Source organism: Tissierella sp., from assembly GCF_032104385.1.
GTDB lineage: Bacteria > Bacillota > Clostridia > Tissierellales > Tissierellaceae > Tissierella.
Map to the genome: position 1 here is coordinate 57,672 of NZ_DAMCHJ010000002.1, position 176,167 is coordinate 233,838.

164 protein-coding genes, 1 riboswitch and 2 other annotated features (2 of these 167 only partly in view) are annotated in these 176,167 nt (G+C 30.5%); of the genes, 16 read left to right on the forward strand and 148 right to left on the reverse strand.

Annotated elements, in window-relative coordinates; all coding sequences use genetic code 11:
* The 32 genes from RT714_RS02290 to RT714_RS02445 form a co-directional block, all read right to left on the reverse strand.
* Positions 1-888 carry the 5' end (the start) of an ATP-binding protein gene (locus RT714_RS02290; RefSeq protein WP_313755995.1) on the reverse strand. It extends 1,116 nt beyond the left edge of the window, so 888 of the gene's 2,004 nt are visible here — the first part of the coding sequence; the start codon lies at positions 886-888; the stop codon falls past the left edge of the window.
* A 35-nt stretch (positions 889-923) separates the two neighbouring features.
* Positions 924-1,100 carry a DNA-binding protein gene (locus RT714_RS02295; RefSeq protein WP_313755996.1) on the reverse strand — a complete coding sequence of 59 codons (177 nt, stop codon included), beginning with the start codon at positions 1,098-1,100 and terminating at the stop codon, positions 924-926.
* Between the two features lie 137 nt (positions 1,101-1,237).
* Positions 1,238-1,441 (reverse strand): hypothetical protein, encoded by a 204-nt coding sequence (locus tag RT714_RS02300; protein ID WP_313755997.1) that lies wholly within the window; start codon positions 1,439-1,441, stop codon positions 1,238-1,240.
* A 649-nt stretch (positions 1,442-2,090) separates the two neighbouring features.
* Entirely contained in the window at positions 2,091-2,714 is a 624-nt protein-coding gene (locus RT714_RS02305) for a hypothetical protein (RefSeq protein WP_216562950.1), read from the reverse strand.
* 389 nt (positions 2,715-3,103) lie between these two features.
* Positions 3,104-4,453: a 23S rRNA (uracil(1939)-C(5))-methyltransferase RlmD gene (rlmD, locus tag RT714_RS02310; RefSeq protein WP_313755998.1), complete on the reverse strand. Its 1,350-nt coding sequence runs from the start codon at positions 4,451-4,453 to the stop codon at positions 3,104-3,106.
* Between the two features lie 137 nt (positions 4,454-4,590).
* Positions 4,591-4,911 carry a putative heavy metal-binding protein gene (locus RT714_RS02315; RefSeq protein WP_313755999.1) on the reverse strand — a complete coding sequence of 107 codons (321 nt, stop codon included), beginning with the start codon at positions 4,909-4,911 and terminating at the stop codon, positions 4,591-4,593.
* 21 nt (positions 4,912-4,932) lie between these two features.
* Positions 4,933-5,463: a hypothetical protein gene (locus RT714_RS02320; RefSeq protein ID WP_313756000.1), complete on the reverse strand. Its 531-nt coding sequence runs from the start codon at positions 5,461-5,463 to the stop codon at positions 4,933-4,935.
* Between the two features lie 23 nt (positions 5,464-5,486).
* Positions 5,487-6,320 (reverse strand): S1-like domain-containing RNA-binding protein, encoded by an 834-nt coding sequence (locus RT714_RS02325; protein ID WP_313756001.1) that lies wholly within the window; start codon positions 6,318-6,320, stop codon positions 5,487-5,489.
* Between the two features lie 114 nt (positions 6,321-6,434).
* On the reverse strand, positions 6,435-8,090 hold the full coding sequence (locus RT714_RS02330; protein WP_313756002.1) for a phosphoenolpyruvate carboxykinase (ATP): 1,656 nt from the start codon (positions 8,088-8,090) through the stop codon (positions 6,435-6,437).
* A gap of 142 nt (positions 8,091-8,232) precedes the next feature.
* Positions 8,233-10,416: a DNA topoisomerase III gene (locus RT714_RS02335; RefSeq protein ID WP_313756003.1), complete on the reverse strand. Its 2,184-nt coding sequence runs from the start codon at positions 10,414-10,416 to the stop codon at positions 8,233-8,235.
* 16 nt (positions 10,417-10,432) lie between these two features.
* The gene (locus tag RT714_RS02340) at positions 10,433-12,319 is read right to left on the reverse strand and encodes an ABC-F family ATP-binding cassette domain-containing protein (RefSeq protein WP_313756004.1); all 1,887 of its coding nucleotides are present in this window, start codon (positions 12,317-12,319) and stop codon (positions 10,433-10,435) included.
* A 134-nt stretch (positions 12,320-12,453) separates the two neighbouring features.
* Positions 12,454-13,047, reverse strand: coding sequence for a polysaccharide deacetylase family protein (locus RT714_RS02345; RefSeq protein ID WP_313756005.1), 594 nt, complete (start codon positions 13,045-13,047; stop codon positions 12,454-12,456).
* Between the two features lie 272 nt (positions 13,048-13,319).
* On the reverse strand, positions 13,320-14,693 hold the full coding sequence (locus RT714_RS02350) for an MATE family efflux transporter (RefSeq protein WP_313756006.1): 1,374 nt from the start codon (positions 14,691-14,693) through the stop codon (positions 13,320-13,322).
* Between the two features lie 160 nt (positions 14,694-14,853).
* Complete coding sequence (locus tag RT714_RS02355; protein WP_313756007.1) at positions 14,854-16,206, reverse strand: sodium-dependent transporter; 1,353 nt, start codon at positions 16,204-16,206, stop codon at positions 14,854-14,856.
* 117 nt (positions 16,207-16,323) lie between these two features.
* Entirely contained in the window at positions 16,324-17,625 is a 1,302-nt protein-coding gene (locus RT714_RS02360) for a glycine/betaine/sarcosine/D-proline family reductase selenoprotein B (RefSeq protein ID WP_313756008.1), read from the reverse strand.
* Between the two features lie 24 nt (positions 17,626-17,649).
* On the reverse strand, positions 17,650-18,936 hold the full coding sequence (locus tag RT714_RS02365) for a glycine/sarcosine/betaine reductase component B subunit (protein WP_313756009.1): 1,287 nt from the start codon (positions 18,934-18,936) through the stop codon (positions 17,650-17,652).
* A gap of 30 nt (positions 18,937-18,966) precedes the next feature.
* The gene (locus tag RT714_RS02370) at positions 18,967-19,350 is read right to left on the reverse strand and encodes a GrdX family protein (protein ID WP_313756010.1); all 384 of its coding nucleotides are present in this window, start codon (positions 19,348-19,350) and stop codon (positions 18,967-18,969) included.
* A 56-nt stretch (positions 19,351-19,406) separates the two neighbouring features.
* Positions 19,407-19,880 carry a glycine/sarcosine/betaine reductase complex selenoprotein A gene (gene grdA, locus RT714_RS02375; protein WP_313756011.1) on the reverse strand — a complete coding sequence of 158 codons (474 nt, stop codon included), beginning with the start codon at positions 19,878-19,880 and terminating at the stop codon, positions 19,407-19,409.
* 189 nt (positions 19,881-20,069) lie between these two features.
* Positions 20,070-20,711: a GntR family transcriptional regulator gene (locus tag RT714_RS02380; RefSeq protein ID WP_313756012.1), complete on the reverse strand. Its 642-nt coding sequence runs from the start codon at positions 20,709-20,711 to the stop codon at positions 20,070-20,072.
* Between the two features lie 152 nt (positions 20,712-20,863).
* Complete coding sequence (locus RT714_RS02385; RefSeq protein ID WP_313756013.1) at positions 20,864-21,160, reverse strand: hypothetical protein; 297 nt, start codon at positions 21,158-21,160, stop codon at positions 20,864-20,866.
* Positions 21,161-21,168: 8 nt separating this feature from the next.
* Complete coding sequence (locus tag RT714_RS02390; protein ID WP_313756014.1) at positions 21,169-21,855, reverse strand: hypothetical protein; 687 nt, start codon at positions 21,853-21,855, stop codon at positions 21,169-21,171.
* An 18-nt stretch (positions 21,856-21,873) separates the two neighbouring features.
* Positions 21,874-22,572, reverse strand: a complete 699-nt coding sequence (locus tag RT714_RS02395; RefSeq protein ID WP_313756015.1) for a DUF5058 family protein — start codon at positions 22,570-22,572, stop codon at positions 21,874-21,876.
* Between the two features lie 163 nt (positions 22,573-22,735).
* Entirely contained in the window at positions 22,736-23,368 is a 633-nt protein-coding gene (locus RT714_RS02400; RefSeq protein WP_313756016.1) for an isochorismatase family protein, read from the reverse strand.
* Positions 23,369-23,672: 304 nt separating this feature from the next.
* Positions 23,673-25,061: a sigma 54-interacting transcriptional regulator gene (locus tag RT714_RS02405; RefSeq protein WP_313756017.1), complete on the reverse strand. Its 1,389-nt coding sequence runs from the start codon at positions 25,059-25,061 to the stop codon at positions 23,673-23,675.
* Positions 25,062-25,135: 74 nt separating this feature from the next.
* Positions 25,136-26,146 carry an aldo/keto reductase gene (locus tag RT714_RS02410; RefSeq protein ID WP_313756018.1) on the reverse strand — a complete coding sequence of 337 codons (1,011 nt, stop codon included), beginning with the start codon at positions 26,144-26,146 and terminating at the stop codon, positions 25,136-25,138.
* A gap of 14 nt (positions 26,147-26,160) precedes the next feature.
* Positions 26,161-27,918 (reverse strand): pyruvate kinase, encoded by a 1,758-nt coding sequence (gene pyk, locus RT714_RS02415; protein WP_313756019.1) that lies wholly within the window; start codon positions 27,916-27,918, stop codon positions 26,161-26,163.
* A 12-nt stretch (positions 27,919-27,930) separates the two neighbouring features.
* Positions 27,931-28,890, reverse strand: coding sequence for a 6-phosphofructokinase (gene pfkA / locus RT714_RS02420; protein WP_216541913.1), 960 nt, complete (start codon positions 28,888-28,890; stop codon positions 27,931-27,933).
* A gap of 21 nt (positions 28,891-28,911) precedes the next feature.
* Positions 28,912-29,106: a hypothetical protein gene (locus RT714_RS02425; protein ID WP_072974437.1), complete on the reverse strand. Its 195-nt coding sequence runs from the start codon at positions 29,104-29,106 to the stop codon at positions 28,912-28,914.
* A gap of 40 nt (positions 29,107-29,146) precedes the next feature.
* On the reverse strand, positions 29,147-32,620 hold the full coding sequence (locus RT714_RS02430) for a DNA polymerase III subunit alpha (protein ID WP_313756020.1): 3,474 nt from the start codon (positions 32,618-32,620) through the stop codon (positions 29,147-29,149).
* Positions 32,621-32,826: 206 nt separating this feature from the next.
* Positions 32,827-33,213, reverse strand: a complete 387-nt coding sequence (locus RT714_RS02435) for a GrdX family protein (protein WP_313756021.1) — start codon at positions 33,211-33,213, stop codon at positions 32,827-32,829.
* A complete protein-coding gene (gene whiA / locus RT714_RS02440) occupies positions 33,206-34,165 on the reverse strand; it encodes a DNA-binding protein WhiA (RefSeq protein ID WP_313756022.1) in 960 nt (319 codons plus the stop codon). Before whiA ends, RT714_RS02435 begins: the two co-directional genes overlap by 8 nt.
* A gap of 16 nt (positions 34,166-34,181) precedes the next feature.
* Positions 34,182-34,589, reverse strand: a complete 408-nt coding sequence (locus RT714_RS02445; protein WP_313756023.1) for an NUDIX hydrolase — start codon at positions 34,587-34,589, stop codon at positions 34,182-34,184.
* Between the two features lie 153 nt (positions 34,590-34,742).
* Here RT714_RS02445 and RT714_RS02450 point away from each other — a divergent pair, with 153 nt between their 5' ends.
* Positions 34,743-35,768, forward strand: a complete 1,026-nt coding sequence (locus RT714_RS02450; RefSeq protein WP_313756024.1) for a M42 family metallopeptidase — start codon at positions 34,743-34,745, stop codon at positions 35,766-35,768.
* A gap of 202 nt (positions 35,769-35,970) precedes the next feature.
* Positions 35,971-36,492: a hypothetical protein gene (locus RT714_RS02455; RefSeq protein ID WP_313756025.1), complete on the forward strand. Its 522-nt coding sequence runs from the start codon at positions 35,971-35,973 to the stop codon at positions 36,490-36,492.
* 178 nt (positions 36,493-36,670) lie between these two features.
* Here the strand turns inward: RT714_RS02455 and RT714_RS02460 are convergent, their stop codons facing one another.
* From RT714_RS02460 to RT714_RS02605, 30 genes are all read right to left on the reverse strand, one after another.
* Positions 36,671-37,462, reverse strand: coding sequence for an ABC transporter permease (locus RT714_RS02460; protein ID WP_313756026.1), 792 nt, complete (start codon positions 37,460-37,462; stop codon positions 36,671-36,673).
* Positions 37,463-38,386 carry an ABC transporter ATP-binding protein gene (locus tag RT714_RS02465; protein ID WP_313756027.1) on the reverse strand — a complete coding sequence of 308 codons (924 nt, stop codon included), beginning with the start codon at positions 38,384-38,386 and terminating at the stop codon, positions 37,463-37,465.
* A gap of 204 nt (positions 38,387-38,590) precedes the next feature.
* The gene (locus tag RT714_RS02470; protein WP_313756028.1) at positions 38,591-39,595 is read right to left on the reverse strand and encodes a YvcK family protein; all 1,005 of its coding nucleotides are present in this window, start codon (positions 39,593-39,595) and stop codon (positions 38,591-38,593) included.
* A 12-nt stretch (positions 39,596-39,607) separates the two neighbouring features.
* Positions 39,608-40,465 carry an RNase adapter RapZ gene (gene rapZ, locus RT714_RS02475; protein ID WP_313756029.1) on the reverse strand — a complete coding sequence of 286 codons (858 nt, stop codon included), beginning with the start codon at positions 40,463-40,465 and terminating at the stop codon, positions 39,608-39,610.
* A gap of 12 nt (positions 40,466-40,477) precedes the next feature.
* Positions 40,478-41,245, reverse strand: coding sequence for a PHP domain-containing protein (locus RT714_RS02480; RefSeq protein ID WP_313756030.1), 768 nt, complete (start codon positions 41,243-41,245; stop codon positions 40,478-40,480).
* Positions 41,246-42,157 carry a UDP-N-acetylmuramate dehydrogenase gene (murB, locus tag RT714_RS02485; protein ID WP_313756031.1) on the reverse strand — a complete coding sequence of 304 codons (912 nt, stop codon included), beginning with the start codon at positions 42,155-42,157 and terminating at the stop codon, positions 41,246-41,248.
* 163 nt (positions 42,158-42,320) lie between these two features.
* The gene (gene nifJ, locus RT714_RS02490) at positions 42,321-45,845 is read right to left on the reverse strand and encodes a pyruvate:ferredoxin (flavodoxin) oxidoreductase (protein ID WP_313756032.1); all 3,525 of its coding nucleotides are present in this window, start codon (positions 45,843-45,845) and stop codon (positions 42,321-42,323) included.
* Positions 45,846-46,059: 214 nt separating this feature from the next.
* On the reverse strand, positions 46,060-46,251 hold the full coding sequence (locus RT714_RS02495; protein ID WP_313756033.1) for a PspC domain-containing protein: 192 nt from the start codon (positions 46,249-46,251) through the stop codon (positions 46,060-46,062).
* A 1-nt stretch (position 46,252) separates the two neighbouring features.
* Positions 46,253-48,127: an excinuclease ABC subunit UvrC gene (uvrC, locus tag RT714_RS02500; RefSeq protein ID WP_313756034.1), complete on the reverse strand. Its 1,875-nt coding sequence runs from the start codon at positions 48,125-48,127 to the stop codon at positions 46,253-46,255.
* A 305-nt stretch (positions 48,128-48,432) separates the two neighbouring features.
* On the reverse strand, positions 48,433-49,671 hold the full coding sequence (locus RT714_RS02505) for an FprA family A-type flavoprotein (protein ID WP_313756035.1): 1,239 nt from the start codon (positions 49,669-49,671) through the stop codon (positions 48,433-48,435).
* An 81-nt stretch (positions 49,672-49,752) separates the two neighbouring features.
* The gene (locus tag RT714_RS02510; RefSeq protein WP_313756036.1) at positions 49,753-51,531 is read right to left on the reverse strand and encodes an aminopeptidase P family protein; all 1,779 of its coding nucleotides are present in this window, start codon (positions 51,529-51,531) and stop codon (positions 49,753-49,755) included.
* A 136-nt stretch (positions 51,532-51,667) separates the two neighbouring features.
* Complete coding sequence (locus RT714_RS02515) at positions 51,668-52,633, reverse strand: oligopeptide/dipeptide ABC transporter ATP-binding protein (protein ID WP_313756037.1); 966 nt, start codon at positions 52,631-52,633, stop codon at positions 51,668-51,670.
* On the reverse strand, positions 52,634-53,623 hold the full coding sequence (locus tag RT714_RS02520; RefSeq protein ID WP_313756038.1) for an ABC transporter ATP-binding protein: 990 nt from the start codon (positions 53,621-53,623) through the stop codon (positions 52,634-52,636).
* A 16-nt stretch (positions 53,624-53,639) separates the two neighbouring features.
* Positions 53,640-54,542, reverse strand: a complete 903-nt coding sequence (locus tag RT714_RS02525) for an ABC transporter permease (protein ID WP_313756039.1) — start codon at positions 54,540-54,542, stop codon at positions 53,640-53,642.
* A gap of 28 nt (positions 54,543-54,570) precedes the next feature.
* Positions 54,571-55,497 carry a nickel ABC transporter permease gene (gene nikB, locus RT714_RS02530; RefSeq protein WP_072974470.1) on the reverse strand — a complete coding sequence of 309 codons (927 nt, stop codon included), beginning with the start codon at positions 55,495-55,497 and terminating at the stop codon, positions 54,571-54,573.
* Between the two features lie 108 nt (positions 55,498-55,605).
* Complete coding sequence (locus RT714_RS02535; RefSeq protein WP_313756040.1) at positions 55,606-57,141, reverse strand: glutathione ABC transporter substrate-binding protein; 1,536 nt, start codon at positions 57,139-57,141, stop codon at positions 55,606-55,608.
* Between the two features lie 271 nt (positions 57,142-57,412).
* The gene (gene ppsA, locus RT714_RS02540) at positions 57,413-59,764 is read right to left on the reverse strand and encodes a phosphoenolpyruvate synthase (protein WP_313756041.1); all 2,352 of its coding nucleotides are present in this window, start codon (positions 59,762-59,764) and stop codon (positions 57,413-57,415) included.
* A gap of 184 nt (positions 59,765-59,948) precedes the next feature.
* Complete coding sequence (locus tag RT714_RS02545; protein WP_313756042.1) at positions 59,949-60,152, reverse strand: hypothetical protein; 204 nt, start codon at positions 60,150-60,152, stop codon at positions 59,949-59,951.
* A gap of 105 nt (positions 60,153-60,257) precedes the next feature.
* A complete protein-coding gene (locus RT714_RS02550) occupies positions 60,258-60,449 on the reverse strand; it encodes a hypothetical protein (protein WP_313756043.1) in 192 nt (63 codons plus the stop codon).
* A gap of 55 nt (positions 60,450-60,504) precedes the next feature.
* On the reverse strand, positions 60,505-61,047 hold the full coding sequence (locus RT714_RS02555) for a class IV adenylate cyclase (RefSeq protein ID WP_313756044.1): 543 nt from the start codon (positions 61,045-61,047) through the stop codon (positions 60,505-60,507).
* A gap of 14 nt (positions 61,048-61,061) precedes the next feature.
* Positions 61,062-61,787 (reverse strand): glucosamine-6-phosphate deaminase, encoded by a 726-nt coding sequence (nagB, locus tag RT714_RS02560; protein ID WP_313756045.1) that lies wholly within the window; start codon positions 61,785-61,787, stop codon positions 61,062-61,064.
* 11 nt (positions 61,788-61,798) lie between these two features.
* Positions 61,799-62,482, reverse strand: a complete 684-nt coding sequence (locus RT714_RS02565) for a metallophosphoesterase (protein WP_313756046.1) — start codon at positions 62,480-62,482, stop codon at positions 61,799-61,801.
* 81 nt (positions 62,483-62,563) lie between these two features.
* Complete coding sequence (locus RT714_RS02570; RefSeq protein ID WP_313756047.1) at positions 62,564-65,002, reverse strand: AAA family ATPase; 2,439 nt, start codon at positions 65,000-65,002, stop codon at positions 62,564-62,566.
* Between the two features lie 2 nt (positions 65,003-65,004).
* A complete protein-coding gene (locus tag RT714_RS02575) occupies positions 65,005-66,090 on the reverse strand; it encodes a DNA repair exonuclease (protein ID WP_313756048.1) in 1,086 nt (361 codons plus the stop codon).
* 98 nt (positions 66,091-66,188) lie between these two features.
* The gene (locus tag RT714_RS02580; protein ID WP_313756049.1) at positions 66,189-66,797 is read right to left on the reverse strand and encodes a DUF3298 and DUF4163 domain-containing protein; all 609 of its coding nucleotides are present in this window, start codon (positions 66,795-66,797) and stop codon (positions 66,189-66,191) included.
* A 63-nt stretch (positions 66,798-66,860) separates the two neighbouring features.
* A complete protein-coding gene (locus tag RT714_RS02585; RefSeq protein ID WP_313756050.1) occupies positions 66,861-67,796 on the reverse strand; it encodes a DUF5700 domain-containing putative Zn-dependent protease in 936 nt (311 codons plus the stop codon).
* 112 nt (positions 67,797-67,908) lie between these two features.
* On the reverse strand, positions 67,909-68,457 hold the full coding sequence (locus tag RT714_RS02590; RefSeq protein ID WP_313756051.1) for a hydrolase: 549 nt from the start codon (positions 68,455-68,457) through the stop codon (positions 67,909-67,911).
* Between the two features lie 16 nt (positions 68,458-68,473).
* Positions 68,474-69,400: a PfkB family carbohydrate kinase gene (locus RT714_RS02595; RefSeq protein WP_313756052.1), complete on the reverse strand. Its 927-nt coding sequence runs from the start codon at positions 69,398-69,400 to the stop codon at positions 68,474-68,476.
* Positions 69,401-69,494: 94 nt separating this feature from the next.
* Positions 69,495-70,664: an iron-containing alcohol dehydrogenase gene (locus RT714_RS02600; protein ID WP_313756053.1), complete on the reverse strand. Its 1,170-nt coding sequence runs from the start codon at positions 70,662-70,664 to the stop codon at positions 69,495-69,497.
* A gap of 50 nt (positions 70,665-70,714) precedes the next feature.
* A complete protein-coding gene (locus tag RT714_RS02605) occupies positions 70,715-71,695 on the reverse strand; it encodes an MBL fold metallo-hydrolase (RefSeq protein ID WP_313756054.1) in 981 nt (326 codons plus the stop codon).
* Positions 71,696-71,873: 178 nt separating this feature from the next.
* Between RT714_RS02605 and RT714_RS02610 the strand changes: the two genes are divergently transcribed.
* From RT714_RS02610 to sdaAA, 3 genes are all read left to right on the forward strand, one after another.
* On the forward strand, positions 71,874-72,518 hold the full coding sequence (locus tag RT714_RS02610; RefSeq protein WP_313756055.1) for an undecaprenyl diphosphate synthase family protein: 645 nt from the start codon (positions 71,874-71,876) through the stop codon (positions 72,516-72,518).
* 64 nt (positions 72,519-72,582) lie between these two features.
* Positions 72,583-73,251 (forward strand): L-serine ammonia-lyase, iron-sulfur-dependent subunit beta, encoded by a 669-nt coding sequence (sdaAB, locus tag RT714_RS02615; RefSeq protein WP_313756056.1) that lies wholly within the window; start codon positions 72,583-72,585, stop codon positions 73,249-73,251.
* A gap of 4 nt (positions 73,252-73,255) precedes the next feature.
* Complete coding sequence (gene sdaAA / locus RT714_RS02620; protein WP_313756057.1) at positions 73,256-74,125, forward strand: L-serine ammonia-lyase, iron-sulfur-dependent, subunit alpha; 870 nt, start codon at positions 73,256-73,258, stop codon at positions 74,123-74,125.
* A 32-nt stretch (positions 74,126-74,157) separates the two neighbouring features.
* Here the strand turns inward: sdaAA and RT714_RS02625 are convergent, their stop codons facing one another.
* The 28 genes from RT714_RS02625 to RT714_RS02760 form a co-directional block, all read right to left on the reverse strand.
* Positions 74,158-75,525, reverse strand: coding sequence for an MATE family efflux transporter (locus tag RT714_RS02625; protein ID WP_313756058.1), 1,368 nt, complete (start codon positions 75,523-75,525; stop codon positions 74,158-74,160).
* A 113-nt stretch (positions 75,526-75,638) separates the two neighbouring features.
* Positions 75,639-77,021: an NADPH-dependent glutamate synthase gene (gltA, locus tag RT714_RS02630; protein WP_312667718.1), complete on the reverse strand. Its 1,383-nt coding sequence runs from the start codon at positions 77,019-77,021 to the stop codon at positions 75,639-75,641.
* Entirely contained in the window at positions 77,021-77,887 is an 867-nt protein-coding gene (locus tag RT714_RS02635) for a sulfide/dihydroorotate dehydrogenase-like FAD/NAD-binding protein (protein WP_313756059.1), read from the reverse strand. Before RT714_RS02635 ends, gltA begins: the two co-directional genes overlap by 1 nt.
* Before the next feature lie 197 nt (positions 77,888-78,084).
* On the reverse strand, positions 78,085-79,773 hold the full coding sequence (locus RT714_RS02640) for a phospho-sugar mutase (RefSeq protein ID WP_313756060.1): 1,689 nt from the start codon (positions 79,771-79,773) through the stop codon (positions 78,085-78,087).
* A 68-nt stretch (positions 79,774-79,841) separates the two neighbouring features.
* The gene (locus RT714_RS02645) at positions 79,842-80,723 is read right to left on the reverse strand and encodes a YitT family protein (RefSeq protein WP_313756061.1); all 882 of its coding nucleotides are present in this window, start codon (positions 80,721-80,723) and stop codon (positions 79,842-79,844) included.
* Positions 80,724-80,853: 130 nt separating this feature from the next.
* Positions 80,854-81,639 (reverse strand): IclR family transcriptional regulator, encoded by a 786-nt coding sequence (locus tag RT714_RS02650; protein WP_313756062.1) that lies wholly within the window; start codon positions 81,637-81,639, stop codon positions 80,854-80,856.
* A 281-nt stretch (positions 81,640-81,920) separates the two neighbouring features.
* Positions 81,921-83,285, reverse strand: coding sequence for a GntP family permease (locus RT714_RS02655; protein ID WP_313756063.1), 1,365 nt, complete (start codon positions 83,283-83,285; stop codon positions 81,921-81,923).
* A gap of 201 nt (positions 83,286-83,486) precedes the next feature.
* Positions 83,487-83,837 (reverse strand): cupin domain-containing protein, encoded by a 351-nt coding sequence (locus RT714_RS02660; RefSeq protein WP_313756064.1) that lies wholly within the window; start codon positions 83,835-83,837, stop codon positions 83,487-83,489.
* 125 nt (positions 83,838-83,962) lie between these two features.
* On the reverse strand, positions 83,963-85,108 hold the full coding sequence (locus RT714_RS02665) for an alanine--glyoxylate aminotransferase family protein (protein ID WP_313756065.1): 1,146 nt from the start codon (positions 85,106-85,108) through the stop codon (positions 83,963-83,965).
* Between the two features lie 149 nt (positions 85,109-85,257).
* Positions 85,258-86,238 (reverse strand): 2-keto-3-deoxygluconate permease, encoded by a 981-nt coding sequence (locus tag RT714_RS02670; protein WP_313756066.1) that lies wholly within the window; start codon positions 86,236-86,238, stop codon positions 85,258-85,260.
* Between the two features lie 30 nt (positions 86,239-86,268).
* Entirely contained in the window at positions 86,269-86,997 is a 729-nt protein-coding gene (locus tag RT714_RS02675; RefSeq protein ID WP_313756067.1) for an aspartate/glutamate racemase family protein, read from the reverse strand.
* A 37-nt stretch (positions 86,998-87,034) separates the two neighbouring features.
* Positions 87,035-87,820: a fumarylacetoacetate hydrolase family protein gene (locus tag RT714_RS02680; RefSeq protein WP_313756068.1), complete on the reverse strand. Its 786-nt coding sequence runs from the start codon at positions 87,818-87,820 to the stop codon at positions 87,035-87,037.
* Positions 87,821-87,825: 5 nt separating this feature from the next.
* Positions 87,826-89,184, reverse strand: coding sequence for a dihydroorotase (locus RT714_RS02685; protein WP_313756069.1), 1,359 nt, complete (start codon positions 89,182-89,184; stop codon positions 87,826-87,828).
* 328 nt (positions 89,185-89,512) lie between these two features.
* On the reverse strand, positions 89,513-90,556 hold the full coding sequence (locus RT714_RS02690) for a LacI family DNA-binding transcriptional regulator (RefSeq protein ID WP_313756070.1): 1,044 nt from the start codon (positions 90,554-90,556) through the stop codon (positions 89,513-89,515).
* Between the two features lie 138 nt (positions 90,557-90,694).
* Complete coding sequence (locus tag RT714_RS02695; RefSeq protein ID WP_313756071.1) at positions 90,695-91,756, reverse strand: alanine--glyoxylate aminotransferase family protein; 1,062 nt, start codon at positions 91,754-91,756, stop codon at positions 90,695-90,697.
* A gap of 140 nt (positions 91,757-91,896) precedes the next feature.
* Positions 91,897-93,303, reverse strand: a complete 1,407-nt coding sequence (locus tag RT714_RS02700) for an alanine/glycine:cation symporter family protein (RefSeq protein WP_313756072.1) — start codon at positions 93,301-93,303, stop codon at positions 91,897-91,899.
* Between the two features lie 243 nt (positions 93,304-93,546).
* On the reverse strand, positions 93,547-93,957 hold the full coding sequence (locus tag RT714_RS02705) for a hypothetical protein (RefSeq protein WP_313756073.1): 411 nt from the start codon (positions 93,955-93,957) through the stop codon (positions 93,547-93,549).
* Complete coding sequence (locus tag RT714_RS02710) at positions 93,950-94,420, reverse strand: YkvA family protein (RefSeq protein WP_313756074.1); 471 nt, start codon at positions 94,418-94,420, stop codon at positions 93,950-93,952. Before RT714_RS02710 ends, RT714_RS02705 begins: the two co-directional genes overlap by 8 nt.
* 193 nt (positions 94,421-94,613) lie before the next feature.
* The gene (locus RT714_RS02715) at positions 94,614-95,660 is read right to left on the reverse strand and encodes a BMP family protein (protein ID WP_313756075.1); all 1,047 of its coding nucleotides are present in this window, start codon (positions 95,658-95,660) and stop codon (positions 94,614-94,616) included.
* Between the two features lie 87 nt (positions 95,661-95,747).
* Complete coding sequence (locus RT714_RS02720) at positions 95,748-96,680, reverse strand: ABC transporter permease (protein ID WP_313756076.1); 933 nt, start codon at positions 96,678-96,680, stop codon at positions 95,748-95,750.
* Positions 96,680-97,780, reverse strand: a complete 1,101-nt coding sequence (locus tag RT714_RS02725) for an ABC transporter permease (protein ID WP_313756077.1) — start codon at positions 97,778-97,780, stop codon at positions 96,680-96,682. Before RT714_RS02725 ends, RT714_RS02720 begins: the two co-directional genes overlap by 1 nt.
* Positions 97,781-97,806: 26 nt before the next feature.
* Positions 97,807-99,312 (reverse strand): ABC transporter ATP-binding protein, encoded by a 1,506-nt coding sequence (locus RT714_RS02730; RefSeq protein WP_313756078.1) that lies wholly within the window; start codon positions 99,310-99,312, stop codon positions 97,807-97,809.
* Between the two features lie 197 nt (positions 99,313-99,509).
* A complete protein-coding gene (locus RT714_RS02735) occupies positions 99,510-100,088 on the reverse strand; it encodes a dipicolinate synthase subunit B (RefSeq protein ID WP_313756079.1) in 579 nt (192 codons plus the stop codon).
* A gap of 2 nt (positions 100,089-100,090) precedes the next feature.
* Positions 100,091-100,951 (reverse strand): dipicolinate synthase subunit DpsA, encoded by an 861-nt coding sequence (dpsA, locus tag RT714_RS02740; RefSeq protein WP_313756080.1) that lies wholly within the window; start codon positions 100,949-100,951, stop codon positions 100,091-100,093.
* 135 nt (positions 100,952-101,086) lie between these two features.
* Positions 101,087-101,296: a DUF1657 domain-containing protein gene (locus RT714_RS02745; protein WP_313756081.1), complete on the reverse strand. Its 210-nt coding sequence runs from the start codon at positions 101,294-101,296 to the stop codon at positions 101,087-101,089.
* Positions 101,297-101,415: 119 nt separating this feature from the next.
* The gene (locus tag RT714_RS02750) at positions 101,416-102,819 is read right to left on the reverse strand and encodes a family 10 glycosylhydrolase (protein WP_313756082.1); all 1,404 of its coding nucleotides are present in this window, start codon (positions 102,817-102,819) and stop codon (positions 101,416-101,418) included.
* A gap of 128 nt (positions 102,820-102,947) precedes the next feature.
* Positions 102,948-105,272, reverse strand: a complete 2,325-nt coding sequence (locus tag RT714_RS02755) for an EAL domain-containing protein (protein ID WP_313756083.1) — start codon at positions 105,270-105,272, stop codon at positions 102,948-102,950.
* A gap of 149 nt (positions 105,273-105,421) precedes the next feature.
* Positions 105,422-105,805, reverse strand: a complete 384-nt coding sequence (locus tag RT714_RS02760) for a VOC family protein (RefSeq protein ID WP_313756084.1) — start codon at positions 105,803-105,805, stop codon at positions 105,422-105,424.
* A gap of 138 nt (positions 105,806-105,943) precedes the next feature.
* On the opposite strand from RT714_RS02760, the gene RT714_RS02765 reads away from it, so the two are divergent.
* Entirely contained in the window at positions 105,944-106,186 is a 243-nt protein-coding gene (locus RT714_RS02765; protein ID WP_084725226.1) for a DUF2249 domain-containing protein, read from the forward strand.
* A gap of 130 nt (positions 106,187-106,316) precedes the next feature.
* Entirely contained in the window at positions 106,317-107,378 is a 1,062-nt protein-coding gene (mnmH, locus tag RT714_RS02770; protein WP_313756085.1) for a tRNA 2-selenouridine(34) synthase MnmH, read from the forward strand.
* Between the two features lie 39 nt (positions 107,379-107,417).
* Here the strand turns inward: mnmH and RT714_RS02775 are convergent, their stop codons facing one another.
* The 4 genes from RT714_RS02775 to cysK form a co-directional block, all read right to left on the reverse strand.
* Complete coding sequence (locus RT714_RS02775; RefSeq protein WP_313756086.1) at positions 107,418-108,173, reverse strand: TIGR02206 family membrane protein; 756 nt, start codon at positions 108,171-108,173, stop codon at positions 107,418-107,420.
* Positions 108,174-108,188: 15 nt separating this feature from the next.
* The gene (gene trpS / locus RT714_RS02780; protein WP_313756087.1) at positions 108,189-109,181 is read right to left on the reverse strand and encodes a tryptophan--tRNA ligase; all 993 of its coding nucleotides are present in this window, start codon (positions 109,179-109,181) and stop codon (positions 108,189-108,191) included.
* 40 nt (positions 109,182-109,221) lie between these two features.
* Positions 109,222-109,426 (reverse strand) — a binding site (T-box leader).
* 79 nt (positions 109,427-109,505) lie between these two features.
* On the reverse strand, positions 109,506-110,048 hold the full coding sequence (epsC, locus tag RT714_RS02785) for a serine O-acetyltransferase EpsC (RefSeq protein ID WP_313756088.1): 543 nt from the start codon (positions 110,046-110,048) through the stop codon (positions 109,506-109,508).
* A gap of 4 nt (positions 110,049-110,052) precedes the next feature.
* Complete coding sequence (gene cysK / locus RT714_RS02790; protein WP_313756089.1) at positions 110,053-110,970, reverse strand: cysteine synthase A; 918 nt, start codon at positions 110,968-110,970, stop codon at positions 110,053-110,055.
* A 192-nt stretch (positions 110,971-111,162) separates the two neighbouring features.
* Positions 111,163-111,396, reverse strand: a binding site (T-box leader).
* Between the two features lie 110 nt (positions 111,397-111,506).
* Between cysK and RT714_RS02795 the strand changes: the two genes are divergently transcribed.
* The gene (locus RT714_RS02795; RefSeq protein ID WP_313756090.1) at positions 111,507-112,208 is read left to right on the forward strand and encodes a response regulator transcription factor; all 702 of its coding nucleotides are present in this window, start codon (positions 111,507-111,509) and stop codon (positions 112,206-112,208) included.
* A gap of 62 nt (positions 112,209-112,270) precedes the next feature.
* On the opposite strand, the gene RT714_RS02800 is transcribed toward RT714_RS02795, so the two are convergent.
* Positions 112,271-112,633, reverse strand: a complete 363-nt coding sequence (locus tag RT714_RS02800; protein WP_313756091.1) for a hypothetical protein — start codon at positions 112,631-112,633, stop codon at positions 112,271-112,273.
* A 243-nt stretch (positions 112,634-112,876) separates the two neighbouring features.
* On the opposite strand from RT714_RS02800, the gene RT714_RS02805 reads away from it, so the two are divergent.
* The gene (locus RT714_RS02805) at positions 112,877-114,250 is read left to right on the forward strand and encodes a HAMP domain-containing sensor histidine kinase (protein WP_313756092.1); all 1,374 of its coding nucleotides are present in this window, start codon (positions 112,877-112,879) and stop codon (positions 114,248-114,250) included.
* A gap of 11 nt (positions 114,251-114,261) precedes the next feature.
* Here the strand turns inward: RT714_RS02805 and RT714_RS02810 are convergent, their stop codons facing one another.
* From RT714_RS02810 to RT714_RS02840, 7 genes are all read right to left on the reverse strand, one after another.
* Entirely contained in the window at positions 114,262-115,362 is a 1,101-nt protein-coding gene (locus RT714_RS02810; RefSeq protein ID WP_313756093.1) for an endospore germination permease, read from the reverse strand.
* A gap of 5 nt (positions 115,363-115,367) precedes the next feature.
* The gene (locus RT714_RS02815; RefSeq protein WP_313756094.1) at positions 115,368-116,606 is read right to left on the reverse strand and encodes a Ger(x)C family spore germination protein; all 1,239 of its coding nucleotides are present in this window, start codon (positions 116,604-116,606) and stop codon (positions 115,368-115,370) included.
* Positions 116,593-118,035 (reverse strand): spore germination protein, encoded by a 1,443-nt coding sequence (locus RT714_RS02820; protein WP_313756095.1) that lies wholly within the window; start codon positions 118,033-118,035, stop codon positions 116,593-116,595. The genes RT714_RS02815 and RT714_RS02820 overlap by 14 nt, the downstream gene beginning before the upstream one ends.
* 183 nt (positions 118,036-118,218) lie before the next feature.
* Complete coding sequence (locus RT714_RS02825) at positions 118,219-119,499, reverse strand: amidohydrolase (RefSeq protein ID WP_313756096.1); 1,281 nt, start codon at positions 119,497-119,499, stop codon at positions 118,219-118,221.
* A 19-nt stretch (positions 119,500-119,518) separates the two neighbouring features.
* Entirely contained in the window at positions 119,519-120,046 is a 528-nt protein-coding gene (locus tag RT714_RS02830) for an ECF transporter S component (RefSeq protein WP_313756097.1), read from the reverse strand.
* A 33-nt stretch (positions 120,047-120,079) separates the two neighbouring features.
* Positions 120,080-120,508 carry a DUF1893 domain-containing protein gene (locus RT714_RS02835; RefSeq protein ID WP_313756098.1) on the reverse strand — a complete coding sequence of 143 codons (429 nt, stop codon included), beginning with the start codon at positions 120,506-120,508 and terminating at the stop codon, positions 120,080-120,082.
* 20 nt (positions 120,509-120,528) lie between these two features.
* Positions 120,529-121,896 (reverse strand): MATE family efflux transporter, encoded by a 1,368-nt coding sequence (locus RT714_RS02840; RefSeq protein ID WP_313756099.1) that lies wholly within the window; start codon positions 121,894-121,896, stop codon positions 120,529-120,531.
* Between the two features lie 266 nt (positions 121,897-122,162).
* On the opposite strand from RT714_RS02840, the gene rpsD reads away from it, so the two are divergent.
* Positions 122,163-122,762: a 30S ribosomal protein S4 gene (gene rpsD / locus RT714_RS02845; RefSeq protein ID WP_313756100.1), complete on the forward strand. Its 600-nt coding sequence runs from the start codon at positions 122,163-122,165 to the stop codon at positions 122,760-122,762.
* Between the two features lie 136 nt (positions 122,763-122,898).
* Here the strand turns inward: rpsD and RT714_RS02850 are convergent, their stop codons facing one another.
* From RT714_RS02850 to uvrB, 5 genes are all read right to left on the reverse strand, one after another.
* Entirely contained in the window at positions 122,899-124,572 is a 1,674-nt protein-coding gene (locus RT714_RS02850; RefSeq protein WP_313756101.1) for a putative ABC transporter permease subunit, read from the reverse strand.
* Positions 124,569-125,291, reverse strand: coding sequence for an ABC transporter ATP-binding protein (locus tag RT714_RS02855; RefSeq protein WP_313756102.1), 723 nt, complete (start codon positions 125,289-125,291; stop codon positions 124,569-124,571). The genes RT714_RS02850 and RT714_RS02855 overlap by 4 nt, the downstream gene beginning before the upstream one ends.
* Positions 125,292-125,578: 287 nt before the next feature.
* A complete protein-coding gene (locus RT714_RS02860; protein ID WP_313756103.1) occupies positions 125,579-125,923 on the reverse strand; it encodes a hypothetical protein in 345 nt (114 codons plus the stop codon).
* A gap of 515 nt (positions 125,924-126,438) precedes the next feature.
* Positions 126,439-129,264: an excinuclease ABC subunit UvrA gene (gene uvrA / locus RT714_RS02865; protein ID WP_313756104.1), complete on the reverse strand. Its 2,826-nt coding sequence runs from the start codon at positions 129,262-129,264 to the stop codon at positions 126,439-126,441.
* An 11-nt stretch (positions 129,265-129,275) separates the two neighbouring features.
* Positions 129,276-131,240: an excinuclease ABC subunit UvrB gene (gene uvrB / locus RT714_RS02870; protein ID WP_313756105.1), complete on the reverse strand. Its 1,965-nt coding sequence runs from the start codon at positions 131,238-131,240 to the stop codon at positions 129,276-129,278.
* Positions 131,241-131,409: 169 nt separating this feature from the next.
* Here uvrB and RT714_RS02875 point away from each other — a divergent pair, with 169 nt between their 5' ends.
* Entirely contained in the window at positions 131,410-133,026 is a 1,617-nt protein-coding gene (locus tag RT714_RS02875) for a hypothetical protein (RefSeq protein ID WP_313756106.1), read from the forward strand.
* Here RT714_RS02875 and RT714_RS02880 read toward each other — a convergent pair.
* The 8 genes from RT714_RS02880 to RT714_RS02915 form a co-directional block, all read right to left on the reverse strand.
* Positions 133,023-134,078 carry a PDZ domain-containing protein gene (locus tag RT714_RS02880; RefSeq protein WP_313756107.1) on the reverse strand — a complete coding sequence of 352 codons (1,056 nt, stop codon included), beginning with the start codon at positions 134,076-134,078 and terminating at the stop codon, positions 133,023-133,025. The two genes, RT714_RS02875 and RT714_RS02880, sit on opposite strands and share 4 nt — an antisense overlap.
* 23 nt (positions 134,079-134,101) lie before the next feature.
* Positions 134,102-135,325: a S41 family peptidase gene (locus RT714_RS02885; RefSeq protein WP_313756108.1), complete on the reverse strand. Its 1,224-nt coding sequence runs from the start codon at positions 135,323-135,325 to the stop codon at positions 134,102-134,104.
* 127 nt (positions 135,326-135,452) lie between these two features.
* Positions 135,453-136,319: an NAD(P)-dependent oxidoreductase gene (locus RT714_RS02890; protein ID WP_313756109.1), complete on the reverse strand. Its 867-nt coding sequence runs from the start codon at positions 136,317-136,319 to the stop codon at positions 135,453-135,455.
* A gap of 127 nt (positions 136,320-136,446) precedes the next feature.
* On the reverse strand, positions 136,447-137,328 hold the full coding sequence (locus RT714_RS02895) for a DMT family transporter (RefSeq protein ID WP_313756276.1): 882 nt from the start codon (positions 137,326-137,328) through the stop codon (positions 136,447-136,449).
* Between the two features lie 105 nt (positions 137,329-137,433).
* Entirely contained in the window at positions 137,434-138,627 is a 1,194-nt protein-coding gene (locus tag RT714_RS02900) for a M20 family metallopeptidase (RefSeq protein ID WP_313756110.1), read from the reverse strand.
* A 1-nt stretch (position 138,628) separates the two neighbouring features.
* Positions 138,629-139,930, reverse strand: coding sequence for an L-serine ammonia-lyase, iron-sulfur-dependent, subunit alpha (locus tag RT714_RS02905; RefSeq protein WP_313756111.1), 1,302 nt, complete (start codon positions 139,928-139,930; stop codon positions 138,629-138,631).
* 41 nt (positions 139,931-139,971) lie between these two features.
* Positions 139,972-141,384, reverse strand: a complete 1,413-nt coding sequence (locus tag RT714_RS02910) for a TIGR00366 family protein (protein WP_313756112.1) — start codon at positions 141,382-141,384, stop codon at positions 139,972-139,974.
* Between the two features lie 11 nt (positions 141,385-141,395).
* Positions 141,396-142,433 carry a uroporphyrinogen decarboxylase family protein gene (locus tag RT714_RS02915; RefSeq protein WP_313756113.1) on the reverse strand — a complete coding sequence of 346 codons (1,038 nt, stop codon included), beginning with the start codon at positions 142,431-142,433 and terminating at the stop codon, positions 141,396-141,398.
* Positions 142,434-142,654: 221 nt separating this feature from the next.
* Between RT714_RS02915 and RT714_RS02920 the strand changes: the two genes are divergently transcribed.
* Positions 142,655-143,584, forward strand: coding sequence for a helix-turn-helix transcriptional regulator (locus tag RT714_RS02920; RefSeq protein WP_313756114.1), 930 nt, complete (start codon positions 142,655-142,657; stop codon positions 143,582-143,584).
* Between the two features lie 77 nt (positions 143,585-143,661).
* Here RT714_RS02920 and RT714_RS02925 read toward each other — a convergent pair whose 3' ends face one another.
* From RT714_RS02925 to ftsE, 3 genes are read right to left on the reverse strand one after another with little or no spacing between them, the layout of a single operon-like run.
* Positions 143,662-144,798 carry a peptidoglycan DD-metalloendopeptidase family protein gene (locus RT714_RS02925; protein ID WP_313756115.1) on the reverse strand — a complete coding sequence of 379 codons (1,137 nt, stop codon included), beginning with the start codon at positions 144,796-144,798 and terminating at the stop codon, positions 143,662-143,664.
* Positions 144,799-144,808: 10 nt separating this feature from the next.
* On the reverse strand, positions 144,809-145,711 hold the full coding sequence (gene ftsX / locus RT714_RS02930; RefSeq protein ID WP_313756116.1) for a permease-like cell division protein FtsX: 903 nt from the start codon (positions 145,709-145,711) through the stop codon (positions 144,809-144,811).
* Entirely contained in the window at positions 145,686-146,381 is a 696-nt protein-coding gene (gene ftsE, locus RT714_RS02935) for a cell division ATP-binding protein FtsE (RefSeq protein WP_313756117.1), read from the reverse strand. The genes ftsX and ftsE overlap by 26 nt, the downstream gene beginning before the upstream one ends.
* Positions 146,382-146,521: 140 nt before the next feature.
* Between ftsE and RT714_RS02940 the strand changes: the two genes are divergently transcribed.
* Complete coding sequence (locus RT714_RS02940; protein ID WP_313756118.1) at positions 146,522-147,097, forward strand: 5-formyltetrahydrofolate cyclo-ligase; 576 nt, start codon at positions 146,522-146,524, stop codon at positions 147,095-147,097.
* Between the two features lie 80 nt (positions 147,098-147,177).
* A complete protein-coding gene (locus tag RT714_RS02945) occupies positions 147,178-148,362 on the forward strand; it encodes a coenzyme F420-0:L-glutamate ligase (protein ID WP_313756119.1) in 1,185 nt (394 codons plus the stop codon).
* 53 nt (positions 148,363-148,415) lie between these two features.
* Here the strand turns inward: RT714_RS02945 and RT714_RS02950 are convergent, their stop codons facing one another.
* From RT714_RS02950 to RT714_RS03050, 21 genes are all read right to left on the reverse strand, one after another.
* A complete protein-coding gene (locus tag RT714_RS02950; protein WP_313756120.1) occupies positions 148,416-150,803 on the reverse strand; it encodes an ATP-binding protein in 2,388 nt (795 codons plus the stop codon).
* Between the two features lie 203 nt (positions 150,804-151,006).
* On the reverse strand, positions 151,007-151,849 hold the full coding sequence (locus RT714_RS02955) for a LysM domain-containing protein (protein WP_313756121.1): 843 nt from the start codon (positions 151,847-151,849) through the stop codon (positions 151,007-151,009).
* A gap of 276 nt (positions 151,850-152,125) precedes the next feature.
* Positions 152,126-152,563: a protease complex subunit PrcB family protein gene (locus RT714_RS02960; RefSeq protein ID WP_313756122.1), complete on the reverse strand. Its 438-nt coding sequence runs from the start codon at positions 152,561-152,563 to the stop codon at positions 152,126-152,128.
* 211 nt (positions 152,564-152,774) lie between these two features.
* Positions 152,775-153,704 (reverse strand): transketolase family protein, encoded by a 930-nt coding sequence (locus tag RT714_RS02965; RefSeq protein WP_313756123.1) that lies wholly within the window; start codon positions 153,702-153,704, stop codon positions 152,775-152,777.
* On the reverse strand, positions 153,697-154,512 hold the full coding sequence (locus tag RT714_RS02970) for a transketolase (protein ID WP_313756124.1): 816 nt from the start codon (positions 154,510-154,512) through the stop codon (positions 153,697-153,699). Before RT714_RS02970 ends, RT714_RS02965 begins: the two co-directional genes overlap by 8 nt.
* A gap of 10 nt (positions 154,513-154,522) precedes the next feature.
* Positions 154,523-155,383, reverse strand: a complete 861-nt coding sequence (locus RT714_RS02975; protein WP_313756125.1) for a YitT family protein — start codon at positions 155,381-155,383, stop codon at positions 154,523-154,525.
* A gap of 14 nt (positions 155,384-155,397) precedes the next feature.
* Positions 155,398-156,153, reverse strand: a complete 756-nt coding sequence (locus RT714_RS02980) for a WecB/TagA/CpsF family glycosyltransferase (RefSeq protein ID WP_313756126.1) — start codon at positions 156,151-156,153, stop codon at positions 155,398-155,400.
* A gap of 8 nt (positions 156,154-156,161) precedes the next feature.
* Positions 156,162-157,265 (reverse strand): polysaccharide pyruvyl transferase CsaB, encoded by a 1,104-nt coding sequence (csaB, locus tag RT714_RS02985; RefSeq protein WP_313756127.1) that lies wholly within the window; start codon positions 157,263-157,265, stop codon positions 156,162-156,164.
* Between the two features lie 54 nt (positions 157,266-157,319).
* Positions 157,320-158,441, reverse strand: a complete 1,122-nt coding sequence (locus RT714_RS02990) for a glycosyltransferase family 4 protein (RefSeq protein ID WP_313756128.1) — start codon at positions 158,439-158,441, stop codon at positions 157,320-157,322.
* The gene (locus tag RT714_RS02995; RefSeq protein ID WP_313756129.1) at positions 158,438-160,018 is read right to left on the reverse strand and encodes an O-antigen ligase family protein; all 1,581 of its coding nucleotides are present in this window, start codon (positions 160,016-160,018) and stop codon (positions 158,438-158,440) included. Before RT714_RS02995 ends, RT714_RS02990 begins: the two co-directional genes overlap by 4 nt.
* A 1-nt stretch (position 160,019) precedes the next feature.
* Complete coding sequence (locus RT714_RS03000; RefSeq protein WP_313756130.1) at positions 160,020-160,514, reverse strand: DUF4330 domain-containing protein; 495 nt, start codon at positions 160,512-160,514, stop codon at positions 160,020-160,022.
* Positions 160,514-160,981: a DUF4330 family protein gene (locus RT714_RS03005; RefSeq protein ID WP_313756131.1), complete on the reverse strand. Its 468-nt coding sequence runs from the start codon at positions 160,979-160,981 to the stop codon at positions 160,514-160,516. The genes RT714_RS03000 and RT714_RS03005 overlap by 1 nt, the downstream gene beginning before the upstream one ends.
* A gap of 25 nt (positions 160,982-161,006) precedes the next feature.
* Positions 161,007-162,263 carry a glycosyltransferase gene (locus RT714_RS03010; protein WP_313756132.1) on the reverse strand — a complete coding sequence of 419 codons (1,257 nt, stop codon included), beginning with the start codon at positions 162,261-162,263 and terminating at the stop codon, positions 161,007-161,009.
* 2 nt (positions 162,264-162,265) lie between these two features.
* Positions 162,266-163,546 carry a nucleotide sugar dehydrogenase gene (locus RT714_RS03015; protein ID WP_313756133.1) on the reverse strand — a complete coding sequence of 427 codons (1,281 nt, stop codon included), beginning with the start codon at positions 163,544-163,546 and terminating at the stop codon, positions 162,266-162,268.
* Between the two features lie 71 nt (positions 163,547-163,617).
* Positions 163,618-164,091, reverse strand: coding sequence for a hypothetical protein (locus RT714_RS03020; protein WP_313756134.1), 474 nt, complete (start codon positions 164,089-164,091; stop codon positions 163,618-163,620).
* A 183-nt stretch (positions 164,092-164,274) separates the two neighbouring features.
* Positions 164,275-164,625 (reverse strand): type II toxin-antitoxin system PemK/MazF family toxin, encoded by a 351-nt coding sequence (locus RT714_RS03025; RefSeq protein ID WP_072974702.1) that lies wholly within the window; start codon positions 164,623-164,625, stop codon positions 164,275-164,277.
* Entirely contained in the window at positions 164,622-164,903 is a 282-nt protein-coding gene (locus RT714_RS03030; RefSeq protein ID WP_072974705.1) for a CopG family ribbon-helix-helix protein, read from the reverse strand. The genes RT714_RS03025 and RT714_RS03030 overlap by 4 nt, the downstream gene beginning before the upstream one ends.
* Before the next feature lie 115 nt (positions 164,904-165,018).
* Positions 165,019-166,188 carry an alanine racemase gene (alr, locus tag RT714_RS03035; protein WP_313756135.1) on the reverse strand — a complete coding sequence of 390 codons (1,170 nt, stop codon included), beginning with the start codon at positions 166,186-166,188 and terminating at the stop codon, positions 165,019-165,021.
* A gap of 12 nt (positions 166,189-166,200) precedes the next feature.
* A complete protein-coding gene (locus tag RT714_RS03040; RefSeq protein ID WP_313756136.1) occupies positions 166,201-166,785 on the reverse strand; it encodes a hypothetical protein in 585 nt (194 codons plus the stop codon).
* A 47-nt stretch (positions 166,786-166,832) separates the two neighbouring features.
* Positions 166,833-168,095 carry an NAD(P)H-hydrate dehydratase gene (locus RT714_RS03045; protein ID WP_313756137.1) on the reverse strand — a complete coding sequence of 421 codons (1,263 nt, stop codon included), beginning with the start codon at positions 168,093-168,095 and terminating at the stop codon, positions 166,833-166,835.
* A gap of 1 nt (position 168,096) precedes the next feature.
* On the reverse strand, positions 168,097-168,699 hold the full coding sequence (locus tag RT714_RS03050; protein WP_313756138.1) for a hypothetical protein: 603 nt from the start codon (positions 168,697-168,699) through the stop codon (positions 168,097-168,099).
* A gap of 198 nt (positions 168,700-168,897) precedes the next feature.
* On the opposite strand from RT714_RS03050, the gene RT714_RS03055 reads away from it, so the two are divergent.
* On the forward strand, positions 168,898-169,155 hold the full coding sequence (locus RT714_RS03055; RefSeq protein ID WP_313756139.1) for a hypothetical protein: 258 nt from the start codon (positions 168,898-168,900) through the stop codon (positions 169,153-169,155).
* Between the two features lie 64 nt (positions 169,156-169,219).
* On the opposite strand, the gene pyrE is transcribed toward RT714_RS03055, so the two are convergent.
* The 9 genes from pyrE to RT714_RS03100 form a co-directional block, all read right to left on the reverse strand.
* Positions 169,220-169,777, reverse strand: a complete 558-nt coding sequence (gene pyrE, locus RT714_RS03060) for an orotate phosphoribosyltransferase (protein WP_313756140.1) — start codon at positions 169,775-169,777, stop codon at positions 169,220-169,222.
* A gap of 106 nt (positions 169,778-169,883) precedes the next feature.
* The gene (locus tag RT714_RS03065) at positions 169,884-170,780 is read right to left on the reverse strand and encodes a dihydroorotate dehydrogenase (RefSeq protein WP_313756141.1); all 897 of its coding nucleotides are present in this window, start codon (positions 170,778-170,780) and stop codon (positions 169,884-169,886) included.
* Positions 170,773-171,507 carry a dihydroorotate dehydrogenase electron transfer subunit gene (locus RT714_RS03070; protein ID WP_313756142.1) on the reverse strand — a complete coding sequence of 245 codons (735 nt, stop codon included), beginning with the start codon at positions 171,505-171,507 and terminating at the stop codon, positions 170,773-170,775. The genes RT714_RS03065 and RT714_RS03070 overlap by 8 nt, the downstream gene beginning before the upstream one ends.
* Positions 171,497-172,354 carry an orotidine-5'-phosphate decarboxylase gene (pyrF, locus tag RT714_RS03075; protein ID WP_313756143.1) on the reverse strand — a complete coding sequence of 286 codons (858 nt, stop codon included), beginning with the start codon at positions 172,352-172,354 and terminating at the stop codon, positions 171,497-171,499. The genes RT714_RS03070 and pyrF overlap by 11 nt, the downstream gene beginning before the upstream one ends.
* A gap of 19 nt (positions 172,355-172,373) precedes the next feature.
* Positions 172,374-173,561, reverse strand: coding sequence for a dihydroorotase (locus tag RT714_RS03080; RefSeq protein WP_313756144.1), 1,188 nt, complete (start codon positions 173,559-173,561; stop codon positions 172,374-172,376).
* 1 nt (position 173,562) lies between these two features.
* A complete protein-coding gene (locus tag RT714_RS03085; RefSeq protein WP_313756145.1) occupies positions 173,563-173,991 on the reverse strand; it encodes an aspartate carbamoyltransferase regulatory subunit in 429 nt (142 codons plus the stop codon).
* Complete coding sequence (gene pyrB, locus RT714_RS03090; protein WP_313756146.1) at positions 173,991-174,914, reverse strand: aspartate carbamoyltransferase; 924 nt, start codon at positions 174,912-174,914, stop codon at positions 173,991-173,993. Before pyrB ends, RT714_RS03085 begins: the two co-directional genes overlap by 1 nt.
* A 257-nt stretch (positions 174,915-175,171) precedes the next feature.
* Positions 175,172-175,465, reverse strand: coding sequence for a spore coat protein (locus tag RT714_RS03095; protein WP_313756147.1), 294 nt, complete (start codon positions 175,463-175,465; stop codon positions 175,172-175,174).
* Between the two features lie 15 nt (positions 175,466-175,480).
* Positions 175,481-175,687 (reverse strand): hypothetical protein, encoded by a 207-nt coding sequence (locus RT714_RS03100; protein ID WP_072974734.1) that lies wholly within the window; start codon positions 175,685-175,687, stop codon positions 175,481-175,483.
* Positions 175,688-175,811: 124 nt separating this feature from the next.
* Between RT714_RS03100 and RT714_RS03105 the strand changes: the two genes are divergently transcribed.
* Positions 175,812-176,018, forward strand: coding sequence for a hypothetical protein (locus RT714_RS03105; RefSeq protein WP_313756148.1), 207 nt, complete (start codon positions 175,812-175,814; stop codon positions 176,016-176,018).
* Between the two features lie 72 nt (positions 176,019-176,090).
* Positions 176,091-176,167: riboswitch (SAM riboswitch) on the forward strand (it continues 38 nt past the right edge of the window).

Here is a 176,167-nt window from a genome sequence, read left to right on the forward strand (position 1 = left end):
GGAATCCTTTCCATTTATAAATGATATTTGTTCAGCGTCATCTTCAAATCTAAAATCATCAAATATTTTAGATTTGATATAGACGCTGTGAAAGAACTTATCTCCTTTATTATTTAAAGTTGTATTTTCCTTAAATTGTTCTATGTTTTTCGAATTAATGTAATAATACTTCGAATATTCTTCATGCAACTTTTTATTCCAAATACAAAAAACAACATCAAAACAGGATTGTGTTTCTTCAAAGTAATATGTTTTTTTCTGCTTATTTTCGAGAATCGAAGAATAGTTTATAGCTGTGCCATCTAAAATCAATTGATAGTTATTTTCACTATTTAACTCTAAATACCATGCGAATTCTAAAATCATATACTCATAATATTCATCAAAGTCAAACTTTGGATCTTGAAAATTCATAAACTCTACAGTTGTTCCTACTGTTTCTGTTGTTACTTCTGGTTCTGTATCAATATATTCATCCAAATTTGAAGCATCCATTATAATTTTATATTTATAATTTACTCCATCATCTTCATAAATGGTAGTCCATTCTGCTCTACTTGAGAATGTGAAAAATGTGAAACGGCCAATACCATTTTCCCCACGAATGTGAGAACTGTTTTTATTAGCTCTTTTTTTAACAGTTTTATTAGATTCAAATATGTTTTTAAATTTATATTGTAGTTTTTTGCTATTAATACCATATCCATTATCTTTTACTACCAACCCACTGATTCCGTTAAATTGATTTTTAATGAAATCTACTTTAACAGTAGTAGCATTCGCATCAAAACCATTCCAAATGTATTGTGATACTGCACTAAATGTATTAAATTTTTTTAGTGCTCTCTTTATACCAGTTGTTTCAACTTCTATTTTATTAACGGCCATATATTCACCCCTGACTTTTATTTCTTCGAAGTAAGTTATATACCTTTATTTGCTCTTCTGCCATCAATAGGTCTCTTAGCTTCTTTTGGTATTGCCCATACCTTTCCAAACTTTATCACGCCTTCAATACGATTGGTCTCGCAAAAAGTCTGTACTCTCCGTAAAGATATTCCCCATTCCTTAGCTTTGTCTTTTGCTGTAACATAATCCATAAGCAATCCCTTTCTTCTTTATTAAATAATCTTACTCCCATATTACATCATTATAACGAATAATACAATGTAGATTTGATAGCGAATCAATTCACAAATAATTCTATATTTATATAATCTTATAAATAGCTTTTTTATCAATCCTCAATTAATCTTGCTACCGCATTATTGCACTTTTTACATTTTCCTTTAAATAAAATCCCTGCCTTATCATTATGCATAGAATAATCAACAATAGTAGTTGTCCCACATGTAGAACAAAATACATTCTCTAATAGTTTCTCCTGTATATGTTTAGGAATTTTACTCCATTTTTGTATTACATTAATATCTATAGTCATTTGACTTATCCCCATGTATAATTATAATCTCAATCTATATCCTCTCCTATATAAGCCTTCTTAGTTTTTATAAACTTACTCCAATAAGGAGGATATTCATTACTGCCATGCTTTTTTATTTTATTGCGTTTAGGAAATCTAATTAAAACCTCCTATTGTGTACCATCACAAACATCCTTATCAATGTATTTATCTTTCCAATTAACTATCTCCAAAAAAATAGTTCTTTTATAAATGCAAACCATTGTTCCGATGTTAGGGGTATTTCTTTAATCAAAATATCTGGTTGAAAGTTTATTTCATTTTAGGGATTCCTTAAGTCAATATACATACCCTAGGGGTTTTTGCATATCTCATCAATTGATTTTCTCGTTTTCCATCAATATAAACAAAATAGGATGTGCCAAAATACCCTCCAGCTAAGAATTCAAAAGATGTCATTTTAAGTAAAGGAAATAAATTCTTGCTACTAAAGTCTTGTCCACAAGATTTACAGTGCTTGGTTGGGCTACTATCCGAAAAACAGATCCACCTAATATGAGTTCTCCTTGTTCCTATGCTAGGTAAGCTTCATAGGTTGGCTCACCATATAAGATTCTTACTGTATCCCTGGACCCACAAGCAGGGCATTTATATCTTGACATTATCCTCACCTCTTTTGGTTTACATAAATATCTAAATCTTTATTCATATCATTATATGAGACAATTGTATATACCATTTCATCTCGACCTGTATAATAACATGCTGAAAGTTCTGTTAATCTCCCTTGTGCTAATCTCTCTTGTTTCTTGTTTTGAAGCCACGATATTTCTTTTATATCAAATTCTCCCTCATGAATGAATCCTAAATAAAACTGGCATTCCTCAAGTTCTTTATCTTTTATGTATTTTATTGACTTTTCAACATCAGAAATAAAAGGATCTATATGTACTTGTGCACCCTTATGCTTTAGCTCTATGATAGCATATATCTTTTCAATATTATCTTTAATATGTCCTTCTTCATTGTCTCCAATTTTTACAATTGCAATGTCCGCTATTACACCTTTGCTAGATAATTCTCCATCATGGAATTCAGTAAATATCCTAATATTATTATTTTCGAGCAATTCCTTTAACTTATTTCTTAGATGAAAATAGAAAGCATTTTTTAATGTGTCTTCATATAAAATATAACTCTTATCCAAATCCGCTCTTATTTCATTAACCCATGCTTCTTTTATTGCTCTATCAATAGTATATATTATTTCATTAGTATCATTTGTTCTCATTAAAACCTACCCCCTGATTCTATATTCCATCAAAAATTATCCTATTATTTACATTATACAGTTATTAAGCTTTACTTGCCATACTATTGATTTTGTTCTTATAAAAATACAAAAGCCAATCAAGATTAACCTTGCTAATCCTAATTGACTTTAACATTAATATTATTATTCAAGATATCATTACACCATCGACGGCATTAGATTTTTAATTTCTGTAAATTGCTCTTATCTCATGATTCCTATTATGACTTTGATATCTTCATTGATGAATTTTTTATTAAAATCATTCTCATTTCTATTGAAAGTAGTATGTTTTTGATAGTGGGTAAATTCATGAATAGTTCTGTGTTTATGCTGAATCAAGCCGTTCAGCATATTATATTCTGTTTCTATATTTTCTGTATTCCTACCACGCACTCCACATGCACTGTATGAGGAAACATATCCACTGGCTGTACTTCCTCCACCTTATATCCATTCTCCACTAAATACTTAACATCCCTTGCCATAGTAGCAGAATTACAGGATACATATACAACCTTCTCTGGATTTAGTTCTACTACTGCTTCTAATACTTCTTTTTCACAGCCTTTTCTCGGTGGATCTAAGACAACTTTATTCCCTTTAATCCCTCTCTTCATTAATTTAGGGAATACTTCTTCTGCTTTGCCTACTATAAACTCTGTATTATCTATATTATTCAATACTGCATTTTCTTTAGCATCTTCTATAGCTTCTTTTACTATTTCTATTCCATATACTTTCTCAACATTGGAAGCTATATATAATGAAATAGTTCCTATTCCACAGTATAAATCATAGATAACATCATATTTATCTGGAGCTAAATATTCTACAACTTTATTGTATAAGACTTCCGCTTGAATTCTATTTACTTGAAAAAAGGAATTAGGTGATAGATAAAACTTATAATCTCCTATATAGTCTAAAAGTCTATCTTCTCCATAAAGTTTTCTATACTCTTTTCCATATGTAATTGATGAGTTTAATTTATTAATATTTTGGTAAATACTGATTACATCTTCTTCAATCAACATTTTTACTAATTCTTTTTCATTAGGTAATCTATCACTTCCAATAACTAATATTACCATAGCTTTATTGTCTTTATTAATTCTTATACCAATATGACGAAGTATTCCTTTTTTATTTTTTTTATCATAGGGTCTAATATTGTATTTATTCATCCAAGTTCTAATTATGTTTATTATCCTATCTCCAATTTCAGGTTGAAGAATACTACTGTCCATATCTACTATATCATTACTATTTATTTCATAAAATCCTATAACAGTATTTCCATTTTTCTCCCCAACTGGTATTTGCACATGATTTCTATATCTAAAGGGATACTCCATACCAATGGTATCTTTTACTTCTATATCCATTAATCCTACTATTTTTGCAAGATCTATTTTTACCTTATTCTTTTTCCATTCTAACTGTTTAGAATATTTATATTCTATAAGAGGTACTCCTCCTCTTGCTTCTGGTATATCAAAGTCTAATGCTATTCTATCCTTTGAAGGCTCAATGATATCAACTACTGATCCTATGGCAAAGTTCTTTTTAATTTTATCTATTCTTGCCACTACTTCATCACCAATTATTGCCCCAGTAACAAAGACAGTAAAGTTATCAATTTTTAATACTCCATTACCTTCATGGGTAAAATCAATTATTTTTCCTCTTACTATATCCCCTATATTAATCCCCATAACTTCCTCCATATCTATATTAAATTATTAAAATTAAGACACTATGAAAAAATAATATATCCATTATTAATCTGCTTTATCTTAAATATTATCCCCTATAAAATATAAATACCCTTTTAATAAGGGTATTTATATAACTAATCTATAACTACTGCTGTACCTGAAGCCGTAACCATCAGCATATTTCCACCTTGACCTAATACCTCATAGTCAATATCTACTCCCACTACTGCATTAGCCCCCATTTCCATTGCTCTAGTTTCCATTTCTTTAATAGCTTCTTCACGAGCTTGTATAAGTTCTCCTTCATAGCTGCCCGATCTTCCACCGAAGAAATTAGTTAAACTTGCGGCAAAGTCCTTTATAAAATCTACCCCAGCTATTACTTCTCCAAAAACTATACCCTTATACCCGACTATTCTTTTTCCTTCAATAGTTGGCGTTGTAGTGGTTATCATTTTTTATACCTCCTAGTTTTATTATTTCACCATTTCAAATAATTTTTCTTCTACATATTCCTTAAGTGGCTTTCCTGATATATTTACTTTAGTCTCATCCATAAAGTCTACCATTAATCTAAAGAAATTAATTACTAATTTATTTTCATCTATATAATATTCCGCTTCATGACCTGGTATAAATATTACTTCTAATTCTTCAAATTTTGTTTCTCCACTTAATTTTTCTTTTACATCGTCTAAGTTTAAAGTCTTTACAGGTTTAACCATATTATTCATGTTTCCTAAATCTTCCAACATCCACATATTATTGTTCCAAAACTTTCTTTCTTGTTTTGTTGAATTATTTAGAAGCTCTCTATTTGATATTGCTGATAATACTTTTCTTACAGAATCCTCATTAAAATCTGAATTATATAGATATTTCATTTCTTCTTTATTTGCCAATTCTATAAAAAATGAATCTACTACCTTCTCTTTATCGGCAATTGATTGCCAAATAAAAAGCATCATCTCTACTGTATCAAAATTAATTTTTATTGTCTTTACCATTTAAATCGACTCCTATTCTTTAACTATTTTAGCTTAATTCCATTATTTTCTATTGTAATAATACCTTCCTTATATAACCTGCCTATTGCTCTTTTAAATCCTGATTTACTCATACTTAATTCTTTTTTTATAATCTCTGGAGGACTATTATCACTTAAAGGTAGAAATCCAGATTTTTCTTTTAATTTTGATAGGATTGCTTTTGCATCCTCATCCATTTGAATATAGGATCTATCTCTTAAACTTAAATCCAGCTTTCCATCTTCCTTCACCTTAGCCACTCTTACTTCTATAATATCTCCTACTTCATAAGCCCCCAATAATTCTTTCTTAGGGATTAATCCATCATATTTATCATCTACGGCTACAAATGCACCTATATCTCTATTTATACTATAGATTGTCCCTTTTGCTTTATCATTTTCCTTATAAGAAGAGTCAGTTCTTAGCATATCTTTAATTTTCATAGTAGCACATATTCTATTAGATTTATCTACATATACACCAACTAAATATTCTTTACCCTTATCTATTGAACCAACAGTTTCGCTAAAGGGTAAAAATAAATCCTTTTCTAATCCCCAATCTAGAAATGAGCCTATCTTTGTTTGACTAACTACCATAAGATGTCCCATTTCTCCAACTTGTAATTTTGCCCTATTGGTTGTGGCTATAATTCTATCCTTTGAATCATTATATACCATTACCTCTATCTCATCTCCTACTTTTAATCCCTTTGGTATCTGAGATTTAGGAAGTAGTATATCATCTTCTGCATCCTCACTTATATTTAAATAAGCTCCAACAGAAGTAAATCTTTTAATTATCAGTTTTTGTACATTACCAAGCTTAATCATAATTCACTTCCTTCGTATTTCATTCTACTCCTATTTTATCACAATAACAATATTTTATCTCAATAATTTTGGAAAATTTTAAAGGGCGAACCTAGTTCGCCCCTATTTTAACTATTAAGCATAAATTTCTTTTTCTAGTTTCTCTAATAACTCCAATGCTTCCTTAGGAAGTTTATCTCTTCCACCTTTAAAGGTTTCCATATCTAATAAGAATTGTTTTCTATAATCAATGCTATTAACCCACATTTTTTGATATTCTATATCTTCCATATTTGGTATAAATCCTTCTATTTCCATAAATTCAATATCTGAAAAATTCCCTAATTGCTTAAACTCAGCTTTTTTAGTGGCTATATCTTCAAGAATTTTTAAAGTAATTTCCTTTGGAATTTTTTTATTTAAGAAATGGCCTGTATTAAATATATAACACCCTACATTTCTATTGGCAAATAGCTCCTTAAACTTTTCATAATCATTTTCAAGTGGATAAGTCCTAAATGGATTTGCATATGGCTCTATAACTAGAGCGTTCATATCTATACCTTCAGATAATCTTTCCGCTGTAGACCTTTTAGTTGCAAGTGTAGCACCCATAGTTGACGCAAGTACAGGATTATTTATTTTAATTACTGGGGGAATCGTAGCATCTTTCATTAACCATGCAATCGCATCTACGGGTTCATCAATTTTATTTACCCTATTTTCAGCCCATAATTTAGATTTAACAGCTCTACCATTACCATTTCTTATATCTTCTGTTACTATTACCTTGTTTCCTTCATCATCCATAGTTACTCCACAGTTTTGTACTGTAAGCAAATACTTATTTGAAGGATGATTTGTTGGATAATCTTGGGTCTTATCAAAATATGAAGGTTCTAATGCTACAGATGAGCCATTTTCAGTTGATATTACATAAGCATCATCATGAAGAATTGTTATATCATATTTTCCATCATGCTTCTCATGAGTAATCGTAGATTTACCTGAACCTGATAAGCCAAAGACACCTATTGTATATTTTTCATTACCTGGGAAATTATATCTCTTTATTCCACCATGGCAGGATGCAAAACCATTTCTATTTGCTATACCCCAAGCCAGTGTTAATGTTCCTTTTTTATGTTCTCCAAAATATCTCATTCCACATAATAAAGCACAATTGTGATTAGGATCGAACAGAGCTAATCCATTTGGATGAGTAGGAGGATAGTATTCAGGAATAGATAATATATAAATATCTCCCTCTGGTAATTTAACAGAATCCTTATACATCTTCATATATTCCTCTGTAATATATTGAAAATTTAACATCCAGCTATACATTGTGTTTTCATATCCTTCTGGAATTAGCAAATGTGCTTTTACCATAAAATCCTCATGAAGTCCTATAAGCACCTGAGCGTGGTATAATTTCTTATATCTTGTATGAAATGCTGCTTCTCTTGCAATAGCCGAAAACTGTCCTTCGTCTACATTGTGTTCTCCAATTATCACCCTTGCTCCTGCAAAACGCCCAGTTATCTCACCATCATTAAATAAAAGTATTTTAGAACCTTCATCTAATCCTAATTCTGTTGGCCTATGTACAGGCATATCTGTAACTATAGTTCCTGGTGAATTTTTAGCTAATTTATATGCCTCTGATAGTGAAGAAACCTTAACCACATTGTTCCCATAAAAAGTAGATTCAATTGTAGTACGTATAGGAAAAAAGATAGGATTGTCCTTATTTATATCTTCTCTTCTATAGTTTGCTATTGTTGCCATTGTTTACCCCCTTATAATAGTTGAATTAATTTTCAATCCTATTATAACAAATATATATAATATTGGGAACAAGATATGTTATATTTTATTATTAAATATGTTATACTTTTTTCTTTATATATCCCATTAGTATGTTATTATACTAAAACTTAAGTTTAGACAATGCATCTGCCAAATCCGTATTTATTGGCTCTGTTTTTGCCTTCTTCTGCTGTTTCATATAGCTAGCTACATCCCTCTTAGATATATTGTTCTTCTCTTTTGCCTTTCTTTCATTAAATGTAGATAGTTTTTCTCTATATCCGCATGAGCAGGTAAATATTTGTCCTTCTCCCTCTCCTCTTAACTCTAACTTCTTTTTACAATTTGGACATCTTGCATTTGTTATCTTAGATATATTCTTCCTATATCCACAATCCCTATCTTGGCATACATACATTTTACCTTTTTTACCCTTTACCTCTAACATAAACTTTCCACATTCAGGGCATTTATTTCTAGTCATATTATCATGTCTAAAGGTTTCATCACTATTCTTTATCTCTTTAACTACAGTTTTAGAGTATTCCTTCATTTCCTTTATAAAACTATCTTTATTTAACTTACCTTGAGAAATAAGTCCAAGCTTTTGCTCCCATTCTGCTGTCAATGCTGGGGATTTTAACTCTTCTGGTACTAGGTCTAATAATTGTTTTCCCTTTGATGTAATAAATATATCCTTACCATTTTTCTCTATTAAAAATGTATTAAAAAGCTTTTCAATTATATCTGCCCTAGTAGCTACTGTACCAATACCACCTGTTTCTCCTATTATCTTTTTCAAGGTTTTACTTTCATCACTCATATATTTTACTGGATTTTCCATTGCTTGGAGCAAGCTTCCTTCGTTAAATGGTGCTGGCGGCTTAGTTTTTCCTGTTGTTTGCACCAGTGATATTACCTTTAGTGTATCTCCTTTATTGATTACTGGAAGACTTTGATCCTCATTATCTTCTTCATCTTCATCATAATAATTATTTGAGTATACTTCTTTCCATCCTGCTGATATTACTCTTTTGCCCTTAGCTATAAAGTTTTCCTCAACTATTTTAGTTTTAATCGTCGTTTGCTCATATTCAAAAGGTGCATAGAGCACTGCTAAAAATCTTTTAACTACTAAATCATATATTTTTCTTTCATTATCATTCAACTCTGATAATAACACTCTTTGTTCTGTAGGTATTATTGCATGATGGTCTGTTACCTTAGAATTATCTACAAAGGATTTATTGGCTTTTATTGGTGAATTAAGTATCTTTGATGCAATTTTTTGATATTGTCCTATACCGCAAGACTTTATTCTATCCTTTAATGTTCCTACAATATCATCAGATATATATCGAGAATCTGTCCTTGGATATGTTAATATCTTATGATTTTCATATAATCTTTGCATTATAGATAAGGTTTCCTTTGCTGAGTAACCAAATATCCTATTTGCATCCCTTTGCAATTCAGTTAAATCATATAATCCTGGTGAGCATGATTTCTTAAGAGCTTTTTCTATATCAACTACCTTAGCATCCTTACCTTTAAGTGATTCTAATATCTTTTCGGCTTTAGCTTTATCAAATGTTTTAGTATCCTTAGTATTATTATCTTGCCATGTTAGTTTTAAATTCTTTGTGTTAGCAGTGAGCCCATAATACTCTTTTGGTACAAATCTTTTGATTTCTTCTTCTCTTTGTGCAATCATAGATAATGTAGGAGTCTGTACTCTTCCACAGGATAACTGGGCATTATATTTTACTGTAAGTGCACGGGTTCCATTGATACCTACCACCCAATCTGCTTCAGATCTAGCTACAGCTGAGTGATAAAGATTTTCATAGTATTTCCCATCTTTCAGGTTATTAAATCCATCCTTTATAGCCTTATCTGTAACTGATGAAATCCATAGTCTTTTGATTGGTTTCTTTACATTAGCCTTTTCTATAATCCATCTAGCTACAAGCTCTCCTTCCCTTCCAGCATCTGTTGCTATAATGATTTCTTTTACATCCTTCCTATGCATTTGCTCCTTAACAGCATAAAACTGTTTACTACTTTGTCTTATGACTTCAAGTTTCATCCTTTCTGGCAGCATTGGAAGGTCTTCCATATTCCAAGTCTTATATTTTTTATTGTATTCTTCCGGATCAGCTAATGTAACTAAATGACCTAAAGCCCATGTTACAATATACTTATCTCCTTCTAGATACCCATTGCCTTTTTTCTTACAATTTAATACCCTCGCTATATCTCTGCCTACAGAAGGTTTTTCTGCTAAAACTAATATCTTATTCATATAAACATCCTTTCATTTAATTCCTTTTTTGTTCCTCTATCTTTTCAACTAATTCGCTAAGATAAAGCCATCTTTCCATTTTTTCCTCTAGTTTATTTTCTATTATTTCCTTTTCTTTAAAGAGTTCTTGAAGTTTTGTATAGTCACTAGAAGCTTCAGTCATCTTAGTCTCTATATCTAATAAATCATTTTCAAGCTTTGCAATGATGTCATCTATTTCATCCCATTGTTTTTGTTCTTTAAATGATAATTTTAAAGGTTTATTATTTTCCTTTTGCCTTTCTTTTTTTTCTGGTTTCTTTTCTACAACAATATCTTGTTTTTCTATTTTAGATATTTCTCTAAAATATTCATAATTCCCAGTATATCCTACTATTTTTCCGTTTCCTTCAAATACAAATAGTTTCTCAACTACCTTATCCAATAAATATCTATCATGAGATACTATAATTACTGCACCAGGAAACTCATCAATATATTCCTCTAACACAGTCAGTGTATCTATATCTAAATCATTTGTTGGCTCGTCTAAAAGAAGTACATTTGGTGCTTCCATCAACACCCTAAGTAGATGTAGTCTTCTCTTTTCGCCGCCTGAAAGTTTGCCTATTGGTGTCCATTGAAGCTCTTTAGAGAATAAAAATCTCTCCATCATCTGAGAAGCTGATATCTTTTCTCCATCAGACGTTTCAATATATTCTCCACCCTCTTTTATAAATTCAATTGCTCTAAGATTATTATCCATATGAATATTTTCTTGAGCGAATACTCCGATTTTTACAGTTTCACCTATATCTACTGTTCCTTTGTCGGACTCCAGTTTCCCTGAAATAATATTCATTAAAGTTGATTTTCCACTACCATTCGGTCCAAGGATTCCAACTCTATCATCCCTTAGAACAATGTAGCTAAAATCATCTATAACTTTTTTCCCATCAAAGGACTTCTCTATATTTTCTATCTCTATTATTTTTCTACCTAATCTTGTTCCTCCTACAGATATATCTAACTTTTCATGAGGTGAATCTATTTCTCTATCATTCAATTCATTAAAACGTTCTATTCTAGCCTTCTGCTTTGTGGTCCTAGCCCTTGCTCCCCTCATCATCCATGCCAATTCATTTCTAAGCAAGGATTGTCTTTTCCTTTCACTGGCTGTTTCCATCTCTTGTCTTTCCAGTTTTTTCTCTAGAAAATAGTTGTAATTACCCTTATATGAGTATATATTTCCATTGTTTAACTCAATTATTTGATTAACTACCCTATCTAAGAAATATCTATCATGGGTAATCATAAGGAGTGCGCCCTTTCTTCTACTTAAATATTCTTCTAACCAGTCTATTGTAGTATTATCCAAATGGTTTGTAGGCTCATCTAATATAAGTAACTCGGCAGGATTTATTAATGCTGATGCTAAAGCTACTCTTTTTCTTTGACCTCCAGATAGATTTCCTATTTTTTCATTAAAGTCTGTGATTCCAAGCTGAGTTAATACTGATTTAGCTTCACTTTCTAAATCCCAAGCATTTGCTTCATCCATCTCTTGAGTAAGCCTTAAGATTTCTTCGCTCTTTGCATTTGCATTCATAATAGCTTCCTCATACCTTCTAACTAGTTGAATGTTTTTAGAATTCCCTTTAAAAACTTGCTCTACTACAGTTAACTCAAGATCAAAGTCTATATCCTGTGGCAGGTATTCTATATTTACATTATTTCCTTTAACTACTCCTCCAGTATCAGGTTCTTCTATACCTGCTATAATTTTTAGAAATGTTGTTTTACCAGTGCCATTTATTCCTATAAGACCTATTTTGTCACCATCATTTATCCCAAAATTTATATCCTTAAATAATTGTTTTTCGCTATATGCCTTTGATAAATTCTCTATAGATATTAGATTCATAATATTACCCTTTCATTTAAGTTTTCTAACTAAATATTATAACATACATTGGGTATATAAAACAAAAACGGAGAATTAATTCTCCGTTTTTTGTTTTTTTATTTAATTCTTAGAAAAAGCTATTTCTTGAAAATCTATTTTAAAAAAGATATAAATTTATCTAAGTCTATATCTTGGCTTATAATTATTCTAGGAATTTTGTATTTTCTAGTATATCTAGATACATATCCTGACTTTACTGTAAATCCTAATTTATACCCTGCTTCCTTAACATATTTAATAGCATCTCTATTGTATTCTCCAAAGGGATAAGCTATATATCTTGAATCTAATAATTCTATATTTTTTACTAAATCATTCAATATTTCTTCTTTGGAAAGAGATTTCAAAAATGGAATGTCATTTTCATTCTTGTGATGTAAATCATATGTATGGGAACCAAATAAAAATACATCTTTATATTTTTTCATATCTTCTAAAGAAATAAACTGCAAACCTTGAGGTTCAAACTCCTTCTTTTCTCTAGTTGCTAATTCTCCTATTGAAAAAATAGCCCCTTTCATCTCATATTCTTTCATTATAGGATAAGCATATATAGCATTGCTCAGATATCCATCATCAAAGGTTATAACTACAGTCTTTTTAGGAAGCTTTAATTTCCCCTCCATAAAATCTTCAAGTTCCTCTATACTTGCTGTATAATAACCATTTTCTTTTAAGTATTTCATTTGCTCAGTAAACTTTTCAAGACTTAGGACACTGTTATTATCTTCCCAACCATAGTTTATAATATCTTCTTCAGGTAATATATGATGGTATAAAAGTACAGGAACTTTATCTAAACTAGCAAAAAAGACTAAGACACTGCTAGTAAATAAAAAAACAAATATAGTCCATAATTTTCTTATGAAATCATCTCCTTCTACTATTTATTTACCCAACCTATTTTATCACTTTTACATAAGGTCTTCAATATATCATTTCTTAAGTTGGTTTTCTGTTAAGAAATAGTCTCTGTTTTAAGCACACTTCTTTGCCAACCATTTCTTCTATATACCCAATACCCATACAGACAAATTATGAGATTACTAAAACTCATAGAAAACCAAATTCCAGTAGCCCCCCAATCTGTAAAACGTTTAAATAATAATATCATTGGAAGTCTTACAAACCAAAGCCTGCCTATTTCCATAGCCATTGAATATTTAGTATTTCCAGAACCTTGAAACAGTCCCTGTAACACGCTAAATATACCCATTAAAGGCATGGATAAAGATGTATAGAATAAATAGACCAAAGCTAATTCTATAACGGATAAATCGTCCTTTGATTGCATAAAAAAGTTAATAATAGGTTCATCAAATACTATTAATAATATGCATCCCAACATTCCTATGATAATAGTAAGTTTTAGGGCTTTGTGAAAGGCTTGTTTTACCCTATCTATTTGATTAGCACCTATATTCTGTCCTACTATTGCAGTTAATGCTGACCCTAAGCCCATAGATGGTTGCATTATTAAAGATGTTATTCTATTAACCATAGCATAAGCTGCCATTGTAGCTGTTCCATAGGATACTATAAAACCATTCAATACCATAAATCCTAATGCAGCTCCAGATTGACCGATTGTAGATGGTACACCTACTGTAACTATCTCTTTAATTATGTCTTTATCAAATTTAAAACCTTTAAAATCTGGTTTAATTTTATTTTTTTCGCTAAATAACATAGTAAAACCAATTACTGCTAAAAATACTCTAGATGCTAATGTAGCCCAAGCTGCTCCTGCAATACCCCAATTAAATGTAAATATAAATATAGGGTCTAAAACTACATTTATAACTGCTGAAATACCACTAAGTATAGTAGGTGTTATGGTATCTCCTTGTGCATTCATCATGGAGTTAATATTAAAGAATAAAAACATAAAAGGCAAATCTAAAAAAGTAATTCTTAAATATGTATTACTAAAATTAAATAAGTCTCCTGTGGCTCCCATTAATCTAACAACAACTGGACTAATTATATAGCCTAAAACTGTAAATATTAATGAACTAATTATGGTAATTGCCATTAACTGGGTAGAATATTCTTTTGCTTCATTGATTTTTCCTCCACCAACTAATTGAGATAAAAGAGAAGTTCCTGCTATAGATAAGCCAATTCCTAAAGATATAAATAAAAAATTCACAGGCCAAACAAATGCCGTAGCTGCAAAATGAACTGAAGAAATTTTACTTACCCATATTCCATCTACTAAATTATATAATGTTTGGATAAGACTATTAATCATAATTGGTATAGATAATGTAATTAGTACTTTATAAATACTTCCTTTTAATATCATTTCTGTTTTATCTTGCTTATTCATATTCCACCGCTTTCTTAAATATTTCGAGTCGCTAAATATATATTTATTATATCATTTTATTTTCAAAAAAGAAGTAGCAAAACAAAAATAATATAAGTTAGATGATATCATCTAACTTATATTATTAAATAAAACAATTAATTTTATATTGGAAACTTGTCTAAAATATTCCTGTAATAAATATTACTAATAAAGCTATTGGTATAACTATATTAACCAATGGTTTCCACCATTTATATACCATAAATCCTTCTGTTCCAACATTAGTTTCTTCTTGATATTTTTCAAATTTCCAAACAAATAATGTATATATTGATAGAATCAATGCTCCTAAAGGCATCATTATATTGCCTGAAAGATAGTCAGCAAAATCGAAAAAATTTCTTCCTCCAACTAATATATCCTTCCATGGTCCTTGAGCCATTATAGTCGGAAACCCTATAATAAATATTAATATTAAACTTACCCATACAGATTTCTTTCTATCCATTTTAAATAATTCTGTACCAGTCATTACTATTGGTTCTAAATATCCTAATGCTGAAGATAAGGCTGCAAAAAATATTAATAGGAAAAACATTGCACCAAATAGATTCCCTAAAGGTAATTGATTAAATAAATTTGACATGGTTACAAATAATAAAGATGAGCCAGCATCTGGTTGTAATCCAAGGGCGAATATAGCTGGAAACATTACAGTTCCTGCTATTAAAGCTGCCAATACATCAAAGCCTACTATCATTAATCCATCTGATGGTATATTACTATCCTTTTTAAGATAGGAGCCATATACAAATGCCCCTCCACTGGCAATTCCTATAGAAAAGAAACATTGCCCTAAAGCTGCTATAAGTGTCTTTCCTGTTATCTTAGAAAAGTCCACTTTCAAATACCATTTTACTCCTTCCATAGCTCCAGGAAGAGTAAGTGACCTTATAGCTAATATAATTAACATTATAAAAAGTGTAGGCATCATTATTTTACATGCTTTTTCTATACCGTTTTCAAGCCCCTTTGATGATATTAACCCTATTATTATTACACAAGCTAGAGTAAATCCTCCTACCACTAATGGATTAGCTGTAAAATTTGTAAATGCTTGACTATATCCTTCTGGATCAAGTCCTGCAAGTTGTCCCGATGCCATTTTTATTAAATAGGCCATTATCCAACCCATGATTTGAATATAATATGTCAAAATAATAAAAGCTGCTATAACTCCAAACCATCCAAATAAAACCCATGGGCTACCTTTCTTAGTTAAAGATCTCATACCTTCAACTGGATTAAGTTGAGTCTTGCGACCTAAACTCATTTCCATGGTAAATAAAGGTATACCGATCAAAACACATATTATCAAATATACAAGTACAAAAGCTCCGCCCCCATTAGTTCCTACTAAATAAGGAAATCTCCATATATTTCCCAGTCCAATTGAAAATCCTGCTGCTGCCATTATAAAACCAAATCTACTACCCCAATTTTCTCTATTATCAGTTTGCCTCTTTTCCATATTTACACACTCCTTTGTTCTTTTCTTAACAATCCTTTGCGTAAATGTATCTCTTAATACTACCATTTGGGAGAGGTGTGTCATAAAGAAGAAGATCCTCCCCCAAATAGTAAGGTATTATTCAAACTGTGTAGGTTCTGTCACTTCTGTTGCTAAAGCCTCTAATGCTTTCCCAACCATTTTCTTTCTCAATGCATATTCTTCTTCCTTTGGAAGATTTGGGTTTCCAACTGGATAAGGAATTGCAATAGTCGGAACTATTCTATTAGCACCTACTGATTCAGAGATTGTAGTTATAGTAGCCATATGAACTATAGGAATGCCATATCTTTCGATTTCTTTTACCATTGTTGCACCGCAACGTGTACAGGTACCTCAAGTAGAAGTTAGTATAACACCATCTACTCCAGCTTCTTTTAACTCTTTTCCTATTTCAGTACCAAATTTTATTGCATTTCCTACAGATGTTCCTGTACCTGTAGTAGTATAGAAATACTCAAATACATTACCTATAAGACCTTCCTTTTGATATTCTTTTAGCATATCAAGAGGTGCTATTCTATCAGGAATTTCATTTGCATATACAGGGTCAAATCCACCGTGAATTGTACAATATTCCCCTGTAAGTGCCTCTTTACCGCTTACGTCATATTTCCCCCATTTTTGAGCACTAGCTGATTGAATTCTATCAGGGTTTCCTAATGGAACCATTCCACCGCTGGTTACTAATGCAATAGTTGCTTTACTTAAATCTTTTATCGCTACTGCTGGATCTACTTTATCAAATACTGGCATTGGTAATTCTGTTTCGAAAGGTTCATTATTTAAACGAGCTATTAACATTTCTACTGCTCTTTGTGAGCCTCTTTTATCTGAAAAGACAGTAAGTCTTTTTCCTTGAGAAATATAACCTTCCTCCTCTGGAAGACCTATTTCTTCATCTTTCATTAATTTAATTGTAAGTTTAGCCATTACAGGTAATGCTTTACGCATACCAGCTGCTGAATCTGTTACACTTACAACTAATGCCTTAGCTCTACATACATCTAATCCTGGATTTTCTATATACATACCTGTAACCACAGGAATTCCCAACTCATCTACTACAGCATTGGCAACTCCAGCACATGCCATTCCATATCTCCCTGCATTAAAAGCTGGTCCTGCTACAATTATATCTGGATTTTGTTCCTTAACTACATTCATTATATATTCTAAAGCTTCTTCTTTATTTTCATTAAAGTAGTTATCACCACAAATTAATGTTCCTATTACTTCTCCTTCTTCTCCAAGAAAACTATTAAATCCTAATGCTGGTCCAATATTTTCATTCTTGAAAATCGGTGCCATTCCAGCTTGTTCTTCTCCACCTATTTGACCAAAGAATTGATTAACATAATATAATACCTTGAATTTCATATTTCCTCCTCCTTTCCAAGCTAATTAATATAATTTAACTGTACAGTTATGATATCCAATTTCTGATGTTGCTCCTATTACTGCGTTCAACTCGCATTTCAAGCTCCCATCTTCTTCCAAGCAGCCTTCCCAACCTCCTGCTAAAGTTGCAATTGCCTTGTCATTTCCTATTACTCTATCTGCTGGTTGTAATGTAACTACATGACTTACATTTCCTGTAGACACTACTGCCACTGCTTCTTTAGCTGTATCTGCCAATGGTTGACTCATTCCATCCCATCCTGAACATTCATCAGTTATTAGTACTGTCTTTATTCCTGAGTCTTCTAATCTCTTACAAATCATTAGTAAGTCAGAGTCTGGATTACCATAACCTTCTTCAGATATAATAACTCCATCTGCTCCTAAGCTCTTACATAATTTTGCTGTATAATCACAAGTTCTAAATTTACCTTCAAGAGTAGTTAACTCTGGAGTAAGTATTACACCTAAGAAGTTGATAGTTTTACCATGTTGAGCATATAAATCAAGAATTGCTGAGTTATTTTGATGTTGATAAGTAGTTATCTTATCACATGCTGCAACACAGTTACCACTGATTATTGCCCCGTCTAATTCCTCATTTGGATGTAGAAGAGTTGGCAATATCAATTGACTATTAACTCCATAGATATATCCATCATGTAATAATCCTTGAGAAATAAGCATTTCTACATATGCAACCTTCGGCAAATTTGGATATTTCTTACTTTCCTCATCATGACTACCTATTTCATATGTTAAAACTTCATCTGGTTCTACGTTTCTTCCAGCTTCCCCTACAAATTCTGCTGCTTTAAGTCCTGCTAGTCTAACAGTTGTTTCATGAACATGTGGTGCTAATCCTTCTACAGGTATAATATCTACTACTAGGTTGAAAGTCTTTGAAAATGGAGTCCATTTTGCACCTTCACCCCACATATCAACTACACCTTCTTGAAATCCTACAATATCTCCTACAGTTACAACAGCTGCACCATAAAGTACGTTTACTTTTCCTTCACCTAATTGTGCTATTTTACTAGATACTCCCGGGAAACCATTTCCTGTTCCCTCAATTTTTACTCTTGGCTCAATAACGTCCTTTACTGGAATAATCCTTACCTTTTCTCCAGGTCTAGCTACATCAAGCTTTACTTCCTTAATTCTATCATCTTCTTTAAGCTTTTTAACTAATTCCTCTTGATTTACTGTTAGAATTCCATTTTTTACAACAGTTTCATTTCCTAACTGTATGTCTTTAATATGAATTCTTCTAAGTTCTAGTTTCAAGGAAAGCCACCTCCACTTTATTTGTAATTTTTAATTATAAATTCTTTTAAACTCCTCTAATGAGGATTTTAAAAGTTCACTATCAATTAAAGCATAGTCTTCAGCATTTACTATATCTGGTTTTCTAACTTTCATATGTTTTTTATAGTTTGATATGCTGTTTTCAATTGTTTCTATATAAATATCATTTATCTTTTGTAATTTCTCACCAATTATAATTGAACGATATGGGGAGAAAAACATTCTTATACTTGCTCCTAGAGGGTGATTGATAAGTTCAAAACCTGAATGAACTAAATCTCTAACCTTAAATAACACATCTTCAAAGCTACCTTCAACAAAAACAACTTGGTTATAGCTATCTTTTACATTTGGATTGTTAGTTACTATTTGATAATTCATATTATCCGTCATAAATTTTTCTCCTCCCTATCATCCCTATAGAATATTGATACTTGCCTAATTAATTATTAAAATTTTGTAAATTCATCTCTCATTGATTTTACTTCTTCAATTATTGCATCAATATCTAAAACCATTTCCATCATACCAATTTGCTCGTCATATACATCAGCATTTACTGACTCTTTAAACTCTGGTTCTACTGCATGATATACTTTAAGTCCCAACGGAACTCCTGCTAATGGACCTGCAAAAGTTGGGTCTCCTGCTGTAACTGTTTCAGCTGCTAATCCTGCCGATTCAGCTTCTGCACCACCGATTAATACTAGCATATTTTCTGCACCGTATTTTTCAGTTAAATCTTTAACCCTTTTTTGATTTTCTAAGTCCATTGCACCTGCAGCTGTTCAGACAAAACATTCAGTTGCTGAAAATACTACTTCTGCAGGAGTGGTCTTTATACATTCTTCCATAGCTGGTCCTGGTATACCATCTCTGTCTCCAATAATGATAACTTTTGTGCTATCGTTAAAAATTGACACCTTGCCACTTCCTTTCTTTTTGGTCTTGTTTGTTAAGTGTTTTTCTCTTGTTTCTTTATTACATTGTATATGTTTTTTAATTGTATTTCAAGTGTATTTTAACAAAATCATAAGTAAATTTCAAAAAATATTAAAAGCTCTAATTTTAAATGACCAAAATCACCTAAAATTAGAGCTTTTTAAAAATTTCTATAACATTTCTTTTTTTATTTTAAGAACAAACTCATCTATATGCTCCCTAGCATATTTTTCTGCTTTATCCAAATCTTTTTCCTTTATTGCCTCTAATACCTTTCCCAAAGTATGGCTAAAAAGTTCAATACTATCAAAATACTGCTCACAATAATGCCATAATCTTTCTGTATGATAATGTAGTGATGTTAATATTTCTTGTAACCAGGGGTTCCCACAACTTGTAAATATAATATCATGGAATCTTTCATCATCATTAATAGCATTTTGATAATCTTTATTTATATCATAACTCTTAAGTCTAGATATTATTTCCTCAAGTTCAACAAGATTCTCATTACTTATCCTTTCAACTGCAAGTCTAGCTGCAAATGGATCTAGTTCTCTTGTGACTTCAAATATATGTTTCATCTGCTTAAAATCAATTGGAGTTACTTGTGCACCAAATCTTGGTACAATATTTAAAAGTTTATCTCCATGTAATAACTGAAACACCCTTCTAATTGGTGTTCTACTCATATTAAATTCATCTGCTACATCGACTTCATTCAAAACTTGTCCAGGCTCGTATTCAAGATGAATAATCCTACTCTTCAATATTTCATATATATCATCTGTATCTAATTTGCTATCACTCATTGTCGTCATACCCCTTACTTAAAGTTATTATTAAGTATTATTATATTGGTTAATCGTAAAATAATCAAATAGAAAGATTTAATATATTGTTATATTTATATTACTGAGATAATAACTGCCCTTCAAACTTTAAAATTGAGGGCAGTTATTGTTTATTTCAGACATTCTTTTAAAATAATTTTCCCATCCTTAAGTACTATAGAATCAAGAAATCCTGATATTGTTATAGATATTACACCAAGGACTAAGCTCATAGATGTCAAAACTACTGCATCAAACAAGCTCCCAGTTGCAAAGTAATTTGCACAGCCTATAAAAGTAACTTCAGCTGTAAAAAAAATTGGAATGCCTCGTAGAGTTATCATAGCAAAGGTTAGGACAAAAACTATTAGTACTAATGTAATAGCTGTTATTCCTATTGAAATAGGGCTACCTAAATATTTTTTCACTTTAACACCTATTCTTCATTTATTTTTCTACACTTTTTCTTATAAGAATACATTGAAAAACCAATTGTACTAAATACACATATTGGAACCAATAGAATAGTTGGTATTACTTTTACAACACCTAATAAAACAGCAGCTATAGAAATACCAAAAACTCCATACTTCGGATATTTAACTGCAAATAATGCAAACAATGCTCCAAATATTGATGGTAAAACGAAATCTAAAGCTTCTATAACTATAGGTGGAAAGTAATTAAATAATGTTTTTCCAGCAAAAGCTGCTATAGTAACAACTATAATATTAGTTATTATTGACCCAGCCATTCCCAATGTTGCTACTATTTCAGCTTCTGGAGTTCCAGATTCGACTCCAAGGACATCCTGCGCTACAACTGCACAAGGAACCCTCATGTTTGCAATGTTACCTGACAAAAATGCCATATAAGTACCCGATACCCCTAATATTGGAAAATAAGAAATAGGTGTTACAAAATATTCTGCACCATAAATAGATGCTATTAAGAACCATCCTGTTAAAATTGTCTTTACATCTGGTATGGCTCCATATCTTATCCATAAATACAATGGAGGGAAAAAACAAAAAGGTATAGCTAGTAACAAAGTCCACTTACCTGCTTTTATAATTTCTTTAGTGAAAATATCATCGAAATTTTTTTTAGAGCTATTATCCATAAAAACACCTCCAATTAACTAAATTACAGCTGCTACTATCATGCCAACTATCATAGCTAAACCTAAGTTGTATTCTTTTAATTTGGGGACTTTATCAGAAACAATTTCTAATATAACCATTGAAATAGCTGCTGCAACTCCAGCCCAAAGTCTAGCTCCTCCTGCTAACAAATGTCCTGTTAAAAGATATCCTGATGTTCCTAAAATAGCTGCACCACAAATTTCACCCATAAGACGGGTATCTCCTTTGGCAACCTTATCCTTTATTGCACCAAGTTTATGAGTAAATAATCCACAGAATAATAACCATCCACAGCCATTCAATGTCATGGTCCATACTGAAGATGCGTATGCCTTAATTCCATATTCAGAAGAACCAAATTCTATGCCCATTGCCTTAGCACCAATTGTAGCTGCAGTTAATTCAGTAGGCGCTGCCCCAATAATTGATAATCTTAGCCATGACATTGGTCCTCCAATTACTGCCATCATTCCAAGCATAACAATGAAAACTGACACTGCAGGGCCTACAGCGGAAACTGCTCCAACTCTAAAAGCCTTTATACATTGTTCTCTAGTTAAATTTACTACTTTAACTTCACTAACATGGAATGCCTTTTTAGCAAAAATAATCCCTTGTATACCAGTTAATACAACTACGGGTACTGCCATTATCCACATCCACGGATCATTAGCTACCTGTAAATAATCTTTCATATAAACCCTCCTATTGTAAAGGGACACTAATAAATTTTTAGTGTCCCTTTGTATTAGTGTAATAAAAAATTATTTATACTACTAAGATTATCTATTATATACGCTGCTATCTATACCCTCTAAGTATTTTATTACGTTTTCTAATGGCTCAACGTCTGCAAATTTAGCATCCAAATAAATTCCATTCAATAACTCCTGGTACTCTATCTCCTATAGTTCCTATAGGTACTATTGTCTTAAATCCATGTCCTGTTGAGTCCATAACTGTATGTCTAACACATGCACAAGCAGTAGCTCCCATTACAATTACAGTATCAACTCCTAAGAAATTTAAAGTTTGAGCTAAATGAGTCCCAAAGAAATTACTTGCATATTTTTTGTGGATAACTGGCTCTTCTGGTCTTGGTTTTAACTTAGGATCTATTTCCATCCAATCAGAGTTAATATCTAATGTATGCATAGGAATCTTTTCATCCCATCTTGGTAAATCCCATTGTTCTTTTCCAACATAACCTGTAGTAGTATGGAATATAGGAACCCCTGATTTTCTTGCAGCTTCTAGCACTTTAAGTGCATTAGCACAGATTTCATTATTATTTTCACATGTAAATGGATGACCATCTGACATCCAAGCCTTTGCCATGTCTACAGTAGTTATTGCTGGTGCTTTACCATAACCCATTCTTCTTTGGAATCCTCTTTCTTTATAAATCTTACTTGCTTCTGCAAAGGCTTTTTGTAATAATTCTTGATCAAATTCGTATTTTCCACCTTTATCTACAAATCTTTTATCCATTAATAACTCCACCCTTTCAATATATTATTTTTTTGTCACACACAAATATTTCTAGATGTAAAACAAATTAGGCGCCAATTTGTTTGTTAATTGTTTTACTTGTCTATATATAAAGCAAATATCATGCCAATTAATCTTATCTATTTTAGTGGCTTTATCAATTAATTATTCTTATATTTGTTGCACCTATGCAACAAATATATATGAAAGAGTGGTTTTACCCCTTTATTTAAACATTTCAATTCGACACTATTTTTTCAAAGTGTTGCAATTATGCATAAGATTTTCCAAATAATCAACTCTCTTATTCAGAAATTCGATTTTCTAATCCATATTTTTTTATTTTTCTTGATAAAGTTGAATAATGAACTCCTAAAGCTAAGGCAGCTTGTCTTATAGATGGGTAATTTCTTAGTGTTGATGATATCAAGGCTTTCTCATATAGCTCTGTCATATATGTTAGTTTTGACGTTACTTCTAATCCTTCTATGGAAAAGTTATTTTGTATTTGTTCTGTAATAACTTGTGGTGGTAATTGTTCAATATCTATTTCATCTCCAATATTCATTATAAATAAGTATTCTACTAAGTTTTGTAATTCACGTACATTTCCTGGCCAAGAATATGACTTTAAAATATTCATAGCCTCTTGAGTTATAATCATAGTTTTTTTATATTTTCTATTTAATTTTTCTAAAAAAAACTGAATTAATTCTGATATATCTTCTGCCCTTTGTCTAAGAGGGGGAATATTTATTGGAATAACATTTAATCTAAAAAATAAATCTTCCCTAAAGTTTCCCTCTGAAACTTCCTTTTTTAAATCTTTATTAGTAGCCGCCAGTACTCTTACGTTAAGAGAAGTTGGTTTCTTAGCTCCAATTCTAAAGACTTCTTTTTCTTGAAGAACCCTAAGTAATTTAGATTGTACTGGCAAAGGTAACTCTCCAATTTCGTCTAATAATATAGTACCATTATTAGCCAACTCAAACATACCCGGCTTTCCTTCTTTTGAGGCACCTGTAAAGGAACCCTCCATATAACCAAATAACTCAGATTCAAATAGTTCTTTTGGTATCGCTGCACAGTTTACTCTTATAAAAGCTTCATTTTTTCTTGGACTTTCATTATGAATAAACTTAGCCAACACTTCCTTTCCTGTGCCTGACTCACCATATATCAAAACTGTACTATCGAAAACAGCTGCCTTAGAGGCAAGTTTTATGGTTTTTTTCATAATTTCACTTACATAAATAAAACCTTCATGATATAGTGCTTGCTCTCTTAAGATTTTAATCTCATGGGTATATTTTTTTGTAAGTATTTTAGTTTCAATCAATTCATTTCTTAAATGAACTAATTCTGTAATATTTCTTGTATTACATACAACTCCTACTAAAGACTTACTTTCATCATATATCGGATTAGCTGTAGTTAAAGCAGATTTACCAGTTACATATTTATGAATTAATGATACTGGTTTCTCATCCTTTAACACAGATAGAGAAGCAGCTTTATTTATTATACCTTCTTCTAATAAATCTTGTAGATTTTTACCAAGAATATCCTTTTTTTTCAAACCTGTAGTGGTTTCATAGGCTGTATTTACATAAGTAACATTTCCTTCAATATCCGAAATAAGTATACCATCTGATGAAAACTCCATAGCTGACATTAATATATTTATATCCATAGCTATCTCCCTCCATCTATCTATAACAATAACTTCACTTTTTGACATCAAAAAGTGAAGTTATTGAAATTTAACTATCCTAACTTTTCTACTACATTTTTAAGCATCTTCCTTATTGGAAGATTATAAGGACATTTAGTCTCACATAGACCACATTCTACACAATGCACTGCCCTTTTTTCCATTGCATCATATCGTGATTTAGCCCAATCCTTTAGATCATATCTAGTATAATAACCCTCCATTAAAAATTGCACTGGTATATCTATGCCTTGAGGACATGGTAAACAATAGCCGCATCGTCTGCAAAATTGAGAGCCTAATGAATTTGACTCTCCACGTAATATTTCCTCTTCTTCAGCTGTTAATTTCCTTTTATTTATGCCTACAGATGCATTAGAACTTACTTGTTCTAATGTATCCATTCCTGGAATAACTACGGATATATTAGGATTGTCCACTATGAATCTAAGGGACAATTCTCCATTGGTAATTGCACCTCCTGCCAATGGTTTCATAACTATTACTCCGATGTTCATTTCCTTAGCTTTTTTAAATACTTCTTCTGCTTGACGTTCCACAGGATTATATGGACATTGTATTGTTGAAAATTCTCCTGTATCTATAGCTTTATCTAAAATTTCTGGACTATGGGATGTTATTCCTATTTCTTTTATTACACCTTTCTCTTTAACTTCTTTTAGCGCTTTAAGTCCACCATTTTCACTTAAAATAAAATCTAATTCTTCAAAACTTCTAATATTATGAAATTGAAATAAGTCTATATAATCAGTTCTAAGATTTTTTAAGCTTATACTTAATTCTTCAAGTATTCCATTATAATCTCTTTTCATAGATTTTGTTGCTAAAACAAATTTATCCCTGCCTACTTTTTCTAATGCTTCACCTATTAAAGATTCAGATTGATTATACCCTCTAGCAGTATCTATAAAGTTTATCCCTCTATTATATGATTCTTGAATCAGCTTAACCGCCATCTCATTATCTACTCTTTGTATAGGAATTCCTCCAAATCCAATTGTAGATACTTCTAGATTAGTTTTTCCTAGTGTTCTCTTTTCCAATTTAATACCCCCTATTATAGAACCCTTGCCTCACCTTTATATACAAGCCCCGTAGTACTATCCACTGTAATTATCTCTCCATCTTGTAATATAGTTGTAGCATCTTCTGCACCTACTATAGTTGGCTTATTAAGATTTAGTCCTACAATGGCCGCATGGGATGTGAGTCCTCCTTGTTCTGTTATAATAGCTGATGCTCTCTCCATAAAACTTACCATTTCTCTATGAGTATCCTTACTAACTATAACATCTCCGTCTTTAAATTTTGCAATCAATTCCTCTTCCGTATCTGCAATACAAACTCGACCCAAGGTGGAATCCTTTCCTATTCCCATTCCTTTTAACAAAGTTTTTCCTATGGTGTGTACTTTTATTAAATTAGTAGACCCAGAAGTCCCCACAGGAATACCAGCTGTTATAACAACTAAATCTCCTTCTTTTACATAATTTTCATTTACTGCTGATTGTATAGAAAATTCTATTACATCATCAGTTGAATTGCTATAAGGTGATAAGACTGGATAAACTCCCCATACTAAGGACAATCTTCTCATAACAGACTCTGTAGTTGTTGCCGCTATTATAGGTGATTTTGGTCTAAATTTGGATATAGCCTTGGATGTATATCCTGATGATGTAGCTGTAATTATGGCAGATGCCTCCAAATCCATTGCAGTAGTACAAGTAGCCTTTCCAATGGCATTAGTTGTAGATACTTCTGTTATTGCCACCTTAGAGCTTAATATTTCACTATAATTTAAAGATTCCTCAGTTCTTATGGCGATATTATACATAGTTTTTACTGATTCTATTGGATATTTTCCTGCTGCTGTTTCTCCAGACAACATAATTGCACTACTTCCATCAAGAATAGCATTTGCAACATCAGTTACTTCTGCCCTTGTAGGTCTTGGGTTTCTCATCATAGAATCTAGCATTTGAGTGGCTGTAATAACAGGTTTTCCTACTAAATTAGATTTTTTAATAAGCTCCTTTTGTACAATTGGTATCTCTTCCGTTTGTATCTCTACACCTAAGTCTCCTCTAGCCACCATTATTCCATCAGATGCAGCAAGTATTTCATCAATATTATCTACACCCTCTTGATTTTCTATTTTGGAAATTATCTCTATGACATTTCCATTATTTTCTTCTAAAATTTTTCTTATTTCTAAAACATCAGATGCTTTTCTAACAAAGGAAGCTGCAATAAAATCAATATCATTTTCAATTCCAAAGAGTATATCATCTACATCCTTTTTAGTAATTGATGGTAGGTTGATTTTTACATTAGGTACATTTACACCTTTGTGATTTTTTAAAGTTCCATTATTTAATGCTATACAGTTTATATCAGTATTATCAATTATATCTAATACTCTAAACTCTACTAATCCATCATCTATTAATATCCTGCTTCCTTTTTCCACATCATTAGGTAATCCATCGTAGGAAATAGATACTATGCTCTTATCTCCTAATATATCCCTAGTAGTTAGAGTTAATATATCCCCTTCTTCTATTTCTATAGTTCCATCCTTAAAATCTCCTAGCCTTATTTCTGGTCCCTTTGTATCTAACATAATACCTATAGGCATATTAAATTCTTCTCTAACCTTCTTTATATTATCTATTCTTCTTTTATGCTCTTCATGACTTCCATGGGAAAAATTCAGTCTACAAACATTTAATCCATTCAAAAATAATTCTCTCAATATATCTTGTGACTCTGATGCTGGACCTATAGTACATACTATTTTTGTTTTCTTCATTTATTACTCCTCCTATATAGATAATATTCGTGCAGTGTTGTACATATCAATATCAAATTCCTTTTTCATTTCCAAAGCTTCCTTAATATCTATATCAACTATGTGATTACATTTAATACCCAATGCTCTATCTGTTTTACCTTCCTTTAACAACTCAATGGCTTTATTTCCCATTTTGCTAGCTATAATTCTATCATAGGATGTAGGATTGCCTCCTCTTTGAATATATCCTAGGATTGTAACTCTAGTGTCTATGCCAGTTTTTTCTTCAATTGACTTAGATACATCATAAGCATTACCCACACCTTCAGCTAAAACGATTATATGATGAAGTTTTCCCCTGTTTTTACCTTGAATCGCCTTTTTACATACTTCATCTATATTAAAATCCACCTCTGGAACTATTATACTCTCGGCTCCTCCTGCAAGACCTGCATATAAGGCAATATCTCCGCAATGCCTGCCCATAACTTCTATAACATTAGCCCTTCCATGGGATGTAGAAGTATCTCTAATTTTTGATATAGCGTCCACTACAGTTTCTACAGCTGTAAAAAAGCCAATAGTAAAATCAGAAAATCCACAATCATTATCAATTGTACAAGGGATACCAATAGTCGGTATTCCAGCATTTGATAATTCTCTAGCACCTTTTAAAGTACCATCACCACCTAATACTACCAGTCCATCTATGCCAAATACCTCCAATACATTTAACGCCTTTTCAAAACCTTCCTTAGTCTTAAATTCATCAGAGCGGGCAGATCTAAGCATAGTTCCACCTCTATGTATAATATCTGCAACAGATGAAAGGTTCATATCATCTATATCTCCATTTATTAAACCACTATATCCTTGCCTTATTCCCATCATCCTAAAACCGTTAAATATGCCTGCTCTAACTACGGCTCTAATGGCAGCATTCATACCTGGGGCATCTCCCCCGCTAGTTAGCACTCCTATAGTTTTCATAAAATTCCCCCTTATTTACAATTAAATTATTCCTAATTCAATCATTGCATTTTGTATGTCTTCTGCTTCAAATTCCGGGGCTAATATTTCATAAAGTTCTTCTTCACCCTCTTGAGCAAAATATTTTATTTTTACTAAAAATCCTTCTGCTTTAAGTTTTCTTTCTACTTCATATGCATTATCTAATCCTGTAGCCATATAAACGGCTGTCCACATATTAAAGCAACTCCTTTTGAGAATTTAGAATTAAAATAATTTATATAAATTTTACTGATTCTTCCCCTAGGAAGTTTTTTAACTCTTCAATAGCCTTACTACTATTTACGTCAATCCATAATGTTCTATCTGCTATGACAGTTTTCTTTTCTCTTTCTAGATATACATATACTGGCGTATCCCCATTATAATTTCTTAGAATTCCTTTTAATTTTTCAAAAGTATTAGCAGCACTATTAGAAGATATCTTTAGATATAGCTTTCCTCTTTTATATATATTTAACTCAGATATTCTTTCAACTATTATTTTAGGTTCTTCTACTTCAGACGTACTAATCTTGCCTTCTATAACAACTATTCCATCCTCTTTTAAATATTTGTTATATCTGTCAAAGGTAGTTGGAAATACTATACATTCAATAGTACCATATAAATCTTCTAGTGTAATAAATGCCATCATATTATTATTTTTGGTTATCATATTCTTCTTTTCAATAATTATACCACCTATAGCTATCTTCTTTCCATCCTTTACTCCACTTAATTCCCCGTTCATTCCTTCTTCATTATCTATTAAATCAAAGGTAGTAATAGTGGACACTTTTTCAATTTCAGATTTGTAAGATTCTAATGGATGTCCAGATAGATACATTCCCACCATTTCTTTTTCCATTGTAAGTAATATATTCTGCGGAAACTCTTTTAAATCAGGTAAATGATCCTTAGAAATATTTTCATCTATTGTATCAAATATTGAAAATTGCCCTTCTATATTTCTTTTTCTATCAGCATGAATTCCATCTATAGTTTTTTCAAATACAGACAATAATTGCGCCCTGTTTCCTCCTAAGCTGTCCATTGCTCCACATTTAATCAAAGATTCAACTGCTCTCTTATTCATTACAGATGAATCTATCTTTTCTATTCTCTCAATGAAATCTGTAAACCCTTTGAATTTTCCTGTTTCTCTAGCCTTCACCACTGCCTTTATAAAATTTTCACCTACATTTTTAACAGCTGAAAGTCCAAATCTAATTTTACCTTCTGAAACAGTAAATTTATTATAAGATTCATTTACATCAGGTGCTAATATTTCTATTCCCAGTCTTTTACATTCTTGAATATATAGAGATACTTGGCTTGTATTCCCCATTACAGAAGATATAAGTGCTGCCATAAACTCTACTGGATAATAAAATTTAAGCCAAGCAGTTCTATATGCAACTACTGCATATGCAGCAGAATGACTTTTATTAAAAGCATAATTAGCAAAATCTATCATTAAATCATAAATCTTTGAAGCTGTTTTTTCATCTACTCCATTTCTTATAGATCCAGATAAAAGAACTTTTCCATTTTCATCAACTTGACCATAGATGAAATTTCTTCTTTCTTCTTCCATTACATCCATTTTCTTCTTACCCATGGCACGTCTTACTAAATCGGCTCTGCCCATGGAGTATCCGCCAATATCCCTAACTATTTGCATTACCTGTTCTTGATAAACTATGCATCCATAAGTAACATCTAAGATATGTTCTAGTTTTGGATGAAGGTATTCTATCTTCGATGTATCATGTTTACATGCAACAAATGTAGGTATCTGATTCATAGGCCCAGGCCTAAAAAGAGAATTGGCAGCTATGAGGTTTTCAAATACATTTGGCTCTAACTCCTTCAAAAACGCCCTCATCCCTGGAGATTCAAACTGAAATATTCCCAATGTCTCAGCCTTAGCAAACATTTCAAGCACTAATGGATCTTCATAATTTATTTCTTCAAAATCAATTTTAATCTTATGGTTTTTCTCTATTAAATTAACCGCATCTCTTATTACAGTTAAGGTTCTAAGTCCCAAAAAGTCCATCTTCAATAAACCTAGTTCCTCTAGCTCTATCATATTAAACTGTGTAGCTATTGCTTCTCCATTTCTTAACAAGGGTACATAATTTGTCAATGGTGCTTTAGATATAACTACTCCTGCTGCATGGGTAGATGTGTGTCTAGGTAGTCCTTCCACAGCCTTTGCCAAATCTATAAGATTTTTAATTTCTTCATCATCGTAATAACTGTCCCTTAAAGTTTTATTTACTTCCAAAGCCTTTGATATTGTCATTCCTATCTCCATAGGAATTTGTTTAGCTATAAAATCCACTTTCCCATAGGACATATTTAATGCTCTGCCTACATCTCTTATGGCACCACGTGCTGCCATAGTACCGAATGTAACTATTTGTGCAACATGGTCTATTCCATATTTATCAACTACATATTGGATAACTTCTTCTCGTCTTTCATAACAAAAATCTATATCTATATCCGGCATAGATACCCTCTCAGGATTTAAAAATCTTTCAAATATAAGTCCATACTCCAAGGGATCTATATCTATAATACCCAAAGCATAAGATACAATACTTCCAGCAGCAGAACCTCGTCCAGGTCCCACCATTATGCCATTATCTTTAGCAAATTTTATAAAATCCCATACTATGAGAAAATAATCTGTATATCCCATTTGAATAATGGTATTAAATTCATAATTAAACCTATCTTTTATTTCCTCGGTAATATCCTTATATCTTTTCTTAAGTCCTTCTATAGTAAGATATCTTAAATATTCTTCGTTGGTAAATCCTTCTGGTACTTTATATTCTGGTAAATGTAAGGTGCTAAAATCCAGTTCCACATTACATCTATCTGCAATCCATGCGGTATTTTCTAATGCCTTTTTATTGTTACTAAATATATTCTTCATTTCTTCCGGAGATTTTAGGTAAAACTCATTTGTAGGAAATTTCATCCTACCTTCTTCATCAACTGTTTTAGCTGTTTGAATACATAATAGTACATCATGGACTACAGCATCTTCCTTCTTTAAATAATGAACGTCATTAGTAGCTACTAATGGTATATTTGTTTCTTGAGATATCTTTATTAGCTCTCTATTAACCATTCTTTGCTCTTCAAGTCCATAATCCTGTAGTTCAAGAAAAAAATTATTTTCTCCAAATATCTCCTTATATGTCAAAACAATTTTTTTTGCCTTTTCTACATTATTATTCAATATATGTTGTGATACTTCTCCGCCTAAACAAGCTGATAATGCTATTATTCCCTTGCTATATTTTCTAAGTATATTATGGTCTACTCTAGGCTTATAATAAAATCCATTTACATATCCTTCAGATACTATTTTCATTAAATTTTGATATCCTTCATTAGTTTCTGCAAGAAGTACCAAATGATATTGGCTTTTATCCTTTGGCTCTCTATCAGTATATTTATCAATTGCCACATAAACTTCAGAGCCTAAAATCGGCTTGATACCTTGTCTTTTAGCCTCTTTATAAAACTTGATAACGCCAAACATAGAACCGTGGTCAGTTATAGCAACGGATTCCATATTTAATTCCTTTGTTCTAGAAATTAAATCCTCTATTTTAATAGAACCATCTAATAGGCTGTATTCCGTATGCACATGTAAGTGAACAAACTTATTCTCATAATTCATAAAATATCCCTCTCTATTGTATCTCTCATAGATATATTCTATCATAAAACAAAAGATTTCCCTATATATAAGGAAATCTTTTTTATGACCTAATCAAATCTATACGAAAGTATCCAGTTTTAAAGGACTATTGATTTATACCTTGTGACCCAAATTAAGGTAACAAATAGATTTGAGTTGCTAAACTGCGTAAAATGACCTATAAATTATTTATGTCCTAATTTATCAATTACATTTTCTATTAAGGACAAGTCTATAACTCTAAAATCATCCAATACTCTTTCAGTCCAGTCAGGAGTAGGTTTGTTTGATTGGAATTTTTTTGCTGTAGCTATACTTTCTTCAACTATTAAAACACCTTGCTGATCTAAATTGCCTTTTTCTTTAGAAATCATAATGGTTTTATAAGGTGTTTCATTTGGCTTTACACTCCCTGATAATGGATGTGTAAGTAATTGATGACCTTCATGAATTTTATCCCTTAGGAATTCTAAAATTTGTATATAATTTAAATCATCCTTATAGATTATTTCCATATTATCCTTATATTTTTCATATACATATGGGTTATTTGTAACTATTATGCTAGACATTTTCTCTATCTCCTCTCAATTTATCTGCTAGTTCTTCTATTTTTCTAAATCTATGGTTTACTCCTGATTTCCCAACTGGGGGGTCAAGCATCATACCCAGTTCCTTTAAACTTGCTTCATTATATTCTAATCTAAGTTCTGCAATTTCCCGTAAGTTAGCTGGTAATTTATTTAAACCAATAGTATTCTGAATATACTTAATACTTTCCACCTGCCTCATAGAAGCATCTATGGTCTTTCCTAAATTGGCAGTCTCACAATTTACTATTCTATTAATATTATTTCTTACATTTTTTAAAACACGAATATCTTCAAGTTTTAAGAGTGCTTGATGTGCTCCAATAATATTTAATAAATCTACTATCTGCTCACCTTCTTTAATATATACTACGTAATTTTCCTTTCTTGTCACTATCTTTGAATTCAATCCAAAAGAATTGATTACATTAGATAAATCTACTGCATGTTCTTCATTGCTGGTAACAAATTCTAAATGATACGTCTTTTCTGGGTTACTAGTTGAACCCCCTCCTAAAAATGCACCTCTGATATAGGCTCGTTTACAACATCTATTTTTTATTATTTCCCTTGGAATCATAAAATTAGGATTAAAGAAGCTGGCTTCTCCTTTAATAAACCCTACATCTTCTAATATTTTTTTAGATATATCTTTATTATTTATCACTATCAAATAATTATTATTTTTCTTAAGTTGTTTATTTCTTCTTACCATAACTTCTACATCAGTATCATAAATGCTTTTTAGTAATGAAAATATTCTTCTGGCAATAGCAGCATTTTCAGTAGTAAACTTTAAGTTTATCTTTTTCATTCCTGATATTTGTATAGTACCATTCATTCTAACAAGAGCTGCTAACTCTGCTATAGAACAACATCTATTAGTCAAAGGTATTCTTGACAATTCATTTTTAGTTGTCGCAGAAAATGACATCAAATCACCCCATTATTTAAGATTGCAAAATATTTAATCCCTTAATAATTATATTTCTTTCATCTTGATACCTTACTAAATCTTTCGCCTTATCTATATGAACAAATAAAGCATCAATAAATCCTTCTTTTTTCTGAGGAGTGCAATCCATACTATTTGTTTTCATTAAATACCAATGAACGGTCTTATAAACCATCTCATCTTCCTTTAAATTCTTATATTTATAATGTACCATACCTATATACTTGATTATTTCAGCTTTCACACCTGATTCTTCCAATACTTCTCTTAATGCTGCATCTTTTATACTTTCATTTTTTTCCACTTTGCCCTTAGGTAAGACCCAATCACCATTAAATTTTTTTAAAAGTAATATTGTATTGCCAAATATTACAACACCTCCAGAACTTACCTCTTCTATCACTAGAACCAACTCCCAATATATTAATTAAATTATTTTCAGAAACCATATTAATTCAATTATACTATATTATTACTAGATTTGCTAAATGATTTTGACTTATATTTATAATACAATATAATATATACATAGATATTTTAAAGGGGGTATTATAATATGGAATATATAGCTAAAAATTTAGAAGAATTATTAAAAATCCCAAGCCCTACTGGGAATACTGAAAAAGCAATATTATTCGTAGAAGAAAAATTTAGAGAACTAGGAGCAGCAACAAAACGAACTACAAAAGGTGCTTTAATTGCAACTATAGAAGGAAAAAACAAGGACAAAGAAGTAACATTATCTGGCCATGTAGATACTTTAGGTGCTATGGTAAAGGAAATAAAAGGAAATGGGCGACTTAAAATTACTCAATTAGGCGGGTATGTATGGAATACAGTTGAAGGTGAACACGTAACTATTGAAACTTTAGATGGAAAGACTTACACTGGTACTATAATGACTACTAAGGCATCATCCCATGTTCATGGTGAAGGAACTAAAACAGTAGAAAGAAATGCTGATAATATGGAGATAAGAATAGATGAAAAGGTTTCCTCTAAAGAAGATATCATAAATCTTGGCATAAATGTAGGAGATTTTGTATATCTTGACCCAAGAGTTGTAGTCACCAAATCAGGGTTTATTAAATCAAGACATTTAGATGACAAAGCTGGAGTTATATCTTTACTTGGCATAGCTAAACATTTAGTAGATAACAAAATAAAACCTAATTATACAACTAATTTCTTTATTTCCAACTATGAGGAAGTAGGCCATGGAGCAGCTGCAGCTATTCCAGAAAAAACCTTTGAATTTATAGCAATAGATATGGCAGCTCCTGGAGATGGTCAAACATCAGATGAATTTTCAGTTACAATCTGTGCCAAAGATAGTTCTGGACCATATGACTATGAATTAAGAAAAAGACTTATTGGCTTCGCTCAAGAAGAGAATTTGAATTATAAAATAGATATATATCCATATTATGGCTCTGATGGTTCGGCAGCTCTTAGAGCAGGACATGATTTTAAAGTTGGTTTAATTGGCCCTGGAGTTGATGCTTCTCATAGCTTTGAAAGGACTCATATTGAGGCAATTGAAAATACAATTAAACTCGGAATTGCTTATTTAACTAAGTAATGATAAAACCCAGATTAATTCTGGGTTTTATACTTTTTTAAAATCATTTAGTTCGTCCCTGTACTCTTTTATTAAATATAAATATATAATAAAATCTCCTTATCTATATGATATAATATTACCATAATCATCCAGCATTATCTAATACTCATAAATGACTATTTTATTATTCTAAGGGAAATATATGTTTAGAGGTGATTTTATGACAGTAAATGAAAATTTCATTATAAATTTGCAAGGAAAATCCTTTGTAACTTATGAAGGGCTTCTTGATTTAGCTCATCAAAGAAACCTTATATCAATAGAAGTTGAGATAATACAGATACCTAATAAGGAAAATAATATGACTGCCATATGTAAAGCTGTGGCAACTACTGATAAGGAAAGATTTCAAGATATAGGAGATGCTTCTCCTCAATCTGTTAATTCCGCTTTAGTTCCCCATTTAATTAGAATGGCATCTACCAGAGCAAAAGCTCGTGTTCTTCGGGATTTAACTAATGTTGGTATGACTGCTATAGAAGAATTATCTATTGAAGATTCCATTGTAACTGATGGAGAGGAAAGCTATCCAACTTATCAAGAAGAACCTCCCACTCCTAGACAAGTAGAAACTATAAAAAAATTAGCTGGAGAGCTAAATTATCAGGTAAATTATGATACCTTAACTAAGAAAACTGCTGGAAATATAATATCTAGATTAATAGAAGAAAAGAAAAAATAATCAAATTTGTTTCTAGTTGCATTTAAGAAAAAACCAAGTATTAACAAAACAAATAATTCCTTGGATATATAATTTTTATCCAAGGAATTTCTATAGTTTCAAAGAACAACAATCTCAAATTATCTTACCATCAATGTAGCCGTTAACTCTATAAGGTTGACTAATTATTCCTCTTGCTTTAATATTGACCTAGCAACCCTTTTCTTTTAGCTAAATTAACACATTTATTAAACACTAATAAACCTATGGTAAAATACAAAATAGAGTTTCCTACCATAATTCCATAATCATATATTGAGAAATCAATAAAAGAATATCCTTCCATCATAGATAACATGACTTTATCTGCCGCTGGTCTAAAAGGTATTAGATTGTATATAATAGAATTTTCAGGACTTACCATAACTAAAGCTATTAAAAAATACTGGACTATATTTAATAAGGATTGAACCTTTTTAAAAATAAGTGCTAAACCTCCAAAAATTAGCCCTATGCCTAATATACTGAATATCCCTATAAATATAGGCAACAAAATTGAGAATATCTTTATCTCAAGTTTATAATTAGTTGTTAGCATAATGATAAATAGTAGGACAATGGAGATTATGAAATTTATTAATAAATCAGAAAGACTCCTTATGGTAACTATAGTTGAAAGCTTTATGCCTGACATATTTAATTGCTCTAATGTCCCCCTATTGGCATCATGCATTACACCATAAGCAGCACCTGTATAAGCCATGAGCATAATTGTCCATAGAAAATACCCTACTACAAATCCTTCTAAATTACTCCCCATATCCATAGGAGAAATTCCAAAACTTATACCAAAACTTTTGATTCCTAAAAACATTGCCATAAATAATACATAAAAGATTATAATATCTGAGATTGTATTAAACTTATATCTGCTTAATTCCTTAAAGTTTTTTTCTATAGATACTTTAAATAGATAGAAGTACTTAGTCAATTAATTCACCTTCCCATCTGTGAAACTTAAATATACCCTCTCAAAATCAATATCCTTTTGTTTTATCTCTTTTATAAGAATGTTTATATTTTTTAATTCTTCCATGATTTTATATATATCTTGAAGCTCCAATATATCTATTTCTATTTTGGATTCATTATTTGTAAAATAAAGTTTATAGTCTAATCCCATTAAAGAATTTCTACTTTCTTCTGAAATACTTTCTGCCAGCACAAGTTCATAAGTCATGGTTTTAAACATATTCAATAAGTTTTCCATATTATCTTTTGCAACTATTTTCCCCTTGTTCAGAATAACTATATCATTGCAAATATCCTGAACTAAATTCATATCATGAGTACTAAGCAAAACAGTCTTATCTAAATCAGAAGTTATATCCATTAAAATATTCTTAATATCCAAATGACTCTGGACATCTAGCCCAAGAGTAGGTTCATCTAGTAAAATAACATCAGCATTACAAATTAAGGTCATAGCTATAGCAACTTTTTGCTGCATGCCCCTTGATAAGTTATTTACCATAATATCTTTTTTATCCATCAGATTAAACCTGTCCAATAGTATATCTATATCTTTTTCTAATCTCTTTCCTCCTAAGCCCCTTATACCTGCAAAATAACGTAAATTCTCTCTTGGAGTTAATCTCCAATAAAGATTTCTGGTTCCTTCAAATACAGCCGAAACTCGATTTGTAGACTTCTTATTGTCTTTTCCATATATCTTAATATTGCCCTTATCAGGAATTATTAAATTGCAAATACTTTTAATTGTTGTGGTTTTCCCAGAACCGTTTGGTCCAAGTATTCCGCAAATACTACCTTTTTCAACTCTAAAAGAAATATCATCTACTGCCTTAACCTTTCCATAATTCTTTGTCAAATTAACAACTTTCACAGCCTCCATTCTACCATCTCCCTGATCTTATTGATATATATTACTACATACCTATTTCTATCTTCTTCTATAGTATATATGAAAATATTGGGTATTCCTATAAACTAAATTCACATTCACACATGACTAAAGTCATATGGAAACTATATAATTTAAAAAATATATCTTTAGAACATTTTCTTCCTTAATACAATAAAAAATACGCATCTCTGCTTATTTCTCTTTTTTAGCTATTTCCATTAATAATTTACTAAGCTTAATATTATCATGCCTAATATAATCTTTTCTAATATTTACTAGATTCTCTCCCATTAATTTTATACCTTTAGATTTTAATATTTCTTCATCCCTTGATCCCATTAATGCTGGCTTTGAACCATCCATTATATATTTTTCTAAGGTATCAATAGGGATTTCCTCTGTATTAGCTATAACATAATCTAAGAAATCTAAAGTACTATGCTTAAGTATTGCATCTACATGGTCTAATACATCATATCCATCTGTTTCACCAGGCTGAGTCATTACATTTGCAATATATACCTTTGGTGCCTTTGCATTATATATTGTAGTTACTATATTGTTTACTAGAAGGTTAGGTATTACACTGGTATATAAGCTTCCAGGGCCTAAGACTATTAGATCTGCCTCATTAATAGCCTCTACAGACTCTTCTAAAGGATAGGATATTTTAGGATCTGTATATATATAATCTATTCTGCTGCCCGCTTTTATTGCATCAAGCGGAATATGTGATTCTCCTTTTAATATATCTCCATTTTCTAAAACAGCACAAAGTTTTACATCTTCTAAAGTCATAGGAAGTACCTTACCAGTTACAGCTAATACATTACTTGCTTCTTTTATTGCTTTCTCAAAACTACCGTATATCTCATTCATAGCTGCTATAAATAAATTGCCAAAGTTTTGTCCTTTTAATATCCCTTCCGTAAATCTATACTGTAAAAGCTTTTCCATAGTAGGTTCAGTATTGGCAAGAGCCAATAAACAAGAACGAATATCACCTGGTGGAAGCATCCCTAGATCTTCCCTAAGTTTTCCTGAACCTCCACCATCATCTGCTACAGTAACTATAGCTGTAATATTTGATGTAAACTTTTTAAGACCCCTAAGCAATATTGAAAGTCCTGTACCTCCACCTATAACTACAAATTTAGGTGCCAAAGATAATTCCTTATCTAGTTTAAAATCTTTCATAAATATTCCCCTTTATTTTAATCTATAGTCCCTATGGCTTACTGCTACTCTATGACCATTTGTTTCTAAGGTTTTAGATATTTCGTTAGCTATGGCTACAGACCTATGGACTCCTCCTGTACATCCTATTCCTATAATCAATTGGGTTTTTCCTTCCCTTGTATAATGAGGAATTAGAAATTCCAGCATATCTATGACTTTGGATATAAATATATTGGTTTCAGGCCACTTAAATACATAATCCCTTACATTTTCATCTTCTCCCGTAAACTCCCTTAATTCTGAAACATAGAAAGGATTTGGAATAAACCTTACATCAAATATTAAGTCTCCATCTAATAAAGTCCCATGTTTAAAACCAAAGGAAATTATGGAAAGAGATATATTTCTAGATTTTTTCCCTTCTAGAAATATCTTTGACATTTCTTCTTTTAGCATACCTAAAGTGGAATTAGATGTATCTATTATATAATCCGCCCTTTTTTTCACATTCTCTAAAAGCTCCCTCTCCTCTTTAATCCCCTCAATTATACTACCTTCTGGATTTAATGGATGGGGACGCCTTAACTCCTTGTATCTCTTTATTAATACATTATTTGCTGCATCTAAAAATAGTATTCTATATTTTATTCCACTATCATTAAGTTCTTGCAACCCCTTAAATAAATCATCAAAGAATTCACCAGAGCGAATATCTACAACTACGGCAACTTTATTAATGGCTCTTTTAGACTCAGAACATAATTCAGCAAACTTTGTTAAAAGTGCAGGAGGTAAATTGTCCATACAATAATAGTCTATATCCTCCATTACCTTCATAGCTTGGGATTTTCCAGCTCCTGACATACCAGTAATTATTAAAAATTCCATACAAACACCTCATTAGTTTATCTCAATATTTTTTATCCTGTCTAGAGGTAGATTTGCCTCTATTGCTTTTCTTATAGCATCTTCAACATTTCCTACATCTTCTGGTCTATGAGCGTCACTATTTACCATATAAATAACGTCCATATCTAATAGTTTCTTGATACTCTCTACAGATAATTGACTATGCTTTGCAGATATCTCTAAAGCTGTACCATATTTAATTGCCTCTTTTGCCAATTCTACAATATCAACCTTTGCCTTAGAACCTGGATGAGAGATCATATTTATTGGATATTTACTTAAAGCCTTTATATATGCTTTAGTATTCAATTCCTTAGCTTTTTCCTTACCTAAAGGAAGTAATTTGGATATTGGATTTAATACATAAAGTCCTATGCCATCCTTTAAATTTTTTGGAGTAGCTCCGTAGTGGTATCCCATTATTAAAAAATCAATATATTTTAAAAATTTTTCATCTACATCAAGGGTTCCATCTAATCCTATTAAATTGGACTCCACTCCTAGTAAAATTTTTAATCCCTTAGGTATAAATTCTTCATTTAGCCTGTTTATTTCTTCCCTCATAAGAGAAATTCTTTTCTTCCTAACACCATAAAGATAATGAGAAGGCCCATGTTCTGTTATGGCTATTTCTTTAAGCCCTTTGGCTAAAGCAGCTTCTGCATTATCCCTAATAGTTCCTGTTGCATGCTTAGCTTTTTCTCTAAACCCACTACTATAAATAGTGTGAGTATGATAATCACCTATTAGTTTTATCATTTAATCCTCTCCTAATAGCTTTATCTCCCTTTCAAGTTCCACATTAAATTTATCTCTTACTACTTTTTGTATTACAGAAATCAAATATAATACATCCTTACAAGTAGCATTACCAGCATTTACTACAAAACCACAATGTTTTTCTGAAACTTGAGCTCCTCCATGTCTTAATCCACGAAGCCCTGCATCTTCAATTAATTTTCCTGCAAAAAATCCTTGTGGTCTTTTAAAGGTACTTCCTCCACTTGGCAGTTCTAAGGGTTGCTTTGATGTTCTTTTATATGTCAGATCCTTCATTGTTTCTTCAATAGTTGAATAATCTCCTTTTTCTAAACCTAGTTCCACACTTAGAACTATCAGGCCTTCATCCCATACTCTGCTATTTCTATATCTAAAGTTCATCTCTTCATTTGTATATTCCCTAATTTCATTATTTTTATCCAATACCCTGACTGTCGTCACTACATCCTTCATTTCTCCACCATAGGCACCAGCATTCATTGTAATTGCTCCTCCTACAGTACCTGGTATACCGGATGCAAATTCAAGATTTTTCAAACTATGTTTTAAAGCTGTTTTACTAGTAGTAGATAACAACGCTCCAGCTTGACAATATATTATACTATTATCTACTTTTATTTCATTAAATCCTTCATTTATCTTAATTACAACACCTCTTATACCACCATCTCTAATAAGCAAATTGCTCCCATTACCCATGATTAAAAAATCTATATTATTTTCTCTTGAGAATTTAATTGCTTTTATTAATTCTTCCTCACTAGACGGAATAATCATTACATCTGCTGGCCCACCAATTTTAAATGTAGTATGATTTTTCATTGGTTCATCTAATAATATTTCACTAAAAGATTTATTCTCAAATAGTTTCTGTATTTCTTCCTTTTTCAAATAAACCACTCCTTATGTAATCTCCTTACCTTTAATATTGTACCAAATTTAACATTATATTACTAATTTTTTTAACTTATTATAATATCATATTCTTATACCAACTTGTTTATGTACATACAAAAAGGTTATGGTCGTCACCATAACCTTTTATTTTATATTATTATTCTGCTAATTTCTTGTATTGTTCGTATCTTGCTTTAGCATCCGCTTCAGCTGCTTCAAATAGTTCTTCTGCTGTTTCTGGGAATGTTCTTCTCAATGAAGTATACCTAACCTCAGAGTTGATGAAATCCATAAATGATTCTGTTGGTTCTTTGGAATCAAGAGTAAATGGATTCTTTCCTTCGTCCTTAAGTCTTGGGTCAAATCTAAATAGATGCCAGTATCCTGTATCTACAGCTTTCTTTTCTTGCTTAATTGTTTTACCCATTCCAACTCTAATACCATGGTTAATACATGGTGCATAAGCTATAACTATAGCTGGTCCGTCATAGGATTCTGCCTCTTTAAGTGCTTTAATAAGTTGATTCATATTAGCACCCATAGCTACTTGAGCTACATAAACATATCCGTAGGAAGTCATCATTAGACCTAAGTTTTTCTTAGTTACTTTCTTACCAGATGCTGCAAATTTAGCAACTGCCGCAGTTGGTGTAGCTTTAGATGATTGACCACCAGTATTTGAATATACTTCAGTATCTAATACTAATATATTTACATCTGCTCCTGATGCTAGAACATGATCAAGTCCACCAAATCCTATATCATAAGCCCAACCATCTCCACCAAATATCCACATTGATCTCTTAATTAGATAATCCTTTAGTTCTTCGATTTCAGCAAGGATTTCTTTTCCTCTTGCATTTGCTACTTCTTTGTTTAATTTTGGTAAGATCATACCAGTTGCAGCTTTTGATGCTTTTGCATCTTTCTTACCTTCTATCCAAGCATTAAAGTATCCGTTTAATTCTTCATCTATATTTAATTCAATAAATTCTTTCATTAATAATTCAAGCTTATCTCTCATTTGCGTAACAGCTACTGCCATACCATAGCCATATTCAGCATTATCTTCGAATAATGAATTTGCCCATGATGGTCCTCGGCCATCTTGACCCTTACAATATGGCATAGATGGTGCAGAACCACCCCAGATTGATGAACAACCTGTAGCATTGGCGATCATCATTCTATCTCCAAATAATTGAGTGATTAGTTTTACATATGGAGTTTCTCCACATCCAGCACATGCTCCTGAGAATTGAAGATGTGGCTCTTGGAACTGAGAACCTTTAATGCTATATGCATCCATTACATCTGTTTTAGCCTTAACTGTCATAGCATATTCCCAGTTATTAGCTTCAACTTCATATTCTTCTTCAAATGGAGTCATAACTAAAGCCTTTTCTTTAGCTGGACACACATCAGCACAGTTTCCACATCCTGTACAATCTAATGGAGAAATTTGCATACGGAATCCATACTCTTCTAATCCTTTTCCTGTAGCCTTTAATGTTTCAAATGTTTCTGGTGCATTTTTCTTTTCTTCTTCATCTAATAAGAATGGTCTAATAACTGCATGTGGACAAACAAATGAACATTGATTACATTGGATACAATTTTCCTTAATCCAATGAGGTACATCTACTGCAATACCACGTTTTTCATATTCTGATGTTCCATGTGGGAAGGATCCATCTTCTCTACCAACAAAAGTACTTACTGGTAAATCGTCTCCCTCTTGTCTATTCATTGGAATTAATACTTTTTCAATGAATTCTGGTACTTCTTTAGTATCATTTACAACATCATCTTTTGCATCTTTCCATGATGTTGGAACATCTATCTTAACTAAAGCATCAATACCTTTTTCTACTGCTTCATAGTTCATCTTAACAATTTCTTCACCCTTAGCACCATAGTCAGAAACTATAGATTTCTTTAAGTGTTCAATTGCTTCATCTATTGGTAATACTTCTGATAATTTAAAGAATGCTGATTGCATTATCATATTAGTTCTTCCGCCTAAGCCTATTTCCACAGCTATCTTAGTAGCATCTATTGTATAGAAATTAATATTATGTTCTGCAATATATTTCTTCATTGATGCTGGAAGATTTTTATCTAGTTCTTCTGGACTCCAAGTACAGTTTAAAAGGAAAGTTCCTCCATCTTTCAATCCTTTAAGTAAATCATATTGATATACATAGGATTGTTTTGAACAGGATACAAAGTCTGCATCTGTAATTAAATAAGTTGATTTAATTGGTTTATGTCCAAATCTTAAGTGAGAAATAGTAACTCCACCTGATTTTTTACTGTCATATGCAAAATATCCTTGAGCATACATATCAGTATCATCACCAATGATTTTTATAGCTGATTTATTCGCTCCAACTGTTCCGTCAGAACCAAATCCCCAGAATTTACATCTAATTGTTCCTTCTGGTTCAGTTTTTATAACTTCTTTAGTATCTAATGATAAATTAGTTACATCATCTACTATACCAATAGTAAATCTATCTTTTGGTTGGTCTAATTTTAAATTTTCATATACAGCTAATATTTGTGATGGAGTAGTGTCTTTTGAACCCAATCCATATCTTCCACCAACGATAACTGGTCTTATATCTGAATCATAGAATATGTTCTTAATATCTAGGTGTAATGGTTCCGCAATAGCACCTTTTTCCTTAGTTCTATCTAATACTGCTATTTTCTTCACTGTCTTTGGCAATACATCAAATAAGTATTTTGGAGCAAAAGGTCTATATAGATGAACTTTAATAACTCCTACTTTTTCACCTTTTGCCATTAAGTAATCTATAGTTTCTTCTATAGTTTCAGTAACTGAACCCATAGCAACTATTACTCTTTCAGCTTCTGGATCTCCATAGTAATTAAAAGGTTTATAATCTCTACCAGTTATTTTATTTATTTCATTCATATATTCTACAACTACATCTACTATTTTATCATAGTATGGATTAGCAGCTTCTACTGCTTGGAAATAAATATCTGGATTTTGCGCAGTACCCTTTGTATATGGTCTTTCTGGATTTAACGCTCTTTGTCTAAATTCATTAAGAGCATCATAATCAATTAATTTTTCTAAATCCGCATAATCCATTACTTCAATTTTTTGTATTTCATGAGATGTTCTAAATCCATCAAAGAAGTGTAAGAACGGAACTCTTCCCTTTATAGCAGAAAGATGTGCAACACCTGCTAAATCCATTGTTTCTTGAACTGAACCTGATGCAAGTAATGCAAATCCTGTTTGTCTAGCTGCCATAACATCTTGATGATCTCCAAATATACTAAGTGCATGTCCTGCTAAAGCTCTAGCTGAAACATGGAATACAGCTGGTAACAATTCTCCTGCCATTTTATACATGTTTGGAATCATAAGTAATAAACCTTGTGAAGCTGTAAAAGTAGTAGTTAATGCCCCTGCTGATAGGGAGCCATGCACTGCACCAGCTGCTCCTGCCTCAGATTGCAGTTCTGTAACTAATACTTCCTGTCCAAATATATTTTTTCTGTTATTAGCAGACCATTCATCTACTAATTCTGCCATTGTTGAAGATGGTGTAATAGGATAGATTGCAGCTACATCAGTAAAAGCATAAGCTACATGAGAAGCAGCAGTATTTCCATCCATGGTCTTCATTAATTTTGCCATATATAAACCTCCTTTATATTATAAAAACTTAGTATTGGTTATAAAAATTTTAACATTTTGTCAATTAACACATTAGTACTTTATGACATTCTGTTTCTATTTAAGTATATGAAATATTGGAACGAAAGTCAATATTTGAAAGGGTCAAATTTAAAAGACGGATTATTCACAATATTTTCTCATTTGCTTTGTTCCAACTAACATTACTTCAGTATCAATAACCTTGTTTTGGAATAATCATACAAGCTATAATATATGCTATTATACCTGGAAAGGCTGCAGTAAAAAGTGATAATAATACCCAAGCTAATCTTACTAGAGTAACATCAATTTCAAAATATTCTGCAATGCCACCACATACTCCACATATTTTTTTATCTGTACTTGATAAATAAAGTTTTTTCAAATCAAAATCCCCCCTTATTTTTATTAAAATGATTATATAACTCTTCTGCTACTAATTTATTCATACCCTTTACTTCTGATAATTCCTCTATTGTTGCATTTTTTATATTATTAATACTTTGAAAATGTTTTAGTAATTCAATCTTTCTTTTTTCTCCTATACCTTTGATATCATCTAATTCAGATTTAAACATTTTCTTAGACCTAAGAGATCTATGATAAGAAATTGCAAAACGGTGAGCCTCTTCTTGAATTCTATATATCAATCTAAATCCCAAGGAGTCTTCATCTAATCTAATCTCCCTATTATTATATATTATTCCCCTAGTCTTATGAAAATCATCTTTTACAAGTCCACACACAGGAATATCTATATTTAATTCTTTTAATACTCTAATTGCAACATTAACTTGACCCTTACCACCATCCATCATTATTAAATCTGGAAAAATAGTAAATCCCTTTACCTCTATTTTATTATCTTTCAAGAGTTTTCTTTCTTCTATACCTCTAGTAAATCGCCTTAATAATATCTCTTCCATACTTCCATAATCATCTGCTCCAGATACTGTTTTTATTCTAAATCTTCTATAATCTGATTTCTTAGCTTCTCCCTTTTCAAATACTACCATAGAACCAACTGATTCTACCCCACTAATATTCGATATATCAAATGCCTCAATTCTATTTAATTCATTAGGAAACCCCATAATACTTTGTAATTCCTCTAAGGCTTTTTGATTCTCTCTGGCTTTCTTCAAAAACTTATCACCATATTGATTTAACATATCTAAGGCATTTTTTCTTACCATTTCTATTAAATCTATTTTTTCTCCTCGTTTTGGTACTAAAATATTTACCTTAGCACCTTTCTTTTCACTTAGCCATTTAGTTATAATTTCTATATCTTGAAATTCTTCCTCAATTATTATCTCCTTTGGCACATAGGATGCTCCTATATAAAATTGTTTAATAAATGAACTTAGAATTTCTTTTCTATCATCTTCAAAAATATCATCTAATATAAAATGCTCTCTACCAACTATTTTTCCATCTCTAATAAAGAATATTTGAATACATACTTCTTCAATTCCTCTTGCCATTCCAATTATATCTTGATCTATTACATTTGTAGTTGATACTATTTTTTGTTTTTCATGAAGTAGTTTTAAAGAATTTATCTGATCCCTATATTTTGCTGCTGTCTCAAAATCTAGATTTTGAGCAGCTTCCTTCATTTTATTTTCTATTATATCTACTAATTTATCTTCTTTTCCACTTAAAAATAAAAGAATTTCTTCTACCATCTCCATATATTTATTTTCGTCCACATTCCCTTGACAAGGTCCCAAACATCTGCCTATATAGAAATTTAAACAAGGCCTTGTTCTTCCTATATCCTTCTCTAGATTTCGATTGCATGTTCTAAGTGGATATAAACTCCTTATAATCTCTATAACATCATTTACTGCATATACGCTAGGATAAGGTCCAAAATATTTAGCTCCATCCTTTAAAACTTTCCTAGTCTTCATTACCCTAGGATAGTTTTCATTAACAGTTACCTTGATATACGGATATTGCTTATCATCCCTTAATAGAATATTATATTTTGGTTTATGTTTCTTTATTAAATTTGCTTCAAGTATTAGAGCCTCTATTTCATTATCTACTATTATATATTCAAATTCAGAGATATGTTTAATCATGGCATTAACCTTAGGTGGGTTGTTTTTTCCTGACTGGAAATACTGCCTTACTCTCTTTCTAAGAGATATAGCTTTTCCCACATAAATTATCTCATCATTTCTATCCTTCATTATATAAACACCTGGTTTGTCAGGTAACTTTTTTAATTCTTCTTCTATATTGAACATTTAATCACCCTTTAAGCTTACGCCAATTTTTATGACCTAACTCGATGAACAAAGGCCCTATAGGATATTACTAATTATTCCCTACGGAGTAGATTTGTGAGTCGTAGAGTGGAATTTATAATTAGAAGTGTCCCTTAGTGTAAAATCTGTAGGAGTAAAACCATTAAATAGATTTGAGCTTTGAGACTGCAGACTATATTTCTATTATAACAAATTTATTAATTTTTAGTTGTTATATTTATGGCATCTATATATAGAAGGCGATACTAATATTTCTAGTATCGCCCTTTATTTAATATTGATTTTTAACTATTCACTGTTGCTCTTACTGCTTCTCTTACTTCTTTTACTAACTCTTTTACTTTTACTTCTATTAACTTTAAATTTTCCTCTCTTGGACTTCCTTTAAACTCTACTGGCTCTATAAATTCCCAGTTCATACAATATTTATTCATAATTTCATCAAGTTCTTTTTGAGCTCCTCCTGACCACCCATAAGAACCAAAACTAAAGGCTTTTCTACCCTGTACTTTTTTCTTTCCTAATTCCTCCAATACTGCTGCCATTGGTGGAAACATTTTATATTCATAGGTTGGCATAGCAAGAATTATTCCTGTTGAATTCCAAGATGATGCTAATATAGTTCCCCAAGAAGTTTCTGGAACCCTATGAACATTAACTTTTATATTTTCTTCCTCTAATATTTTAACTGCATGATTTACTGCCTTTTCTGTCATTCCATACATGGAACCCCATATAAGAGTTATTTCTTCTTTTGCAGGTCCTTTTTGATAAGAAGCATATCTAAGATAATCTTCTATAATCCTATTAGGATTCTTTCTCCATACTATTCCATGTCCCGGAGCTATAACTTTAATAGGCAAAGAAGAACATTTATCAATAGCTTTTTTAACTGGCATAGAAAATGCTGCTACTATATTTGCATAATATCTAACTGCCTCATTCTCATAAAAATCCAATTTTTCTTCATCAAGCATATCGTCATAATTAGATTCTGTAAGATTTCCAAATGATCCAAAAGCATCACATGAAAATAAAGTACCTGTTAAGGTATCAAAAGTTGCTATTGTATCTGGCCAATGAACATTAGGTATTTCTGCAAATTTTAAAATATGACCATTTCCTAAATCCAAAGTATCCTTATCTTTTACAACAGTAATATTATCAGTATGGCCATAAAAAGCTTCTAATAGCTCTGCTGATTTTTTACTACAAACAACTTTAAAATCAGGATTTATTTTTTTAAAAGATTCAATCCATCCAGAATGATCTGGCTCCATATGATTTATTATAAGATATTCTATTGATTTAGGGTCTATATTTAACTTCTCTAAAAGAGCAAATAAAGATTCTGGATATCCATCCCAACCACATACGCCATCAACAATTGCAGTTTTTTCTCCCTTAATTATATAAGAATTTAAAGAAACTCCATTTGGAATTTCCCATAATCCCTCAAATAATATGTTTTCTATATTTACCGAAAGTAAATAGGTATCGTCAGTAACTTTTGTTACATTCATTATTATTCCCTCCTAATTCTATCTATGTAATAACTTCCATTTTCGGTGCCTGGCACCAAAAATGGAAGTTATTAAGTTGTATTATATACTTCTAGTTTCTTCTTTTAACCAAGCTTTTTCTTCTTCATCTAAATAAGGTGAAAGCTTACTAAAGACTTCTTTATGATATTCATTTAACCAAATTCTTTCATTTTCAGATAAAAGTGAAACTTCTACTCCTTCTAAATCTATTGGAACAAAAGATAATGTTTCAAATTTCATAAATTGACCAGAATCAGTTTTTATATCTTCATCTACAACTACTACATTTTCTATTCTTATACCATGACTTCCTGCTTTATATACCCCTGGTTCTATACTTACAATCATTCCCTTTTCCAGTACCACAGTGTTTGCCACTACTGCAAACCTATGTGGCCCTTCATGGACATTTAATAAATATCCTACACCATGGCCTGTTCCACATTTGTAGTCAATGCCTTCCTGCCATAATGGATATCTTGCTAGTACGTCAAGACTATGTCCTGTAGCACCATACAGAAATCTTGCATTTCCTAAATTAATATGTCCCTTTAATGTTAAAGTAAAATCTCTCTTTTCCTCTTCAGTTATGGGACCCATAACTACAGTCCTAGTAATGTCAGTAGTTCCATCAAAATATTGTCCACCTGAATCTACTAAATATAATCCTTCTTTTTCTATCTTAGCATTGGAAGTATCACTAGCTGAATAATGCATCATAGCTGCATTTTCCTTGTATGCTGAGATAGTTCCAAAACTTGGTTCAATAAATCCTTCTTGTTCTTTTCTAAATTCTAATAATTTTTCCTGTGCTGACATTTCAGTGACTGGAATGTTTCCTGCACTTTTATCTAGCCAATATAAAAACTTAACCAATGCAACTCCATCTTTAATATATGCATTTCTCTGATTTCTAATTTCGGTAGGATTTTTCATTCCCTTTAATCTTGTTGTAATATCCATTCCATTTGTTATCTTACATTGTGAAGGTATAGCTTTATATAACCATCTATTTATTCTACTCTTGTCTAAATATACTTTTGATTCCTCAGATATTGTTTTTACAAAATCTATTACTTCTTCATATCCAAAAACTTCTATTTCATTTTCCTTTAAGAAAGCTTCAACTTCAATATTTATTTTTTCTTTATCTACAAATAAGTAAGCTTTATCCATTGATATTAAAGCATAGGAAATTACAACAGGACTATATAATATATCTTTTCCTCTAATATTATATGACCATGCTATATCATCTAAACTTCCTATAAGAAAATAATCTGCGTCATTTTTCTTCATTTCATCTCTTATTTCTTTAACCTTCTCTTTACCTGTTTTCCCTGTATATTTTAATTCATGTATAAATACCTTTCCCTTTGGAAGATTAGGTCTATCTTCCCAAATCTCCCCTACTAAATCATATTCATCAATAAATCTAATATCTTTTTCTTTAAATTCATTTTCCAAACTTTCAACTGAGGATTGTGCAAATACTTTACCATCAAATCCAATGGCATCTCCACTATTTAATTTATCCCTTAACCACTCTGTATAAGTTGGAAAACCAGGAATTGCCATTTTAAACAATTTATATTCTGATCCTTTCAATTCCTTCTCTGCCTGAATAAAATATCTGCCATCAGTCCATAAAATTGCTTCATCTTGAGTAATTACAACAGTACCAGCCGAACCTGTAAATCCTGATATCCACACTCTACTTTTATAGTAATCGGCTACGTATTCAGATTGGTGCGGATCTGCAGTATTGACAATATAAGCGGTGATACCCCTATCTTTCATTAAACCTCTTAGTTTCTTTAATCTTTCATTAATTATCATACTCACCCTCCTAAATCTTTATGGTTTTATTAATAAATACAATTCCTACTCAATCAATTAATACCCTTATTATACTATAATTGGATATTTAATAAAAGAAAAAAGGCAGATAATCTGCCTTTTTCTTTTATTATAACTATTTTAGTCCATTTATTTCTCGTATATGATGACATGCTACAAAATGACCTGGCATTACCTCTTCTATTACTGGATTATCTACATGACAGTTATCCTTTGCATAAATACATCTTTGTGCAAACCTACATCCTGGCTTTGGATTTATTGGAGAAGCAAGCTCACCCTTCAATAACACTCTTTCTCTCTTATATTTTAAACTTGGTACTGGTATAGCTGAAAGTAAAGCCTTTGTATAAGGATGCAATGGATTTTTAAACAAATCCTTAGAATTTGTCTTCTCAACTAATTGACCAAGATACATTACAAGAATATCGTTTGATATATGTTTAACTACAGATAAGTCATGAGTTATAAACATATAAGTTAAATCCATTTCCTTTTGTAGGTCTTGCATTAAGTTTAGTACCTGTGCTTGAATAGATACATCAAGAGCTGATACCGGCTCATCACAAACTATAAATCCTGGATTAAGTGCTAAAGCACGTGCTATACCAATCCTTTGTCTTCTACCACCATCAAGCTCATGTGGATAAGTGTTTACAAGTCTATCAGCTAATCCTACAGTATCCATTAATTCAGACACTTTTTTGTCTATTTCTTTCTTATCTCTTATCGTTTTATGAATTATTATAGGTTCTTTAATAATTTCACTAACAGTCATTCTAGGGTTTAAAGATGAAAATGGATCTTGGAAAATAATTTGCATTTTCTGCCTTAATTCCCTGAATTGTGTTTTTGTAAGTTTTGTAATGTCTTCACCTTCATAGAATAACTCTCCATCTGTAGCTTCTAATAGATGAAGTATTACTCTACCTAAAGTTGATTTTCCACAACCAGATTCCCCTACAACTCCAAGAGTTTCTCCTTTATTAATATCAAAAGTAACACCATCAACTGCATGAAGTAATCCTTTAGGGGTATTAAAGTATTTTTTTAAATCTCGAACTTGTAATATTGGTTCCATTTACATATCCCCCTTTGGTTCTACTTGTCCAGAATAAATTAAACATTTTACCTTATGTCCAGGTGTCACTTCTATATCCTTAGGATGGTTATTTTTACATGCTTCCGTAGCATGTATACATCTTGGATGGAATTTACAACCTGAAGGTAGATTTGTAGGATCTGGCATTAATCCTTTTATTGGTTTTAATCTATCCACTTCTTCATCAAGGCTTGGAATAGAACCAAATAATCCTTTAGTATATGGATGTTTTGGATTTTCAAAAAGTTCCTCTATACTGGCATACTCCACTATTTCTCCTGCATACATTATAGCTACTTTATCACAGACTTCCGCTACAACCCCTAAATCATGAGTGATTAAAAGCATAGCTGTGTTGAAATCTCTCTTTAGTTTATTCATAAGGTCTAAAACTTGTGCTTGAATGGTAACATCAAGAGCTGTAGTAGGTTCATCAGCTATTAAAAGTCCAGGATTACATGCTAAAGCTATGGCTATAACTACTCTTTGTTTCATACCGCCTGAGAATTGATGAGGATAATCATTTGCTCTAGCTCCAGGTATACCAACTAACTCAAGCATTTCTTTAGATTTTTCTTCTGCTTCTTTAGTTGATAAATTCTCATGTATTTCGATAACTTCTGCTATTTGTTCTCCTACTGTCATAACTGGGTTTAAAGCTGTCATAGGGTCTTGGAATATCATAGATACTTTATTTCCTCTTATCATTCTCATTTCTTCTTCTGATAGCTCTAATATATTTTGTCCTTCTAAAAATATTTCACCATCCATAATCTTTCCAGGTGGATTAGGAACTAGTCTTAGGATTCCTAAAGCAGTTGTTGTTTTACCTGCTCCTGTTTCACCAACAAGACCCAAAGTCTCGCCTTTTTTCAAATCTATATTAATTCCATTTACAGCATTAACAGTACCTTCTTCTGTTATATAGTGAATATGCAAATCTTTAATATTTAAGAATTCCTTGCTCATTTAAGTTCCTCCTCTCTTATTGTTTTAGTCTAGGGTCTAAAGCGTCTCTTAAACCATCACCAAGTAAGTTTAGTGACAATATAGTAATCATAATAGCTATACCTGGAAATGTAGTAACATGCCACGCTTCTCTAAGAAAAGGTCTACCTGATGAAAGCATTGCACCCCATTCTGGAGCTGGTTTTTGAATACCTAGCCCTATAAAACTTAAACCTGCTGTTGATAATATAGCACCAGCAACTCCTAAAGTTCCTTGTACAATTACAGGTGCCATTGAGTTCGGTAATATATGTTTTAATATAATTCTAGTATCCTTAGCTCCAATTGCCTTAGCTGCTTCAATAAATTCCTGGTCTTTAATAGAAAGAACTGAAGCCCTTACAATACGTGCATAATTAGGTATTGATGATATACCTACAGCAATCATTAAATTAATCATGCTTGTACCAAGTGCAGATACTATGGCTATTGCAAGTAGTATACTTGGAACAGCTAAGAAAATATCCATTATTCTCATTATAATATTATCAAGTTTTCCGCCATAAAATCCAGCAATTGCTCCTAATGTACCACCAATTATAATAGCAATACCAACTGCTATTATACCTACTTTTAATGATACCCTTGCACCATGTATCATTCTAGCAAATATATCTCTACCAAGTTCATCAGTACCTAAAATATGGTCTTTACTTGGTCCTTGAAGTCTTACAGCTGTATTCATCTTTATTGCCACTTCTTCATAATCAGCAATTATATCTGCAAAGGCAGCTAATAATATTAAAATAATAATTATTGTTAATCCTAGCATAGCCATTTTATTTTTTCTTAGCCTTCTCCATACTTCTCCCCATTGGCTTCTCTTTTTCTTATTTGTATTAGAATTATTTTCATTGCCTTTTATAATACCATTATCCATTATTCTACCTCCTTACTCGAAAAATTAACTATCTATATTGGGATTTAATTCTTGGATCTATAAATGCATATAATAAGTCAACTAAAAGATTAACAAAACTAAAGGTTACAGATATAAATACAACGGTTGCTAAAACCATAGGACTATCTTTTTGTCTGATGGCTTCAACCATTAGCCTTCCTACTCCTGGCCATGAGAATACAGATTCAGTAAGAACTGCACCACCAAGGAGCCCTCCAAATTGTAAACCTATTACTGTAACAACAGGTATTAAAGCATTTTTTAATGCATGCTTATTTACTACCTTCTTCTCTGCAACACCTTTAGCTCTTGCAGTTCTTATATAGTCTTGTCTAATTACCTCAAGCATTGACGACCTAGTCATACGAGTAATAATTGCAGCTGAACCAACTCCTAATGCAAAGGCTGGTAAAATTAAATGTAATAAAGTTTCAGAGCCGCTTGATGGTAAAATTCTAAGTTTTACAGAGAATACTAATATCAACATTAACCCCAACCAGAATACTGGCATGGAAACCCCGATTAACGCTCCTATCATAGCTATACTATCTAATAATGAATATTGTTTAGTTGCAGAAATAATACCTACAGGAATACCTATTAATACTGCAATAATCATAGCCGCTACAGTAAGTTTTAAAGTAGCTGGGAATCTTGCAAATACTTCATCAAAAACTGGTCTTTTAGTTGAATAAGATCTTCCAAAATCTCCAGTTAATGCCTTAGTTATAAATCTAAAATATTGTACTATAAATGGATCATCTAATCCCATTTCTTCTCGTAAAGCCGCCACCTGTTCAGGTTGTGCACTTTCACCAAGTATAAGCCTTGCAGGGTCTCCTGGTGTAAAGTACATAATTGTAAATACTAAAAAGGTAACGCCTAATATTACTGGTATTAAAAGTAATAATCTTCTTAAAATATATTTATGCACCTTTTTCCCTCCTTAATCTGATGAATATACTCTATTATTGTTTCTCGCTATCATGTTAAAGAATTAGAAGCGGGACATGATAGTCCCGCTTCATCATAAATTGCATTCTTATTCTTGGATAGTTACATTATATAATGAGTGATGTCCAGCAGGATGTAATTTAAAACCTTGAATTGCACTATTTTCACCAGCATTTTGAGTAGAGAAGTATAAGAATAATTGAGGAGCATCTTCTACTATTAAGTTTTGAGCTTCTTTATATGCTTCTAATCTCTTATCTGTATCTACTTCTGTTTTACCAATATCTAGTAACTTATCTACTTCTGGATTGCTATAGAAAGTTCTGTTTCCAGCATCTCCATGTTGTGAACTGTGATATAATGCATATAAACCATAGTCTGCATCTCCAGTTACTGTAGTCCAACCAAGGATAAACATATCATGTTCTCCAGCTGATGTTCTGTCTAGGAAAGCACCCCACTCAACAACTTCTATTGAAGTATCAATTCCCACTTCTTTAAGTTGAGCTTGAACCATTTCAGCTATTCTAACTCTTACTGGGTTATCATTTGTCCATAAAGAAGTTTTAAATCCATTTTCATATCCAGCTTCTTTTAATAATTCTTTCGCTTTTTCTGCATCATATGAATAACCTTCTATATCCTTGTCTGCACCAAAAATTAAGTCTGTTAAAGGTGATTTTGCCACTTCTCCTGCACCTTCAAGTGCTACATCTATTATCTCTTGTACATTTACTGCATAGTTAATTGCTTGTCTAACTTTCACGTTATCAAATGGAGCCTTCTTAGTGTTAAATCCTAAGTATTGGCTTGAGAATGATGGTCCTTCAATTAGCTCTAATCCTTTAGCCTCTTGAACTACCTTCTTATCAATTGGTTCAACATCATAAGCTATATCAATTTCTCCAGTTTCAAGACCCACTGTTCTATTTGTTCCTTCAGGAACATTTCTAAATATAACAGTTTTTATCTTTGCAGCACCTTTGAAATAATCATCAAATCCTTCAAGAGTAATCCTATCTCCTGATTGCCAGTCTACCATTTTAAATGGTCCAGTTCCTACTGGTTTTTGTCCATAGTCAGCGCCAGCTTCTGTAACAGCTTTTTCATTTAATATTGAAGAAGCAGTGTGAGTAAGGTGAGCTAATAATGGAGCAAATGGTTCAGAAGTAATTATTTGTACTGTATAATCATCTACAACCTTAATTTCAGTTACTGGTCCCAGAATATGTGATACAGATGGTGAAACTAACATTCTATCAAATGTAAACTTAACATCTGAAGCTTTCAGTTCTTCCCCATTATGGAATTTTACACCTTGTGCAAGTTTGAATTCCCAAGTTAAATCATCTAATTTTTCCCATGATTCTGCCAAAGACGGAACTATCTCCATATCTTCAGTAGCAAATACTAAAGTGTTATAAATTTGTTTAGTAACTCTTGATGATGGCTGGTCATTAGTTGCATGTGGATCCAAACTCTTAGCATCTGCACCCTGAGCAACAACTAAAGTATCCGCTGGGTTTTTTCTAGTAATTCCCTTACTTCCGCCACAAGCTGTTAAAACAAGTGATAGAACTAAAGTAAGAGTTACTAGTGATAAGATTTTCTTGTTTTTAAACATTGAATCACTCCTTATTTTTTTTTGCTTATTAATCGTATAGTAGTATTTTCATATTTATAAATTTACCAACAATATATATTGTTGTATGTATTTAGAAAATTCTAAAAACACGATTATTCGCTTATATTTGATAACTTACAACAAAGTAAATTATACTATACCAATAGAAATTTGACAACTATAAAAAAATAGAAATTAAGGCATTGCTCTATTCCAATGCCTTATAATATAGATAAATTCTATGTTATCTGATTTTTAATATTATATAAATCTATATATTTCTAAGTTTTCTCAATATAATTTTTTGTTCTACCGAAGCAACTAATCTTCTTGTATAAGCAACAGTATCTGGATTAACACTCATACTATCTATTCCCTGTTCAACAAGGAACTCTGCAAACTCTGGATATTGGCTAGGTCCTTGACCACATATAGAAATAGTCTTTCCATATTTATGGGCTGCTTTTATAAGAATTGATATAGCTTTCTTAACTGCTTCATTTCTTTCATCAAAATATCCCATATTATTTAATATACCTGAATCTCTATCTGCTCCCATTACAAGCTGAGTTAAATCATTACTTCCTATACTGAATCCATCTACCATTTGTGCAAATTCTTCTGCTTCAAATACTACTGATGGTACTTCTGCCATTATCCAAATCTTAAAGTTTTTATTTTGAACTAATCCTTCTTCTGCCATTATTTCCTTTACTTTCTTTAATTCCCACGTGGTTCTTACAAAGGGTAACATTGCATATACATTGGTTAAACCAAATTCTTCTCTAACTTTTTTTAAAGCTTGACATTCTAGTCTAAATCCTTCTTCATATTCTGGTGAAATATATCTAGATACTCCTCTCCAGCCTATCATTGGATTTGCCTCTATTGGCTCTACCTCATCCCCACCTTTTAATCCTCTAAATTCATTTGTTCTAAAGTCAGACATTCTAACAACAACTGGTCTTGGATAAATCTCTCCAGCTACCATTTGAATTCCTTCAGCCATTTTATCTATCAATAATTGCCCTTGACCTGTTTTTACTAAATACATTGGATGAGCACCTATCATATTTGTAAATATAAACTCTGTTCTCATTAGACCAATACCATCTAAAGGTAAGTTCTTATATCTTCCTACTAATGAGGGCTCTCCAAGATTCATATAAATTTTTGTAGCTGTTATTGGGGATAAACTAGCTAGTATTTCTTCACTTATTCCTACAGCTGTTCCTTCGGATTTTTTTTCTTCTTTTTCTTCTAATACAGTTCCCTCATAAACTACTCCTCTACTTGCATCAACTGTTACTTCTAAACCCTCTACTAAAGTTACACTGGCATTCTTTGCTCCTACAATACAAGGTATGCCAAGTTCCCTAGATACTATGGCTGCATGACAAGTTCTTCCCCCATCGTCTGTAACTACAGCTGCAGCCTTTCTCATGGCTGGAACCATATCAGGATTTGTCATAACTGTAACTAAAATATCTCCATCTTGTACTCTTCCAATTTCAGATATATCTTTAATATTTCTAACTTTTCCTCTACCAATTCCAGGTGATGCAGGTAAACCTCTTACAAGCATTTTTAATTCTTTTTGTTCTTTTACTTCACTCACACTAACATCTCCTTTTAAAGTCGTTATTGGTCTTGATTGTAATATATATAATTTCTTAGTATCTCTATCAAATCCCCATTCTATATCTTGATATGAACCATACATTTCTTCTATTTTAATTCCATAATTTGCTAAAATCATTATCTCTTCATCTGATAAGCATTGATCATTTACTTTATCCTGACCTAAATAGTCTGCAATTTTTATTTCCTCAGTACCTACTCCATCTTTTCTTTTTACTACCATAATGTTTTTTTCTGCGATATGCTTTTCTTCAATTTTTTTTGATTTCTTATTTACTAAATATTCATCAGGGGTAACTGTTCCAGATACTACTGCTTCTCCTAACCCCCAGCTAGCATTTATCATCATTTCATCTGTGTTACTATTTACAGGGTTAGCAGTAAACATAACTCCTGATTTTTCACTATTTACCATTTTTTGAATTACAACAGATAAAGAAACATCGAAATGCTCGAAATCTTGTTTTACTCTATAATAAATAGCTCTTGCTGTCCAAAGAGATGCCCAACATTTTCTAACATATTTAATTAATTCTTCTTCTCCACTTATGTGTAAGTAAGTATCTTGCTGACCAGCAAAAGATGCTTCTGGTAAGTCTTCTGCTGTAGCTGAAGATCTAACAGCAACTTCCGGATTACTTAAATTAACTTTTCTGCTAAATTCTCTATAAGCATCTATAACTTCATTTTTTAAATCCTCTGGTATTTCTCCACAATTTATTCTATCTTGAATAGCACGACTAACATTTTGAAGCATATCAGAGTTTTCTTCATCTAACCCTCTAATTAATTCTTTAATTATTTCATCTAACTCTGCATAATCAATAAAATGATTATATGCTCCTGCAGTTATACAAAATCCTGGTGGTACATCTAAACCTTTTTGAGTAAGTTCTCCTAAGTTAGCTCCTTTACCTCCAACAACTGGAATATCATTTTTATTAATTTCATTAAACCATTTAATGTATTTATATTCGCCCATTAGTATAACCTCCTATTTAATTTTACAATATATATTATAGCATATATATTCAATTGTGCTATACTATATATTATTTTTTTTGAATTATTTATATTAATTTTTCTTAATATTTTGCCCAGTTCTAATTCTTATATTATACATAAAAAAAATCCCGTATAACACGGGATTTTTACTTTAGGTATATTTAGAAAAAGTCTTCTCCACAAAATAGTATTACCAATAAAAGGAAGAAAAATAACAGTGAATCATCATTTCTATCATTAAAGCATCCTGAGTTACAGAATATAATAACTAATATCAGGAAGAAAAATAGTAATGAATCGTCATTACAACCTAATCTATCAAATATACCTCTACGCTCTGATCTTATACCTAATTCTTCAGTCATCATAATACCTCCTTATATTTATTCCTCACTGTATTTTATGAAATTAGTGTTAAAGTGGTTACTATATTTTTGAAAATTAAAAAAACAGCAGAATATCTGCTGTTTTTAAAAAATATCACCAATAAGGAATAATAGTATAAGTATCCATATTATATTGCCTCCACCAAATATTCCTCCATGACCTCCACAAGGATCATGATCACATCCACAATCATCATTACCTAATAGTAAAAGTATTAAGATAATAATTAATATCATATTATTATTATCATCACAGCCTAACAAATTATTTAGCATAACAAAACCTCCCTCAATTAGATTAATACATATTATTCTAATTAAGGGATTTTGGTTACAACAGATTTTTTTCTTTTCTAAGTTCCACTATAGATTTAGTAGAAATATTTTCTTTTGGAATATCTAACAGTTCTATTATCCCTTCAAGTTCATCTTCATCATTAACTTCAATCTCCATATACGGCTCAGGATAAGTACTATCATCCCATTTATCTAAATCAAATCTTATATTATTTAGTACATAAGAAGTCCTTTCCTTAAAACCTTCTTGAATAACATAATATCCTAATGATTTCAATATTTCTAGCATAGCCTTTTTATCGGATATATCTGTATTGATTTCAATATTTTCCCTAATTCCTTCTCTATTAATGTTTTTCTTCATAGTTAATGTAAACTTAATGTTATTGTTTAAGATGGACTTAGTCTCTCTTATTCTCAAATAGCTATCTAAACTATTTTGTATAAAATTTTCTTTGGAATCTATTAATGTATTTACTTGAAGTTCTTTATCTATTAATGTAGCACCTAAAGACCTTAATTTTAATTCCATATCATCTAAATTCACATTTAAAATTTTTACTTCAAGTTCTTTCACTCTTACATCCTCCTTTAACCATTATAAGCCGCTTCATCAACTATAACTGTTACATCAGGATGAAGTAGTAAAAAAGATACTGGTAACTGAGTCGTTACCTTATTGTCATTTAATAATTTCTTTATAACTGGTGCTTTTTTTATACCACTAGCTAATAACACTATTTTTTTTGCCTTTAATATAGTACCTATTCCCACTGTTATTGCTGTTTTAGGCACTTCTTCAATGGAGTTGAAAAATCTAGAGTTTACCTCTATAGTGTTTTCAGTTAATTTAATAACAGATGTACCTATAGATAAAGCTTCATCTGGTTCATTAAAGGCTATGTGACCATTTTCACCTATTCCAAGTAATTGTATATCTATTCCACCAGCTTCACTTATTATTTCGTCATATCTCTTACAATATTCTTCAAGGTTTTTTACTTTTCCATCAGGGATATGAATATTTTCTTTGTTTATATTAATATATCTAAAAAGTTCATCATCCATAAAATAATTATAACTACTAGGATGTTCTGGAGATAATCCTACATATTCATCTAAGTTGAAAGTTTTAACTTTTGAGAAATCTAACCCTTCTTCTTTATGTGCTCTTATAATCTCCTTATACATACCTATAGGCGTACTTCCAGTAGCCAACCCTAAGACAATATCCGGCTTTCTTTCTATTGATTCTATAAATATCTTTCCAGCTACTTTACTCATAGTTTCATAATCTTTTTCAACTAATATTTTCATACTTTCACTCCCTATAATATTTTTTTGGGGATAAAATTAATATAATCACTTGATATACAATGTATATTTATACCTTCCACTATTCCCTCAACAGCATATTTATGTCCCCCAGAATGTAAATGTCCATATATACAGATATCTACATTATACTCTTTCATTATATCAATAAATTCATTTGAACTAAGATCTGGGTTAAAAGGTGGATAGTGTAAAATTGCAAGAATCTTCTCTACATCTTCTTTCAAAGAATCTAAAGATAATCTTAGTCTATTTAACTCCCTGTTAAACACCTTATAATCCTTTTCATCAGCAATATTGCTATCTATAGCTGACCATCCCCTAGTACCTACAATCCCAATATTATTATATATAAAACTATTATTCTGAAGAAATTTTATTGTTTCAAGTTCAAGATTATTTAACTTTCTTAAACTATTCCACCAATAATCATGATTTCCCTTTATAATTATTTTTTCACCTGGTAACTCGTCTATTTTTAATAAATCTTCATAGGCATCTTCAAGTTTCAATGCCCATGATGTATCCCCAGCTAATAAAACTAAATCATCTTCCTTTATAATAGATTTCCAACTATCTATTATTTTTCCCTCATGATTTATCCAATTTTCACCAAATATATCCATTGGCTTTTCACCAGTATTATCAAAATGTAAATCCCCAATAGCAAATATCAATATACCACCTCAGTTAATCTTGTTGATGAACATTAAGTTAAAACCTAGTGTTTTCAACATATAGTTAGTTAATGTAATACTTTAACTTAAGTTAATTAAGTTAAAATTTACTCCTAAATTATCCAATATCTTTCTCTCACGATTATGACATGTAAATAAGATAATCTGTCTTCCCTTACAAATGTCAACTAAAAAATTTATAATGTTTTCAAGTCTCATATCATCATACTGTGTAAAACAATCATCTAATATTAAGGGTAATTTATCACTTACCATAGAATTAATTATACCAAATCTAAGAGAAAAATATAATTGTTCAATTGTTCCACCACTTAAACTATTAAGCTTTATTATTTCCTTGGTAATGGGATTTTCAACACTTATATTTAAAGATTCACTAATCTTGATATTATTATATTTTCCTCCTGTAATCTTTTGAACTACTTTGCTAACTTTTTCATTTATAGTTGGAGCAAACTGACTATGAATATCCTTTGAAAGCTCCTCAATAGTTTGAGCTGCAAGCTCAAGGGAAGAATATTTATTCTGTAACAATTCTTTATATTTCATCTTCCTATCAAGTTCTTCCTCTATTTCAACAAGTTTTTCTATTTTCATTCCTAAAATATTTAAGTTTTCTTCTACACCTTTTAATGCAATTTTTAAATCTACTATATTTTCATTTGATTTATCTATTTTGTACATTATCTGATTTTTATCCATATTTCTAGTAGGATTATAAATATCTAAATTAAATTTATCAACTTCAACAATTAATTCTTCTATTGTATTCTGTCCCAGTACCTTTTGAAGCACTGCCTGTTTCCCTTCTAATTCTTTAATATTATTTTCCAATAAAGTCCGTTTGTCCAAGCCTTGACTAAATTCATTTATATCCTTAACATTGTTTTCATCAAGTATTTCTTTGATCTTAGCTATTATTTCTTTTTTATTAAATTCACTTTGAAAAATTTTATCCTTTATAGAATTTTGTCTATTATCCAGTTCATCATATAATTCTGTCTGCTTATTTTTTCCATAAAACTCAATTTGTAATGAATCTAATAATCTTTTAAATTCCAACTTATTTAGAACATTATATTTCTCTAGAATAGTTTTTTTAGATTTTTCTATTTGTTCTATTCTAGTTTGATTTTCCTTTTCTCTAATATATATAGTATCTATTTGAGTTTTTATATTGTCCATTCCTAATTTAATTTCTTTAGTTTTAATAAAAAAACAAACTAACAAACCAATAGGCAATATTAATGAACTAAATAGTATATATTTTTCTAAGGTTATCCCTGTTACCAATATAACTATGGATAATATAATCATAGCTGGATTTATTATTTTATATTTAAATAATTTATTATCAAAATCCTTATAATCTCTCTTTAAAAACTCTATTTTATTACCTTCCTTATTATATATGATTTTATTTTTTTCCTCTTCCATCTCCTCATAATTAATATAATCTATACCTACTTCTTCCAATTTTTCCTTATGGTAATCATTATATTCTAGATTACCTATATCATTTAACTTATTTTGTATGCTTTCCAGTTCTAGTTTATCTTCAGCTATACCCTTCTCTATAAAATCAATGGAATTATTTAAATTGATACATTCTTTATATTGAGTTAGGGATATATCGGCATAGGGTGATAATTTTTCTATCTTCGTTTTTAAATCTGCAATCTCATCTAATAATATCTTAGATTCTTCCAATGTTCTTGCCTTTTCCAACATTTGAACCATTAATAGTTCCTCTTTTAAAGAAGTTAGAATTTCCATCTCCATATTAAATGCATTACTTAACCTTGCTTTTTCATCTAAATATATATTATAATCATCTTTTTCAATGAGTATTTTTCTTTTTTCTTCTTGCAGTTTTTCTATATCCTTAAGAGTTTTAGCATATGGCTTCGTAGCTGCTCTATCAGTCCCAATTTCTATCATTCCTGTTTTTAATTCAGATACTACCTTATCTACAGATATATCGTCATCGAAAGAGGTAGTTACATTAATTAGTTTTTCGGTTACCTCATTAGCTAATTTATCATCTATTTTACTTCCCAATTGTTTTATTGATATTGTATTTGAAAAAACCCTAGTATTAAATCCAAAAAAATGTATACCTGGCTGTAATATCCTCCCTGCACCAACATCTATATCTTTAGTAATGTCAACTCCTGTAGTTTCATCTAAGACCTTTGTTCTTTCTTCTCCTTTGATAAAACTTCTTTCAATTCTATAAACTTTTCCATTATATTCAAATCGTATAATGCCGGCATATTTACTTTTATCCCATGGCTTATACTTTTCATATTCTTCTAAGTATAAAGTGGATTTTACATTTGGCTTTAGAAAACCATAAAACATACCATCAATAAAATTATGTAAAGTAGATTTCCCTGCCTCATTCTCCCCATAGATTAGATTTATACCCTCTTCCAAAATAATACTTTTGTTTTTAAATTTCCCAAATCCAATTAAATTTAGCTCTTTAAGAAGCATATCTAATTCCTCTCCTTTAAGAGTAATTCTAATCCATAATATAATGCATCTTTTACTATGGGATTGTCCAAACCCTTTTCTTTCATAGAAACTATAAACCTACCAATTATATTGTCTTTGTTTTCCCTTTCTATTTGCTCCAAGTCATAGTCCAAAATAGTATTGTCTATTAACTCTATATGATAGAAATCATCCTTTAAATCTCCATTTAAATCTTCAATTTTAATATTTCTTTGAATAAATCCACTAAGATTTATCCTAAAAAAATCTATTTCCCTATTTCCTACACTAATATTTCTTATATTATTAATTATATCAGGATAACCCATGTATTGATTAATCTTTATTTCTACTTCAAGAAATTTTCTTTTACTAAATGGGATAAATTCAAAGCCTAATTTTTTATTATCTATTGATCCTTCTATTATACCTCTTTCTCCAAGCTCTCCAAAATCTAAAGGTTCTGGGCAACCACAATAGGCTATATTTTCATATATGATCTGTGGTTTATGGATATGCCCCAATGCTATATAATCCATATTTAGATTTTTTAGTTCTTGAATATTCAATGGAAGATAATTTGAATTATTAAATATATCACCATGAAGCACTAGTATATTGTTTTTTGTATTATCTACTTTACCTAGAGTATTAAATAATTTATTTTCACGAATCTCTACTGAATCCCAACTATAGCCGTATATCACCGTATTTAAGTTTTCAAATCCTTTTCTCTGAATTTCTTGGCTATTAAAAATAGTTACATTTTTAGTCCATTCTACCCTATTATATAAGGAGTTTTTACCTTTAAAATCATGGTTTCCAGCAGATATAATGATATTGATATCTTCAATAGTCCTAAAAGTATCCCTAACCCTAGTAATATCACTTATGGTAAAATAAGATTCTTCAAATAAATCCCCTGCAATTAATAGAAAGTCTACTTCATTATCCTTAGCATAGTTTACTATTCTTTCGAAAGTAGACCATAGTTCTCTTCTTCTCTCTATTGCTTTTTCTTGTCCAAAAGAAACATTTTTAAATCTTAAACCAAGATGCAAATCTCCCGTATGAATAAACTTAATCAAAGTACCTCACCTCTAAATTATGGTATTAAAATTATATCATATAATTATAAATAAATACTAATCAAAAAGAAAAGCCAGCTTAAAAGCTGGCTTAATATTTAGGATATCATTATTCCTAATGGCCCATTTTCATCTATAATATCCTGTATTTCATATATAGAAATAGGAAAATAAAGTATTCCATATGAATAAGGTGCTATTTCATATTCTTGAAAAAATATGGTTAGAGATAAATCAGCTATATAAAAGTCCTGATCGGGTTTTATAGATTTAAACTCTTCCAAAGTTTGAATATTCCTATCTTCAATTTGTTCCTCAATTTCTTCAGATAATACCTTGACATAATTAACACCTGGCTTAAAAAGGTCTTTTAATTCATATAACCTTCCATTCTTTATATCAAAGGTTAATCCTTTAACTATTGTTAAACCATGAGCTCCTCCAGAAAATGCATAATTTATTAAAGTTAATGAAAGTATGCCTTTATCATTGTTTTTAAGCTCCCATGTACCATTTATATATGTTTCTGGATTCTCATAATATCCTTGCTGAGCTATTTGGTTATACATAGCTTCTAATATTGAATTATTCATTCTATCCTCTACATATATATTTTCTAATCCATATATCTGAGGATAATATATTTCTAATCTATTCATATCTAATTTTAAAGTTTTAACCTCAATAGGGAAAATGTTTTCAACCATAACTCTCACTCCTTTTTATTCATTAGTATAAAATATGCAGTATAAAGGAGTTAGTGATGATTTTTATAGTTTTAACAACCATTTTTCAATTTCCCTAGTAAATCCCGAATTCATTTTAGCTGTTTTGGCAGCTTCAATATATAACTTTATTGGTCTTTTGTAATCATAACTATCTATCCAAGGCAATAATACCCCATTACCATAGAAATCATATAATGAACTAGCTATATAATAACCTATAGAATAAATATCTAATATTTCTACTCTAGAATCATTTATATTACCTTGTTTTATTCCTAATAAGAAACAATTTAAATCTCGAAATTTTTTATCTATCTTTTCTATCTTCTCTTTTGTAAGGGTTCCCACTGGATCATCTTCCTCCAAAATATTGTCATGCTGTATAAGACATGCTATTCCTTCCTCAAAGATTTTTCCCAATACTTCATAAATATGTCTATTATTAAAACTGTCAATAAATAAGCTTTTAAATTTATTTATTAGGGGAATAGTTCTACAATGAAATAACTCATGACTCATTATCTTGATAAACTCCTGTGGCTTATTTAGGTATTTTATATAATTAATAAATATATTCTTTCTATATACTGTAAATCCTCCATCTGTTCCTCCTGCATAAATATAAATATTAGGCTGAAGCTTTATATGCTTTGGTATAAACTTATATACCTTGTCTAAGGATTCCTTTATAATCTTATCCTCATTTTCTTCTAGATATAATATTTCTTTTTTAAGCATAGATATGTTTTCTTTCAATATATAAAAATCATATTTATCCCTATATTTATTATCTCTTTTTAACTTTATTAACTCTTCTATTATCATTGATTTATTAATATATCTATTAAAACTTCTTTCATGTTCTATAAAACCTTTTGTTCCATTTGATTTTGTAAACAAAATTAATTTATTATAATCAATACAATTATCTTCTAGTATTTCTTCAAGCAATTTAATTCCTTCAATATTTATTTTCACAAGAAATCCTCTCCCAAAGCATTATAAGAAAAGCTTCTAAAATATTTAAGCCGAGCTTTACTATTGGTTATAATAAATATATATGGCTTTGAGAGAGGAGTATTCTTTATTCCTATTTAATTAATTTTGATAATACCTTGAACTCTGGAGTTCCTGATACCTTTAGAAGATCAAATACAATGGACTCCGTATTAGATATAACTGCTCCAGCATCTTTGACTAATTCCAGTCCATTTAAAAAATTTTCCTTAGTCCTTGAACATACTGCATCTCTTGCAATAAATACTTCATAACCATTATCTATTAAATCTCTAGCAGTTTGAAAAACACATATATGAGTTTCCATCCCTGTTATAATTACTTTTTTTCTGCCAGTTGCCTCCAATACTTCTTTAACCTCATCTATATACGCAGTAAAACTATTTTTTTCAAATATTTCTACATTATTTATAGTTTCTTTTATATCAACTACTGTAGGACCTATTCCCTTAGGATATTGCTCTGTAACTATTATAGGCAGAGCCATTTCTTTGGCAGCAGTAATTAATATCTTTGTATTATCAATTACTTGCTCCTTATATTTCATTATGGAAGCTAATTTTTCTTGAATGTCTATAACAAATAATACTGTATTATCTTTATTTAATGTATATTTTTCCATCATGTCTCTCCCTCATCTAATAATTAATAGGATAAATCTCTATTTGACCCATAAGTTTTTTTATATCACTTACTTCAATCTTCATTATATCATGCTCCAAATTAGACACAATACCAAAGGCTTGCCCTAATCTTATTGTCATCTCAATATCATAATTTCTATTAATTCCTAAAGCAAACCCAGCTGATATATCACTATAATCCCTGAACTTATTACCTAAATAAGGAATTTCTACCCTATAGCCTTTTTCTTGTCCAAGTACTAAACTACCCCTATTCTGTAAATCTATAACTACAAATTCCACACCCCTATCTAGGATATATCTACCTGCCTTAATTATTTCGTTCTCAAAGTCTAAACTTACTTTCATGAAATCTTCAAGCTCTCTTTGATTAAGTAATACCATATAAGGATTAGCATCTATTCCATGAAAAAGCTCATCTGCTCCCACATCTAATATAAACCTTTTTCCCTTTTTATTAGCCAATGTAATTAAATCAAAAAAAATTTCCTTTGGTACACCTTGAGGAAGAAAAGAACTCAAACCACAAACAATATTGCTATTTTCAATTAATTTAGCATATAACTCATAAAAACTTACCACTTCTTCTCGAGTAATTCTTGGACCTTCTTCTGATATAGTAGTATAATTTTCTTCATCTTGCAACTTAATAACTGTTCTAGTTTCTTCTTTTATAGGTATAAATTCATGAGCCATCTTCATTTCCGCTAGTTTCCTATGAAAATGTTCTCCATTTATACCACCAAGAAATCCAGTAATAAAAGATTTCTCATTGAAAGTGTCTAATAAAATTGAGGCAGTAAAAGCTTTGCCTCCAGGACTATAAGCAAAAGATCTAGATTTGTTATATTTTCCTAAATGAACTTTATCCAAAAAATAGTTTCTTTCCAAAGTAGGGTTTAAATCTATGTTTAAAATCATCTATCCTTACTCCCTTTTTTTATAGTGAATAGTTAATAACTAATATAAACAGGGTACTAAAATTGTATTTTTCAATTTTCTCTATTAACTATATTTATAGTGCTTTCTTATAGATACTTAATACATCTTCATAATCTAATGTCTTGAAATTGCCAACAGGTCCTTCTTTATATTCTATTACATCTTTAGCCATTATCTCAAGTTTCTCTTCATCTATGCCAACTTCTCTAAGGCTCATTGGAATATCTAATGATTTAAAGAACTGACTGGTTTTCTCAATAGCTAATTGGGCTATCTTCATTTCTTCAAGACTAGAATCTATGTTCCATACATTTATACCATATTCAACAAATTTCCAAAGATTATTTTCATCTAATACATGCTCCATCCAATGGGGTGTCAATATGGCTAATCCAACACCATGAGTAATGTCATAATATGCTGATAATTCATGTTCTAATGGGTGAACTGACCAAATAGAATCCTTACCATATCCCAATAATCCATTGATGGCCAAAGATGAAGCCCACATAAGATTTGCTCTTGCCTCATAGTTTTCTGGTTTATCTATAGCAATTCTACCATATTTAATACAAGTTTTTAATATTGACTCAGCTAATCTATCCTGTAAATATGCTCCTTTTTCATTGCTAAAATATTCTTCAAAGGTATGACTCATAATATCTGCTACACCAGATGCTGTTTGATATTTTGATACAGTATAGGTATACCTTGGATCCAAAATTGAAAACTTAGGGAAAAAGCCCGAATGTCCAAAACCATATTTTTGATTGGTTTCCATATTAGTTATTACAGCACCTGCATCCATTTCTGAACCAGTAGCTGACAATGTAAGTATAGTCCCTATAGGCAAGACCTTTTCAATCTTAGCTTTACCAATAACTAAATCCCATGGATTTCCTTCATAATAATAAGATGCAGCTATAGCTTTAGAACAATCTATAGTACTTCCACCGCCTACTGCTAAAATGAAATCAATATTATTATCCCTACATATTCTTACCCCTTCAGCTACTGATTCTACCCTTGGATTTGGTTCAATGCCAGAAAGTTCATAATACGGAATAGCATTTTCTCTTAAAATCTTAACTACATCATCATATATACCAGTTTTTTTAATACTTCCTCCACCATAGGCTAAAAGTACTCTGGAACCGTATTTCTTTATCTGTTTACCTAAAACCTCTATCTTCCCTTCTCCAAAGAAAACCTTTGTAGGAATATTATAGTTGAAATTAAGCATGTAATCATCCCTTCTATAATCTTTTTTTTATTATTTATACCCAAATAAACTTATTTTAATTTATAAAACAATTTTCCCTCTCTCATTTCTTTACTAAGTTTACCAGTATAATATAAATGCTCTAAATGTGACATTGCCTCTCCTGTTGCAAACCATTTCTGTGGAATGGGAAAATCATCCCAATCCTTAGCCCTTATGCTCCAATGCATCTTTGAAGCTATATCTCTAACAGTTGATTCTCCTTTCTTTAGAATATCAAGTATTTCACCAAGCCTTTCCTTATGATGAGCCATTAATTCATTAATTCGTCTAGTATGATCCCTAATTATATTTCTATGGGCTGAAAATAAATAGTCTATATCATAGGAATACACCTTGGCTAAACTATTAAAATATATAGCCAAAATATTCTCATCAAATCCCCAAAAGGCAATATTGGGAGTAATTCTATCTAATATATGATCTCCGCAGAAAAACAACCTATGATTTCTCTCGTATAATCCAATCTGTCCAGGAGTATGCCCTGGAATATCAATTACTTCAAAGAAATAGCTGCCCACCTGTATGCCTTTTCCTTCTTTCATAGGATAAAATTCTATAGGCTTCTTTAGACAATATTTATATCCTGGATGCTCAGAAAAAGTTACTTTGTCTTTCTCTAAATCAAATAAAACTTTAAATTCCTCAAATCTTTCCCAATAGGACATTAATGTCATTTCATTGATTAACCTTCCGTCTATTTCTCCAGCATAGATTTTTATCCCTGCATCTTTAAATATGGAAGCCATTCCTGAATGGTCAGCATGTAAATGGGTTATAAATAATTCCGTATCTTCTATATCTATATTAAGCTCTCCTAATCCTTTAAAAAGTGCATCAATACATTCTGCTCTATTAAACCCCGTATCAATTATCAAAGACTTATCCCTACCTTTTATTACATAGGAATTTAATGCCTTTAAAGGATTATTAGGTAATACTACTTCTATCATATATATATCTTCATATACCTTTGTAACCAAATTCTCCACCTCGCTTTAGTATATTAACTATATGATATTTATTTATATATATATTGTCAAACAATTAATCATTTTTCCAAATTTAAGATTCATCCAAATTAAGTAAATAAATCATTCCAAGTTTTTTTATGAATTCTTTTATATTTATATGGAATACTAAATTTAACAAAATTTAGGAGGTAATAATATGAGAATTCCAAATCATATAGGAGTAATTCCTGACGGAAATAGACGCTGGGCTGTAGAACAAGGAATGAGTAAAGAAAAAGGTTATGATAAAGGATTAAACCCTGGACTAGAGTTATTTAAACTTTGTGAAGAAATTGGAATAAAGGAAATTACCTATTATGGTTTTACAGTAGATAATACTAAGAGGCCTAGGTTTCAAAGACTAGCATTTACAAAAGCTTGTACTGATGCAGTAACTATATTATCTAAAGAAAATGCTGACCTGTTGGTCCTAGGTAATACAGAATCAGATATGTTTCCAAAAGCTCTTTTACCCTTTGCAATTAAAAGACAAAGATTTGGAACTGGTGGAGTTAAAGTTAACTTCCTGGTAAATTATGGTTGGCAATGGGATTTAAAAAATTATCTCTCTGAAAATGATGGAAAGATCGATTTATTAAGTAATATTAAATCAAAAGATATATCTAGAGTTGACTTAATTATAAGATGGGGTGGACGCAGAAGATTAAGTGGTTTTTTACCATTACAATCTGTATATTCAGACTTTTATATAATTGATGAATTCTGGCCAGATTTTAAACCAGAACATTTTTATAATGCATTAGATTGGTATAATGGTCAAGATATTACTTTAGGCGGTTAAATTCATTGCCAAATTGGGTATAAAATGATAAAATTAATAGACTATAAAATTAGGGGGTAATGCAATGAAAGATTATGGAGTGTTTGATATATTAGGTCCAGTTATGATTGGTCCATCAAGCTCACATACTGCTGGTGCTGCCAGATTAGGTAAAATTGCCAAGGATATTGTTGGTACTGAATTTCATAAAGTAGTTTTCTATTTACATGGTTCCTTCGGTAAAACCTTTGAAGGTCACGGCACTGATAAAGCATTAGTAGCAGGTATTCTTGGAATGGATCCCTCTGACGAAAAACTTAGAGATTCTTTTGAAATAGCAAGATCTAAAAATATAGAATTTGAATTTATAGAGGCGGATTTAGGTTATCAACATCCAAATACAGTAAAAATAGTTTTTAAGTTTGAAAATCAAGAGGATATTTATATCATAGGCTCATCTATTGGAGGAGGAAATATATTAATTACCGATATAAATGGAAATAAAGTTGAATTTAGTGGAGATTATCCAACTATGCTTATTAAATATATAGACCAAAAAGGTGCTATATCTCGCATTAGCTCAATTCTTTCAACCAATGAAATTAATATTGCGACAATGAAAGTAACAAGGGAAAATGATATTGCAACTATGGTCGTAGAAACAGATTCAGATATTAATGAAAAAGTAATAGCAGAAATTGAAAAACTAAATGAAGTAATATACATTAAAGGGATAAATCCAATTAAGAGGTGATTTTGTGTTTAATAAAGCTGAAGAGCTCCTAAGATTATGTAATGAAAACAGCAAAAAAATATCTGAAATAGTAATTGAAAAGGAATTGAAAAGCACTGATATCTCCTATGATGAACTAATGAATAGAATGAAAGATACTTTAGCCGTAATGAAAAGCTCTGCTAATTCTGCCTTAGATAAGGAAATTAAATCTGTTAGCGGCTTAACAGGTGGAGATTCTAAAAAAGTTGAAGACTATAAAAACTCTGGAAATACATTAACTGGTGGTATAATAGTATCTGCTATGGCTAAAGCTCTATCAACATCAGAAATAAATGCATCTATGGGTAGAATAGTTGCTGCCCCTACAGCTGGTGCTTCCGGTATTCTACCATCAGCATTATTATCCGCCCAAGAAAAATTAAATCTAACAGATGATCAAATTATTATGGGACTTTTTACATCTGCTGGTATTGGTGAGATAGTAGCTAAAAATGCATCTGTTTCTGGTGCTGAAGGTGGTTGTCAAGCAGAATGTGGAACTGCTGCTGCAATGGCTGCTGCTGCAATTGTGGAAATGGCTGGCGGAACTCCAGAGGCTTCTTTTAATGCTGCATCCTTTGCATTAGTTAATATAATGGGTCTTGTATGTGATCCTATAGGTGGCCTAGTAGAATATCCTTGTGCACTTCGTAATGCATCTGGTGTTGTAAATTCTCTTATTTCAGCAGATTTAGCATTAGCTGGAGTTAAATCTTTAGTTCCTTTTGATGAAGTGGTTGAGGCTATGTATAAAGTAGGAAAACTATTGCCAGAATCCTTAAGGGAAACTGCATTAGGAGGAGTTGCCACTACTCCAACGGGGGAAATCTTAAGAAAAAAACTTCAACATTAAATAAGATAAGAGTCTTGGTATATCCAAGACTCTTATCTTATTGTAATATACTTCCACTTATTAGTCCTTAGTCTAATCAAAATAAGTCCCCATCTAATAGATTGATCTATAAGTACAGCTAGCCAAGCTCCCATAAGTCCCATCCCCATATTTAGCACAAATATATAGGACAAAACTATTCTAATGACTAAAATGCCAATAAAAGTAGATACCAGAGTCCACACTGTATCCCCCGCCCCTCGTAAACCTCCTGAGATAATCAATTGAGAACATTGAAATGGCTGAATAATTGCCATTAGTTTTAATACCTTTCCTGCTTCTATAACTACCTCTTGATTGTTAGTATAAAGTCCTGCTATAAATGTACCAAAAAAGAAAAATAAAACCCCCATAGCAGCCGCTATAACAGCACCTATTTTACCACATATTTTTATATAGGCCTCTGCTTTTTCTGGTTCCTGTTCCCCCAAACTTCTGCCTGTTAATGTAGATGCCGATATACCAAACGCCTGACCAGGTGTAAATGATAGATTAAGTATGTTAATACAAATCTGATGGGTTGCATATGCTACTGTACCTAATGAAGCTACTATTTTAGTAAATGCTAACAACCCTGCCCTCATAGCAATTTGCTCCAAGGATGCTGGCAAACCTATTTTAACTAAATTATATATAATATCGTTATCAAATCTAAATCTATGTTTTAAGTTTATATGGACTATATTATCTTCATTTAATATTACCTTAACCAACATGATACTTGCTACTACATGAGATAGAGATGTAGATATCCCTGCTCCTAATACTCCAAGTTTTGGGAAACCAAATAATCCATAGATTAAAATTGCATTGCCAACTACATTAAGTAAATTTACCTTTGTATTGATTTTCATAGGTGTCTTAGTATCCCCAGCACCTCTTAATGCAGCAAAAACAGAGAAATTAAAAGCTTGAAATACAAATCCAAGAGTAATTACTCTAAAGTATCCTCTACCTATGGAAAGAGTATCCTGTCCTGCACCAAGAAATGTCATTGCACCATCTGTTATACCTAAGCCAACAAATAATATTGGAATTACTAAAAGCAGTTGGGTTAATAGCATAACATGCTTTACAACAGATTCTATTCTGTCCTCACGTTTTGCTCCAATATAACGAGCTACCATGGTTGTACCACCAGTATTTAAAGATTGTACTAAAGATAACCCTATAAACACTAATTGATTAGTAACACCAACAGCAGCAATTGATGCAGCAGTGGTAGCATCATCACCTGACCTACCTAACATCATCATATCTACCATTCCAAAGAGAGTACCCATGAGTAATTCTATAAACACAGGGCCAGCTATCTTTACTATATCATCCTTTAGATGTTTTTTGTTAAGACTCAGCTCCATCAACAAATCACCTTTACTTTCTCTAAATTAATTCGATACTCTAAATATTATAACATAAACAATAAAAAAAATAAACTCTACGTAATAGAGTTTATTTTTTACTTATAGAATTATTAATTCTTTGATTTTATATATTCATCTATAGCTTTAGCTGCATCTTTACCAGCACCCATAGCTAAGATTACAGTAGCTGCTCCTGTTACAGCATCTCCACCAGCAAATACTCCTTCTCTTGAAGTTTGACCTTTTTCATCAGCTACTATACATAAATGGTTATTTACTTCTAGACCATCTGTAGTTGAAGAAATTAGTGGGTTTGGTGATGTACCTAATGACATAATAACAGTATCTACTTCAAATTCAAATTCTGAGCCTGCAATCTCTCTAGGTCTTCTTCTACCTGATGCATCTGGTTCTCCTAATTCCATTCTTACACATTTAATACCCTTTACCCAGCCATTTTCATCTCCAATTACTTCTATTGGATTTGTAAGAAGTTCAAATATAATTCCTTCTTCTTTAGCATGATGAACTTCTTCAACTCTTGCTGGCAGTTCAGCCTCAGTTCTTCTATATACTACATATACTTCTGCTCCCAGTCTCTTAGCTGTTCTAGCAGCATCCATAGCAACGTTTCCGCCGCCAACTACAGCTACCTTCTTGCCGACTTTAATTGGTGTATCAAATTCTTCTCTAAATGCTTTCATTAAGTTATTTCTAGTTAAAAATTCATTAGCTGAGAATACTCCATTAAGATTTTCACCAGGAATATTCATAAATTTAGGAAGTCCAGCACCTGAGCCTATAAATACTGCTTCAAAACCTTCTTCAAAGATTTCATCTATAGTAATAGTTCTACCAACTATAACGTTAGTTTCAATTTTAACGCCTAATCTTTTTAAGTTATTTATCTCATGTTTAACTACAGTTTCCTTTGGAAGTCTGAATTCTGGAATTCCATATACTAATACTCCTCCTGGTTCATGAAGAGCTTCAAAAATAGTTACATCATATCCTTCTTTAGCTAATTCTCCTGCACAAGTTACTCCTGCAGGACCTGAACCTATAACTGCTACTCTATGACCATTACTTGGTTTAGCCTTACCAACCTCAATATTATTTTCCCTAGCCCAGTCAGCTGCAAATCTCTCTAGTTTACCTATTGAAACTGCATCTCCCTTATTTCCTAAGACACATTTTTGCTCACATTGAGTTTCCTGTGGACAAACTCTACCACAAACTGCTGGAAGAGCTGAGTATTCTGCTAAAACTTGAGCAGCTTCTGCAAAATTTCCTTCTGCAATATGTTTAATAAATCCTGGTATATCTATAGAAACTGGACAATTTCCTCTACATAAAGGTTTTTTACATTGCAAACATCTCTTTGCTTCCATCACAGCTTCTTCTTCAGTATATCCTAAACATACCTCTTCAAAATTATGATTTCTTACTTGTGGATCTTGTTCTGCAACAGGAATTCTTGTAAATCTATCCATTATTTTCTGCCCTCCTCTAATTGACATTTATAAGCTTCATCTTTTTTTACTTCTTCAGTCTTATATTGTCCTTGTCTTTTTAAAGCTTCATCGAAATCAACAAGATGTCCATCAAATTCTGGTCCATGAACACATGCAAACTTAGTTTCATTTCCTACTGTAACTCTACAAGCACCACACATACCTGTACCATCTACCATTATAGGGTTAAGTGATACTATAGTAGGAATATTTAGTTTCTTAGTTGTTAATGCAACAAATTTCATCATTATCATAGGTCCAATGGCAATACATACATCGTATTCCTTACCTTGATTATTTACTAATTCTTCTATGTAATTAGTAACTAAACCATGGAATCCATAAGAACCGTCATCAGTTGCAACATATAGGTTTCCAGCAACAGACTTTAATTTATCCTCTAGAATAACTAGATCTTTAGTTTTTGCTCCCATGATAACATCAGCTTCTACACCACGTTCATGTAACCATTTTACTTGAGGATATACAGGTGCCGTACCAACTCCACCAGCTACAAATAATATTCTCTTTTTCTTTAAATCTTCTATATCTTCATTTACATACTCTGATGGTACTCCCAAGGGTCCAACAAAATCCTTTACATAATCACCTTTTTCTAATACAGCAAGTTTTTTAGTGGAACTCCCCATAGATTGAACAACGATCTGTACTGTTCCTTTTTCTTTATCATAGTCACAGATTGTTAGAGGTACTCTTTCACCCGTTTCATCAGCAATTACAATAACAAATTGTCCTGGATTAGCAGAACTCGCCACTCTTGGCGCCAAAATATCCATTGAGAAAATATTTGGAGCAAGAATTTCTTTTTCCACAATTTTATACAATTGTATTTCCCCCTTATAATATAATTATTTAGTTTGTATTTTTGTTACTTTATACTTTTATAATAAATTTGCATCAATAAAATTTTAACATACTAGGATGTTTAATTCAACATATTAAAATAATAATATAATCACATTTTATACATAAAAATATCATTTATGGTGACTAATACCATAAATGATATCTATTTATTTAATTATTCAATTGAATTCATTACATTTATTACATTAGATTCTATTATTTCTGTTTTCCTCTTTGAAACTTCATTGTTTTTATCTTTAGAATAAATATATAGTTTTATCTTAGGCTCTGTTCCAGATGGCCTTATGGCATACCAAGACCCATCATCTAAATAATATTTTAAAACATTGGATTTAGGATTACCAGTTTCATCTAATAAATAGTCTATGATTTTAACAACCTTCATATCTCCAAATTCCATAATAGGACTTCTTCTAAACTCTTCCATCATCCTACTTATTCTTTTACTGCCTTCTAATCCTTCCAATACTATAGACATCAGTCTATCTTCATAATACCCATGTTCATGATAAAGATCTTCTAATACATCTAATATTGACTTTCCTTGCTTTTTATAATATCCAGCCATTTCGGCAATTAGCATAGAAGTATTTACGCCATCCTTATCTCTAACCATGGTGCCATAAACATAACCAATGCTCTCTTCATATCCAAAGATAAAAGTATATTCCCCTGTTTTATCAAATTCGTTTGCCTTACCACATATATTCTTAAATCCTGTCAATGTTTCAATAGTTTCCACATTGTATTTTTTAGCTATTTCCTTACTTAAATCTCCTGTAACTATGGATTTAACTATTGCTCCATTAGGAGGGATATCCCCTTTTTTATGTCTTTGTGACAATATATAATTAACTAATAAAGCACCTGTTTGATTTCCGTTAATAGGCTGAAATTCTCCATCTCTATCCTTTACCATCATAGCCACCCTATCACAATCCGGGTCAGTAGCTATTATTATATCGGCACTTTCCTTTTTCCCCAATTCCTTTGCATAATCAAAAGCCTTTACATCTTCAGGATTTGGATATCCAACAGTAGTAAAGTTTGGATCTGGATTTTCCTGCTCTGGTACTACAATTATATTGGTAAATCCTCTTTTCTTCAATATTCTTCTCACAGGAATATTACCTGTGCCATTTAGTGGTGTATATATTATTTTTATATCCTTATCCATATCATCATTTAATTTTAATTTTAGTAAATCTTCATCATAGGAATCATCTATTTCCTTTCCTATATATTTAATAAGTCCATCTTGAATTGCTTTATCTAAATCCATAAGCTCTATTTCAGAAAAATCTTTTATTCTATTTATTCCATCTAGTATTTCTCCAGCAATATCATCTAATATTTGAGAACCTTCTTCCCAATACACCTTGTATCCATTATAATCTTTTGGGTTGTGACTAGCTGTAATTACTATTCCTGATATGGTTTTCAATTTTCTGATGGCATATGATAATACAGGTGTTGGTCTAATTCCTTCAAAGAGATAGACTTTCACCCCATTAGCTGCCAATACCCTAGCAGCTATTTCTGCAAATTCATCTGAATAATGCCTAACATCATAAGCAATAGCCACTCCCATCGCCATAGCTTCCTGCCCCTTATTCACTATAGTTTGAGCTAATCCCTGGCTAGCTAGAGAAACAGTATATCTATTCATTCTATTAGTTCCAGCCCCTATTTTTCCCCTTAATCCAGCAGTTCCAAAGGTTAAATCTCTATGAAATCTATCTTCTATCTCTTTATCATCAATGATTCCTTTAAGCTCTAGCTTAGTATCTTCATCAAAATAATCATTTTCTAACCAATAATTATATTTTTCTTTATAGTTCATAAAATCACCCCAATATTTAGTTTAGTTTTATCAGCTGATTATATTCTATTTGTTATCGATTGATTTGTCTATATTTCTGCAGATTTAAAACCCTTGCCTTTCACTTCCACCACATCCGTTATTGTAAAAAATGCCTTTGGATCCACTTCATTTACAATTTCCTTTAATTTAGCAATTTCTCTAGACGTAAGAGTACAGTAGATAATATCCTTATTTTCTTGAGTATATCCACCTTGACCCTTTAAAAAAGTAACTCCTCTATGTAATTGTTCTATAATAGCAGTAGATAATTCCTTGGATTTTTCTGATATTATTACTACATTTTTTTGTATATTAAATCCAGTTTGAACCTTATCCAGTATTTGATATCCCATATACATAGATATTAAAGTATACATCGCAGATTTATGTCCAAACAATAAGGATGATAAAGTTATTATAACTGTATTAAACATCATCAATCCTGTTCCAATATTTACATTAAGTCTTTTTTTAAGAATAGAAGCTACAACATCAAAACCACCCTGACAAGTTCCATTTCTAAACATTAACCCCATACCAAGACCATTTAATACTGCTCCAAAAACTGATGCTAGAAGGGTATCTTCTATTACAAAGTATTGTGCAAAGTCTTTAGTTATAGTAAGCCAAGATGAAAAAACAAGCATGGATATAAATGCATAAGTAATAAATTTTTTGTCTAACATTCTAACACCTATTATAAATATAGGAAGATTTATTAAAAATACAGTTAAACCTGTGGTTATCCCAGTCAAATATTGCGTCATTATTGCAATGCCTCCAACACCCCCACTTAATAATCCATTTGGAACAAAAAATACGTTAAATGCCAAAGAACATAATAAATTACCGATTATTATAAAAAATATTTTAGTAAATATCTCTTTAATTCCTCCTAGTGTTGATTGTCCAGCTTTATTAATATTCATTTATTGACTCCTTTTATAAAATTTTAATGATAATTTTATACCCAAATAGTACTTTCTTATATATAAATTATATTAATAGCACCAAAATAAAAATCAACTTATCTAAATAAGGAGATTTTTATTTTATATCTTAATTTAAGTTTCTAATGTAATCTGTAGCTTCTTTGGATATCTGTAGGATTATCTTTATCCATTTATCTTTATTTTCCTTTGTAAATCTCGATTTTGGTCCCGAGATAGAAATACATGCAATAATTTCATCATTTATTCCAAATATAGGTGCTCCAATACAACTAACTCCTAATTCCCTTTCTTCATCGTCTAAACCATATCCTTGCTTCTCTATGAGATCCATTTCTTCCATTAATTTAACTTTATCTGTAATAGTCTTATTCGTATATTTTGTTAATTCAATGCTATTTATTATATGCTCCTGTTTAGCTTTAGGTTGATATGTTAATAAAATTTTACCAGAACCAGTACAATGCAATGGTGCAGAAGCACCTATTTTGGTAAACATCTTCAATAACCTACTACTTTCTTCTTGAGCAATGTAGACTATCTGATTGTTCTCTAAAATCGTTAAATTAGAAGTTTCTCCTGTTAACTCCTTTAATTTTCTTAAATAAGGTTTAAGTAACAAAGAAATATTATTTTGCCCATAAGCTAACATTCCAATCTGCCACAATTTCAGACTCAATTTAAATTTTTTAGTAGTTTCATTTTGTTCAACAATATTACATTCCTTTAAAGTATTTAATAAATGATATGTTGCACTAACTCCATAGTTTAATGCTTCACTTATTTCAGTAACCCCTAGTTCTCTATCAGATAACGCAATATGCTCTATAACATCAAATGTCTTAATTACTGACTTTATTATTTTCTTTTGTTTTTCATCTACCTCATTGCTCATATAAACCCTCCCATTATTTATAGTTTATATATTTCTGTAATAGTTTACTTATAGTAAACTATTATACCATTTAACACAATTCTTTGCCATATCAATCTTTATATTCCATTTGGATTTCTCCAAACAACAATAATTCAATATTATATAATTTCTATTAAAAAAGCCATAAATATTTCATTATTCTTGTTATGAAATATTTATGACCTTAGCATTTTTATATATTTGAAATTATTTTATTTATAATAATAACTTTACTAATCATTTAATTATTAATTCCAAAATTAAGCGTGTATAAATATAGATAAAATCCAAACCACTCCCATTGCTGCCAGGCTGCCAAGAGCTGAAGGTATGGAAACAAGATCATATCCTTCTTTCATTGAAAGGTCATCATTAGATTTTAAAACAACCCAGAAATGACTTGCATTTGCATGATAGAAGAATGATGAACCTGCTGCAATAGCCAATGCTGCAATTACTGGTGATAATCCTAATGATGGCATTAAAGGTAAAACTATTGCAGAACCAGTCATTAATGATACAGTAGCTGAACCATTTGAAACTGATAATAACAATGAAATAAGGAATGGAACAAATACTGGTGGTAGTGGAGTTTGTGCTATTAAATTTCCTAAATAAGTACCTACTCCTGACGCTTTTAGAACTGCTCCAAATGCACCTGCTGCACCTGTAGCAATAATAATAAACCCAGATTGTTCAACAGATTCACTAAACCATTTATTACATTGATCCAAACTTAATTTCTCCTTATCAAGAAATAAAGCAATTATCAGTCCTATAAATAGGGCAAAAATAGGATTCCCGATAAATCTTAAATAAGGTAACGCTGTAGACTCTGGATCCATTAATAAACCACCAAATGAATTTAGACAAATCAAGATAACAGGGACTAAAATACTTCCAAATGCAAGTGCCGCACTTGGTAATGGACGACCATCTGGACTAGATAATGTAAAATCATCATCTAAAGCAGTTTCAACATTTGCCATTTTTCCTAATTCTGGATATTTAGTAATCATTCGTTTACTTCCGCACCACATAGAGCCTGCAATAGTATATGCTGCTGAAGTTAATAGACCAAGAACAATCATAAACCCAAGGTCAGCCCCTAATGTTCCAGCTGCAGCTATAGGTCCAGGAGTTGGCGGTACCATAGTATGAGTAGCTAAAATTCCTGCGTTTAATGCACCTAATAGTGCAATTAAAGGTATCCCTGCCCGAGCAGATAATGCACGTGCAACTGGTGACATTATAACGATTGCAGAATCACTAAATACTGGAATAGAAACAAGATAACCTGTCAATGCCATAGCTAATTTAGAACGTTTTTTCCCTACCCATTTAAGTATGGTATTGGCAAGCACAAGAGCTCCACCAGTGTCTTCTAATATTACACCTATTGCACAACCTAGTACTATTACAATTCCAATATTACCAATGGTGCTTCCAAATCCACCTGTTACTGTAGAAAATACATCTGTTAATGGAAAACCAAATCCAATAGCTCCAACAACTGCAATAAAAATCAAAGCATAAAATGGATGTATCTTAAATTTCATAATCAATAATATTAAACCTATAAGACAAGCAATCATAACAATTAGAGAACTAAATCCTGCTTCCATATTAATATCCCCCTCTTATAATATAGTTGTAACAATAGGATAGAAATTATTAATATATTTTCTATCTAGCTTTATATATGATTCTTTTTATAGGTTTTCACAGTATGATATTTTTAGCAAATTAATCCCATAGCCCCCTTTCAAAATCCTGTGTAAAACCTCTAAAATCGTTGCCTAAATTTATTTAGTTATATATTAAAACTAATCATATAATATTATAGCTATATACTCTAAGTTTACATCTCCACAGTTTTCTATTGAATGAGATTGTCCATTTGGTGTAAACATTACATCGCCAGCTTCGAGTATGTACTCTTTACCATCATTATCAGTAACTAATGCTTTTCCACTTAATATATAATAAGTTTCAAAATCACCATTATGAACATGGGAGCCAATAGAACTTCCAGGCGTTAACGTACTTTTTGCAAAAAGTCTTCCTTTTCCAGCTGCATCTTCCTTATTAATAAAATGTGTATTTGTCAATGTACCTTTTCCGCCTAAAAATTCATTGTGTACATCAACCTTTAACTCATGACTTTTTTTAATCATCATTAATACCTCCCAAAAGTTTGTTAAATATCTAACTATATTTGACACACTAACACACCGTTATTTATCTTAATATATACCAGATATATTAAATACTAATATATCTGGTATATATAAATTTTATATTAAGCCATTAATTCCTTTAATAGTGTTGTTATTCCAACTCCAAGTTCAGTATTTTTATCCATTTTATATAATGTTCTTTCTATTGCAGCAATAGCACTTACCATATCATGAGTATCTATATTACCCATATGTCCTAGTCTAAACATTTTTCCTGCATATGCCGCTAAACCACCAGCTACTACTGCTCCTTCTTCTGCTAATATTTTTCTAAATTCTGCATCGTCTATTCCTTCTGGATAAATAGCATTTGATAATGTAACTGCTCTATATTCTTTATCTGCTAATATTGTAAAGCCCATAGCTTCTAAAGCACTTTGCATTGCCCTAGCATTTTTTCTATGTCTTTCATATCTATTTTCTATTCCTTCTTCTTTAATTATTCTTACTGATTCTTTAAGTGCCCATATCATGTTTACTGCTGGAGTTGCAAAATATTTTGAAGGATCATTCATAATTGGAAGCCATTTATCAAAGTCAATATAATATTCTGGAATTCTTCCAAGTGACTTTCTTCTCTCCATAGCCTTAGGGCTTGCCCATAACATCGCAAGTCCTGGAGCTACTCCAAAAGCTTTTTGTGATCCAGTTAAAAGAATATCTATATTCATCTCATCTACATATTCTGGTTCAGCTGCAGTAGCACAAACCCCGTCTACAATATAGATTATTTCAGGGAACTTTTTAAGCATTTCACCAATTTCTTTTATTGGAGCGCAAACTCCTGTTGATGTATCTACATGAGTTACTGTAATAGCATCATATTTCTTTTCATTTAATTTAGCTTCAATATCTTTAACAGGTACAATTTTACCCCACTCACTGCTTATAACATCTACATTTATACCCTTTCTTTCAGCAAGGTCAATAAATCTATCTCCAAAGAATCCATTTGATACAATAAGTAAATTATCTCCTGATTTTAAAGTATTTGCTATTCCCATTTCCATTGCCATAGTGCCAGTTCCTGCAACAACGAAAACTTCTCCCTCTGTTCTCCATAGAGTTTTAAGGTCATCTACAAGCTCTTTAAAATCTTTTATAAAGTTAGGATCTCCAAAAGCAACAGTCTCTCTGCCCATTTGATCTTGTATTGATCTTACTACAGGTGTAGGTCCTGGAATCATTACTAATTTACGATTTTTCAATTTAACTCCTCCTCTTTTACTATTGTTAATTAATATTTTACCATGTTAAATAAAATAAAGCAATAAGCAAAATAATTTCTTAAAAAGCTTCATACAAAAGCTACCATTCTTATAATATGGTAGCTTATTACTATAATATAATTTTTGTATTATTGAGGGCTGCTTACAGCTTTAGATAATACTGCTTCTTTCTTTCTCAGTCTTTTATGCAAATAAGTTGTAAGTAATGGGCATAGAAGAGCTGTTACTACACAAGCTGCTGCAACTTGAGCAGTGGCAACTGTTGCATACATAGCAAGACTAGGATCAGCAGCTCCTATTGCACCAGGAGTTGCCACTGCATTTCCTGCTGTATTACCAACTGCCGCTCCAACTGCAGTCTTTCTTTCTTTTCCAAATAACCAATTATAGACCCAATAGCACACAAATCCAGTTGATAAAAGAGAAATTAACCCTAATATTATTCCAGGTACTCCTGCTTTAACTACATCCATCAAATTCATTCCTGCTCCTAAAGCAAAGCCATTAAATGGAATTATAATAGGTAAACCGTTTGCACATAATTCTCTAATATCTTCATCTAGATTTCCTAATAACATACCAAGTAATAATGGAACTAACACTGCAACTATTGACATAAATGGGATATTTGCCATACCAGTTAATCCGAGAGCTATCATAGTAAAAAATGGTCCATCATTAAGTGATAATACAGAAATCGCTCCAACATCTGTAGGCTCTCCATATTGTCCAGCTAGTATTGAATACATTACACTGTTAGAGTTTGTAAGAGCCGCAATTATAGCTAATGGAGTAATTCCAAGTACACCTGCTGGTCCCCATATCTTACCTACTACAACACCAATAATTACACCAACAGCAAACTTAGTAAATGTAAGTACTGACCCCTTGTAAAAAGGTAGTCCTATCTGTTTCACATTAATTGAAGCTCCACAGCAAAATATGAACATTCCAACAAATGTTGCTGCTCCTTTATTTGAAAATAATGCTGTAGTAAATCCTCCTATAGCTAAGAACTGTGGGAAAAAAGTATTTACAACTGCACCTAGTAATAATGGTATAACCATTAATCCACCAGGAAATTTTTCAACAGTTTTAAGTATCTTCATTTTACAAAGCCCCCTTACTATATCTTAAATTTAATTACCCTCCCACATGTATGCATCAAATTCTTGAGGTGGAAAAGCGAACTTTCTCTTTTTACTATGTGTTAATCCTGTTTCAACCATCATCTCTGCAATTTTAATAGCTACAGTTACAGGATCAAGTACTGGTAATCCAACTAATTCTTGAAGTTCTTCATCATATCCACATAATCCAGCGCAACCTAGTACTACAACTTCTGCTCCATCTTCTTCTACAATTTTTAAAACTTCTTCTTTTAATTGATTTAATGTTTCTTCCCTATCAGTAACGCATTTCTCTACATTTACATTAATACCTCTTACTGAAGCACATTTGTTTTCTAATCTATAAAGTCTAACTAAATCTTCTTGATAAGGGATAAATTGTTTTAACATAGTTAGTACAGTATATTTATGCCCAAGAAGACCTGCAATAGTTTGAGTACCTTCTGAAATACTAATAACCGGAATAGAAAGTGCTTCTTTTAATGCAAAAACACCTACATTACCAAATCCAGCAAGTACTACAGCATCTGGTTTTACTTCCTCTACCTTTTCTAATATTGCCCTAATAAATGACCATACTGATTGATAATCTGCAAAACCACAATCAATATTTTTTGTTCCTTTTGGATTAGTGAGAGGAATAAGCTCTGTGGTTTCTTTAGCTTTACGTGATGCTGATTTCATAATAATACCTGTTACGATGTCAGAACTGTTAGGATTTGCAACTAAAATTTTCATAAACACACACTCCTTTAATTGTTTTATAATATTTTTATTATTTAAAACACCAGTTATTATTAGAGCTAATAACAGTGTTTTTAATACTACCTAATTTTTCTATCTCTATTATCACAGTATCATCATCATCAATAATCTTACCATATCCCCCAGGAGTTCCTGTTAAAATAATATCTCCCTCATAAAGTGTCATAACATGGGATATATAGCTTATTAGATATGGAATATCGAATATCATATCCTTTGTATTTCCTTTTTGAACTATACTTCCATTAACTATAGTTCGTATCTCTAAATTATCACTTTTTATACCGCTTACTATTTCATAACTAATAGGTAAAAAGGTATCAAAGGATTTAGCTCTTGTCCATTGAATATCTTCTTTTTGCAAATCCTTAGCAGTTACATCATTAGCAATAAGATAGCCCCATATATATGAATTTGCTTCTTCTACTGAAATGCATTTGCCTTCTTTACCTATTACTATAGCTAATTCAGCTTCACAAGCCAAAATTTCTACCATTTGATTTTTTATTATAGCATCCTCATTGCCAATTATTGCTGAAGGAGCTTTTAAAAATAATAATGGTTTTTTTGGTATACTTGCTCCATCTTCTAAAATTGTATCTGAATAGTTTAATCCAGTACAAATAACCTTTTGAGGAGTACAAGGCTGTAAAATATTTATTTCTTCAATATTTACAAATACATTACTCCTAGTAAAGTTGGAAAAAGTGTTGCCATGCAATATCTCTATATTTTCACCATGTAAAATTCCATATTTTATCTCATCCTCATAAAAAAAACGAATATATTTAATCATAATAGTCACCTCTTTTTTCGTTCTATATATATTCCATAGCCTTTATTAACCATAATTTCTCCATCCTTCATTACCACTTGGCCTCTTACCATCGTAAGTATTGGCCAACCCTTAAATACTTGTCCCACATAAGGAGACCATTTTTCTTTTGATTTAATATCTTGTTTTGAAAACTCTTTAACTAATTCCATATCTACAATAGCTAAGTCTGCATCATATCCAACTGTGATTGAACCTTTTCTATAATCTAATCCATATAGTCTGGATGGATTAAAGCTTGTAACTTCTACAAGTCTTTCAAAACTTAACAATCCCTTATTTACTCCATTTAATAAAACAGGTAATAGAGTCTGTATTCCTGGTATACCGTTAGGAGCTTTCCATATGTCCATTAGTCCCATATCCTTCTCTTTCTTCTCATAAGGACTATGATCAGATCCAATTGTACTAATATAACCTTTATCTAATAATTCCCAGAGTTTTCTTCTGTTACTTTCATCTCTCATTACAGGAGAAAACTTTAGGTATGGACCATATTCAAGTATATCAGTATCTATAAAATTTAAAAAATGCGGACATGTTTCAGCGTATACTTTAACACCCCTATCTTGAGCCGCCTTTATTTCCATTAAAGCACTCTCCATACAAGTATGTAATATTATCCCTTTAGCACCAGTTACTTCTAAATAATAAATTGCTCTCTTTACTGCTTCTAATTCTCCAACTTCACTATGAGACTCAATATAAGCCATAGGATCATTTCGTTCTTCTCTCTTTAATCTTCTTTCTTCTAATTCAATCAATTCATTATTCTCAGCATGAATCAATGCAATTCCATTTACTTTAGCTAGCTTTTGTAAAATATCATATAAAGCATCATCTTTAACATGGGGAAAATCTGCTACAGAAAAGCACATAAACATTTTAATTGATGTTGCACCAGTATTCTTCCATAAAGACTCTATTATTTCAGTATTTGCAGCAGTTCCTCCAGCGTGGATTGCATAATCAATATAACCCCTATCTTTATATGCTCCAATAGTAAACTTGTAACTTTCCTCATCTACTATTGGGGGAATATTCATTGGATGAGATATTGCAGTAGTGACTCCTCCTGCTGCCGCAGCTGCTGTACCACTAGGAAAATCTTCTCTGTTTGTGATTCCTGGATCTTGAAAATGAACATGTCCATCTATAACTCCAGGAATAATGAACTTTCCACTTGCATCAATTATCTCTAAAGCATCCGGAATACTATCTTCACTTAAAATCGAATATATTTTTCCATCTTTTATAGCAATATTTCCTTTGTACTTTCCACTATTAGTTACAATGGTTCCATTTTTAATTATTTTATCTATCATTTTAAATCACTCCTTTTTAATGCTCGCGCGTACATTTTTGGCCAAAAATAAAATTACATTGATTAATAAATATTTATATCTTTGTTTGATTATAGACTAACAATTATGTTCGCGCGTACAAATCTAAGAAAAAAAATATTTCATGCTAAATCTACAGAAACAAAAAGTAAAAAACATCTTACAAGTATCTTAAATTCAAACAAAAATAATAGTTAAAATTACAAGTCATAGTTAAACAATTATATAGATTGTTAATTATGAATCATAGTTTTAACTAAATCTTAACATAGTTATTGAATTAAAGCAATACTAAATTAAATAATATTTTTTAAAATATCTTATCATATCTTATATAATTTTCTTTTATATAGATATCACAAGCAACATCTATTTCTCCCTTAAAGATTTCCCTAGGCCTATAAAAGTATTTGTGGAAGTTATTAGCCACAACAGCTCCTAAGAAATAAGGTCTAGCAGACACTATTCCATCTATAGTTCCATCAAACAAATAATTTTCTATTTCTTTGTTAATACCATTTGTAATCAAAATCACCTTATCTTTAAGTCCTTTTCTATTTAGAAATTCTCCAATATAATCTGCGTGATATGGAGCATATATGGCTATAGGATTATATTTATAAAAATATTTATTTAGCGCTTCAAAATAACTTTCCCTAGACATAGTATCTAGTTCTACATCATACTCTTGGATAAGAGGATATTCTTTTAGCTTTTCATGGAAACCTCTCATTCTTTCTTTACTCAACTCATAGCCTTCATCATAAGATAAAATCAGTATTTTGCCTTTCTTCATCATTAGATTAGCAATATAAGCTGCAGAGTATGTGCCTAAGTTATAGTAATCTGGTCCAACATGAAAAAGTTCACTATTTTTATAAATCATATCAAGAGTCATTAAGGGAATATTTCTTTTTTTACACTCCATAGTTACAATTTCCATATTCTCTTTACTTAAAGCACTAAATATTATTCCATCTGCTGAATTTGTTTCTATTACCTCATAGAATTGTTCAATCTGTGTTTTACATTGATTTTTATCTATATTTATATCGGTAAATATTACTTCAATTTCTAGGTTATATCCTTGCCATATATTTGATGCTTCCTTTATTCCTTCGTAGGTTTGTTGTCCATACCCTTCATCTACTGTGGCAATAATAAATGCATAGACTTTTTTTGTATTCTTTAGAGCTAGAACTGTAGCAGCACTATTAGCAACATATCCCATTTTCTCAGCTTCTTTTAGTACAAGTTGTCGAGTTTTTTCACTAACGTTTTGACCTTTCAAAGCACGAGATACTGTAGCTCTAGATATATTTAATTTATCAGCAATATCTTGTTGTTTAACCATTTCTAAACTCCTTTTACAATTAATTATATATTTTTATTATAAGTCAAATCCTCAAAATTTTAAAGTTAATAATAAAAAAAGATACTTCTCTTTCTAGTGATAAACACTATTAAGAAAAGTATCTTTTTTTATTTATTTTTATTTTATATTTGCCAATGCTTCAAGAAATGCTTCTACATCTTCTTTGTATACATATCCCATAGTACCTACTCTAAACATATCATTAGCAATAGGATCTAATCCTCCATTAACTGTGATACCTTGTTCTCCTAAAGCTTGAACTATTGCCTTAGCTTTTCCTGGAGCATACACTGCGGTCAAAGTCTTAGAAGCGTATTTCTCATCTTTTGGAAATATATTGTATCCAAGTTCTCTAATTCCTTCTATTATTCTCATTGTATTTTCAGTATGTCTTTTATATACATTATCTAGTCCTTCTTCAAATATCATCTTTAAAGCTTCATCTACTGCAAATACATTATATACTGCTGGAGTATTTGGAGTTTGATTTTTTTCTTGGAATGCTTTTGCTTTCTTTAAATCAAAATAAAATTTTGGAATATTAGAATTTTCTACTGCCTTCCAAGCCTTATCATTTAAAGATATAAATGATAATCCTGCTGGTACCATAAGTGCTTTTTGAGAACTAGATAGAACTACGTCTATATTCCATTCATCCATTCTCATCTCTAGTCCACCCGCTCCACTTACGGAGTCTGTTATTAGTAACACATCACTATCTTTTAGAGCCTTTCCAAATGCTTCTAAATCATTAGTTACTCCTGTTGCACTTTCATTATGAATTACAAATACACCTTTTGTATTAGGAGTTATATGGTCCATTACCTTTTTAACATCTGCTGCTTCTCCTAGTTCAAATTCTACCCTAATTACTTTTAACTGATATGCTTCTGCCATATTAGCAAATTGTCTACTAAAAGTTCCTAGAACTGGTACTACTACTTCATCTCCAAAGGAAAAACAGTTCTGTATAGCTGCCTCCATAGCTCCTGTTCCTGATGATGTTAATATATAAACTTCGTTCTCTGTTTTAAAAAGTTTTTTCAATCCTTCTCTTACTCTTTCATGAATTTCACAATATTCCTTAGATCTATGGGATATCGACTTTCTATTCATTGCATTTAAAACCCTTTCCGGAACCGCCGTTGGCCCTACCATCATTGATACTTCTTTTTTCATATTTATTCCTCCCTTTTACTATTGGTAAACTATATTTACTATTGTTAAATACATTGTATCCCTTTCTAAGGATAATGTCAATGTATAAAATAAAAAAGATCTTCTTATTTTTATAAGAAGATCTTTGTAACATCTAATATTTACTCTTCATTCCACCAATCTACTTTTCCTAGCTGCGAAATATTTTTGGACTTAAATGTAGGATTCTTTCCTTCTTTCAACTGTTCAATATAGTCTCTTAATGCTGCAAATGCTATAGGAGATAATTTCACTATTACTAATAAATTAATAACGGCTAAAGCCCCCATAAACACATCAGCTGTATCCCATACCAATGAAAAACTACCTATTGAGCCAAAGAATACCATAACTAAGGCTAATATCCTATATCCCATTAAAAATATTGGATTTGTATCTAAGAATTCAATATTTGTTTCCCCATAATAATAATTTCCAATTATTGAACTATAAGCAAATAAGAATACACAGATTGCAATAAATGTACTCCCCCAAGAGCCTACTTGAGAAGCTACAGCCGCTTGGGTAATTTGTACTCCTTTGAGTCCAGATGTGTTTTCAAGAACTCCTGATAACAATATAGTAAATGCCGTAGCACTACATACCAAAATTGTATCTACAAAGACTCCAAGACTTTGTATAAATCCTTGTTTTACTGGATGTGATGTGTCTGCCGCTGCGGCTGCATTTGGAACACTACCCATTCCTGCTTCGTTTGAAAACAATCCCCTTCTAACGCCATTCATTATTGTTATACCTAAGGTGCCTCCTGCTATTTGTGTAATTCCAAAAGCATTTTCAAATATCAACTTAAACATATGGGGAACTAAAGTTATATTTTTTATCATGATGAATATGGCAACACCTATATAGAGAGTAGCCATAATAGGTACTATTGTTGCAGAGACTGAAGCTATTCTCCTAACACCACCAAATATTATATATCCCGTAATAATCACTAGAATAATTCCAGTAATGATTTCTTTAATACCAAAAGCTTCATTAAATGCTCCTGCTATGGTATTTGCTTGAACAGTATTAAATACAAATCCAAAGGTTATTGTGATTAATATGGAAAAAATCACTCCTAGCCATCTTTTATTCAAACCTTGCTCAATATAATATGCTGGCCCTCCCCTAAAAGTATCTCCATCTTTTACTTTATAAATTTGACCTAAAGTGCTTTCAACTAAACTCGAACCTGCACCTATTAAAGCAATAATCCACATCCAAAATACTGCACCAGGCCCACCTGTTACTATGGCAATGGCAACTCCAGCAATATTTCCAGTTCCTATTCTTGAAGCAGCTGATATACAAAAAGCTTGGAAAGATGAAATTCCCTTTTTCCCACCTCTTATTTCTGTTTCCTCAGTTAATAATCCAATACTATGACCTAATAGTGTAAATTGAACAAATTTACTTTTAAAAGTAAAATACAATCCTAAGCCAATTAGTAAAACTATTAAAATATAAGAATAAAGCCAATTGTTTAAAACTGAAACAATATTTTCGATACCCTGTAACATAACATACCTCCTTAAATGATGTTTTTACTTTGTTTTCTTGCAATATTTATTGATGCTATATTGAACATTGCCTTATTATACTATGGTTTATTAATAATTGCAATATGTTTATCTTATTTTTTGCAATTATTTTATTTTTTAATTCTTTTATCGCATTATATTGAATATTCGCTCTTTTGCTTTTGCATCTAGCCATATTCATTTTCGCCAAAAAAAGAAGAGAGAAACTCTCTTCTTTTATACTCAGGTAGCACATATAGTTTTGTACATTTTAAAGAATGTATCAGTTGTATCTATTTCTTCCTCTGATAATCTATTTGAGTTAAGAATCTCAAAAACTTCCTTATCTACATCTTCAAATACTTCTTTACTCCTAAAAACATATACTAAATTAATTGATTCATCTTTTATTAGATTAAGTGCTTTAATAAATTTTATCTTATTATATCTATAAACATTCCTAATTATCTCAGCAAATTCTTTTGTAAAGACCCCAGATGGATTACTATATAATCTTAATATTTGTGCTAGTTCCTGTATGCTTCTTGAATTATAATCCTTTATATATTCGAATATTTCATTTAATTCATCTGGTTTATTTAACAATTCAGCTAGATCAATCCAATACAATTCTTCAATATCTATTTTATTCATCTTGAATATCTCCATATTCCATATTTACTTCCTCTTCCATTTCTATTACATCTTCCATCTCAGTTTTATCCACATTATCATTATTGTTTACGCTTCTCCATTTTTTATATATATTTAATTCTTCTGAGGTTTTCTTAATTACATATGCAATTACAGCTAAATCATCAATAAATCCTCCTACTAAAAAGTCTGGTATTATATCCAATGGGTTTACTAAATATAATAAAGATATTATTATCATTATCATAGAACCTTGAGATATTTCCTTATAATCTCCTCTCATCCAATCTTTTATTAAATCTATGAAAAGCTTTATATCATCCCAAATTTCCATTAAAGTTTTATTGTTCTCCATTTTTTTCTTAACTGCATTTAGTAGGTTTTTTAATCTATCCTTATCAAAATAAATTGTGTTAGCCTTTGCCTCTAAATTCCTTAAGATTTGCTCAATATCTATTTTCATTTTTAAGCCTCCATCTTTTATTGTTTTAATATTTTATCCATTATTACATCTTAATTATACTATAATATAAGGTTTTTTATTTTAAGTTTGATTTGGAATTTTTGGTTTTAATTAGATTTTATGGATTAATAAATATAAAAAATCCAATTAGAATTTGGATTCTCTAATTGGATTTTTGATTTATATTTTGAGATTATTCCCCTTTATAAGGATCTGCTATTTTACCTGCCTTAAGTTCTTCAATAGCTTCATTTACTTTATCTTTTAATTCTTCTTTTACATCTTTACCCCATTGCATATCAAGTACATTATCTGCCCAACCTAATGAAGCACCAACTGGCTTTAATTCACCATTCACCAACTGCTCAACGGTGTTTTTAAATAATCCTGGTGTATTATAGGTAACAGATGAAATAACAGTATCTGGTGCTATATCATTCTGTGGAGAAATATATCCAACAGCTTTTACACCCTTTGATTTTGCTGCCTCTATAGAGCCTAAACCAACTTGATTAGCACTACAAAATATAACATCTGCTCCTGCTTCTGCCATTGCAAGGGCAGTTTCTTTGCCTTTTTGTATATCTTCCCAGGAATTAACAAAAGTTTTTGTAACTTTAATTGAAGGATCAATTTCGTGAGCTGCAACTTCAAATGCATCTAATGTACCAGCTATAACTGGAAATGGAAATGATCCTATAGCTCCTAATTGTTTACTTTCTGTATTCATAGCTGCAATTATACCTGCTATATATCCGCCTTCCCACTCTCTAACTCCTATACCGCCAACATTTGGTTCTTGTCCCTCTTCGCTATTTATTACCATATAAAAAGTATTCGGAAATTGAGGTCCAACTTTTTTTGCTGCATCAAAGAATTGAGTTCCATGAGCAAATACCAAATCATATCCTTTTGTTCCATAATCTGTAAATACAGCTTCGAAGTCAGCTTGTTGTACAGATTCAATATACTCCATCTTTATACCCAAATCCTTTTCTACCAATTGTAACCCCTCATAAGCCGTAGCATTCCAACCTTGGTCATTTATCGGCCCTGGTAGTAATAATACTATTTTATAATCTTTTTTTTCATCTACTGAAGTAGAATCTCCATCTGGTGTAGTTACTTCCTCTGAATTAGTAGTTGTTTCATTATTTTCCTTTGATGAACATCCTGCTAATAAAGCAATTGTTAATACAAGAACTAGGAATAATGCTAAACTTCTTTTCTTTATAAACATTTTTATTCCTCCTTTAATTTTATATATTTTTGCTTATAATGATGGATGATATTTTCTAATATTCACCTCCCTTTAAAATCACATTAATTATTTTTCATATGGCTTTCCAAGAGCATTTGGCGATGTAGTACGTCCAACAATTCCTGTAACTGCCACTACAGTAAGCAAATATGGAAACATTAGAAGAAATTGATATGGGATATTGAGTCCTGACATCTGTATTCTTATTTGGAGTGCATCAGCAATTCCAAATATCAGTGATGCCATAAGCACTCCCTTAGGATTCCATTTTCCAAATATTACAGCTGCAACCGCTATAAATCCTCTTCCTGATACCATATTATCTACAAACATATTAAACTGTCCAAGGGATAAAAAGCATCCTCCCAGTCCTGCTAATGCTCCAGATACCAAGACACATATTGTCCTAACCTTATTTACAGGTATACCTACAGTATCTGCTGCCATGGGATGCTCTCCCACTGTTCTAATACTAAGTCCAACAGACGTCTTATAGAAAATATAGTATGATATTGGTACTAATAAAAATGCTATATATACAAGTGCTGTTTGCTTAAAAAATATTTCACCTATTATGGGTATATTTGAAAGCATTGGAATGTTTATAGGTTCAAAAGCCTTTACAGTTATAGGTACAGTAGTTATTCCAAATAATGCCCTATAGAAAAAACTAGTAAGACCTACTGCCAATAGATTTATTGCAACTCCGCTTACTATTTGATTTATTCTAATTTTTACTGTTATCAAAGCAAATATGGCAGATATCAAAACTCCACTTACTATGGCAACAAGAGCTCCTATCCAATAACTTCCTGTAAAATAAGAGCCTACTACTCCTGCAAAAGCTCCAACTAGCATTATACCCTCTAGTCCTATGTTAACTACCCCTGACCTCTCTGAATACATTCCTCCTAATGCTGCAAATAGTATTGGAACTGAAAGTCTAATGGATGCCGATAAAAGAGCAATAATAAATGTCATGCTTAATATATCTTTCATTAATCTAACACCCTTTCTTTAGAATTTAAAATCAGTTCAATCTTAGGTCTTAGCACATTTCCTGCAAGTACAAGTATGATTATCAAAGCCTGAATTACACTTACTATATTTGCTGGAACTCCTACTCCCCTTTGCATTGAGTTTGCACCTGTTTGAAGCATACCAAGAAGTATGGATGATATAACTACTCCCACAGGATTTGCACTACCTAAGAGTGCAGCCGCTATTCCATCAAAACCAACATTTTTAGAAAAATTGTCAAGAAGTCTATGATGAATTCCATTTATCTCAGTAAATCCCGCTACTCCTGCCAAAGCACCACTTATAGCTAAAGAAATAATTATATTCCTCCTAATATTTATACCAGAGTATTCTGCTCCATCAGGATTATGTCCTACAGCCCTAAGCCTATATCCAAAGGGAGTTTTCCATAAAACAATATATACTATAACTGATATTATTATAGCTATAATAAATCCTATATGTAATCTAGTATTAGAAATCACATATGGGAGAAAGGCATTTTCTCCAATTAAATCCGTTTGTGGATAGAATCCGCTTGCTTCCCTAAGAGGCTTATCTACTAAATAGCTTATGAGATATAATGCTACATAATTAAACATTATGGTGATAATTATTTCAGATGAGCCGAATATTCCTTTAAGTATTCCTGGTATCATTCCCCATATTCCACCTGCTACTATTGATGCCAATAAACAGAGTGGTATAGTAATGAATGGACTAAGATGCCCAGTCTTTAACCCTACAAATACTGCTGCCATAGCACCTGCAAACATCTGACCTTCACCACCAATATTAAATAATCCAGTTCTAAAAGCAAAAGCAAAGGAAAGACCTGTTAATATAATAGGTGTAGCCTTCACAAAAATTTCCGCAATATTATAGATATTTGTAAAGTTCCCAAATATTAAATACTTATAAGCCTCTAGAGGATTGACCTCTATAAAAAGTAATAGTATGCTTCCAATTAACAATGCTAATAATACCGATACCATTGGTATAATAATTGTTAAAAGTTTATTTTTATTAAATATCTTATTTAAAACCCTGTTCTTATAATAATCCTCAGTGTTATTCATGGCATTTCCTCCTAATTTGAAAATATTTAATTAGCCCCCGCCATCATCAATCCTATTGTACTTTCTTCAAAATCCTTTTTATCCATTTGTCCTACTATACTACCTTTATAAATTACAGCAATTTTATCAGATAATAAATTAATCTCTGAAAGTTCTGTAGAAATAAGTAGTACTGCAGTTCCTTGTTCTTTGGCATTTATAATTTGTTGATGAATAAATTCTGATGCACCTATATCAACTCCCCTAGTAGGTTGTACAGCAATTAACAATTTTGGCAGTTTATCAATTTCTCTTGCAACAACTATCTTCTGTTGATTTCCTCCAGATAGTTTTCTAGCTTCTGCATTTCTACTTGGAGTTTTAATTGAGTATTTTGAAATCATATTATCAGCATGCTTATTTATTGAATTAAAATCGAAAAAAACCTTCTTTCTAAATGGAGATTTATAATAGTCCTTTAATATTAGATTTTCACTAATTGAGAAATCCAATATTAATCCTCTTTTATGTCTATCCTCTGGAATATAACCTACTCCTTTTTTTATTATTTCTGAAATAGTCTTGCCTTTTATTTCTTCTCCATTCAATAATATATTCCCTGTTGCCCCCTCCATTAATCCAACTATTACTTCTGCTAACTCTCTTTGACCATTTCCATCAACTCCAGCAATACCTAAAACTTGCCCAGAACATACTCTTAGATTTATATTATCTAAAGCTTTTATTCCCTTTTCTACTTCGTAAGATAAATTTTTTATTTCAAGAACAGGACCTCCAGGGCAACAGTTCTCATCTTGTTCCATGGCTGAAAGTTCCCTTCCTATCATAAATTTTGCAAGTTCAAGTTCATTTGTTTCTTCAGTACAAATTGTCTTTGTTATCCTACCATCCCTCAATACCGTAACCCTGTCGCATACAAACATTACTTCTTTTAATTTATGTGTGATTAATATTATGGACATACCATCATCTGCCATCTTTCTTAAGGTAGTAAACAACTCTTCTGTTTCCTGAGGTGTTAATACTGCTGTTGGTTCATCCATTATAAGTAATTTTGCTCCCCTATATAAAGCTTTAACGATTTCAACTCTTTGTTGCTCTCCAACTGAAAGATCCGAAACCTTTGCATCTAAAGATATTTCCATACCATATCTTACAGCAATATCATTTATTTCTTTTTTAAGATTTTCTTCTTTGATTATAAAACCTTTTTCCTTCCCCATTCCCATAACAATATTTTCCAATACTGTATGAACAGGTACTAACATAAAATGCTGATGTATCATACCTATTCCTAAATCAATAGCATCCTTGGAAGATTTTAAATTAATCTTTTTATCCTCAAAAAATATCTCACCTTTATCTGGCTGGTATAACCCATATAATACATTCATTAATGTGGATTTGCCCGCCCCATTCTCCCCTAAAAGAGAATGTATCTCGCCTTTTTTTACTTCAAAATTAACATCCTCATTAGCCACTAATGTACCAAAATATTTTGATATTGAGCACATTCTTAAGATTGTATCCACGTTATCCCTCCTGTCCTACATTAGTTATTATTCTATATGCATAAATTCTCTAAAATATTAAAATATCCTTTGTTATATTTATACAAAACTCAAGTTGAAAGTTTAAAAAATTTAGATTATATTTTATATATTAATTATAGCAAAAAATAAGTACCATTTTTGATCACCAAAAATGGTACTTATTTTTCAAAACCTTATCATACTAGTAATGGCTGAATTTGCTTCCCATGCAATGCTTCTATTATAGTTGGCACTATCTTATCATAATGTGCAATTAATGAATTTGCTTTTTTAGAAGGGTCATCTTGCCCGAATGGAACAAAATATACATTCTTTTTATCTAATAATATACCTAGATTCTTTGCATTTCCACTTAGCCCATCATTTGTGGAAATTGCAACTACAACAGGCTTATTATTTCTTAAATGAGCCTTCCATGCCATAGATACTGGTGTATCAGTAATGGCATTTGCTAATTTTGCAATTGTATTTCCTGTACAAGGTGCTATAACCAATATGTCAAGGTATCCTTTCGGTCCTATAGGTTCTGCATCTTGTATTGTAGCTATGATTTCCTTCCCTGTTGCTTTTATTATCTTTTCTTTCCATTCTTCAGCCAAGCCAAATCTAGTATCGAAATCATTAGCATTATAGGACATAATCGGATATACATCTGCCCCTTCATTAACTAATCTTTCTATTTCAACCAAAATAGTTTCAAATGTACAAAATGAACCTGTAATAGCTATACCAACCTTTGTTCCATTTAATAACATATCTACTCCCCCAATTCCCCAATAATATTATAAATAGTATCTTTCATAATTCTTGCTGCAGTCATAGGTGCCACTTTTCCAGGCAACCCTAATGCCCAAACAGTATTTATACCTAGTTCTTCAGCCCTTTTAAAATCTACTCCTCCAGGTATAGATGCAAGGTCTACCACTAAACATTCTTTATTTAGTTTTAATAACATTTCTTCATTTAAAATCATAGATGGTATAGTATTAAATACTACATCCATTTCTTGAAGATAATCTTTCATTTCATTTAAATGTATTGGATTATATCCATAGGTACTAACCCAAGCTAAATCAGAATAATTCCTTGCCTCTATATATACATTAGCACCTATCCCTTTAAGCATTTTAGCTAAAATCTTTCCTATTCTTCCAAATCCCAATATCATAATACTTGATCCATGAATGGTAATTTCCATTTTTTCCATGGCTACTTGAATTGCACCTTCTGCTGTAGGAATTGCATTTAATACTGCCATTTCCTCTCTTTTAAGAAAATCCACAGTATCAATATTATAGTGCTTTGCAATATCAGATATTTCATTGGATATTTTACCTCCTATAAATACCTGATTTGAATTCATTTTATTAAATATTTCTTCTATTTTTATTTCTTTTGAATATAAAGGTGTATTTAATAAGATATTATCCTTAGAACACGGCAATGGTCCTATAACTATATTTGATTTTTCAATAGCTAAATCTAGCTTTTCACTTATTTTTAATCCATCAATCTTTAAATTATCGAAACCAAATAAATCAATATGGTTCCCATCTTCTTGAAGCAAATTCGCTAATTTAACACTTCTTTCATCTCCGCCTAATACTGATATTCTCATAACTTCCCCCCTATGCCAAATAAGATATTAAGTAATATATATTATGTATTTAGATAATTAAAGTGCTTGTATAACCCTGTAAAAAAGCAATAATTAAAGAGCGTTTGTGAATCTAGATTCACAAACGCTCTTTAATTATTGCTCTTGGTTATATTGAGGTTCTTCACTATTAATAGTATTTACTCTACTTTGTAACATTTGAACCATATTTTCAGCATTTGAAGATAATGTGCTAAACATTTGTTTTGCTTCTTGATTATCTGTATCTAAAGAAAAAGTTTTTAAATCTGCAGCTAATCCCTTGGCACTTGCCAAGGCTGTTTCTAATTTTGTCATTACAGTCATAAATTTATCTCTCCTTTAAATTATTTTTCTAAATTAGTATTTACAGCTATTATAAATAATATTAATAACTTTTTTTCCCTTTTAATATGGTTTTTAGGAGAGTTTATTTTATTAAATATCTATATATCTTTACGATTTAATAAAGGCTTAGATGGTAATAATGCTCTTGTATTAAAATGTTGTCCCTTAAGAATTTTAATAAACTGATTATTTGCTGGAGGATTTTTTTCATTTTCTAGTAAGGATTTGTATCTAAAAAATATACTACCTTTCACTTCATCATATAAGCTATTAAACTTAAGTTGATTTGATATTTCTTCAGGATTTTTCCAGCTTAAATTCTTGTTGTTTATATCTGCCTTTCTATAGTTAGCATGTCCAATATATAAATTAACATCAGTATCACGTACTACATCCGCCCACCAATTTACTAATTCTCCATAAGGTGCTGCTTTTTCATCAAAAGTCCAATAAATTTGTGGCGCTATATAATCAATCCAATTACTCTTAACCCATTTCCTAGTATCTGCAAATTGGTCATCATAAGACGCTCTAGATGTTTTGGGTGTTTGAGAACCTATTCCCTCTATACTTCCCTCTGGATGAAATTCTTTATGCCCCCATATTCCAAATGGACTAATACCAAATTGTACAGATTTTTCATTCTTAATATTATAAGCTTCTATAGAATTGTGAATAGTTTCTATAAGCATGTCCACATTATTTCTTCTCCACTCATCTCTGCTTTTAAATCCAGTACCATATTTCTTAAATGAATTTTCCTCTTCTTTTGCATACCAGCTATTACCACTTTTAAAAGGATAAAAATAATCATCAAAATGAACTGCATCTATGTCATAGTGTTCTACTACTTCCATTACACTATCATTGATATGTTTAATTACTTCTGGTTCTCCTGGATTTAATTGGAGCTTACCATTAAAGCTAAAAGTATATTGAGGATTTTGTCTTGCCCAGTTATTAGGAGCTAAATCTGATATTTTCTCGGCTCCTGTTGTTACTCTATATGGATTAAACCAAGCATGAAACTCCATTCCACGTTTATGAGTTTCTTCTATCATCCACTTCAAAGGATCCCAACTAGGACTTAATCCCTGTTTACCAGTCAAATACTCTGACCAAGGATTTATATTGGATTTATAAAATGCGTCTAATTTAGGTCTAACTTGAAATATTACTGTATTCATATTTAAAGCTTCTAAATTATCTAAAAGTCTTATGTACTCATTCTTATATTCTAATTCTGTTAATCCCTTTTTAGCTGGAAAATCCAAATTAAATACTGTAGATACCCATACTCCTCTTAATTGATTTTCTTGCTCTTTTACATACATAGGTATTTGTATAGGTTTATCTTTTAATAAAATTATTTCATTCGAATTATATTTCTTTAAAAATTGCATCCCCATACTGCCTGAATTTGCATTAACAGTAATAGTATTTAAAGTTATAGTTAAAACAGTAGTACCTATTGTTATAAACTTAAATATTTTCTTTCCCATTTTCCATTCCACTCCAATCAAATAAATTTATACCATTTTAAGAAATTATATTATACTTTGACTGGATTTTCAAATTACGATTTCATTACAAACATAATACTGTTATAAATTTAAAAATAAAAACATCTTTATTTAAGCATTTCTTCAATTCCTTGAGGTTCTATAGGTTTACTAATTAAATATCCTTGAATTTGATCACATTTTTTTTGTTTCAAGTAATCTAGCTGTTCTAAAGTTTCTACACCTTCTGCAATGGTCTTTATCTTTATAGATTTAGCCATATTTATAATAGTTGTTACAATAGTTTTTGAATTTTTATCGCTTAACATATCATTAATAAATGACCGGTCTATTTTCAGCGTATCAATAGGAAACCGTGTAAAATAAGCTAATGAGGAATAACCTGTTCCAAAATCATCTATAGATATACGAACTCCCATATTCTTTAATTCTTTCATTTTAAGAAGCTTCTCATCTACCCTATCCATAGCTATTCTTTCCGTTATTTCTAATTCTAAATATCTAGCCTCTAATCCCGTTTCTTTTAAAATTTCTTTTACCATGTCAACAAAATTTGTTTGCTCAAATTGAATGACTGAAACATTTACTGATATTATAATTGGTGGATAACCCTTGTTTTGCCATTGTTTATTTTGTCTACAAGCCTCTTTTAAAGCCCATTTGCCTATTTCTATTATCAATCCATTTTGTTCGGCCATCTGTATTACTATTATTGGAGAAATATTTTTATGTAAAGGATTTACCCATCTAAGTAACGCCTCTGCTCCTATAACCTTTCTAGTTGATACTTCTATAATAGGTTGATATACTAATTTAAATTCATTATTGTTAATTGCATGATATATAGAATTATCAATCTTTTGTTCTTCTTTAATTAGTTTTTCCAATTCAGAGTTATAGAATCTATAATGATTCCCTCCCATTTTTTTAGCTATAAGCTTTGCAATTGTGGCTTGATGTACGATTTCTTCTATTGATATATTATAATTCAAGATAATACTTGCTCCAATACTTACCCTCATAACAAATTGATTATCATTGAGTTTTATATCTCCGCTACATAACTTCCATAATGTTTTTATACGATTCTCAATATTTTCTATGTCATCTCCATATAAAAACAAAATAAATTCATCACCTAAAAACCTTGCCACTAATTCTTCATTATTTAAAAACTCCTTAAGTCTATTTGAGAAGTTACAAAGTACTATATCTCCAAACTCAAAGCCATAAATGCTATTTATTCTTTTAAAATCATCTATGGATATTATTACAATAGATATTGCCATTTTTTTATTGCCTAACTTATTCATTTTATGAGGAATCTCTAAAAAGAAACCGTTGTAATTATATAATCCTGTAACTTTATCTCTATAAGTTAAATCTTTTATTTCTCCTAACATTTTATTAAAGCTTTTTGCCGCCACACCTAATTCATTAGATATTGCTTCATTAGCCATTACATTGAGATTTCCATTAGCCGCTTTTTCAAATACTTCTTTTAGTTCTAAAATTGGCTTGGATAAGCTTTTAGAATAAAAAAATGAAAATATAATTACTGATATTAAGCCAATTATAATAGCCGCTATTATAGTATTTTTAACTCCGTTTATATCATTGCAAATGTCCTTTTCAGAAATTGAAATAATGAACATCCAATTAGGTGAATCCTTAATACTCCTGAAAAATCCTAACATTTTTTCTCCATTTATATCTAAATATTCAATAATTCCAGAGTCATCAGTTAAAATTTTACTTATTGCATCATCATCAGTTATATAATCTTTAATCCTTTTTTGTAATGGAACATTTGAATCTGGGTGAGCAACTACTAAACCATCTCTATTTATTATCCATCCATATCCAGTTGTCTTTAAATTTATATTCCTAACTATTTGGTTTAAAAATTCAATATTTATTACACTGTTTACCAAACCAATTACTTCATTCTCCTCATCATTAATACTATGCGAAACGATTAAAACAGGTTTATCAGACTCATGAACATACGGACTATAAAATGGTTGTGAGATTGCATATTTCTTTTTCTCAATAAAAATACTCTTATATTGTTCTTGATTTGAAATATCCAATTTATCCATTAATGTTGACCATGCTTCACCATTGGGATATGCTATAATCATGTTTCTATATTTATTATCTAATACCAAGTTAGAGAGATAAGATTTTATTTTTTCCAAATTCATAGTTCTTATTATTGGAGATTTTGATACTATTGTTATTTGCTCAATAAATCCTTTTAACTCTTTAGCTACTTCATCCGCTCTAGCATCTACTATCTCACCATATTGTGCTTTAATATGATTTGGAAGTTCATTTAATTTTAAATCAGATAAAATAAGCAATAGTCCAAATAGTACTATTGACCCTATCATAAGATATATTAGTATTTGATTTCTAATGGATTTCATACTATTCCCACCATTTTTCTTTAGATAGTATTAGGTTTATGGCTTAATACATTATTTCAAAATATTATATATATTATTTAGACTTTTTTCGACAAAATACGCCCTAAAAATTACCTCTATATTTTAGAGGTAATTTTTATTTATTTTAACTATTTAGCTCTTATAATTTCTATATCATAACCATCTGGATCTGTTATAAAATAGTATCTTGGCTTTTCACCTGGAAGTCCTATTAACTCTGTAACTTCATACCCCATATCTTTATGCCTTTCTCTTGAAGTTTCTAAATCTTTTACACTAAATGCCATATGACTAAATCCATCACCAATTACATAGGGTTTTTCTTGATTATAATTATATGTTAATTCTATTTCATGCTGTCCTAATTCATCAGATAAAAAGACCAATGTAAATTCATCTTCTGGAAAATCTTTTCTTCTAGTTTCTACTAATCCTAAAGCATCTTTATAAAATCTTAAAGATTTTTCTAAATCCATTACTCTTATACAAGTATGAAGCATTTTGAAATCCATTATTTACTCACTCCTTCTATAATTTACTTAATTATTTACATTATAGCCTATTTTATATAAATATTATAGCTATTTTCCTTATAAAATAATATTTTATATTATGGGAATAATAATTTAAAATCATTAGGAGGAGATAGTATGTCCATAATGGAATTAGATACTAGAGGATATGAAACAAATGATGTAAATAGCGTTGTTTTACGTACTTTTGATTCTTTACCTGTAGGTGAAAAAATGGTATTAATAAATGATGCAGATCCCTCTCATGTATTTAATCAATTAGAAGAAAAAAGATTTGGTAAATTTGAATGGGAATATATTGAAGAAGGACCCGATATATGGAAGGTATCCTTAGCTAAAAAATACCTTAACTATATATAAAGTAGATAGCAATTTTGCTATCTACTTTATTATTATAAAATTTTTTTATGCAATTTTACTTGTTATAGAGAAAACTTATGATATATAATAGCATATGTGTAATTTAATTTTAATAGAAGAAGGGAATTTTATGTTTGAAATTGTTAGTTATGAAGATGTAGACGAAAAAAGAATAAATGATAATCATATATTAATAGATGTTCGTTCTCCTAGTGAATATAAATCTGAAACTATACCAGGTGCTTATAATATACCAATTTTCAATGATAAAGAAAGGGAGTTAATCGGTACAATTTACAAACAAGAAAGTATTGAAAAGGCAAAACAAATTGGTATAGAAGCTGCCTCAAAACATCTTCTAAATATCTATGAACAGGTTTCAGAACTTGATAAAAAATATAATAATCTTATATTTTTTTGTGCTAGAGGAGGTTTTAGGAGCAGCTCCTTAGTTTCTCTTTTTAAATCCATTGGCATAAACGCCATAAAGCTTGATGGGGGATATAAAGGATATAGAAAATATATAAACAGCCATCTTCCACAGATAGTAAAAAAAATTAAGTTTATAGTTCTCTATGGTAATACTGGAACGGGCAAAACTAATATTTTAAAATGCCTTAATGAAAAAGGAATTGATATTCTTGATCTAGAAGGTTGTGCTAATCATAGAGGTTCTGTCCTGGGGAATGTTGGACTTGGTGAACAAAATACTCAAAAAATGTTTGAATCCCTTGTTTATGAATCCCTAAAAAACAGAAAAACAAATCTTGTATTTGTAGAAGGAGAAAGTAAAAGAATAGGGAAAGATATAATTCCAGATTATTTATATAATGCTATGAAAAGTGGAATAAATATAAAAATTGAAGCTAATATAGACGAAAGAGTTGACAATCTTTTCACTGAATACGTTCATGATACGGATAATGAGTTGGTATCTTCATTGAATTATCTTAGAAAATATTTAGGAGATAAAAATATTGACAAATATATAGAACTAATTGCTAATCATGAATATAGACAAGTAATAGAGGAATTAATAATAAAATATTATGATCCTCTTTATGAGCATAATAATAGAAAATATAGTGCAGTTTTTAGCAATAGTAATACTTCTAAAACAAGTGAAAAGATAATGGAATGGACTAGAACTTTTTTCGTCAATATAGAAGAAAAAAAAATAGGGGCAAAGTAATAGCCCCTATTTTATTTTGTTAAAATATCATATTATATCCTAAGCAGTTTTTACCAAATCTTCATCTATATCTAATATTCCATACGCAGTTTTAGCTGACAAATATACCAAAATCATTAATATATTAAATATAAAAAATACAGTTACAGTATATACCTTTGGTGAAATAAATTTTTGAAAAAACATTCTGGCAAAAGGTGGTTCATTTAGGTAGCAATAATTAGATTTAGTAAATATATTAAAAAAGTAAATAAACAAATGGTAAATATTAGTAAAATATAAAATTGATTTTAAACTACTTTTATTTATCCTATGCTCATCAACCACTAATATATATACTATAGACCACAATAAACTAATATGTCCTAAGAAGTAGGAAATATTAGCATAATGGGGAAATGAGAATGGATATACATCAATAGGCATTATAATAACTAATATAGAACCTATAATTCCCCAATAACATCCTACATTTTTAAACATCTTTTTATCTGTTATAAAAGCAAGAATCGTAAAAATAATAGCAATCCTGCAATTATATAGTGGTAAACTTTCTTTTATAGTGCCATATCCAGAAAAATAATACCAAAGATATAATATTACCTGTTGTAAAGACAAAACAATAATCATTAATATTTTAAATTTCCTTCCCATTTGGGAATTCTTAAGTTTTCTTTTATTTAACAATATAAATTCAATTCCCATAAACGCAATTAAAACAATTACCAAATGTGCTAAACTCCATATTGGAAACACATATCCATCTGGATTTCCTCTAAAAAACATCTTAATCATTCAATAAATCCACTCCTACCTTGGTATAAACCCTACTTTTTTATATACCTTTCTCAGAGTTTTCATAGCTTGATATTCAGCCTTTTCTGATCCCTCCTTATATATCTTCTCTAGATAATCCTTATTTTTTCCTAAATATTCAAATTTTTCATGAATAGGTGAAAGACCTTCTACTACTATCTCTGCTAAATCCTCCTTAAATTTTCCATATCCTTGCCCTTCATAACGATTTACTATTTTTGATATTTCTTCATTTGAAAATATGCTATAGATTGTTAATAGATTTTTTAATCCTAACTGCTCATCATTATAGGACATTAATCCTAAAGAATCTGTAACAGCTCTTTTTATTTTTCTTCTTATTGCATCTTTATTATCTAAAATCAATATATATCCATTTTCATCTAAATCTGATTTACTCATCTTTGCTTCTGGATTTTGAAGGCTCATTATCCTCGCTCCAAATTCTTTTATTAATGGATCTGGAACTTTAAATGTATCACTATATTTATTATTAAATCTTATGGCTAAATCTCTAGCTAACTCTAAATGCTGCTTTTGATCTTCTCCTACTGGAACTAAATCAGCCTGATATAAAAGTATATCTGATGCCATCAATACTGGATAAGTAAATAACGCAGCATTTAAATTTTCTTCTGATTTTCTAGACTTTTCTTTGTATTGAGTCATTCTGTTTAATTGTCCCATATATGATATACTATTTAATACCCAAGTTAGTTCAGCGTGAGCTGGCACATGAGATTGAATAAATATGGTAGATTTCTCTGGATCCATTCCACAAGCTAAATATAATGCCAGTACATCCAGTGTGTTTTTTCTAAGATCCTTTGGTACTTGTGGTACTGTAATAGCATGCATATCAACGATACAATAATAACAATTATATTCTTCTTGTAATTCTACCCAATTTTTTATAGCTCCTATATAGTTCCCAATAGTTAATGCTCCCGATGGTTGTACTCCACTAAATACAGTTTTCTTTTCCATTATAATCCCTCCCAAAATAAATAAACCCTTTCATCTCTAATAAAGAGACGAAAGGGTAATTTCCGCGGTACCACTCTTTTTGCTAAAAGCCAGCTTTAATCCTATAAGGTGGATAAATCCTATATCTTACTTAATTCAGATATAAACTCACAAGTCCATTCATCATAATAGTATCACTAGGCTTTCACCATTCCTAGCTCGCTTTAGACCTCTTTATGATTACTATTCTTGTTCATTGCCTATTATTCATTATTATATATTATATCGTATATAGCTTTATTGTAAATACTTTTCTTAAAAAATATACATAATCATTCTTTTTCATTATACAACATAAATATAGCTATTATAATTTTTTCTAACTACTTTTGCTGGAGCACCAACTGCCGTAGAATATGGTGGTATATCTTCTAGTACTACAGAATTCGCACCTATTTTAGCACCCTTTCCAATAGTTATAGGTCCTAGTATCTTTGCACCTGCACCAATTATAACATTATCTTCTATAGTAGGATGTCTTTTACTGCCTTTTTCCCCACCTATTCCCCCAAGGGTTACGCCATGATACATTAGCACATTATCTCCTATTTCTGCTGTTTCACCTATTACTACACCCATTCCATGATCTATAAATAAATTTTTCCCAACTTTTGCTCCAGGATGTATTTCTATACCAGTTACCCTTCTAGCATGTTGTGATATTATCCTAGATAATATAAATCTATTTTTTCTATATAATTTATTAGCTATCTTATAATAAAATATTGATTTTAAACTTGGATAGCAGAATATGGCCTCAAAAAGATTCTTCGCTGCTGGATCTTTTTTTAGTATATTTTTTCCTTCTTCTATGAAAAATCTAAACATAGAATCACTCTCCATTAAATAAATCTGTAGATAAATACCTTTCACCTGTATCAGGAAGGATAGCTAATACGCTCTTACCTTCACCTAATTTTTTTGCTATTATATTTGCAGCAGCAACATTTGCTCCTGATGAAATTCCACATAATATACCTTCTTCCGAAGCTAATCTCTTTGCATAGAAATATGAAGTTTCTTCATCAATACTTAGTATTTCATCTACTATATCTTGGGCAAATATATCTGGTATAAAATTTGCACCTATCCCTTGGATTTTATGACTATTTGGCTGCCCTCCTGTTAGAACTGGAGATTTAGATGGCTGTACTGCTACAACCAATATATCCCTATTATATTCCTTCAACCTCTTACCTACTCCTGACACTGTACCTCCTGTTCCAACTCCCGCTACAAAAGCATCTATATTTCCGTCAGTTTCCTCTAGTATTTCTACACCTGTTGTTTCATAGTGAGCTACTAAATTATTTTTATTTCCAAATTGATTTGGAAGAAAATAATTATTATTCTTAGCTAATCTTTCTGCTAACTCTACAGAGCCTGACATTCCATATTTTCCTTCAGTCAATATAATCTTTGCTCCGTAAGCCTGCATTAGTTTTCTTCTTTCAATACTCATAGTATCTGGCATAACTAATATCACATTATATCCTTTTGCAGCCCCCATCATAGCTAATCCAATACCAGTATTTCCACTTGTAGGTTCAATTATAGTTCCACCTTTAGTTAAAATTCCTTCTTTTTCCGCAGCTTCTATCATATATAAAGCTGCCCTATCTTTTACACTGCCAGAAGGATTAAAGGATTCAATCTTTACAAGTATTTCTGCATTGCCTTTTTCCTTAATATTATTTAATCTTACGATTGGTGTTTTTCCTACAGTCTCTCCAATATTGTTTAATACCATTTTACTGCCTCCTTTTTTATAATATATCCCCTTGTTCGTAAAGTTAATCCATATCACGCAGTTTTGCATCACAAATCTATTTACTCGCTTCGCTCATATATATTTGGAGCTCATTGCGTTTGACCTACATCAACTCACTTCGCTCGTTGTGTTAGGTCATAAAAAAACCTTTTACCCATGTATAAATAAATATACAGAGGCAAAAGGTAAGTTTCGCGGTTCCACTCTGCTTGAGGTAATCCCCAGCTCAATTCAAGTACTTTCATACTCTAGTTCTATAACGGGAACCACCGTATAAGTCTACTAAATTTTTCGACTTTATGCTCATTGGTGCACTTCAAATATATATCGTATAGATTCCTCCCACCAATAGAATCCTCTCTTAAATACTTCATATAATTTACTTTACCAATTCATAGCATTTTAGTATGTTTTAAATATTATATTCAAGTATAACATAATAGTTTACAAAAATAAAGTATTTTTTATTTTTTATTTTACCTTTTTCGGGTAAAATGATTGTGAGGTGATTAATTTTGGATTATATAAATGTTTTATTAGTGGAAGACGAAAAAAATATTTCAGATGTTATTAATGCATATCTAGTTAAAGAAAATTTTAATGTATTCCTAGCTAATGATGGACAAATGGCTTTAGATTTGTTCAGCAATAATCATATTCATTTAATTATATTAGATTTAATGCTACCCAAGATTTCAGGTGAAGAAGTATGCAAAAGAATAAGAAGTATATCTGATGTGCCAATTATAATGCTAACTGCTAAAACTCATGAAGATGAAAAAATAGAAGGTTTATCCATAGGTGCTGATGATTATATATTAAAACCTTTCAGCCCTAGGGAGTTAATTAGTCGAGTAAAAGCATTGCTCAGAAGAGCTTATCCTAATTCTAGACCTCCAGCAGAAAAACTTAGTTTCAATAATGGAGATTTAGAAATTGAAGTAGATAAAATGATAGTTAGAAAGAATAATAAAATTATTAACTTAACAACAAATGAATTTAAAATTTTATTAGCTCTTATATCTAATATAAACCATGTTCTTTCCAGAGATCAATTGATAGAGTTTTCTCTTAGTTCTGGTTATGAAGGTTTTGATAGAACCATAGATACTCATATAAAAAATATTAGGCAAAAAATTGAAAACAACCCCAAATCTCCAAAATACATTCATACAGTTTACGGTGCAGGATATAAATTTGAAATAGAAAAACAATAAGTTCATTTTATGGTGCCAGGCACCATAAAATGAACTTATTGTTGGAATTAGAATTGTTTTTCCTAGTTATTTCCTCTCATCATTCCCCTTCCTCTACCAAATCCCATTCCTCTTCCCATGCCAAATCCACCACATCCATCTGACATAAATCCATTTTTAGCATGGAATTCTTCCATATACTTGAAATGTTCTTCCCATGCTTTTGCTTCTTCTTCTGTTATTAACCCATTCTCAAGAGCATTTTTTATTTGTTTCTTTTTATATTCCGTCCTTTCTTTAAACCATGCCTCTTTATCTTCTATGCTTAGGTTTATATTTCTATTTCCAGGAATTATACTTGGTGTTTTTACTGTATCAGCATATGCAACTAAAGAACCAACTCCTAAACTTAATACTAAAGCTCCTGTTAATAATACTTTTTTCATAAAATATCTCTCCTTTCATCTTGTGATTTTATTATATCTACAAAATGTGAAGGAAATATGAAGAAAAATAAGATTATCTTAAATTTCTTCATAATGACTTCAAAATTAACTGTTATAATATGATTATATAAAAAATAAAATTTTTCTATTGATTATAATATAATCTTAAAAAATTCATATTGTCATAGGTCATCTATATTTATGATTTTTTAACCTTCCTTGACAATTATTGGAGGAATATATATGAAACTTTCTAAAAAACTTACTCTTAGCTTTATATTTTCAATACTTACTTCTATTATAATTATTAGCATTATATCAAATTTAATGATAAATAATAGATTTGAAAATTATCTTGCTGAAGAGAAACAGAGTAAACTTAATCAAATATCTGATGAAATAAATAATTTATATAATAAAAATGGTTACAAACTCTATGAAAGAGAAATCAATTCCTATGCCTCCTTAGAAAATATATATATTGAAATTAAGGATTTAAATGATAATATCTTATATAGTTCAGCAAATAGAGCTGGAATGAAGGGAATGGGCGGTATGCATAGACGAATGATGAAAATGCATAATATTCCTGAAGGAAATTATATAGAAAAATCTTATCCATTACTTGAAGAAAATAATAAAGTAGGGAAGCTAATTATAGGATATATTGACAATTCTTATTTTACTGAATCTGCAATTCTTTTTAAAAACACTCTAACTAAATCCTTTTTTATCTCAGCTATATTTACGGTTCTTATTGGCTTAGTAAATAGTGCTATACTATCTAAATCTTTAACCAATCCCTTGTTAGAAATAAGAACTACAGCTGTTGAAATGCGTAAAGGTAATCTTAATAAAAAATCTAATATAAATACTAATACAGTGGAAATTCTAGAATTATCAGATTCTATTAATTATCTAGGTGAAACATTAAGCAAGCAAGAAAATATTAGAAAAAAATATGCTTCTGATATTTCTCACGAACTTAGAACACCTCTAGCTACACTTAAAAGCCATTTAGAGGCCATTATGGATGGTATATGGGAACCGAACCAAGAACATTTAAACATTTTGATGAAAGAAATAGATAGGTTGTCTAATTTAGTTGATAAACTTAAGGATTCTTTTAAATTAGAGGAATTAGAGCTTGTATTAAATTATACTAGATTTAATATTTCTACAGAACTAAATAATATTATTACAACTTTTAAACCTTTATATACTAAAAATAAATTTTATATTGAATCTGAAATAGAAAATGATATTGAAATTACAATGGATAAAGATAAGCTTAAACAAATTATGTATAATTTACTTTCTAACTCTATTAAATATCTTAATGATAAGGGCAAAGTCCTCATTATTCTTACAAAAGATGAAACTAATGCCATCATTAAAATAATTGACAATGGCATAGGTATAGAAGAAAAAAATCTACCATTTATATTTGATAGATTTTATAGGGCTGATATTTCAACAAACAAAAATACTAATGGAACTGGACTTGGATTACCTATTGTAAAATCCATAATTGATGCTCACGGCGGTACAGTAAATATAAATAGTAAATATGGAGAATGGACTGAGGTTGTAATAACTCTTCCACTTAACATTTAATTCTTGAATTTTTATTGTTTCTCAAATGTCTTTCTTTTAAAAAAATATGCTATTAGGATTAATAATGGGATTCCAAATTTAAAAGTAAAGTAATAAATATACTCTGGAAGTTTAATTGACTTTATTTCTACCATCATAGGATTAACTTCAGCTATATAGAAGGTTATTAATGCAACCATGGTACATACAATATATAATAATATATTTCTTGATCTTTTCTTAAATATTTCTTTAAATGCATCAATGGATATGCATAAATATGTTGTTATCTTAATTATCATGGCTATTATCCATATAAATATATAAATAGATTCTATTCTTTCAAATGTAAAATATGCTCTGATATTTCTAATATATGCTAAAAAAGGATAATTAAAATGTTTAACTTGCTCTACTCCTAAAGATGATTGTGTTGCTAACACTGTTGCCAATACAAATAATAATGAAATAATACTAGCTTTAATAAAGATTTCATTTATCCTTTTTTTATCTTCAAGACTCGGTACAATCATAGTTAATGAATATATATCTATAAAAACTAGACTCAACTGCATTGCACCAATATTGATATCTAAAAAGGTAGAATCCCTATATATAGGTAGTAGTAGCTTAAAATCCATATTATTATAACCAAGAAAAATAAAAACAATTAAGGAAACCAAAATTATTGGAACCATTAATTCTGAAAATCTCAATATAACTACTAACCCCTTAGAAACAATATATAAACAACTAGCTATCAAAAATAGTATAATTATATAAGTTTTCGTATCCGATAAAAATGAGGCTCTTATCATCTGAACTGAAATATAAGAGAAAAAAATTGCAATGGTAGCAAAGAAAATAGCATAAAGAATTCCCACTATCTTTCCCAATGTCTTCCCCAATATTTTCTCCATATATCCAATAATTGTAAACTCCTCAAATTTATTAGCTAAAAATAGCAAAGGTGCACATGTTAATATTGTATAAAAAAATGATAATACAATACTTATCCATACATCCTGGTTAGCTGGAGACATATAAACTGGGGACATAATAGTAAGTACAGTAGTTATTCTGCTAATAGTGATAATAAATATTGCTTGTCTTGATGAAACCTTTTCATTCATCTATATTATCTCCTTTTCCTTAAATTGCTAGGTGTATTGATAATTCCAGTCTTGACTATTTTTGTCTCTACATTAACAGTATAGGATATTTCCGGAAATATATTATTCCAGTCCTTGGAAATCTCTTTCCACACCTTTGGATATTGTCGGTGAACTATTTCTCCAATGCTAAAGTTATCTTGTTTAAATTCCTTTTGTACCTTATCCATAGTTGTAGAAATTAAATCTTCTACTTTTTCAGAGCAAGCCTTTTCAAGTATGTGAATAACCTCAAGATTGCTTACATCTATCCCTTTATTTTCCTCTCCTAAAGAACCACTTAATTTTACATTTATATTAAGATGTATTTTGCCATCATCTATCTTTATATCCCTTTTTGTTTTGGTCTGTATAATCTCTACTGTAGTAAATTTTCCTTCATTTCCAATTATAGTATTACCTTTGTTTAATCCCTGAGGAGTATTGAATTTTATTAGTCCTCCTTCTATACGATCTGTTATAAAGTTATAACCAAAAATTTCATCTGATGATAAATATCCAATGAGATAATCTCTACTCAATATTGCACCTCCTGCTACATCTAACATAAACTTTGCAGTATTGTCTTTGGATTTTTGCCGATCTACTTCCTTCTTTTCTATTTTAGTTACAACTCCTATAACAGGCTCATTACTTATATCATAATGATATTTATAATATTCAGACATACTTACCTTTAGGCATTTTCCATTATATTTAAAATCATTTAAAATATCCAATAAATAATCTCCTGCTGATTGGCTCAGTTCTCCTTTAACACCTATTATCTCATAAGCCTTTGCTCCTTTTGCAACTAGGATATACATGTTTTCTCTTGCTTCATTATCTCTTAGAAATACATCCATAAATCCGGTAATACCTTTTTTAGCAAACTCTTCACCAAATATAAGTATATTATTATGGGAAAGAAATAATTTTCTATCAAAATTTAGCGTAATATTTCTAACCGCTTCAAATACTGTCTCACCTACACTTTGAGCAAATACACTACCTGTAGGATTAGGACTTATGCCCGATGATGAATTATTGGATATGGGATTCATTATTTCACAAGTAATGATTATCTTATCATCTTCCAAATCAATTCCCATTGATGTAACTAGTGCCAAAGTTTGCAATTGACGGCTTCCTGTGCAAGATAATGAAAGTATAGAAATTATTATTAAGTATACTGCTATAATTAGATTTTTTTTATTTTTTGTCATATATTTCATTCCTTTTTACTGCCTTTTTATTTGATAGAGCTCTTGGTCTATAATTTGTTTCCTTTACAGAACGCATAAAAATAAAATCTTTCATGCCTTCTTTATCATATGGAGCAATGGGATACATATAAGGAACGCCAAAGGATTTTAATGAAATAAGATGAACCAATATTATTGATATTCCGCAGACTATACCATATAATCCTAAAAAACCACCTAACAAAAGTATTATTAATCTATATATAACTATCATTTCCCTCTGACTGGGAATTATAAACTCTGAAATTCCTGCAATTGCTATAACAATAACCATAGTAGGTCCAACTAAACCTGCTTGAACAGCTGTCTGACCTAGTACTATACCACTTACTACAGTTACTGCAGTTCCTATATTATTCGGTATTCTTAGCCCTGATTCTTTAATTAGTTCAAAAAATAAAATCATAAGTAATGCCTCTACTAAAGCAGTAAAAGGTACTTCCTCTATATTCTTAGCCATAGATACAAGTAGTTTTGCGGGTATCATTTCTTGATGAAAAGTTTTTAATGCTACAAAAAAACCTGGTAAAACCACTGAAGTAATTAAAGCAAAAAGTCTTAATATCCTAAGAAATGTTGCATATTGTGGTCTTGAATAATAATCATCAGCCATTTGTAGGTTTTCTATAAATACTTTAGGTATAGTTAAAACATCAGGAGAGCCATCACAAATAATTGCAATTCTTCCTTCCAAAATTTTTCCAACTACTACATCAGGCTTTTCTGAATGTCCAATTGTACATATAACAGTTCTTGGAGCATCTTCAATATAACGTTCTAAATATCCTGTATCTAGGATACTGTCTATTTGAATTTCTTGTATCCTTCTTCTCAGTTCATCTAATATTTCTTCCTTTACTATGCCATTTATATAAGCTAAAGAAATCTTCGTATTGGTTTGTACACCTAATGTATAATCTTCAAATACTAGTTTGCTATTCCTAACTTTACGTCTTATCAGAACTTTGTTTACTTTTATATCTTCAATAAAACCTTCTTTGGGTCCTCTTACTACCCGTTCAGTGCCTGGCTCAGTTATTGCTCTGTTTTCCCACTTATTTAAGTCAAAGATATATGCTAATTCCATATTTTCAATAAACAGAACTACTTCACCATCTGTTATTGGTTGAATAACTTCCTGTATACTAGATATTTTTTTAGTCTCTGAAATAAAAACTGTAGATAAAATATCTTGTGGACTTATCAAGTCTTGAATTAAGGGCTTTAATAAATCTTCATTTAATACTTTATTATCAATTAGTCCCTCTATATATACAACTAATGCCCTATCTTCAGACAAAGTATTAAACTCATATAATACTAAATCACTGGATTCATTAAATATTCTATTTATTTCTTCTCTATTGGATTCAATGCTCTTTGAAATCAAAGCTTACACCTACCTATTTTTATGCTTCTAGTAATTGGAATTATTGACAAATAACGCAAAAAATATAATAGTCATTAGCATTTTTGCACTAATGACCATTATATTTAAATAGGACAATATGGGAATCACTCATTATATAAGATTTATAAAGAATTATAATAGTCCTTTCATAAATAAAACTTGTTATCTTGTAATTAGATCCTTGGCATGTTTTTCTGCCATAAATTTTATCTCCTCTACATCTAAGGTTTTTACTTCCCTCTTCTCCATTATTATCTTACCCTCTACTATTACAGTATCAACATCCGAAGCCTGAACTGAATAAGCTAAAGAAGAAATAATATTATGATGTGGATAAAGATGGGGCTTATCTATGTCTATCAATAATATATCTGCCTTCTTACCTACTTCTATAGAGCCTATTTCTTTACTCCAGCCTAATGCTTCTGCTCCATTTATAGTTGCCATTTCTAGAGCTGATATAGCCGGAACCGATACTGCATTTAAATTAACAGCCTTATTTATGATAGCTGCTAGGTTAATTTCTTCAAACATATTTAGATTATTGTTTGATGAAGAACCATCAGTACCTAATGCTACTGAAATTCCTTTACTTAACATCTTATCAACTGGTGCAAATCCACTGGCTAATTTAAAATTGCTACCAGGATTATTTACTGGAAATACTTTCTTTTTTTTCATTATCTCAATATCTTCATCATCTACATGAACACAATGTGCTGCTATAGTATGCAAATCTAATATACCCAAATCATATACATGTTTAATTGGAGATTTACCATATAATTTAAAACTATCTTCTATCTCTTTCTTAGTTTCAGAAAGATGTATATGAATTCCTGTATTTAATTCTTTAGCCAAATTAAATGATTCTATTAGGAAGTCTGGACTACAAGTATATGGTGCATGAGGTGCAACCATTACTTTAATCCTTCCATTTGCCCTACCATTCCAATCATTAAACAGTTCTTTTGTCTCTTTAAGTTTAGCCTTAGCATCATTATCCTCTATTAATCCTCTTGTAAGCACGCCCCTCATTCCTGATTCTTCTAATCCTTTTCCTACTTCATCCATAAAGAAATACATATCACAGAATGCTGTTGTGCCTCCTTGAATCATCTCAACCATACTTAGTAAAGAGCCCCAATATACATCTTTTCCTCTAAGATTTGCCTCTGTAGGCCAGATTTTTTTTGTCAGCCAATCATGTAATGGTAAATCATCAGCAAAATTTCTAAGCAAGGACATCCCTATATGTGTATGGGCATTTATTAGTCCTGGCATAGCTACTTTATTTTTTCCATCAATTACCCTTTCAACCTGTATATCTTCTCTTATTTCACCAATATGAGTAATTATATTATCTTTTATATATATATTTGTATTTTTTATTACTTCATTTTTTCCATCAATAGGTACTAAATCAATATTTTTAATTAACATATTATCCCCCTCAAATTTATTAATCTAAATCTATAGTTGTATATTTTACTATACTATATATTAAACTAGGTACTAAAATTAATTGAATTATAATACCAGGAATAGCAGTTATAACTCCTCCTATGATAAAAGTCATAGGATCCATCTTAACTTCAAAAAAAGCTGCTAGTATAAAAACTACAAATCCTGCCATTATCCTTCCAGATATCATAGATATTATCAAAGAAATTACAGAAGGCATTTTTAATTTTCTATATAATATTGAAGCCACTAAACCATAGATACCCAATTCAAAAATCATAATCACTGCCATTGGAAATAATGGAGGCATACCTGTGATTAAAGAGTTAAGTATTGGTGTTAACATACCTAATAATAATGCCAAATAAGGTGGTAATAAAAATCCTCCTATTAAAACTGGAATATGCATAGGTAAAAATACATTTCCTGGAATTCCTGTTGTATGAAATATAGTTGGTACAATAATTCCTATTGCTAATAACACTCCGGCTATAACTAATTTTCTAGTATTGTTTTTTTCGTACATAAAACCTCTTCCTTTCTTCAGATAGCAAAACTATCAATTATTATTTATTGATGCAAAAAATTCCTTTATCCTTTGTAATAGTACTATAGGGTCTCTCGTATCTAAAGAAAGTTTTTCTATAGGGCAATAATCAGTTTTATCTCTATTTTTAATATATAAACAAGATCTCTCCATAGTATATGGAATTTTATATTCTTCTAAAATTGCTAAGCCACCTTCTGATATCAATTCGCCATATATTTCTTTAATGCCAATATAAGCACATAGAATAGCTGCACCCTTACCTATTACTCTATCAGCCAATGAAGCATCATATGCTTTTGCTTTCATCTCAGCAGCTAAAATATACATAGGCTTAATACCCTTATCCTTTGATTTAAAAACTACTTCACCATTTTTTACGGCTACCAATGCTAAATCTTCCTCTAATAAAAGTTCCTTTGCCATTTCTATATCCTTCATCTGCTCACCCTTTCTGTTTTTTATTCAATAGTCAATGCATTATTTTCAAAAATATCTTTTTTCTTAAAATACCAATAGGAAAAGATTAGTCTAAAACACATATCAATTCCAATACCTATCCAAATCCATAATATATCTGCATTGAATATATAGGCCATTATCATAACGAATGGAACTCTAATGATCCAAAGTCCTATTCCAGCATTTATCATAGGAACCTTTGCATAACCAGCTCCCCTTAAGGCTCCATTTAATACTCCGGATATATTTTGAGGAAGTTGGACAACCCCCATTACAAATAAATACATGGCTCCCATTCTAATAACTTCATCTTCTTTTACTAATAAGCTCATTATCTGTTTTGGAAATACAATAAGTACAAATGCGGCAAATATGGTTACAATTATAGTATATCTTATTAGTTGTTTAAGATATTTTTTTCCAGTTTCCTTATCTCTACTACCTAAAGCATATCCTACAAATGTTGTTGCCGCAACACCAAAGCCTGTTGCTGGCATATAAGATATAGACTCCGCCTGTAAACCTAATTGGTAAGCTGAATAAGCCAATTCACCATAAGTAAGAATAGCTCTTGTAATAAATATGGATGCTGCCTGCCAAAAAGATGTTTCAAAGGATGTTGGAAGTCCGAGTTTAAGAATAATTAAAGCTTCATCGGATTTAAATTTAAAATCTAATTTTTCTCCCATATTAGATATGATTCCATTTTTTCCAAATAACATAACTATACCGAATATAGCCGAAACAATATATGCAATATTATAAGCATATCCTGCTCCTTGTAATCCTAAGGATTTAATACCTACCTTTCCAGTTACTAAAACAAATCCCGCAGCAATATTAACTATATTTAATATACCAACAGCAATCATAGGAGTTCTTGCATTTCCCATTCCTTGAAGTATTCCAGAAACTAAGAGTATAATTGCTGCAAAAGGTAATGACCAAGAAATTATTCTAAGATACAATGCCCCATTTTCAAGCAAATCCGGATTTGGATTAAATACTGTCAATAATGGTTCAGCAAACCAAAAAAGTAATTGTTGAAATATAATAGCTATTCCTATGGATAAAGTAAAAGATTGCTCAGAAATAGATTTCAATTTTTTATAATTACCTGCTCCATGGGATTGGGCTACTAAAACAGAAGTTCCCGTTGCTATTCCTTTAAATATTCCCCACAATATCCTATAAAGGACTGTAGCTATACCTATGGCTCCAACAGAATATGCATCAATTCTACCAACCATTGCCATAAGTACAATTCCAGCAGTCATCTGCAAAACATTTTCCCCAGTAATAGGTAAAATCATAGATAATATTCTATTTCTAATTATCTTATTCTCTTGTAAAAGTCTTTCTTCCATTCTATATCCCCTTATAGTTAAATTTTATAATGTCCAGCCTAATAATTATAATATATTTCGATACTCTAAACAACCCAATATTTGTATTTAAAACCATACTAATACTATATCATGTGAATTGTAAATAATAAATATAATTTGCTTTTAATTCATAAAAAACAGAAAAGTAAATGATAACTGTTATCATTTACTTTTGATTTTTTCTATGCTATACTATTATTGGCTCAAAATTATCGCGGCAAATAATTTTGATGGAGTGATAAATATTGGCAAAAATGATGGGACCTAGATTTAAACAATCTAGGAGATTGGGTTTAAATGTTTGCGGACATCCTAAGGCAATGGACAGAGCCACTAGAGGAACATCTAGAGCAGATAAAAAACTTACTGAATATGGAAGACAATTATTAGAAAAACAAAGGCTTAGAGCATATTATGGTGTAATGGAAAAGCAATTCACGAAATATGTTAGACAGTCAAAAAAATCTCAGGATCAAACAGGCCATGCACTTGTAAAGATCTTGGAAACAAGATTAGATAATTTAGTATATAGACTAGGATTTGCTTCTTCCATAAGACAGGCTAGACAACTAGTAGTTCATGGACATATTCTTGTAAATGGAAAAAAAATAAATATACCTTCCTATATAGTACAGGTAGGCGATACTATTGAATTAAAAGAAAAATCTAAAGACATTGGACTTTTTAAAGAAAACTTTAATAATTTCTTTTTAAATCAATATCCTTATTTAGAAAAAGACGATAATACAATGTCTGGCACTTTAATTAAATATCCAGAAAGAAATGAAATTCCCATAGAAATAGATGATCAGTTAGTTGTGGAATATTATTCAAGACTAATGTAATATTAGAAACTAATATAAAAAGCTCTCAAATGAGAGCTTTTTCTTTGTCTCTTTAAACTATAGATAATTTATTAAATCTAAGAAAAATTATAACTATCTTTATTGGAATAGACAAAGTTTTCTACATTTCTTTACTTTACTCAATTGTTTCAAATTGTTTAGTTATGATTTTTTTTAAAACTTGAAACAATATTACAGTTGATATACCAAATACTAAAGCCAATAATCCATAGATAAGATTTATATCTACCTTATCTATTATTTGAATCACAGTAAATACTAATCCACCTGCATATAAAGTCCCTACACCCATGCCGATTAATACATTTAAATTCTGCTTCATTGCCTTCTGTGGATTATCCCAGTCTAACATTGGTCTTAGTATATCTATTACCATACCAAGCTCAGTCATTGGAATACTGCCTAGAAGTCCTAGTATTATTATAAATATAATATTTAGAATATCCAATTTTACTATAAAAATTAGACTTATTAATAAAGCAATTATACCTAATACTTGAATAGCTAAAGATGATAATACCCTGCCTATTATCTGATCCTCCACCTTTATAGGTAAAGTCCTTTGTATCCAAAAACATTTACCCTCCCTAGAAAAAGTAGTAGCTCCTATACTATTTAACATACCTAAGGCTACAATAAAACCTATGCTTGCTAGAGTAATTAGCCCTAAATTAGCTCCTAGCATATCTATTACCTGAGATAATGATTCATCTCCCCCTGCTATAGTTGACATTGCTAATATTAATGGAAATATAATTACTCCGCCTACTGCATTTAATAGGTATACAGGTGTCTTAAAAAGCATTATAACTTCCTTCTTAGCTAATGCTAGATATGGTTTAGTTTCTTTAGATAAATCTTTTACAGATATCTTTTTCGCCTTTCCCTTAGACGCAGATACTTCAATATTTCCTATTAACCCATCAAAGAATAAACCTTCTGATAAAATTATCATAATAAGGAAAGATATAATACTTACTACTATAAAAGATAATAAATTAACCATTCCTAATATATTAAAATTATTTGATAAAGCCAATGCCCCCCATTTAGAAGGTGGAAAACTTGATCCTAATTTCTTCACTAAGAAATTAGAGTCATTTACTAAATTTATAACAAAATCTTCCCCTTGAATTATGGCCTTTTGTGTTATGGTTTGAATTTTAAGTTGAACATATATCATTGCCATAAGAAAAAATACTGCACTAATTGTCCTAATTAAATCTTTCTTTCTTCCTATATTCGTATATTTCATAAAGAGCATTATAAAAATAGATGATAATACTAAGGGTATAACAGGAAGCATAGCCACTAATAGTAATGAATAAAGCCAGTAAATAAGACATTCTCCATTTTTCATTCCATAAATAAAGATAAATGGCAATATTACAGGTAAAGAAGTTAAATATTCACTGAGCATAAGAGTTACAAATTTTGAACCTAAAATATAGGATGGTTTAATAGGCAATGGTACTAGATTGGCTAGATCATTAGAAAAATAATATTTACTCATTACATAAAGCAATCCAAATAGAAATATCATTATTTGTGAAACCAAAAATCCTGAAAGTAAAAACATAGATTTCTGCCCTATTTGATTATAGATATCATATATTTCATATAAAGCTTTTACAATAAAGAAATAGGTTGGTAAAAGAGATAACATAGCTAATCCAAAGACTATTAACTGCCATCTATTTTTCTTAATCTTAAATCTATATGCTATGGAGGATAAACCAAATGTAGTATTAAAATCGGTTTTGATTAATGAAATTATTTTACTCATCATTCAGTCAACTCCAAGAATATATTTTCTAATGATTCTCTTTCCGTAGCATGATCCCTTAATTCCTCCATTGTGCCAATGGCTACAATTTTACCCTTATTTATTATTGCAATTCTATGGCAAAGTTTTTCTGCCACCTCTAATACATGAGTGGAGAAAAACACAGTTTTTCCTTCGTCACACATCTTCCTCATGATTTCCTTGAGATTGAAAGCTGATTTTGGGTCTAGTCCTACCATTGGTTCATCTAGAATAAATAATTGGGGGTCATTTAATAAGGCTGAGGTAAGAACTATCTTTTGTTTCATACCGTGGGAATAACTAGCTATTATATCCCCTATAGCATCTTTTATATTAAATATTTCCAGGAAATAATTCATCCTCTCTTCTCTTTTATCTTTAGGAATTCCATACATGTCAGCTATAAAATTTAGATACTCAATACCTTTTAATCTATCGTAAATTTCAGGATTATCTGGTACATAGCTAATCATAGACTTAGCTATAAGCGGTTCTTTCCAAGCATCTACTGTGCCTACTTTTACCCTGCCGCTATCTGGTTTAAGCAATCCTACTATCATCTTTATGGTAGTAGTCTTACCTGCTCCATTAGGTCCTAGAAATCCAAATATTTCCCCGGGCTTAATATCTAAATTAATATTATCTACTGCTTTTACCAAACCCTTATTATAAGATTTAGAAACACCTTCAAGTTTTAACAAACTTCATTCCTCCTTGTCTATGTATTATATTGCCATTTTATTATATTAACTATAATTTCTGCAATTACAATATCCTTTTTTAATCCCTTTTATTTTTTAAACATCTACTCATTAATACTAATAAAATTATAATAATTGTCTAAATATAACTTTTCATTATTATTTCTCCTTTATATAGAAGATAACCACTTTCTTAAATTATAATCTATAAAAGTGGTTATTGAATAGCTATTTATTAAATAATCTATGATAAATAATGACTCTTCTCAGGAAGAGTCATTAGATAATTATTTTATTAAATCTAAATTATCACAGTTAGAGTTTCTGTCTGAAACGGAAATTATTAGTTTATCTAAATCTATTGAATCCTTATTTCCTATATTTTGCAAATCTACTTTTCCATTTTTCATTAATTCTTCAGCTTTTTCTTGTAAAATTTTATTAATTTCTTCATCACTAAGGTCTCCAAATATTTCTTCTTTATCTTTTTCACTATATCCAACAGTTACAATTCTTTTTACATTAGGATCCATTTTCATCTCGTCTTTTACAATGAAATTACTTCCCCAAATTGAAATCGAAGTAAAAATCATTATTAGTAATATCCCAAAAACAATAAACGATTTTTTCATAATTCATTTCCTCCTTACTTAAAAAATAAAAAACCGTCATTAACTTAATATAACTATATCATGATAAATCATTAAATTCAATTATATATATCTTTTCTCCATATTTATTTGAATCTATATTCATTAAGATAATCTCATCTTAATTTATCCTTATAATTATATAACGAAATTAAAAAAGATTTTGTGACACTTTGCTTATATTTTTTATATATTTATCTTATACTTTTCCTAAAACATATATTTCACAGTAAACTTTCTTAAATAAAAATTTAGGATAAAGATATACATCACTATTTGATTTTATAAGTTTATAGACACTATAGCATAAATACAATATCTAAGTTTGTTGAACTTTAAACATATACATATTAAATTTTGTAATATGTTATCTCCTTTTCAAAAGATCATGACAGGTATAGATATAAAATAACCACTTTCCCAGTTTATAATCTAGAAAAGTGGTTATTGAAATCATTTATCATATATTTAATTATCTATTCAATACTATCTAAACCTTAATCCAATACCTTTTTCAAAAACTGTCCTGTATGTGATTTCTTCACCTTAGCTACTTCCTCTGGAGTTCCTGTAGTTACAATAGTTCCTCCCTTGTCTCCACCTTCAGGTCCTAAGTCTATGATATAATCTGCTGTCTTTATAACATCTAGATTATGTTCTATAACTACTACAGTATTTCCGCCTTCTACAAGCTGGTTTAATACTTTTATTAGTTTGTGAATATCAGCTACATGAAGTCCTGTAGTTGGTTCGTCTAATATATATATGGTTTTTCCTGTAGACCTCTTAGATAATTCCGTTGCTAGCTTTACTCTTTGAGCTTCTCCACCAGATAATTCTGTTGATGATTGACCAATTTTTATATATCCTAGTCCTACATCAAATAAAGTTTCTAGTTTCCTAGATATTTTAGGTATATTTTTGAAAAACTCTACTCCTTCTTCCACTGTCATATCCAGTACATCTGATATGGTTTTTCCCTTATATTTTACTTGTAGAGTTTCTCTATTATATCTTTTTCCTTTACATACTTCACATGGTACATATACATCTGGAAGAAAATGCATCTCTACTTTTAGTATTCCATCACCATTACAAGCTTCACATCGTCCACCTTTTACATTGAAACTAAACCTACCTTTTTGATATCCTCTCATCTTTGCTTCATTTGTCATGGCAAATACGTCCCTTATATGATCAAATACTCCTGTATAAGTAGCAGGATTTGACCTTGGTGTCCTACCTATTGGTGACTGGTCTATATCTATTACCTTATCTAAATATTCGATTCCTTTTATTTCTTTATATTTTCCTGCTTTTGTCTTTGCGCCATTTAGCTTTTGTGCCAAGGTTTTATGAAGAATTTGATTAACTAAAGAAGATTTTCCTGAGCCTGATACTCCTGTAACACAAGTAAATAATCCTAGAGGAATTTTCACATCTATGTTTTTTAAGTTATTCTCCTCTGCCCCAACTATTTCCAGCCATTTTCCATTGGGTTCTCTTCTTTTTTCTGGTACTTCAATTTTCTTCTTACCTGAAAGATATAAACCTGTTATAGACTCAGGATTATTCTTTATTTCATCAACTGTTCCTTCTCCTACTATATATCCTCCATGAATACCTGCACCTGGCCCTATATCCACAATATGATCTGCTGCATACATAGTATCTTCATCATGTTCTACTACTATTAATGTATTACCTAAATCTGTTAGATTCCTTAATGTTTTCAATAATTTTTCATTATCCCTTTGATGTAACCCAATACTAGGTTCATCTAATACATAAACTACACCTACAAGACTAGAGCCTATTTGAGTTGCCAATCTAATTCTTTGAGATTCTCCGCCAGATAATGTGCCTGCTGTACGAGAAAGAGTTAAATAATCTAGTCCTACATCTTTTAGAAAATTTAACCTTTCTTTAATTTCCTTAAATACTTGTTGTCCTATTATTTGTTGTTTTTCTGTAAGAACTAAATTATCAAAGAATTCTATTGCTTTAGTAATAGATAAATCAGTCAATTGGGCTATATTCAACTTATTTATTCTTACAGCTAATACCTCATCCTTTAATCTCCTTCCTTTACAAGTTGGACAAGGGTTTTCTGCCATATATTCATCTATTTTATTTCTCATATAATCAGAATTAGTGGCAGTATATCTTCTTTCTAAATTTGGAATTATTCCTTCAAATTTCCCCTTAAAATCTCTCATGCCTTCCTCGTCAAAATGACTAACAAATTTAAAGGAAATCACTCTATCTGTACCATACAATAGTTCTTCTATAAACTTTTCTGGTGCCTCTTTTAAAGGCTTATCTGTACTAAAACCATTATCCTCTGCCAAGGTTTTAAATATTTGGTAATAATATGTGGATTCGTTGGAACTAGAAAATGGTGCTATTCCACCTTCATCTATACTTAGCTCTAAATTTGGTATAATTAAATCCCTGTCTATTTCTTTATAGAATCCTAAACCATTGCAAGTAGGACACATTCCAAAAGGACTATTAAAAGAGAACATCCTAGGAGATAATTCTTCAATAGCTATATTACAATCAGGACAGGAGAGTTTCTCACTAAACATTGTCTTTTCCTTTCCTATAAAATCTACTACAACAAGTCCATCTGCAAGTTTTAAAGCTGTTTCTAAAGAATCAGCTAGTCTTCCTTCTATACCTTCTTTAATCACTATTCTATCTACTACTACTTCTATAGTATGTTTTTTATTCTTCTCTAGTTTTATTTCTTCTCCAATATCATACATTTCTTCATCAACTATGACCCTGACAAAACCTTCTTTTTTAATATTTTCTAGAATCTTTACATGTTCACCTTTTTTTCCTCTAATGACTGGTGCTAATATTTGAAGTTTCGTTCTTTCTTCAGATTCCATTATTTTATCTACCATTTGCTCTACTGTCTGGCTAGAAATTTCTTTTCCACATTTATGACAATATGGAGTGCCTATTCTAGCATATAAAAGTCTTAAATAATCATATATCTCTGTAACAGTCCCTACAGTTGACCTTGGATTCTTAGATGTTGTCTTTTGGTCTATAGAAATAGATGGAGATAACCCCTCTATATATTCTACATCTGGTTTATCCATTTGACCAAGAAATTGTCTAGCATAGCTAGATAAAGACTCTACATATCTTCTTTGTCCTTCTGCATATATGGTGTCAAAGGCTAGAGAAGATTTCCCTGAACCTGATAATCCTGTAAAAACTATAAATTTATTTCTAGGAAGAGTTAAGGATACATCCTTTAGATTATTCTCCTTAGCCCCCCTTATTATTATTTCGTCTTTTGCCATTTACTTCACCTCTACTTTAGCTTCTTCTTTAATTCCATTATCTTATCTCTAAGTTCTGCTGCTTTTTCAAAGTTTAATTCTTCCGCTGCCGTAAGCATTGCAGACTCTAATCCTTCTATCATTCCTTCTATTTCTTCCTTGGAGAATGTTTCCTCATATTTCACTTCATCTTCTGCCACTATTGTAGCTTCTATTATCTCCCTTATACCTTTCTTTATAGACTGTGGTATAATCTTATGTTTTTTATTATATTCATCCTGAATTTGTCTTCTTCTATTGGTTTCAGATATGGCTTTTTCCATAGATTTTGTTATTGTATCTGCATACATAATTACCTTGCCTAGGACATTTCTTGCTGCTCTGCCTGTAGTTTGAATTAAAGATGTTTCAGATCTTAAAAATCCTTCCTTATCTGCATCTAATATGGCTACTAAAGATACCTCTGGCAAATCTAATCCTTCTCTAAGCAAATTGATCCCCACTAAAACATCATGTTTCCCTAATCTTAAATCCCTTATTATCTCCATTCTTTCTATAGTTTCCACATCAGAATGGAGATAAGTAACTTTTATTCCAATGTCTTTAAAATAATTAGTTAAATCCTCTGCCATTTTTTTAGTCAAGGTTGTTACCAATACTCTTTCTTGTCGAGCTACTATATTTCTAATTTCATTTACTAAATCATCTATCTGGTGCTCTGTTGGTCTTACTTCTATAATTGGATCAAGTAAACCTGTTGGTCTAATAATTTGCTCTACTGTATTTTCAGTATGAGTTAGTTCATAAGGACCAGGAGTAGCTGAAACATACAATATTTGATTTATCATTGTCTCAAATTCAATAAATTTAAGAGGTCTATTATCTAAAGCAGATGGAAGTCTAAATCCGTATTCAACTAGATTTGTCTTTCTTGACTTATCCCCTTCGTACATACCCCTTATTTGTGGTATAGTAACATGAGATTCATCTACTATTATCAAGAAGTCATCTGGGAAGTAGTCTATCAAGGTAAAAGGTCTAGAACCAGCAGGTCTATTACTTAAATGTCTTGAGTAGTTTTCTATCCCTTGACAAAATCCCATTTCTTCCAGCATTTCTAAATCATATCTAGTTCTTTGCTCTAATCTTTGAGCCTCAAGTAATTTTTCCTTACCCTTTAATTCCTTTAATCTTTCATCTAATTCTTCTTCTATAGTTTCTATTGCTCTCTTAACTTTATCTTCTGTAGTAGCATAGTGAGATGCCGGGAATATTGAAACATGATTCCTAAGTCCAATGACTTCACCAGTCAAATAATTAACCTCTACTATTCTATCTATCTCATCTCCAAAAAACTCAACACGAATGGTATTTTCACTAGAAGAAGCGGGGAATATTTCTAGTATATCTCCCCTAACCCTAAAGGTTCCTCTAATAAAGTTAATATCATTTCTAATGTATTGTATATCTATTAACTTTCTCATTATCTCATCTCTAGCCTTTTCCATACCTGGCCTTAAAGATACTACAAGATTTTCATAATCTATAGGATCTCCTAAACCATAAATACAGGATACAGATGCTACTATAATTACATCTCTCCTTTCAAATAATGCTGCTGTAGCAGAGTGTCGTAATTTATCTATCTCATCATTAATTGATGCGTCTTTTTCTATATAAGTATCCGATTGGGGTACATATGCTTCAGGTTGGTAATAATCATAATAACTAACAAAATATTCTACAGCATTATTAGGAAAGAACTCCTTAAATTCAGAAGCCAATTGATAAGCTAATGTTTTATTATGTGCTATAACCAAAGTTGGTTTCTGAACTCTCTCAATTATATTTGCCATAGTAAAAGTCTTTCCAGAACCAGTGACTCCAAGTAATACTTGGTGCCTTAGATTTTTATTTATACCTTCTTCTAATTTGTTTATGGCTTCTGGTTGATCACCAGTTGGTTTAAAATTTGATTCTATCTTAAATTTATTCATACTTACACCTCGTTATTTGAACATTTGTTCCAGACATAATATATTATATAATATAATATTCTTTTGTCAAAGTATATTATTTAAATATATACTATAGTATATCCATGACAAAATTCTATATTGAAGAAACTAGATTAATATAGTAAACTATCTTTAGGAGGCGAATTTCATGAAGCGGAATTTATTAATAATAATCACAGTATTTATTGCACTATTCTTTTTCGGTTGTGTTCCAAACAAAAAGGATTCCCTATTAACAGATGATGCAAGATTTGAAGAAGAAGAAATTAAATATGAAATTGAACAGATACTTTTTTCTAAAAGTTTTCAATCTATTGAACCTTCTGTTGAAATCATTACCAATAATAACAAGCTAAAAATATTAGCTTCTTTAGGACTAAGTGAATGCTCAGGTGTAAATATTAATAGTATAATTAAAAAAGGTAGTGAAGTTAATATTCATGTTAGTGGAATTTATGATAAAAAACTTCCTCGTTTAGTAGTTCCACAAGTGATTATGGAAATTAAAAAATCACAACTTAAAAAAAATGAAGATTTAAAGTTTAATATAGTTTATGATGACTATGCACCACTGAAAATCAAATATGGTATCAATGATGTACTAAATAAGATTCAATCTCATTTTAAAATATCTACAAAAAACTCTCCAAATTTTAATCTCATTAGAATTGACGACAATACTATAGTATGGGATATATCATACAACAATATATTTGATAAGGACAATCCAGAAACTCCTTTAGTAAATTTATACGCACAAGTCAATGCAAACACTGGAGATATTATAAATTCGGAAAAAGTATCTATTTCTTCTTCATTGGATAATGGTCATATTTTAAATTATGTAAATGATGGTCATATTCTATATAAGAAGTCTATATCCAATAAAGATACCAATGAAACTATTGAGCAATTATGGATTTATGACGATGTAAATGATGAAAAAATCATGCTCTATTCTTCAAATTTTAAAATATCTTCTGCACAATTTAGTACAAATTTAAATTATGTTTCCCTTATAGAAGTAAGTGACAGTGGAACTGGATTATATATAATTCCATTAGATGACAAGAGAGCATATAAGATATCCTTCGAAGACAAATTTAGTCCTAAAACAATGAAATGGGATAATAAAGGAATTTTATATTTAATACAAAATAATGATAATAAGTCAATAATCTACTCTTATAATGTCAAAGACAATAAGACTAGTATCATAGGTGTTTTTAACAAAGATATTGAAAATATTGTAGCCATGGACAATAACTTTTTAATAACTGAAAAAAATCAGGACATGACTAATAAAATAATATCTTTAACTGATGATTGGAAGGAATTTAAACTTGTAGGCTATGGATTTAATCCAAAGTTTGTAGGTGATAATATAATTTCTTATTTACACAAAGATGAAAAAAAAGATACTAACTCCTTAGTTTTTTATAATAATGATAAAAATGCTAAATCCTTTAATTTAAAATGTGACAACAATTTAAATTATGAGGCTTTTGCAAATGAAAAAATCTTAAATTATTCACTACTTCCAAAGGGTGATATTATTTATGTAAGAAAAAATGCCAATAATGATAATTTCACATTATGTAAATATTCAATTAATAATATAAAAACTGAAACAATAGCTAATTTAATAGGTGATAAAGTCTATTATAATGAAGAAAAAAAACTTGTATATTTAAATATAGTATTACCTTTTGACAATGAAAAAACAGAAATGATTTATTCCCTAGATTTAAATAAACTAAATTAAAAATCCCTAGGGACTATTATAAGTCCTAGGGGTTTTCTTTTCCCATAATACTTCTTTGTGGATAACCCAGATTTTATATTAAAAAATTCAACTTTTATTTTACTTACCTGTGTTTTCATAATATCTTCTAAATCCTTATTATTATTTACTTCTACCCCGTTTATTTTAAGTAATATATCTCCTGTTTCCATTCCTATTTTATGTGCTATTGTATTTGGGATTACTTCCAATACCTTTACTCCTTTATCAAAAGATGTAGTAAATATGGGGGCCCTATTATTTTCAATAATCTTATTTTGCAAGATAATATATTCATGTCCTATCAAGGCAAATAATGGTGGTATAAAAGGATTATCTACTATTTTTGATATATATAATAGAATAATACTATATGAAAATAATATTATAGAGGTTTTTATAACTTTTTTTCTAGGATAAGATACTATAGAATAATCTCCATAGCTAAGGATTGCCATAAGGGTAATGGGATGAATTAATCCATCACCAATAAATATTACAAAAGGAATAGGCCAGAATCGATTCATATTAAAGCCCCCAACTATCTGAGATTTTGTTTCAAAGAAAACAGGTACCCTATTTCTGCCTCCATCAAAAAAAATCAATATACTCTCTACTATATGGAGTACTGCAACTACAGACATTACCTGGGAAATCTGAATCTTTGGATATCCTATTATCAAACTTAATAAAGACACTACCCCTCCACCATAGGAAAAACACATGTATCTAGGATTTATAAGAGATAAAAAAATTGCAACAATCAATACATACATAAAGTCCTTAGGTATTACAACTACACCTAGATAAATAAATATTACAGTTGTAATTACACCTCCAAATATTCCGAATACAGTTGATATAATTAATTTTAATAAAGCAGATTTTTTGTATCCTAAAATCTCCCTTTCTATTTTTCCTATTTTTATATATTGAAAATATATAATACATAGGACTGCAATAAAAAAAGGAGATTTTAAAGTATTTATAATGTCTATTATTGTAAAATACACAATCTGATATAAACCGTACATACTTTAATTCTCCTCTTTAAAGATTATTTAATTTTAGTTTTTATTTCTTCTATGGCTTTTCTTAACTGATTATCTTCCTTTAGGTTGTTTACACCAATTTCCTCAACACCCTCTGTTAATTCCACTACTATATCTGGCTCAATTCCTATTCCATGAATATTTATACCATTTGGTGTAAAATATTCTGATATGGTTAACCTCAATCCTGAGCCATCATCTAAATCTTTAATCCTCTGTACTACACCTTTTCCAAATGTAGTTGTTCCAATTAGAGTTCCCCTCTTGTGATCTTTAACTGCACCTGCAAGTATCTCTGATGCTGATGCTGAACCTTTATTAACAAGTAGAACTAATGGATAATCAACCATTTTTTTATCTGATTTTAAATATTCCCTTTTTCCATCCTTAGTTTGGGTATATACTATATCTCCCTCTCCTAATAATTCATCTGCTATATCAGCACATATATTTAATAATCCTCCAGGATTATTTCTTAAATCTATAATCAAACCCTTAATATTACGTTTTCCTAATTTATCTAGTTCTTTTTTAAAATCCTTATATGTTAGTTCATCGAAGGACGTAATTTTGATATACCCTATATCATCATCTATTATGTTGGATTTTACTGTAACTAATCTTATAATCTCTCTAGTTACTTCAATATCAAATATATTATTTTTATTTTCTTTGTTTTTTCTTAAAATAGTAAGTGACACTTTAGTATTTGGCTCACCCTTCATTACCTTTACTGCCTCATCCATATTTTCTCCAAAATATTCTACTCCATTTACCTTTATTATCTTATCTCCACTCTTTATTCCAGCCCTCTCTCCCGGAGTATCTTCTATTGGGGAAACTACAGTTATTAAATTATCATCCCCTGGTGTAACTACAACCCCGATCCCCGCATATGTTCCGCTTGTTTGCTGTAAAAAAGATTCAAATTCCTCCTTGGTCATATAAGTAGAGTAAGGATCTTCAAGAGCTTGAAGCATTCCTTTTAATTGCCCATCTACTAATTTCTTTTCATCTACATCTCTTAAGTAATTCTCCTTAACATAATCCTCTACCACCATTACCTTTGAAAACTCATTATAGACAGACTTTAATTTGTTATATTCCACCAATGGAATATATGCCTTATTACTAAATGTTACACTCATTAAATTAGTTAGACCAAAAGTAATTATGTTTGTCACTATTAATAAAACTACCATCAATCTTATGACTTGCTTCTTGGACATTTTCTCACCTCTATAATTTTTGGGTTATACAGTTATTGTATTTATTTTATATGAAGATTATACCATTTATTCTTTACATTAAAAAGTCTAAAAAATACACCCTTTAATGTAGAAGTGGTAATATTCCCTAATTATACAATTTACTTATAGCTATAAAGTCCATATCATCATATTCTTTAGTCATTAAAAATAAATTATAAGCCAAATTCGTGAATGGTAGAGGAACATCATCTACTGAATCTATTGCCGTTTTTATATCCTTTCTCATTAAACTTAACTTGAATCCATCTTCAAAATCTTCTTGCCCAAGTTTATGTAAATATCTATTTAGTGAATATGAATTTCCTGAGCTTTGACTTATTACATCTTGCATAATATTTAAATCAATCCCCTGCTTCTTAGCAACCGAGAAAGCTTCTATTAATCCCATAGTATTTATAGCAATCATCATTTGATTAATTGATTTAAGGGTTTTTCCTGTTCCAAGCCTTCCTATATAATGAATATTTTTTCCAAATACATATAAAACTTCTTTTATTTCATTGAAAACTTCTTCATTTCCTGATCCAAAAATAGTTAAACTCCCGTTGATTGCACCCTTAACACCTCCGCTAACAGGAGCATCTATTACCTTTACATTCTTACTCATATAATATTCTTCTACCTTGATTACAGTTTCTGGTGAGCATGAAGTCATTTCAAGGATTATAGTATCTGTTTTCACATTGTTAAAGAATGCTTCATCTAATAATACAGATTCTACTTCTTTGTCAGATGGCAAAATACTTATAATCATATCTACTCCAATTGGAATTTCAGAAATACTTTTCTTATCTTTTGCACCAAGAAACTCCAGTTCTTTAATTCTATCTATGGATTCCTTTTTACTACTATGCCTTGCTATATGAACCTCAAATCCATGTTCTAAAAGGTGTTTTGCTATGGGAAATCCCATAGCACCTAATCCTATGAAACCAATCTTTTTAATAGACATATTATAAACTCCTTACTACTTTTTCTATTTTTCTTAATCCTTCTTCTGAATTACCTCGTTTAATTAAATCATACTCTTTTCTATTTATTATTTCATCAGAGTTATAATTCATTCCCCTTGTCCAATATTATATATTTGTCTCTTTATACCTATCAAAATAACCACTTATTCCAATTAAAGCTAGAATGATAACTATACCTCCAAAAATCACTCTAGAATTCAAAGGGTCTGAAAATAAAACTATACCTAAAATTGCTGCTATCAAAATTCTACTTGCAGATACAATAGCACCTGTTGCATTGTCTACATACTTATATCCCATAGTTATAAATACCTGCCCCAATACTCCCGTTACTGCTGATAAAACTATATCTAATAATACTTTTGTATCAGGCATTGCTAAATCTTTTATAACAAAGGGTAGATTAATAATAGTTGCTAAAAGCATTACATAAAAAATTATAATATGAGATTCATCATACTTCCCAGCTTCTTTAAGAGATAATATACTGATAGCTGCAGCAATAGATGATAAAATGGAATAAATATCCCCTATATTTACACTACTGAAATCTGGAAATGCCACTAAATAACAACCTAACATAATTATCCCTAAATATAGATAACTACTTTTCTTTATTTTATCTTTATAAATTATGGGTGCTAATATTAAAACAAATACAGGATATGTCATTTGTAACATATTTGCATTCGTTATAGTGGTATATTGAAAACCAAGAGAAAAAAGCATTATTGATATACTGTTAAAGGCACTTCTAATGAATATATGCTTAAATCTATTTGGTTTAAAAGATTTTTTTGTAATAACTATATAAATAAACATTACTATTGTACCTAATAAAAATCTACTAAATGAATTAACCATACCAGACATAGATGAATTCATAGTAACCATTTTACCAAAAGAAGAACTAGCTGCAAAACTTAATGCAGATAATAATACATATATTATCCCTATTAATGCTGAATTATTGTTTTTAATTGCGATCCCCTCCTAAAAATAAAAAAGTTCATAAAATAAGCTTAACATAACCCTGCCATATTGGCTAGAGTTATGTTATTTGCTTTTATATATTAAAAGATTAAATAAATATTAATTTTCTGCTTCTAATAACCATAGATATGCAATGGTAGATAATAGAGCAGACCCTATAGGTAATACCTCTTCATTAAATATAACATTACTATTGTGTTGTCCAAATTCATATCCTTCTTGACTATTTTTACCTGCTCCAATAAATAGATATGCATTATCTTTAATTTTCTCAGATATATATGAAAAATCTTCTGAGCCTCTCTTCACTACAGGTTCTACATTAATATTTATTTTATCTTCAAGTTTTTGTGATAATTTTAAAACTTTGTCAGTGAACTCCTTTGATGTTGTTAATGCCGGCAAGGATTTATCAACCTTAAATTCTGCATTTGCCATAAATGATTGAGATATTCCCTTTGTCATTGTTTCAAATCTTTTTAATAAATATTCTCTTTGCTTATCATCATATGTTCTTAATGTTCCTTTGATTTTTGCACTATTCGGTATAATATTAAAGGTACTATTTGCCTCTATAGAAGTTATGGAGAATAAAACATGACTAAAAGGATCAACTTCTCGATTTATTAAACTACATAGGCTATTATATATATTAATAGCAACATTGATTGGATCTATGGTTTCATAAGCTCTTGCTCCATGTCCACCTCTACCATTTATGATTATTTCAAAACTATCATTTGATGCAAATGTCTTACCATATCCATAATCTAAAGTTCCTAAAGGACTCTTTGCATCTACATGTAAAGCTAAGGCAGCACTTATATTCCTATCATCTAATACTCCCTTATCTAACATTCTCTTTGCACCAGTTCCACCTTCTTCATCAGGTTGAAACATAAGCCTTACTGTACCATTTAAGCTGTCTTCTCTTTCTTTAAGAATATTTGCAGCACCTAGTAACATAGTGGCATGTAGGTCATGACCACAACAGTGGGAAGACTCTATATCTGACTTAAATTCTAAATCGTTTAGTTCGTACATAGGTAATGCATCCATATCAGCTCTTAACAAAACTGTCTTTTCTCCAGAGCCAATATCTGCAACTATTCCTGTGCCATCAATATCACGAAAGTTAACACCTATTTCTTCAAGCTTTTCCTTTATATAAGCCGATGTTTTAGTTGTGTTATATCCAACTTCAGCATTTTTATGAATATATCTTCTTGTTTGTATTAAATCATTTTTAATTTCATAAGCCTTATCAATAATGCTTTTCACATTTGGGTTCATTTTATCCCTCTCTATTTAACATTATTTCAATAACTGTATCATCAACGGATTTCATCCCTTTAAAGCTGATTTCTCTTAAGTTTCTTATACTTTCTTCTGCACTGCTGCTAGCTATCCCATTATGAGCCTTTATATTAGTACCTTGAATTGCCAATAATGCTGATTGTACGGCAGTTGAAGCCGCAGTACCTAACTTAAGTGCGCAACTTGGCTTAGCTCCATCACATATTACTCCTGCTTGGTTTGCAATGATATTATTTATAGTTGGTGAAATATTATCTCTTCCTGATAATAACCATGCTATTGCTGAACCAGAACCTATTGACGCAGCTAGACTACATCCACATAAATTTGATAATCTTCCAATATATTTTTTAACATAAGATGTAATTATATGACTAATAGCTAAAGCTTTAGCTAAATCTTCATTGTCTACTTCTTTAATTTCTTTATATGCAGCTATTGGCAGTATAGCAGTTAAACCATTATTTCCACTTCCACTGGAACTCATAACTGGCATAGATTGACCTGACATTCTAACATCTGATGCTGCTGCCGTTAGCATATAAGCTAAATTTCCAAGATCTTTTGAAATGATACCGTTTTCAATGTTTTTATTATAGCTATATCCTGTTCCTAGACCATATTTTGCTTTTATTCCTGCCTGAGCTACTTGGATATTCATTTCCATACCATCTAATAAAAACTTAATATCCTCATAGTCCATCTCTTCAATTTCTTTAACAATAGTATCTATTGATAAGTTGTAAAATCCCTCATCAGGATTATCCTTTGTAGCTTTATCGGTTGCTTCATTTCTCTTATTTAATATTTCATTACCATCTAATGATAAATAAACTATATTATCATGTTTATCTTCTGTTATAGCTGTTGCAATATGATTAGCATTTTCTACAATTGTTTTTATATAAACTGATTTATTATTATCTTTAGCAACTTTAACATCTATTTCATATGTTCCTAATGCTTTCTCAGATTTTTTTAATTCTTCATCAGTAATCTTTCCTAGAATTTCTAATCCATATTTAGGAGATGTGGCTGCCCCTAAGGAGGCAGCAATATCTAATCCTATTTTATCCGTATTTGGTATTCCAACATCCATACCATTTTTATATATACCTTTGCTTACTTCTACTGTTATTTTTGAAATTTCTTTAGAATCAGCAGGTAATGAATTTACTGCATAAGCTGTATTTAATGCAACTGCTACTGGTTCTGTACAGCCAACTGCAGGTTTTACTTCTCTTTTTAATATTTCAATAATTTGTTCTTTAATATTCACTTAAATTAACCCCTTATTTTATCTTTTGTTTCTTAAATTGTTTAAAATGGCCCTAAATTTATTGCTGCTGCAATTGCTACACATATCGCTCCAATAATTGTATTTGTAAGAATTATCTTCCAAATATATTTAAAATATTTTGGATAGCTAATACCTGCTATAGCTATTGCTCCTGATGTTAATGGTGACATAGGTAATAAAAGATTAGTAATACCATCACCGTATTGGAAAGCAGCACAAACAGTTTGTTGAGTTATTCCAATTATATCTCCAATAGGTGATAATATTGGGATAGTAACTGCTGCTTGTCCAGCTCCTGAAATTATGAAGAAGTTCGTAATATATTGAATAAAGTACATTGTAACTGCACCAAATATCTTTGATGTTCCTGTTAACATTCCAGATAATGCATATACAATCGTATCGATCATTCCTGCACCTTCCATAATGATAGCGATTGCCTTTGCAAATCCAACTACCATTATTCCACCAACCATTCCTGATGCACCTTTAACGAATAATTCCATCAATTTATTTGGTGAATATCTGGCAATAACACCAACTACTAACATCATCATTAAGAATATAGCTGGTACTTCTGTTTTAAAATCTCCTCCAGTTAATGCTGTATATACAACAAATGCCATACCTGCAAATACTGCTAGCAAAATTCCTATGTTTTTAGCATCTAACTCAGGCATCACTTGCTCTTCTGCATCTTTCTTAGCTGCTTGCTCTACATCATATATAATACTATTTTTAGGGTCTTTTCTAATACTCTTAGCATATTTTACTGTCCAAAAAGAAACTGAACAGTTAAATCCAACAAATGCAATAACCCTATACCATGCAGCGGAGAATAAAGGTAAACCAACTAATCCTTGAGCTGTACCTATTGTAAATGGATTAAATATACCAGATGCTAATCCAGCTCCTCCTCCTGCAACTACTATACTAATTCCAACTAAAGCATCTAATCCCATGGAACGTGCTAATAAAACTCCTAGTGGAACGAAAGCTAAATAAGCTTCTAATGTTCCAATAAATGTTGGTATTAACGAGAAAATAAATACTAATACAGGTATAAAATAAATATCCTTTCCTTTAGCCTTAGAAATAGCTTTGTTTAAGAATGCTTGAATAGCACCAGTACTAGTAACTACTGAAAAAGTACCTCCTACTATTAGGATTAAAAAACATATCCAACTTGTTGCTAAAAATCCTTTAGGTACAGCTGTAAATATGTCCATTATAGAAGCTGGGTTCTTTTCAGTTCCATGATATGAACTTGGATCAACTAATACTCTTCCTGAAGCTGGATCTTCAACACGGTCATACTGTCCTGCTGGAACTATATAAGTTAACAATGCTGCCAAAAGAATTATACAACTAATAATTATAAGCGTATGCGGAAATTCCCTCTTTTTTTTCACATTAACAGTTTTCTCAGCCATTTTTATCCTCCTTAATCTAAGTTAACAGATTTTCTAAGTACCTCTACAGATTCTCTAAGTGCTTTTAAGTTTTCATTTGCTGTTTTAGGGTCAACAACACAACCAGGTCCTAAAATGAATCCTTTGCCATCTATTTCTTCGATAGCTTCTTTAGCATGCTCTAATATTTGTTCTTTAGTACTTCTTGCCATTATACTATCATAATTCAATACTCCATCAACAAAGTATGGAACTTCTTGTATTCCACCTAAGAAACATTTATCTGTTTTCTTTCTTGCTTCTGATAAGCTTGGGAATGTATGTCTATCATGCCAGTTAATGCAATTTACTGGATAGTTTTCAGCTATTGTATCAAACATTATATTATCGCCATGGATATGTATAATATTAAAGTATGTCTGATCTGAATAAGATTTTATTAATTCTAAATCATATTTCATTCCAAATTCTTTAAATTCTTCATCATTCATTAAATCATAGTTAGCATTTTGAGTCGCTAAAAAGAATCCGCTTACTCCAGCATTTATATTCTCTTTAACAAAATTAATTGTTGTTGCAGTTATAACTTCTAGTGCTTTGTGTACTTCCGCCGGATTTTCCTTAATATCTTTAAACAGTCTATCTCCCGCTAACTTTTTTAATGTAGAAATTGGGCTAAATATTGTTTGCACATAAGGTGTGTTTTTTGGAATAATCTTAGATATTTGCTGAGATAGTTGTAGCTGTTTTCCCCAAGTACCGTAATAAGCAGGTAATACTTCTAGTTTTGAATAATCACTTACTTCCTTTATGCCAGGTGCTATTACAATAGGTTCATGATATTTATGACAATATATCTTTAATTGTGCACCCCAATCTTGAATTGAATATGTTCCAAAAGGCATTAGCTTTATAAAATCAAAGTCGTACTCCTCATTAAAGGCAACTTGTGTTTGAGCTAATGATATTGGGTCTTGATCTACTTCTGAAAAATGCATCCATGCACTAACAGGTACTCTGTCTACTTCTTGATTACGTAATGCTGCCATAATCCTCTGTTCTCTGTTCATATAACCTTCCTCCTAACCCTTAAATTTAATCTTGATACATTTGACATAATAATTGCATAAAAGTATAATAATTAATATAATTGTTTTGTTATTATACTTTTACACTAGTTTATAAATGAATTACTGAATAATAAATTCATCTAAAATGATATCATATTTAATTAATTTCATTATGGGTTAGATTAATCTCATGTACAGTTTATTTTAAGGTGGTATGAATTATGGAAAATAATATTAAATGTAGCAATAGTTGTAATATCTTGTATAATAACTTTTCAATATCTGAAAAAGCATATTTAGATGAACTTTTTGATAATTTCAAAAATAGTTCTGAAACATATTGTGCTTTTATATTAACAAACATTTCACTTGACCTAGGAGATAACTTTCCTTACACTAAAGTTATTTATGTAACAAATGGCAGCCTAAATGTTCATGTTAATGATTTGTCAGCAATATTGTCTAAGGATCATTTTCTTTTTGTAAATGCACACTCTAGACTAAAAATCAGTCCAAATACAGAGGATACTGTATTTTTTAATTTCTATTTTAAAAGAACATTTTTTCATCCTAGTTTTATGAAAAAACTCTCAGAATATGAAATTTTTTATAATTTCATCAATTTTTGCCTAATGGGAAGGGAAAACAACAAAGCTCATACTTTGTTTAAATGCAATAATTTTACAGTAAGACAGCTATTATATATTATGCTGTCTTTAGTTAAGAACAAAAACACGGATTTATTGGAGGCAGCCTTACTATTTCTTTTTGAATATCTATATAAATCTGAAGATAGTGAAGTCCTCACTTCTCTATCAACATTTATAAATGCCTCCATAGTGAATTCAATGATTAAGTATATATCCATTAACTATAATGATGTAACTTTGCACAGCTTATCCAAACATTTTAATTACCATCCAAATTATATATCTAATTTAATTAAAAAAGAGACAAATATGACATTCCAGCAACATGTTCAAAATGCAAAGTTAAAAAAGGCAGCATATTTATTAATAAATACTGATTTATATATTAAAGATATCGCTCTGGACTTAGGTTATGTGGATACTTCTTATTTCAATAAAATATTCAAAGAGACATACAATTGTACTCCAACAAACTACAGATTAAAAAACAAATCTATATAGCACATATTATAATCTTATAATCAGAAAGAGAGATAAAGTTATTCTTTATCTCTCTTTCCCTATTATCAAATATAGACTTATTTTCCTCTTAACCATGGTATTGGATCTACATAAGCCCCATTTTTTCTTACCTCAAAGTGACAATGAGGACCAGTAGATATTCCTGTACTACCAGCTTTTGCAATTGTATCTCCACGCTTTACCTCTTTACCTACTGACACAACTAAGGATGAATTATGACCATAAAGTGTAACAATTCCACCGCCATGATCAATCATTACTGCTTTACCATAACCACCTAATGTTCCTGAATATATTACAGTTCCCGCTGAGGCAGCCTTAATGCTTGTCCCAGTAGGTGCTGGTATGTCTATTCCTGTATGCAATTTCTTAGTTTTAAAAACAGGATGAACTCTATATCCAAATGGAGAGCTAATTCTTGAGTAACCAGGTACAGGCCATGACATTGTACCTCCTGAATATGGTCCAGTAACTCGTTGCAATTTGACTATTTGTGATTCTATTTCCTTAGCATAATCATTTAATTTGTCATATTCTTTTTCATATGCTTCTTTATCTTTTGCAAGTCTTCCCATTAAATCTTCTTTTTCCCTAGTAGCTTTAGCTAAATCTCTTCTTCTAGCTTCTAGTTTGGTCTTTGATGTTTCCATGGCTTTTTTTTGTGTTTGTAATTCAGTTTTCTTTGTATCAATTATATCTCTTTGTTCCTTCATATATTCTATTAATTCTGTATCATGTTTTGCTATGGCTTTTACCATATCTTGCCTGGATAAAAAGTCTTTAATATCTGCAGAGGATAAAAGAACTTCTAAATACCCCACATTCCCATTTTTATACATTACTCTTAATCTCTTTCCAAACACTTCCTTTTTATCACTTATATTTTCTTCCGCCTCTTTTAATTCTGTAGTAGTTTTTTCAATATTTAAAGTCAAATCTTGTAGTTCTTTCTCCACTTTATTTAAATCATTACTGGCACTTGACATCTTTGCATCCAAAGTTTCAATTTCCTTTGATACATCTTTTGTCCTTTTTTCAATTGCCTTTATTTCCTTTTTAGTGTCTTTTATTTTCTTATCAATTGTTGTTTGTTTTTTCTTTAAATCTTCCACTGTATCCGCAGCATATACTTGGATAAAATTAAATGTAAATATTAAAGCCAATACTAGATATATAATTTTTTTCTTTTTCATATTGTCCCCCCTATACATTAAGAAAACGTTTTAAAGATAATATACTACCTAATGCTCCTATACCAACACCTATTGCAGTAAACATTATTGTTATGTCCTTCACCAATAAAGCCGGTGATACTAAATATACTGTTAAAAGCACATAAAGCTTATCACTTACTGATTTAAAGAAATATTCATAACCATAGTTTATAACTACTATAGATAATGCTGCACCTATAAGACCAAATAAAACCCCTTCTATAATGAAAGGTCCTCTTATATATCCATTGGTTGCACCTACATATTTCATTATATTTATCTCTCGCCTTCTTGAAGCTACTGTAATTTTTACAGTATTAGAAATGATAAATACAGAAACTAATACCAAAACTCCTATTACAACTATACCACCAACTCTAATATAATTAGCGATTATCATGAGCTTGTCTATTATATCCTTATAATATTTTACATCCTCTATCCCTTTTATGGATTTAATCTCTTTAACTACTGAATCTGCATATTTTATATCCTCTAATTGGATTATATAAGAGTTTTGAAGTGGATTTTCTTCCAGCCCATCTAATAAATAAGAATCTCCCTCCCATTCTTCCTTCATAATTTCTAGTCCTTGTTCTTTAGAACGAAATACTACTGATAATACACCTTCCTTTGACTTTATGGTTTCCTCTATAATACCTATATCTTTATCTTCTAAATCTAACTCTAAAAACACTTGTATCTCATCAAACTTAGTTTTTACTTCTAGTACCAGATTATTTATACTCAAAATCAAAATTAAAACTATACCTAATATAATAAGTACAGCTGATATAGAACCAACAGAAGCTAGCCCCATACCTCGATTTCTCCACATGCCCTGAAATCCCTGCTTTACTATATTCTTAAATACCCGAAATCGCATCACCATATCCACCCTTCTGTTCGTCCCTAATTAATTTGCCATCATGGATTTCTATTACCCTTTTTTTCATCTTATTTACTATATCCTTTGCATGAGTTGCCATAAGTATAGTAGTGCCTCTGCCATTAATTTCAGATAAAACCTTCATTATTTCCCATGCAGTTTCTGGGTCTAAATTTCCCGTAGGTTCGTCTGCAATTAAAACTGGAGGACTATTAACAATGGCTCTGGCAATGGATACCCTTTGACGCTCGCCACCAGATAACTGATCTGGAAAACTAGAAGCCTTTCTACTTAAATCTACCATGCTTAACACCATTGGTACACTTCTTCTTATTTCCTTAGGGTGAGCCCCTATTATCTCCATGGCAAAGGCTACATTCTCATATACTGTCTTATTAGGAAGTAATCTAAAATCTTGAAAAACTACACCTATATTTCTTCTAATATATGGTACCCTTCTATTTCTGACCTTGGTTATATCCATATCTTTCAACATTATCTTACCATCTGTAGGTTCCTCTTCTTTTAATAAAAGTTTAATCAATGTAGATTTCCCTGCACCTGATGAGCCTACTAAAAAAACAAATTCACCCTTATGTATTTCTAAATCTATATTTGAAAGAGCTTTAACATTATTATCATATTCTTTGCTTACATTCACAAGTTTTATCAATCTTACCACCTCGTTTTTCTATAATATAATATATTAAAACTTGAGTAAAGTCCCATTAATTTCCAAACCTTTTTTACTTTCCCTTAATTGTATATTATAATATAAAATGTAAGATAAATAAACCATAAGAGGTGATTATTTTGGATAAAAAATTTTTAAGAAAGAAAATTTTGCAAAAAAGAGCTGAACTATCTACAGAAAACATTGTAAATTATAGTAATATTATCGAAAACAAACTATATGAAATGGATTATTATAAAAATTCTAAAACTATTATGTCTTTTATTAGCTTTGGAAATGAAATAATTACACATGAGATAATTAAAAATTCTATAGGGAATGGTAAATCAGTTGTTGTTCCTATTACTATACCTGAAACTAAGGAGTTAAAGGCTTCTAAGATTTTAGATTTTTCTGAGCTTGAAATAGGATATTACAATATACTTACTCCTAAAAAGGACTTTATAAGATTTATTGATTTTAATACTATAGATTTAGTTTTAGTTCCTGGTGTTGTTTTCGCTAGGGATGGTTATAGGGTTGGGTACGGAGGAGGTTACTACGATAGATTTTTGTCTAAGTTTAAAGAAAAAGTAAATACAATTGGATTAGCATTTGACTTGCAAATCGTAGATGAAGTTCCTAAAGATTCCTTTGATCTCCCTGTAGACTTTATAATAACAGAAAAGGAAACAATAAATTGCTTAGAAAAATAAACTTTATACTAAGCTTTTAATTTCCATTATTAGTGGTATAATATATGAGGTATTTAATTTGTTATTTAGGAGGAATTATGATGGTAAGAAGAATAGGCACTACAGCAAGGGGGATTAGAACTCCCATTGTTAAAGAAGGTGATGATTTAGCTAATATTGTAGTTGATTCTTTACTCCTAGCAGCTAGCTCTGAAGGCTTCTCTATTAAAGATAGGGATGTTTTGGGTATTACAGAATCACTTTTGGCTAGAGCTCAAGGAAATTATGCTACTGCTGATGCTATAGCTAAGGATATCAAGGTTAAATTCCCTTCAACTGTAGGATTAGTCTTCCCTATTTTAAGTAGAAATAGATTTTCAATTATATTAAAAGGAATTATATCAAGCGGAAGAAAGGTAGTATTGCTACTTTCTTATCCTTCTGATGAAGTAGGAAATCATTTAATGGATATAGATAAAATGGATGAATTGAAAATTAATCCATATACTGATATATTAACAGAATCGGATTATAGAAAACTTTTTGGTGAAAAAGTTGTACATCCCTTTACTGGTGTAGATTATGTAAATATGTATAAAGAAATAGGTAAAGACAATATTGAAATAATTTTCTCTAATAATCCAAGAACAATATTAGATTATACTAAGGATATATTGGTGGCAAATATTCATGACAGGCATAGGACTAAAAGAATTCTTAAAGAATCTGGGGCTAATATTGTTTATGGTCTAGATGATATTCTAAATTCATCTATAGACAATTCTGGATACAATCCAGAATATGGCGTACTTGGCTCAAATCTTGCTTCTGAAAATGAGTTGAAGTTATTCCCTAGAGATTGCCAAAGCTTTGTTGAATCTGTACAAAAAAAAGTGAGAGAAAAAACTGAAAAAAATATTGAAGTTATGATTTATGGAGATGGAGCTTTTAAAGACCCTGTAGGTAAGATTTGGGAGCTTGCTGACCCAGTAGTCTCTCCAGGATATACTAAAGGACTAGAAGGCACTCCAAATGAATTGAAACTAAAATATATTGTAGATACAGAATTAGATGATTTACATGGGGATGAAGTTATGGAAGCTGTTAAACAGAAAATAAATAGTAAAGGTAACAACCTAGTTGAAAAAGAAGAATCTTTAGGGACAACCCCTAGAAGATTAACAGATTTATTAGGCAGCCTTTGCGATTTAACCAGCGGTAGTGGGGATAAGGGTACTCCTATAGTACTTATTCAAGGATATTTTGATAATTATGCAACAGAATAATTTTATGGGTTATAAAATAAATCTTGCGACAGGAGAACCGTCCCCCTGTCGCATTATTCTTCAAATTCTTTATCTAACATAGCATAATATATTAATTTTTCCTGAACATAAGCATTAATAGTATTTTCTTCATATTCTCCATTCTCATTTAATTCTCCTGCTTTTATACCTGTTAATATTTCCATTCCTTCATCTATTGTATTTATAGCATAAATCGTAAATATCCCTTTCCTTACTGCATCTATTACTTCTTCATTTAACATTAGATTGTCTATGTTTTTACTTGGAATTATAACTCCCTCTCCACCTTTTAATCCTTTGAGCTTACATACATTATAAAAACCCTCTATTTTCTCATTTACTCCACCTATAGGCTGAATTATTCCCTTCTGATTTACGGAGCCTGTAACTGCAATTCCTTGTTTTATTGGTATATCTCCTAAACTTGACAATATGGCATATAACTCTGTACTAGAAGCACTATCACCATCTATACCATCATAGGATTGCTCAAAAGTAATGCTAGCTGTCATAGATAATTGAATATTTTGAGCATATTTTTCCCCTAAATAGCCACTCATGATTAGGACTCCTTTATCATGAATATTTCCACTTTGCTCCGTTTCCTTTTCAATATTTATTATTCCATCCTTACCAAAGTAAGTATTTGCAGTTATCTTAGTAGGTCTGCCAAAAGAATATTGCCCTAAGTCAATGACAGAAAGTCCATTTATTTCTCCAATCTTTTCTCCCTCAGTATCTATTAAAATAGTTCCATTATCTATTAGTTCTAAAAGTCTTTCCTCATATGAATTATTTCTATATTGTCTTTTAGATATAGTTATTTCCACATCTTCCTTTGTAACTATATTCTTGCCTTTACTAAATGCCCAGCTATCAGCTTCATATATTACTTCTACCAAATTATTGAAACTTGCAGTAAGCTTATTCTTTTCATCTGCTATTCTACTGCTTAAGTCTATTATTGTCCCTAAGGCCTCCCTATTAAATGGCAATAAATTTTCCTTTTTACATTGGTAAGCTACAAATGAACCAATTTTTAATATATTCTCCTTATTTCTTTCCATTTCAGTATCAAAATCAGCTCTTATTCTAAAAAGTTTTTTAAACTCTTCATCATAAGTATATAAGAAATGACATGTCATATAATCTCCTATAATTATTATTTTAATATCTAGTGGTATTGCTTCAGGGCTTAAGGTCTCAGATGTTAAATTAGAACTATAAATATTTTCAATTTTTAGTTCCTCAGTAGTTATTGCCCTTTTTAGACCATCCCAAGAAAATTTATCTTGTAAAATATCCTTTGCCTGAATTAATATATATCCTCCATTAGCCTCATGCATAGAACCTGGTTTAATCCTAGTATGATCAGTTTTTGCCACACCCATCTCATTAGCATATTCTATTTTCCCAAATAAATTATAATAATTTGGATTCATCTCTTTTATTACTGGAGCACCTTTTTTATAACTATTATCTATAAAAAGATTTATAAAATACCTTTTTAAAAAGTCTTCTTTCTTATTTCCTTGAAGAAATATTTTTTCCATATAGTTTTCTTCTTCATCATCTAAAAACATTTCATAGTTTTTTACAATATCTTCTTTCATATCTAAAAGAAAATTGGTTATTCCTTCATTTTCCCTATATTTAACTTGAATTGGTCCTATAAATGTAGTCGCCACTAATGCAACTTGTTCTTCCTTTAGCTTTTTCATTTCATTTTTTAATTTAATTTCTATATTCTTTATTCGCTTAATGTAGTCATAAGATTTCTGAGTTAGCTCTATTGATATATTCCCGAGTCTATCCATATCTTCATCTGATAACTTATCAAGTTCTTCATCTGTCATAGGTCTATTATCAATTAACGGAATACTCAATATACCTCTTTCAGTTTGCTTAAATACAAAATTATATTCTTTAGCAAAATTGTTTAATTCTATTAATATATTTTCAGCCATTTTTTTATTTTCATTAAATATGGAGTTTTTATTGTCTTCATAGTCCTTTGAACTTAATGCCTTAGGTATTTCAACATCTATGTTTTTTATAGCAGTTTCTATTTCCTTCTTAAAATCTATGCCTTTTCCAGGCTCTAAATTTATCGCCTTAGGACAATTAGGTCTTTTAAAATTATATACATAACACCAATCATATGGTATAGGCCTCTTCTTAGCAAATTCCTCTGCAACTAAATATGAATAGGAGCTCCTTCCTGTACCTGCAAAACCTGATACATAAATATTATATCCTTTTCTCCTCATAGAAAGTCCATATTTTAGAGCTTCCATAGCCCTATCTTGCCCTATTAGTTCTCTATCTATCATCCAATCTTTAGTAGTCTCATGGGGAAATATATTTGGATCACATTGATTTCTTAGTCTTTCAACTGGAACTTTATATCTTTCTAACATTGAGATCACCTCCATAAATAACTCCTTTAATTATACACCATTTCATAGTTCAATGTATTCTAATTTTTATATTTGTTTACAAAAAGATTAAATTACAAAAAAGTTTCTATCGAAATATTATAAGGTAATGTTTTTTATAAGACATTAAAGTAGATCCTTCCTATTTGTTATAAAATAAATGCAATGGGGAAACCCCATCGCATTTATTTTATTCCTGCTGCTATTTTTATCATTTTTTGATGTTCTGTATCTTGTTTCCCATCCATATGTCTTGTACTACCTGCAAAATGTATATCAAAATGACCGTCTATTCCATTACCCTTTATATAATCAAAGTTAATCCCTCTACCATATCCGCCTGATCTATTATTTGTCATTGCTCCTCCTGCTACGCTATCTAATCCTGCATGGGGCATAAAGGTTACGCTGGCTGCTATCTTTCTACCATTATATTCTACAATAGCTGGTCTTCTTGCCCAGCTAAAACCTCCCCATATGGATTTCATAATATCAGTATCTTCTTTCGTTAATGTTTCGCAGTCTGCATGATTTGACCCTACTGATCTTTGCACCATATAAGATTTACCAGTATAAAAATCTATTACCTTAAACTCTGCCCCTCTTGGAACTATTTTGTCCACTTCATTAAACCAATTAAGATACTCTCCATATGTAGTTTCTTTAACTGATGTCTCCTGTATCACTTCATCTTTTTTTATCACTTCTTCTTGTACTTCTTTTTCTTTTACTTCCTCATTTTGTATTTCAATAGTATTTTTTATGGCTCTTATATCTACAGCTCCTCTATTTACAGAGTTCTTTTTTATTTGCCTTTCTGGAATCTTTATAACTTGTCCAGGATAAATTATTGTTTCTTTATTAGCTTTATTTTCTTTTAATATACTTTCTATTGAAATTCTATATTTCTGGGAAACTTTCCAAAATGTATCTCCTTTTTTTACTATATGATTTTCTGCAAAACTAGTAGTACTAATACAAAGAGTTAATGCTACTGTTCCTATTGCTATTTTTGTAGTTTTCTTCATATGCTCCTCCTCCAATTTACATTTGTTTTTGTAACCTTTTTGTTACTATTATATTATTTCGCCATAAATCACTGAAATCCTTTATGTAATATTTTCCAATACAATAGGTTAAGGCAGTAAAATCTTTCTAACCTACTTTATATATTCCACATTCATAGTGGAAAACCCTTTTTTTAAAAATAAAAAAACTGCTGACAAATTTTACTTTATCAACAGTCTGACGAAAGGGTTTGACTTTACTATTTATATGCTATCTTTCCAAGTAAATATTTACTTCTATTCATTATATTCAATATCTAAATGTACTTCCTCTGGCATATTTTTCAAATTGGTTTTTACTACAATATATGGATAGTCATATTCTTGCTCTACTATTTCATTGGGGTCTGGATCTGTAAACTTTGCATAAACTACTATATCAAATACATCCTTATTATATTTTTCTTTAATGATTTGAGCAACTTCTACTAAATATCCCTTTGAATTTTTTTCCCCCCTTGTAACCACAACATAAATATCATCTTCGTATTTACATGTTAAAGCTCTTTCTTCAGTTAAATATTTAGGCAGCATTTCAGAAATCTTTTCTGGTATTTCATCTTCTTGTACTACTTTGAATTTAACTTGGCTGTCACTACCTTTTAATAATCTAGGTATAAATAGAATTCCCATAACTAAAATAATTGCCAAGGCAATAATTTGATTTCTTTTCAATCTTATCCCCCCAATATTAATCTTATATAATTAATATTCTTTATGGGACTATATTATGTATATTTTATAAAAAAGGCTTTTATGTAAGCATTATAAGGTAGCACTTTTGAAACTAATTGACGAAAAATCCTTTTTTTACAAGACTTAAAAGTAAAACTTCCCTATTCCTTATAAAAAACCTCTGATTTATACATAATCAGAGGTTTTCATACTATAATAATTCTTTTGCTTTATTTACAATATTATCTATATTAAGTCCATATTTGTCCAGTAATTCAAATCCATCTCCTGATTCTCCAAAGGTATCCATAGTCCCAATCCTAATAACACGAGTTGGTTGCTTTTCAGATACTACCTCTGCTACTGCACTACCTAAGCCTCCTATTATACTATGTTCTTCAACAGTAACTATACCTTTAGTCTCTCTAGCTGCTTTTATTATAATATCTTCATCTATAGGTTTAATACTAGCCATATTTATAACCCTTGCTAATATACCTTCTTCAGCCAATTTTTCTGATGCAGATAATGCCTTTGCAACCATAACTCCTGTGGCTATAAGAGTTATATCTTTTCCCTCTTTTAACTCCACAGCTTTACCTATTTCAAATTTATAATCTTCATCAAATATTACAGGAACTTTTGCCCTTCCAAGTCTTATATATACTGGTCCATTATGTTCTGCTGCTTTAAATATACATTGTTTTGTTTCTATGGCGTCTGCAGGACTTAAAACCACCATATTGGGTAAAGACCTCATTAGACTAATATCCTCTAATGCTTGGTGAGTTGCTCCATCTTCTCCTACAGTTAAACCTGCATGAGTTGCTGCAATTTTTACATTTAATTTTGGATAGCATACTGAGTTTCTTATAATTTCAAAAGCACGACCTGTAGCAAACATTGCAAAACTGCTTGCAAAAGGAATCTTGCCTGCAGTAGCTAATCCTGCTGCTGTACCTACTAAATTTTGTTCTGCTATACCTACATTAAAAAATCTTTCTGGATAAGCTTTAGCAAAAACAGATGTCTTAGTAGAACCTGAAAGGTCTGCATCTAATACCACTATATTTTCATTATTACCGCCTAATTCTTTTAATGCCTCTCCATAAGCATCTCTTGTTGCAATCATATTAGCCATTTAATCCACCTCCCAATTCTTCTAAAGCCCTAGAAGCTTCTTCAGCTGACGGAGCCTTTCCATGCCAACCTACTTTATCTTCCATAAATGATATACCTCTACCCTTATGGGTATGAGCAATTATCATAGTAGGTTTGTTTTTCATATTTTTTGCTTCATCTATTGCATTTAATATTTCATCAAAGGAATGTCCATTAATAGTTAATACATGCCAACCAAATGCTCTAAATTTATCATCAATTGGGTCAATATTCATTATTTCATTATTTGGTCCATCGATTTGAAGTCCATTATAGTCTAAAAATACAGTTAGATTATCTAATTTATAATGTGCAGCTAACATAGCTGCTTCCCAAATTAATCCTTCTTGAGACTCTCCATCTCCTATTAATGCATATACCCTATAATCTTTATTATCTAATTTGCCTGCTAATGCCATACCATTTGCAGCTGCCAATCCTTGTCCTAAAGAACCTGTTGTCATATCAACGCCTGGAATATCCTTCATATCTGGATGTCCTTGTAATATCGAGCCTAACTTTCTAAAGTTATTCAATTCCCCTTTAGGAAAAAATCCTTTTTCCGCTAAAGTAGAGTATAAAACTGGAGAAGCATGCCCTTTTGATAATACAAATCTATCCCTATCTTCCCATCTAGGATTTTTTGTATCCACTTTCATCTCTTTAAAATATAGTGTTGTTAAAATTTCTACTGCTGATAAAGAGCCTCCTGGATGTCCTGATTGAGATTTTTCTAACATATTGATTATATCTACTCTAATATTTCGAGCTATTTCTTTTAAATCCATTATATCCCTCCTAATGTTTTTTATCATAGGTAAATCCTTCACCTAATACTTCATACATTTCAGATACCATAACAAAAGCATAGGGGTCAGTCTCCTTTACTATATCCTTTACATTAGCAAATTGTGACCTAGATACTACACATAAAAGAACATCTTTATCTTCCTTTGAATACATTCCTTTACCTTTCAATAAAGTTACCCCTCTACCTATTTCCATCATAAGCTTTTCACTTATTTTATCAGGATTATCAGAAATAATAAAAAATCCCTTTTGATATCCGATTCCTTCTAAAATCATATCTATTACCTTCATTATAACAAACATAGCAATAATTGAGTATAGAGAAATCTCAATATTTCTTCCTACTACGCCTGCAAACACAACTACAAATAAATCAATCATTGTCATAAATGTAGTTACACTTAGACTGGGTATTTTATTATTTAGCATAGCACCTGCTAAATCAGTTCCTCCAGTAGTTCCACCGAATTTAAAGACTAATCCTAACCCTATACCACATAATACCCCTCCAAATATGGCAGATAATAATAAATCATGAGTTAGTACTATTGGTGGTAAAATCTTTAAAAAGAAAGATAATAATATAGTTGCATATAAAGTCTTTATAGCTGTTCCTTTTCCTAAAATTTTTGCACCAAAAATAAATAATGGAATATTTATTGCTAAGTTTGTAATATATATAGGAACTTTGACTATTTTTTCTATAACTACAGCAAATCCTGTAACTCCACCAGGAGCTATGGTATTTGGTGCTAAAAAATAATCCAAGGCTATAGACATCAAGAATACACCAACACTTATTAGAATGTAGCTATATACAGTCTTATACCATTTTTCATTATTTGCCATAAAATTCCCCTTCCTTACTTTACTACATCCTTAGAAAATAATACTTTAAACATAAATTTAGGCAATACTATTTGTCTTTTAATTCTAGAAGGCTCTTTGATTAATCTATAGAACCATTCTAAACCCAGTTTTTCAAATATCTTAGGTGCGCTCTTAGTATTTCCTGATAAAATGTCCATCACACCACCATTGCCTATTATAACCTTTGATTTTATATTCTCTTTATTTGCATCTATCCAAGTTTCTTGTTTAGGAAACCCTAATCCAACAAATATTATATCTGGATTTGAAGAATTTATATCCTCAATAATCTGAATCTCTTCTTCATGATTTTTATGGTCATTTTGACTGCCTTTAAAATATCCATGATGGTAACCTGCTATTTTAATATTAGGATAAGTCTTTTCTATATTTTCCGCTGCTAATTTAGCAACTCCATCCTTTCCTCCTAATAAGTATAGACTATAATTATTTTCGTTAGCTATATCAAGGAGCTTAAGAGATATATAATATCCTGTTACTCTTTCCTTTAAAGGTTTTTTCTTAATTCTAGAAGCATATATAAGTCCTATGCCATCGGCTGTTATTAAATCGCCCCCATTTATCAATTCCTTGAGTTTCTCATCATCTCTAGCACCCATGACTATCTCAGTGTTTGGAGTATAAATAGCTTTTAATTCATCACCTTTTAAATAATTTTCTACCTTTTCAGCAGCCTCATCAAATGTTAAGTTATGTATTTTCACTCCAAATATTTCTATGGTATCCATTTAACAATCTACTCCTTTAATAAATCTAATGCCATAGTTACATTAGATAAAGCCTTATTTTTTAACTCCTTGTCTTGCTTTCGCAACTGCTCTTTAATCTCCACCCTATTATTCCATACATCATTTATTTTTTCCAATAAATCGGTATAAGCTAAAGCATTTACATCACAAATATAACCCATTCCAATAGAACGTAATATTCCATCTACCTTAGGATCATAGGATAAACCTACCATAGGAACTTCTTGAGTAGCTGCATAAATTAATGAATGAAGTCTCATCGCTACAATGATTTCCATTTCTTTTATTATCCCCATTATTTCTTCAACATTATATTTTCCTGATATTACATAGCAGCCTTCTTCTTTCACCATTTGATTAATCTCAAGACTTATTTCTAAATCCTCTGGATAGTGCATTGGTATCATCACTACATTTACATTATACTCTTTTATTATATATCTTACAGTATCAGATATAATTTTTTTTAAATTATCTGCATTTTTCCATCGCCTAATTGAAATGCCTATGAATTTCTTATTAGTAGGTATTTTTTCATCATTAAATATTTCTACTACCCTAGGTTTTGATGATGGCTCTAAAGTAAATACAGGATCTGCTGTTACTATTATATTTTTATTTTTAACTCCTAAATCATATATAAACTCTTTAGAGTCTTCATCCCTAAGAGTAATTAAATCTACCTTATTTAATATCTTTCTTGTCAAAAATCTATTTAATTTCTTTCTAATGGGACCAATGCCATTTGCATATATCATTACAGGTTTCTTATATAGTTTTGCTATTTTCATTAAAGCTAGATAGTATAATAAGGAACGAGTGCTTGTTACATCTTGCAGCAAAGATCCCCCACCAGAAATAAATAAAGATGAATTTTTCATAGCTATAAATACTTCTCTAAACTTAAATCTATTGATAGCATTTACAGAATACATTTTCTCAGTCTTTAAAGGGTTTTTGGAAAGCACAGTTATATTTATTTCTTTATTATATTCTTTAATATCTTTTACTATAGCCTTTAAAATAGCATCATCTCCGCTATTATCAAATCCATAATATCCTGATATAAGAATTGATTTTTTAAATCCCATAGAAATTCTCCTTTTCCCAAAAACTATCTTTTCCAAATAAAAGCATTATATGATTCATTTTATATTACCTAATATTTCTTGATAAATTTCCACATGTTTTTTAGCCATTGCATCAGATGAATAATTTTCCTCAACTTTTCTATATAATTTTTCACCCATGCTTTCAATCTTAGACTTATCTGATGCTAAGATATCTATTTTATTAGATAAAGCTTTACTATCTCCTACTTTAATCAAATATCCATTTTCTCCATCTTCAATTAATTTACTCAATCCACCTACATTGGTAGATATAATAGTTTTTTTCATTATAGCTCCCTCTAATATGGCATAGGGAAAACTTTCACTTATGGAAGTTAAAGTGTTTATGTCTATTGCATTAAAAAATGAATATGGATCATTCACATATCCTAAAAAATGAATATATTCTTTTAACTTTAATTCTTCAACTAAAACCTCCAATCTTTTCCTTTCATTTCCTTCTCCTGCTATGAGGAATATTATATCCTTTCGTTGGTTTAATATAATCTCTGCTGCTTTTATAAATGTTTCATGATTTTTTACTTGATCTAATCTGGCAATAATTCCAACTATAATTTTCCCTTCATAGTCAATTCCATATCTCTTGAAAAACTCATTTTTTGATACATACTTTAATTCCTGCTCCATATCAATTCCATTATACACAGTAAATATTTTATCTCTTTTAAATCCCCTATCTACTAACATTTCCTTAAATGTATCTGAAATAGCTATATAGTATTCAAACTGTTTTAATGCAAGTATATTCAATGTTGTAAATACCAATCTCTTATAAAAATTATCTTTAAAGTCTAATTTATAATCACTATGAACAGTGGTAATAAAAGGCTTATTTACTTTATTCTTTAAAAACATAGCAATAAAATTAGCCCTAGCACCATGACAATGGACTAAATCATATTCTCCCTTTTCAATTTCATCTGTAAGTCTGCGGACTACTGACATATCAGATCTATTTTTTTGCTTAAATACTTCAATATCTATGCCTGAAGCTTTGGCATCATAATAAAATGTATCTTCAATAAAACATATGATTTTAGCATCTATTAATTTGTTGATACCCCTTATAAGTGAAATTATATGGGTTTTAGCTCCTCCTGTATCTCCACCGCTTATTAGATGAAGTACTTTCATTTGAGAGCCCCCTTTCCATTAATTATATGCTGTGGTGCGAAAGTATTTATCAATGCAACAGCAATCCAAAAGTATATAATCATAGCTGGTACTTCAAATATATTTTCAACAAAATTTTGTGCTAATACCCCCATAGCTCCTGAAAATAATCCGATGGCAACTATTCTATTTTTAGTATCATTTTGATATTTTATTATTTTTATAGAAGAAATAATAAAACATATAATAACAAATGCCAATCCAACTATACCATATATGCCCATTTCCGTTAATGTTTTTAAATAGTAATTATCTAAGTAGAAAGGTGCTAATTGATTATTGATTGCTACAGCCCCTCCAAATCTTCCTAGTCCAACACCAAACAGTCTATTTCTATGCCACATCTTAATTCCTATATCCCATCTGTATAATCTACCTCCAGCAGCAGACTTTACTAGATATACTGGTGAAAGCATAAACAATAATCTTTGACTTAATGAGCCGCCAAATAAAATAAATATACCTACAAATGCCATAAATGGAACTATCAATCTGGGATTTAATGCAATGATAAAAATAAACATAGCTAAAGCAAAGGCTAACCATGCACCTCTTGAAAGTGTAAGAAGTAATCCTAATGTCATAAATCCACTTGCACATAAGTAAAATATTTTCATATATTTATTTTTATGAGTGATAAACATTGAAATTGCAATAGGTATAAATAAAACAAAAATAACACCTAATATATTTGGACTACCAACTATAGAGAAAGCCCTAGTTCTAATATTTTCAGTGGTATCTACCCAGTTCCCTGGCATAGGAACTCTTGCAATATACTGATATACAGCATGAATCCCCATAAATAATCCTATGGAAAGCATTAAATTAATAACTCTCTCTGAATCCTCAATGCTTCGAATAAATTGTGTAGCAATGAAATACCAAAGAATATGTTGAAAGACTGCCCTAAAACCTTCTATTGCTATACCCAAATTAGGAGCAATTATAAGTACATGACAAATTCCCATAATTATATAGATAATTGCTGGTATATCCATTGGAGTAAAATTATGTTTAATCTTTCCACCAGATAATAGTCTCTTTGCAATTATATATAAAGTTAAAACAATCAATGCTAATTCATCCCATATAGAACCTAAAACTGCTAACCCTCTAGTTCTTCTAATTACAAAGTCTACCACAAAATAAGAAGCAGGAATAAATATTAATAAATCTAGCCACGAACCTTTCCCCTTTATCTTCCTAATTATTTTATATAAATAACTATTATCTCTAATAGGGGTCTGTACATCTATCCTTTCTTTTTTAAACTTCGTAAATGGACTTAAAATTCTGCTAGTCATTAAAGATTTAAATATAGACTCTTCCATCTTCATAAGTCTATTATCTAAATTCATAAAAAACATATAGATAAAACTAATATCCATCCAAGTCTTGTACTCTTCTGGTTTATGTTTTCTTTTATTATCAGTTTTACTTTGCAACCTAAATAAAAAACTATTATCCGATAGTTTTTTAAGCCCAAGTATAAGGTTGAAAAGAAAACTTCCTTTAACAGCTTTTTTTATATCCATATTAATCCACTACCTTTAAACTTACTATTTGAGCTTTTAATCTATATAAGTCAGATTCTATAAAAATTGTTTTTCCCTGTCTTAATTCCTGTTTACCAAATTTATAACTATAATTCTTATATGGAGTAGTTGCTTTAAATTTAATTCTAGCTTTTTCCATCATTGGATCAATTGATGTAACCACATTACCATTTTTATCTAAGTTTGTTGCCTCTACTGGTAATATCTCAACATCTTCCACATAAGCATCTAAATAATGCTTCATTTCCCCTAATTGATCTCCAACTTTTATTACATCAAGATAACCCTTATCTATTACAATAGTAGCCTCTACTTCTACATTAACTATTTCATCTTTTACTGATAAATCTGTAAGATCTTTATTTAATACCTTTAGAGCAGATAAAAATATTAAAAATACTGCTAAAGCCATAGCTATAAAATCTAAAATGTTTATTTTACCAAAAATTCTACCTTTTTCATCTATTAATTTCATTATTTCACCTCTATATACTTTATAGTCCCAGGAAATTCAACTGTAGTTGTTTTTAATATTATAGGAAGCCCTACCTTTATCTCTTGACCACCTAAATCCATATAAGGCCCAGATGAAGCAACTTCAGCTTTGACTTTTACTGTTACTGTTATTTCTTCTGCATCTTCATAGGTAACAATCTTCCCATCTTCTCCTACAACTGATTGTATCTTAGGATTAATATCTATCTCTTCTACAAACCCTTTTTGAAGGTTATTTTGGGAAAACATTTGATCTCCTACTTTTAAATCTGTTACCATTTCCTTAGTCAATTCACTAGCTTCAGCAGTTATGATTATATTCTTACCACCTGCAGTTACCACTTCTTTAGATTTGTTTATTATCTTTCCCCTATTTAAGAATGCTACAACGGCTAATATTATTATAATCGTTATAGTTGTATCTATCCAATTCCATCTTTTTTTCACAAATTTCACCTTCCTAAAATTATTACTAAATATTATTTGCTACTTTTAATATCTCAGATAATTGTTTGGCTTGAGATTCTCTACTATAAATCTTAATTTTATCCCATTTTGGTTCGTGAGTTAATTTTCCTTCTATCCAACTATTATAATATTTTTCTAAAGCAATACTAACACCATTTATATCTTCTGGATCTACTACAGTTCCTGTGTTTGTTTCATTTATTACTTGTGCAGCCGCCCCATCCTCGGGAACAATTGCTAAAATAGGTCTATTTACTTTAATGTATTCAAATATCTTTCCAGTATAAAAATTCTTAGAACCTTTTCCTTTGCCAATTACCAATAGCAAAATATCTGAATTGTATAACATTTGTATGCTTTCTCTATGTGGTAAATATCCAAATGATTTCATATTCTCTACTAAATCATATTTTTTAGCATATTCCTCTAAAACTTCTTGATATATATTGCCAACAATCCTTATTTCAAGTTTATTTTTATCAATTTTATTATTGTCTATTGCTATTTTTAAGCCCTCTAAAAATTCAATTAAATTTCGTCTACCATAAAGAGAGCCAGTATAAGTTATTACAAACTTATCTTTACCATCTCTTGAATCACTAAGCCCAACAAAATCTTCTTCGTCATACCCATTAGGTATATAAGTAGAACGTCCTATTAAAGCTGGATTATCTTTAACAAAATTCTCTAACATAAAAGGAGTATTAGTAATTAAAAAATCACATTCATTAGTAACCTCCAATTCCTTTTTCTTTTCAAACTTTAATTTTACTCTTTTATGCCAACTATCTAGGTGATAAGGATTATTTGTCCATTCATCTCTAAAATCAGTTACCCATCTGATACTTGGAAATAACCTTTTTATATATAACCCCACTAAATGAGAACTATAGGGAAATGAAGTAGTATATATTATATTTATATTTTCTTTTTTAATTATTTCAGCTACCTTGTCCTTGTTAAAATAATACCAAAAATATTCTGAATCTGGTGATAATAATCTAGTGCCTATAAACTTAAAAGGCAATCTAAGAAATCCTTTTCTATTTACAGTATCATAAGGTTTAAGCCTATATATTTTCAATTCCTTAGGTAAATCTTCCAAAAGAGTACTATCTGTTAAATCTGAAACATGTTCTTTTGTTATAACTATTGGCTCATATCCAAACTTAGGTAAATATTTAACAAATTTTGTAGTCCTCTGAACACCAGCCCCACCCATTGGTGGAAATTCATTGGCAACAATCAAAACTTTTTCCATCTTTAATCCCTACCTAGCAATGTAATTTTAAAACCTAAACCTTTAAGAAAGCCTTCATCTAAGAAATTTCTAGTATCATAGATATGCTTGTCTTTCATCAATGTAGAAACTTTCTCAAAATCTATATCTTTATATTCATTATGATTTACTGCAAGCATTATTAAATCCGAATCTTTAACTGCATCATATAGTGAATCTACCATAAGATTACCTATTTCAAGACTATCCTTACAAGCATGAGGATCATGTAATGATAAAGTAAATCTAGTATTCTCTCTTAATAAACTTACTAAATTTACAATTGGACTTTCTCTCATATCATCTATATTTGGCTTATATGTAAGACCTAATATAGCTATTTTTGCATTTTCATCTGGAAAAATTTCCTTTAACTTATTTAATATATGTTTTGGCATACCATCATTAGTTTCTCTTGCAAGTCTAATAATATTTCCTTTACTCTGCCTTTCTACAATAAACCAAGGGTCTACTGCCAAACAATGTCCCCCTACGCCTGGCCCTGGTTGGTGAAGATTAACTCTTGGATGTCTATTAGCTAATTCTATAACATCCCATGCATTTATTCCCATTTCTTCACAGGTTATAGCAAGCTCATTTGCTAATGCAATATTAACATCTCTATAAGTATTTTCCATAAGTTTACACATTTCTGCTGTTTTAGAATCTGTTGTAAATATTTTTCCCTTAACAAAAACACCATATAGCTCTTTAACTAACTTAGCAGATTTTTCATTTATTCCACCAATAATTCTATCACTTTCAATCAACTCTTGAATTATTTTACCTGGTAACACCCTTTCTGGTGAATGGGCTACAAAAACTTCTTCACCTATATTAAGTCCCGATTTTTTAAGTATAGGAACTATTATTTTCTCCGTAGATTCTGGTGGAGAAGTTGATTCTAATACCACAATATTTCCTTTACTAAGTATTGGTACTATGGACTCAGCTGCCTTTTTAACATAATCCATATTAGCAGTTTTATCCTTGTTAATTGGCGTTGGAACAGAAATAATAAAGGCATCGGACTTCTCTAATTTAGTAATGCCTTTTAAACTTCCTTTATCTACAACTTCTTTAACTAAATCCTCAAGTCCTGGTTCTTCAATTATAATCTTTCCTTTGTTTAAAGCATTTATTACTCTTTCATTAATATCATAGCCTAATACTTCCATACCTGATTTAGCAAATATAGCAGCAGTAGGCAAACCGATATATCCTAATCCTATTATAGTTATTTTCTTTGCATTCATTAGTTCCATAAAATTTCCTCCATTTCGACTTATATTCCATTTTAGCCTTTATATCTTATTTTATCAACTGCTATATTTATCTATCGTATTTCATAGTCTCCTTTTACAAGAAAAAAGCTATTTGTCAAAGCTCTAGCACCTCTGCCGTCATCTCTTGGTACTATAATTAAGTGGTTTGCCTTTATATTTTCTTCCATCACTAGATCCTTACCAGCAGTAACATCAGTTAATCCATTCATTATTCCGTTAGTTACCACCGCTATAGCTCTAGCATTTCCCGATCTTAATATTATTTCTGTGCCATCTTTACAAATTAAAGACTTTCCACTTGGAAGTTCAACCACTGCCCATGAGCCTACATCATTATTTCCATTACTCTTTGTCCCTAATTTTTCATCAACATAATACTTTAACTGCTCTATTTTTTTCTCCACATAACTAAGGGTAACCAATGGATCTGACTCAGAACCTGGCTCTGAAAATACTGTTGTTGCTCCTAATAATATAACCAATGCACCTAATCCAATTCCTATTCTTTTAACTTTATTCTTCATATGTATTAACCTCCCTAATTTATCTAATGTGTAATAATGAATAACTAATATTAAAAATCCCCTCAATATTTACTTAAAACTATTCACTATTCATTTTAACTCTTCACTGTTTTTAATTATACTACAAAATCAATAAAAAAATAAGCATTAAACAATGCTTATTTTTTAATATGTATGTATTTATTATAATTCTATTAACCCTAGACTTATTCTTAAACATTCATCTACATTGACCATCATTTCATCACTAAATCTTCCTATCCGTTCACGAAGTCTTTTTTTATCTATTGTTCTTATTTGCTCCAGAAGGACTACTGAGTCCTTAGGTAGTCCGTATTCTGGAGCATTTATTTCCACATGTGTAGGCAACTTCGCCTTATTTATCTGGGAAGTGATTGCAGCAATAATAATGGTAGGACTATATTTGTTTCCAATATCATTTTGAATAACAAGTACAGGCCTTACTCCCCCCTGCTCAGATCCTATAACAGGACTTAAATCAGCATAATATATATCTCCTCGTTTAACTATCATAACATCGCCTGCCTCTTAAGACTTGCCTCATATATTGCTAGATCAACAATATCTTGTTCTAACCCCATTTCAGCAAGAACTAAATTAATTTGACTCATTTCTTTGTATCCTTCCCTTAATTGCTCAATAATATCTAATTTCTTTTTTTCATTAATAAAGAGTTTCATGGCCTCTGCTATAAAATCAGAACGGTTTTTATACTCCATAGGAACCATTACATCTACTTCTTCAAGGAGGCTATTAGGTAAACTAACAGTTATCCTTCTAGTCTCAGCCATAAAGACACCTCCCATACAAACGTCTTAGATAAAATATATAAAAATAGTCTGAATTAATTATATATGTTTTCTATTGTCCATGTCAACCTATCTAAAAATTTATTCCATTTAATTTTTATTCTAATAAATAATCCTTTATTTTAACTATTTTTTCATTCGACATATATACCCTAGGAACTCTTCTTCCTACCATACATACAATTTCATAGTTTATTGTACCAAGTTTTGATGCTAACTCATCAGCTGTGGGATAATCCAAGCCGTAACCAAATATTACTACCTCATCACCTAATTTTACATCATCTATATGTGTAACATCTATCATACATTGATCCATACATATTTTCCCAACTATTCTTGCCCTTTGACCATTTATAGTTACTTCTGCCTTTCCAGTTAACATTCTAGTAAATCCATCTGCATACCCTATTGGAATAGTAGCTATTTTAGATTCTTTTTCTGTAACAAATATTTGACCATAACTAATCCCCGTTCCTTTAGGTACTACCTTTAAATGAGATATCTTAGCCCTCAAAGTCATTGCTGGCTTTAATTCCATATTTTTTTCAACTTCTTCAGATGGATAGAAACCATAAATCATTATACCTGCCCTTACCATATTTAAATTAAACTTTGGTATATCTATAATTCCAGCACTATTTGACACATGCTTTATTGGTATATTTAATCCCTGTTTTTCTAAATCATTAACAACTTTCATATATCTTTCAAATTGTTCCATTGCATGAGATTTGTCTATTTCATCTGCCTTTGCAAGATGAGTGAATATTCCTTCTACATATATATTAGGAAGCTTAGATATACCTATTATGTCTTTTATAGAATCTTCTGTAGGGAGAAAACCAATTCTACCCATTCCACTATCAATCTTAATATGAATAGTAGCTTTTTTACCTAATTCTACTGCTTTATTAGATAATATTTTAGCATCTTCATAATTATATATAGCCTGAATAATATTATATTCCAATAGTTTCTCATACTGAGTTGGGGGAGTATAGCCTAATATTAAAATAGGCTCAGTTATATTTCCCTTCCTTAATTCTATGGCTTCTGTTAAAAGAGCCACAGCTAATCTATCAGCACCATTATCCAAAAAGGTCCTTGAAATTTCCAAAGAACCATGCCCATAACCATTTGCCTTCACCACAGCTGTAACTAATGCATTCTTATCTGTATGTTTTCTTACCTCCCTAATATTATGAGCCAAATTATCTAAATTAATTTCTGCCCATACTGGTCTTGTTTCATCTAAAGTATACATTCTTAAACCTCCTTATAATTTTTTCTTTAGACTTTTAGTAAATTTAAAGTTTTCATACGTAATCTCCACATGCAGTCCTCCACTCTCATCAAAAATACTTAACCTATATGGAGTAAAACCTTTCTTCTTTATCAAAACTTTTGCAGAGTCCCTATATTTATTTCTTTCTTCAAGCTTAAATTCAAAGGTAAGATATTCTTCTCCATTTATTTTCTCAGTGTTTACCTTATTAGCATTAGATAACTTTTCATAAAATCCCCCCATTAACATCTGTTTATTTAAGGATTTTATAGTTATTAATGATATAGACTGATTAATGGAAGGATGCTCAACAAAAATCTTGTCATCTGTATTTAAAATTATTATACCTTTACTTTCCTTTGGTTTTAAAATCTCCAATCTATATTTATTAGGCTTTGTATATATTTCTTCTATTAAATATATTGATTCTGTTTCCTCGGAAATAATCTTAACATTAGCTTTACATTTATATCCATTACAGTTTTCATAGGTTTTTTCAATTTTCGACAAGACCCTTTTATCTTTATATGGTAGTTTGTTATTATAAGAAAATTTGCATGATGTCAATAAAACCATAGTACTCAATATAAATAATAGGAGCCTTTTCAATATCACCCCAACCTTTACTTATAAATTTTTTTGATACTATCGGGGATACATTCCAAAATATCTGTAGAAATAATTCCATATTCTCCTTTATAGGCAGTTGCTAAATCTCCTGCTAATCCATGGCAAAATACACCTAGCTTTGCTGCATCAAATGGTCTTATTCCCTGACCTATAAAAGAGGCTATAATTCCTGTAAGTAAATCCCCAGACCCTGCAGTAGCCATTCCTGGATTTCCAGTTGCATTTATATATAATTCTCCACTAGGTTCAGCAACTATAGTATTACATCCTTTTAGAACTACTATTATATTATATTTATGAGAAGTATATTTAGAATAATAAATTCTATTTTCTTGAATTTCTTTTATATTTTTTCCAAGAAATCTAGCTAATTCTCCAGGATGAGGCGTAATAACAATTGATTGGTTTCGATTATATAAAATACTTGGATTAAAAGACAAACAGTTTATTCCGTCTGCATCTAAAACTATTGGAATATTACAATTCTTTATAATTCCTTCTATTAAATAGGCCCTTTCTTCATCTGCTCCTATGCCAGGCCCTATAGCCAATACATTCATGTTTTCTATTCCTTTAAGAATATCAATTAATGAATCTTTTGTAAAATATCCCTTGTTATCTTCTGCTGACTTTACTATGGCTTCCGTAAGTTTTATAGACATTATGGTTTCTAAGGATTTAGGTATTATGGTATATACCAGACCAGAACCAGTTCTTAGTGCTGCCATGGAAGTTAAATAAGGTGCTCCTACCATACCTCTACTTCCACCTATAATAGCTACTCTTCCATAAGTTCCCTTGTGACTATCTTTTTCTCTCTTAGGTAATAGTTTTTTTATTGAATTATCTATTTTAATATTTATGTCATTACTTCTATATCCCATTGCAAAGGCTATAGCATAGTTTTCTTCATGTGAGATGGATACTTTCATTCCATCAAAGCCCAATTCTTGAAGTTTCAAACTTCCGCTTCCAATGAGATTTACATATGGTTTCCCATTATCATAATGAAGTATCTCTATTTCTTTCCATCTTACCATACCAATTCCCGTACCTAGAACTTTACTGATAGCTTCTTTAGCAGCAAAAATACCTGCTACTGTTGTAGCTTTATCATTACCTTTTACAATATATTCTATTTCTTTCGGTGTAAATATCTTATGATAAAATCTATCCTTTTTCTCTAAAATTATATTTTTTATTCTATTTACATTTACAATATCTGTTCCTATATCTATCATATTTTCATAAAACATATTATTTAAATCTCTCTCTATCAATTTTTTCAATAATTTCTGAACCTAAAAGTCCATGAAGAAATGTATATGTTTCATTTACCCATTCTTCATAATCATGCTTTGTCTTCATTAGCTCCTTTAACCTTTGCCTTAAAACTTCTATTTCATTTACTGATTGATTAACAATTTTTTCCCTAGCCTTAAGTTCACTATATCCATATTGAATAGTTGCATTTAAAAGTTTAAGATTTGATTCCCTTATTTCCTTTGGTATGGTTTCAAGTTGAAAAGTAATTTCCTCTAATTCTTCATTTATATCAATCATTCGATTTTTATAATCATCTAAAAGCTTTATGTTTTCAACCTTATTATCATTATTTATGGAATCAGATACTCCTAGAATCATCTTCATACATTTCATTTTTTCTTTTTGTAATTCTTTATTTTTAGTTTCTATTTCCTTCTCCTTATTTACAAGTTGAGTAAGTTCTTCTTTTGCATTTTGAATATTCTTATCATTAGCATCTCCAAATAACTTATTCCAAGAATCATCATTATGCAATAAGGATATTTTATTTTTAATCAATATACTTTCATCTAAATTAATAGTCTTACCAAACATTAAATCACTCCTTAAGTATAATTTTACTCTTTTATTTGAATTTTTCAAACATTATAATTTACTTTGTTCACAGAAAAAGTTGATACGGAGGATTTTTTATAAAGATTTCTACTAAATATTATAAGTTATATTCCTTTTTTTTGCATTAATATAAATAGTTCTATAGTCAATACTATTATAATAACTGGAGGTGACAATATGAAGGATAAAGAAAAGCTTAATCAGCCCTATTATACTGATAATGTTAGTAAAAAACAATCTAATTTATCTAATAAAAAAAGTGATATAGATGATTCTGGATTTTATTCAAATAGTGAAGTTTTTCCTCCTAGAGGAAGCTTTATAAATATACCAGAAGATGTTCTATTTAACTCTAAAAGTAATTCATTAAATAATATAACTGAAGATAAAAATAGGACTATTGGCTCAGACTTATATAAAGAAACAAAGAAATAAAATAATGATTGCCAAGAAACAAGTCCTCTTGGCAATCATTATTTTATTTTCTAATTGTTAATTATTATTTTATTTTCCTACTTCCTGGTTTCACTATGGTTAATCCTTCCTTACATAATGGACATTCTTCTATATCATAAGTTTTTATCTCTAATTTAGTACCACCATAGACAGGATATTTAATATCTTCTTTAGACCTATCGACTATACACGCTATTCCAACTACTACTCCACCATATTCCTCCACAACTCTAATAGCCTCATATGCTGATTTACCAGTGGTTACAACATCTTCAGTGATGAGTACCTTTTGCCCTTTTTCAATATGGAAACCTCTTTTTAGTTTCATTTCCCCTTCTTCTCTTTCAGTAAATATAGCAGGTTTACCTAATTGACGTCCTAGTTCATAAGCTACAATAATTCCTCCCATAGCAGGTCCTACAACTATGTCAATATCTAAATCTTTTACTTTTTCTACTATATAAGCTATGGCTTTTTCTGCTCTATCTGGATATTGCAATAGTTTTGCACATTGTACATATCTATCACTATGTTTTCCTGATGATAATAAAAAATGTCCTTCAAGCAATGCATTTGATTCCTTTAATAAATCAATTATCATTTTAAAACCCCTTTCTTCAGTTTGCAATTAAGGATTAACAGTTAACAATTGAAAACTAAAAAACTAATTAATAAATTAATGTTTTGATTGTTCTTTGTTAATTGTCTTAAATTATTCCTCTGATTTCTTTTAAGGATTTAACTCCTTGCTTTTCCATAAACTCTTCAATGCCTTTAATAATATCCATACTAATATTTGGTTTGATAAAATTAGCACTTCCCACTTGAATAGCTGTAGCTCCTGCCATAATAAATTCTATGGCATCTTCAGCTGTTGTTATTCCACCTATGCCTATTATAGGCACATCTACAACCTGATTTACTTCATATACCATTCTTAAAGCAATGGGCTTAATACATGGTCCTGATAGACCTGCAGTTATATTGTTAAATATAGGTCTTCTTTTATAAATGTCTATTGCTAAAGCATTAAAAGTATTTACAAGAGAAAGTCCATCTGCCCCAGCTTCTACACAAGCATAAGCCATCTCTTTTATGTTTTCCGCATTTGGAGATAGCTTTACTATCATTGGTTTTTTAGATACTTTCTTAGCTTCTTTTACTATTTCGGATGCAGTATTACATTTTATACCAAAGGCCATACCACCCTCTTTTACATTGGGACAAGAGATATTTAATTCAATGAAATTGACTGAAGCATCATTTAATAACTCTATCCCCTGTAAATAATCATCTAAAGTACTTCCTCCTAGATTAGCTAATATTACTGTATCTTTTTTCTCCAAAAATGGTAGTTCTTCATCAATAAATCCCCTTACCCCAGGATTTTGTAAACCTATACTATTCATAATCCCTGATGGAGTTTCATATATTCGTATTCCCTTATTTCCATTTCTTTTATTTAGGGTGAGGCCTTTAGTAGATATACCTCCTAATTTTTCTATGGGAAAATATTCTTCAAACTCTCTCCCAAAACCAAAGGTTCCCGAGGCAGCTATGACTGGATTCTTAAGTTCTATACCACATATGTTTACCTTAGTCATGTAATATAACCTCCTCACCTTTGAATACTGGACCTTCCTTGCATACCCTTTCCATTCCTCTGATGGTTTCTATTGTACATCCAAGACAAGCACCTATACCACAAGCCATACGAGATTCCATTGAGACATATACTGGTACTTCACCCTTACACATTTTTATAACTACTTCCATCATAGGAGTTGGTCCACAGGTTAAAACTAAGTCGTATTTACTTGGGTCAAATAACTCAGTTACAAATCCCTTATGTCCAATAGAGCCATCTTCTGTAGCAATAAAAATATTCTTTACGTAGGGTTTTATTTGGTCTAAAAAGTAAGCATCATTTCTAAAACCACTATATATAGTAACTTCTCCTGAAAGATTTTTAGCTAAATATAACATAGGTGCAATACCTATCCCACCAGATAGCAATGCAATTTTCCCTTTTAAATTTAAATCAAATCCATTGCCTAATGGTCCTAGTACACTTAATCTGTCACCTTTTTTTAATCTTGATATGATATGAGTACCTCTACCCCTAACTTCATATAGAAATTTAATTTTTCCATTGTCTAAATCAGCAATACTTATGGGTCTAGGTAAAAATGGATCTAATCCATTCCATCCCCTAATCATATAGAATTGTCCAGGGAACCCCTTAAATTCTCCTTCAAGAACAATCTCATATATATTTGGGCTTATTTCAGTATTTGAATAGATTATTCCGTCTTTATAGCTATCCTCCATAGCCTATATCCTCCCTCATGGAAAGTACTGCTTCTCTAGTATATTTTTCAAAATTAAGTACTCCGTCTTCATGCTTCTTATAAGCTGTAATTATACCTCTTGAAGAATTTACCACTCCACCATTTCCTTCATTAAGGTAAAGACTTACATCTTTACCCTTAGCCCCTTGAGCACCATATCCAGGTATTAGGAAATACATATCTTTATATTTTTCTCTAATTTCAATTGCTTCATCTAGATGAGTGCCACCGACTACAGCACCAATTAAGCTATAACCTGATCTCCCAATATATTTTGAACCCATTTCTTCTAGTTTGTCACCTACATGATAATAAAGACTCTTACCTTCCACATTTAGATACTCTATATCTTTTGCACCTGGATTAGAAGTTCTTAGAAGTACAAACACACCCTTACTACCCTTATCTAAATATTTTAAATATGGAGTAATACTATCAAAGCCCATATATGGGTTAAGGGTAATAAAATCAGTTTCAAAATCTCCTTCAAAATGTGCTTTAGCATACATATCTGCTGTAGAAGCAATATCTCCACGTTTTACATCTCCTATGGACAGTGCATTAATACTCCTTAAATATTCTAGGGTTTTCATATAACCAAATAATCCTCGAATTCCATAGGACTCATAATATGCGATTTGCAGCTTATAAATTGCAGTTATATCCTCCGTACAATCAATTATTTTTTTATTAAATTGAAAAATAACCTCATCTATATCTTTATACTTCTTCTTCATTTTCTCAGGAATATAATCTAAACTTGTATCCAATCCAACGCAGACATTGCCTTTTCTTTCTACCTCATTATATAATCTATCAATTATCACTTCTTCACCCCTAAATATCTTATTCCTTATTTATATATTTAACTTCTCCATTTTTGAATGTCATTACTACTTCCCCATAAAACTTCATTCCATTAAATGGAGTATTTTTCCCCTTAGATATAAATTTTTCTCCATCTACTATAATTTCTTTATTTAAATCCAATAAAACTATATCTCCATCATAGCCTTTTTCTATTTTACCTTTCTTAACATTCATTATTCTTCCTGCATTTGCTGACATAATCTTAGATAATTTCATTAAATCTATTTTACCAGATCTAACTAGAGTAGTATAGGAAACAGGAAATGCCGTTTCTATTCCTGATAATCCCGGAGCACCTTTTTCTTTATCTTCTTTAGTATGTGGTGCATGGTCTGTAGCTATAGTGTCTACAGTTCCATCTATTATACCTTGAATAAGTGTTTCTGCATCTAATTTCGTCCTTATAGGAGGATTAACCTTAAAATCATTATCCCAAAGGGCTATATGATGTGGTGTTACTTCACATGTAACATTAACCCCTTCTCTCTTTGCACTTTTTACTTCCTCAATAGCCTCTATTGTACTTACATGGCATAAATGTAGCCTCGCTCCCGTTACTTTAGATAAATAAATATCTCTAATTGTAATAATATTTTCCGATATTCTATAGTCAATTGGAGTTAGCTCATCATCTTCTGCATGGGTCATAATAGTTAGTCCCTTTTCCTTAGCTTTAATCATAGCATTATACATAACTATATTTGACTTTACTCCTTTTCCGTCATCGGATATAAATTTTACTCTACTATCTAAAGTACCTAAATGCTCAAGGGTATGCCCATCAAAGTTCTCTGTTATAGAAACTGTTTGGTGAACATCTGCTAAATTTAGTTCCTCTGCTTTATTTAATACATATTCTACTGTGTCCATGGAAGAGCAAATGGGATTAGTATTTCCCATTAAGTTAACTAATGTATACCCACCCTTTAGTGCGGCCAGTCCTCCAGTAAGTAAATCCTCTTTATAAGTGAATCCTGGCTCTCTAAAATGAACATGTAGGTCAATGAAAGAAGGCATTAAAATTAAGCCTTCTCCATTTATTGTTTTACAATTATAGTTTAAATTTGTACCAAAGTCCTTTATTTTTCCATCTCTAATATATAAATCTCCAATAAAATCTTTAGACTCATCCACTATTCTTGCTTTCTTTATAAGAACCTGCATTTTATCCCTCCCAAGAATATATTTGGTCGCAATATTCACACTTATACGTTCCCTTTTCCTCGTTTATTAAAACAAATTTATGGACTATTCCCCTTTCGTTAGATGTAATACATCTTGGGTTTTTACATTCAATAATTCCTTCTACCTTATCTGGCAATGATAACGTAATTTTTTCTGTAATTTTTTCATCTTCAATAATATTCACAGTAATATTTGGATCAATAAATCCTAACATTGCCAAATCTATATCTATAACATTTTCAATCTTAATCATATCTTTACATCCATGTTTCTTACTAGTAGCATTCATTATAAGAGCTACAGTAAAATTAGCCTCATCTAGTTTTAAATGTTTAAATATAAAAAATCCATATCCTGGTTTAATATGATCTATTACAATACCTTTTGAAATACTATTAATATTTAACATTATTTCACCCCCAATAATTTAGCAATTAATGCCATTCTAACAAACATACCGTATTTTGCTTGTCTAAAATACCAAGCCCTAGGATCACTATCTACTTCCATGCTTATTTCATTTACTCTTGGAAGTGGGTGAAGGATTATTAAATCTGACTTAGCTAACTTTAACTTAGCATTATCTAAGATATAGCTGTCTTTTAATCTTATATAATCTGCCTCATTAAAAAAACGCTCTTTTTGCACTCTAGTCATATATAGTATATCCAGCTTATCTATAACTTCCTCAAGCCTTTCCACTTCTACATAATCAAGTGACTTCTTGTCTAAAATTTCAGTTTTAATATATTCTGGTGTTTGCAATTCATTAGGGGATATTAATATAAATCTAATATTATCATATCTTGACATTGCCTTTATTAAAGAATGGACTGTACGACCAAATTTAAGGTCTCCACATAATCCTATGGTTAAATTAGAAAAGTTACCTTTAGCTACTTTAATAGTCAAAAGGTCTGTAAGTGTTTGAGTTGGATGCTGGTGACCACCATCACCGGCATTGATTAAAGGAACATCACAAAAGAGTGAGCTATACTTTGGTGCACCCTCCTTTGGATGACGCATAGCAATAATATCTGTATATGCTGCAACAGTTCTTATAGTATCAGGTAGGTTTTCTCCTTTAGTTACAGAACTTGAACCCGGTTCTGAAAAACCTATTACCCTTCCTCCTAGTCTATTCATAGCAGCTTCAAAACTTAATCTAGTTCTAGTGCTAGGCTCGAAAAATAAAGAACCTAATACTTTCCCATCACATAGATGTGTGAAGTCTTCCGGACTTCTAATAATTTCTTCTGCTAATTGGAATATTTCCTCTAGTTCCTCCACTGTAAAATCTTGTGGATCAATTAAATGTCTTCCTTTTAACATTTTAAAACCTCCTTTAGTCTTATAGACCTTTAAAGGATTAGCGTTCAAAAAAACCTTCCATTAAAGGAAGGCACAAATATGCTGCAATTATTTATCTACGCTCTCCTTCCTAACCTCACGGGATTAGATTAAAGGTATTTATATTTATATCATAATAACACAATATAAATAAAATGTCTATAAATTTTATTCTAATTATGCTTAGAATTTTTTATCTAAAAATGGAAAACTCCGAATAAAGGAGTTCTCCATTTTTATTATTTCATTTGCTGATTTGTGTTCGCTGTATTTGTACTATTTGCAGCAGATGTTAAAGTAGTTTTTATTTGATTTACATCATTCTGATTAGCTGGCGGTGCTGGAGTATAATATCCTTTCTGCTGTGCCATTTGATATATTTGATATTGCATTTGTTCAGCTTCATTTCTTAATGTTTGTAAAGTTGTTCTTAATTGTTGATTTGAACACTCCATTATAGCTGTTGTATAACTGTTTATACTCGCCTTACTTCCTGCCAAAATATCGTTTACAATATCTCTTTCTTGCATCATTTACCATCCCTCCTATTATAGTGAATTAATTAGGTTAGTAGCAGTAGTTTTCGCATCTGTACTAGCTTGTTGAAGCATTTGCTTTAATTGTGGATCTTGAACTTGACTTGCATAAGTTCCGAATTTAGTGCTCATAGTTAAATGTCCACCTGCTATTTCTTTTACACAGTTGAGTTCTTGTTGAGTTACATTATTTAAATTCACAGTATTTTTAAGTGCCATAATTACACTCCTTTCAATTTTCTATTTCCATTTTATTATTTGCTAAAATATTTTTTTTATTCTGCCAAAAGATTCTTAAATATAATTAAAAAGATAGGAAAAACTAAATTCAGGAGGTGTAAAAATGAAGAAAATTCCTAATATAAAAAATAATTCTGAGTTTAATATATATTATCAAAACGAAAATCTTCAGAATACAGATTTTGTAAATTATGATGCTTTGAACAATAGGCGGCCAGATGCTTATATAGGTTTATTTAATGATATATTTCTGTATCCGCAATCCTTTTTTGTGAATTCTGATGATTCAGCATGGTATGATGAATTGTAAAAAATGTAAATTTATAGTTGACAAAGTTTTAAAAACACATTATAATAGTCTTTAAAATTAACTGAATATAAACTCTTATCGAGAGAGGCGGAGGGAATGGCCCTATGAAGCCCGGCAACCTGTATTATTACAAGGTGCTAAATCCAACG

Coding starts and splice junctions, on each gene's coding strand:
- RT714_RS02295 (WP_313755996.1), bottom strand. CDS start 1,100: ATGGATTATGTTACAGCAAAAGACAAAGCTAAGGAATGGGGAATATCT.
- RT714_RS02300 (WP_313755997.1), bottom strand. CDS start 1,441: ATGACTATAGATATTAATGTAATACAAAAATGGAGTAAAATTCCTAAA.
- RT714_RS02305 (WP_216562950.1), bottom strand. CDS start 2,714: ATGAGAACAAATGATACTAATGAAATAATATATACTATTGATAGAGCA.
- rlmD (WP_313755998.1), bottom strand. CDS start 4,453: ATGGGGATTAATATAGGGGATATAGTAAGAGGAAAAATAATTGATTTT.
- RT714_RS02315 (WP_313755999.1), bottom strand. CDS start 4,911: ATGATAACCACTACAACGCCAACTATTGAAGGAAAAAGAATAGTCGGG.
- RT714_RS02320 (WP_313756000.1), bottom strand. CDS start 5,463: ATGGTAAAGACAATAAAAATTAATTTTGATACAGTAGAGATGATGCTT.
- RT714_RS02325 (WP_313756001.1), bottom strand. CDS start 6,320: ATGATTAAGCTTGGTAATGTACAAAAACTGATAATTAAAAGATTTACT.
- RT714_RS02330 (WP_313756002.1), bottom strand. CDS start 8,090: ATGGCAACAATAGCAAACTATAGAAGAGAAGATATAAATAAGGACAAT.
- RT714_RS02335 (WP_313756003.1), bottom strand. CDS start 10,416: ATGAATAAGATATTAGTTTTAGCAGAAAAACCTTCTGTAGGCAGAGAT.
- RT714_RS02340 (WP_313756004.1), bottom strand. CDS start 12,319: ATGAATCTAATATCTATAGAGAATTTATCAAAGGCATATAGCGAAAAA.
- RT714_RS02345 (WP_313756005.1), bottom strand. CDS start 13,047: ATGAAATACTTAAAAGAAAATGGTTATTATACAGCAAGTATAGAGGAA.
- RT714_RS02350 (WP_313756006.1), bottom strand. CDS start 14,693: ATGAATAAGCAAGATAAAACAGAAATGATATTAAAAGGAAGTATTTAT.
- RT714_RS02355 (WP_313756007.1), bottom strand. CDS start 16,206: ATGGAAAAGAGGCAAACTGATAATAGAGAAAATTGGGGTAGTAGATTT.
- RT714_RS02370 (WP_313756010.1), bottom strand. CDS start 19,350: ATGACGGATAATATGAATTATCAAATAGTAACTAACAATCCAAATGTA.
- RT714_RS02380 (WP_313756012.1), bottom strand. CDS start 20,711: ATGAGTGATAGCAAATTAGATACAGATGATATATATGAAATATTGAAG.
- RT714_RS02390 (WP_313756014.1), bottom strand. CDS start 21,855: ATGGATAATAGCTCTAAAAAAAATTTCGATGATATTTTCACTAAAGAA.
- RT714_RS02395 (WP_313756015.1), bottom strand. CDS start 22,572: ATGAAAGATTATTTACAGGTAGCTAATGATCCGTGGATGTGGATAATG.
- RT714_RS02400 (WP_313756016.1), bottom strand. CDS start 23,368: ATGGATAAAAGATTTGTAGATAAAGGTGGAAAATACGAATTTGATCAA.
- RT714_RS02405 (WP_313756017.1), bottom strand. CDS start 25,061: ATGGATATAAATATATTAATGTCAGCTATGGAGTTTTCATCAGATGGT.
- pyk (WP_313756019.1), bottom strand. CDS start 27,918: ATGAAGAAAACAAAAATAGTATGTACTATAGGTCCAGCATCAGAGTCA.
- pfkA (WP_216541913.1), bottom strand. CDS start 28,890: ATGAAAACTATAGGAGTGCTAACTAGCGGGGGAGATGCCCCAGGTATG.
- RT714_RS02425 (WP_072974437.1), bottom strand. CDS start 29,106: ATGTGGACAGCCGTTTATATGGCTACAGGATTAGATAATGCATATGAA.
- RT714_RS02430 (WP_313756020.1), bottom strand. CDS start 32,620: ATGAATTATGAGAATAAGTTTGTTCACTTACATGTGCATACGGAATAC.
- RT714_RS02435 (WP_313756021.1), bottom strand. CDS start 33,213: ATGTCTAGCATAATAGTTACAAATAACCCATATGTATATGAAAAATAT.
- whiA (WP_313756022.1), bottom strand. CDS start 34,165: ATGTCATTTTCTGCGACAACTAAAAATGAATTGTCAAGAATACCTTTG.
- RT714_RS02450 (WP_313756024.1), top strand. CDS start 34,743: ATGGAATATATAGCTAAAAATTTAGAAGAATTATTAAAAATCCCAAGC.
- RT714_RS02455 (WP_313756025.1), top strand. CDS start 35,971: ATGACAGTAAATGAAAATTTCATTATAAATTTGCAAGGAAAATCCTTT.
- RT714_RS02465 (WP_313756027.1), bottom strand. CDS start 38,386: ATGGAGGCTGTGAAAGTTGTTAATTTGACAAAGAATTATGGAAAGGTT.
- RT714_RS02470 (WP_313756028.1), bottom strand. CDS start 39,595: ATGAAAGATTTTAAACTAGATAAGGAATTATCTTTGGCACCTAAATTT.
- rapZ (WP_313756029.1), bottom strand. CDS start 40,465: ATGGAATTTTTAATAATTACTGGTATGTCAGGAGCTGGAAAATCCCAA.
- RT714_RS02480 (WP_313756030.1), bottom strand. CDS start 41,245: ATGATAAAACTAATAGGTGATTATCATACTCACACTATTTATAGTAGT.
- nifJ (WP_313756032.1), bottom strand. CDS start 45,845: ATGGCAAAATTAATGAAGACCATGGATGGAAATACTGCTGCTTCTCAT.
- uvrC (WP_313756034.1), bottom strand. CDS start 48,127: ATGTTCAATATAGAAGAAGAATTAAAAAAGTTACCTGACAAACCAGGT.
- RT714_RS02505 (WP_313756035.1), bottom strand. CDS start 49,671: ATGAATGTAACAAAAGTTACTGACGATACCTATTTACTTTCGGTAAAT.
- RT714_RS02510 (WP_313756036.1), bottom strand. CDS start 51,531: ATGATAATTAATGAAAGATTAAAGAAACTAAGAGGTTTAATGAAAGAT.
- RT714_RS02515 (WP_313756037.1), bottom strand. CDS start 52,633: ATGGAACCAATATTACAAGTTCGAGATTTAAAAAAATACTTTAATACC.
- RT714_RS02520 (WP_313756038.1), bottom strand. CDS start 53,623: ATGAGCAAGGAATTCTTAAATATTAAAGATTTGCATATTCACTATATA.
- RT714_RS02525 (WP_313756039.1), bottom strand. CDS start 54,542: ATGGATAATGGTATTATAAAAGGCAATGAAAATAATTCTAATACAAAT.
- RT714_RS02535 (WP_313756040.1), bottom strand. CDS start 57,141: ATGTTTAAAAACAAGAAAATCTTATCACTAGTAACTCTTACTTTAGTT.
- ppsA (WP_313756041.1), bottom strand. CDS start 59,764: ATGGGCGAATATAAATACATTAAATGGTTTAATGAAATTAATAAAAAT.
- RT714_RS02545 (WP_313756042.1), bottom strand. CDS start 60,152: ATGACTGAAGAATTAGGTATAAGATCAGAGCGTAGAGGTATATTTGAT.
- RT714_RS02550 (WP_313756043.1), bottom strand. CDS start 60,449: ATGCTAAATAATTTGTTAGGCTGTGATGATAATAATAATATGATATTA.
- nagB (WP_313756045.1), bottom strand. CDS start 61,787: ATGAAAATATTAGTTGAAAAAGATTATGAAACTATGAGTAAAGTAGCT.
- RT714_RS02570 (WP_313756047.1), bottom strand. CDS start 65,002: ATGCTTCTTAAAGAGCTAAATTTAATTGGATTTGGGAAATTTAAAAAC.
- RT714_RS02580 (WP_313756049.1), bottom strand. CDS start 66,797: ATGGTTGAAAACATTTTCCCTATTGAGGTTAAAACTTTAAAATTAGAT.
- RT714_RS02590 (WP_313756051.1), bottom strand. CDS start 68,457: ATGGAAAAATATACATTAAATAAAGATAATACAGTATTATTTGTTATA.
- RT714_RS02595 (WP_313756052.1), bottom strand. CDS start 69,400: ATGATTTTAAACATAGATTTAAACCCTACTTTGGAAAGAAACTATTTT.
- RT714_RS02600 (WP_313756053.1), bottom strand. CDS start 70,664: ATGCTTAATTTCAACTATAATATTCCTACAAAGGTTTTCTTTGGAGAA.
- RT714_RS02610 (WP_313756055.1), top strand. CDS start 71,874: ATGAGAATTCCAAATCATATAGGAGTAATTCCTGACGGAAATAGACGC.
- sdaAB (WP_313756056.1), top strand. CDS start 72,583: ATGAAAGATTATGGAGTGTTTGATATATTAGGTCCAGTTATGATTGGT.
- RT714_RS02625 (WP_313756058.1), bottom strand. CDS start 75,525: ATGGAGCTGAGTCTTAACAAAAAACATCTAAAGGATGATATAGTAAAG.
- gltA (WP_312667718.1), bottom strand. CDS start 77,021: ATGGATAGATTTACAAGAATTCCTGTTGCAGAACAAGATCCACAAGTA.
- RT714_RS02640 (WP_313756060.1), bottom strand. CDS start 79,773: ATGAACTATAAAGAAAAATATAATTATTGGTTAGAAAATGATTATTTT.
- RT714_RS02645 (WP_313756061.1), bottom strand. CDS start 80,723: ATGAATATTAATAAAGCTGGACAATCAACACTAGGAGGAATTAAAGAG.
- RT714_RS02650 (WP_313756062.1), bottom strand. CDS start 81,639: ATGAGCAATGAGGTAGATGAAAAACAAAAGAAAATAATAAAGTCAGTA.
- RT714_RS02655 (WP_313756063.1), bottom strand. CDS start 83,285: ATGGAAGCAGGATTTAGTTCTCTAATTGTTATGATTGCTTGTCTTATA.
- RT714_RS02660 (WP_313756064.1), bottom strand. CDS start 83,837: ATGATTAAAAAAAGTCATGAGTTAAAGGTTGATGTACACAATGAATTT.
- RT714_RS02670 (WP_313756066.1), bottom strand. CDS start 86,238: ATGAAGATACTTAAAACTGTTGAAAAATTTCCTGGTGGATTAATGGTT.
- RT714_RS02675 (WP_313756067.1), bottom strand. CDS start 86,997: ATGAAAATTTTAGTTGCAAATCCTAACAGTTCTGACATCGTAACAGGT.
- RT714_RS02680 (WP_313756068.1), bottom strand. CDS start 87,820: ATGATTAAATATATTCGTTTTTTTTATGAGGATGAGATAAAATATGGA.
- RT714_RS02685 (WP_313756069.1), bottom strand. CDS start 89,184: ATGATAGATAAAATAATTAAAAATGGAACCATTGTAACTAATAGTGGA.
- RT714_RS02690 (WP_313756070.1), bottom strand. CDS start 90,556: ATGGTTAAACAACAAGATATTGCTGATAAATTAAATATATCTAGAGCT.
- RT714_RS02695 (WP_313756071.1), bottom strand. CDS start 91,756: ATGAAAAAAGAAGTATCAATGATGGTAGGGCCAACGGCGGTTCCGGAA.
- RT714_RS02700 (WP_313756072.1), bottom strand. CDS start 93,303: ATGTTACAGGGTATCGAAAATATTGTTTCAGTTTTAAACAATTGGCTT.
- RT714_RS02705 (WP_313756073.1), bottom strand. CDS start 93,957: ATGAATAAAATAGATATTGAAGAATTGTATTGGATTGATCTAGCTGAA.
- RT714_RS02710 (WP_313756074.1), bottom strand. CDS start 94,420: ATGAAAATAGATATTGAGCAAATCTTAAGGAATTTAGAGGCAAAGGCT.
- RT714_RS02715 (WP_313756075.1), bottom strand. CDS start 95,660: ATGTTTATAAAGAAAAGAAGTTTAGCATTATTCCTAGTTCTTGTATTA.
- RT714_RS02720 (WP_313756076.1), bottom strand. CDS start 96,680: ATGAAAGATATATTAAGCATGACATTTATTATTGCTCTTTTATCGGCA.
- RT714_RS02725 (WP_313756077.1), bottom strand. CDS start 97,780: ATGAATAACACTGAGGATTATTATAAGAACAGGGTTTTAAATAAGATA.
- RT714_RS02735 (WP_313756079.1), bottom strand. CDS start 100,088: ATGTTATTAAATGGAACAAAGGTTGGTATAGCTATTACAGGTTCATTT.
- dpsA (WP_313756080.1), bottom strand. CDS start 100,951: ATGAGAATATCAGTATTAGGCGGAGATGAAAGAAGTGTTAAATTAGCG.
- RT714_RS02745 (WP_313756081.1), bottom strand. CDS start 101,296: ATGACTGTAATGACAAAATTAGAAACAGCCTTGGCAAGTGCCAAGGGA.
- RT714_RS02750 (WP_313756082.1), bottom strand. CDS start 102,819: ATGGGAAAGAAAATATTTAAGTTTATAACAATAGGTACTACTGTTTTA.
- RT714_RS02755 (WP_313756083.1), bottom strand. CDS start 105,272: ATGAAATCCATTAGAAATCAAATACTAATATATCTTATGATAGGGTCA.
- RT714_RS02760 (WP_313756084.1), bottom strand. CDS start 105,805: ATGGATTTCAAAATGCTTCATACTTGTATAAGAGTAATGGATTTAGAA.
- RT714_RS02765 (WP_084725226.1), top strand. CDS start 105,944: ATGTCCATAATGGAATTAGATACTAGAGGATATGAAACAAATGATGTA.
- mnmH (WP_313756085.1), top strand. CDS start 106,317: ATGTTTGAAATTGTTAGTTATGAAGATGTAGACGAAAAAAGAATAAAT.
- RT714_RS02775 (WP_313756086.1), bottom strand. CDS start 108,173: ATGATTAAGATGTTTTTTAGAGGAAATCCAGATGGATATGTGTTTCCA.
- trpS (WP_313756087.1), bottom strand. CDS start 109,181: ATGGAAAAGAAAACTGTATTTAGTGGAGTACAACCATCGGGAGCATTA.
- epsC (WP_313756088.1), bottom strand. CDS start 110,048: ATGTTTAGATTTTTCATAGAAGAAGGAAAAAATATACTAAAAAAAGAT.
- cysK (WP_313756089.1), bottom strand. CDS start 110,970: ATGGTATTAAACAATATTGGAGAGACTGTAGGAAAAACACCAATCGTA.
- RT714_RS02800 (WP_313756091.1), bottom strand. CDS start 112,633: ATGAAAAAAGTATTATTAACAGGAGCTTTAGTATTAAGTTTAGGAGTT.
- RT714_RS02805 (WP_313756092.1), top strand. CDS start 112,877: ATGAAACTTTCTAAAAAACTTACTCTTAGCTTTATATTTTCAATACTT.
- RT714_RS02810 (WP_313756093.1), bottom strand. CDS start 115,362: ATGAATGAAAAGGTTTCATCAAGACAAGCAATATTTATTATCACTATT.
- RT714_RS02815 (WP_313756094.1), bottom strand. CDS start 116,606: ATGACAAAAAATAAAAAAAATCTAATTATAGCAGTATACTTAATAATA.
- RT714_RS02825 (WP_313756096.1), bottom strand. CDS start 119,499: ATGTTAATTAAAAATATTGATTTAGTACCTATTGATGGAAAAAATGAA.
- RT714_RS02830 (WP_313756097.1), bottom strand. CDS start 120,046: ATGTACGAAAAAAACAATACTAGAAAATTAGTTATAGCCGGAGTGTTA.
- RT714_RS02835 (WP_313756098.1), bottom strand. CDS start 120,508: ATGAAGGATATAGAAATGGCAAAGGAACTTTTATTAGAGGAAGATTTA.
- RT714_RS02840 (WP_313756099.1), bottom strand. CDS start 121,896: ATGGAAGAAAGACTTTTACAAGAGAATAAGATAATTAGAAATAGAATA.
- RT714_RS02850 (WP_313756101.1), bottom strand. CDS start 124,572: ATGATGAGTAAAATAATTTCATTAATCAAAACCGATTTTAATACTACA.
- RT714_RS02860 (WP_313756103.1), bottom strand. CDS start 125,923: ATGAAAAAATCGTTTATTGTTTTTGGGATATTACTAATAATGATTTTT.
- uvrA (WP_313756104.1), bottom strand. CDS start 129,264: ATGGCAAAAGACGAAATAATAATAAGGGGGGCTAAGGAGAATAATCTA.
- uvrB (WP_313756105.1), bottom strand. CDS start 131,240: ATGAATAAATTTAAGATAGAATCAAATTTTAAACCAACTGGTGATCAA.
- RT714_RS02875 (WP_313756106.1), top strand. CDS start 131,410: ATGAAGCGGAATTTATTAATAATAATCACAGTATTTATTGCACTATTC.
- RT714_RS02880 (WP_313756107.1), bottom strand. CDS start 134,078: ATGTACGGTTTATATCAGATTGTGTATTTTACAATAATAGACATTATA.
- RT714_RS02885 (WP_313756108.1), bottom strand. CDS start 135,325: ATGTCCAAGAAGCAAGTCATAAGATTGATGGTAGTTTTATTAATAGTG.
- RT714_RS02890 (WP_313756109.1), bottom strand. CDS start 136,319: ATGTCTATTAAAAAGATTGGTTTCATAGGATTAGGTGCTATGGGATTT.
- RT714_RS02900 (WP_313756110.1), bottom strand. CDS start 138,627: ATGAACCCAAATGTGAAAAGCATTATTGATAAGGCTTATGAAATTAAA.
- RT714_RS02910 (WP_313756112.1), bottom strand. CDS start 141,384: ATGGCTGAGAAAACTGTTAATGTGAAAAAAAAGAGGGAATTTCCGCAT.
- RT714_RS02915 (WP_313756113.1), bottom strand. CDS start 142,433: ATGAACAGAGAACAGAGGATTATGGCAGCATTACGTAATCAAGAAGTA.
- RT714_RS02920 (WP_313756114.1), top strand. CDS start 142,655: ATGGAAAATAATATTAAATGTAGCAATAGTTGTAATATCTTGTATAAT.
- RT714_RS02925 (WP_313756115.1), bottom strand. CDS start 144,798: ATGAAAAAGAAAAAAATTATATATCTAGTATTGGCTTTAATATTTACA.
- ftsX (WP_313756116.1), bottom strand. CDS start 145,711: ATGGTGATGCGATTTCGGGTATTTAAGAATATAGTAAAGCAGGGATTT.
- RT714_RS02945 (WP_313756119.1), top strand. CDS start 147,178: ATGGTAAGAAGAATAGGCACTACAGCAAGGGGGATTAGAACTCCCATT.
- RT714_RS02950 (WP_313756120.1), bottom strand. CDS start 150,803: ATGTTAGAAAGATATAAAGTTCCAGTTGAAAGACTAAGAAATCAATGT.
- RT714_RS02955 (WP_313756121.1), bottom strand. CDS start 151,849: ATGAAGAAAACTACAAAAATAGCAATAGGAACAGTAGCATTAACTCTT.
- RT714_RS02965 (WP_313756123.1), bottom strand. CDS start 153,704: ATGGCTAATATGATTGCAACAAGAGATGCTTATGGAGAGGCATTAAAA.
- RT714_RS02970 (WP_313756124.1), bottom strand. CDS start 154,512: ATGGATTTAAAAGAAATAGCTCGAAATATTAGAGTAGATATAATCAAT.
- RT714_RS02975 (WP_313756125.1), bottom strand. CDS start 155,383: ATGGCAAATAATGAAAAATGGTATAAGACTGTATATAGCTACATTCTA.
- RT714_RS02980 (WP_313756126.1), bottom strand. CDS start 156,153: ATGGATACCATAGAAATATTTGGAGTGAAAATACATAACTTAACATTT.
- csaB (WP_313756127.1), bottom strand. CDS start 157,265: ATGGGATTTAAAAAATCAATTCTTATATCAGGATATTATGGATTTGAT.
- RT714_RS02990 (WP_313756128.1), bottom strand. CDS start 158,441: ATGAAAGTACTTCATCTAATAAGCGGTGGAGATACAGGAGGAGCTAAA.
- RT714_RS02995 (WP_313756129.1), bottom strand. CDS start 160,018: ATGGATATAAAAAAAGCTGTTAAAGGAAGTTTTCTTTTCAACCTTATA.
- RT714_RS03000 (WP_313756130.1), bottom strand. CDS start 160,514: ATGAAATTAATAGATGAAAAAGGTAGAATTTTTGGTAAAATAAACATT.
- RT714_RS03010 (WP_313756132.1), bottom strand. CDS start 162,263: ATGGAAAAAGTTTTGATTGTTGCCAATGAATTTCCACCAATGGGTGGG.
- RT714_RS03015 (WP_313756133.1), bottom strand. CDS start 163,546: ATGGAACTAATGAATGCAAAGAAAATAACTATAATAGGATTAGGATAT.
- RT714_RS03020 (WP_313756134.1), bottom strand. CDS start 164,091: ATGAAGAATAAAGTTAAAAGAATAGGAATTGGATTAGGTGCATTGGTT.
- RT714_RS03025 (WP_072974702.1), bottom strand. CDS start 164,625: ATGATAGTTAAACGAGGAGATATATATTATGCTGATTTAAGTCCTGTT.
- RT714_RS03030 (WP_072974705.1), bottom strand. CDS start 164,903: ATGGCTGAGACTAGAAGGATAACTGTTAGTTTACCTAATAGCCTCCTT.
- alr (WP_313756135.1), bottom strand. CDS start 166,188: ATGTATACTTTAGATGAAACAAGACCAGTATGGGCAGAAATTAATTTA.
- RT714_RS03040 (WP_313756136.1), bottom strand. CDS start 166,785: ATGGTTTTATTGACATCATGCAAATTTTCTTATAATAACAAACTACCA.
- RT714_RS03045 (WP_313756137.1), bottom strand. CDS start 168,095: ATGTTTTATGAAAATATGATAGATATAGGAACAGATATTGTAAATGTA.
- RT714_RS03050 (WP_313756138.1), bottom strand. CDS start 168,699: ATGTTTGGTAAGACTATTAATTTAGATGAAAGTATATTGATTAAAAAT.
- RT714_RS03055 (WP_313756139.1), top strand. CDS start 168,898: ATGAAGGATAAAGAAAAGCTTAATCAGCCCTATTATACTGATAATGTT.
- pyrE (WP_313756140.1), bottom strand. CDS start 169,777: ATGATAATTGATTTATTAAAGGAATCAAATGCATTGCTTGAAGGACAT.
- RT714_RS03065 (WP_313756141.1), bottom strand. CDS start 170,780: ATGACTAAGGTAAACATATGTGGTATAGAACTTAAGAATCCAGTCATA.
- RT714_RS03070 (WP_313756142.1), bottom strand. CDS start 171,507: ATGGAGGATAGCTATAAAGACGGAATAATCTATTCAAATACTGAAATA.
- RT714_RS03080 (WP_313756144.1), bottom strand. CDS start 173,561: ATGCAGGTTCTTATAAAGAAAGCAAGAATAGTGGATGAGTCTAAAGAT.
- RT714_RS03085 (WP_313756145.1), bottom strand. CDS start 173,991: ATGTTAAATATTAATAGTATTTCAAAAGGTATTGTAATAGATCATATT.
- pyrB (WP_313756146.1), bottom strand. CDS start 174,914: ATGTTAAAAGGAAGACATTTAATTGATCCACAAGATTTTACAGTGGAG.
- RT714_RS03095 (WP_313756147.1), bottom strand. CDS start 175,465: ATGATGCAAGAAAGAGATATTGTAAACGATATTTTGGCAGGAAGTAAG.
- RT714_RS03100 (WP_072974734.1), bottom strand. CDS start 175,687: ATGGCACTTAAAAATACTGTGAATTTAAATAATGTAACTCAACAAGAA.
- RT714_RS03105 (WP_313756148.1), top strand. CDS start 175,812: ATGAAGAAAATTCCTAATATAAAAAATAATTCTGAGTTTAATATATAT.